Source organism: Vicingus serpentipes, assembly GCF_007993035.1.
Taxonomy (GTDB): Bacteria; Bacteroidota; Bacteroidia; order Flavobacteriales_E; family Vicingaceae; genus Vicingus; species Vicingus serpentipes.
This window is the reverse complement of the sequence record NZ_VOOS01000001.1, coordinates 634383-865068: the sequence shown is the minus strand read 5'-3', so window position 1 is coordinate 865068 and position 230686 is coordinate 634383. Positions and strand designations below refer to the sequence as shown.

216 protein-coding genes, 2 tRNA genes and 1 other RNA gene (2 of these 219 only partly in view) are annotated in these 230686 nt (G+C 30.9%); 131 read left to right on the top strand and 88 right to left on the bottom strand.

Annotation, left to right across the window (positions count from 1 at the left end; all coding sequences use genetic code 11):
- From rpsC to clpX, 25 genes are all read left to right on the top strand, one after another.
- Nucleotides 1–585, top strand: partial view of a 30S ribosomal protein S3 gene (rpsC, locus tag FRY74_RS03920; RefSeq protein WP_147098792.1) — the 3' portion only. The gene continues 147 nt to the left of window position 1, outside the view; 585 of the gene's 732 nt are visible here — the last part of the coding sequence; its start codon lies beyond the left edge, outside the window; its stop codon occupies nucleotides 583–585.
- A gap of 28 nt (nucleotides 586–613) precedes the next feature.
- Nucleotides 614–1033, top strand: a complete 420-nt coding sequence (gene rplP, locus FRY74_RS03915) for a 50S ribosomal protein L16 (RefSeq protein ID WP_147098790.1) — start codon at nucleotides 614–616, stop codon at nucleotides 1031–1033.
- 10 nt (nucleotides 1034–1043) lie between these two features.
- On the top strand, nucleotides 1044–1238 hold the full coding sequence (rpmC, locus tag FRY74_RS03910) for a 50S ribosomal protein L29 (protein WP_147098788.1): 195 nt from the start codon (nucleotides 1044–1046) through the stop codon (nucleotides 1236–1238).
- A gap of 13 nt (nucleotides 1239–1251) precedes the next feature.
- Nucleotides 1252–1509 carry a 30S ribosomal protein S17 gene (gene rpsQ / locus FRY74_RS03905; RefSeq protein ID WP_147098787.1) on the top strand — a complete coding sequence of 86 codons (258 nt, stop codon included), beginning with the start codon at nucleotides 1252–1254 and terminating at the stop codon, nucleotides 1507–1509.
- A gap of 2 nt (nucleotides 1510–1511) precedes the next feature.
- The gene (gene rplN, locus FRY74_RS03900; protein ID WP_147098785.1) at nucleotides 1512–1880 is read left to right on the top strand and encodes a 50S ribosomal protein L14; all 369 of its coding nucleotides are present in this window, start codon (nucleotides 1512–1514) and stop codon (nucleotides 1878–1880) included.
- 26 nt (nucleotides 1881–1906) lie between these two features.
- Nucleotides 1907–2230, top strand: coding sequence for a 50S ribosomal protein L24 (rplX, locus tag FRY74_RS03895; RefSeq protein WP_147098783.1), 324 nt, complete (start codon nucleotides 1907–1909; stop codon nucleotides 2228–2230).
- On the top strand, nucleotides 2230–2784 hold the full coding sequence (gene rplE / locus FRY74_RS03890; protein WP_147098781.1) for a 50S ribosomal protein L5: 555 nt from the start codon (nucleotides 2230–2232) through the stop codon (nucleotides 2782–2784). Before rplX ends, rplE begins: the two co-directional genes overlap by 1 nt.
- A 3-nt stretch (nucleotides 2785–2787) precedes the next feature.
- Nucleotides 2788–3057: a 30S ribosomal protein S14 gene (rpsN, locus tag FRY74_RS03885; protein ID WP_147098779.1), complete on the top strand. Its 270-nt coding sequence runs from the start codon at nucleotides 2788–2790 to the stop codon at nucleotides 3055–3057.
- Nucleotides 3058–3089: 32 nt separating this feature from the next.
- Nucleotides 3090–3485 carry a 30S ribosomal protein S8 gene (rpsH, locus tag FRY74_RS03880; protein WP_147098777.1) on the top strand — a complete coding sequence of 132 codons (396 nt, stop codon included), beginning with the start codon at nucleotides 3090–3092 and terminating at the stop codon, nucleotides 3483–3485.
- A gap of 19 nt (nucleotides 3486–3504) precedes the next feature.
- Nucleotides 3505–4056, top strand: a complete 552-nt coding sequence (gene rplF / locus FRY74_RS03875; RefSeq protein ID WP_147098775.1) for a 50S ribosomal protein L6 — start codon at nucleotides 3505–3507, stop codon at nucleotides 4054–4056.
- Between the two features lie 23 nt (nucleotides 4057–4079).
- Complete coding sequence (gene rplR / locus FRY74_RS03870) at nucleotides 4080–4433, top strand: 50S ribosomal protein L18 (protein ID WP_147098774.1); 354 nt, start codon at nucleotides 4080–4082, stop codon at nucleotides 4431–4433.
- A gap of 19 nt (nucleotides 4434–4452) precedes the next feature.
- Nucleotides 4453–4971 carry a 30S ribosomal protein S5 gene (rpsE, locus tag FRY74_RS03865; RefSeq protein ID WP_147098772.1) on the top strand — a complete coding sequence of 173 codons (519 nt, stop codon included), beginning with the start codon at nucleotides 4453–4455 and terminating at the stop codon, nucleotides 4969–4971.
- 15 nt (nucleotides 4972–4986) lie between these two features.
- A complete protein-coding gene (rpmD, locus tag FRY74_RS03860; RefSeq protein ID WP_147098770.1) occupies nucleotides 4987–5169 on the top strand; it encodes a 50S ribosomal protein L30 in 183 nt (60 codons plus the stop codon).
- A gap of 18 nt (nucleotides 5170–5187) precedes the next feature.
- Nucleotides 5188–5634 (top strand): 50S ribosomal protein L15, encoded by a 447-nt coding sequence (gene rplO / locus FRY74_RS03855; RefSeq protein ID WP_147098768.1) that lies wholly within the window; start codon nucleotides 5188–5190, stop codon nucleotides 5632–5634.
- A 7-nt stretch (nucleotides 5635–5641) separates the two neighbouring features.
- Nucleotides 5642–6991: a preprotein translocase subunit SecY gene (gene secY / locus FRY74_RS03850; RefSeq protein WP_147098766.1), complete on the top strand. Its 1350-nt coding sequence runs from the start codon at nucleotides 5642–5644 to the stop codon at nucleotides 6989–6991.
- Between the two features lie 12 nt (nucleotides 6992–7003).
- Nucleotides 7004–7789 (top strand): type I methionyl aminopeptidase, encoded by a 786-nt coding sequence (gene map / locus FRY74_RS03845; protein WP_147098764.1) that lies wholly within the window; start codon nucleotides 7004–7006, stop codon nucleotides 7787–7789.
- Nucleotides 7790–8008, top strand: coding sequence for a translation initiation factor IF-1 (gene infA, locus FRY74_RS03840; RefSeq protein WP_147098762.1), 219 nt, complete (start codon nucleotides 7790–7792; stop codon nucleotides 8006–8008). It begins immediately after the preceding gene.
- Nucleotides 8009–8040: 32 nt separating this feature from the next.
- The gene (ykgO, locus tag FRY74_RS03835; protein ID WP_009779203.1) at nucleotides 8041–8157 is read left to right on the top strand and encodes a type B 50S ribosomal protein L36; all 117 of its coding nucleotides are present in this window, start codon (nucleotides 8041–8043) and stop codon (nucleotides 8155–8157) included.
- Between the two features lie 16 nt (nucleotides 8158–8173).
- Nucleotides 8174–8551, top strand: coding sequence for a 30S ribosomal protein S13 (gene rpsM, locus FRY74_RS03830; RefSeq protein WP_147098761.1), 378 nt, complete (start codon nucleotides 8174–8176; stop codon nucleotides 8549–8551).
- A gap of 17 nt (nucleotides 8552–8568) precedes the next feature.
- Nucleotides 8569–8955 carry a 30S ribosomal protein S11 gene (gene rpsK / locus FRY74_RS03825; protein WP_147098759.1) on the top strand — a complete coding sequence of 129 codons (387 nt, stop codon included), beginning with the start codon at nucleotides 8569–8571 and terminating at the stop codon, nucleotides 8953–8955.
- Between the two features lie 84 nt (nucleotides 8956–9039).
- Nucleotides 9040–9645, top strand: coding sequence for a 30S ribosomal protein S4 (gene rpsD / locus FRY74_RS03820; RefSeq protein ID WP_147098757.1), 606 nt, complete (start codon nucleotides 9040–9042; stop codon nucleotides 9643–9645).
- Nucleotides 9646–9663: 18 nt separating this feature from the next.
- Nucleotides 9664–10656 (top strand): DNA-directed RNA polymerase subunit alpha, encoded by a 993-nt coding sequence (locus tag FRY74_RS03815; RefSeq protein ID WP_147098755.1) that lies wholly within the window; start codon nucleotides 9664–9666, stop codon nucleotides 10654–10656.
- A 4-nt stretch (nucleotides 10657–10660) separates the two neighbouring features.
- Nucleotides 10661–11197 carry a 50S ribosomal protein L17 gene (gene rplQ, locus FRY74_RS03810; RefSeq protein WP_147098753.1) on the top strand — a complete coding sequence of 179 codons (537 nt, stop codon included), beginning with the start codon at nucleotides 10661–10663 and terminating at the stop codon, nucleotides 11195–11197.
- A gap of 90 nt (nucleotides 11198–11287) precedes the next feature.
- Nucleotides 11288–12406, top strand: coding sequence for a glutamine-hydrolyzing carbamoyl-phosphate synthase small subunit (gene carA, locus FRY74_RS03805; protein ID WP_147098751.1), 1119 nt, complete (start codon nucleotides 11288–11290; stop codon nucleotides 12404–12406).
- A 76-nt stretch (nucleotides 12407–12482) separates the two neighbouring features.
- Nucleotides 12483–13718 carry an ATP-dependent Clp protease ATP-binding subunit ClpX gene (gene clpX / locus FRY74_RS03800; RefSeq protein ID WP_147098749.1) on the top strand — a complete coding sequence of 412 codons (1236 nt, stop codon included), beginning with the start codon at nucleotides 12483–12485 and terminating at the stop codon, nucleotides 13716–13718.
- Nucleotides 13719–13755: 37 nt separating this feature from the next.
- Here clpX and FRY74_RS03795 read toward each other — a convergent pair whose 3' ends face one another.
- Together FRY74_RS03795 and FRY74_RS03790 are read right to left on the bottom strand one after the other, a co-directional pair.
- A complete protein-coding gene (locus FRY74_RS03795; protein WP_147098747.1) occupies nucleotides 13756–14946 on the bottom strand; it encodes a tol-pal system YbgF family protein in 1191 nt (396 codons plus the stop codon).
- Between the two features lie 58 nt (nucleotides 14947–15004).
- Nucleotides 15005–15589, bottom strand: coding sequence for an RNA polymerase sigma factor (locus FRY74_RS03790; RefSeq protein WP_147098745.1), 585 nt, complete (start codon nucleotides 15587–15589; stop codon nucleotides 15005–15007).
- Nucleotides 15590–15774: 185 nt separating this feature from the next.
- On the opposite strand from FRY74_RS03790, the gene FRY74_RS03785 reads away from it, so the two are divergent.
- Nucleotides 15775–17835, top strand: a complete 2061-nt coding sequence (locus tag FRY74_RS03785; protein WP_147098743.1) for a M13 family metallopeptidase — start codon at nucleotides 15775–15777, stop codon at nucleotides 17833–17835.
- 64 nt (nucleotides 17836–17899) lie between these two features.
- A complete protein-coding gene (locus tag FRY74_RS03780) occupies nucleotides 17900–18979 on the top strand; it encodes a DNA alkylation repair protein (protein WP_147098741.1) in 1080 nt (359 codons plus the stop codon).
- Nucleotides 18980–18982: 3 nt separating this feature from the next.
- Here FRY74_RS03780 and FRY74_RS03775 read toward each other — a convergent pair whose 3' ends face one another.
- The 3 genes from FRY74_RS03775 to FRY74_RS03765 all read right to left on the bottom strand — a co-directional run bounded on the left by FRY74_RS03775 (nucleotide 18983) and on the right by FRY74_RS03765 (nucleotide 21567).
- Complete coding sequence (locus FRY74_RS03775; protein WP_147098739.1) at nucleotides 18983–19687, bottom strand: TerC family protein; 705 nt, start codon at nucleotides 19685–19687, stop codon at nucleotides 18983–18985.
- Nucleotides 19688–19690: 3 nt separating this feature from the next.
- Nucleotides 19691–20320, bottom strand: a complete 630-nt coding sequence (locus tag FRY74_RS03770) for a NifU family protein (RefSeq protein ID WP_147098737.1) — start codon at nucleotides 20318–20320, stop codon at nucleotides 19691–19693.
- A 107-nt stretch (nucleotides 20321–20427) separates the two neighbouring features.
- On the bottom strand, nucleotides 20428–21567 hold the full coding sequence (locus FRY74_RS03765; protein ID WP_147098735.1) for a TlpA disulfide reductase family protein: 1140 nt from the start codon (nucleotides 21565–21567) through the stop codon (nucleotides 20428–20430).
- Nucleotides 21568–21792: 225 nt separating this feature from the next.
- On the opposite strand from FRY74_RS03765, the gene FRY74_RS03760 reads away from it, so the two are divergent.
- From FRY74_RS03760 to FRY74_RS03750, 3 genes are all read left to right on the top strand, one after another.
- Nucleotides 21793–22092 (top strand): hypothetical protein, encoded by a 300-nt coding sequence (locus FRY74_RS03760; protein WP_147098733.1) that lies wholly within the window; start codon nucleotides 21793–21795, stop codon nucleotides 22090–22092.
- A 64-nt stretch (nucleotides 22093–22156) separates the two neighbouring features.
- Nucleotides 22157–24346 (top strand): TonB-dependent receptor, encoded by a 2190-nt coding sequence (locus tag FRY74_RS03755; protein WP_147098731.1) that lies wholly within the window; start codon nucleotides 22157–22159, stop codon nucleotides 24344–24346.
- A gap of 24 nt (nucleotides 24347–24370) precedes the next feature.
- A complete protein-coding gene (locus tag FRY74_RS03750; RefSeq protein WP_147098729.1) occupies nucleotides 24371–24721 on the top strand; it encodes a heavy-metal-associated domain-containing protein in 351 nt (116 codons plus the stop codon).
- 193 nt (nucleotides 24722–24914) lie between these two features.
- Here the strand turns inward: FRY74_RS03750 and FRY74_RS03745 are convergent, their stop codons facing one another.
- Complete coding sequence (locus tag FRY74_RS03745) at nucleotides 24915–25433, bottom strand: GNAT family N-acetyltransferase (protein ID WP_147098727.1); 519 nt, start codon at nucleotides 25431–25433, stop codon at nucleotides 24915–24917.
- 27 nt (nucleotides 25434–25460) lie between these two features.
- Entirely contained in the window at nucleotides 25461–26888 is a 1428-nt protein-coding gene (locus tag FRY74_RS03740) for an MltF family protein (RefSeq protein WP_147098725.1), read from the bottom strand.
- A gap of 71 nt (nucleotides 26889–26959) precedes the next feature.
- Between FRY74_RS03740 and FRY74_RS03735 the strand changes: the two genes are divergently transcribed.
- Entirely contained in the window at nucleotides 26960–29068 is a 2109-nt protein-coding gene (locus FRY74_RS03735; RefSeq protein WP_147098722.1) for a WG repeat-containing protein, read from the top strand.
- Nucleotides 29061–29693, top strand: a complete 633-nt coding sequence (locus tag FRY74_RS03730; RefSeq protein WP_147098721.1) for an NUDIX hydrolase — start codon at nucleotides 29061–29063, stop codon at nucleotides 29691–29693. The genes FRY74_RS03735 and FRY74_RS03730 overlap by 8 nt, the downstream gene beginning before the upstream one ends.
- Here the strand turns inward: FRY74_RS03730 and FRY74_RS03725 are convergent.
- The gene (locus FRY74_RS03725; RefSeq protein WP_223265809.1) at nucleotides 29675–30943 is read right to left on the bottom strand and encodes an exo-beta-N-acetylmuramidase NamZ family protein; all 1269 of its coding nucleotides are present in this window, start codon (nucleotides 30941–30943) and stop codon (nucleotides 29675–29677) included. The two genes, FRY74_RS03730 and FRY74_RS03725, sit on opposite strands and share 19 nt — an antisense overlap.
- A 26-nt stretch (nucleotides 30944–30969) precedes the next feature.
- Between FRY74_RS03725 and FRY74_RS03720 the strand changes: the two genes are divergently transcribed.
- The 8 genes from FRY74_RS03720 (at nucleotide 30970) to FRY74_RS03685 (ending at nucleotide 39756) form a co-directional block, all read left to right on the top strand.
- Nucleotides 30970–32199 (top strand): FtsX-like permease family protein, encoded by a 1230-nt coding sequence (locus FRY74_RS03720; protein ID WP_147098719.1) that lies wholly within the window; start codon nucleotides 30970–30972, stop codon nucleotides 32197–32199.
- A gap of 67 nt (nucleotides 32200–32266) precedes the next feature.
- A complete protein-coding gene (locus FRY74_RS03715) occupies nucleotides 32267–33628 on the top strand; it encodes a pyridoxal-phosphate dependent enzyme (RefSeq protein ID WP_147098717.1) in 1362 nt (453 codons plus the stop codon).
- Entirely contained in the window at nucleotides 33621–33923 is a 303-nt protein-coding gene (locus FRY74_RS03710) for an antibiotic biosynthesis monooxygenase family protein (RefSeq protein WP_147098714.1), read from the top strand. The genes FRY74_RS03715 and FRY74_RS03710 overlap by 8 nt, the downstream gene beginning before the upstream one ends.
- Nucleotides 33924–34005: 82 nt before the next feature.
- The gene (locus tag FRY74_RS03705) at nucleotides 34006–34305 is read left to right on the top strand and encodes a hypothetical protein (RefSeq protein WP_147098712.1); all 300 of its coding nucleotides are present in this window, start codon (nucleotides 34006–34008) and stop codon (nucleotides 34303–34305) included.
- Between the two features lie 222 nt (nucleotides 34306–34527).
- A complete protein-coding gene (locus FRY74_RS03700) occupies nucleotides 34528–36543 on the top strand; it encodes a protein-disulfide reductase DsbD family protein (RefSeq protein ID WP_147098710.1) in 2016 nt (671 codons plus the stop codon).
- Nucleotides 36544–36604: 61 nt separating this feature from the next.
- Entirely contained in the window at nucleotides 36605–38209 is a 1605-nt protein-coding gene (locus FRY74_RS03695) for a fumarate hydratase (protein WP_147098709.1), read from the top strand.
- A gap of 86 nt (nucleotides 38210–38295) precedes the next feature.
- Complete coding sequence (locus FRY74_RS03690) at nucleotides 38296–38568, top strand: hypothetical protein (RefSeq protein ID WP_147098708.1); 273 nt, start codon at nucleotides 38296–38298, stop codon at nucleotides 38566–38568.
- A 93-nt stretch (nucleotides 38569–38661) separates the two neighbouring features.
- On the top strand, nucleotides 38662–39756 hold the full coding sequence (locus tag FRY74_RS03685; RefSeq protein WP_147098706.1) for a T9SS type A sorting domain-containing protein: 1095 nt from the start codon (nucleotides 38662–38664) through the stop codon (nucleotides 39754–39756).
- 480 nt (nucleotides 39757–40236) lie between these two features.
- Here the strand turns inward: FRY74_RS03685 and FRY74_RS03680 are convergent, their stop codons facing one another.
- The 12 genes from FRY74_RS03680 to FRY74_RS03625 all read right to left on the bottom strand — a co-directional run bounded on the left by FRY74_RS03680 (nucleotide 40237) and on the right by FRY74_RS03625 (nucleotide 55966).
- A complete protein-coding gene (locus tag FRY74_RS03680) occupies nucleotides 40237–41013 on the bottom strand; it encodes a hypothetical protein (RefSeq protein WP_147098705.1) in 777 nt (258 codons plus the stop codon).
- Nucleotides 41014–41253: 240 nt separating this feature from the next.
- Nucleotides 41254–42933 carry an LIC_10190 family membrane protein gene (locus tag FRY74_RS03675; RefSeq protein ID WP_147098703.1) on the bottom strand — a complete coding sequence of 560 codons (1680 nt, stop codon included), beginning with the start codon at nucleotides 42931–42933 and terminating at the stop codon, nucleotides 41254–41256.
- 24 nt (nucleotides 42934–42957) lie between these two features.
- Complete coding sequence (locus FRY74_RS12850) at nucleotides 42958–43746, bottom strand: hypothetical protein (protein WP_170227934.1); 789 nt, start codon at nucleotides 43744–43746, stop codon at nucleotides 42958–42960.
- Between the two features lie 66 nt (nucleotides 43747–43812).
- Entirely contained in the window at nucleotides 43813–45186 is a 1374-nt protein-coding gene (radA, locus tag FRY74_RS03665) for a DNA repair protein RadA (protein ID WP_147098700.1), read from the bottom strand.
- A 71-nt stretch (nucleotides 45187–45257) separates the two neighbouring features.
- Nucleotides 45258–47066, bottom strand: a complete 1809-nt coding sequence (locus FRY74_RS03660) for an ABC transporter ATP-binding protein (protein WP_147098698.1) — start codon at nucleotides 47064–47066, stop codon at nucleotides 45258–45260.
- 138 nt (nucleotides 47067–47204) lie between these two features.
- Nucleotides 47205–47708, bottom strand: coding sequence for a hypothetical protein (locus tag FRY74_RS03655; protein ID WP_147098697.1), 504 nt, complete (start codon nucleotides 47706–47708; stop codon nucleotides 47205–47207).
- A 2-nt stretch (nucleotides 47709–47710) separates the two neighbouring features.
- Nucleotides 47711–48427 (bottom strand): 3'-5' exonuclease, encoded by a 717-nt coding sequence (locus FRY74_RS03650; protein WP_147098695.1) that lies wholly within the window; start codon nucleotides 48425–48427, stop codon nucleotides 47711–47713.
- Nucleotides 48428–48472: 45 nt separating this feature from the next.
- Entirely contained in the window at nucleotides 48473–48880 is a 408-nt protein-coding gene (locus FRY74_RS03645; RefSeq protein ID WP_147098694.1) for a hypothetical protein, read from the bottom strand.
- Nucleotides 48877–50502 carry a S41 family peptidase gene (locus tag FRY74_RS03640; protein WP_147098692.1) on the bottom strand — a complete coding sequence of 542 codons (1626 nt, stop codon included), beginning with the start codon at nucleotides 50500–50502 and terminating at the stop codon, nucleotides 48877–48879. The genes FRY74_RS03645 and FRY74_RS03640 overlap by 4 nt, the downstream gene beginning before the upstream one ends.
- A complete protein-coding gene (locus tag FRY74_RS03635; RefSeq protein ID WP_147098691.1) occupies nucleotides 50503–50940 on the bottom strand; it encodes a deoxycytidylate deaminase in 438 nt (145 codons plus the stop codon). It abuts the gene before it with no gap.
- A gap of 69 nt (nucleotides 50941–51009) precedes the next feature.
- A complete protein-coding gene (locus FRY74_RS03630) occupies nucleotides 51010–52695 on the bottom strand; it encodes a TonB-dependent receptor (protein WP_147098689.1) in 1686 nt (561 codons plus the stop codon).
- A gap of 10 nt (nucleotides 52696–52705) precedes the next feature.
- Complete coding sequence (locus tag FRY74_RS03625) at nucleotides 52706–55966, bottom strand: tetratricopeptide repeat protein (RefSeq protein WP_170227933.1); 3261 nt, start codon at nucleotides 55964–55966, stop codon at nucleotides 52706–52708.
- Nucleotides 55967–56159: 193 nt separating this feature from the next.
- On the opposite strand from FRY74_RS03625, the gene FRY74_RS03620 reads away from it, so the two are divergent.
- Both FRY74_RS03620 and FRY74_RS03615 read left to right on the top strand, forming a co-directional pair.
- Nucleotides 56160–56897, top strand: a complete 738-nt coding sequence (locus FRY74_RS03620) for a cell division ATP-binding protein FtsE (protein WP_147098686.1) — start codon at nucleotides 56160–56162, stop codon at nucleotides 56895–56897.
- A gap of 8 nt (nucleotides 56898–56905) precedes the next feature.
- On the top strand, nucleotides 56906–57793 hold the full coding sequence (locus FRY74_RS03615; protein ID WP_147098685.1) for a glycosyltransferase family 2 protein: 888 nt from the start codon (nucleotides 56906–56908) through the stop codon (nucleotides 57791–57793).
- Here the strand turns inward: FRY74_RS03615 and FRY74_RS03610 are convergent.
- The gene (locus FRY74_RS03610; RefSeq protein WP_147098684.1) at nucleotides 57766–58875 is read right to left on the bottom strand and encodes a glycosyltransferase; all 1110 of its coding nucleotides are present in this window, start codon (nucleotides 58873–58875) and stop codon (nucleotides 57766–57768) included. The genes FRY74_RS03615 and FRY74_RS03610 overlap by 28 nt on opposite strands.
- A gap of 123 nt (nucleotides 58876–58998) precedes the next feature.
- On the opposite strand from FRY74_RS03610, the gene FRY74_RS03605 reads away from it, so the two are divergent.
- Nucleotides 58999–59964, top strand: a complete 966-nt coding sequence (locus FRY74_RS03605) for a D-alanine--D-alanine ligase (protein ID WP_147098682.1) — start codon at nucleotides 58999–59001, stop codon at nucleotides 59962–59964.
- Here the strand turns inward: FRY74_RS03605 and FRY74_RS03600 are convergent.
- Nucleotides 59936–60514 carry a non-canonical purine NTP diphosphatase gene (locus FRY74_RS03600; RefSeq protein WP_147098681.1) on the bottom strand — a complete coding sequence of 193 codons (579 nt, stop codon included), beginning with the start codon at nucleotides 60512–60514 and terminating at the stop codon, nucleotides 59936–59938. The genes FRY74_RS03605 and FRY74_RS03600 overlap by 29 nt on opposite strands.
- On the opposite strand from FRY74_RS03600, the gene rffA reads away from it, so the two are divergent.
- Together rffA and FRY74_RS03590 are read left to right on the top strand one after the other, a co-directional pair.
- Nucleotides 60515–61642: a dTDP-4-amino-4,6-dideoxygalactose transaminase gene (gene rffA, locus FRY74_RS03595; protein ID WP_147098679.1), complete on the top strand. Its 1128-nt coding sequence runs from the start codon at nucleotides 60515–60517 to the stop codon at nucleotides 61640–61642.
- A gap of 3 nt (nucleotides 61643–61645) precedes the next feature.
- The gene (locus tag FRY74_RS03590; RefSeq protein ID WP_147098677.1) at nucleotides 61646–62932 is read left to right on the top strand and encodes a hypothetical protein; all 1287 of its coding nucleotides are present in this window, start codon (nucleotides 61646–61648) and stop codon (nucleotides 62930–62932) included.
- Here FRY74_RS03590 and FRY74_RS03585 read toward each other — a convergent pair.
- The gene (locus FRY74_RS03585) at nucleotides 62906–63988 is read right to left on the bottom strand and encodes a glycosyltransferase family protein (RefSeq protein WP_147098675.1); all 1083 of its coding nucleotides are present in this window, start codon (nucleotides 63986–63988) and stop codon (nucleotides 62906–62908) included. The two genes, FRY74_RS03590 and FRY74_RS03585, sit on opposite strands and share 27 nt — an antisense overlap.
- 9 nt (nucleotides 63989–63997) lie before the next feature.
- Nucleotides 63998–65218: a glycosyltransferase gene (locus FRY74_RS03580; RefSeq protein ID WP_147098673.1), complete on the bottom strand. Its 1221-nt coding sequence runs from the start codon at nucleotides 65216–65218 to the stop codon at nucleotides 63998–64000.
- Between the two features lie 31 nt (nucleotides 65219–65249).
- Here FRY74_RS03580 and FRY74_RS03575 point away from each other — a divergent pair, with 31 nt between their 5' ends.
- Nucleotides 65250–66596: a hypothetical protein gene (locus FRY74_RS03575; RefSeq protein WP_147098671.1), complete on the top strand. Its 1347-nt coding sequence runs from the start codon at nucleotides 65250–65252 to the stop codon at nucleotides 66594–66596.
- Nucleotides 66597–66599: 3 nt separating this feature from the next.
- Here FRY74_RS03575 and asnB read toward each other — a convergent pair whose 3' ends face one another.
- The 12 genes from asnB to FRY74_RS03515 all read right to left on the bottom strand — a co-directional run bounded on the left by asnB (nucleotide 66600) and on the right by FRY74_RS03515 (nucleotide 79408).
- Nucleotides 66600–68462 (bottom strand): asparagine synthase (glutamine-hydrolyzing), encoded by a 1863-nt coding sequence (gene asnB / locus FRY74_RS03570; protein WP_147098668.1) that lies wholly within the window; start codon nucleotides 68460–68462, stop codon nucleotides 66600–66602.
- Nucleotides 68463–68466: 4 nt separating this feature from the next.
- Nucleotides 68467–69282, bottom strand: coding sequence for a class I SAM-dependent methyltransferase (locus FRY74_RS03565; RefSeq protein ID WP_170227932.1), 816 nt, complete (start codon nucleotides 69280–69282; stop codon nucleotides 68467–68469).
- A gap of 91 nt (nucleotides 69283–69373) precedes the next feature.
- Nucleotides 69374–70492 (bottom strand): N-acetyl sugar amidotransferase, encoded by a 1119-nt coding sequence (locus FRY74_RS03560; RefSeq protein ID WP_147098664.1) that lies wholly within the window; start codon nucleotides 70490–70492, stop codon nucleotides 69374–69376.
- Between the two features lie 12 nt (nucleotides 70493–70504).
- Nucleotides 70505–71257, bottom strand: a complete 753-nt coding sequence (locus tag FRY74_RS03555) for an AglZ/HisF2 family acetamidino modification protein (protein WP_147098662.1) — start codon at nucleotides 71255–71257, stop codon at nucleotides 70505–70507.
- A 1-nt stretch (nucleotide 71258) separates the two neighbouring features.
- Complete coding sequence (gene hisH, locus FRY74_RS03550; RefSeq protein WP_147098660.1) at nucleotides 71259–71870, bottom strand: imidazole glycerol phosphate synthase subunit HisH; 612 nt, start codon at nucleotides 71868–71870, stop codon at nucleotides 71259–71261.
- Between the two features lie 10 nt (nucleotides 71871–71880).
- Complete coding sequence (locus FRY74_RS03545; RefSeq protein ID WP_147098658.1) at nucleotides 71881–73209, bottom strand: glycosyltransferase; 1329 nt, start codon at nucleotides 73207–73209, stop codon at nucleotides 71881–71883.
- A 3-nt stretch (nucleotides 73210–73212) separates the two neighbouring features.
- Nucleotides 73213–73923 (bottom strand): PIG-L deacetylase family protein, encoded by a 711-nt coding sequence (locus FRY74_RS03540; protein ID WP_223265808.1) that lies wholly within the window; start codon nucleotides 73921–73923, stop codon nucleotides 73213–73215.
- Between the two features lie 56 nt (nucleotides 73924–73979).
- On the bottom strand, nucleotides 73980–74603 hold the full coding sequence (locus FRY74_RS03535; protein ID WP_147098656.1) for a class I SAM-dependent methyltransferase: 624 nt from the start codon (nucleotides 74601–74603) through the stop codon (nucleotides 73980–73982).
- Complete coding sequence (locus FRY74_RS03530) at nucleotides 74593–75801, bottom strand: glycosyltransferase (protein WP_170227931.1); 1209 nt, start codon at nucleotides 75799–75801, stop codon at nucleotides 74593–74595. Before FRY74_RS03530 ends, FRY74_RS03535 begins: the two co-directional genes overlap by 11 nt.
- Nucleotides 75791–76504 (bottom strand): WbqC family protein, encoded by a 714-nt coding sequence (locus FRY74_RS03525; protein WP_147098652.1) that lies wholly within the window; start codon nucleotides 76502–76504, stop codon nucleotides 75791–75793. Before FRY74_RS03525 ends, FRY74_RS03530 begins: the two co-directional genes overlap by 11 nt.
- Entirely contained in the window at nucleotides 76501–77583 is a 1083-nt protein-coding gene (locus tag FRY74_RS03520) for a glycosyltransferase family protein (RefSeq protein WP_147098650.1), read from the bottom strand. Before FRY74_RS03520 ends, FRY74_RS03525 begins: the two co-directional genes overlap by 4 nt.
- A gap of 67 nt (nucleotides 77584–77650) precedes the next feature.
- Nucleotides 77651–79408 (bottom strand): ABC transporter ATP-binding protein, encoded by a 1758-nt coding sequence (locus FRY74_RS03515; protein ID WP_147098648.1) that lies wholly within the window; start codon nucleotides 79406–79408, stop codon nucleotides 77651–77653.
- A 94-nt stretch (nucleotides 79409–79502) separates the two neighbouring features.
- Between FRY74_RS03515 and FRY74_RS03510 the strand changes: the two genes are divergently transcribed.
- Nucleotides 79503–80522, top strand: coding sequence for a hypothetical protein (locus FRY74_RS03510; protein WP_147098646.1), 1020 nt, complete (start codon nucleotides 79503–79505; stop codon nucleotides 80520–80522).
- A gap of 7 nt (nucleotides 80523–80529) precedes the next feature.
- On the opposite strand, the gene FRY74_RS03505 is transcribed toward FRY74_RS03510, so the two are convergent.
- From FRY74_RS03505 to FRY74_RS03490, 4 genes are read right to left on the bottom strand one after another with little or no spacing between them, the layout of a single operon-like run.
- Nucleotides 80530–81018, bottom strand: a complete 489-nt coding sequence (locus FRY74_RS03505) for a KdsC family phosphatase (protein WP_147098644.1) — start codon at nucleotides 81016–81018, stop codon at nucleotides 80530–80532.
- 5 nt (nucleotides 81019–81023) lie between these two features.
- Entirely contained in the window at nucleotides 81024–81773 is a 750-nt protein-coding gene (locus tag FRY74_RS03500) for a crotonobetainyl-CoA--carnitine CoA-transferase (protein WP_147098642.1), read from the bottom strand.
- The gene (locus FRY74_RS03495) at nucleotides 81770–82813 is read right to left on the bottom strand and encodes an N-acetylneuraminate synthase family protein (RefSeq protein WP_147098640.1); all 1044 of its coding nucleotides are present in this window, start codon (nucleotides 82811–82813) and stop codon (nucleotides 81770–81772) included. The genes FRY74_RS03500 and FRY74_RS03495 overlap by 4 nt, the downstream gene beginning before the upstream one ends.
- Complete coding sequence (locus tag FRY74_RS03490; RefSeq protein ID WP_147098639.1) at nucleotides 82803–83594, bottom strand: cytidylyltransferase domain-containing protein; 792 nt, start codon at nucleotides 83592–83594, stop codon at nucleotides 82803–82805. The genes FRY74_RS03495 and FRY74_RS03490 overlap by 11 nt, the downstream gene beginning before the upstream one ends.
- Nucleotides 83595–83796: 202 nt before the next feature.
- On the opposite strand from FRY74_RS03490, the gene FRY74_RS03485 reads away from it, so the two are divergent.
- The 4 genes from FRY74_RS03485 to FRY74_RS03470 all read left to right on the top strand — a co-directional run bounded on the left by FRY74_RS03485 (nucleotide 83797) and on the right by FRY74_RS03470 (nucleotide 89492).
- Nucleotides 83797–87210 (top strand): PKD domain-containing protein, encoded by a 3414-nt coding sequence (locus tag FRY74_RS03485; RefSeq protein WP_170227930.1) that lies wholly within the window; start codon nucleotides 83797–83799, stop codon nucleotides 87208–87210.
- Between the two features lie 33 nt (nucleotides 87211–87243).
- On the top strand, nucleotides 87244–88320 hold the full coding sequence (gene wecB / locus FRY74_RS03480; protein WP_147098635.1) for a non-hydrolyzing UDP-N-acetylglucosamine 2-epimerase: 1077 nt from the start codon (nucleotides 87244–87246) through the stop codon (nucleotides 88318–88320).
- Complete coding sequence (galE, locus tag FRY74_RS03475; protein WP_147098633.1) at nucleotides 88308–89336, top strand: UDP-glucose 4-epimerase GalE; 1029 nt, start codon at nucleotides 88308–88310, stop codon at nucleotides 89334–89336. Before wecB ends, galE begins: the two co-directional genes overlap by 13 nt.
- 81 nt (nucleotides 89337–89417) lie before the next feature.
- A tRNA-Val gene (locus tag FRY74_RS03470) sits at nucleotides 89418–89492 on the top strand.
- A gap of 135 nt (nucleotides 89493–89627) precedes the next feature.
- On the opposite strand, the gene FRY74_RS03465 is transcribed toward FRY74_RS03470, so the two are convergent.
- Entirely contained in the window at nucleotides 89628–90023 is a 396-nt protein-coding gene (locus FRY74_RS03465) for a helix-turn-helix domain-containing protein (protein WP_147098630.1), read from the bottom strand.
- Between the two features lie 33 nt (nucleotides 90024–90056).
- On the bottom strand, nucleotides 90057–90569 hold the full coding sequence (locus FRY74_RS03460) for a hypothetical protein (protein WP_147098628.1): 513 nt from the start codon (nucleotides 90567–90569) through the stop codon (nucleotides 90057–90059).
- A 465-nt stretch (nucleotides 90570–91034) separates the two neighbouring features.
- Between FRY74_RS03460 and FRY74_RS03455 the strand changes: the two genes are divergently transcribed.
- On the top strand, nucleotides 91035–91316 hold the full coding sequence (locus FRY74_RS03455) for a hypothetical protein (RefSeq protein WP_147098626.1): 282 nt from the start codon (nucleotides 91035–91037) through the stop codon (nucleotides 91314–91316).
- A gap of 276 nt (nucleotides 91317–91592) precedes the next feature.
- Here the strand turns inward: FRY74_RS03455 and FRY74_RS03450 are convergent, their stop codons facing one another.
- The 4 genes from FRY74_RS03450 to FRY74_RS13055 all read right to left on the bottom strand — a co-directional run bounded on the left by FRY74_RS03450 (nucleotide 91593) and on the right by FRY74_RS13055 (nucleotide 96315).
- Entirely contained in the window at nucleotides 91593–92393 is an 801-nt protein-coding gene (locus FRY74_RS03450) for a fibrobacter succinogenes major paralogous domain-containing protein (protein WP_147098624.1), read from the bottom strand.
- A 2-nt stretch (nucleotides 92394–92395) separates the two neighbouring features.
- The gene (locus FRY74_RS03445) at nucleotides 92396–93088 is read right to left on the bottom strand and encodes a hypothetical protein (RefSeq protein ID WP_147098622.1); all 693 of its coding nucleotides are present in this window, start codon (nucleotides 93086–93088) and stop codon (nucleotides 92396–92398) included.
- 46 nt (nucleotides 93089–93134) lie between these two features.
- Nucleotides 93135–94343 carry a site-specific integrase gene (locus FRY74_RS03440; protein ID WP_147098620.1) on the bottom strand — a complete coding sequence of 403 codons (1209 nt, stop codon included), beginning with the start codon at nucleotides 94341–94343 and terminating at the stop codon, nucleotides 93135–93137.
- Between the two features lie 856 nt (nucleotides 94344–95199).
- The gene (locus FRY74_RS13055) at nucleotides 95200–96315 is read right to left on the bottom strand and encodes a DNA polymerase III subunit gamma/tau (RefSeq protein WP_147098618.1); all 1116 of its coding nucleotides are present in this window, start codon (nucleotides 96313–96315) and stop codon (nucleotides 95200–95202) included.
- Between the two features lie 239 nt (nucleotides 96316–96554).
- On the opposite strand from FRY74_RS13055, the gene rpsF reads away from it, so the two are divergent.
- The 6 genes from rpsF (at nucleotide 96555) to infB (ending at nucleotide 102235) form a co-directional block, all read left to right on the top strand.
- The gene (gene rpsF, locus FRY74_RS03430; protein WP_147098617.1) at nucleotides 96555–96890 is read left to right on the top strand and encodes a 30S ribosomal protein S6; all 336 of its coding nucleotides are present in this window, start codon (nucleotides 96555–96557) and stop codon (nucleotides 96888–96890) included.
- 24 nt (nucleotides 96891–96914) lie between these two features.
- Nucleotides 96915–97184, top strand: a complete 270-nt coding sequence (gene rpsR / locus FRY74_RS03425) for a 30S ribosomal protein S18 (protein ID WP_147098615.1) — start codon at nucleotides 96915–96917, stop codon at nucleotides 97182–97184.
- A gap of 15 nt (nucleotides 97185–97199) precedes the next feature.
- Entirely contained in the window at nucleotides 97200–97649 is a 450-nt protein-coding gene (gene rplI / locus FRY74_RS03420; protein ID WP_147098613.1) for a 50S ribosomal protein L9, read from the top strand.
- 102 nt (nucleotides 97650–97751) lie between these two features.
- Nucleotides 97752–98219, top strand: a complete 468-nt coding sequence (rimP, locus tag FRY74_RS03415; RefSeq protein ID WP_147098611.1) for a ribosome assembly cofactor RimP — start codon at nucleotides 97752–97754, stop codon at nucleotides 98217–98219.
- Between the two features lie 7 nt (nucleotides 98220–98226).
- On the top strand, nucleotides 98227–99465 hold the full coding sequence (gene nusA / locus FRY74_RS03410) for a transcription termination factor NusA (protein WP_147098609.1): 1239 nt from the start codon (nucleotides 98227–98229) through the stop codon (nucleotides 99463–99465).
- A gap of 100 nt (nucleotides 99466–99565) precedes the next feature.
- Nucleotides 99566–102235, top strand: a complete 2670-nt coding sequence (gene infB, locus FRY74_RS03405; RefSeq protein WP_147098607.1) for a translation initiation factor IF-2 — start codon at nucleotides 99566–99568, stop codon at nucleotides 102233–102235.
- Nucleotides 102236–102313: 78 nt separating this feature from the next.
- Here infB and FRY74_RS03400 read toward each other — a convergent pair whose 3' ends face one another.
- From FRY74_RS03400 to FRY74_RS03390, 3 genes are read right to left on the bottom strand one after another with little or no spacing between them, the layout of a single operon-like run.
- Nucleotides 102314–103462, bottom strand: coding sequence for a serine hydrolase domain-containing protein (locus FRY74_RS03400; protein ID WP_147098606.1), 1149 nt, complete (start codon nucleotides 103460–103462; stop codon nucleotides 102314–102316).
- Between the two features lies 1 nt (nucleotide 103463).
- Nucleotides 103464–104162 (bottom strand): lipoyl(octanoyl) transferase LipB, encoded by a 699-nt coding sequence (gene lipB / locus FRY74_RS03395; RefSeq protein WP_147098604.1) that lies wholly within the window; start codon nucleotides 104160–104162, stop codon nucleotides 103464–103466.
- Nucleotides 104162–105145: a bifunctional phosphoglucose/phosphomannose isomerase gene (locus tag FRY74_RS03390; RefSeq protein WP_147098602.1), complete on the bottom strand. Its 984-nt coding sequence runs from the start codon at nucleotides 105143–105145 to the stop codon at nucleotides 104162–104164. The genes lipB and FRY74_RS03390 overlap by 1 nt, the downstream gene beginning before the upstream one ends.
- A 129-nt stretch (nucleotides 105146–105274) precedes the next feature.
- On the opposite strand from FRY74_RS03390, the gene FRY74_RS03385 reads away from it, so the two are divergent.
- Nucleotides 105275–106246: a glycosyltransferase family 9 protein gene (locus FRY74_RS03385; protein WP_223265807.1), complete on the top strand. Its 972-nt coding sequence runs from the start codon at nucleotides 105275–105277 to the stop codon at nucleotides 106244–106246.
- A gap of 10 nt (nucleotides 106247–106256) precedes the next feature.
- On the opposite strand, the gene FRY74_RS03380 is transcribed toward FRY74_RS03385, so the two are convergent.
- Both FRY74_RS03380 and FRY74_RS03375 read right to left on the bottom strand, forming a co-directional pair.
- Nucleotides 106257–106904 carry an alpha/beta hydrolase gene (locus FRY74_RS03380; protein ID WP_147098598.1) on the bottom strand — a complete coding sequence of 216 codons (648 nt, stop codon included), beginning with the start codon at nucleotides 106902–106904 and terminating at the stop codon, nucleotides 106257–106259.
- Nucleotides 106882–107277 (bottom strand): DUF983 domain-containing protein, encoded by a 396-nt coding sequence (locus FRY74_RS03375; protein WP_147098596.1) that lies wholly within the window; start codon nucleotides 107275–107277, stop codon nucleotides 106882–106884. The genes FRY74_RS03380 and FRY74_RS03375 overlap by 23 nt, the downstream gene beginning before the upstream one ends.
- Nucleotides 107278–107365: 88 nt before the next feature.
- On the opposite strand from FRY74_RS03375, the gene FRY74_RS03370 reads away from it, so the two are divergent.
- Entirely contained in the window at nucleotides 107366–109297 is a 1932-nt protein-coding gene (locus tag FRY74_RS03370; RefSeq protein WP_147098594.1) for an ABC-F family ATP-binding cassette domain-containing protein, read from the top strand.
- Here FRY74_RS03370 and FRY74_RS03365 read toward each other — a convergent pair.
- The 5 genes from FRY74_RS03365 to FRY74_RS03345 form a co-directional block, all read right to left on the bottom strand.
- Nucleotides 109294–110163 (bottom strand): ChaN family lipoprotein, encoded by an 870-nt coding sequence (locus FRY74_RS03365; RefSeq protein WP_147098592.1) that lies wholly within the window; start codon nucleotides 110161–110163, stop codon nucleotides 109294–109296. The genes FRY74_RS03370 and FRY74_RS03365 overlap by 4 nt on opposite strands.
- A 55-nt stretch (nucleotides 110164–110218) precedes the next feature.
- A complete protein-coding gene (locus tag FRY74_RS03360) occupies nucleotides 110219–111268 on the bottom strand; it encodes a twitch domain-containing radical SAM protein (RefSeq protein ID WP_147098590.1) in 1050 nt (349 codons plus the stop codon).
- 61 nt (nucleotides 111269–111329) lie between these two features.
- On the bottom strand, nucleotides 111330–114185 hold the full coding sequence (gcvP, locus tag FRY74_RS03355) for an aminomethyl-transferring glycine dehydrogenase (protein WP_147098588.1): 2856 nt from the start codon (nucleotides 114183–114185) through the stop codon (nucleotides 111330–111332).
- Between the two features lie 130 nt (nucleotides 114186–114315).
- Nucleotides 114316–115062 carry a geranylgeranylglyceryl/heptaprenylglyceryl phosphate synthase gene (locus tag FRY74_RS03350; protein ID WP_147098586.1) on the bottom strand — a complete coding sequence of 249 codons (747 nt, stop codon included), beginning with the start codon at nucleotides 115060–115062 and terminating at the stop codon, nucleotides 114316–114318.
- 19 nt (nucleotides 115063–115081) lie between these two features.
- Nucleotides 115082–115693 carry a 4'-phosphopantetheinyl transferase family protein gene (locus FRY74_RS03345; RefSeq protein WP_147098584.1) on the bottom strand — a complete coding sequence of 204 codons (612 nt, stop codon included), beginning with the start codon at nucleotides 115691–115693 and terminating at the stop codon, nucleotides 115082–115084.
- Nucleotides 115694–115758: 65 nt separating this feature from the next.
- Here FRY74_RS03345 and ahcY point away from each other — a divergent pair, with 65 nt between their 5' ends.
- Nucleotides 115759–117072 carry an adenosylhomocysteinase gene (gene ahcY, locus FRY74_RS03340; RefSeq protein ID WP_147098582.1) on the top strand — a complete coding sequence of 438 codons (1314 nt, stop codon included), beginning with the start codon at nucleotides 115759–115761 and terminating at the stop codon, nucleotides 117070–117072.
- Nucleotides 117073–117120: 48 nt separating this feature from the next.
- Here the strand turns inward: ahcY and FRY74_RS03335 are convergent, their stop codons facing one another.
- Entirely contained in the window at nucleotides 117121–117537 is a 417-nt protein-coding gene (locus FRY74_RS03335) for a Rieske (2Fe-2S) protein (RefSeq protein ID WP_147098580.1), read from the bottom strand.
- A gap of 48 nt (nucleotides 117538–117585) precedes the next feature.
- Between FRY74_RS03335 and FRY74_RS03330 the strand changes: the two genes are divergently transcribed.
- The 6 genes from FRY74_RS03330 to FRY74_RS03305 all read left to right on the top strand — a co-directional run bounded on the left by FRY74_RS03330 (nucleotide 117586) and on the right by FRY74_RS03305 (nucleotide 124438).
- Nucleotides 117586–117870, top strand: coding sequence for an EMC3/TMCO1 family protein (locus FRY74_RS03330; protein WP_147098579.1), 285 nt, complete (start codon nucleotides 117586–117588; stop codon nucleotides 117868–117870).
- Nucleotides 117870–118649 carry a LytR/AlgR family response regulator transcription factor gene (locus FRY74_RS03325; protein WP_147098577.1) on the top strand — a complete coding sequence of 260 codons (780 nt, stop codon included), beginning with the start codon at nucleotides 117870–117872 and terminating at the stop codon, nucleotides 118647–118649. Before FRY74_RS03330 ends, FRY74_RS03325 begins: the two co-directional genes overlap by 1 nt.
- A 117-nt stretch (nucleotides 118650–118766) precedes the next feature.
- Nucleotides 118767–119525: a LytR/AlgR family response regulator transcription factor gene (locus FRY74_RS03320; RefSeq protein ID WP_147098575.1), complete on the top strand. Its 759-nt coding sequence runs from the start codon at nucleotides 118767–118769 to the stop codon at nucleotides 119523–119525.
- Nucleotides 119526–119566: 41 nt separating this feature from the next.
- On the top strand, nucleotides 119567–122521 hold the full coding sequence (locus FRY74_RS03315) for a ligand-binding sensor domain-containing protein (RefSeq protein ID WP_170227929.1): 2955 nt from the start codon (nucleotides 119567–119569) through the stop codon (nucleotides 122519–122521).
- A gap of 14 nt (nucleotides 122522–122535) precedes the next feature.
- The gene (locus tag FRY74_RS03310; protein ID WP_147098571.1) at nucleotides 122536–123630 is read left to right on the top strand and encodes a Nif3-like dinuclear metal center hexameric protein; all 1095 of its coding nucleotides are present in this window, start codon (nucleotides 122536–122538) and stop codon (nucleotides 123628–123630) included.
- Nucleotide 123631: 1 nt separating this feature from the next.
- Nucleotides 123632–124438 carry a zinc ribbon domain-containing protein gene (locus tag FRY74_RS03305; protein ID WP_147098569.1) on the top strand — a complete coding sequence of 269 codons (807 nt, stop codon included), beginning with the start codon at nucleotides 123632–123634 and terminating at the stop codon, nucleotides 124436–124438.
- Nucleotides 124439–124510: 72 nt separating this feature from the next.
- Here FRY74_RS03305 and FRY74_RS03300 read toward each other — a convergent pair whose 3' ends face one another.
- Nucleotides 124511–124936, bottom strand: coding sequence for an SPOR domain-containing protein (locus FRY74_RS03300; RefSeq protein WP_147098567.1), 426 nt, complete (start codon nucleotides 124934–124936; stop codon nucleotides 124511–124513).
- A 226-nt stretch (nucleotides 124937–125162) separates the two neighbouring features.
- Between FRY74_RS03300 and FRY74_RS03295 the strand changes: the two genes are divergently transcribed.
- The 16 genes from FRY74_RS03295 to queG all read left to right on the top strand — a co-directional run bounded on the left by FRY74_RS03295 (nucleotide 125163) and on the right by queG (nucleotide 142111).
- The gene (locus FRY74_RS03295) at nucleotides 125163–126536 is read left to right on the top strand and encodes a c-type cytochrome (protein ID WP_147098565.1); all 1374 of its coding nucleotides are present in this window, start codon (nucleotides 125163–125165) and stop codon (nucleotides 126534–126536) included.
- Nucleotides 126537–126567: 31 nt separating this feature from the next.
- Nucleotides 126568–129708: a TAT-variant-translocated molybdopterin oxidoreductase gene (locus tag FRY74_RS03290; RefSeq protein ID WP_147098563.1), complete on the top strand. Its 3141-nt coding sequence runs from the start codon at nucleotides 126568–126570 to the stop codon at nucleotides 129706–129708.
- A gap of 26 nt (nucleotides 129709–129734) precedes the next feature.
- Nucleotides 129735–131144, top strand: coding sequence for an NrfD/PsrC family molybdoenzyme membrane anchor subunit (nrfD, locus tag FRY74_RS03285; RefSeq protein WP_147098561.1), 1410 nt, complete (start codon nucleotides 129735–129737; stop codon nucleotides 131142–131144).
- A 35-nt stretch (nucleotides 131145–131179) separates the two neighbouring features.
- Nucleotides 131180–131710 carry a DUF3341 domain-containing protein gene (locus FRY74_RS03280; RefSeq protein ID WP_147098560.1) on the top strand — a complete coding sequence of 177 codons (531 nt, stop codon included), beginning with the start codon at nucleotides 131180–131182 and terminating at the stop codon, nucleotides 131708–131710.
- Nucleotides 131711–131726: 16 nt separating this feature from the next.
- A complete protein-coding gene (locus tag FRY74_RS03275) occupies nucleotides 131727–132368 on the top strand; it encodes a c-type cytochrome (protein ID WP_170227928.1) in 642 nt (213 codons plus the stop codon).
- Between the two features lie 25 nt (nucleotides 132369–132393).
- A complete protein-coding gene (locus FRY74_RS03270; protein ID WP_223265806.1) occupies nucleotides 132394–133602 on the top strand; it encodes a quinol:cytochrome C oxidoreductase in 1209 nt (402 codons plus the stop codon).
- A 102-nt stretch (nucleotides 133603–133704) separates the two neighbouring features.
- Nucleotides 133705–134679 carry a cytochrome c oxidase subunit II gene (locus FRY74_RS03265; protein WP_223265805.1) on the top strand — a complete coding sequence of 325 codons (975 nt, stop codon included), beginning with the start codon at nucleotides 133705–133707 and terminating at the stop codon, nucleotides 134677–134679.
- A gap of 34 nt (nucleotides 134680–134713) precedes the next feature.
- Nucleotides 134714–136492, top strand: coding sequence for a cytochrome c oxidase subunit I (locus FRY74_RS03260; RefSeq protein ID WP_147098556.1), 1779 nt, complete (start codon nucleotides 134714–134716; stop codon nucleotides 136490–136492).
- A gap of 8 nt (nucleotides 136493–136500) precedes the next feature.
- Nucleotides 136501–137094 carry a cytochrome c oxidase subunit 3 gene (locus FRY74_RS03255; RefSeq protein WP_147098554.1) on the top strand — a complete coding sequence of 198 codons (594 nt, stop codon included), beginning with the start codon at nucleotides 136501–136503 and terminating at the stop codon, nucleotides 137092–137094.
- Nucleotides 137095–137118: 24 nt separating this feature from the next.
- On the top strand, nucleotides 137119–137994 hold the full coding sequence (locus tag FRY74_RS03250) for a cytochrome c oxidase subunit 3 (protein ID WP_147098552.1): 876 nt from the start codon (nucleotides 137119–137121) through the stop codon (nucleotides 137992–137994).
- 18 nt (nucleotides 137995–138012) lie between these two features.
- Nucleotides 138013–138378 carry a cytochrome C oxidase subunit IV family protein gene (locus FRY74_RS03245; RefSeq protein ID WP_147098550.1) on the top strand — a complete coding sequence of 122 codons (366 nt, stop codon included), beginning with the start codon at nucleotides 138013–138015 and terminating at the stop codon, nucleotides 138376–138378.
- A 70-nt stretch (nucleotides 138379–138448) separates the two neighbouring features.
- Nucleotides 138449–139162 carry an SCO family protein gene (locus FRY74_RS03240; protein WP_147098548.1) on the top strand — a complete coding sequence of 238 codons (714 nt, stop codon included), beginning with the start codon at nucleotides 138449–138451 and terminating at the stop codon, nucleotides 139160–139162.
- A 24-nt stretch (nucleotides 139163–139186) separates the two neighbouring features.
- A complete protein-coding gene (locus FRY74_RS03235) occupies nucleotides 139187–139423 on the top strand; it encodes a hypothetical protein (RefSeq protein WP_147098546.1) in 237 nt (78 codons plus the stop codon).
- Between the two features lie 11 nt (nucleotides 139424–139434).
- Nucleotides 139435–140103: a hypothetical protein gene (locus FRY74_RS03230; RefSeq protein ID WP_147098544.1), complete on the top strand. Its 669-nt coding sequence runs from the start codon at nucleotides 139435–139437 to the stop codon at nucleotides 140101–140103.
- A gap of 59 nt (nucleotides 140104–140162) precedes the next feature.
- Entirely contained in the window at nucleotides 140163–141185 is a 1023-nt protein-coding gene (gene ruvB, locus FRY74_RS03225; RefSeq protein WP_147098542.1) for a Holliday junction branch migration DNA helicase RuvB, read from the top strand.
- Entirely contained in the window at nucleotides 141182–142111 is a 930-nt protein-coding gene (gene queG / locus FRY74_RS03220) for a tRNA epoxyqueuosine(34) reductase QueG (protein ID WP_147098539.1), read from the top strand. Before ruvB ends, queG begins: the two co-directional genes overlap by 4 nt.
- Here queG and FRY74_RS03215 read toward each other — a convergent pair.
- Genes FRY74_RS03215 through FRY74_RS03205 form a run of 3 tightly spaced genes read right to left on the bottom strand, consistent with a single transcriptional unit; the run spans nucleotide 142108 to nucleotide 144085 of the window.
- Nucleotides 142108–142674 carry a UbiX family flavin prenyltransferase gene (locus FRY74_RS03215; RefSeq protein ID WP_147098537.1) on the bottom strand — a complete coding sequence of 189 codons (567 nt, stop codon included), beginning with the start codon at nucleotides 142672–142674 and terminating at the stop codon, nucleotides 142108–142110. The two genes, queG and FRY74_RS03215, sit on opposite strands and share 4 nt — an antisense overlap.
- Before the next feature lie 3 nt (nucleotides 142675–142677).
- Complete coding sequence (locus tag FRY74_RS03210) at nucleotides 142678–143307, bottom strand: porin family protein (RefSeq protein ID WP_147098535.1); 630 nt, start codon at nucleotides 143305–143307, stop codon at nucleotides 142678–142680.
- Between the two features lie 25 nt (nucleotides 143308–143332).
- Nucleotides 143333–144085, bottom strand: coding sequence for an SIR2 family NAD-dependent protein deacylase (locus FRY74_RS03205; protein ID WP_317132187.1), 753 nt, complete (start codon nucleotides 144083–144085; stop codon nucleotides 143333–143335).
- A 42-nt stretch (nucleotides 144086–144127) separates the two neighbouring features.
- On the opposite strand from FRY74_RS03205, the gene FRY74_RS03200 reads away from it, so the two are divergent.
- The 8 genes from FRY74_RS03200 to FRY74_RS03170 all read left to right on the top strand — a co-directional run bounded on the left by FRY74_RS03200 (nucleotide 144128) and on the right by FRY74_RS03170 (nucleotide 157000).
- Nucleotides 144128–146398, top strand: coding sequence for an NADP-dependent malic enzyme (locus FRY74_RS03200; RefSeq protein WP_147098533.1), 2271 nt, complete (start codon nucleotides 144128–144130; stop codon nucleotides 146396–146398).
- Nucleotides 146399–146980 (top strand): Holliday junction branch migration protein RuvA, encoded by a 582-nt coding sequence (gene ruvA / locus FRY74_RS03195; RefSeq protein WP_147098531.1) that lies wholly within the window; start codon nucleotides 146399–146401, stop codon nucleotides 146978–146980.
- A gap of 14 nt (nucleotides 146981–146994) precedes the next feature.
- Nucleotides 146995–154296, top strand: a complete 7302-nt coding sequence (gene sov, locus FRY74_RS03190) for a T9SS outer membrane translocon Sov/SprA (protein ID WP_147098528.1) — start codon at nucleotides 146995–146997, stop codon at nucleotides 154294–154296.
- An 84-nt stretch (nucleotides 154297–154380) separates the two neighbouring features.
- Complete coding sequence (gene gcvH / locus FRY74_RS03185) at nucleotides 154381–154758, top strand: glycine cleavage system protein GcvH (RefSeq protein WP_147098526.1); 378 nt, start codon at nucleotides 154381–154383, stop codon at nucleotides 154756–154758.
- Nucleotides 154755–155141, top strand: coding sequence for a VanZ family protein (locus FRY74_RS13075; RefSeq protein ID WP_170227937.1), 387 nt, complete (start codon nucleotides 154755–154757; stop codon nucleotides 155139–155141). The genes gcvH and FRY74_RS13075 overlap by 4 nt, the downstream gene beginning before the upstream one ends.
- Before the next feature lie 61 nt (nucleotides 155142–155202).
- Nucleotides 155203–155874, top strand: coding sequence for an energy transducer TonB (locus tag FRY74_RS03180; RefSeq protein ID WP_147098525.1), 672 nt, complete (start codon nucleotides 155203–155205; stop codon nucleotides 155872–155874).
- Nucleotides 155875–156052: 178 nt separating this feature from the next.
- Nucleotides 156053–156601: a hypothetical protein gene (locus tag FRY74_RS03175; protein WP_147098523.1), complete on the top strand. Its 549-nt coding sequence runs from the start codon at nucleotides 156053–156055 to the stop codon at nucleotides 156599–156601.
- 69 nt (nucleotides 156602–156670) lie between these two features.
- Nucleotides 156671–157000, top strand: a complete 330-nt coding sequence (locus tag FRY74_RS03170) for a DUF4296 domain-containing protein (protein WP_147098521.1) — start codon at nucleotides 156671–156673, stop codon at nucleotides 156998–157000.
- 14 nt (nucleotides 157001–157014) lie between these two features.
- Here FRY74_RS03170 and lnt read toward each other — a convergent pair whose 3' ends face one another.
- Together lnt and FRY74_RS03160 are read right to left on the bottom strand one after the other, a co-directional pair.
- Nucleotides 157015–158628: an apolipoprotein N-acyltransferase gene (gene lnt, locus FRY74_RS03165; protein ID WP_147098519.1), complete on the bottom strand. Its 1614-nt coding sequence runs from the start codon at nucleotides 158626–158628 to the stop codon at nucleotides 157015–157017.
- Between the two features lie 22 nt (nucleotides 158629–158650).
- The gene (locus tag FRY74_RS03160; RefSeq protein ID WP_147098517.1) at nucleotides 158651–159811 is read right to left on the bottom strand and encodes a proline dehydrogenase family protein; all 1161 of its coding nucleotides are present in this window, start codon (nucleotides 159809–159811) and stop codon (nucleotides 158651–158653) included.
- A gap of 103 nt (nucleotides 159812–159914) precedes the next feature.
- Between FRY74_RS03160 and aroB the strand changes: the two genes are divergently transcribed.
- Nucleotides 159915–160994, top strand: a complete 1080-nt coding sequence (gene aroB, locus FRY74_RS03155; protein WP_147098515.1) for a 3-dehydroquinate synthase — start codon at nucleotides 159915–159917, stop codon at nucleotides 160992–160994.
- Nucleotides 160995–162230 (top strand): 3-phosphoshikimate 1-carboxyvinyltransferase, encoded by a 1236-nt coding sequence (gene aroA / locus FRY74_RS03150; protein WP_147098513.1) that lies wholly within the window; start codon nucleotides 160995–160997, stop codon nucleotides 162228–162230.
- Here aroA and gap read toward each other — a convergent pair.
- The 5 genes from gap to proS form a co-directional block, all read right to left on the bottom strand.
- A complete protein-coding gene (gene gap / locus FRY74_RS03145) occupies nucleotides 162227–163216 on the bottom strand; it encodes a type I glyceraldehyde-3-phosphate dehydrogenase (protein WP_147098511.1) in 990 nt (329 codons plus the stop codon). The genes aroA and gap overlap by 4 nt on opposite strands.
- Nucleotides 163217–163328: 112 nt before the next feature.
- On the bottom strand, nucleotides 163329–163580 hold the full coding sequence (gene rpsT / locus FRY74_RS03140) for a 30S ribosomal protein S20 (protein ID WP_147098510.1): 252 nt from the start codon (nucleotides 163578–163580) through the stop codon (nucleotides 163329–163331).
- Between the two features lie 122 nt (nucleotides 163581–163702).
- A tRNA-Glu gene (locus tag FRY74_RS03135) sits at nucleotides 163703–163774 on the bottom strand.
- Nucleotides 163775–163837: 63 nt separating this feature from the next.
- The gene (locus FRY74_RS03130; RefSeq protein ID WP_147098508.1) at nucleotides 163838–164533 is read right to left on the bottom strand and encodes a hypothetical protein; all 696 of its coding nucleotides are present in this window, start codon (nucleotides 164531–164533) and stop codon (nucleotides 163838–163840) included.
- Nucleotides 164534–164544: 11 nt separating this feature from the next.
- Nucleotides 164545–166017: a proline--tRNA ligase gene (gene proS / locus FRY74_RS03125; RefSeq protein WP_147098506.1), complete on the bottom strand. Its 1473-nt coding sequence runs from the start codon at nucleotides 166015–166017 to the stop codon at nucleotides 164545–164547.
- An 86-nt stretch (nucleotides 166018–166103) separates the two neighbouring features.
- On the opposite strand from proS, the gene FRY74_RS03120 reads away from it, so the two are divergent.
- The 3 genes from FRY74_RS03120 to FRY74_RS03110 all read left to right on the top strand — a co-directional run bounded on the left by FRY74_RS03120 (nucleotide 166104) and on the right by FRY74_RS03110 (nucleotide 169346).
- Nucleotides 166104–166451 (top strand): hypothetical protein, encoded by a 348-nt coding sequence (locus tag FRY74_RS03120; RefSeq protein WP_147098504.1) that lies wholly within the window; start codon nucleotides 166104–166106, stop codon nucleotides 166449–166451.
- Between the two features lie 75 nt (nucleotides 166452–166526).
- Nucleotides 166527–167852 (top strand): hypothetical protein, encoded by a 1326-nt coding sequence (locus FRY74_RS03115; protein WP_147098503.1) that lies wholly within the window; start codon nucleotides 166527–166529, stop codon nucleotides 167850–167852.
- 24 nt (nucleotides 167853–167876) lie between these two features.
- The gene (locus FRY74_RS03110) at nucleotides 167877–169346 is read left to right on the top strand and encodes an OmpP1/FadL family transporter (protein ID WP_147098501.1); all 1470 of its coding nucleotides are present in this window, start codon (nucleotides 167877–167879) and stop codon (nucleotides 169344–169346) included.
- Here FRY74_RS03110 and FRY74_RS03105 read toward each other — a convergent pair.
- Complete coding sequence (locus tag FRY74_RS03105) at nucleotides 169336–169671, bottom strand: hypothetical protein (RefSeq protein WP_147098500.1); 336 nt, start codon at nucleotides 169669–169671, stop codon at nucleotides 169336–169338. The two genes, FRY74_RS03110 and FRY74_RS03105, sit on opposite strands and share 11 nt — an antisense overlap.
- Nucleotides 169672–170694, bottom strand: a complete 1023-nt coding sequence (locus tag FRY74_RS13050) for a M23 family metallopeptidase (RefSeq protein WP_147098499.1) — start codon at nucleotides 170692–170694, stop codon at nucleotides 169672–169674.
- A 132-nt stretch (nucleotides 170695–170826) separates the two neighbouring features.
- Between FRY74_RS13050 and FRY74_RS03095 the strand changes: the two genes are divergently transcribed.
- The 8 genes from FRY74_RS03095 (at nucleotide 170827) to obgE (ending at nucleotide 179421) form a co-directional block, all read left to right on the top strand.
- Nucleotides 170827–171738, top strand: a complete 912-nt coding sequence (locus FRY74_RS03095; RefSeq protein WP_147098497.1) for a GyrI-like domain-containing protein — start codon at nucleotides 170827–170829, stop codon at nucleotides 171736–171738.
- A gap of 19 nt (nucleotides 171739–171757) precedes the next feature.
- On the top strand, nucleotides 171758–172150 hold the full coding sequence (locus FRY74_RS03090; RefSeq protein WP_170227927.1) for a hypothetical protein: 393 nt from the start codon (nucleotides 171758–171760) through the stop codon (nucleotides 172148–172150).
- An 84-nt stretch (nucleotides 172151–172234) separates the two neighbouring features.
- On the top strand, nucleotides 172235–175531 hold the full coding sequence (locus FRY74_RS03085; RefSeq protein ID WP_147098493.1) for a CotH kinase family protein: 3297 nt from the start codon (nucleotides 172235–172237) through the stop codon (nucleotides 175529–175531).
- Between the two features lie 2 nt (nucleotides 175532–175533).
- Nucleotides 175534–176568 carry a PorP/SprF family type IX secretion system membrane protein gene (locus FRY74_RS03080; protein ID WP_147098492.1) on the top strand — a complete coding sequence of 345 codons (1035 nt, stop codon included), beginning with the start codon at nucleotides 175534–175536 and terminating at the stop codon, nucleotides 176566–176568.
- Nucleotides 176569–176581: 13 nt separating this feature from the next.
- Nucleotides 176582–177124: a lysophospholipid acyltransferase family protein gene (locus FRY74_RS03075; RefSeq protein WP_147098490.1), complete on the top strand. Its 543-nt coding sequence runs from the start codon at nucleotides 176582–176584 to the stop codon at nucleotides 177122–177124.
- A gap of 159 nt (nucleotides 177125–177283) precedes the next feature.
- Complete coding sequence (gene hpt / locus FRY74_RS03070; RefSeq protein WP_147098489.1) at nucleotides 177284–177820, top strand: hypoxanthine phosphoribosyltransferase; 537 nt, start codon at nucleotides 177284–177286, stop codon at nucleotides 177818–177820.
- 17 nt (nucleotides 177821–177837) lie between these two features.
- Entirely contained in the window at nucleotides 177838–178410 is a 573-nt protein-coding gene (locus FRY74_RS03065; RefSeq protein ID WP_147098488.1) for an adenylate kinase, read from the top strand.
- A 21-nt stretch (nucleotides 178411–178431) separates the two neighbouring features.
- Nucleotides 178432–179421 carry a GTPase ObgE gene (gene obgE, locus FRY74_RS03060; protein WP_147098487.1) on the top strand — a complete coding sequence of 330 codons (990 nt, stop codon included), beginning with the start codon at nucleotides 178432–178434 and terminating at the stop codon, nucleotides 179419–179421.
- Here obgE and FRY74_RS03055 read toward each other — a convergent pair.
- Genes FRY74_RS03055 through hemB form a run of 4 tightly spaced genes read right to left on the bottom strand, consistent with a single transcriptional unit; the run spans nucleotide 179418 to nucleotide 184839 of the window.
- Nucleotides 179418–181535: a Tex family protein gene (locus tag FRY74_RS03055; RefSeq protein ID WP_147098485.1), complete on the bottom strand. Its 2118-nt coding sequence runs from the start codon at nucleotides 181533–181535 to the stop codon at nucleotides 179418–179420. The genes obgE and FRY74_RS03055 overlap by 4 nt on opposite strands.
- 6 nt (nucleotides 181536–181541) lie before the next feature.
- Entirely contained in the window at nucleotides 181542–182579 is a 1038-nt protein-coding gene (gene hemE, locus FRY74_RS03050) for a uroporphyrinogen decarboxylase (RefSeq protein ID WP_147098482.1), read from the bottom strand.
- A 12-nt stretch (nucleotides 182580–182591) separates the two neighbouring features.
- Complete coding sequence (gene hemL / locus FRY74_RS03045) at nucleotides 182592–183875, bottom strand: glutamate-1-semialdehyde 2,1-aminomutase (protein WP_147098480.1); 1284 nt, start codon at nucleotides 183873–183875, stop codon at nucleotides 182592–182594.
- The gene (hemB, locus tag FRY74_RS03040) at nucleotides 183868–184839 is read right to left on the bottom strand and encodes a porphobilinogen synthase (RefSeq protein ID WP_147098478.1); all 972 of its coding nucleotides are present in this window, start codon (nucleotides 184837–184839) and stop codon (nucleotides 183868–183870) included. The genes hemL and hemB overlap by 8 nt, the downstream gene beginning before the upstream one ends.
- Before the next feature lie 93 nt (nucleotides 184840–184932).
- On the opposite strand from hemB, the gene FRY74_RS03035 reads away from it, so the two are divergent.
- Genes FRY74_RS03035 through FRY74_RS03025 form a run of 3 tightly spaced genes read left to right on the top strand, consistent with a single transcriptional unit; the run spans nucleotide 184933 to nucleotide 186802 of the window.
- Nucleotides 184933–185850 carry a TIGR01777 family oxidoreductase gene (locus FRY74_RS03035; RefSeq protein WP_147098476.1) on the top strand — a complete coding sequence of 306 codons (918 nt, stop codon included), beginning with the start codon at nucleotides 184933–184935 and terminating at the stop codon, nucleotides 185848–185850.
- Nucleotides 185843–186235, top strand: a complete 393-nt coding sequence (locus tag FRY74_RS03030) for a thiol-disulfide oxidoreductase DCC family protein (protein ID WP_147098474.1) — start codon at nucleotides 185843–185845, stop codon at nucleotides 186233–186235. The genes FRY74_RS03035 and FRY74_RS03030 overlap by 8 nt, the downstream gene beginning before the upstream one ends.
- Nucleotides 186236–186250: 15 nt before the next feature.
- A complete protein-coding gene (locus FRY74_RS03025) occupies nucleotides 186251–186802 on the top strand; it encodes a 3'-5' exonuclease (RefSeq protein WP_147098472.1) in 552 nt (183 codons plus the stop codon).
- Here the strand turns inward: FRY74_RS03025 and FRY74_RS03020 are convergent.
- Both FRY74_RS03020 and FRY74_RS03015 read right to left on the bottom strand, forming a co-directional pair.
- On the bottom strand, nucleotides 186799–188070 hold the full coding sequence (locus FRY74_RS03020) for an aspartate kinase (RefSeq protein ID WP_147098470.1): 1272 nt from the start codon (nucleotides 188068–188070) through the stop codon (nucleotides 186799–186801). The genes FRY74_RS03025 and FRY74_RS03020 overlap by 4 nt on opposite strands.
- Before the next feature lies 1 nt (nucleotide 188071).
- Nucleotides 188072–188521 carry a GNAT family N-acetyltransferase gene (locus FRY74_RS03015; protein ID WP_147098468.1) on the bottom strand — a complete coding sequence of 150 codons (450 nt, stop codon included), beginning with the start codon at nucleotides 188519–188521 and terminating at the stop codon, nucleotides 188072–188074.
- A gap of 117 nt (nucleotides 188522–188638) precedes the next feature.
- On the opposite strand from FRY74_RS03015, the gene fbp reads away from it, so the two are divergent.
- From fbp to FRY74_RS02990, 5 genes are all read left to right on the top strand, one after another.
- Entirely contained in the window at nucleotides 188639–189643 is a 1005-nt protein-coding gene (gene fbp, locus FRY74_RS03010) for a class 1 fructose-bisphosphatase (RefSeq protein WP_147098850.1), read from the top strand.
- A complete protein-coding gene (locus FRY74_RS03005) occupies nucleotides 189636–190724 on the top strand; it encodes a toxin-antitoxin system YwqK family antitoxin (RefSeq protein ID WP_147098466.1) in 1089 nt (362 codons plus the stop codon). The genes fbp and FRY74_RS03005 overlap by 8 nt, the downstream gene beginning before the upstream one ends.
- Nucleotides 190725–190776: 52 nt before the next feature.
- Nucleotides 190777–192861 (top strand): hypothetical protein, encoded by a 2085-nt coding sequence (locus tag FRY74_RS03000; RefSeq protein WP_147098464.1) that lies wholly within the window; start codon nucleotides 190777–190779, stop codon nucleotides 192859–192861.
- Nucleotides 192848–194098 carry a M48 family metallopeptidase gene (locus FRY74_RS02995; protein WP_223265804.1) on the top strand — a complete coding sequence of 417 codons (1251 nt, stop codon included), beginning with the start codon at nucleotides 192848–192850 and terminating at the stop codon, nucleotides 194096–194098. The genes FRY74_RS03000 and FRY74_RS02995 overlap by 14 nt, the downstream gene beginning before the upstream one ends.
- Before the next feature lie 63 nt (nucleotides 194099–194161).
- Complete coding sequence (locus tag FRY74_RS02990) at nucleotides 194162–194353, top strand: hypothetical protein (protein WP_147098462.1); 192 nt, start codon at nucleotides 194162–194164, stop codon at nucleotides 194351–194353.
- 1 nt (nucleotide 194354) lies between these two features.
- Here the strand turns inward: FRY74_RS02990 and FRY74_RS02985 are convergent, their stop codons facing one another.
- From FRY74_RS02985 to ffs, 6 genes are all read right to left on the bottom strand, one after another.
- Nucleotides 194355–195146, bottom strand: coding sequence for an ion transporter (locus tag FRY74_RS02985; RefSeq protein ID WP_147098460.1), 792 nt, complete (start codon nucleotides 195144–195146; stop codon nucleotides 194355–194357).
- A 91-nt stretch (nucleotides 195147–195237) separates the two neighbouring features.
- A complete protein-coding gene (locus tag FRY74_RS02980) occupies nucleotides 195238–196617 on the bottom strand; it encodes a T9SS type A sorting domain-containing protein (protein WP_147098458.1) in 1380 nt (459 codons plus the stop codon).
- A 117-nt stretch (nucleotides 196618–196734) separates the two neighbouring features.
- On the bottom strand, nucleotides 196735–197358 hold the full coding sequence (locus FRY74_RS02975; protein ID WP_223265818.1) for an L-threonylcarbamoyladenylate synthase: 624 nt from the start codon (nucleotides 197356–197358) through the stop codon (nucleotides 196735–196737).
- Nucleotides 197359–198015 carry a fructose-6-phosphate aldolase gene (fsa, locus tag FRY74_RS02970; RefSeq protein WP_147098454.1) on the bottom strand — a complete coding sequence of 219 codons (657 nt, stop codon included), beginning with the start codon at nucleotides 198013–198015 and terminating at the stop codon, nucleotides 197359–197361.
- 85 nt (nucleotides 198016–198100) lie between these two features.
- Nucleotides 198101–198481, bottom strand: a complete 381-nt coding sequence (locus tag FRY74_RS02965; RefSeq protein ID WP_147098452.1) for a lipocalin family protein — start codon at nucleotides 198479–198481, stop codon at nucleotides 198101–198103.
- Nucleotides 198482–198534: 53 nt separating this feature from the next.
- An RNA gene (gene ffs / locus FRY74_RS02960) (signal recognition particle sRNA small type) lies at nucleotides 198535–198633 on the bottom strand.
- Nucleotides 198634–198667: 34 nt separating this feature from the next.
- Between ffs and FRY74_RS02955 the strand changes: the two genes are divergently transcribed.
- The 6 genes from FRY74_RS02955 to FRY74_RS02930 all read left to right on the top strand — a co-directional run bounded on the left by FRY74_RS02955 (nucleotide 198668) and on the right by FRY74_RS02930 (nucleotide 204058).
- Nucleotides 198668–199240, top strand: a complete 573-nt coding sequence (locus FRY74_RS02955; RefSeq protein WP_147098450.1) for a DUF4199 domain-containing protein — start codon at nucleotides 198668–198670, stop codon at nucleotides 199238–199240.
- Nucleotides 199237–200199, top strand: a complete 963-nt coding sequence (locus FRY74_RS02950; protein WP_147098448.1) for a glycosyltransferase family 2 protein — start codon at nucleotides 199237–199239, stop codon at nucleotides 200197–200199. Before FRY74_RS02955 ends, FRY74_RS02950 begins: the two co-directional genes overlap by 4 nt.
- A 5-nt stretch (nucleotides 200200–200204) precedes the next feature.
- On the top strand, nucleotides 200205–201332 hold the full coding sequence (locus tag FRY74_RS02945; RefSeq protein ID WP_147098447.1) for a glycosyltransferase: 1128 nt from the start codon (nucleotides 200205–200207) through the stop codon (nucleotides 201330–201332).
- Between the two features lie 97 nt (nucleotides 201333–201429).
- Nucleotides 201430–202182, top strand: a complete 753-nt coding sequence (locus FRY74_RS02940; protein ID WP_147098445.1) for a toxin-antitoxin system YwqK family antitoxin — start codon at nucleotides 201430–201432, stop codon at nucleotides 202180–202182.
- Between the two features lie 18 nt (nucleotides 202183–202200).
- Nucleotides 202201–203295, top strand: a complete 1095-nt coding sequence (mnmA, locus tag FRY74_RS02935) for a tRNA 2-thiouridine(34) synthase MnmA (RefSeq protein WP_147098443.1) — start codon at nucleotides 202201–202203, stop codon at nucleotides 203293–203295.
- Nucleotides 203296–203359: 64 nt separating this feature from the next.
- Nucleotides 203360–204058 carry a hypothetical protein gene (locus FRY74_RS02930; RefSeq protein WP_147098440.1) on the top strand — a complete coding sequence of 233 codons (699 nt, stop codon included), beginning with the start codon at nucleotides 203360–203362 and terminating at the stop codon, nucleotides 204056–204058.
- Here FRY74_RS02930 and FRY74_RS02925 read toward each other — a convergent pair.
- From FRY74_RS02925 to FRY74_RS02915, 3 genes are all read right to left on the bottom strand, one after another.
- Complete coding sequence (locus FRY74_RS02925; RefSeq protein ID WP_147098439.1) at nucleotides 204055–205323, bottom strand: dihydroorotase; 1269 nt, start codon at nucleotides 205321–205323, stop codon at nucleotides 204055–204057. The two genes, FRY74_RS02930 and FRY74_RS02925, sit on opposite strands and share 4 nt — an antisense overlap.
- Entirely contained in the window at nucleotides 205324–207348 is a 2025-nt protein-coding gene (locus FRY74_RS02920; RefSeq protein WP_147098437.1) for a BatA domain-containing protein, read from the bottom strand.
- 75 nt (nucleotides 207349–207423) lie between these two features.
- Nucleotides 207424–207897 carry an acyl-CoA thioesterase gene (locus FRY74_RS02915; protein WP_147098435.1) on the bottom strand — a complete coding sequence of 158 codons (474 nt, stop codon included), beginning with the start codon at nucleotides 207895–207897 and terminating at the stop codon, nucleotides 207424–207426.
- Between the two features lie 66 nt (nucleotides 207898–207963).
- On the opposite strand from FRY74_RS02915, the gene FRY74_RS02910 reads away from it, so the two are divergent.
- From FRY74_RS02910 to FRY74_RS02885, 6 genes are all read left to right on the top strand, one after another.
- Entirely contained in the window at nucleotides 207964–208947 is a 984-nt protein-coding gene (locus FRY74_RS02910) for a hypothetical protein (RefSeq protein ID WP_147098433.1), read from the top strand.
- A 49-nt stretch (nucleotides 208948–208996) separates the two neighbouring features.
- Nucleotides 208997–209935, top strand: coding sequence for a DUF6268 family outer membrane beta-barrel protein (locus FRY74_RS02905; protein ID WP_147098431.1), 939 nt, complete (start codon nucleotides 208997–208999; stop codon nucleotides 209933–209935).
- Between the two features lie 69 nt (nucleotides 209936–210004).
- A complete protein-coding gene (gene accC, locus FRY74_RS02900) occupies nucleotides 210005–211486 on the top strand; it encodes an acetyl-CoA carboxylase biotin carboxylase subunit (protein ID WP_147098430.1) in 1482 nt (493 codons plus the stop codon).
- Nucleotide 211487: 1 nt separating this feature from the next.
- Nucleotides 211488–212264 (top strand): enoyl-CoA hydratase-related protein, encoded by a 777-nt coding sequence (locus FRY74_RS02895; protein ID WP_147098428.1) that lies wholly within the window; start codon nucleotides 211488–211490, stop codon nucleotides 212262–212264.
- 2 nt (nucleotides 212265–212266) lie between these two features.
- Complete coding sequence (locus FRY74_RS02890; protein ID WP_223265817.1) at nucleotides 212267–212719, top strand: DUF1569 domain-containing protein; 453 nt, start codon at nucleotides 212267–212269, stop codon at nucleotides 212717–212719.
- 4 nt (nucleotides 212720–212723) lie between these two features.
- Complete coding sequence (locus FRY74_RS02885) at nucleotides 212724–213881, top strand: 3-hydroxyacyl-CoA dehydrogenase NAD-binding domain-containing protein (RefSeq protein ID WP_147098424.1); 1158 nt, start codon at nucleotides 212724–212726, stop codon at nucleotides 213879–213881.
- A gap of 3 nt (nucleotides 213882–213884) precedes the next feature.
- On the opposite strand, the gene FRY74_RS02880 is transcribed toward FRY74_RS02885, so the two are convergent.
- Nucleotides 213885–215042 (bottom strand): M28 family peptidase, encoded by a 1158-nt coding sequence (locus tag FRY74_RS02880; protein ID WP_170227926.1) that lies wholly within the window; start codon nucleotides 215040–215042, stop codon nucleotides 213885–213887.
- 174 nt (nucleotides 215043–215216) lie between these two features.
- On the opposite strand from FRY74_RS02880, the gene FRY74_RS02875 reads away from it, so the two are divergent.
- Entirely contained in the window at nucleotides 215217–217310 is a 2094-nt protein-coding gene (locus tag FRY74_RS02875) for an alpha-ketoacid dehydrogenase subunit alpha/beta (RefSeq protein WP_223265803.1), read from the top strand.
- A gap of 43 nt (nucleotides 217311–217353) precedes the next feature.
- Here the strand turns inward: FRY74_RS02875 and FRY74_RS02870 are convergent, their stop codons facing one another.
- Together FRY74_RS02870 and FRY74_RS02865 are read right to left on the bottom strand one after the other, a co-directional pair.
- The gene (locus FRY74_RS02870) at nucleotides 217354–218268 is read right to left on the bottom strand and encodes a PorP/SprF family type IX secretion system membrane protein (protein ID WP_147098420.1); all 915 of its coding nucleotides are present in this window, start codon (nucleotides 218266–218268) and stop codon (nucleotides 217354–217356) included.
- A 25-nt stretch (nucleotides 218269–218293) separates the two neighbouring features.
- On the bottom strand, nucleotides 218294–224500 hold the full coding sequence (locus tag FRY74_RS02865) for a T9SS type B sorting domain-containing protein (RefSeq protein WP_147098418.1): 6207 nt from the start codon (nucleotides 224498–224500) through the stop codon (nucleotides 218294–218296).
- Between the two features lie 185 nt (nucleotides 224501–224685).
- On the opposite strand from FRY74_RS02865, the gene FRY74_RS02860 reads away from it, so the two are divergent.
- From FRY74_RS02860 to FRY74_RS02835, 6 genes are all read left to right on the top strand, one after another.
- Nucleotides 224686–226077: an aldehyde dehydrogenase family protein gene (locus tag FRY74_RS02860; RefSeq protein ID WP_147098416.1), complete on the top strand. Its 1392-nt coding sequence runs from the start codon at nucleotides 224686–224688 to the stop codon at nucleotides 226075–226077.
- A complete protein-coding gene (locus tag FRY74_RS02855) occupies nucleotides 226067–226876 on the top strand; it encodes an alpha/beta fold hydrolase (RefSeq protein WP_147098413.1) in 810 nt (269 codons plus the stop codon). Before FRY74_RS02860 ends, FRY74_RS02855 begins: the two co-directional genes overlap by 11 nt.
- Nucleotides 226873–227304: a PaaI family thioesterase gene (locus FRY74_RS02850; protein ID WP_147098412.1), complete on the top strand. Its 432-nt coding sequence runs from the start codon at nucleotides 226873–226875 to the stop codon at nucleotides 227302–227304. The genes FRY74_RS02855 and FRY74_RS02850 overlap by 4 nt, the downstream gene beginning before the upstream one ends.
- Nucleotides 227305–227317: 13 nt before the next feature.
- Entirely contained in the window at nucleotides 227318–227887 is a 570-nt protein-coding gene (locus FRY74_RS02845) for a hypothetical protein (RefSeq protein WP_147098409.1), read from the top strand.
- 78 nt (nucleotides 227888–227965) lie between these two features.
- Nucleotides 227966–230638 (top strand): N-acetylmuramoyl-L-alanine amidase, encoded by a 2673-nt coding sequence (locus FRY74_RS02840; RefSeq protein WP_147098407.1) that lies wholly within the window; start codon nucleotides 227966–227968, stop codon nucleotides 230636–230638.
- Between the two features lie 3 nt (nucleotides 230639–230641).
- A protein-coding gene (locus FRY74_RS02835) for a glycosyl hydrolase family 18 protein (RefSeq protein ID WP_147098405.1) crosses the window boundary here: on the top strand, nucleotides 230642–230686 show its 5' portion. 2583 nt of this gene lie beyond the right edge of the window; the window shows 45 of its 2628 coding nt (coding positions 1–45); its start codon is at nucleotides 230642–230644; its stop codon lies beyond the right edge, outside the window.

The window sequence follows — 230686 nt, the reverse complement described above, 5'->3', positions numbered from 1 at the left end:
AGTGTTTCTAAAATTATTATCGAAAGAACTCTAAAAGTTATTACTGTTACTGTAAACTCTTCTAGACCTGGTATTATTATCGGTAAAGGTGGTAAAGATGTTGACATGTTGCGTGAAGAGTTAAAGAAGATTACTAAAAAAGATGTTCAAATTAACATCTTCGAAATAAAAAGACCTGAATTAGATGCTAAATTAGTTGCTGATAGTGTAGCTAAGCAAATTGAAGGTAGAGTTTCTTTTAGAAGAGCTGCTAAGATGGCTGTTGCATCATCGATGAGAATGGGTGCTGAAGGTATTAAGGTTCAAGTTTCTGGAAGATTAGGCGGTGCTGAGATGGCTAGAACAGAAGGTTATAAAGATGGTAGAATTCCATTGCATACTTTTAGAGCTGATATTGATTATGCTTTAACTGAAGCACATACAACATATGGTCGTATTGGAGTTAAAGTATGGATATGTAAAGGTGAGGTTTACGGTAAAAGAGATTTATCTCCAAACGTAGGTCAAGGAAAACCTAAATCAGGAGGAGCTGCTGGAAATGACAAGAAGTTTAGAGGTGGAGCTAAAAGAAGAAACAATAAATAGTAGAATAGCAAGATAAAATTAATATACGATGTTACAACCTAAAAGAACGAAGTTTAGAAAAATGCAGAAAGGGCGTATGAAAGGTAACGCTCAAAGAGGAAATCAAATTGCATTTGGATCGTTTGCGATAAAAACATTAGAAGAGTGTTGGCTAACCGCTCGTCAAATTGAAGCAGCAAGGATTGCTGTAACAAGATACATGAAAAGAGAAGGTCAAATTTGGATTAGAGTATTTCCAGATAAGCCTGTAACAAAAAAGCCAGCAGAGGTAAGGATGGGTAAAGGTAAAGGTAATCCTGAGTTATGGGTTGCTCCTATCAGACCTGGAAAAATTATTTTTGAAGCAGAAGGTGTACCATTAGAAGTTGCAAAAGAAGCTTTAAGATTAGCAGCTCAAAAATTACCAGTTAAAACAAAATTTGTTATCAGAAGAGACTACGTAGAATAAATAATACAAAATGAAGCAAGTAGATATAAAAGACCTTTCAGTTGACGATTTAACTGAAAAATTACAAGAACAAAAAAGTATTTTAGCGAAACTAAAATTAGGGCATGCTGTTTCTCCATTGGAAAATCCTGCTCAAATTAAGCAAGTTAGAAGAACAGTAGCTAGAATTAACACAGAACTTGGAAAAAGAGCGCTTCAAGCATAAATAGATACTTAAGATGGAAAATAGAAACTTAAGAAAAGAAAGAGTAGGTTTAGTAGTTAGTAACAAAATGGATAAATCCATTGTTATTACAGTAGAAAGGAAAGTAAAACACCCTATCTATGGTAAGTTTGTGAAGGCAACTTCTAAATTTATGGCTCATGATGAGAAAAATGACTGTAACATAGGTGATACAGTTAAAATCATGGAAATTCGTCCAATGAGTAAAAACAAATGTTGGAGATTAGTTGAAATTATTGAAAGAGCTAAATAATTATGATACAGCAAGAAAGTAGATTATCAGTAGCTGATAACAGTGGAGCAAAAGAAGTACTTTGTATAAAAGTATTAGGTGGATCTAAAAGAAGATATGCTTCTATTGGAGATACAATTGTAGTAACTGTTAAGCACGCAATGCCAGCAGGCAACGTAAAAAAAGGAGCAGTAGCTAAAGCTGTTGTTGTTAGAACAAAGAAAGAAATTAGAAGACCAGATGGTTCTTATATAAGATTCGATGATAATGCTGCGGTATTATTAAATGCAACAGGTGAAATGAGAGGTACTCGTATTTTTGGCCCTGTAGCAAGAGAATTACGTGAAAAAGAATTTATGAAAATTGTTTCGTTAGCACCAGAGGTACTATAAAAACAAATTAAAGAAACATTTTAGTTATGGCTAAATTACACATAAAGAAAGGTGACACTGTAAGAGTTATTGCAGGAGAGTCTAAAGGTGCAGAAGGTACTGTTAGAAAAGTTTTTACTGAAAAAAACAGAGCTATCGTAGAAGGTGATGATATTAAAAAAATGTCAAAACACACTAAACCAAACGCTGCTAATCCTCAAGGAGGAATAGTTCATGAGGAAGCACCTATACATATTTCTAACTTAATGGTTATTGATGGCAAAGGAAATGCTACAAGAACTGGAAGAAAGTTAGATGATTCAGGAAAAAAAGTACGTTATTCTAAAAAGTCAGGGGAGGTTATTGTATAATGAGTTACGCGCCTAGATTAAAAAAACAGTATAAAGAAGAAATAGTTTCTTCTTTAAAAGAAAAGTTTAGTTATACATCTGTAATGCAGGTTCCTAAACTTCAGAAGATATGTTTAAACCAAGGAGTTGGTGATGCAGTATCTGATAAAAGATTAATTGAATCAGCTGTAGAAGAAATGACTATTATTTCAGGTCAAAAAGCTAACGCAACTTATTCTAAAAAGGATATATCTAACTTTAAATTGAGAAAAGGTATGCCAATTGGAGCAAGAGTTACTTTAAGAGGAGATAAGATGTATGAATTCTTAGATAGATTGATTTCAGTTTCTTTACCTAGAACTAGAGATTTTAGAGGTATTGAAAATAAAGGATTTGATGGACAAGGTAATTATACTCTAGGGATTAAAGAGCAAATTATTTTTCCTGAGATTGATATTGATAAGATCAAAAATGTAACTGGTATGGATATTACTTTCGTTACATCGGCTAAGACAAATGAAGAAGGATTAGCTTTATTAACAGAATTTGGTTTACCATTTAAGAAAAAACAATAAGACATGGCTAAAGAATCAATGAAAGCGAGAGAGCGCAAAAGAGAAGCAATGGTAGAAAAGTACGCTGATAAAAGAGCTGCTTTAAAAGCTGCTGGTGATTGGGATGCTCTACAGAAATTACCAAAAAACTCTTCTAAAGTTAGATTACATAATAGATGTAAATTAACTGGTAGACCAAGAGGTTACATGAGACAATTTGGTATATCTCGTGTTACATTTAGAGAAATGGCTTCAGCTGGTTTGATTCCTGGAATCAAGAAAGCAAGTTGGTAAAAAAGAAATAATTATTTAAAAAAGGATTAAAAATGACAGATCCAATAGCAGATTACTTAACAAGAGTTAGAAACGCTGTAAGTGCAAAACATAGAATAGTAGATATTCCTGCATCAAACATTAAGAAAGAAATTACTAAAATTTTGTTTGATAAAGGTTACATCTTAAACTACAAATTTGAAGACGATACTGTTCAAGGTAATATTAAAATTGCTTTGAAATATCATCCACAATCTAAGGTTTCAGCTATCACAAGTTTAAAGAGAGCGAGTAAGCCTGGTTTAAGAAAGTATGCAAGTTCATCAACTATGCCAAGAGTAATAAATGGTTTAGGTGTTGCAATTGTATCTACTTCAAAAGGTGTTATGACTGATAAAGAAGCTAGAAGAGAGAATGTAGGTGGTGAAGTATTATGTTATGTTTATTAATTAAGAAAGATATAGAGTTATGTCAAGAATAGGAAATGCACCAATAACAATACCTCAAGGAGTTGAAGTTAAAGTTGAAAATGGTTTGGTTACTGTAAAAGGGCCAAAAGGAGAATTAACTCAACAAGTTGACGAAGCTATTACTGTTGAAGTAGAAGGTAGTGAAATTAATGTTAAAAGACACACTGAGGAAATTCCTCACAAGGCAAAACATGGTTTGTACAGGTCTTTAATTAATAATATGGTGGTTGGAGTATCTGAAGGATATAAAACAGTACAAGAGCTTGTAGGTGTTGGTTATAGAGCAACTAATCAAGGACAAAATTTAGAATTGTCTTTAGGATTCTCACACAATATTGTTTTTCAATTACCTAATGAAATTAAGGTAACAACTGAATCAGAAAGAGGTAAAAACCCTAAAGTAATTTTAGAATCACATGACAAACAATTGATTGGACATGTTGCAGCTAAAATCAGATCAATGAGAAAACCTGAACCATATAAAGGTAAAGGTATTAAGTTCGCTGGTGAGCAATTAAGAAGAAAAGCAGGAAAATCTGCATCTAAATAAATAATTATCATAATAAAGATATTATGGCACTGAGTAAAAAAGATAGAAGATTAAGAATTAAGCGAAGAATTAGAAAGATTGTTTCTGGTACTGCTAGTCAACCAAGATTATCAGTTTATAGAAGTAATAAAGAAATTTATGCTCAAATAATTAATGATGAAAATGGAGTGACTTTGGTTGCTGCATCATCGATAGAAAAGGATGTAAAAGCTAAAGGGAATAAAACCGAAATAGCTTCAATAGTTGGTAAAGCAATTGCTGAAAAAGCTGTAAAAGCTGGTATTGATAAAGTTGCCTTTGATAGAGGTGGATATTTATACCACGGTAGAGTTAAAGCATTAGCAGAAGCTGCACGTGAAGGTGGGTTAAAATTCTAAATTTGATATAATTAGAGATATGGCAAATACAAATGCAAAAAAAGTTAGATCAACTGAAACTGAATTAAAAGATAAATTAGTTGCGATTAACAGAGTAACTAAAGTTACTAAAGGTGGTAGAAATTTCAGTTTTTCTGCAATAGTTGTTGTAGGTGACGAAAAAAATATTGTTGGTCACGGTTTAGGTAAAGCTAACGAGGTAACTGAAGCAATTACAAAAGGTATTGATTCAGCTAAGAAAAACTTGATAAGTGTACCTGTTATTAATGGAACTATTCCTCACGAACAAAATGGTAAGTTTGGTGGAGCTAGAGTTTTTATGAGACCTGCTTCTCATGGTACAGGTGTTATTGCTGGTGGTGCTATGCGTGCTGTTTTTGAAAGCGTTGGTATTACTGATGTTTTAGCAAAATCAAAAGGTTCTTCAAATCCTCACAATGTTGTTAAAGCTACATTAAATGCTCTTGAGCAATTAAGGGATGCTTATACAATTGCTGATCATAGAGGTGTGGAATTAAACAAAGTATTTAACGGATAGTATAACATTTTTAAAATGGCAATAGTTAGAATAAAACAAGTTAAAAGTCAAATCAATAGACCTGCGCGTCAAAAAAAGACTTTAATAGCTTTAGGTTTAAGAAAAATGAACCAAGTTGTTGAGCATAACGCAACTCCTCAGATTATGGGGATGATTGACAAGGTTCAACATTTATTAGAAGTAGAACAAGTAAAATAATTTTAAATAATTTATACAATGGACTTATCAAATTTACAACCTGCGGAGGGTTCAACAAAACAGCGTAAGCGAGTAGGACGTGGTCAAGGATCTGGAAGAGGTGGAACTTCTACTAGAGGACATAAAGGGGCCAAGTCTAGATCTGGGTATTCTCGTAAAATAGGATTTGAAGGTGGTCAAATGCCACTTCAAAGAAGAGTTCCTAAATTCGGTTTTACAAATATTAACCGTGTTGAATATAAAGGGATTAACCTAGATACTATTCAGGAATTAGTTGAAAAAACTAGTGCAACAGAAATCACTTTTGAATTATTAAAAGATAACGGATTAGTTTCAAGAAACGATTTAGTTAAGATTTTAGGAAGAGGTGAATTAAAAGCTAAATTAAATGTAACAGTTCATGCTTTTTCAGCATCAGCTAAAGCAGCAATAGAAGCTCAAGGCGGAGCTGCAAACACATTATAATATTATAATGAAGAAATTTTTAGAAACCATAAAAAACATTTGGAGTATTGAAGATTTGAGAGCTCGAATCATTACTACTCTAGGTCTTTTGTTAGTATATAGATTAGGTTCTTACGTAGTGCTACCTGGTGTAGACTCTACAATGTTAGAAGCTGCTAATGCTAATAATTCAGGTGGAGGTTTATTAGACTTAATTAATATTTTTGCTGGAGGAGCATTTTCTAGAGCATCAATTTTTGCTTTAGGTATTATGCCTTACATCTCTGCTTCGATTGTAATACAGTTATTAGGAATGGCTATTCCTTATTTTCAACGTTTACAAAAAGAAGGAGAAAGTGGAAGAAGAAAAATTAATCAAATTACTCGTTTCTTAACAATCATCATTACAGCTTTTCAAGCACCAGGTTACATTGCTTCTCAAATTACTACGCATCAAGGAGTTGTTCCTAATGATGGTCCAATGTGGTGGTTTTCTACTGTATTGTTACTTATTACTGGGACGATGTTTGTTATGTGGATTGGAGAAAGAATTACTGAAAAAGGAATTGGAAATGGAATTTCTTTATTAATTATGATTGGTATAGTTGCAAACTTACCTTCAGCATTTGTATTCGAAATTGCATCTAGATTTGGTATCGGTGGTGTTGGTGGTCCAATTGTATTATTAATTGAAGTTGCTCTTCTATTATTTGTTGTAGTACTTTCTATTTTATTAGTACAAGGAACTAGAAGAATACCTGTTCAATATGCTAAAAGAATTGTTGGGAATAAACAATATGGTGGTGTAAGACAATATATTCCATTGAAGGTAAATGCTGCTGGTGTGATGCCGATCATATTTGCCCAAGCAATTATGTTTATTCCATTAACTTTAGCTGGTTTTGGCGAAGGAGGAGTTACTTCTTGGTTTGTTACTACTTTTAGTAATCCGAATAGTTTTGCTTATAATTTAACATTTGCTTTAATGATTATTGCTTTTACATACTTTTATACGGCTGTAACAGTAAATCCTAATCAAATGGCAGATGAAATGAAAAGAAATGGAGGATTTGTACCAGGTATAAAGCCAGGTAAGAAAACAGCTGAATTTATTGATAATGTAATGTCTAGAATTACTTTACCTGGATCTATATTTTTAGCATTAGTTGCAATTTTGCCTGCTTTTGCTATGTTAGGAGGTGTAAATCAAGCATTCGCATATTTTTATGGAGGTACATCTCTTTTAATTATGGTGGGTGTAATATTAGATACTTTACAACAAATTGAGAGTCACTTATTGATGCGTCATTACGATGGATTAATGAAAACAGGAAAGATCAAAGGAAGATCGAGTACTGGAATGGGAATGGCAGGATAATTTACTTGTATTATGAGTAAGATTATTTATAAGACGGATGAGGAGATTGAATTAATTAGACAGAGTTCTTTGCTTGTTGGAAAAACTTTAGCAGAAGTTGCTAAGATAGTTAAACCAGGTGTTACTACGCTTCAGATGGATAAAATCGCTGAAGAATTTATTAGAGACAATGGTGCTATTCCTGGATTTAAAGGAATGTACGATTTTCCTAATACGTTATGTACATCTCTTAATGAAGCTGTAGTTCATGGAATACCTAATAATAAACCATTGCAAGATGGAGATATTATTTCAGTAGATTGTGGAGTATTGATGAATGATTTTTATGGTGATGTTGCTTATACATTTGAAGTAGGTAATGTTAACCCAGAGGTTAAAAAACTATTAGAGGTAACTAAAGAATGTTTAAGAAGAGCTATTGAAGTAGCAATTGCTGGTAACAGAATTGGTGATATTGGATATGCTGTTCAGAGTTATGCAGAAGAAAATGGATATGGTGTTGTAAGAGAGTTAGTAGGTCATGGTTTAGGAAAGAACTTACATGAAGCACCTGAAGTTCCAAATTATGGTAGAAGAGGAAATGGATTAACATTAAAAGAAGGGATGGTTATTGCAATTGAACCTATGATTAATATGGGGGTTAAAAATGTGATACAAGATAAAGATGGATGGACTATTGTAACAAAAGATAGAAAACCATCTGCACATTTTGAACACGATATTGCAATTAGAAAAGGAAAAGCTGAAGTTTTATCAACGCATGAGTTTATAGAAGAAGTATTAAAAAATAAAAATTAAATGGCAAAACAAGCATCTATAGAGCAAGATGGAACGATAATAGAAGCATTGAGTAATGCAATGTTTAGGGTAGAATTAGAAAACGGGCATGTAATTACAGCTCATATTTCTGGAAAGATGAGGATGCACTATATAAGAATTTTGCCAGGAGATAAAGTAAAAGTTGAGATGTCCCCTTACGATTTAACAAAAGGGAGAATATCTTTTAGGTATAAGTAAATAAATTGCCAACAGGTAAAAAAAATTGAAAGATGAAAGTAAGAGCATCAGTTAAAAAAAGAAGTGCTGACTGTAAGATAGTTAGACGTAAAGGACGTTTATACGTTATTAATAAAAAGAACCCTAAGTTTAAACAAAGACAAGGATAATATATAACTAGTTATTATGGCAAGAATTGCAGGTATAGATTTACCAAAAAACAAAAGAGGCGTAATAGGTCTTACATACATATTTGGTATTGGAAGGTCTTCGGCTACAAAGATATTAAATCAAGCTGGTATTGATGAAAATAAAAAAGTTCAAGACTGGGATGATGATGATTTAGGTAAAATCAGACAGATTTTAACTGATGAGTTTAAAATTGAAGGAGCTTTAAGATCTGAAGTTCAATTAAACATTAAACGTTTAATGGATATAGGTTGTCAAAGAGGAATTCGCCATAGAGCAGGGTTGCCTTTAAGAGGTCAACGTACTAAAAATAACTCAAGAACTAGAAAAGGTAAAAAGAAAACTGTTGCAAATAAGAAAAAAGCAACTAAATAATAAATAAGCTTTATACAATGGCAAAAACAAACGTAAAGAAGAAAAAGAAGGTTAACGTAGAAGCTTACGGACAAGCTCACATTCATGCCTCTTTTAATAATATTATTATTAGTTTAACTAATAATAATGGCCAAGTTATTTCTTGGTCTTCTGCAGGTAAAATGGGATTTAGAGGTTCTAAAAAGAATACTCCTTATGCTGCTCAATTAGCAGCAGCAGATTGTTCTAAAGAAGCATACGAAAACGGATTAAGAAAAGTTAAAGTTTTTGTAAAAGGACCTGGAGCAGGTAGAGAATCAGCAATCAGAACAATTCACAATAGTGGAATTATTGTTACTGAAATTGTTGATACAACTCCACTTCCACACAATGGATGTCGTCCTCCAAAAAGAAGAAGAGTATAATCAATTAATATAAATCGAAAGGAATTTAAGTTATCGAAGGATACTGACCTTAATTCATAATTTTTCTTTCATAAATAATTTACAATGGCAAGATACACAGGTCCTAAGTCAAAAATCGCTAGAAAATTCAGAGAGCCTATTTTTGGCCCTGATAAAGCGTTAGAAAAAAAGAATTACCCTCCTGGACAACATGGTCCAAATAAAAGAAGAGGTAAGCAATCAGAATACGCTATTCAATTAGCTGAAAAACAAAAAGCAAAATATACTTACGGTATTTTAGAAAAACAATTTTCTAATTTATTTACTAAAGCATCTAGAGCTAAAGGTATAACAGGTGAAAATTTATTATCACTTTGTGAATCTCGTTTAGATAATGTTGTTTATCGTTTAGGTATTTCTCCATCAAGAAGAGGTGCTAGACAATTAGTAGGTCACAGACATATTACTGTTAATGGTAAATTAGTTAATATACCATCTTACGCAGTTAATGAAGGTGATGTAATTGGAGTTCGTGAAAAATCTAAATCTTTAGAAGCTATTTCATCTTCTTTATCAGCTAACCCTGTTAAAGTTGAATGGCTAGATTGGGATGCACACTTAATGACAGGTAGATTTATTAAATCTCCTGAAAGAGCACAAATTCCAGAGAATATTAAAGAACAATTAATAGTAGAGCTTTACTCTAAATAATTTTTAACAAAAAAAACTATGGCAATTTTAGATTTCCAAAAACCAGATAAAGTTATCATGATTAACTCTGACGATTTCTTCGGAACATTTGAGTTTCGTCCGTTAGAGCCTGGTTATGGTATTACAATAGGAAATGCTTTAAGAAGAGTATTATTAAATTCTCTTGAAGGTTTTGCTGTAACATCAGTAAAAATAGAAGGAGTAGATCATGAATTTTCTACTATAAAAGGTGTGGTTGAAGATGTTACTCAAATCATATTAAACTTAAAGCAAGTTAGATTTAAGCAACAAATAGAAGATACAGATAATGAAAAAGTTATTGTTACTGTTGGTGGTCAAGATAAATTGACTGCTGGGGATATCGGTAAATTTACATCTGGTTTTCAGGTATTGAATACTGATCATGTTATTTGTAACATGGAATCGTCTGTTAAACTACAGTTAGAAGTTACAATTTCTAAAGGTAGAGGTTATGTTCCTTCGGAAGATAATGTTTCAGGTGAATCATCAATTGGTGTTGTTGCAATTGATTCTATTCATACACCAATAAAAAATGTTAAGTACAATATTGAAAACTATAGAGTTGGTCAAAAAACAGATTACGAAAAATTAGTTTTTGAAATTACTACTGATGGTTCTATTCATCCTAAAGAAGCATTAAAAGAAGCGGCTAAGATTTTAATTCACCACTTCATGTTGTTTTCTGATGAAAGAATTACATTGGATACTGAAGAAAAATCTTCTGTAGAAGAATTTGATGAAGATTCATTGCACATGAGACAATTGTTAAAAACGAAATTAATTGATATGGATTTATCAGTTAGAGCGTTAAACTGTCTTAAAGCTGCAGATGTTGATACATTAGGAGATTTAGTTCAATTCAATAAAAACGATTTATTAAAATTCAGAAACTTTGGTAAAAAGTCTTTAACTGAGTTAGACGAATTAGTTGAAAACAAAGGATTAACATTCGGAATGAATGTTGCTGCTTACAAATTAGATAAGGAGTAAAGAAATGAGACACGGAAAGAAATTTAACCATTTAGGTAGACAAGCTGGTCACAGAAAAGCAATGCTTTCTAACATGGCTTGCTCATTAATAGAGCATAAAAAAATTAATACAACTGTTGCTAAAGCAAAAGCTTTAAAGAAATATGTTGAACCATTAATTACTAAATCTAAAACAGATTCTACTCACTCTAGAAGAGTTGTATTTAGTTACTTAAAACAAAAAGAAGCTGTTACTGAATTATTCAGAGACATTGCTGTTAAAGTAGCTGATAGACCAGGAGGATATACTAGAATTTTAAAGACTGGATTTAGACTTGGAGATAACGCTGAAATGTGTATGATTGAGTTAGTTGATTACAACGATAACATGTTGAAAGAAACTAAATCTAAATCTGGATCGAGAAGAAGAAGAGGTAGCGCTAAAAAAGCTACTACTGAAACTACTGCAGAAGTAGTTGAAGAAACTAAAGCAGAAGCTGCTCCAGAAAATAAAACTGAAACGAAAAAAGAAGAAGGAAACGAAGAGGAGAAAAAAGATTAAGATTTGAAGTTTAATTTTTAGATAATTAAAAAAGGATAAAGTATTTTTGCTTTATCCTTTTTTTTATGCAACAATATATCGTAATAACCTATGGAAAATACATCAAATAAAGCAATTTTATTATTAGAAGACGGGACTATTTTTGAAGGCAAAGCTGCTGGATTTATTGGAACTACAACTGGAGAAATATGCTTTAATACAGGTATGACTGGTTATCAAGAGATTTTTACTGATCCATCATATTACGGACAAATTTTAGTTGCAACGACTTCTCATATTGGTAATTATGGTGTTTCTGATAAGGAAGTAGAATCTGATCAAGTTAATATTTCTGGATTAGTTTGTAAAAAGTTTTCGGATATGTATTCGAGAGCTGCAGCAACATCTTCTTTACAAGAATATTTTGAGAGTCAAAAGATTGTAGCGATATCAGATGTAGATACACGTGCTTTAGTTCGTTATATTCGAGATAAAGGTGCAATGAATGCAATTATCTCTTCTGAAAACATGTCAATTGAAGAATTAAAAAGTCAATTGAAAGAAGTACCATCAATGGAAGGTTTAGAGCTTTCTTCTAAGGTTTGTACAAAAGATACTTATTATTATGGTGAAGAGAGTGCTTCAAATAAAGTTGCTGTATTAGATTTTGGAGTAAAGAAAAATATATTAAGATGTTTGGCTGAACGTGATTGTTATTTAAAAGTATTTCCAATGGATGCTACTTTTGAAGAAATTATGAGTTGGAATCCTGACGGATTTATGTTATCTAATGGACCTGGAGATCCTTCTGTTATGACTAAGCAAATAGCAACAGTGAAACAAATTTCAGCTGCAGGGTTACCTGTATTTGGTATTTGTTTAGGACATCAGATTTTGGCTTTATCTGCAGGTTTAACAACTTCTAAAATGTTTAATGGGCATAGAGGTTGTAATCATCCTGTAATAAATGTAGAAACAGGAAAAGGAGAGATTACTTCTCAAAATCACGGTTTTGTTGTAAATATGGATGCTGCAGAAAATGATAGTAATATAACTGTTACACATAAGCATCTTAATGATAATACACTTGCTGGTTTAAGGTTTAATGATAGAGCTGTATTTTCAGTTCAATATCACCCTGAAGCTTCACCAGGGCCTCACGATTCTAGATATTTGTTTGACAATTTTGTAGCAAATATTGTTAAAAGCAAGAGTAAAATTATTGCCTAAAAAGGTTCTTTTTTAATTATTAAATTCAAAAAACGATAATAATTTATCGTCAAACCCTTTTTTGTAAATTTGAAACATGGAAAAAGAGCAAGTAAAATGTTCGTTTTGTGGTCGTTCAAAAAACGAAGTTGATGTTATGATTGCCGGTGTAACTGGTCATATCTGTAATCATTGTATATCACAAGCACAAAATATTGTAAAAGAAGAGGTTTCTGGGAAATCAGCTAAGGATTTTGCAACGCAATTAAAGTTGCTTAAACCTAAAGAAATAAAAGCTTCTCTAGATGAATACGTGATTGGTCAAGATGATGCAAAGAAAGTTCTTTCTGTTGCTGTTTATAATCATTACAAAAGGTTAAGCCAAATTGGTATTGAAATCAAAGATGATATTGAGCTTGATAAATCGAATATTTTATTAGTTGGTGAAACTGGGACAGGAAAAACCTTGTTAGCCAAAACTATTGCAAAACAATTAAATGTTCCATTCTGCATTGCTGATGCTACAATTTTAACTGAAGCAGGATATGTAGGTGAGGATGTTGAAAGTATCCTATCAAGATTGTTACAAGCATCTGATTATGACGTTGAGGCTGCACAAAGAGGAATTGTTTTTATTGATGAAATTGATAAAATTGCTCGTAAAAGTGATAATGCCTCAATAACTAGAGATGTATCTGGAGAAGGAGTTCAACAAGCTTTATTAAAACTATTAGAAGGTTCGGTAGTAAATGTACCACCACAAGGAGGAAGAAAACACCCAGAACAAAAATTGATTGCTATTGAAACAAAAAACATTTTATTTATTTGCGGTGGTGCTTTTGATGGTATTACACGAAAAATAGCAAATAGATTGCAAACTCAAGCTATTGGTTTTAAGAAGAGTGATAGTGAAGTTTACGATGAAGATAATTTATTACAATACATTACTCCTCAAGATGTAAAATCGTTTGGTTTAATACCTGAATTGATTGGTCGTTTACCTATTCTTTCATACCTAAACCCATTAGATAGAACAGCATTAAGAAGAATTTTAACAGAGCCTAAGAACTCTATCATTAAACAATACATTCATTTATTTGAAATGGACGATGTTAAACTTTCGTTTGATAAAGCGGTACTCGATTTTATTGTAGATAAAGCAATAGAGTATAAATTGGGAGCAAGAGGATTGCGTTCTATTTGTGAAGCTATAATGTTAGACTTAATGTACGATTTACCTTCTGATGATAGCAAGAAAGAGTTTAAAATTACATTAAGCTATGCTGAAGAAATGTTTAAGAAAACGAAGTTGGAGAAATTGAAAGTGGCATAGTGATAAGAATATAGATTAAAAAGAAAAAAGCTAGACATTATCTAGCTTTTTTCTTTTTTTCTATTTCAGTAAACTTATTTTTTGCTTCATTTAAGAACTCATCATTATAGTTAATAACTTGAGTTAAATTAGCTTTTGCTTCCTCAATTTTATTTAATTCTATCAAACATAAAGCTTTATACCAGTGTGTTTTGCTTTTGTTTCGAGTTGTTTTCGTTAACAATTCTATATTAAAGTGTTTTATTGCTTCTTCATATTTCTTTTGTTGGAATAGTGCTATTCCTTTATCCAAAACATTACCATCTAAATTTTCTTTAAATTCATCAGTTGCTAAATCATCAGCACTAGATATTGTTTGAGAAATAGCATCTTTTGTTACTTCGGCATCAAAATCATCTTTATTTTTATCATCAAAATAACCGCCAGCCATACTTTCATTACGATTTTCCTCAAGCAATTCTTTTTCCGTTTCAATAGGAACAGGAGAAGGAGCAGAAGTTTTTTCTTTTGCTCGCCTTTTGTTGCCAGAACTTTTATAAGATTTATCTAATTTTAAAGGCATATTGTCTGCTCGAGTTGATGTACTCCCAATAGCTGATAATGTAACAACTTCTTCTGCTTTCTTATCACTAATTTCATTTTCTAGTATCTCAACATCATCTTCCAAATCGATAACTTCAGCATTAGCTGCAAAACTCATCGGTTCCTCTTTCTCCATTATACCTTCTGTAATAGAGGCATCAACTTCAAGTGCTTTTACTTTTTGATTTTCTTTAGTGGCTACAATTGTTTCTGTTTGGTCTCGTTCTGTTTGTTCAGCAACATTATTATTTTGTTGTGAATTACCTATCTCTGCTTCTTGCTCAGCAGTCTCCTCAAAAGCAGGTACAGTTTCCTCCATTACTTTATTTTCTGTTTTAGGACTTGCAGTGTTTAATGAAATTTTAGATTCATTTTTGGTAACTACATTATTAAAAGTGAGGTAAGAAAAATAAGCTCCAAATAAAATAGTTAAAACAGTTGCGGCAAGCATTAAGTTTTTAAGTATAGGTGTTTTTTTATTCGCAACAATTTGGTCAATTTTATGATCAATAGTAAATAAAGCCGAAGAATCATTAGCATATTTCATTCCTTTAATTGCTTCAGAGCAAAAGTCACAATCAATCAAATGCTTTTGTATATAATGTTCTTCCTTTTCAGAAAGTTGTTGGTTAATATACTTCAACATAGTTTCCTTTGAGATGCAAGTCGTTTTCGAAAATATGTGGTTGTGTAATTCTTTCATTTTATAACATTGTATTCATATAATTAGCTAAATTTCGTTTTCCATTTTGGATGTAACTTTTTACTTGTTTTGTTGTGTAGCCAGTTAATTCGGCTACTTCTTCATATTTTTTTTCTTGTAAAAAAAACAAATCAATACAAATGCGTTGTTCTTCTTTAAGAGTTGTCATTCCTCGTTCTAAAGCAGTTAATTGTAATTCTTTAATTTCTTTTTCATGAGGTTCAAAATCAAATGTATCTGTATGATTATCGCCTAAACTATACTCATATTCATTTTCTCTTTTTTGTAAAGTTTGGTTTTTGCGTAAAGCCATTAAACAATGATTTCTACTTACGCTATGCAGCCACGATTTAAAATTTTCGATATTGTGTTTTTTTAAATCGACTAATAAATTTTCAAATATTTGAATTACAGCGTCTTTACTTTCATCTTCGTTTTTATAATACTTTAAGCAAACACCATAAACCAAATGCGAATATCTTTTGTATAATTCACCCACCAATTCTGTATCACCCTTATTTTTGTAGTTGGTAATCAGTTCAGCATCAGTTAGAGCTTTAATATTTCTTATTCTAAATAATCGCATTAATTAATTTTCAACTTTAAAGGTATACACTTTTATGTTGGTTTTATAAGTAGATGATGTTTTCATTTAAATTCCATAAAATATTTTTAATTATTTATCTAGCTTTATTACCATTCATCATTTTATTTGCTTTTTACTGTTATTTTTTTAATTACTTTTATAACACTATAACCTAACTTAAAAAAATGAAATTATCAAATAAAGCCTTATTAGGCGTTGGAGTTTCGCTATTAGCTTACGCATGCGGAAATAACGATAAATCAACTACAGAAGAACCTAAAAAAGAAATTGTAGCCGCTTTTGATATGGCTAATATCGACTCAACTTTTTCTCCATGTGAGGATTTTGAGCAATTTGCGGTTGGTAATTGGTTAAAAAACAATCCTGTTCCTGATTCAGAAAGTAGATGGGGAAGTTTTAGTGTAGTTCATGATGCAAATGAAATTAAACTTAGAAAAATTGTTGAAGATGCAGCAAGTTCTAAAGGAGAAAAAGGATCTGCGTTACAACAAGTAGGAGATTTTTATACTTCAGCTCTTGATTCAACTAAAGTAAATGAATTAGGTATTACACCTATTCAACCAATGCTTGACCAAATAGATGCGATTTCTAATGCCCAAGAATTAGTAGAGACTATGGCTGAAACTCGTAAGTACGGTTCAGGATCTTTGTTTGGTTATTATGTTTATATTGATTCTAAAAAAAGTGATGAATATATAACTTACTTATCTCAAGGAGGATTAGGATTACCAGATAAATCTTTTTATACACCATCAGATGAAAGAGGCGAGAATATTTTAGCTGAATATAAGAAGCATGTTAAAGCTTTATTTGTATTAAAAGGTGAAAGTGAAGAAGAAGCGACTAAAAGTGCTGAAATGGTTTTGACAGTAGAAAATTTACTTGCTGAAAAATCAATGGATAGAGTCGAACGTAGAGATCCTGAAAAGACTTATAATAAAATGACTGTTGAAGAACTTCAGGCTTTAGTTCCTGCAATTAACTGGGAATCGTTCTTTAGAAAAGCTGAAATTGAAAATATAAAAGAAGTAGTTGTTGGTCAACCAGAGTTTATTAAAATGTATAATTCGGCATTGACTGAAATACCTCTTGATACATGGAAAACATACATGAAATTCCATTTAATTAACGATTTTGCTGATGATTTAAGTATTGAATTTGAGAAGCAAGTATTTTCGTTTTATTCTACAATATTAAGAGGGACTAGCGAAATGAAACCAAGATGGAAAAGAGCTTTATCTAAGTCTAATGGTAATGTAGGAGAGCAAATTGGAAAGTTATTTGTTGAAAAGCATTTTCCAGAAGAATCAAAACAAAAAGTACTTGATTTAATTGGAAACATCAATAAAGTATTTAAAGAACGTGTTCAAAAACTTGATTGGATGTCTGATTCTACTAAAACTAAAGCATTAGAAAAACTAAGTAAATTCACTTATAAAATTGGTTACCCTGATAAATGGGAAGATTACAGTTCTGTTAATATTGATGCATCATCATTATTACAAAACGTGATGAACCTTAATTATTTTGAATACAAAAAAAATGTAGGAAGACTTGGTAAACCAATTGATAAGCAAGAATGGGGTATGACTCCACAAACAATAAATGCTTACTATAATCCAACAATGAATGAAATTGTGTTTCCAGCAGCAATATTACAGCCTCCTTTCTTTAATCCCGATGCTGATGATGCTATTAACTATGGTGGTATTGGTGGCGTAATTGGGCATGAATTTTCTCACGGGTTTGATGACCAAGGCTGTAAATTTGATGGTGACGGTAATTTAAAAAACTGGTGGAGTGATGTTGATTTAGCTAACTTTAAAGAACGTACTAATAAATTAGTAAATCAATTTAATGGTTATGAAGTAGTTGAAGGAAATTTTGTGAATGGAGAATTAACCTTAGGAGAGAATATTGCTGATATAGCTGGTATTACTTTAGCTTATTATGCATTAGAAAAAGCGATGGAAGGGAAAGAGGATAAGATGATTGATGGCTACAACTATCAACAACGATTTTTCTTAGGATGGGCTCAAGTTTGGCATACTAATGCCAAAGAAGAGTTCCTTGTTAATCAAGTTAAAACAGACCCTCATTCTCCAACACGATTTAGAACAATTGGGCCATTGGTAAATATGTCTGAATTTAGTGATGCTTTTGGGTGTACTGGAACAGATAGTAAAATGGTTGCTCCTGATAGTTTAAGAGTTAAAATTTGGTAGAATAAAACCAAGAGATATAAAATATTAATTATCCTCGCTTATAGCGGGGATAATTTTTTTAACAATGAACTTAAAAGATGTATATAACAAAGAATTTGTAATCAAGTTAGCTCATGAAATTAACTTAATATTTCCCGCATTTGACTGTAAAGGTTTTATAGATGCAATTATTAATAAAACATGGGAAGAAAAAGAATTGAAGGAGCGAATGCGTTTTGTTTCAAATGCCATTCATGATTATTTATCTATTGAATATAAAAAGCAGATAGAACTATTAATAAAAGTAGCTCCAAAATTTGGAGGGCTTCAAGGGCTTATTTTCCCAGACTTTGTTCAAGTATATGGATTAAATGATTTTCCTACTTCGATTTATGCACTTGAAGTTTTTACACAATATTCATCATCAGAATTTGCGATTCGTCCTTTTATTGAAACTTACCCAAATGAAGCAATTCAACAATTATTAGTTTGGAGTAAATCAGAAAATCATCATGTTAGAAGATTAGCTAGCGAAGGAAGTCGGCCTAAATTACCATGGGCGCCTGCTTTAAAAGAGTTTATAATAAATCCAGAGCCGGTTATTCCTATTCTTGACAATTTAAAAAATGATGATTCAGAATACGTAAGAAAAAGTGTTGCAAATCATTTAAATGATATTACTAAAACCCAACCTGAATTAGTCTTAGCTCTAGTTAAAGAATGGATTGGTCAAACAGCTAATACTGATTGGATTATAAAACATGGATTAAGAACCTTATTAAAAAAAGGAGATAAGAATGCTTTAGCAATCTTTAAATTACATGATGCTTCAAATCTTTCGATTAAAGACTTAATAGTTAACAAAAAATCTATAGCAATAGGAGAAGATTTATTTTTCAATTTTACATTGTTAAATGATTCAAATAGAGTTAGAAATATTAGGGTAGAATATAAAATAGCTTATATTAAAGCAAATGGTAGTATATCTAAAAAAGTGTTTCAACTCTCTCAATTAACGATTGAAAAAGGAGTCTCTAAAAGCTTTAAAAGAAAACAACGCTTTACTGATTTTACAACCCGTAAGCACTATCCAGGATTACATGAAGTAATCATTGTGGTAAATGGAGAAGATAAATGTAGTATAGCTTTTGAGCTTACTAAATAAGTATTATTTTTTTCTAACTCTCATGTTTATTATTTCAACTAACAACGAGAAGAATACAGCAAAATAAATGTATCCTTTAGGCACTTCATAGTGTAAAGCTTCAACTACCAACATAAACCCAATTAATATTAAAAAGGATAAAGCTAGTACTTGTAATGTTGGATGTTTGTTTATAAAGTTACTTATTGCTCCTGCAAAAATCATCATAACAAGAATAGAAACAATTACTGCTATTATCATTAAAGATATCTCATTGGTTAAACCAACTGCAGTTAAGATAGAATCGAAAGAAAAGATAATATCAAGTAAAACGATTTGAACAAGTGCGCTTCCAAAAGCAGAAACTTTTTTAGGCTTGCTAATCTCTTCCTCATCTCCTTCAACTTTGTGATGTATTTCAGATGTACTTTTAGCTATTAAAAATAATCCCCCAACAAACAAAATAATATCTCTCCAGCTTAAGTTGAATGTGCTTATTTCGAGAACAGGATCGGTTAATCCAATTAACCAAGTTATACCCATTAACAAGAAAATTCTTACAATTAACGCTAAGGATAAACCAATTAATCTAGCCTTTTTTTGTTGGTGTTCAGGTAGTTTTCCTGCAACGATAGAAATAAAAATAATATTATCTATTCCTAATACTATTTCTAAAAAAGTAAGTGTTAAAAGGGCAATCCAAGTGTCAGCTTGTAAAAAAAAGTCCATTTATTATCCGTTTATAGCTTCTACTTCTTTAACCTCTGGCAACATGTTTTTAAGCATAGATTCAATACCATGTTTTAAAGTCATAGTTGATGAAGGGCATCCGCTACACGAACCTTTTAAAATAACTTTTACAACGCCATCTTCAAAAGAGTCTAATTCAATAGCACCGCCATCACTTTCTACTGCTGGCTTAATGTATTCATCTAAAATTTCAGCAATTTTTTTCTCAAAATCTGTATAATCTTTAGAACTAAATGTTGGGTTTGACTCACCGCTCTCAGTTTCATTTGAAGCTTCTTCAGGAGCGTTTAAAAATTCTTCTCTAATCACAACTGATCCTTCTGAATTTAAATACTCACTAATAAAATCTCTTAGTTCAAGTAAAACGTCTTGCCATTCTATTGCGTCATTTTTTGTAACGCTAACAAAATTTCCAGCAATAAAAACGCCATTAATAAATGGGAATGAAAACAATTTTTCTGCTAATGGTGATGGACCACCAACTCTTTGATCTGCTAAGATTTCGTAAGACCTATCGTTAGTAACTAGCCAACGATTAGAGACAAACTTCATTGAGTTTGGATTCGGAGTCATTTCCGCATAGATAGTATAAGGTGCTTGAGTTTTTTCCATGGTTTTATTTTTTACAAAGATAAGCAACAATAGTATAATTTAGAATAAATCTAAATAAAAAATCCACAGCAATTGCTGTGGATTTTAATTTTCAAGGTTGCTTTTATTTAACTTTCTGAAGCTAAAACTTCCTCTAATTTTTTATGCAATTCTTCGCCTCTTAAATTTTTAGCAACAATGTTTCCTTCTTTGTCAACTAAAACAGAATGAGGAATTCCTTGTACACCATAAAGTTTAGCAACTTCGTTACCCCATCCTTTTAAATCACTCACATGAGACCAAGTTAAACCATCTTTTTCGATAGCTTCTAGCCATTTCTCTTTGCTTTCATCTAGTGATACACCGAAAATTTCAAATCCTTTTTCATGGTATTTATTATAAGCATCAACCACATTAGGGTTTTCAGCTCTACATGGTCCACACCAAGAAGCCCAAAAATCAATTAAAACATATTTTCCTTTAAAGCTTTCTAGCGCTATAGGGTTGCCATCAGCATCATTTTGGCTAAACGCTGGAGCAGGAGCACCAATCATTGATTTTTTCAATGTAGCTAATCTGTCTGCAATTTTTTGAGTGTAAATAGAAGATTTTATTTCTTCACTAAAAGAGTTGCTTAAAGCCTCTAATTCTTCAACTTCAGCTTGACTAGTTAAATAGCGTAAAGCTATGTATGCAGCAGGAACAGAATTAGCGTTTTTAGCAACATAACTTTTTATAAAATCAATTTTTATAGAATCTGCTACATTGTATTCATCTTCAAGAACTGCTTGTTCTTCTTCTGAAGCGTCTTCTGGTAATGCATAAAATTTATCTACAATAGCTTTAAGAGGCATTTCGTAGCTATTTAAGTTGTCCATAAATGAACGATATGCTGTATTTGCTACAGAACCTTTAACGCTAACACTGTCCATTAAAGTTGCAGAACCGTTAATTGTAATTTCACTATTTTCAACAAACAAAGGAATCATTTCTTTTCCTTCGTTAAAATTGATATATCTTACTTCTGGCATTTCCATTTTTCCATTAAATGAAAATTTACCTTCAGTAATGGCAGATGAATCTAATTTCATCATTTCACCATCTTTGTACTCAGATAAATAAGCCATTTTAAAGTTGGCATCAGTTAAAGTTGCATTTATTGTAAATGCAGCTTCTTTTTCTTCAGTTGCTTTTTCTTCGTTGCCACATGCAAACATTAATAATGATGCTGACATTGCTAAAGCGATTGTTTTTGTTTGTTTTATCATATTTAGGTTAAATTATAAAGTCGAAAATTACCAAATAAAATACCATGATAAATATGAAAAATATAAATGTTAATTGGAATCCTAGTCAATTAACATTTATTATGATAATTTATAATTATCTTTGTGTTATTGAGAGCAATACTTAAACATATAACTAGCTTTTTACTAATAGCGATTGTTTTAGTTTCTTCACTTCAATTGAGTGTAACTAAAATGACTTGCTTGATGACTGGTAAGGTACTTTTTTCTGTTGATGATTTAGAAGATTGTAATCCATCAAAAAAAGATGGCACTATAACAACTAAATGTTGTGATTTTCATAAAATTACTTTCGATAATAATATTAACTCATTTAGTTCAATAACTGATTTTTCTTTCATTAATCTTGATTTAATCGCAATTCAGATTCCCCAATTAATTGAGCTTATTAAAGTTAAAGAAGCTTCTATAAGTTTCTTCCATAATTTACCGCCACCACTCAGTGGTATAGAATTACTCAAAACAATTCAGTTATTTAGATTATAGGATTTTAACACTTTGCTGCTATGTGCAGAGAATTATTAAAAGTGTTAACTTATAATTTATTACAATGAAGAAATATCAATTTTTAATCTTGCTTGGATGTTTTTTGATAGCAAAAATAAGTGCCGCTCAAAAAGTACAAGGAACTATATCTGAAAGCAATAAAAGCAAATCACCAATTCCAGGTGCTAATGTTTACTGGCAAAATACAACAACTGGAACTTTTTCTGATGAAAATGGAAATTTTGAAATAGCAGAGCCTAGTCAATTTCCAGCAACTTTAATGGTAAGCTTTATAGGCTATCAAACAGATAGTATTACTGTTAAATCATTGCCTAAATCAAAACTAGAAATTAAGTTAAGTAAAGACGTTAAGCTAAAAGAATTTGAATTAACCGAACGTGAATCAAGTACCAAAATAGATTTAGTTAATCCATTATTGGTAGAAACTTTAAATAAAAATGAGTTTACTAAGGCTGCTTGCTGTAATATTTCTGAAAGTTTTGAAACGAACGCCTCAGTTGATGTAAATTTTACAGATGCGGTTTCTGGCACTAAGAAGATTCAAATGTTAGGGTTGGATGGGATTTACACGCAAATTCAAGCTGAAAACTTACCAATGATTAGAGGATTGTCGTCTGCATTTGGGTTAACTTTTGTGCCAGGTACTTGGGCAGAATCTATACAAATTAAAAAAGGAGCAGGCTCTGTAGTAAATGGTTATGAATCTATAACAGGACAAATAAATGTGGAGTTGCTAAAACCAGACAATGCCGAACAACTCTTTATAAATGTTTATGGAAATGAAAAAGGTAGAGCAGAACTAAATATTCATGGAGCTCAAAAGTTAAACGATAAATGGAGTACAATGACTTTAGTACATGTGAGCAATCAAAGTGTGGCTTGGGATAATAATGACGACACCTTTTTGGACATGCCATTAAAAACGCAATTTAACTTTTTTAATAGATGGAAATATCAAGGTAAAAAACAGGTTTCTCAATTTGGAGTAAAAGGTGTTTATGAAGATATGGAAGCAGGGCAAATTAGTTCTACTGAAACAAATCGATTGTATAAAATTGGAGTTTTAACCAAACAGTTTGAAGTATTTTCCAAAAATGGATTTTTGTTTCCAGAGCAGCCTTACAAGAGTATAGGTATCATCAATAGTTTTAAATATCACAATCACGAATCGAAGTATGGCGATAAAAAGTTTAATGCTGAACAAATGAGTGGTTATTTAAATGCGATTTACCAAACAAGAATGGTGAATGAGAAAAACAATGTAAAATTAGGAGGAAGCTTGGTTTATGATCATTATGATAAAAATTATAACGACTCTTTGTTTGGGAGAGAAGAAATTGTACCAGGTATTTTCACGGAATATGCTTTAACTACAGCGAAAAGTGCATTGGTTCTAGGTGCTCGTGGAGATTATCATAATTTATATGGTGCATTTTTTACTCCAAGAGTACATTATAAATACAATTTTACTCCACTTTCGGCTTTACGTTTTTCTGTTGGGAGAGGATTTAGAACAGCTAACCCTTATATAGAAAATGCAAATGTAATGGCAAGTTCACGAAGAGTGATTAGCGAAAAACTAGCTCCAGAAATTGCTTGGAATTACGGAACAAGTGTTACGCACAAATTTGAGCTTGGAGGTAGAGAAATGAGTGTAAATTTAGATTACTATTTTACTGATTTTCAGAATCAAGTAGTGGTAGATTTAGAAAACCCAGATGAAGTTTCGTTTTATAATTTACAAGGAAAATCATACTCTCATAGTTTTCAGGCAGAAGTAAGTGCCCAAATAACCCAACAATTAGAAATTAAAGCGGCTTATAAGCTTTATGACATTAAAACCGATTACCAAACTGGTTTAAAAGAAAAACCTTTAGTTCCTAAAAATAGAGCATTGGTTAATATTGGTTACATTACCAATTTCGATAAATGGAAGTTTGATTTAACAGGGCAATGGTTTGATGTGAGTAGATTACCAAGTACAGCTACAAATTTGGTTGAAAACCAAATTAGCACATCCTCAAAACCATTTATAACCTTAAACGGACAAATAACACGAGCATTTAAAAGAATTGAATTTTATTTAGGTGTTGAAAATATGACCAACTTTAGGCAGGATTCACCAATAATTGCTGCAACAGATCCTTTTGGTTCGGATTTTGATGCTTCTTTAATTTGGGGGTCGGTAAATGGAAGAATTGCCTATGGAGGCTTAAGATTTAGAATACAATAACTAATAATTTAAAATAATAAAAACATGAAAAATTTAATAGTAGTAATAGCAGTAGCAATATTCTCGGTAACTGGAGCAACAGTAAAAGCCCAAAGCTCGAGAGAAACAAAAAAAGTAGAAATTAAAACATCGGCACAGTGCGAAATGTGTAAAGAACGTTTGGAAAAAGCATTTGCTTACGAAAAAGGAGTGAAATCTTCAGAGTTAGATGTTGAAACGGCGGTTTTTACAGTAGAATATTTACCGAATAAAACTACACCTGAAAAATTACAACTAGCAGTAACTAAAATTGGCTACGATGCTGATGGTTTAAAAGCTGACGAAAAAGCATATAACAAACTACCTGACTGTTGCCAAAAGGGTGGAATGCACTAAAAAACAAAAAAGCCAGAAGTTAATTCTGGCTTTTTTTTATTGTATTTTTTGAGTTTACTTCCCTTTCTTTAAACGCTTTTCTTCTTTTTTTTCTTTTGGTGTTTTTGCAGCTTCTTTTTTTACTGCTTTTTTTGAATCTTGACCTTTTGCCATAACGTATTTTTTTAATTTATTAAATATAGGTATTAAATCCTTAGTTTATAGCTAAAAACAATTGATGATTAGGGTTAGAGTGAGTTGCAGAAATTTTAAATAAATACTCACCAATAATTTTAAACCCTGTTTTTTTATAAAAATTAATGGCTCTTTTGTTTTCTGTCCAAACATTTAACCATAAGCCACTTTGACTATTTTGTTTTGCTAAGTTTACATTAAATAGCAATAAGTGATAGCCCAGTTTTAAATTGTAAAATTCTTTTAAAATATACAAGCGCTCCAATTTGGTAATGTTTTCCTCTTTAAGGTTTTTGTTGGATGTGTTTAAAATAATTTTAGAGTAACCAGCAGCTCGGTTATTAGAATAAAAAAGGTGGTAAATATTAGATGAGTCTGCTAATTCGTTTTTGAAATTTTCTAAACTTAAGTTGTTTTCCATGTAGTTGTTTAGGTCTTTTTCTGGAGCACTTTTTCCATGCGATTCCATAAAGGTTTGTTGCCCAATTTTAGAGAGTAATGGAGCGTCTTGCAATGTAGCTTTTACAATTGAAATCATGAGAAAAAATAAAAATCAGTGATGAAATTACATCTTTTTTTCTTCCATTATCGTTTTATAATGGTGGTAGCGTTCTAATATTTCATTTACATAGTCGTAAACAATATAACCTTTGCAGTAGCCATGTTTTACCACATCGTCTTTGTAATATTTCGGTTCCGATTTGTGTAGTAAATAATAACTTACATCTTCCCAAACTAAAGGGTTCTTATTGTATTTTTTAGCTAACTTTTTAGCATCAATTACATGTCCTGGACCGGTATTGTAACTTGCTAAAATAAAAGGAATTCGGGCTAAGGTATCGTCAATACTTTTTTCCCAAATACGGTTTAATTTTTTAATGTATTTAACTCCAGCAATAATGTTTTGCTCAGGAGTTGATGATGTATCAACGCCAAATCTTTCGCCTGTTTGTGGCATCATTTGCATTAACCCAAACGACCCTCCCCAGCCAATAGCATTATTGTTAAAGTGCGATTCTTGGTAGATCATGGCAGCCAATAATTCCCAATCCCAATTAATAGATTTCGCGTGTTTTTTTATCAAATCGTCGTAGGGCGAAATTTGTCCGCTTTCAAGCGTGTAGTATTGGTTTTTTACCCGAGAGGTAAATAGGTGTTTGTTGTTAAAGTACTTGTTGTATAAAATTTTAAACTTTTTAGTTTTCTGAAAATCATTTAACCAATTGTTAATTGAAAGGGTTAAACTGTCGGCATTTGTTCGTGTTGCCCAAGCAATTTTTTGGTCTAAACTTAGTGTTAAGCTAGCATCTATATTTGGGTAGTGCCATTGGTTAACTAATGCAATGTTTTTGTCGGCAACTGTATAGTTAATTTCTTTTTTAACGAGTTTTTCAATAAGCTGTTCCATGGTGGTTTCTCCGGCAACGGTTTCAATTTTTAATTGCCCACCAATTTCATTATTTAAACTTTTTAGTCGTGTATTAAAAGAGGAGCCTTCTCTTACTACGACTGTTTTACCAGCTAAGTCGAGTGGCGATTGTAAAAGTGAATTAGCCAATTCTTTTTTATTCATTTTTCGCCAATTGTCAGGTTTTCGTTGAACCAGCACTTGTTTAGTAATAATAATGGGTAATGTAAAATTTACTTCAGTTAATCGTTGGTTAGTAATAGTAAGGTTGGCTGCAACAATGTCGGCAACACCACTGTTTAAATCTACAAAAACACTATCCATATTTTTGATAGGAATTACTTCGAGCTCTACTCCAATGTGTTCAGTGTATTTTTTAAGTAATTCATATTCAAATCCCATTGGTATTCCTTTGTAAAGAAAATAACTAGTAGAACTGTAATTTATGAGAGCTTTTAGGCTGCCGTTAGTTTTTATTTTGTCAATATCTCTATCAATAATTTTACGATTAGCATCCTTTGGTTTTGGAGTACACGCAACTAAAACAATAACTATATAACTGATATGTTTTAAAAATTTTATCATGCGGTATTCAATTACTAATTTAGCGTAATATTAGTTTACGGCTAAAGTAACATTAAGGTTATTAAGAGGGTATGTATAAGAGAGGTTTAATTTTAACAATTTTAAGTTTATTAATTTGTTTCAAAGTCTTTTCTGGCGGGCTAAAATGTGGCTTTGAAGCATTGTCTATTTACGATTATTTTAAGGCAAAAAAAACCTTTGAAAAATCGTTGAAAAAGCAAACTGCAGGCGCAGCTTATGGATTAAGCGTTATATATTCTTTAAACAACAATCCTTTTTACAATCTCGATTCGGCTCTTTACTATATCAATAAAAGTGATTCAAGCTTTGTTTTACTCGATGCAAAGAAGAAATTAAAATTAGCTGAACTAAAAGTTGATTCCTTGTCGCTATTTACTCAACGAACTTTTGTTGATGAAAAATGGTTTGAAAAAGTTCAAGAATCGAATACAATTGTAGCTTATAATTTATTTCTAAAACAAAACAAAGGAGCAAAACAAACGGCTAAGGTTATTGAAGCTAGAAATCAATTAGCTTATCAAGAAGCAATGAGCATAAATACTTCAGTTGGGTATCTCGATTTTTTAAATCAATACCCTAAAGCCAATCAAGTTGATGAGGTGAAAGGATTGTATGAAAAAGTTTTGTTTCAAGAATACACTCAAAACAATACTGTAGAAAATAATGTTCGGTTTATAAGTGAAAATTCGAATAACCCTTTTGTAAATCAAGCACAACAAAATATTTATGAGATATCTACTAAAGACAAATCGATTAACTCCTACTATTCTTTTTTAAAAACGTTTCCAAACAACCCTCATGTATCTTCTGCTTGGCGAAACATTTACAGTTTATCTACCCAAGAACATACGGCAGAAAATATTGAAAAGTTTTTTAAGAACTATCCCGAATATCCTTTTAAAAATGAATTGGTAAAAGAGTATAAACTAGCCAATGCAGTTTATTATCAACTTAATAAAAATGATAAATGGGGTTTTGTAAACGACAGCTTAAATGTAGTAATACCTATTGTTTACGATTGGGTAAGCGATTTTTTTGAAGGTGCAGCAGCAGTTGGAAAGCAAGGTAAGGTTGGTTTTATTAATAAAGCAGGAGAGGTAATTATTTCTTTTCAGTATGATGAAGCACACTCCTATAACAAGGGACTAGCAGTGGTTGGATTAAACGATAAATACGGAATAATAAATAAAATTGGAGAAATAGTAGTTCCTCTAATGTATGATGATATTGGTGAATTAACCAATAAGTTTGTTTGGGTAGAGTTGGAGGATAAATATGGGTTTATTGATCATAAAGGCAACTTAAAAGTTGGGTTAGAATTTGAGTCTGTTGGCGATTTTAAGTCGGGTGTTGCTTACGTGCTTAAAAACGGCAAATATGGTTTAATTGATACTAATTTGTATTATGTTGTAAAACCAAAGTACGATTGGATAGATGCCTTAAATATTGATTTTATTCGTATACAAGAAAACGGATTGTTTGGTGTAATTAATAAAAAAGGAGAATACGTTATTCCTCCAAATTATACTCAATTATCTGAATTGCAAAACGGATGGGCAATGATAGTAGAGGATAGCTTATATGGTTATGTTAATCAAAAAGGAGAAATACAAATACCTATTCAATTTAGCTATTTAGAAGGGGTTATCAATTGGGGATTGTTTAATGAAAATAATTATGCTCGGGTAGTTTCTGAAGGGAAATTTGGGCTGATTGATTCTACAGGAACTAAATTCGTACCTTGTTTATTTGAAGATGTAGGGGCAATTTCAGAAGGACTAATAGCGATAAAAAGACATGGTAAATGGGGTTTTTGTGATTTAAATACAAAATTGAGAATTCCATACAGTTACATTTCTGTTACTGGATTTAAAAACGGATTGTCTATTGTTAATTTAAATGGCAAATATGGAATAATAGATACAAAAGCTAATTTTGTAATTTCAGCAGATTACGAAGAAATTAATTGGTTTCAAGATTCTTATTTAATGGTAAAACGAGAAGGTCTTTACGGTGTAATAACCAAACAAAATCAACCAATTATACCAATTCAGTATTCAAAAATTGAGTTGACAAAAGATGAAAAATTATTAAGGTTATTTATTGAAGATGGTTTTGAATACAAACATTTAAATCAAGTTTTCAAGGCAGATGAATAATTTTAAATCGTTTTTAAGTGAACAACTTTTAGCTGATTTACCAGGTAAATTAGCACATCAAGAAGCAGCTCCTTACCGTAAAGTTGATTATGACACACTTGATTTAAATACCGTAAAAAAAAGTGGCGTATTAATTCTGTTTTATAATAAAGGAGAGGAAACACATTTAGTTTTAATTCAACGACCAATTTATAATGGAACCCATAGTGGTCAAATTGCTTTCCCCGGAGGTAAAGTTGAGGAATCAGATAAAGACATTATCCATACTGCATTAAGAGAGGCTAATGAAGAAGTTGGGGTTGAAATGAATGATGTTGAGGTTCTTGGTCAGCTATCAGATGTTTATATTCCGGTGAGTAATTTTTTAGTAACACCAGTAATAGGAGTAATTAATTATACTCCTCGTTTTATTCCAGAATTAAGAGAAGTTGCAGAAATTATAGAATTACGAATAGGTCATTTAATCGAAGTGGAAACGTTGCGTTTAAATAAAATTAAACTCAGTAATGGATTGCAAATGGAAGTGCCCACTTTTGAGTTTAATCAAAAAATAATTTGGGGAGCAACAGCTTTAATGCTAAATGAGTTGAGGTATTTGTTAAAAGGCTATTCAAAGTCTTTGTAGAGCAAATACTTTTTTCTAGTTTCTTTAAATTGTGCTAATCCATCTTGCCATGAAGCTTTAATTTCCTTTTCAGTTAGGCCATTTTTTAATTGAGTTTGTAGCTCATCACTTCCCGCTAATAAATTAAATGAAGAACTAAAAAAGTTGTCTTTATCGTTGGCATTTTTATAAGCTTCGATGAGCCATTTTAATTCTATGCTTTTTTGGTTTCTTAACTCATGTTCTTCAATTAACGATAAGTCAACACCAAAACATTTTTCATTTTTAAGTTTTGGGTTTTTGGCGCCCTCCATACTTTTTGGAATAAAGCTAAAATTAACAGAATCCATATTTGGATGGCCAATTATTTGGAAAGGTTTCTCAGTACCTCTTCCAATGCTATAAGGTGTTCCTTCAAATAAACACAAGAAAGGATAGAGGTAAATAGATTTCATGTTAGGCAAATTTGGCGATGGTTTTAAAGGTAAAGTATAAGTTGAGTTGTGATCGTAATTCTCCATTTTTATAACTGTTAAATCACAACTGACGCTGTTAGCTAACCAATGCTCTCCATTTGCCATTTGAGCATATTCTCCAATTGTCATTCCGTGTACAATTGGCACTTGGTGCATGCCAATAAATGAGCTGAATTTAGGGTTAAGTATAGGCCCGTCAATATAATGTCCATTTGGATTAGGGCGGTCTAACACAATAACTTTAATGTTGTTTTCAGCACAAGCTTCCATTACATAACTCATAGTAGAAATATAAGTGTAAAAACGTGTACCAACATCTTGAATATCAAAGACAACTACATTTAATCCTTTTAGTTGTTCGGTTGATGGTTTTTTGTTTTTGCCGTATAATGAAACTATAGGTAATTTTGTTTTTTCGTCAATGTTTGAATTTACTTTTTCTCCTGCATCAGCATTACCTCTAAAACCATGCTCTGGACTAAATACTTTTACTACATCAATACCTAAATTCAATAAGGAATCTACTAAGTGAGTTTGGTTAATTAGTGAAGTATGATTCCCAACAATTCCAACCTTTTTATCTTTTAATAAAGGGATATATTGGTCGGTAAGATTTGCAGCAACAATAATATCTTTAATTATTGGAGCTTCTTTAACTTTTATAGTATTGTTTTGATTGGTTGTTGTTTTAGAGTCATCTTGTCCAACACAAGAAATACTAAATAATGAGATGATTATAATAAAACCTATTTCCTTCAATTGCATCAATTTCAAATTACTATTTTTGTTATACATTAAATGGGCTGGTAAATATAATTAATTTGAACCTCGAATATTTTATATCAAAGAATATAATTAAAGGCGACGCTAGGTCTAAGAAATTTACCAAACCTATTATTCGTATTTCAATTGCAGCAATTGCTTTAGGCTTAACCGTGATGATTGTTGCGATTAGTATCGTTTCTGGTTTTCAGCAAGAAATACGAAACAAGGTAATTGGATTTGGAAGCCACATACAAATAACTAGCTACGATTCACAAAATACATACGAGGCTAGTCCAATAAGCAAATCACAAGATTTTTATCCAAGTATAGATTCTGTAGAAGGCATAAAACACATTCAAGTTTTTGCAAACAAAGCAGGTATTATTAAAACCAATGAAGAGATTTATGGGGTTGTTGTAAAAGGAATTGGGAGTGATTTTGATTGGGATTTTTTTGATAAAAATTTAATAGAAGGAGAGCTTGTAAGGGTTAAAGAAGGTGAATTGAAAAATGATTTATTGATTTCGAAAACTATTGCTGATAAAATGAAATTAAAAGTAGGAGACAAAACTTTTATATATTTTATTCAGCAAAATGGGCAACTTAGGCCTAAAGATTTTATTGTAAAAGGTATTTATAAATCTGGATTGGAGCAGTTTGATAATTTGTATGTGCTTTCAGATATTGCTCATGTGCAAAAAAGAAATGGCTGGACTGAAAATCAGGTGGGAGGGTTTGAAATTTTAATTAATAGCTATGACGATTTAGATAAGCTCGATTTGTTTGTTTATGATAATATTGGATACGATTTACATTCAACAACAATTGTTCGTCAAAATCCAGATATATTTAACTGGTTAGAATTACAAGATGTAAATGTTATTGTAATAATTGTTTTGATGGTTGTGGTAGCTGCTATTAATATTATCTCTGCTTTATTGATTCTAATTTTAGAGCGAACAAACATGATAGGTATTCTGAAAGCTTTAGGGATGCCAAATTGGAACGTGCGTAAAATATTTATGTATAATGCAGTTTATCTTGTTGTAAAAGGTTTAATCTGGGGGAATGTAATTGGATTAGGATTGTGTTTTTTACAAATGCAGTTCGGATTTTTAACTCTGCCACAAGAATCATATTATGTTTCGGTTGTGCCTGTAAAACTTAATTTTTATAATATCTTCCTATTAAATATTGGTACTTTATTGATTTGTGCAGCAATGATGATTATTCCATCTTATGTTATCACTAAAATTACACCAATAAAAGCAATTCGATTTGATTAAAAATACAGCTTTAAATATTTGAAGCATAGATGTATTTTGTAACTTCGCTAAAAATCAGAAAAATAGAATGAAATACTACAATAATATATTAGAAACGATAGGAAATACACCTTTAGTTAAAATTAACAAAATGTGTAAAGATGTTGATGCATTAGTGTTAGCTAAAATTGAAACAACTAACCCAGGAAACTCAGTAAAAGATAGAATGGCGCTTCAAATGATTGAAGATGCAGAAGCTGATGGAAGGCTAAAACCAGGAGGAACTGTAATTGAAGGAACTTCAGGAAATACAGGGATGGGTTTAGCATTAGCTTGTATAATGAAAGGATACAAGCTAATTTGTGTTTTGAGCGATAAGCAAAGCAAGGAAAAAATGGATATTTTAAGAGCTGTTGGAGCTGATGTTCATGTTTGTCCAACTAATGTTGCACCTGATGATCCACGTTCATATTATTCTGTTTCAAAAAGATTAGCTCAAGAAGTTCCAAATTCATGGTATGTAAATCAATATGATAATCCTTCTAATGCAAAAGCACATTATTTAAGTACTGGTCCTGAAATTTGGGAGCAAACAGAAGGTAAAATCACTCATTTTGTTGTTGGTGTAGGAACTGGAGGTACGGTTTCTGGAGTTGGGAAATATTTAAAAGAGAAGAATCCTAATATTAAAATATGGGGTATAGATACTTACGGATCAGTGTTTAAAAAGTATCATGAAACAGGAATTTTTGATGAAAATGAAATTTATCCATACATAACAGAAGGAATTGGAGAAGATATTTTGCCTAAAAATGTTGATTTTAGTGTGATTGATAAGTTTGAAAAAGTAACCGATAAAGATGCTGCTGTTTATCAACGAAAATTAGCTAAAGAAGAAGGAATATTTGTAGGGAATTCTGCTGGTTCAGCTATAAAAGGCGTACTACAATTAAAAGATGAGCTAACAAAAGATGATGTTGTTGTTGTTCTGTTTCATGATCACGGGAGTAGATATGTGGGTAAAATGTTCAATGATGATTGGATGCGTGAAAGAGGATTTTTAGATGAAGAAAAAAAGAATGCAAAAGATTTAATTAAAGATCATGCAGGTAAACATTTAGTTACCGTTACTACAGAAAACCCTGTTTCTCAAGCAATTTTATTGATGAATCAATATGGTATTTCTCAAATACCAGTAGTTGGAGATAATGGTTTTGAAGGTTCGTTAACGGATAATATTCTATTCGCAAAACTTTGCGAAAATCCAGAATTGAAAGAATTACCTGTTAAACATATTATGGGAGCGCCTTTTCCAATAGTATCAGAAACAACTACAATTGACAATATATCTAAATTATTTCAAGAAGGAGCTAAAGCAATAATTGTTAAATATGATGGAGATAAACATCATATTATAACTCAACAAGATATGATCAAGGCGATTGCATAAGTTTGAAACACCATATTATGCGGTAATCTTTACTTCGATACTAAATCCTAGTAATGATTATAGTGAAATGGCAAACAAAATGGAAGAGTTGGCTAAGCTGCAACCAGGATTTTTAGGAGTTGAAAGTGCAAGAGAAAAAATAGGGATTACTGTTTCTTATTGGGATAGTTTGGAGGCAATTAAAAATTGGAAAGAAAATATTGAACATAAAATTGCTCAACAGAAAGGGCGAGAAGAGTTCTATAAATCTTATAAAGTAGAAATTTGTAAGGTTCAAAAAAAATATACTTTTTAACTCTTTTTTTGATTTCACTTGAAACAAATATGAACTTATTATCGTTAAGATAATCTCTATCTAACTTTTAAATAATTAAATTATGGACTCAGAACTATTAAAGAAAGCGACCCTTGTAGCTAAAGAAGAAGTGGGGGATTTACATTTCCCAAAAGAAGAGGTAATAGCAAATAAAGAGCAAAGACAAGAATTGCTAGCTAAAATGGAAAAAGCATTAAAGCTTGGTAATGCTTATCACGGGAAAGTAAAAATTTTATTTGAAGATGATAATGGGTTGAAAACTGTTGAAACTACAATTTGGGGGATTACAGATAAAAATATTTTATTGAAAAAAACCACAATACTTCCAATTAGAAGAGTGCATGATGTTAAATTTTACTAGAAATTTTATTTAACTGTAAACCTCGCAATAGCGAGGTTTTTTTATGTCTTGGCTTTACTGTTTTGCTTGTTATTTTATTTGTTAAAACTGAATAATAAAATGAAATTTAGGTTCTAATTTTGTAAGGAAATAATTTTTTAACGTTTAATAACATGTTGCTTTATAAATGCTAGCCTTTGCATCTATAAGAATGATTAACTTTACCAGTCTTAACAAGAAAATATGAAAATGCTTAATAGAATATTAATAGTCTTTCTTTTTGTAATTACATCTTTATTTAGTGCTAATGCTCAAATATATGATCCAATTACATGGAGTTATGAAGTGAATAAAATTAGTGATACAGAAGCGGATTTAATTATTAAAGCTGAGATAGAAAGAGGCTGGCACTTATATGCATTAAATTTACCTAGCTTAGAAGGCCCTGAGCCAACAACAATATCTTTAATTCCATCGGAAGAATATGAATTAATTGGAGATCCTTCAGAAGGAGAGTTTAAAACAGAGTACGATGCTAATTTTAGTATGGATTTAAACTATCATGAAAAGGAAGCTGTTTTTACTCAAAAAATTAAAATAAATACAACTTCTCCTTTTATTATAAAAGGAATGATTGCATGCATGATTTGTAATGAAGAGATGTGTTTACCTCCTGATGAAATAGATTTAACTTTTAGTATTAATAATGCTTCTAGTCAAATAAATGAGTCTGCCGATGAGGTGATTGACATTTCTAAAATTGTACCTAATTTACCACAATTAGATTTAGAAAAACCACTTAGTAATTGTGGAGAGAAAAAAGAGATAAGTAATATTTGGTTGGTTTTCTTATTTGGATTTTTAGGAGGATTAATAGCATTGTTAACGCCTTGTGTATTTCCTATGATTCCTTTAACAGTTAGTTTTTTTACAAAAGGAGGGAAAGATGGTAGCAAAGGAGTTGGTAGAGCCGTTTTGTATGGTTTTTTTATCTTCTTAATTTATGCAATATTAAGTGTGCCTTTTCATTTTAATACAGATCCAGAAGTGTTAAACGAAATAGCAACTAGTGTATGGCTAAACGTTATTTTCTTTGTTGTTTTTGTTGTTTTTGCAATTTCATTTTTTGGAGTATTCGAGATTACTTTACCTAGTGGCTTAGCAAATAAAGCAGACTCGGCATCTAATACTGGAGGCATTTTGGGTATTTTCTTTATGGCTTTAACTTTAGCTTTAGTGTCTTTTTCTTGTACTGGACCAATTTTAGGTACTGTGTTAGGAAATTCGCTTAAAAATGGACCGTGGCCAATTTCTGCAGCTATGAGTGGTTTTGGTATAGCCTTAGGATTACCTTTTGCATTATTTGCAATGTTCCCTAGTTTTATGAATAAATTACCTCAATCAGGAGGTTGGTTAAACTCTGTAAAGGTTGTTTTAGGTTTTGTTGAATTAGCTTTGGCGCTTAAATTTTTATCAAATGCAGATTTAGTAGAACAATGGGGTTTAATTCACAGAGAAACTTTCTTTTTAATATGGACAATTATTGGTGTAGGATTATCATTATACTTATTTGGGATTATTAAATTTCCTCATGATTCGCCAATAGTTAAGTTGTCTAAATTTAGAATGTTGTTTGCCTTGACAATCGCTTTGTTTACCATTTATGTTGCTCCGGGTGTTCTAAAAGATTCGCCATGGAATCATAATTTATTGAGCGGATTTCCACCACCAGCCTTTTATAGTTGGTATGAAACAGAAACTTTTCACGCAGAGTTCACTGATTTTGAAGAAGCTTTAGCTGAATCTAAAAGAGTAAATAAACCTTTATTAGTTGACTTTACTGGATGGGCATGTGTTAATTGTCGTAAAATGGAAGAAAGTGTTTGGAGTGTTGAATCTGTTAAAGAAAAGCTAGAAAATGATTTTGTGTTGGTTTCATTATATGTTGATGACAAGGTTGAATTGCCTGAAGAACAACAAGGCGTTTTTGAATATGAAGTAAATGGAGAAGTGAAAAAGAAAAATATTAAAACAATTGGTAATAAATGGTCAACATTTCAAACTCAAGTTTTTAATAATAACTCTCAACCTTACTATGTTATGCTTTCACCAGAAGGTGATTTGTTAGCTAATCCGGTTGGCTATATGCCAGATGTTGAGGAATACACAAAATATTTAGATTGTGGAATTTCAACATTCCAAGAGAATAACAAAGTTGAGTCAGCACCAGCTTTTAAAGTCAATTTTTTGAAAAGATAAAAATCATAAACTTTCAAATTAGAATAAACTAAATTTGAAGGTCTAATAAAAAAATAAAATAATGGCAGAATTTATTTATGAAGAACCTTTTCCAATTTTAAAAGATTCTACGGAATATAAATTAATATCAAACGAATATGTTTCAACAATAGAAGTTGATGGGAGAAAAATTTTAAAAGTCGATCCTAAAGCATTGGAGTTGTTAGCTCAAGAAGCTATGGCCGATGTTTCTTTTATGCTCCGTACAGCTCATTTAGAAAAAGTTGCTAAAATATTAGATGACCCAGAAGCAACTGATAATGATAGATTTGTAGCTTATACGTTATTAAAAAATGCTCAAATTGCTGCAGAAGGTCAATTACCTTCTTGCCAGGATACTGGAACAGCAATTGTTGTTGCAAAAAAAGGAGAGGATGTTTATACTGGGGCAAATGATGCGTCTCATTTATCAAAAGGAGTTTTCAATACTTATCAAGATAGAAATTTAAGATACTCTCAAGTAGTTCCTATTTCAATGTTTGAGGAAAAAAATTCAGGAAGTAATTTACCTGCTCAAATAGATATTTATTCTACCCAAGGAAATGCTTATAAGTTTTTGTTTTTAGCAAAAGGAGGAGGCTCAGCTAATAAAACTTACTTATATCAACAAACGAAATCATTGTTAAATGAAAAGTCGTTAACTGAGTTTATTACTGCTAAAATAAAAGATCTAGGTACAGCTGCTTGTCCACCTTATCATTTAGCTATTGTAATAGGAGGAACTTCTGCAGAAGCTAACTTAAAAACGGTTAAGTTAGCATCTACGGGTTATTATGATGAATTACCAGAGGTTGGAAGTATTGGAGGAAGAGCATTTAGAGATAAAGAATGGGAAGATAAGGTTCAAAAAATATGTCAAGATAGTTTAATAGGAGCACAATTTGGAGGTAAATATTTTACTCACGATGTTAAAGTTGTTCGTTTGCCTCGTCATGCTGCATCTTGTCCTGTAGGTATTGGAGTAAGCTGTTCGGCTGATAGAAATATAAAAGGAAAGATTACAGAAGACGGAATATTTTTAGAGCAATTGGAAACAAATCCTGGCCGTTTTGTGCCAGCAGTAGCCCCACATTTAGAACCTGCAATAGAGATTGATTTAAATCAACCAATGGAAGAACAATTAAAAATTCTTTCAAAATATCCGATTAAAACAAGACTGAATTTAAGAGGAACCTTAATCGTTGCTAGAGATATTGCTCATGCAAAAATTAAAGAGTTGTTAGACTCAGGTCAGCCAATGCCAGAATATTTTAAAAATCATCCAATTTATTACGCCGGTCCGGCAAAAACACCAGAAGGCATGGCTTCAGGAAGCTTTGGGCCAACTACTGCAGGAAGAATGGATCCTTATGTAGATGAGTTTCAATCACACGGTGGGTCGATGATTATGTTAGCAAAAGGTAACAGGTCTGTAGCTGTTACAAATGCTTGTAAAAAACATGGAGGATTTTACTTAGGTTCAATAGGTGGCCCAGCAGCCATATTAGCTAAACAAAACATTAAATCTGTTGAGGTGGTTGACTTTCCTGAGTTAGGAATGGAGGCTGTTCGTAAAATTGAGATAGAAAATTTTCCAGCATTTATTATTTGTGATGATAAAGGAAATGACTTTTTTGCTGATATGTAAGTCATTTAACATTAACAATGTAATGTTGAAAGTAATTTGTTTTTGAGTGCTTTAAAATAGTCTTTATAGATAAATTTGTGCACATCATGAAAAATGAATCATTAAATAAAAAAGCAACTTTTCGTAAAACCTTAATTGGTGGTACACTAAGTATTAATGATTTGCGTGATATTGAATTTAAAGGAGAAGAACTTTCTCCGCAAGAACGTTTGGCTTTAAAAAATTATGATAGATATAGAATTTCTATACTAAATAGTCAAAAAAGTGAAAAAGATTTTCATGCTGCTTACACTAAATTGCAGGTTTTAGCGAACTTATCTCCTTTTGATGAATTTTTAAAAGAAGAATATTTTATCTAAAAAAATTTAACATTCCTGCTTCCCAGCAATTATTGTTAATTCATTCTAAATTATTTGATTAAGTTTGATAAACTAAACTTAAAACTAAATAGTATGAGAAAATTATACATCTTATTTACATTTTTAATTGCCGGAATAACTGCAATTGTTGCTCAGCCTACTTTAACACAAGCAAATTTTGTGCATACTATAGGTGAAAGCACTTTTTATTATTTAGCTGACACAAATACAACAACATTAAATCCAGCGCTAGGAGCAAATGTTATTTTTGATTATACAACAGTTGACGCGCTTGGTATTTCTCAAACCGATTTTTATGTTGATCCAGCTTCAACTGCAGGTGCGGCAGATTTTCCTACAGCAGATTATTGTGAGAAAACAAATTTAGGAGACACTAATTTTATTTACTCTAAATCAAATGTTGATAGTCTATTTACTGTTGGTTTTATTGCTGATATAGTTGGTTTTGGGGTTGTAACTGCTAAATATGATGCAGACCCAGAAACAGTAATGAAGTTTCCTTTTAATTATGGAGACTTTTATACTGATAATTATTCAGGAACTTTTGATGTAAATTACTCAGGTATTCCAGTTTCTACAAATGGAGAAGGAAATGTTACTGTTGCTGCAGATGCATGGGGAAGATTAGATTTGCCATTTGCAACAAGTTTTGATAGTGTGGTTAGAATTAGAAGAGTAGAGCATGCAGTTACTGATACTATTTTTATTCCTTTTCCTTTTAATTTAGAAATATTACCTATAACTATTGATGCAATTGTGGTAAGTTACTATAAGCCAAGTCATGGTAAATCTCCAATACTATCTTTTATAGAAGGAACTTATCAGCAAGATGGAGCTGTTATAGCATCTAACAAAACCATAGCTTGCCAATATCCTTTACTAGCTACCGATGTTAAAGAGTATGAGTTGTCTAATTCATTAAACTTATATCCTAACCCAACTCAAAACGGCCAATCTGAATTAATATTTAACATCGAAAACACTGCAAATGCAAAAGTAGAGTTGTTAAATAACTTAGGGCAAACAATTTCTACTATATATCAAGGACAGGCTAATTCTGGTGTTAATAAATTTGAAATCAACACTTCTAGTTTAAGTTCAGGAGTTTACTTTGTAAATGTATTAATAGATAATGCTAAAATTACTAGAAAGCTTATTGTTGAATAAGCAGTAGTTGTTTAAATAAAATAAATGAAGAGGGAAGCTATAGCTTCCCTTTTTTTTATTGGTGAAAAAATCTTGAAAAAACACGTTGAAGAATGAAATGTGTTTTGAAAAGCTAAGCCATCTGAATTCGCTTTAAGCGAAGAAAATATTTTTTATAACAACCGAATAAACGTACCGGTACGTTTATTCGCACTATGTGTTTAGTTCAAATTTAGTAAAACTAAATAAGTTTCTAAGTTAAATTTGTGACTATTTATACTGTTAATCATTGTCTCTTGTTTAATATTTACGGTAGCTGTGGCTTCGTGTATAGTTTTTAAGCTATTTAAAGTTAATTGATAAAAAATAATTAGTCGTTTGTTAAACGTTTATTAAACGTATAAATGTACGATTAAATAAAAGGGAAGCTGCTGCTTCCCTTTTCTCGTTTATAACAAGAAGGAGAAATTATAAACGAAGCTAATAAACCCTGTATAGCTTTTATCTTAAGTTATTTGTTGGTCGTGTCATTTTAGGTATTATTATATTGGTAAGTGTTACTTTTAATAAGTCAGGATTGTTATAACTAATAAATATAGAAGCACAAACATCAACTAATTTTTCTAAGAAAGAGATTATTTTATTAATAGATGTTTCTTGGTTGTATTTTTGAACTGATAAATCTCCCTTTTTTTGAATGCTATTTGAATAAGCTATTACAGTAGGAAACTGATTACTTAAAGATTCAAAACCAAAATTTGAAGTAAAATAAAAAGCCATTAAAAACTCGTCAGAATATTTTGTTTTAGGAACATAATTATAAATCCATTTTCCTTTAAAATTATAATTAGGCATTACGGTTTTACGTGTAGTAGTTATGCTGTGTAAGTATTTTTTATTTCCTGGTAAATTTGTGTAATTGGTTACGGTTTCATTTTTATAATTGAGTTGTTGGTGCCTAATCACTAATAAGTTACTATCCACTTTTGTGTCGGGGTGTTGTAAAATAAATTCATTAAATGGGATGTTGTTTTTTAAATCTTTTATAGCCGATTTAATTTTTCCTTTATCAATATAAATATAATGAGCTGTAGCTGTGTGATTTAAAAAATCCGATTCGTTAATTCCATTTTTCGTTAATTCATCATGAAAAGAATTGAGGACTTGTTGTAGTTCGGTATTCAATTCTAAATTAAAAGTTGAATTATAAATTTCATTTTGAGCCAAGCTATAACTAAGCGTAAGCAAGAAAATTATTGTGATATGTAGATGTTTCATGGTAGTAAATTTTAGTCGTAAGTGAAAAACAAACGAGAGGGTAAATAATAAGGATAATTAGTTTTATAAAAAGGCCTTTATTAACTATACTCGTTATTTATATATAAGGTTAATATAAATACATTAAAGGTGTTTTAAAACACTTTTAAGGCACGTATTAGAGGTTTTAAGGGAGTAATGGCTTGTGTACACAACTTATCTCAAAACAATGAAAGAGAAGCAAATAATTAAATATTTTTTTTAATTGAAATCATACTTAAAACCATCCTCTATATCTTCGCCTCTTTGTTTAACAATTGATAGATCTCCAAAAGGCACACATGGTAAGTTATAGTCCCAACATTGATAATTGTTTTTTGGAATAGCATACCTAAAATTCTTACCGTTATTTATCTTAACTTCTACTTTAGGGTAAGGTGCAGGTTTTAGAGGATGATTATATAGTTCTTCTACATGCATTTTTCTAAAAAGAAAAAATAGGGTTAACAATATAAAGGAATGTCCAAAAAACCGATTTAAATAAACCTTTTTAGGAATAGTAATTATTAAGGTTGTAGAAATAGACATGTAAACCAATGCACTACCAAACCTAAAATCAGGAGCTGTTAAAAACCAAAATACCACACCAAGAAAAGTAGTAAAGCCAAGTAGAATTAGAGATGTTTTTTTGTAGCTCAATTTAGCTTTAGAAAAAAATAATTTTATAAAATAGAATTGAGAGAACAAGATGATAAGTAAATATAGAATTCTATACCAATAGTTTGTGTTGATCCAAATTATAATTCTATCCCATAAGGTAAGTTTCATTATTTCTACAGAAGACATTTGGGAGTTTGTAGAGAAGCCATGAATGGCATTTTTAACTCCGATAACAAGTTCTCGAGGTATTTTCCAATCAACATTAAATAAGTCAATTTCAGCTACTGGGAAAATTAAATATCCTGAAAAAAACACATTTCTTACCAACCATGGAACGATAATAATTAGTGTAAGTAGAGCATAAAATATGACTCTGCCTTGTTTAAAAAACAAAGGAGTTCGAAGAATTAAAACGATGGCTAAAAAAGGTAAGGTTATAGCCGAAAGTTTAACTGTTAGGGCTGAAATTGCAATAAAGTAAATTGAGATTAAAGTATTATCTGTTTCTTGAAGTGGGTTGTTTGTTAGTCGTTTTATTCCTTCGTAGAATATATAATAGGTCATTAGTGTAATAATAACATCTGGAGAGGGAGAGGAAATCCAATTTTTGTAATGAATAAAAAAGAAAATAATGATAATGCTTCCTATAAATTGGATAGCGTTAAATTTTAAGTTTTTTAAATTAAACGTTTTAATAATATTTAGAATAAAAACTAAAACTAAAAAGCCATTTAATATTCTAAAAGTTCCATAGTTTAAAAAGGAAAAGCTAAAAAAGGCTTCTACAAGAAAATTGGATTGGTTGTAAGCTAAGTTGCCTAGTAAATTACCTAGCCCAGGAATTATTTTGTATTCGTTCATCCATTTTATGGATTGTGCATGGTAGTTACCTGTGTCAATATTTGTTGGCTCTTCAATAGTAGCTAACAAGATAGATATGAAGCCAATAAAAATTAAAAGCCATTGCCATAAATTAAAAGAGATTGCCGCATTTTTTACTTTAGATATGATAATTTTCCAGTCGTTTCGAAAAAAATAAATTGAAATAAGGGATGGTATTGCAATTAATAAGTGAACAGTAAATCCAATGTTGGAAAAGAAGTAAAGTAATGAGCATAACCCCATACACAAGCAAAATCCATTAAAAATATGTTGAATAATGCTATTCTCATTCAACAAGGATTTATCTTTAATGGCTAATAAAGAAATTCGATTAAATAAAATACCTAAAGATGTAAGTATTGTAAATATATATAACCAAACAATAAGTGTAATTACCATATTAATCCATAGCTTGAGCTATGTTTAAGTATTCAGCCATTTAATAAATCTTTTATAAAGACTTTTTTCTTGAACGGCTTCAATTTTGGTATTTTCTTTAATTTCTTTAGGCTTTTCAGTAACTTTTTTAGGCTTGCTTGGCTTTGTTTTAGGCTTAAACTTTTGATTGTAGTGTTCTTTTTGTTTAAGTTTTCTTGCTTTTTCAAGGGCTTTCCTCTTTTCTTCTTCTTTCTTCAAGCGAATAGCATCTTGTTTTGCTTTTTCTTTTAACTTTTTTTCAATGCGTTCAGCTTCTTCTTTAATTTTTCTTGCTTGTTCTTCTTCGCGTTTTATTCTAGCTTGTTCTTTTGCTTCTTCGGCAGCTTTTTTAGCTGCTTCTTTCTCCGCTTCTTTTCTTTCTCTTTCTTCCTTAATGCTTTCTTTTTTCTTAGCCTCAAGGGTTTCTTGGTCATAAACTACACCATCAACTTCTACGTTAATTTGAGTTTTGTCTGGCAGGTCTATTTTTCCAATAATTTTTGGCCCAATAGCAGCAACAGGTTTAACTGTTTCTATATGTTCAGGTTCAGCTTGAGGTTGAATAGTTTCTTCAATGATAGGCTTGGGTTCTTCTTTCTTTATTAAAGGTTCTTCTATTGTTTCTAAAACTTCTTCTTCAACAACAGGCTTAAAGTGAGAGGTTAATTCCTCAATTAACTCGTCTTCAACTTTAGCATTTGGGTGTTGTTTTACTATAATTCCTTTTTTTTCTAAGTAAGAAACTATTTGTTCTGGTTTAATTTCGAGTTGTCTTGAAAGTTGTCCTAATCTCATTTTTACTAAATTTTATGCAAAGAAAACTAAATTATTGGTTTTATTAAAATGATGGGCATAAATGTTTTAACCAAATAAATTTTGGAAAACTTCTTCTACTTTTCCAACAAAAATTACTTCAATTTTATGGTCAAGTTTTGCCATTCCTTTTTTGTTATGCTTAGAAACGAAAATTTTATCAAAACCTAGTTTTTCAGCTTCCATTACGCGTTGGTCTATTCTACTCACTGGTCTTAATTCGCCAGATAAACCAACCTCAGAAGCAAAACAAGCAGTAGGAGGTACCGCAATATCTTCACTGCTTGAAAGTATTGCGCTAATTACTGCTAAGTCAATAGCTGGGTCATCAACTTTTATTCCTCCTGCAATGTTTAAAAAGACATCTTTTTGAGCCAATCTAAACCCACAACGTTTTTCTAAAACCGCTAAAAGCATGTTTAATCTTCTTAAATCAAAACCAGTAGAAGAGCGTTGAGGGGTTCCGTAAGCTGCTGTACTTACTAATGATTGTATTTCGATTAATAAAGGTCTGTTGCCTTCCATAGTCGCAGCAATTGCAGATCCACTTAAGGTTTCATCTTTGTTGCTTATTAAAATATCGGAAGGATTACTAACTTCTTTAAGTCCTTCACCATGCATTTCATAAATACCTAGTTCATTGGTTGAGCCAAATCTATTTTTAGCAGCTCTCAATAAACGATAGATATGATTTCTATCTCCTTCAAATTGTAAAACAACATCTACCATGTGTTCTAAAATTTTTGGTCCCGCAATGTTTCCATCTTTTGTGATGTGTCCAATTAAAAACACAGGAGTATTCGTTTCTTTGGCATATTTCATCAGTTCGGCAGTACATTCTCTTACTTGAGAAATACTTCCAGGAGATGAATCTATAGTGGCAGTAGTTAAGGTTTGGATGGAATCAATTATAAGTACATCAGGATTTAACTCCTTAATGTGATGAAAAATATTTTGCGTTGAGGTTTCAGTAAGAATGTAGCAATCGGGATTTTTGTTTCCTATTCGTTCAGCCCTCATCTTAATTTGCTGCTCACTTTCTTCACCTGAAACATATAATGTTTTATGACCCTTTAAACGTAAAGACATTTGAAGCATTAAAGTAGATTTACCTATTCCTGGATCTCCTCCAAATAGTACTAATGAGCCTGGAACTAAACCGCCACCAAGCACTCTGTTTAACTCTGTTCCGGGTAATTTTATTCGTGGTATGTCAGCAATTTTAATGTCTTCTAACAATTGTGGTTTACTATTCCTAACAATATTAAAAGTTGCTTTTATGTCGTTTTTGTCTGGTCGAGCTATAATTTCTTCGGCTATGGTATTCCATTGGTTGCAAGAGCTACATTTGCCCACCCATTTTGGGAATTGAGCTCCGCAATTGTTACAAAAAAAAGTCGTTTTTACTTTCGTTTTAGCCATACTATAAAGGTAGATAAATAAAAACCCCTCAGCAATGCTAAGGGGTTAAATATTTTTGAACAAAAGCTAGTTTATACTACCACTTCCGTTAACCCTTTTTTTTTAGCAATTGAAGCTTTAATGTCAGCTAATTCACCTTTAGGAATTGCTCCAATCAGTTTTTTAGTGTAATCGGTTTTTGGATTTGCATAAATTTCATCGGCTAAGCCCATTTCTACAATTTCTCCTTGGTTCATCACAATCATTCTATCACTCATAAATTTAACAACTGATAAATCATGAGAAATAAAAATATAAGTGAAGCCAAATTCTGCTTTTAACTCATTTAATAGATTTAAAACTTGAGCTTGCACTGATACATCTAAGGCAGAAACAGATTCGTCGCAAATAATAAATTTAGGGTTTAAGGCTAAAGAACGAGCTATACAAATACGTTGACGTTGTCCACCAGAAAACTCATGTGGATATCTATAGAAATGTTGCTCAGGTAAATTTACTCTTCTAAGTAATTCCATTACACGTGCTTTACGTTCTTCATCATTATCGTAAACACCATGAACACGCATAGGTTCCATAATGGCTTCTCCAATCGTAATTCTAGGGTTTAATGACGAGTATGGATCTTGGAAAATGATTTGTAATTTTTTACGGTACTCTCTCATTTCTTTAGAACCTAAATGAGTAAGATCGTTACCTTCAAATATTATTTGACCTGATGTAGGTTCAACTAATTTTAGTATAGTTCTTCCTAAGGTTGTTTTACCACAACCAGATTCACCAACTAATCCTAGAGTTTCACCTGGGTAGACATCGAAAGTTACATCATTAACCGCTTTAACATAGTCTTTTGGTTTTCCAAAGATACCTTTGTTAATTGGGAAGTATGTCTTTAAATTTTTGATTTGAAGCACAGGCTCTTGTGCATATAGTTTTTCGTGTTGTTTAGCTGTTTGTTCTGGAGAAATAATTAAGCTATTGGTTACTTCCTCTACAGATTTATTTGTCTCATGCATTACTCCATCGCTATCCACGGTCATGAAATCAGACACTGTTGGTAACCATTCTAATCGTTTGTTTAATGGAGGACGACAAGCTAATAATCCTTTAGTGTAAGGGTGTTGAGGGTTAGTGAAAATATCTAAAACAGTACCTTGTTCAACTAATTTACCTTTGTACATTACCACAACTTTGTCTGCCAATTCTGCAATCACTCCTAAATCGTGAGTAATAAACATAATACCCATGTCGTGTTTAATTTGCAATTCGTTCATCAATTCCAAAATGGTTTTTTGAACGGTTACATCTAATGCAGTTGTTGGTTCATCGGCAATTAGTATAGATGGATTGCAAGACATAGCCATTGCAATCATTACTCTTTGCTTTTGTCCACCAGATATTTGGTGAGGGTAAGTATCAAAAATTACATCTGGACGAGGTAATTGAACTTGTTTAAAAAGATCTATTGTTCTTTCTTTTGCTTCTTTTTTACTCACTTTTTGGTGAAGTAAAATTGTTTCGGCAACCTGATCACCACAAGTGTAAACAGGGTTTAATGAGGTCATAGGCTCTTGAAATATCATTGCTATTTCATTCCCCCTTAATGTTCTCATTTCTTTTTCTGATACTTTGGCTAAATCAATTATACCATCTTTTGAGTGGAATAACATTTCTCCTGAAGCTATTCTTCCTGGAGGATTAGGAATTAAACGCATAGCTGATAAAGACGTAACAGATTTTCCTGAACCTGATTCTCCAACAATTCCAATGGTTTCACCTTTGTTAAGTGTAAATGAAACATCATTTACTGCTTTTACTGTTTCGTCTTCCGTACGGAATTCGGTAACTAAGTTTTTAATCTCTAAAAGTGTTCTGTCTTCCATAATTTTTTAACCTCGTTTTGAAAAGGGAATAAATTTAAGGTTAAAAATAAGATTAAACAAGGGTTAACCTTAATAACTGATTAAAGATTAGATGATTGATTTGATTACCAAGATTAACTCTGTCTAATTGTCTATCAATTAATAGTCTAAGTCGCTAATTAAGATAGATATGTATCCGTAATCTTGACTATCATTAACCATTGCAATTTCAATGTTTGCACCTGTTTTTTTGTTTTTTGTACGCCAAGAAGTATAGCCATCATCTTCAACTTTACCTTTTCCATGAATTTTATTAAAATAGGCGCTAAAATCTTTAAAAAGTTGATTAGCATCTTCAATTTTGTCAAAGTAAGCTGCTAGTTCTATTTCATAGAGTTTGTTGTCCGAAAAATCATAGGAAATGGTGTAGCTATTTCCCATATCTAATTTATAATCGAAATAGAGGTAGTCGGGCATATCGTCAATTAAATATTCACTATTTTCTAGTTGTTTAATTTCTGATATACTATTGCCAATTTCGGCACCTCTAAAAAAACCAGTTTCTGATTTTAAAAGCTTATCAAAGTAAGGGTTCTTTTTTTGCGTACAAGCAACTATAAGTGCAATTAAAATTATCGTAAAATATTGATTTTTAAGTTTCATTTTCAATTGATTATAATGTTGCTTTCAGTAATTAAAGGTTCATTTTTAAATCGTAAAAATAATTGAGTAAGAGCAACAACATCTTTCTGGCAATAAATTGCTATTCGCTCTAAATTGTTGTCTTTCCAATACACCTCATTTACCATACTTCCATCAATATCGTCTTTAGGTGTGGGAATATTAAAAATTGTAGTTAAAAGACTTAGAGATGTATAGTTTTTATAATCACCAAACTTCCATAAATGTAGGGTGTCTAGATGATTTACTTCCCATGGTTTTTTTCCAGCTAAATCTAAAATTTGAGGAATTTTTAAACCATTAATTAATGCTCTACGAGCAATGTAAGGGAAATCAAACTCTTTGCCATTATGAGCGCATAAAAGATGTTGAGGACTATTGAAATGTTGATTTAAAACTTCAAAAAAATTAGAAAGTAAAATCTTTTCATCATGATTAAAAAATGATTTTATTCTCAAATTTTTATCCCCATGTTCAATCTTAATGTATCCAACCGAAATACACACAATTTTACCAAATTCAGCATATATTCCAGCCCTATTATAAGTGTCAAAAGCCGACTCACCTTCTTTCTCTATTTTGTCAGACTTGTTTTCCCAATGAAAGCGAATAGCTTCAGGTAACTCGTCATAATTTTTAGCTTGAGATACAGTTTCGATATCTAAAAACAAAACCTTTTCTAAATTCACATTTTCTAACATAGAATTGTAATTTTTAATAGGTTCAAGTTAAGAAAAAATGACTGTTTATTTAATAAGGATTCCTTTTTTTTCGATTAGAGGTATGTTGGTGAAATTTTCCTCTTTAATGGTTTCAGCTAAAAAGATATATTTTTTATCAAGTAGCTCATTGTTATTGAAATAAGTTAACCAATACTCATTATGAAGACCAAATAAATTTTCCATTATAGGCTCTATTAGTGTAAAACTGTTGCCTTCAATATCCCCTAACCCATGTCTAAGCATTGATGTTTTTGTTTCTTCACCATTTTCTAATTTTAAATAGCCTTTAGAAGAAACAATTACTTGTTCAAGTTTTTGATTTTGAAGATTAATTAGATATACATTCCAAATATCTTCAAATAACTCGTTTTGTTCTTTAATAACTGCAACTGCTACATCCTTTACGGGTGTAGGATTTATATCTTTTTTCATTTTTTATTGAATTCAGAAATTGCTTTTTGAATGGTTTTGTCATTTTCGTTAACAATAACGTAATAACCAAAATTACCCCATAAGTCCTTACTAATAAAACCTTTTAAGCTTTCTATTATCAGTTTTTTAGATTCATGAATTTCTTTTAGATTTCGAGGTAATTCATTTGCTTCAGCGTATTTAATTACACTATTAAATAGGTTGTCATCAACCTTAAATTTTTCTTTAAAAGTTAATGCGTCTTTGTATTTTTCTTTTAGTTTATGTCTTTGGTTGTCAACATAGTTTAAAGAAAAGCTCTGTAAAATTCCTCGGTACCTCATTTCATAAAAATAAGGAGTGTTGCCAGCTGTATCTAGTGGTACAAAAATATCAGGCATTATACCACCTCCGCCATATACTATTTTTCCTTCAGGAGTGAAGTATTTTAATGAATCTGGAAAATGAATGCTATCTGAACTTAATAACTCTCCATTTAAATAACGGTTGTAAGACTCCATGTTATAACTTTCCATGTCATCAGTATATGGTTTTTGAATACACCTTCCGGTTGGTGTATAATATCTAGCCACAGTTAACCTTAATGCAGAACCATCTGGCCACATTACTTGTTCTTGAACTAATCCTTTACCAAATGAACGACGACCAATTATTGTTCCTCTGTCGTTATCTTGAATAGCTCCTGCTAAAATTTCACTTGCAGATGCTGAATTTTCGTTTATTAAGATAGACACTTTGATGTGTTTTAAAATGCCTTTTTTAGTAGAGAAGTATTCTTTTTTGTTTCTCACTCTACCTTCGGTATAAACAATCATTTTGTTTTTCATCAATAATTCATCTGCGATATCAGTTGCTGCAAATAAAACACCCCCACCGTTGCCTCTTAAATCTATTATTAGATTTTCCATCCCATCTTCTTTTAAGTTTTTAGTGGCTTCTAAAAATTCATTGTAAGTAGTTTTGGCAAAACGTGTTATTCTTATGTAACCAGTACTCTCGTTAATTAAGTATGGAGCATCAATGCTAAAAATTGGAATTTCATCCCTTACAATGTCAAAGGTTAATTTTTTCTTTATTCCTTTACGGATAATAGTAACTTTAACTTTTGTTCCTTTTGGACCTTTTAAGAGTTTGATTACATTCTCGTTTGTAATTCCATTACCCGCAATTTCAGAAGTATCAACTTTTACAATTCTATCACCTGCTTCTATACCTAATTTTTCTGAAGGTCCGTTTGGAATTGCAGAAATAACCATAACGGTATCTTCAATAATTCTAAACTCAATGCCTATACCTTCAAAATTACCTTCCAAAGGGTCGTTCATTCCGTTGAAATCTGTAGCGGGAATATAGTAGGAGTGAGGATCTAATTTTGATAAGATGGTTGCAATTGAACTTTCTGTAATAGCTTCTTTGTCTACCGAATCAACATAAGTATCTTCAACAAAATTTAATATTTCATTTAGTTTGTTAGCGGTGTTAAATCGAATGCTGCTTGGAAATATCTTTGTTTTTTCAGTTGAACTTTTAGATAAATAAGCCCCTAAATAAATTCCAATAACAATGCAAACAGCAAAAGTTAAAGGGAGTAAGTAAAAAAAAAGATTTCTATTGTTTTTCATTTAGTCTAAGGTTTCAATTTGGCACACTTCAATTCCTGAATCTTCTAAGAATGATAATCCTGAATTATCTTTGTAGCCCATGCAATAAACGACTCTTTTTATACCTGACTGTACAATTAATTTACTACACTCTTTACATGGAGAAAGGGTTATGTATAAAGTTGCTCCATTAATTTCGTGGGTAGATTTTGCTACTTTCAAAATCGCATTAGCTTCAGCATGCAAAACATACCAATGTGTTTCTCCCAAATCGTTTTCGCAACAATTGTCAAACCCTGTTGGAGTTCCGTTGTATCCATCAGATACAATCATACGATCTTTTACAATTAAAGCACCAACTTTTTTACGTGTACAATGTGATAGTTTAGCCCATTCTAAGGCCATTTTCAAATAAGCTTGATCGTAACGTAATTGTTTTTCTTTGCTGTATTCTTGCATAGTAAAATTTGTAGTCAACAAAAGTAGGGATTTGACTTTTAAAAATTGAGTGAGTTTTTATTTATTCATTTAAAAAGAATAAGTCAACCCACCCAATACATTAAATCGTTGAATACGGTAATCTTGCCATTTTTGGTATTTGGCTGCTGCAATATTGTTAAACTGAATAAATGCCGATAGTTTTTTAGTGTAACGATATTCTAAACCTAAGTTAGCATCAAAAATTCCTTTTAATTCAATAGCTTCTGGAGTTGTAATAATTTGATTGCTAGCATCGGTAAATGTTGTGTAAACCTTTGCAAATTGTTTGTTTATAAAGAAAAAATCTGCTTTTACAATAATTTTATCACTCAAATCATAAATACCATTTAAGCTAATTTTTAAATCTGGTCTGTGCCATGTTTTAATTTCATTTTCAGGAGTGTATCCATAATAATCACCTGCTAATATGATTTTAAGTTTTTCTAATTTTTGATAAGCTAACTCACCACTAATTTTAGTTAATGCAATAGTGTCGTAAATTACTGTAAACTGATTTTCTAATACATTATTTACATCTTTTACATAAAGTGGAAGTGTTTCTAATTTTTGCTTGCTAAAACTAGTATTAAAAGTTAGGTGATTGCTAATACTACCTCTAATACCAGCATAGATATTGTACTTTTGATTTGTGTTTGCTATTCCTATAGTTGTTGTGTTTATAAATGGATTTTCTGTATAAAAACTGTTTAAGTTATTTGGTGTTACACCTCCTGTTATTCCAACATAAGGTATAATAATTTGTTGTACAACATCATATTTAAATTCTGCTTCTGGATAAAAATGGAATTTAGTTTTATCCATTTTATTAATGTATAATCCCAACCCAACTTTAAATTGCCATTTGTCAGCTGTAGTTTTAATGTGAGGTTTTAAACCAACTATCATTGTATTATTTTGGTTTAAGCTGTTGTTGAGTTTGTTAAAATTTGTTTCAACATCAATAGCATACAACTCACTTTTATGGAATTTGCTTAAGCTACCAGAAAGGTTAACATTGTTTTCTTTAACATCCAACAAATCAACTATATGATGATAATTAATATCGAAGTTATAATCAAATTGAGCTGAATCGGTAAAGTTTCTAGTTAAACTTGCAGTACCGCTAAACTTATTGAAACGTTGCCTTAATAAATCTTTGTCGTTAATATCGGCAGTTGAACTTTCTGGGAACCCATAATAATGAATTACATTTCTATCGTAATCAAATTTGGCATAAAGCGTAAAATCTTTTAAAAAACGTTTGCCAAATAAACTGATATGGTTATCGCTGAAATCACTATAATCAATTCCTGAGATACCAGAGGAACTTAAATGATTGCCATAAAAGCCGTAAGAGAAATTTTTAGATCGTTTGGCATTATAATATAATTCTGCTAAAGGTGTTTTGTTGCTACCAAAGCCTAATTTTCCATAACCACTATACAATTTCACTAAAGGTTCTCCTTTAATTTTTGCAGGTTTAATCTCATTTACTTCAAAAGCTACAGGAACTTGCTTGTTCATGAAACTATATTTTAGCGTAGGTACAATTTTATCGGTGTCTTGGATACTAGGATTATCTTTTATTTTTATAGCATCTGATAATGTTGGACTAAAAGGTTTTACGGTAACAATAGTTGTAGTATCTAATGGAGTTTGAGCAATACTTTGATTAAAACCTAATAAGCAAGGAATAATAAAAAGCATGCTTGTAATTAGTTTTTTATATGTCATTTTTAAAATATTATTCATCTCCTTTACCCTCCTCATCTATGTTTTTTTCTTTAGGTTCGCTTTCTAAACTATCTTTTTCTTCAATTATTTTTTCTTCTTTATTTTGTTTAGGTAGTGGAATTTCTTCTTCCTCTATAGGAGGTTCTGGGTCACTAAAGAGTTTTTCAATGTCTAATTCATTGCCAAAATTTAGCTCAACTTCTTCTGGCTGTTCTGCTACTCTTTTAGAAGCTTCTTGTTCTTTTATAATATTTAGTTTTTCTGTAGCAATATTTACTAGTTCAGGGTATTTACTATTGTCTATTATATTTTGGAAAGTAACTTTAGCTTGAAATAAATCTTCTTTAGAAACATAGTTATCAGCAAGAAGAATTAAGGATTTGCCCATCCAATAATCATAACCAGGAAATTTCTTGATTAGGCTAAAAATTTCAGCTTCGCAATTATCGTATTCACCTCTTAAATATAAAATATGAGCAACATTGTATTTCGCCTCTGCACCAAATTTATTAGGTGACATTGAAGCGGTTGTAAATTCTTTTAAAGCTTTATTGTAATTGTCTAGAGCTAATAAAGCTTTCGCATAAATTAAGTGAGTTTCTGTAATTAAGTTAGCATCATCTATGTCTTTATTAATTACAATTTCACAGTATTTTATAGTAGCATCAATGTTATTGAATTGGTAATTTAATCGCATTTGCTCTACTTGAGCCTTAAATACATTTTCTGGGTTGTCAGCCAAATATTCTAATTGGTTATAGTTATTTAATGCATCATCAGTTTTACCCAATTCCAGATTTATTTTTGCAGCAGCTAATAAAGCATTTTCTGAAAAATTATTCTTTTGTGCTTGGATTACGTAGTTATAATCAATTAAAGCTTCATTGTTGAATCCTGACTTATACTCACATGTAGCTTTATAAAAATGTGCATTTAAAGCATAAGTTCCTTTAGGGTATTTTTCTAAGTATTTTGCAAACCCAGACACAGCTCTATCACAATTTCCACCCATGTAGCTATTCTCTGCTACTTCGTAATAGTCTGCATCTAAAATTAATGCTGCAGCATCAGTAGAACCAACTGTTCCTAAATAAGTTTCGTAAGTAGCTAAATCGCCTTGGTCTATGTATATTTTTTTAATTTTTTCTAATGATTCTTTAGACTCATCCGTATTTGGGTAAGTTTTAACCACTTCTTTAAATACAATGAGTGCATTGTTGTCATCTTTTTTGTTGTAATAAATCAATCCTTCTTTAACTAGTGATTTACTTACATAAGGACTCGTTGGATGATTATTTTTAATCTTTTTAAAGTTTTCTAAAGCTTTGTCATTATTGTTTTGCAGTAATTGAACTTCGGCAAGTTCATAAATGGCATCATCTAATAAATGACTATTTTGTTTTTGGTTTATCAAAGTCTCCAACAAATTTGCTTTTTCTTTGTAGTTACCAACAACTCCATTCGCAATTGCACTTTGGTATAAAGAATAATCAATTTGATGAACACCAATCATAGTTGCTTTGTCGTAATATTCAATAGCAGCTTTGTAATCTTGTTCCATAAAGAAGCAATCGGCAGTTCTGTTTAATGCGTCGTTTTTAATTTTTGACGATTTAATGTTTGTTGTGTTTTCATTATATTTTCTAAACCAAGTTTTAGCATTGCTATATTCTTTTAATTCAAAGTAAGCGTAACCAATATGGTAGTATGCTTTATTTAGGTTTTCAGTTCCAATAGCTTCAGGTTCGTAAATAAATTTTTTATACCTACCTATTGCTTCACTAAAATTATTTAATCGGTAAAAAGATTCAGCTCTCCAATAAATATTTTCTGCTTTAATTTTAGGGTTGAGAAGATATTTGTCTGATTTGTCAAAATATGAAATAGCTTCTTCATATTGTCTGTTATTAAACAGTTCAATACCTCTGTAGTGAGCTATTTTTTGATATGCTTCTTGTAAACTATTATCAAGGGTTTTAATGTTTTCTAATGATTGAATTGCTGCTTTGTAATTTTTTGTAGTATAATAAACAGCAACTAAATATTCATAAGCACTGCTTAATTTTTTTGAGTTAGGGTAGGTATTAATGTATTCTTCAAAAGCTTTAATTGCATCATTAAATGGGTGAAATGATAATTCGTAAGAAATTTTAGCAAAACTAAAAAGTGCATCTTCCTTAATTTGAGGATCAAAATCTGCTTGAGATGCAGCACGGAAAGAGCTTCTTGCAAATTGTTTGTTGTTAAGTTTTAAATAACATTCTGCTAAGTGGTAATGAGCAGTTTGTGAAATACTATCATTTTCATTAATCGATTTTTTAAACCATTCAATTGCTTGATCGCAACTATCAGCTTTATATAAAGCATAACCTAACTGATATTGATCTGCTCTTGAAGCTTCGTAAGGTTTCTCTTTTTGGTATCGTTTTAAGTATGGGATTGCTTCATTAAATTTATTTGATCGATAATAAGATTCTCCGATTAAACGAGCAATTTCTGGAGTCCGATTTGGAATTGCAGTATCAAGTAAAGCAGGTGCATATTCGATTAATTTATCGTATTTCTTTTGTAAATAATAGATTTGAGTAATGTAGTACGGAGTAATTGGAGAAAATTTTGGATTGCTATTTAATTGTAAAAATGTTTCTAAAGAAGATTCATATTTCTGCTGTAAATAGGCAACATGGGCATAGTAATATTTAGCAGGAGCAGCATATTTGTTATCTACATCTTTTATTTCGTAAAACTCTTTAGATGCTTCATCATAACTTTCATTAATGAAATAACTATATCCTTTCTTAAAATGGTATTCAGCTAATTCTTCAGGAGATAAATCGTAAGCATCAATTTTCGCAAACCAAGCTAAAGCTTCATCGTATTTTTTTCCTCTAAAATGGTAAGTGCCTAAATAAAAATAAGCTAATTTAACTTTAGGGCTTTCAGGATATTCATTGATAAATTCAATAAATAAGTTTTCGGCATCGGTATTAAATAATCTTAAACCGCAAAGTGCATGATAGTATTTTGCATTTACAGCAACTTCCGATTTTTTATCAGAAATCGTTTTTAAAACATCAGCAAATTTATCTTGAGCAGCACTATACTTTTCTTTATCGAAAAGCTCAGAAGCACTATTGTAAGTGCTTATTTCATGAGTGTAAATTGTAGTTTTTTGAGCAAAAAGAGCAATGCTCGATACGCTATTAACAATTAAAACGAGTATTAAATATTTTATCCTCAAAGTCAAATCCTTTACTTTATATTTATTCATGTTAAAATTAGAATGAATAGTGGGTATGCTCATTTTTCACTCATCAAGTTTTCAACGTGTTAGTGTTGAAATTATTTTATGATAGCTCCTTTTAATGCTGCTAGGTTGATTTAAATAATAATATATTTGTTTATCAATAAAATAGACCATTTTACGTTGGGTTATTACTTGAAATTTAAAACGAACAGAGATTATGATAATAGAAATGCAAGGGGTGAATATTTTTCAGCAAAAAAACTTAGTGCTGAAAGATGTAAACATTAAGATTAAAGCTGGAGAGTTCGTTTATTTAATTGGTAAAACAGGTTCGGGGAAAAGTAGTTTATTGAAAACACTGTATGGTGATCTGCCTTTGATTGAAGGGGTAGCAAATGTTGTAGATTTTAACTTGGGTACAATTAAAAGAAGAAAAATTCCTTTTTTGAGACGTAAACTTGGAATTGTGTTTCAGGATTTTCAATTATTATCTGATAGAAGTGTGAATGATAATTTATTGTTTGTACTTAAAGCAACTGGCTGGAAAAAAAAGAATGAGATTGAAGATAGAATTAAAGAAGTACTTACTAATGTTGGATTAGAAAACAAAGGGTTTAAGTTTCCACATGAGTTATCTGGAGGTGAGCAACAACGTGTAGTTATAGCAAGAGCATTGTTGAATGAACCTGATTTAATTTTAGCAGATGAACCAACAGGTAATTTAGATCCAGAAACATCTGAAGAAATAATGAAGCTGTTGTTTGATATAAGTAAAAAAGGAAAAGCTATTTTAATGGCAACTCACGATTTTCATTTGATGGGTAAATTTCCTACACGAACAATTAAATGTGAAAATAGCTCAGTAGTTGAAGTTGAAGGAGTGATGAACCAGTCAACTCCCTTTAATGCAATAACTAAATCTGAAGAAGAAAGATCAGAGGGTCATAACTTGTAATAAGCTATATGCTTTCTATTTTAATTCCTATTTATAATTTTAATGTAATTGCTTTTGTAAGAGATTTGCAACAGCAAGCTTACAATTGTGAAATTGATTTTGAAATTATTTGTTTGGATGATTTCTCTTCTGAGCAATTTAAACTTGGGAATAAGGAATTAAACAATTTTGATTCTGTTATTTATGATGAACTTAATCAGAATATTGGGCGCTCTAAAATTAGAAATCTATTAGCTCAAAAAGCAAAATATGAATGTTTACTTTTTTTAGATTGTGATTCGGCTGTAGTTGATAGTTATTTTATAAAACGCTATGTTGATGCTATAGATAATTCTTCAGTAATATATGGAGGAAGAAGTTATAAAGAACAATCTCCCAAAAAATCAGATGAACATTTTAGATGGTGGTATGGTGTGCAGCGAGAAACAATTCGTCTCGAAAACAGAAATAAACAACCTTACGATTCGTTTATGACAAATAATTTTTTAGTTAAAAAAACTATCTACCAAAGCATAAAGTTAGAAGAAACTTTAAAAGGATATGGACATGAAGATACTTTGTTTGGGTTGGAACTAAAAAAACAAAACATCAGAATAAAGCATATTGATAATCCGCTTTTTCATATTGGTTTAGAATCTTTTGAAGAGTATATTTTAAAAACAGAAGAGGGGATAAGAAATTTAAAGTATTTAATTGAAACTAATAAAATTGATACTTCAGTAAAGCTTTATCGATATTATTTGTTGTTGAAAAAATTTGGGTTGACAAATAAAATTTGGCGTTATTATTCTAATAATAAAAAAGAAATACTTCAAAAGCTACAAGAAAATGAACCAAATCTAAGATGGTTCGATTTGTATAAGCTAGGCTATTTAATCTCTTTAACTAAACCCTGAATAATTTTCTGTTCAGACTCCCAGTTTAATTCTTCAGCAGCTTTTATGGTGTTAGTTTTATAAGATTTAAGTTGCTCGCTATTTTCAAAAAGTTGGTTTATTTTTTTTGCTATAGCATTTGGGGTAATCTCATCAATAGTTTCGCCAACTTGGTATTGGTTAACAATTTTAGCCATTTCTGGTAGGTTTGATGTTAGCACAGGTACTTTTGCATTAATGTAATCAAACAACTTATTGGGTAGAGCATATTTGTAATTTAACCCTACATTTTCCTCTAAACTAAGCCCTAGGTCTGCTTGCATAGTGTAGTCGTGTAAAAGCTCAAAATGAATTTTGCCTAACATTTTTACTTTGTGGTTTAAATTTAATTCAAGAATCAAAGAAATAATATTTTCAAAAACGTCTCCATCTCCAATAATATAAAGAATTGTATTGTCAATTTCCTGCATAGCTTTAACTAAAGCTTCTAAACCTCTATTTATATTTACTGACCCTTGGTAAATAATAATGTTTTTATCGCCTTCTCTAAGGTTTTTTACAGTTAAAAAGGTTTTGTTCTTACGAGGAACATTGCGAACAACATTTACTTTTATGTTGTATTTCTCTTCATAGCATTTTGCAATGCTATTGCAAACAGTAATAACATTTTTAAGCTTTGGTAAAATTAACTCCTCAATTGTTTCCCATACTTTTTGAACTTTTGGTCTTTTTACTAATTCAGGAACCTCAGTAAAAAATTCATGACTATCATAAACTATTTTTTTTCCTTTAACTTTTGATGCTAAATAATTTGCAGGTAAAGTATCTAAATCATTGCTCCATAAAATATCAACATTGCTATAAAGCAAATAGAAAAATAAGCGAATGTTGTAGTTTGCATAAAAGAGAAATCCTTTATTGAAAAAGAGTTTAAATCGCTTTACATTGTAGTCTCTAGCAACTGGTAAACTTCCTTTTAATTCTCGTCCAACTAAAACAATTTTATACCCCATTTCAGAAAGTGTTTGGCAAATTTTTGCGACACGTTGATCAACGACTAAATCGTTGGTTACAGAAATGATAATTTTTTGTTGTTTTGGCATTGAGTTGTAAATCTACTCGATAATAACAAATCTATCAACACAATGGTATGAATATTTATTTTACACTTTTTTATTAATCTTTAAAATATCTGAATACATTTGGTAGGCTTAATAATATAAAATATGATTAAAAATATAGCAGTAATTGAAGGTGGTTATAGTCACGAAAAGGTAATTTCATTAAAGAGTGCTGAGACTGTTTTTAATAATATTGACACTTCCAAATATAGGCCTATTAAGGTGAGAATAGATGAGGAAGGATGGCTTGCATTTTATGAAGGAGAGAAAATAGCAATAGATAGAACAGATTTTTCTTTTAAAGGTGTAAAATTTGATTTTGCTTTTATTGTTATTCATGGTACACCTGGTGAAGATGGTAAATTACAAGCATATTTTGACATGCTAAATATTCCATATTCAACGAGTAATCATTTAACATCTACATTAACTTTTAATAAATTTGTTTGTAATCAATATCTTAAAAACTTCGGAATTAAAGTAGCAGAAGCAGTTTTAATTAAAAAGAATGAGAAAGTAGATGCAGAAGCAATAGTTTTAAAGGTTGGATTACCTTGCTTTGTAAAACCAGCTGATGGAGGAAGTAGTTTTGGAGTAACTAAAGTTAAAAAAGTAATTGAATTAACTGATGCTGTGATGAATGCCATGCAGCATGGCTCTCAGGTTGTTGTTGAGTCTTTTATGCAAGGTAGAGAAGTAACAAATGGTATTTATAAAAATATAAACGGAATAAAAGTCTTACCGATAACTGAAATTGTTACCAACAATGAATTCTTTGATTTTGAGGCAAAATATAAAGGGGAATCACAAGAAATTACTCCGGCTAATTTATCTAAAGAGGTTACTCAAAAAGTAAAAGAAACTACATATAAGATTTATTCAGTATTAGGACTATCTGGTATCTGTAGAGCAGATTATATTATTCAAAATAATGAGCCATTTTTGATAGAAATAAATACTGTTCCAGGTCAATCAACAGCAAGTATAATTCCTCAAATGGCAGCTTATGAAGGAATCTCTTTAAAGGAGTTGTACAATGAAGTTATTGAACTTGCTTTAAGTAACCAATAAGTTTAAAAGTTGCTTTAGCTCTATGGCTAATTTTATTTTTAAGGGTTAAGTCCATTTCAGAAAAGGTAATATCAAATCCTTTTGGTTTAAAAATTGGGTCGTAACCAAAACCTTCTGAACCACTTTTTTTATTAGTCATTTCGCCTTCTGCAATTCCTTCAAAGCAAGTAGTTTCTCCATTAATAATTAAAGCAATCACAGTTTTAAATTGGGCAGAACGATTTTCAATGCCATCTAATTTTTTTAAAACTTTATTCATGTTGTTTTCAGCATTTTTTTGGTCTCCTGCATATCTAGCCGAATAAATACCCGGTTCTCCGTTTAATGCTTCAATTTCCAATCCTGTATCATCAGCAAAACAATTATAACCATACTTGTCAAAAACATAACTTGCCTTTTGAATGGCATTACCTTCAATTGTATTTGCTGTTTCAGGAATATCTTCTAAACACTCAATATCTTCTAAACTCAATATTTCTATTGAATTATTGAGTAAATGTTTTATTTCTTTAACTTTATTTTTGTTATTTGTAGCAAATACTAGTTTCATTTGAAAATACCTTTTAATATACCTTACATTTCGGGCAACGAAGTTAATTACATTAATGATGTAATAAAAATGCAAAGTTATTCTTCTACAGGGAAATATAATAAATTGTGTGAAGAAGAATTGACTACATTAACTAAATGTGATTGTGTACGATTAACAGGTAGCGCAACAGCGGCATTAGAGATTACGGCATTAGCCATAGATGTTAAACCAGGTGATGAAGTTATTTTACCTTCATTTACTTATGTTACAACAGCAAGTGCATTTGTTTTAAGAGGAGCAAAATTGGTTTTTGTGGATATTAATCCAAACACGATGTGCATGGATGAGTCCTTGCTAGAAAAAGCAATTTCATCAAAAACTAAAGCAATTGTTTTAGTGCATTACTCTGGCTTTACTTCTAATATTAATAAAGTGGTTCAATTGTGTCAAGAGAAAAACATTTATTTAATTGAAGATGCCGCACAATCAATAGATGCTTATTATGAAAATCAGCATTTAGGCACCTTTGGCGATTTTGGTTGTATTAGTTTTCATGATACCAAAAACATTCAATGTGGTGAAGGCGGAGCTTTATTAATTAATAATAAAGCACTATTAGAAAAAGTTGATTTAATCTTAGAAAAAGGGACAAATCGTAAAGACTTTTTATTAGGAAACGAAGGTACTTATACATGGAAAGATTTAGGTTCTAGTTTTGGACTTAGTGAAATTTCGGCAGCTTTTTTATTAGCCCAGTTAAAAGAAATTAAAAAGGTAACAACAAAAAGAAAAGAGTTGTATAATTTATATCAAGAAAAGCTAAAACCTTTAAAAGATATAAATAAGATTGATTTTCTATTGCATCAGAATAAGCATAATGCTCACATTTTTTTTATTAAGGTAAAAGATAAAGTTGAACGAAATAAATTAATTGACTATTTAGCTTCAAAAGGCATAGCAGCATATTTTCACTATTTACCATTACATTTAAGTGATATGGGTAAAGATTATCAATTTGTTAATTCTGAATTTGATTATACATTAATTGAGAGTGAACGATTGGTTCGGTTGCCTTTGTTTTATAATTTATCTATCCAACAATTAAATTACATAGTTGATTGTATTGATCAATTTTATCTATCTTAAGTTATGCTTCCTGAAATTACATGGATAGATATTTTTTTATGTATTTTATTGCTAGCTATTGGTGTTTATGGAGTTAATTATTTTAAGAGAAAATATAAAATAGACTCCCCTTTTTTTCTTTTGCTTTTTTATGCTAAAATTTTGGGATTAATAGCATTTATTTTATTCAATTTTTTTCATGAAAATTCGGGAGATACATTTGTGTTTTACAAAGGAGGGGGAATGTTGTTTAATAAATTCATAGAATCGCCCTCTGCTTATTTTAAGTTGATTTTTTCAGACTCTCAAAATATGATTGAAAACCTTAAAGGAGTGTGTGGTACTTGCGGATTTAGGGGGGATAACAGTTCTATTTTTATGATGAAAATAACATCTATATTTAATGTTGTTACGTTTAATTCGTTCTGGTTGAGTTCAATGTTATTTTGTTATGTCGCTTTTGTGGGGACATGGTTGATGTATATGGGGTTTGAGAAAGTATTTAATCCTTTGTCAAATTTGACTACTATTTTTATACTTTTTATTCCTTCCGTTTTATTTTGGACATCTGGAATTATGAAAGATACTCTTTGTTTTTCTGCACTTGGAGTGTTATTTTATTTTTTGTCAATAGAAATTTCATTCAAAAAAATAACTAATTGTTTGTTGATTGGATTATCTGTATTAATCTTGTTTTGGCTGAAAGTTTATATTTTAATATGTTTAGGATTAGCTTATTTTATTTACCTCCTTATTTTAATAATAAAAAAAAGAGCTTATTTAATTCATAACGTTTTGTTTGTATCAGCCGTCTTATTTGTTCTAATAGGTGTAGGTTTTGAGTTTTTAAATGATTTTAAATTATGGAATCATTCCTTAATTCGTCTAAAAGATTTTCATACGTACCACGCTTTAAATACTGATTATGGTTATAATTTAGGGGAAATGAACTATGGGTTTTTTAATTTATTATTAAAATCTCCACAAGCTATATTTACAGCTTTGTATAGGCCATTTTTTTGGGAAGTGTCAAATGTTTTTATTTTAGAAACAGCTGTAGAAAGTTTTTTACTTTTAATTTTATTCATCTATACAATGATTAATTGTAGATTAAAATTAATAGAAACAATAAAAAGTAAACAAGTTGTTATTTTCTTGTTGTTGTTTGTTTTTATTTTGTCTTATGTGGTAGGGATGACCTCATATAGTTTTGGAGCTTTGTCAAGGTATCGAGTACCCTTAATCCCTTTTTACATAGCTAGCTTATTGTATTTAGCTAGCTCATTAAAGAAGGGAGTTGAAGCTGTCTAAATACTTTTTTTTATTGGCTTCAATAGAGTATTTATTTTTTATTGTTTCAAATCCAGCTTTTCCAATTTGATTTCTCAATTCAACTGATTCTATTAACAACGAGATTTTACTAATCCATTCCTCTTCAGTTGAGGCTAGAAATCCATTTATACCATCATTAATTATTTCAGTATTTACACCAATAGGAGACATTATTGTAGGAATTACAAGTGACATATATTGCAAACCTTTAAACCCACATTTACCTTTTGTCCATTTGTCATTAGGTAAAGGCATAATTCCAATATCAATTTTATTTAAATCTTCTATTTCTTTTTCGAGATTCCATAGGGTAGTTGTTATATTCAATGTTGGGTAAGTCTTTTTTAAATCAACAATTACTTTAAAATTTATTATACCTGGGTATTTAGTACTTATTTTTTCCAGAGTTGGTATGAAATTTTCGAAATATTTTAAAGTTGTAGATGAGCCAGTCCATCCTATGCATATTTGATTTTTTGTTTTTGCTTTAATTTCAGGTATATGATAATTTGTATCTATTGTTGTGGGAATTAAGACAACATTAGAATTATATTTTTTAGAAAAATCTACTAAATATTTATTTCCGGCAAAAACCATATCTGACAATTGTATAATTTCAATGGTTTTTTCAGGCTTTTTAAGCCATCCCCATTTTTTATTACCCTCAGAAACATCATGAAGCCAAATTGCATCATCAAAATCAAAAATAAATTTAGCCTTTGATTTAGCTATCTTCTTTTCAAAAATAGTAGAACCAGTAAAAAAAGCTTCTCTATAAACAAAAATGATATCATAATTATTATATGTCTTAGCCTCAATATATCTTTTAATAAAAGATTTTAATAAAATGATGGCTTTAATAATTGGAAATGATTTATTGTAAAAATGTTTGTCATCTTTTTCGTTTAATAAAAATGATATTGTAATTTCGAATCCATTTTCTTCTAAAAAATCAAGATATTGTTCGAATCTAAATCTTTGACCAGGAGATCTATTTTTTCTATGGTTTGTAATAACTAATACTTTCTTACTCATAAAAATATTTTACGATGATAATTTCTCATAAACATCATTGTACAAAGTTATGCCTTTTTCTAAATCATAGAATTCTTTTGATTTCTCTCTTATCTCAGAGGGGTTTATATTCATTAAATTATTAATCTGCTCAATAGCAATTTTATATGAATCTGGAGAAAAATCATTCAAGCAATAGCCGGATTTTGTTTTGTTTATTATTAATTCAACATCTCCAACATTATTATTGCATATGATGGGTATTCCCATAGCCATCAATTCACCCATTTTAGTAGGAGAACTTGCCTTTTTTGAAAAGGATGGCTTGATAAAGAAAATGCTTATGTCTGATGCTGATGCATATTTGGGTAAATCAGCTCTAGGAGAAAATTTTACAATAAAATCATTAGGAGTTAATCCATATTTTTCTCCATGATTGAGAATGATTTGTTTGTCATCAGGTGTCAAAAATAAAAATTTACAATCAGATTTTGTTGTTTTTAAATAGCTGTAAAACTCTAGCATTTCATCTAACAAATACCATGTTCCAATAGATCCAATATAAGAAACAACAAAAGTATTTTCGTTTAACATTAAATTTTGTTTAGCAATTTTTTTCTTGTCAATGGAGTTTAAAGTAAATAACTTATAGTCGGCAGCACATGGAATTACTTGTATTTTGTTAGGGTTTATGTTATTAATATTCCAAGCTAAGATTTCCGTTTTGCCGGTTTCAGTTAAACTTATAATTTGGTCAGAGTATTTAATAAATTCAATTTCTTTCTTCTTAAAATAATTGTAAATTTTATTAAAAATAGGATTGTTCAAACCCCAAATACCTCCTTCTATTCGTTCGTCAGCCCAGAAACCTCTCATGTCAAAAATTAATTTAATATTAACTTTTTGCTTAAATGCTAATCCTATTAATGATGATAGATAACTTCTACAATGAAGAATTTTATATTGATGAGTTGTAATTAATTTTTTTGTTTTGATGTTTAATTTAAGAATGTTCCAAACTGAAGAAATAACAGGAATTTTATTTGAGTATTTTACTGACTCCCATTTAATATTATTTGTATCACAAATCTTTTGAATTAATGAATTATTCTTTTGATAATTAATAGGTTTGTCGCATGATAAAATTGTAAAGTCATGCCCCTTTTTTGCTAAACCAATTACATAAGGTAAAACTTGTGATTGACCTAATGGATCAGTTAATCCATCATAAGTAATATAAAGTACTTTCATTTTATTAGATTTGACTTAATTTTATTAAAATTTGGATACAGTACTTTCTATATGGGATTTTTTTCTTACGCCTATATACATATTAGTTATATGTGTAATTGGATATATTATCAAAAATACACAAATAAAAAAAAAATCGGAGTATAAATATTTTTTGGCAGGCTTAACATTCAAGTTGTTAGGAGGAATTGCATTTGCTTTAGTATATGTTTTTTATTATGATGGAGGAGATACTCATTCTTATTTTTTAGACGCGTGCTCTTTAGGAAGGTTATTTTTTAAAGAACCTTCAGCTGCGTTTTCTATTCTTATGAATAATTTAACCCCTGAAAATCACACTTATTTTAACATAGATACTGGATGGCCCCATAATTATGTCTGGCGAGATCCAAATACTTATACTGTGGCTAGATATACTTCAATATTAACTTTCTTTAGTTTTAGAACTTACATACCTACAACTTTGATAGTTAGCTCATTATCGTATATCGGTATTTGGAAATTATTCATGTTGTTTACTCATTTTTATAAAGAAAATATTAAATTTTTAGCTATATCAATTTTATTTATGCCAAGCTTTATTTTTTGGGGTTCAGGGATTATGAAAGATACATATATTGTTGGCGCTACATGTTGGTTTACGTATAATTTTTATAGAATATTTATTAATCGAAGTAAGGTTTTAATTAATTTCTTGTTTTTGGTTATGAACTTTATAATTATTCTTAACATAAAGCCATATGTTATAAGTTGTATGATTCCTTGTATGCTTCTTTGGTTAAATCAATCATATATGCAAAATGTTAAATCGAGCTTTATAAAAGTTGTTATAATGCCTATTTTGCTAATAGGATTGACATTTTCAGGAGTTGTTTTATTTAGTAATATAGGTGATTCCATGGGTGACTATGGAGATTTTGATTCTGCAATTCAGAAAGCTAAGATTACACAAGAAGATTTGCTTCGTGAAAGTCAATATGGAAGTAATAATTATAATTTAGGAGAAATTGATGGGTCAATTAGTAGTTTATTGAGAATAGGGCCACTAGCAATTTTTACTACGCTTTACAGGCCATTCCTAAGTGAGATTGGAAACATTTTAATGGCTCTTTCAGCTTTAGAAAATTTTATTTTGTTAATTTTTACTATTGTAGTTATAATGAAAATTAGACCCTATAAAATGATTCAAATAATAAAAAATGATCCACTTATTTTATATTCGATAGTATTTAGTATTATGTTTGCATTCGGAGTGGGTATTGCTACTGCAAATTTTGGGGCATTAGTTCGTTATAAAATTCCACTTATTCCATTTTATTTTTCTTCTCTTTTTTTAATATATCAAATTGCAAAAAATGAAAAAAAACAAAAAAGATAAGAATTATTCAATTTTGGATATATACCATCGATTATACCACATGTTAAAGTAAATTAAAGCCCATAGCCTTTTATAATGGAAATCAGACCCAGATTTAAATTCATGTACTAATTTTTCAATATAATTGAAATTAAATAAACCTATTTGTTCTACGATTTCTTTATTTAAGTAATCATCAATCAAATAAGATAAATCAGTTTTCAACCAATATCCGATAGGGGCAGGGAATCCCCATTTTTGTCGATAGACTAACTCTTTAGGTAAATAGCTAGATAATAATTTCTTAAGTAAATACTTTTGTTCTCCGTCTTTTATTTTTAAATTCATAGGAAGATTAATTGCAAACTCAACAAAGTTGTGATCTAACATAGGAACTCTAACTTCCAATCCAGAACTCATGGAGGCTATATCTATTTTATGAAGTAAATCATTAGATAAATAATTTTGGATATCAAATAGTGATATTTTTTCAAAAGGATGTATAGGTAAGGCATCAATTTTTTGCCAATTCTGGAATGTTGAGGTATGCTTATAAGGCTCATTAAAAAGTTGAGTAATTTCTTTTTCGGTAAACATATATTGCTCTTGCGACCATATATGCATCCAGTTGTTTTCAAAATCAGGAATATCCATTACCCTTGCAGCTCTTTTATTTTTATTATTTAATGTACTCAACAATATTGAAGCTAGTTTAACAGCTGACTTCCCTCCTAATTTTTTTAATTTTTCAATTCTTGTATGCCAGTTATAATATCCGTACCCCATAAATAATTCATCTCCTCCATCCCCACTGAAAGCAACAGTTACATGTTCTTTTGTTTTTTTAGAGAGAATTGAGGTAGGGATAACAGATGGAACAGCAAAAGGTTCATCATAATAATCTACAATAAATTCAATATGTTTTTTTGCCTCAGCATCATTTACTAATTGATAATGATGGTTAGTTTTTAAGACTTCAGAAACTCTCTTAGCAAAACCGGACTCGTCGTATTGAGTGATGTCAAATCCTATATTAAAAGTTTCTATAGGAACAGAGTTTATTTCTTGAAATATAGAGCAAATTAAAGAACTGTCGGTTCCTCCGCTCAAAAAAGAACCTATAGGAACGTCACTAATTTTTCTTAAATCAATAGATTGAGCTAGTTTTTCTTTTAATTTAGCTATCGCTTCTTCTTCTGATATGGAAGTGTTTGGTTTTAGTTTATCTATGATGTCATAGTACTGTTTAATTTCTGTCTCCCTACCTTTTTTTAAAATTAAATAATGGCCTGGTTTTAATTTAAAGTAATGATTAAAAACTGTTTGTTCCTGTGGGATATATTCTAAAAACAAATAATCTTTAATTGCTTTTTTGTTTAAAATTTTAGGGAGGTTTAACGATAACAAAGCTTTTAATTCAGAAGCAAAGGCAAAAGTTTTTCCGTCAAAAAAATACAGCAATGGTTTTATTCCAAATCGATCTCTAAATAGATAAAGTTTGTTTTCAGTTTTATCTAATATCGCAATAGCAAACATTCCATTTAAATGATGTACAAAATCTTCTCCATATTCAACAAATGCTTCTAGTATTATTTCTGTATCAGAAGTAGTTCTCCATGTTCTTTCAATATTTTTTGCTATTTCTTTGTAATTATAGACTTCGCCATTAAACACAATTACATACCTTTCACAATGCGATGTCATGGGTTGATTCGCGTGTTCTGATAAATCAAGAATGCTTAATCTTCGGTGTCCTAATCCAATGGATGAAGATTCATCATAAAAATAACCCTCTGTATCTGGACCTCTATGCTTTATAGAGCGAGTCATTTTGTACAAATGTTCAATATTGAATTTTTGAGAAACAAAGCCGGTTATTCCACACATGGAGTTATTTTTTTACTGCAAAAATTTTTATGGTGTCACCTAATCGAAAGAAAGAAAGAATAGAATTTATTAAGTCCTTTATAATTGCTAAAACAAAACTAGTTTCTATTTTATTTCTTAATATTTCATCATCAGAATCATCAGAATTTCCAAGAGAGATGTTGGCACCTTTACTTTTTTTATAAACTGTTAAGCTAATACCTGTAGTTTTCGCTTTTATTGGTATTAGAGAACAATCTTTTAAAACTTTTGATAGTGTTTTTACTGAATAATAAGATAAATGTTCTGGATAAAATATTTGCTGCCATTTATTTTTTAAATATCTTCTACTTAGCGAGTTAAAATTAGGTGTAGTAATATAAAAAACGCCTCCTTTTCTAAGTAAGTTTTTAATGTTCTCTATCTCATTACATGGGTTGTTGATATGCTCTATAACTTCAAATGATGTGATTACATCAAATTTAACCGTATAGTTTAATGTTGATAAAACTCCATCTGCCATTTTGATGCCATTTTGAATGCCTAACTTTACTTTATCTTCACCATACTCAGTTCCATAGACATCCCAACCTCTTTTTTTTGCTTCAATTAAAAAAGTTCCTGTTCCGGTACCAATATCTAATAGGTTGTTATTTTCTCTATATTTTTCAAAATAATCAAGTAGTTCATTATATCTAGCAATTGTTATTGGAGAAATATATTCATATTCTCCATATCCATCATAAAAACTACTTAAATCTTTTTGAGAAGGAATTTTAACAGAAAATACAAATCCACATTTTTTACACTTACATAAAAAAGCATCTTTATAATCCGTCATTTTTTTAAGTTTAGGAGAAGAACATATTAAACATGTCTGGTGGAATTTCATTTTTTATAAATTTTTCACAGTTCAATAAGAACTATATTCTTCAAGAATTAATTTTTAATTTTCGATATGTATTGTATAAAAAAGTAAGTAGTTTTTCATTGTTTGGATAATCATTATAAGTTTTTATGGGTAGTGCTAATATATCTTCAAATTCTGTTAAAGTAATTCCAAGTTTTTTTGCGACATATTCTTTTTCTGCATCTATTTTTTCTGCATTGTAGGGTAAGTTTTTTAATTCTTTAATTGCTTCTTCTCTGGTTATTTCACCAGTACATATTTGTGTGGAGAATGTCGCTTTTCGGTAGTCGACACCAAATTTAATAGGCTGAAGATAGGATTGAATAAAGCCCGTAAACTTAGATTCATAATGTTTACCCCCATAATACTGCCATCCAAGGTTTTCTTGAAGTAATGCCATCGCATCATCTTTAGAAAAAGGAACGTAATTTAAAAGATAAAATATTCTAATTCCTCTAACCTTCTTATAATAAATCTCTTTTTTATAATCAAAAGCAGGAAACGTCTTTAATTTTTTTGTACCATATTTTCTATGAATACTTTTTAATAGTTTTAAATCTTTAGGGTCGTAAAACCAACTATTTGGTAAAATCCCTTCAGTAGCATAGTTACCTCCACTAATCACATGTTTTACTTTGTTGTTAGCAGCTATTTTATGCAATGCTGCAGGTATAGCTGTGTCTGTAGGTATTTCCATTTCAACTATTGAAGCTCTTAAAAAAGCAAGTTGTATATCTTTAAACTCTTCCCAATCTAGAACATAACTTTGATAATCAACACCTAATTTGCTACATACATTCTTAATATTTTTAACTGCCTCTTCAGAATTCCATCCATTATCCATATGAACAGCTAAAGGTCTTAATCCTAATTGAACGGCCTTATATAGGACATAGCTACTATCAATACCTCCACTTACTCCTATTATACAATCGTAAGGATTCCCCTTTCCATCTTGCTTAATCTTTTCAAGCTCTATAGCGAGTTGTTTGTCAGTTTCTTCTCCTTGATAAACTAATTTAGCTGTTTTTTCAAAAAACTCTTTACAATGATTACAATATCCTTCTTCATCAAACTCGATAAACGGATCACTAGTGTCCATTACACATCTAGTACATTGCTTATATTCTTTTTTTTTCAATTAATTTTAAAATTAAAAAGTTAAACTTCCTTTTTCAGGATAATTAATTAGTACTCCTTTTTGATTTCCATGGTATACAAACATGCTACCAGCAGCTAGACCATTAGCATATCCATTAACATATGCCTCTTGAAGATCTGTAATCTTTGCAGCTCCACCCAAAGCAATAACTGGAACAGTTACAGCTTCTGATATTTTTTTAATTAAATCAATATCGTACCCTTCCATGTTCCCATCTCTATCAATCGATTGTATTATAATTTCCCCAGATCCTTTTTCCTCCATTAATTTTGCAAACTCTACTGGATCATATTTAGTAACTTTAGTACCACCTAATATCCATGTTTTTAGATTTCCAAATCGTTTTTTTTTGACATCTATGCATACTACAATTGTTGATGAGCCAAAAGTATTTGCGGCTTGTTTTATAAAGTCTGGATTTTCAGCAGCATAAGTATTAATAATGACTTTTTCTGCACCAACTCCAATTATAGATCTAATATCTTCTATTGTTCTAATACCTCCACCAACAGCAAATGGCATATTTGCTTCTTCACCAACATCTTTGACGAAATCTAATGAAATTAATCGTTTTTCTTTGCTTGCTAGAATATCTAAAAAAACTAGTTCATCAGCTTTTAAATCATTAAAAATTTTTACAGCATTAATAGGATCTCCAATATAATTTGGCTTAGTAAATTTTACAGTTTTCACTAAGCCTTGTCCTTTTAATAATAAAACTGGTATGACTCGAGGTCTAAACATACTATAATGCTATAAAATTTTTCAGTAATTGCACCCCAACATCATGACTTTTCTCTGGATGATATTGAACACCAAAAATATTCTCTTGCTGAAAAGCAGATATAAACTCATGTTCATATACAGTTGTATTTAAAGTGATATTAGTATTATTTGTTTTAACATGGTATGAATGGACAAAATAAAATTCAGATCCATCAGGTATTCCAACCATTAATCTACTGTCCTTGTTGCTAATAATTTGATTCCAACCAGTATGTGGCACTTTAAATTTTAACGTATCATTCACTTTAAATTTAATTACCTCTGCATCAATCCAATCTAAACCTTGAACATTACCTTCTTCACTTTTTTTAGTCATTATTTGCATTCCTAAACATATTCCTAAGACAGGTTTTTTCTCTTCAATTACTAAATTATTTAAAATATTAATAAGGTTTAACTTTTTTAAGTTTTCCATTGCTTTTCCAAAATGGCCAACTCCTGGAAGTATTATTTTGTCTGCAGATTTAATAACTGTAATATCTGAACTTACAATAACATTTGATGATAGTTGGTTTATTTTCTTCTTTACGGATAACAAATTACCCATTTTATAATCTATAATCACTATCATATTTAAACTATTATACAATATTAAGTATTATTTTCGCCAACTCTTGAGTTTGAATTTTTCGTGAATACATTTCCGTATTAACAGCATCACATGAAATAGTCCTTTTTTTTGAGAACTCTTTGTACAATTCTTTTAAAACATCATTCAAATGTAGCTCATCTTTAATAATTATAGCTGAGTTGGTGGACTTAAGCATGTCTTCTTGTAAATGCTGAAATTCTGATCCTAGCTCCTCTATCAAATAATGTTGTTTTTTCAGCCTTTTTGATTCAAAATCATCAGTATAACAAAAGAGTATTTTACGTTTTAAAGCAACATAATCAAATATTTTAGTCCCTAAAAATGAATAATTATTAAATAATAAAAACAAATTATCTGTTGCTATTTTTTTTAATAATTCTGAGTTCTGCATTTTAGGGTATATGTTAATAAATCCTTCTAACTTTTTATATCTTGTATTAATAAGCTCTTTAAGCTCAACTTCTTTGTTAATTCCGTAAAAATTAATTTCAAAATTATTAGGTTCATATTCTTCAATAAATTTTAATACAACCATAAAAAAATTATTAATGGGATACCAATCGTAAATAGTTCCCATATAAGCAACACTCATTTTATCTTTGTTTTGGCTTAGATGACTTGTCATTTTAACTAAATCTTCATCATACCCATTATAAATAATATATGCATTATTTATTTTTGTTAATTCCATGATTTTTATTTTTAAAAATTCAGAAACCGTAGTTATTGTTTTTGCTTGAGGAATTATTTTTTTTTCAAAAAAGGAGCACCACTTTTGATATAATTTATACTTCTGAATTGGGATGTCTTGTGACCAAGGATCTCGATAATCTGCTATCCAAGGAATATTATGTTTTTTGGATAATTTATTAGCATAACTAAAAAGAACAAAAGGATCTCCTGTTGCAATAATGACATCTACTTGTTCTTCTTTTAGAAAATTATTTGCTTCTTTATAGATTTGAGCTTTAGGGCCAATTATGAAAATATATTGAATAAACTCGTAATAAGCTGATATTAACTTACGAATAAATTTAAATCTTTTTTCTCCATATTTTAACAAAAGCTTATTACTAATGTTAGGCTTGAATGGAGCTTTAATAATTGTTCCTTCTTTATTATGGTCTATTATTTTATAATCTGATTTACTAGGTAAGATGTAATCTAACTTATTGCCTTTTTTGTTTTCCCATTGACGTGTAACTACTATTGGGTAAATACCAAATTCTGATAAATTTTTATACCAGCCATAAGGTCTTAAGCCACCAACTGATATATATGGAGGGAAATCATATGCTAATATGAGTATTTTTTTCAATTTTTATATTACTAGTCTAATAACTTCAAATGCCTCTGCATATTCACAACCAATTTGAACTCCTCTTGTTTTAGCTAAAGAAAAAATAAAATCCTTATCCATATAATTTCTTCCCTCCTGACTTTTATATTCTTTCAAAGCTTCTGCTTTTTTTGAAACATGTTTTTTTTCTAATTTAACAAAAGATGTTGTGTTAAAACTTAAATTATTCCAAATAAGCTCATAGCCAAGAATAGTTATATTTTTGAAGGCTCTTAATCCTTCTTCAGCAACTGTATGATGATCTTGATGAACATCATTTAATGAAGGCATAAATACCAAATCAATTTCCAAGGCTTTCTTTAATCTAACTAATTCATCTAGAATCTCTTGTCTAACATAGTTTAGTTTTCTTACTTGAAAATTATAAATTATAAGTTTATCAGGTTGGACTCCTAATTTTTTAGTAGCATTTTTGACCTCCTTTTTTAAGGTGTCATTAGGAAAACCTTCTGGTAGAGATTCCTCAGCAGTAGAAAATGCAGCATAATACACATTAACATTCTGCTCCAATAGCTTTGCGATTGTACCACCACAGCCCAATTCTCCATCATCTGTATGTGGTGCTAGAACTAATACATTTTTTATATCATTTACCATTTTCAAACTTTCTTTAAATATAATTGTTTCTGTTTTAGGGATTATTCTTGAAGTATTAAAATTAATCTTTCCCAAAAATAACACATGAATTATTTTTCCAAAAACTAATAAAACAAATACTCGATAACCTTTTATTTAAATGCCAATATTGTAAAGTCATGAGGCAAATAATCATGGGACAAAACAATTCTTTTAGTAAAAAAAGAATTGCAGATCTTAAATAAATCTGTTGGTTCATGATAAACCGAAATCTCATCTTTATTATTAGATTCTGAAGATAAAAAATTAACCCCAAACCCTATATTTATAATTGAATATAGAGATGTAAAATCCTCCACAAATGTTTTTTGAGTTTCATTAGTATTATTACCCAAATTATAAATACCACTCGCAACAATATAATCAACAGAACATTCTAACTCTTTTAATATTTGTTTTACCCCTCCATTTATTAACTGGATACCTTTTTTTGTTTTTCTTACTTCGTCAATAAAGTTTTTATTAATATCTGCCCCAATGTAATTTATTGAAGAGAAACCATTTTTTATAAGATAATCATTAAAATGACACAAGCCACACCCTAAATCTAACACTGTAAACCCCTCTTTATTTAAGAATAATTTCGATAGAGCTTCGAATCTTTTTTCTTGGCTTTGTTTGCTGCCCCATAAAGCTTTCGGTGTAAACCCATTTTTAGCTATCATTTGATTATGAGTTTCTAAATACATATTTTCTAGTCTACTATTATTTTTCACGCTTTATTTTTGTTAATAATTCTTTTAAATCTGTACTATAATCTATGTGTTTAGAACAAGTCTCTGCATTTTCTTTGTAATAATTATAATTCCCGAGTATTTTAAAATAAGCGGTTTTTAAATCATTTTTCAAGTTTTCGTCACTTTCATTTAACAAAATTCCATTGTTAAATGTACTTATAATTTGCCTTTGCTCTGGCAAATTAATACAGATTATCGGTAAATTCATTTTTATCGACTCTAGAAATTTATTTGGTAGTGAAAAAAGGCATTGCAAATAATTATTATACAAGGTTGGAACAATAGATAATTTAGCATATTTTCCAATCAATGGCATTAAATGATGAGGTACAGCATTGATTTGAATAATTTTATTCTGGATATTATATTTAGCAATTAGGTTATCAAAATGACCATTACTAACATCTCTTCCAAGTAATATCAATTTTGCATTATCATCTAAATCTTTTAGTCCTTCTAATACAAATTCAAGTCCATTTAGTTTTTCCATATAAAATCCGAAGTAAATAATAATATTATAATGCTTATTTTTCTCTAAAATTTTATAAATATTTCGGTCATAATCAGTGAGATTTTTTTCATCTTTTAAAGGAGAAAAATTAGGCACATTTCGAATAACCATTACTCTATTTTTGGGTTTAAAAATATATTCAAACATAGAAGCAATTGATACACTCGGAGCAATAATTTCGTTAGCATGTTTAACATCATTAATCTCCATTTTTTTTTCAATCCATCGCCAAATTTTGGATTTCAATCTAATACTCAATTTTTCCTCTTCAAAAAATTCCAACTGGTAGTCCTGGAAAAACTCGTGAGAATCATAAATAAGGTTCATATTTTCTTTCTTTTGCTTAATTAACTTAGCTAGATTAAGCATGTAGTGATCATTAGCTATTATGTTTTTGAATAAAAACATATCCAAAATTTTCTTAGCCTCATTTTTTCTTAGAGAAATGAGAGATCTTGGAGTAATAATATCAGGTGATATTATATTATAGATGGATAAATTTTTGTCAATAACAATTTTTTTATGCTGACTAGAGTGAAATCCTAAGATGGCGACTTTAAATCCATTATCTTTAAGAAAATAAGCTATTCTAAAAACCCTAGAATCTGAAGAATAATTAACTCCTACTTTATCCAAAAGGATAATTATATCAAATTTATTTTTCAATTGAACCGCTGGCATTGATTAGATTAATAGATTTTTCTCTTGTGTTATTTAATAATAAGTCTATAATTGAAACTCCTTTTATAAAATCTTCAGAATTCTGTGAATAGACTGGATGATCAAATTTTTGATAAACAATATTACCGCCATTTTTAACAATCTTATCAGTATTTATATAATTTAAAGATGCTCCAAGTCCGAGTAAAATATGGCTACTACTTGTTCTCTCCAACAATGAAAGAAACAATTCATCTTCCTTTTTTCCTCTAATATCTAATTCTGAGGCTAAGTAAGTCTCAGTATTTATATTTAAATAATCTTTAATTAAATTAATAATTGCAAAATCTATATCCAACAACCATTTATGCTTATATTTCATTACCCCTTGTAATAAGGGGAAAAACTCATCAAATCCTTTGCATTTACTATAATTATGAATAATAGATTTCATGTGTTTTTTACAACCTCTATAAGAATGAGAATAGTCAAGTTCAACATCCTTAATTAATAATGAAGACTTATTTTTATTTTTAACTGGTAGAGACAATTTTAGTATCCTGTCATTTTGAATAATTCTATTTCTATTTAGATAATGATAACTCGTAAAATGCATATTATCCATAACTACAAATTTGTCAGAAAGCAACATTTTATTTATGTAACCACACCATGGGAGATAATGAGGTTGATGGGCTGAAACAATCATTGAATTAATATTTTAATCAACTTATCTAAATTGCTTTCGTATGTGTGATAATTCTTAAAAAAGTTATAACCAGATAAGCCTATTTTTTTTCTTAATGAATTGTTAGGAATTATATTTTTTAATTGAATCTTCCAATCGTTTATATTATTTGCTAAAATAAAATGTGTTTTATCTATCATACCTTCAAAAATTCCATGTTCAGATGTGATTAACGGGATGCCACAAGCCATAAATTCAAGTGATTTCATAGAAGATTTAGCTTTAAGGGTGTCTGTGTCACCAAAATATGGAGCAATACCTATGTCTAGATCAGTTAGCCAGTCAGAGTAGTTAAATCCTGGATCCTTCCATGTATACATTTTAACTCGTTTTAAATCCATAATTAACCCATCACGGCATAAAAAATGGAAAGAGACATTAGGGAATATGTCCTCGATAAATTTAAGCTCGTTTTCTATCTTTTTCAAGTAGATCATATTGCCGCGACTTCCCATCCATCCTATTTTTATTTTATCATTAGTAACGTAGTTTTTTTTTATTGTGTAATTTGAATAATCTATTGTCATATTTAATAGATAGGAATTTGAATTCAGTGATAAGTAATAGTTTTTTAAAAATGATGTTGAAACAGTAACCTTACTAGCATTTTTGACTGAGTTTATAGTTAAATTATAATTACTTACGTAATCTGCATCATAATAATCCATAATTACTTTTGGATGAATAATAGATAATAATTTTTCGAAGAATGCATCTTTGAAGGGGTAGAAAGGAATGAAATTTCTTTGAATCCAAATAGTGTTATAATTATTTACCCGTGATATAATTCTCAATCTTCTAAATAATACTATAAAATAAAAATAATATCTTTTTATGGGATTTTTTGATTCATGAAATTTTAGCAATTCTTTATCGTTAGATGCCCAATAAACATCAAAACATAGTCCTCTTTTTTCAAAGTAAGGTTTCCAATTAGCAATTCTTTCATGCCCTCCAGGCCAATTATAAGGATAGTAAGGTAAGGCTAATATGTCTGCTTTTCTGATGTTGGTATCGCTTTTTCTTATCAGAAAAATCAAAATAAAAAAGTAATAAGCAAATTTAGATACCAGAAGGAATAATAAATCTAATATTTTAGTATAAATCCTATTCAATACTATCGTATTTCAGTTTGTTTATAATACAACCTTCTTTTATCTCATAAATATCATCACAAAATCGGAGAGAAGAAAGGCGGTGAGTAATCATGATTATTGTATAATTTTTGTCTGTTAAATTATTAATAGTTTCTATTATTTCTTGTTCAGTTTTATTATCTAAAGCACTTGTAGCTTCATCAAAAATTAATATCTCAACTTCTTTATATAGTGATCGGGCAATAGCAATTCTTTGTCTCTGTCCTCCTGATAAATTACTTCCAAACTCACCAACTTTAGTATATTCTTTATCCACTAAAGTTTCAACTAAGCTATCTAACTTTGCTAATTCAATGCAATTTTTAAGTTTTTCGAAATTAATTTCACTTAATTTTTCTCCAAAGGCAATATTCTCTGCTAAAGAACAATCTAATAAATAAAAATCTTGTTGAACATAACCAATTTTATCTCTCCATTTTATTGATTTTGCTGCATTGATTAAATTATCATCTATTAATATTGACCCTGTTTCAGGTTTTAAAAATCCTAAAATAATTTTAATTAAAGTAGATTTACCTGAGCCAGACTCTCCAATTAATCCAATTTTATCACCTTTTGAAATTAGTATATTAATTTTTTCTAAAACGTAGTTCTCCTTGTCAGGAAATTTAAAACTAATATTATTGATATGTATAGATTTATTAAAAATAACTTCTTGTAAATTTTCAACATCATCTTTGTGGGGAATAGAATTTTCTGACAAAATATCAAAGACATAACTCTTGTTCTTAATGTCAATCAATGAGCTAACCATTCTGTTTAATGAAGGCATCATTCGGTATGCTGCTGTGGCAAAAATCATTAATAGAGAAAAAGTATTTTTCTTTTCACCGAGAAAAAAGCCATACATGAAAATTAAGACTATTCCAAGTATTGATACAATTTCTATTACTTTTGCAGGCAAAACTTTAAAAAAATTTAATTTAACATTTAACCCAAAATAATACTTTAGAGGATTTAGGGATCTTTTTATAAAATAATTTTCTTTATTAGCTAATTTAACTTCTTCAATACCAAAAATTGCTTCAAAGATAGATTTAAAAGTACTTGATCTAATTTCACTAATTTCAATACCATATCTATCTACTTTATTTTTTATCGAGTTGTAAAAAAGTATGAAACTCGGAAATAAAATGATAGACAATAATAAGAAAACAATCGGGTTGTATATTCCAATTGCAATAGTAATAGATAGGGTTACAATTAATTCAGTCGAAAAATTAATAATTGGTATTAATACTCCTTGCGCAAATTCAGATGGAATTGTTGCAATATCTCTAAGAATGTAATTAGAGTTGTTTTGTTTAAAATATAGATAATCTTTGTGTAGGTATTTTTTATATTGAGATGATATTAATTCAATTGCTATGTTATTAGAATATTTATACTGAAAATAGATAATTAAAGCACTAATAAAATTTTTCCCCAAAAAAACTATAAACATTAAGATAATAAGGAATAGAGAGAATCCATCAGGAGAAACAAAATGAAATTGATTATATAAGAAATTTAGATAATAATTAGAATATATTACAGAGGAGTCATTAATGACATATAGAACTGGTAGAATAAATGCTAAACCTATAACGTCTATTAATCCATTTATTACCACAAATAAAAAGATTAATATTGTTTTTTTTCTTTGGTGAGGTAAAAGAATGGAATAAATCCTTTTTAAGGATGAAGTATAAATATTTGAAAATAACACAGAAGAAATTAATTTAACTTTTTATATTCGGCTAAGTTATTATAAATAGTATGATTTTTTTTAAAATACTATTATTTAAAGGTTAAAAGTTATTATGAATTCAAAATTAAAAATATTAATATGTCCATCTTATTTTGGATTGATTTACTATTTAAAGAGATTTGATCTTTCACTACTTAAAGTTATAACCTCTAATCCTAAATTAAAGGATTTTTGCAAGAAAGTTTCAATAGAAGTTTATTTTATAGCTACTCCGGTTAACAAATCACGTGAAAATTTATACAAGCAAAAACATAAGATACGCTTGTTATCAAATCAATTTCATAATGAGGATATATATTTTGGATTTTATGGGTTTGACTATCAATCTCTTTTCCTTATAAAGGAATTATTTAAAAATAATAAAGTATTTTATAGTCATTTAGATTACATCTTTCCTAGAATTAACTTGTTTAATTTACTTTCAAATAAATTAGGTTTAAGGTTGCTAATAGATAGAATAATATTAAGATCAATTTATAATATTCCGATAGAAATATTTAGAATAAGTGAGAATAGATTGTTTTTTGGGATTGAGGAAAAAGTAATCAAGTCTTTTTATGAGATAATAGACCTTACTGAGGATGACTTGATTTGGGAGAGGAATAAGTTGAAAATCATTGGTAATTTTAAGGTGAAGTTACCTATTGATATGGTTTTTATAGATCAAGGTAATAAGTCTTTTGACATCAATCAGGATGTGTTTTTAAGTATAAATAATTTTGTTGAAAAGAATGGATTAAATTTTTATTATAAAAATCACCCAAATCATAATTCCCCTTATAGTGAGCAAAATAAATTTTCTTTATTACCAGATATACCAATGGAATTATTTGAAGGGCAATTGAAAATTGCTCTTGGAATCTGCTCTTCTAGCCTTAATAGTTTGTCCTCTAAATGTCAGCATGTTATAAGTGTGATTGATTTGGTAGATTGGAAAAGTAAAAAAGAATATGAACATTATCGATCTCAGATTTTAACATCTATTTTTATTCCTAAGACAATTAAAGATTTAGATGATATGTTAAATTCTATTTGTTCTTCATCTGCATTAGATAAAGATAGAATTCAATAATAAATTATTACAGAATCTCTTTAAGCTTTTCTTGTCCAATAATTGTTTCAAGAAATTCTCTAAAAGCACCATCACCTCCAGATTTATTAGTGACAATTTGGACTAGTTCTTTAACATATACTGGTGAATTACTAGGAGCTCCAGAAATTCCAACATGTTTTAACAATTCTATATCTCCTATATCGTCACCAATATAGGCTACTTCTTTTAAACTAATCTCTAGTTTCGAACAAATGCTTTTAGCAACAGTAAGTTTATCAGAAATTCCTTGAAATAGGTAGTCCATTTTTAATTTTTCGAATCTTCTTTTGACTATTTCAGTGTCTTCTCCAGTTATGATGCCAACAGGAATGTTTAGTTTCTTGCAAAAAAGAACTCCAGCTGAATCGGAAGTATTAAATTTCTTCCATTCATTCCCTGTTTGATCGTAATACATTCCACCATCAGTCCAAACACCATCTATATCTGTTAATACTAATTTTGGGAGTGTATACATAGTTCTTATTTAAAAATTAAATAGGATTGAATTCCTGAAAATCTATTTCTTTTAATTTCAAAATTATTTGTTCCAAAAACTTCTCTCAAAGCTTGTGTTTCTCCTGGAAATCCTGGATCGCAAAGTTCGTCAAAACCAAGAATCGATCCTTTTGTTAAATAGGGCTCGATTAATTTCAAGCATTCTACAGTTGGTTTGTAAATATCAAAATCAAAATAAGCAAAAGCAATAATTGTTTCTTGATGATCTTTCAAATATTGAGCTAGTGTTTTGGTCGCTTCTCCTTTGATCAACAAGTTTTTATTAATGTGATTTAAAGGACATTCATTTTCGTGGCAATTTAAGATGTTTGCTAGATACTCTTCATAATTTTTAGATACATTAAAAGCCCCCGTTTTATTATAATCATGAGCACCATCCTCGTTTCCTACTCCCGCGAACCCTTCAAAAGTATCAAACCCTATGATTTTTCTAGAATGATTAAATGGCTCGTAAATTCCTCTAAGATTGTTTAAAGTTGTCAAATTTTGCCCCCATCTCACTCCGAACTCCATAATAACGCCATGAACATCTTTTATATGAGAATAAATTTCATTCAAAAATAAAACTTTAGACAATTCTTGCCTTTTTAAGTAAAGAGCCACATTATTAATCTTTTCATCTTCAAAAATGGGGTTCTTATCAAATAATTCTTTCAATTGACCTCTATTGTCTTTTTCCTTTTCGGAAGCTATTGACTTAATAACTGTATTCATTTAATTAAATTTTGATAAATGATTTCATTCGCTGGAATATTCTCTAATAATTCTTTGCCAACGACCAATTTTAAATCTGACCATTTAAAACCATCTCCAGGTGAAAGTAAATGCAAATCACTTTCTGTTATAATATGTCCTTTCTTCAAATTGCTTTTTGTTGCTATAGATCGCTCCAATTTATCTTTTGCTGCTTTTGTATCTTCAACAATGTACATTTTCTCTTCACCTATCGACATATCTAAAATTCGAATATCTCTAACCATTCTTCTAACACCCTCTGGTCCCAGAGAACCGGATTGGTCTGTCCCTTTCATGCTCCGTTCCAATGTTATGTGTTTTTCAATAATTTCCGCACCTCGAGCAACAGCAGCTATAGGGGTTGATATTCCGATTGTATGATCTGAATATCCTATTCTATATTTAGGGTAATTCTTTATTAAAAAGTCAATTGTTTTTAAGTTAACATTATTTGGTGCTGTTGGATATTGAGAAACACAATGAAGAATTGATATGTTTTCATGATGTTTTGAAATAACTTCTAAAGCATTATTTAGTTCTGCCTGTCCAGCCATTCCTGTAGACAAAATAATAGGAAGTTTAGTTTCAGCTAAGGCATTTAGTAGAGGTAAATTTGTTAAATCTCTAGAAGCTACTTTTAATTTGTCAGGAGTAAAGTATTTAAGTATTGATAAACATCCAATAGCACAAAGTGTTTCTACAAATTCTAGACCTTTTTCCTTTGCATGTTGATAAATTTCATAATGTTCTTCATCATTAAGTTCTAAAGCTTCTCTATGTTCTCCATATGTTTTTCCAAAAGAGTGAGGGCTTTGATAAATGCGATTCATTTGAGATTTAGAAAGTTCTTGACTTAAATCCCTTTTTGTTAATTTGACAGCATCCATACCACACAATTTATTTCCAAAAACATCATCAATAATTGGTCTTGAAATGAAATCAATAATCACTTTTGCTATATCTACAGATCCATTATGATTCTGTCCTATTTCTCCAATTAAATATGTTTTATTTTGCATTTCCTTTTATTTGAGCTTCCATATTTGATTTTATTACGTCATTTTCATCAATAAGTTTTAATAAATCTTCTAATTTAAAACTATTCTTTTTAATATATATATTATCGTATAATTCTTGAGCAATAAGAAAATCTGATTCTGTATCAACTGTTAAACGAACGTTTTGTCTATCTTCTAAAAATTCTGGCAAGGGTAAAAATGCATATTTAAATTGTTTGTTGTTGTAATAAATGTAATTTGTAACATGTTCTAAATATTTAGAGTCATCGGTAGAACTTTTAATTTTCTTTAAAAAATCTATAGTCATAGCTTCAGCAAAAATGCCAATATGTGAAAGCATAATAGGAGTGCCATCTTTCCATTGATAGGAAGTGTATTCTAAATTTTCATTCTGTAATTTTTCTAGCAAGGGTGGGATGTATTCTGGCCTTAGAAACGGGTTGTCAGAACAAATTCTAACTATTTTTTTTGCTTTAAATAATGTTGCACAATCGATAAACCTCTGCAAAACGTCATTTTCTGCACCCCTAAAAAGCAACACTCCCTCTTCATTTGCTAAGAATTCTAAGGCATCATCTTCCTTTTTAGTTGAAGTTGCTAATACAATTTGATTAGGTTCAAATATATTTTTTAAATTATTAATTATGATTTGAGGAATAGTAAGCCCTTTGTGAAAATCAAGAGTCATTTTATTTGGAAGCCTTTTTGAGCCAGTTCTTGCTTGAAGTATTAAGAGAGGTTTGTTTTGCATTTCTTTAGATTCAAATATAAAGATAATCATACTATTATTTTTACCTTAAAATAAAATTTTGGTAAAATATTTAAAGAATTATGAAGTATAGGTTAAGATTTTAATAAATTTAGTTTTATTTATTACTGTTAAAGTAATTGTTTAAATTTATCTCGACTTAATATATTTATAACATATCGTTACAATGAAAAAAAATATTACGACATTTTTTTTTCTGTTTAATTTTTTAAGCTTGATTTACGCTCAGGAATATTTTCATTATAATTATCCAGAGTCAAATTCATGTTTAATCGAAAATAATGTATATTTTGATTGGGTTACAAATGCAGATACTTCAATACTTCAAATTTCTTCTTTTGAAAATTTTTCTTCTTTAATAGTTGATACTACTATTACAGGTTTCTCTGACTTGACTGTAAATATAACCAATTCTAATCAGATGTATTTTTGGAGGGTTTTTAATAATGAGAGTATATCAAAAGTAGATTCTTTCTATTTGTTTGATATTTATGGTTATTCTTTGGGGCTTTGGTTGAAAAATGATAGTTTATTAGTTGTTGATTCTACTAATAAAATCTTGAGTTGGGGTGACGTTAGTGGAAATAGTTATATTTTTAATCAAAATGATACATTAAAATCTCCTCAAAAAAAAAATAATCAATTGAATGGCTATTCCAGTTTGTCTTTTGATGGCTTAAATGATTTTTTAATTGGACAGGATATTCTTGATATAGGGAAGAAGAGTAGAACAAGTTTTGTTGTTTGTAAAAACAGTAATGTTTTCCCTGGCTACTTTTATAGTAAGGGCGATTATGCGTCTACTAATAGTTATGGGCTAGGTTTTTTTGGTGATGGTAGACTTGCTCACCTATATATTGATAACTCAAATAAATCTGCAGCTAAGTTTTTTAATAATAATAATTTTACTATTTATTCAACAGTATTAGATAGAAATAATATGATGAATCAAATAAGATTTAATAATTTGGATAGCTTTTCAGTATTCGGAATACAAGATACTTCTTACCTTTTTGATAATTCTAACTCTTTCTATTTAGGGAAAGCAAGTAATTTCCATTTGAATGGAGAAATTTTTGAAGTGATATTTTTTGATGAGGTGCTTAGTAATACAGAAATTAATTATGTACATCAGTATCTAAGATACAAATATACCCCTCCTGTTAATTTGGGCGAAGATATATATATCCCGTATGGCTTTTGTGATACCGTAATTTATGCCTATAAAGATTGGTTTTTAAATTATTTGTGGTCTGATGGAAGTTTACTGGATAGTATTTTGATTCATAAGACTGGAACTTATTCTATTAATGTTACAGAAACTTTTGGTAACAATTCATCCGATACAATTGATGTTTGGTACCCCGGTGATTTCATGATATTTAAGCAAGATACAATTACCTTATGTCAAGGAGATACTTTAGATATTAATATAAGATTAAACCATTTTGGATATGATTTTTTATGGTCAGATAATTCTTCTGATTCTATTCTTAGAGTAGCTGAATCAGGAGATTATTGGGTGAAGGTTATGGATACTTTAGGCTGTTTTCAATATTCAGATACTTTAACAATATTGTTAGATTCATTCTCAACTCAAACTAGTTTAGGATTGGATAAAATAGTTTGTAAGTATGAAAATTTAGGATTGGAAATAGATAATGGTGGAATTAATTATTTATGGAGTACTTCAGATACATCTTATCAAATAAAAGTTGATACATCTGGTTTATATTGGGTTCAAGTCAGAAATATTTTAGGTTGTATTGCTAAGGATTCTATAAATATTATTGTTAATGGAATTGCACCAACAGTTCTTTTTACTACTAATGGAATTTGTGAAAATGCCCCTACAACTTTTAACAATAATTCGTTTACAAGTGATGGAAGCAATATAATTGATTGGCATTGGGATTTTGGAGATGGAGATACTAGTAATATTCAATCCCCACAGAACAAATATGATACAGCTGGAGTATATAATGTTGTTCTCCAAGTTTTAACAGATTCTGGTTGTGTAAATAGCGTTCAACAGCAAATAACAATACACAAAAAGCCAACTGCTGGTTTTTTCCCAGCAAATGGACTTATTTGCTCAAATCAAAATGCAACATTTTCTAATAATTCTTTTTCTTCTGATGGAATAATTAATTCTTGGGATTGGGATTTTGGAGTTACAGGTTTATTAGATACTTCTTCATTAGAAAATGGGGTATATTCATTTCCTAATTCTGGAAGTTTTAATGTGCAATTAATATCTTTAACAGAATATGGATGCAGTGATACTGTTTCTCAATTTGTAAATGTTAAACAAACTCCAACAGCTTCTTTTTTAATTCAAGATAGTTGTGATAATAGTCCTGTAGGGTTTATAAATACTTCTGAAGGTAATTTGTTTTCAGTTTTTTGGGATTTTGGAGATTTTAATTCAAGCACATTGAATAACCCAAATCATATATATAATACTGCAGGTGTTTATAATACTAAATTAATAGTTAAAGATTTAAATGGCTGTTGGGATACGCTTGTTTCTCCAATTACAATAAATGAAAATCCTGAAGCAAATTTTATCAATGATGATTATTGTGTTTTATCAACCATACAACTTTATGATAGTAGTTCAACTAATTCTGGATTTATAGACCAATGGGAATGGAGTATTTTAAATACCGATTATAATTCAATAATACAAAATCCTCAATTCTTATTTAATACTTCTGATACTGGTGTTTTTAATCTGAAATTAAAAGTTGCAAATAGTTTTGGGTGTCTTGATTCAGTGACTAAGGTAATTTCAATTTATCCTTTACCAGTTCCAGAATTTACATTTTCTCCTCAAATTGGTTTACCTCCTTTAGAGGTTCATTTTACAAATAATTCAACTGGGGCTAATACTTATGAGTGGGATTTCGGCGATAATAATATTTCAACTAGTTTTGATCCAGTTTATACTTATACTGATTCTAATATTTTTGATGTAAAATTGACAGCAACCAGTTTGTATGGCTGTAAAGATAGTGTTGAAAATACGATACAAGTAATAAATCCAATTGTAGATGTGGCTGTTAGAGATGTTATTTATAGTCTGTTGCCAAATTCTGATTTAATGCGATTAACTGTTCAATTAGACAATGTTGGAGTTGTTTCTATTCAAACATTAGATTTAATGCTGTTCAACTCAAGTACAGGAAAAGTGTTAGAAAAATGGGAAGGTAATATTTTGCCAAATACACAAGAATTAGTTGAGCTATCATCAATTATTGAAGTTCCAAGAGGTGAAATTCCCGATGTCATATGTGTTGAAGCATTAATGCCGAACAATTCGATAGATGCTGATGACTCTAATAATGAGTTTTGTAAGTCGTTGCTTAAGTTTGATTTAATAAATATTTATCCCAACCCAACAATTAATGAGTTAAATATGGAATTAATTTTTCCTGAATCTAATCAACTTGAAATAACGTTGTTTAATGAGATTGGCAAAAAAGTTTCTATGCTTTATAATGGGATTACTGAAAAAGGTTTAAATAGGTATGGTTTTCTTCTTGGTTCTTATTCAAATGGAATCTATTTTGTAGAAATTAGGTTTAAAGATGAATCGATTAAAAAGAAAATCATGATTAATTAATGATTATTTAAAAATGCTGAATAAATTCGTAGCATGAAGATTCTTACAATTCTAGGAGCTAGACCTCAATTTATAAAAGCAGGAGCATTAAGTAGAGAATTCAGTAAACACAATCAAATAGATGAGGTAATAGTTCATACAGGCCAACATTTCGATAAAAACATGTCAGATGTGTTTTTTGATGAAATGGAGATTCCTAAGCCTAAATATAATTTAGGGATTAATAGTCTAACTCATGGTGCTATGACGGGTCGTATGATAGAAGAAATTGAAAAGATTTTATTTAAAGAATCTCCAGATTTATTATTGGTTTATGGAGATACTAATTCAACTTTAGCAGGAGCATTAGCAGCTAAAAAAATGCATATACCTGTAGCGCATGTTGAGGCTGGATTAAGAAGTTTTAATATGAAAATGCCAGAGGAGATTAATAGAATATTGACAGATAGAATATCTGATTATTTGTTTTGCCCAACAGAGCAATCATTTGAAAATTTAAAGAAAGAAGGATTTGATAATTTAGAAAATAAAGTAGTAAATGTTGGGGATGTTATGAATGATGCAGTTTTATTTTATTCGATGAAACCTAATGAACGTAATATACTTAAGTTGGATAATGACTATATTTTGTGTACGATTCATAGACAAGAAAATACGGATGATATAAAAAGACTAACAGATATAATTAGCGCAATAAATGAGCTGAGCAAGAGTGTAAAAGTTTTAATCCCATTACATCCAAGAACTAAGCAAAAAATAAAAGACCTTAATATTAAGGTTGAAGCAGATATTGTAGAACCTGTTGGGTATGTTCAAATGCTTAATTTGATTAAAAACTCAAGACTTGTTTTAACTGATAGCGGAGGAATTCAAAAGGAAGCATATATTCTAAAAAAATACTGTGTAACATTGAGAAATGAAACAGAATGGGTAGAATTGATAAATAATGGTGTAAATGTTTTAGTTGGAGCAGATAAAGCGAAAATTATTTCCGCTGTTAGAGATAGGTTGAATGCTAGCTTTAATAGTGATGTAAATCTTTATGGAGGGGGAACAGCCTCTAAAAAAATTATTGACTATTTATTAAGTGATTTTAAATGCAAATTTTAATAACAGGAGGAGCTGGGTATATTGGTTCTCATACAATAATAGATATTTTAGAAAATACAGATTGGAAAGTAATCTCTTTAGATGATTATTCTACCTCTTCTGAAGATACTTATGCTCGAATAGAACGAATTACAGGCAAGAAAATAAGCTACCATAAAGTCGACCTTAAAAATTTTAATGAAGTTTTAGAGGTTGTTAGTCAATACCAAAATATTGAAGGAATTATCCATTTTGCAGCTCATAAATGGGTTGGAGATTCAGTAGAAAATCCTTTAAAATATTATGAGAATAATTTAGGAGGTTTGGTAAATATTCTAAAGATTCAAAAAGACCAAAAAATACCAAACTTTATATTTTCTTCTTCTTGTTCAGTTTACGGAAACATTACAGAATTACCTGTTACTGAAAGTTCTAAATTGAATTTCCCTGAATCGCCTTATGCTTACACTAAACAGGTTGGCGAGAATATAATTTCTGACTTTATAAAAGCGAACAAATCTTTAAAAGCCATTAGCTTAAGATATTTCAATCCAGTTGGAGCTCATAATAGTGGTTTAAATGGAGAAATCCAACCGCAGGCAAATAATTTGTTGCCATACATTACTCAAACTGCAATAGGTAGATTAAAGGAGTTTCAGGTTTATGGAAGTGATTACGCTACAAAGGATGGTTCTTGTGTTCGAGATTATATTCATGTTAGTGATATTGCTCATGCTCATGTTTTAGCATTAAAAAAATTAAGTGAAGATAAAGGAAGTCTAAATTATGATGTAATCAATTTAGGAAGTGGAAATGGAGTGAGTGTTTTTGAAATAATAAATGCTTTTGAGAAAGAGAATAATCTAAAATTAAATTATTCTGTAGGGCCAAGACGAGATGGTGATGTGGAGAGTATTTATTCAAATTCAGCAAAAGCAAAAGAAATATTAGGCTGGGAACCTCAATTTGGAATAAAAGAAATGGTCATTTCTGCTTGGAAGTGGGAACAATATTTGTCGGAAAATATAGATTACTAGATAGTTATAAAAAAGTGTGATTTTTTTATGTGAAAAATTGCAAGATTATATTTTTAATTTCTATATTTGCCATCCCTTTTAGGGCGATTAGCTCAGTTGGTTCAGAGCACCTCGTTTACACCGAGGGGGTCGGGGGTTCGAATCCCTCATCGCCCACAAGAAAACATTAAAAGCCTTGCTATTACTGCAAGGCTTTTTTTATTGTACCCAATTCGTACCTTATTTAAAAAAAAGGCACAAAAAAAGAGCTTATTTTATCTAAGCTCTTCTTGTTTTAAAATTTATCTTAATTTATTGCATTAATCGTTCAATTTCAGAAGAACAAATCTTTGTTCCTCTTGGAGATTTACTTGGATTAACAGTGTTAATTGTTCCATCTGCAATCATTTCTCTTAGTTTTGGCTCTGATAAGTTAAGGAGCTTCGCTGCCTCTTTAACTTTATAAAGTTTCTTAGAAACATTCTTTATAGTATGTTGAAGTTTTACTTTATTTTCAAGCTCTTTCCTTTTAATTTGTGAGCAGAGTGTCAGAAGCTTGTCAGGTAATGAAGTGAAAAATGCTTTTTTGGATTTTTCATCTAATATCCACTTACAAATATATTCATCTAAATGATTCTCTTCAACTCCATTCAGAAGCATCTGTATTAGAATAGGTAATATATTTATATCGTTAGCATTGTTTCCCATCTTGTTTCATTTAAGCTTCATAACACTTTACTATTAATTTTTTAGATTTATCCATTTATTTATTTGAATGAAGAAATCTCTATCATAGCTATTTATCTCATTAAATCCATCTTTAAAATTTACTCCACACGATATATCGTTTTTTTCGATTAAGCTAATAGCATGAAATAAATTTTTAAGTTTTAATATGTTATAATCAATTAACAGATTAACAAAATACTTTCTCTTATCATTACTTTGAGCATTGACCCAAACATAAAAATCAATTAAAAAATCTTCATCATTTTTTTGAAATATGATAGAGTAGTCTTTTTCATTTTCTTTTTTTAGTGTCTCAATAAAATTTCCTATAAAGCTTCCTTTATTAAACATAATGGTCTTTAAAAATTTCCGTCTAAAGTTTATGTTTTCAGCAAATTGGATGCTTTTGAATATTTCAATAGAATATGAGCTTCCTTTTGTTGGTATTTCTATTATTACTTCATTAATCTTTTCCTCTATTCTTAAAGAATAGTTTTTGATAATTTTTTCTAATTGTTTTTCCATGTTTCTTATTTTAATGGGTTCGGAGCTATAACGATTCGAATCAGAAAAGTTACAAATACAACAAATAGCTAAATAAACATTGGTTTAATAATAGGTTCATTATTTGTAGTTGACAACTGCGAATTCATCTTTTTTTTTCCTATTTATTTGAAATGGGAGTTCGGTTCGGGCTACTTCCAAGTTGCTAACTGTGATGTAACAAACCAAAAAGCGGTAGTCCATACATGAAGCATCAATAAATCCAAGCCCTGGCTGAAACTTGCCAACTTGTGTCCGTGATATTTAGAAATGAAGAGATGCTGACCTTACGGGAGGGGTGTGTAGATGGGCATAATAATTCTATGTAAGCAGTTGAGGTTATAACCAAAATAGAATTATACTCTGTGTTATTTTGTGCTTGTTGCGATGTTAATCCTGCAATCCCAGATTATCACGGGAAAAAAGTTTATGCTTAAAACTCAACCTATGAAAATAACAATAACAGACTACGACCAACACTTATCGGAAGGGATAATTCACTCAGGTAAAAGAGTAATGATTGAATCTATTGATAGGGGTAAAAATGTGATAGATACATTCTACTTTAATAGAACATCAACTAAGTATGTATTTTCTCCAAGTTTATCATTTGTTGATGGATATAATTTTAACCAGAAATTAGTTGATTACTATTTAATTTGCATCTCTAAAAAATCAATTCTATTTATAGAAGATTTCCTTAAAGGGTTAAAAAACCTAAATCTTTAAATTTTTAATGGTTGACTCGTTCATTCTTTAATAGTTGAACATTCTAAGTAAATGAGCATATTGTTTTTTTGCCTTGCTAATCAATAATAATAGGGGCAAACTCATTGGTTGTCTTTTTGTTATCCAAAAATGGGGTGAAAAATTTGTGCCTACCTCAACGTAATATTTTTATAAAAAACTTTTTCGAGCTTATTATTTGCACGAGCATTGGTAGATGATTTTTACCTAAAAAATTACACCTTTAATTAGTAAATTATTTATCTAAAAAAAAGCTATTTAATTTTTTATACACCTAACAGAGTAACCTTCTCCTTTATCATCAGTCCATCGTGTAATTTCAGTTCCACCTCCTGGTAGAGCTCTTGAAATAGCATTTTGAGTATCAAAAGCATTTGATGACCAAAACCATGTCGCTCCATTGATGACATTAAAACTTGAAGTAACATCTCTATATCCTGCAGGAACAGCGGTAAAATTTATTTCGTTAGTGGCTCCTATATTTGTAATTGACCAATGAGTACTTCCTGTTTCCTTAAGTTTTCCACCCTCGTCAGTTCCTCTTGTCATAATGTTTATTGAGTCCAACTCTACAGAGTCCATACCTAAATAATACTCTAACATCTTCCAGTCATCATCTGAAGGAACTCTCCAGCCAGTAGGACATGCATTTCTTGAGTCAGCAACTGTGAACCAATTATAAAGTTTACCATAAGGGGTTTCATAAGAAGCAGAATCATTGTTGTACCAGCAATATGCTCCAGTAGCTAACCCTGACCATTGACCTCCATTTGTAATTTCTGGTATGCTGTCACCGTTTGAATATTTAGTTGTTTTTAAGTTTTCACCCATCCATTCTTGACCATTTCCCAAAACAATACTTGGATAAGAATTTCCATCTAAATCGGTAACTCCATTTCCAGGATTACTCACAATTGAAGGTGAAGGTGAAGGTGAAGGTGAAGGTGAAGGTGTGGGAGTTGTTGTTAATGTAGGTATTGGAGCTACATCATTACTTTCTTTAGAGCACGAACTTAAAATTATAAGAGCAATTGAAGTAAAATAAATTAATTTTTTCATATTTAAAATTTTCTAATTGGTCTAATAGAATACTCAGAATGCTTCTGATAGGCGGAACCATCACCTACGCCTGAATAGTTTATCATCCTATAAGCTGCTATGTTATTGAGTTCCGATGAAGTCCAATATACCTCATTTAATCCTGTTGAGAGTAAATTACACCCATCTACGCCAAGAACATTAAACATTAATATACTTTCATTTTTAGAAGCAATAAACCAATCATTATATCCCGCAAGAGTTAATGCCTCAACACTTGCAAAAGGTGAAGTTGGTCTTAATAAAGCTATTGATGTTGTATTTTGTTGCCCAGACCAAATAGCAGTATCTGTAACACCAAGATAAACATAAGTAAAATCTTGCGTAGGTGTTCCAGTTGGGTCCCAAGTTACACCATTCATAAAGTCAGATGTTGAACAAACCAAACCTTTACCTGATATAGTATCTAAGTAAAAGATATACCCCCCAGAATAGGTTTTGCAATATATTTCTGATAATGTATAGCCTTGATTGAATATTTCAATTGGTGTAGAGCCGTTGTCGAGTAAATCTTGAACTGTATCCGAAGAAGTTGGTCCAGTAGGTGTTGGAGTTGTTGCTACAACTGGAGTTGGTTCTGGAGAAGAATCTTCTTTATTACATGATGTGCTAAAAATAAATATTAATATAATAAAGGGGGGGAATACATTTTTCATAATTACATCTTAAATAGTACCATCAAAAATATATAAAAAAAAATAATTATATCAACTCTTTTGTATAATTAATCAACTCCCCTTTAGTGTCGATATATTTGTTGAGGTTAGAAACAGACCTGTGACCTGTGTACTTCATTATTTCATTCAATGGAACACGCTCTTGTATTAATAGTGTTATGAAAGTGTCTCGCCCTCTATGAATGGATAAGCACTCCCATCTTTCTTTAACCTCTTCTTCAAAATCCAGTTCATCATCAAACATTTCTGTTTCTTTCAAAAGAATGTGTAGGTACTTGTTAAAATTAGCATTGTCATATCTTGAAAAATCATAATCATAAAGCTCTAAGATTTCAAGAGCGACTTTATTTAAAGGAATAGAAAATTCATAGCCTGTTTTGACTGCTTTTTTTATTATAGTTGTTCCTGCTGAATCTAATTCTTTAATATGTCGTTTAGTCAAGCTAATTAAATCTGAAAACCTCAACCCAGTATAGCAAGTGAACACAAATACATCTTTTATAAATTCCTTTTTTGGGTCAGAAAACTTTTTTTTATATAGTTTAATTACTTCAGCTTTGGTTAATACTGCTTTTACAGTTTCAGCAACACCTTGTTCACTTTTAAAATTACTTAATGCTTTTGGAATAGTGAATAAATCGCTTTCATCCATCCAGTTAAAAAAAGCTTTTAGTGTTCTAATTCGCTTTTTTCGTGTTTCAAGTTTATGATTCGTTTTAGAAGTATAGCTATCATCTTTACAACCTGTTAAATATGCCTCAAATTCTCCTAACCATTCCTTATTGATATCACCGAGCATTATTTCTTCTCCGAGAAAACTTTCGTAATCAGTTAGATTTTTCTTTAAGCTATTATAATCTTTTAATGAAGATAGCTTTTTAATATTTCTGTCTTTTGGTTTCCATGCTAAAAATCTATCATAGAAATCTAACAGTCTCTCTGAGCGAACTAACAGATTATCTCTTTTTGACCAAAGTTTATTGAATTCGTCTCCAGTAGGGTAGTTGTCGTGTTTATGAAAGTGTCCATCAACTAAGTCCTGAGCATCTTTTTTAAATTTGTTGATTATTACTTGTTTTCTTTCAACATCTTTAACAGTAGATTTTAGCCTCCCATCTTTTGATATTTCAGAAGCTGAGGTAATAGTTACGCCAGTGTTAATTCTTTTAGCTCTTGTTTTATTTTGGTAATGAATTTTTACTTTACCTTGATGAAATACTGCTTTTGCTATCATACACTTCTATTTTGTACCTTAATTGTACCCAAATTTAAGCATAATTAAGCAATTTTAAGTATATTGAATTATCTTATATACGCTTAAACTATATGTTATATAAGAGTTTGTGTTCTTGTTTTGTCTTAATGATATTTACGGTAAGAATCCCTCATCGCCCACAAATAAAAAAGCTTCACTTTTTAAGTGGAGCTTTTTTATTTTAAGTTCTTTTTTCGGTTTTTTAATCAATCTAGAGGATAACCAATTTCTGCGTCAAAAGCTTTTGCTAAATTAATTAGAGCTGGATTTTTCTCGCTCATTTTCATGAACTTTTCTTGAGGTGTGTAAGCTTTTTTCATCATCACCTCTTTATTGATGATTGAAGTTACTGAAATGCTATAATTGCTAAGTTCTTTTCTTATAAAGTCTAGTAGTTCAGATTTTTGAGCATTAAATTCATCATCTAAAGCTTTGTTCTCAAGAGTTACAGTAATGTCGTTTTCCTCAATGAGTGGAGCAGTTTCAAATATGCTAGCTAAACTGGATTTACCTTCTTTTAAAAGTAAATTTCTGTATTGATTCCATTTTTTAGCAAAGGCATCTTTTGTAAATGGTTCGGTTGGTTTTGAAGATAAGTCTTGATTTAAATCTTCTTTAAGATTGTTTTTTGTTTCTGATTTTTTTATTGAAATTGAATCCGAAAACGATAAGCTAGCTGAGTTTTTAAGAGTTAGCGTTGGCTTTTTTATAATATTATTATCCGTTTCAGGGGGGGTGCTAATATTTAGTGTTGAAACTTTTTGAGGGGTAGAAGTAGTTTCTTGTCGTGGTTGCTGATTTTTTTCTGTCTTTTTAGTTTTAAAAGGCAGATTAATTAAGGCTTTTTTTTTTCGTTGCTAGAGCTAGCAGAGCATAATTGCATTAACATAATTTCTACAAGCAGTCGATGATTTTTACTACTTTTATAAGAAGTGTCAGCTTTTGAAATAATGTTTAAAAATTCAAGATAAAGAGGTGTTGAATTGCTCTGTGCTTGTTGTTTATATTTTTCCTTAATATTCTCACCAACTTCAAGTAAACTTATAGTAGATGCATCTTGACAAACTAATAAGTTTCTTATGTGCTCAGCTAAACCATTAATAAAGTTGTGTCCATCAAAACCTTTATTTAAGATTTCATTAAAAATTAAAAGACATTCGCTAATGTTTTTAGTAAAAATAGCATCAGTTAATTTAAAATAATAATCATAATCAAGTATATTTAAATTATCAATAACATCTTGGTAGGTAATATTGTTACCTGAAAAACTTACAATTTGGTCGAAAATTGATAGCGCATCTCTTAACGCACCATCTGCTTTTTGGGCAATTATATGAAGAGCATCAGTTTCTGCTTGAATAGTTTCTTTGTTTGCTATATTGGCTAAGTGAGATGCAATATCTTCAATTTGTATACGATTGAAATCGAAAATCTGACATCTTGATAAAATAGTGGGTATAATTTTATGTTTTTCAGTAGTAGCTAAAATAAATATAGCGTGTTTTGGAGGTTCTTCTAAAGTCTTTAAAAAGGCGTTAAAAGCTGCTGCAGATAGCATGTGAACCTCATCAATTATGTAAACTTTATGAGTTCCAAGTTGTGGAGCAAAACTTACTTGACTAATTAAATTTCTTATGTCGTCTACAGAATTGTTTGAAGCAGCATCTAATTCATAAACATTTAATGAATGTCCTTCGTTAAATGACTTACAAGACTCACATTTATCGCATGCTTCAATACCATCGGTAATGTTAAAACAGTTTATTGTTTTAGCTAAAATTCTTGCACAGGTAGTTTTTCCAACACCTCTAGGTCCACAAAAAAGAAATGCTTGAGCTAAATGTTCTGTCTTAATCGCGTTTTTTAGGGTAGAGGTAATAGCAGCTTGACCAACAACAGAGTCAAATGTTACTGGACGATACTTTCTAGCCGAAACAACGAAATTTTCCATCTCTTTTACCTAAAGAGCAAATATAGGTTTAATAATTTTTTTTGATTTAAAACTTGATATTAGTTTTTAACAAGTTTTCATGGAGATTTTCATAAGTTTTTCTTAAAATTAAAAAATAAAATGTTCTAGAAATTACTATTGAATTGAATTTGATGTAAATAATTGTTTGTTTGTAGGTTAACTTTTTGTATTTTTGCCGTCCTTTTAAAAAAAGTATTATAAATTAAATTATTAAAAAAATGACAAAACGTTACGAAACTGTTTTCATTTTAACTCCCGTTTTATCTGGTGAACAGGTAAAGGAAGCAGTAGGAACAATGAAGAACAAGCTTAAAGAAGCTGGTGCAAAAATTTTGCACGAAGAAGATTGGGGGCTACGTAAGTTAGCTTATCCTATCCAAAAAAAATCAACCGGATTTTACCACTTATTTGAATTTGAGGCTGAAGGTGAAATAATTGCAGATTATGAATTAGGTTTAAAAAGAGACGAAAAAGTAATGCGTTTCTTAACTGTATCTATGGATAAACATGCAATTGCTTTTGCAGAATCAAGACCAAAAAGAAATTCAAAATAATTTTAATCCCTAAAAATTTAAGTTATGTCAGAAAATACTTCAGAAATAAGATATCTTACTCCTCCTAATATTGAATTAGACAGAGAGAAATACTGTAGATTTAAGAAAAATAAAATAAAATATATTGACTATAAAGACGAAAAGTTTTTACTTCAGTTTGTAAACGAACAAGGTAAAGTTTTACCAAGAAGAATTACTGGGACATCTTTAAAGTACCAAAGAAAAGTTGGTCAAGCAATTAAGAGAGCTAGACATTTGGCTTTAATGCCTTATGTAGCTGATATGTTAAAATAATTAGGAGGCTATAAGATGAAAGTTATATTAAAAGAAAATATAGAAAACCTAGGGTTTAAAGATGAAGTAGTTGATGTTAAAAATGGCTACGGAAGAAATTATTTAATTCCTAAGGGTGTAGCAAGTTTAGCTACTAAATCAGCTTTAAAAGTTCTTGAGGAAAACCTTAAGCAAAGAGCTGTAAAAGATAAAAAAGTTAAAGAAGAGGCTGTTAAAACTGCTAATGCATTAAAAGAAACTGTAGTTAAAGTTGGTGCTAAAGCTGGTGAAAAAGGGAAAATCTTTGGATCTATTAATACTATTCAATTAGCTGAGGCAATCGAGAAATTAGGATTTACTATCGAAAGAAAGTATATTAAAATTAAAGGTGAGCCAATTAAGAATCTTGGAGCTTACGAAGCAGACATTAGATTGCATAAAGATGTTGATGCTACTGTGAAATTCGAAGTTGTTGAAGATAAATAAGAATTTCTTGTAGTATTAGTAATTAATTATTACTTTTGCATCAGAAACAATAAGAGAACGAACAAAAGAGGGGACTAACGTCCCCTCTTTTTATTCAAAAGAATGATTACAAAAGAACAAATATTAAGTTTGATTGATGAAAAACTAAAAGACGAGGAATTGTTTTTAGTTGATTTAGAAATATTGCCTGGCAATGTTATTAATATTGAACTAGATGGCTATGATGGTGTAACTATAAAAGATTGTGTTGATTTTAGTCGTCAAATAGAACATAATTTAGATAGAGAGGAAGAAGATTTTGAATTACACGTTTCTTCACCCGGGTTAGATAAACCATTTAGAGTTTTTCAGCAATATGAAAAAAATATTGGAAGGGAAGTTAAAGTGATACCTAATGAAGGTAAAGTTGTGAAAGGGGAATTGGTAGAGGTTGATGAAGAAAAAATAACTATTGAATATTCTTTCAAACAAAAGATTGAAGGGAAAAAGAAAAAAGAAACAATTACAGAACAAGAAATAATACCATTTGTTAATATAAAAGAAACAACAATAATAATATCGTTTAAATAAATTTGATATGGAAAGTTTAAGCTTAATAGATTCGTTTCAGGAATTTAAAGAATTTAAAGACATAGATAGAGCAACTTTAATGAGTATTCTAGAAAGCGTTTTTAGAAGTACAATTAAGAAAAGGTTTGGAGATGATGACAACTTTGACTTTATTGTTAATGTTGATAAAGGAGATTTAGAAATTTGGAGAAATAGAGAAATTGTTCCAGATGGAGAAGTAGAAGATGATAATAAAGAAATCGCTTATTCTGATGCCATTAAAATTGAACCTGATTTTGAAATTGGAGAAGAAGTTTCTGAAGAAGTGAAGATGGAAGATTTTGGTCGTAGAGCAGTATTGTCATTGCGTCAAAATTTAATGTCTAAAGTTTTAGAATTAGAAAAAGATAATATATACAAACAATACAAGGATAGAGTTGGTGATTTAATTACTGGAGAAGTTTATCAGGTATGGAAACGCGAAATATTGATTCTTGATGATGAAGATAACGAGTTGATTTTACCAAAAACTGAGCAAATTAATAGTGATAGATTTAAGAAAGGTGATACTGTTAGAGCTGTAGTTGTAAGAGTGGAAATGAAAAACAACAAACCTTTAATTATATTGTCTAGAACATCGCCATTATTCTTAGAGCGTTTATTTGAATTAGAAGTTCCTGAAATTTATGATGGACTTATAACAATTAAAAATATTGTTAGAGAACCAGGAGAAAGAGCTAAAGTAGCTGTTGAATCTTATGACGATAGAATTGATCCTGTAGGAGCTTGTGTCGGAATGAAAGGAGCTAGAATTCATGGTATAGTGAGAGAGTTAAGAAACGAAAATATTGATGTAATTAACTATACAGCTAATACTGAACTTTATATTCAACGTTCATTAAGTCCTGCAAAAATTACAGCTATAAAATTAGATAGAGAAAATAATAGAGCTGAGGTTTTCTTAAAACCAGATCAAGTATCTTTAGCTATTGGTAAAGGTGGTTACAATATTAAATTAGCAGGTAAATTAGTAGGTTTTGAAATCGATGTTTATAGAGATGTAGATGATGATGCTGATGATGTAGCATTAGATGAATTTGCTGATGAAATAGAAGATTGGGTTATCGCTGAATTAAAATCAGTTGGTTGTGATTCTGCAAAAAGTGTATTAGAACAATCAGTTGAAGAATTAGTTAGAAGAACTGATCTTGAGATTGAGACTGTAGAAGATGTAATGAGCATTCTTAGAGAAGAATTTGAAGGGTAATAGTAATTTTTAATAGAAATTATTATATTAGTAGTTCATCTTAAACAAATAGAAAAATCAAGGTAATATCGTAGATATTAAAAAAAAAGAGGTGTAAAAAATGGCTGAAGGAGCAACAGTAAAAAGATTAAGTAAAGTAGCCAGAGAGTTTAATGTAGGAATTAACACTCTCGTAGAATATTTGGCGTCAAAAGGTGTTCAGGTTGAAAGTAACCCAAATACTAAAATTGATGGAGAAACATATAATATTCTAGTTGGTGAATTTCAATCGGAAAAAAGTGCTAAAGAGGAATCTAAAAAAGTTTCTATTGGCACAGAAAAAGAAACAATATCTATAGAACCGATAGAGTCTGTTGTTGAACCTAAGGTTGAAAGTCCAAAAGAGGAGTCTCCTGCAACTTCTGAAAAAGGTAAAGATGAAGAAATAAAAGTAGTAGGTAAAATTGACTTATCTACTTTGAATTTGAAAACTCGCCCTGATAAAAAACCAAAGCAAAAGGAAGAACCTAAGGTTGAAGCTCCTAAAAAAGAAGAGCCTAAGGTTGAAAAAGCAGTTAATAAAACTGAAGAGAAACCAATTGAAAAGATTGAAGAGAAGCCAGAAGCTGCTCCTAAAAGAGAAGAGATAGAAACGGTTTATGAAAAATTATCAGCTCCAAAGGTGTTAGGTAAAATTGAATTACCAGTTAACAAGCCTAAAACCAAAGCTAAACCTGTTGCATCTTCTGAAGGTGGTGCTGATGCGTCTAAAAAGAAAAGAAAACGATTACCTCGTAAAGTAGATGTAGCTACAAATGCTAATAAAAATACAGGTAGAACACCATTTAAGAAAGGTGGAGGAAGAGTTGAGAAAAAAGAAGAGTTAACAGAACAACAAATACAAGATCAAATTAAGGAAACACTTGCTAAATTAACAGGTGGAGGTAAAAGTAAAGCTTCTAAGCATAGAAGAGATAAACGTCAGGCTGCGAGTGAGCAAAATGAAATGGCTGCTGAAATACAAGAAGCAGAAAAAAGACTTTTGAAAATCACCGAGTTTGTTACAGTAAGTGAAATAGCATCTATGATGGATGTTGGGGTAAATGATATTATTGGAGCTTGTATGAGCTTAGGTTTATTCGTATCAATTAACCAACGTTTAGATGCTGAAACATTATCAATAATTGCTGAAGAATACGGATTCTTTGTTGAGTTTGTTTCAGCAACAGAAGAGAGTGAGGCAGTACTTGATAGTGAAGATAATGAAGAGGATTTAGTTGAAAGATCTCCGATTGTAACAGTGATGGGACACGTTGATCATGGTAAAACTTCTTTACTAGATTATATTCGTGAAGCGAATGTTATTGGAGGAGAAGCTGGTGGAATTACACAGCATATCGGTGCTTATTCTGTTGGACTAAAAAGTGGTAAAAAAGTAGCGTTTTTGGATACACCTGGTCACGAAGCCTTTACGGCTATGCGTGCAAGGGGTGCGCAAGTAACAGATGTTGTAATTATTGTAATTGCAGCTGACGATAGTGTGATGCCGCAAACAAAAGAAGCAATTAACCATGCTCAAGCAGCTGGAGTTCCAATTGTTTTTGCTTTCAATAAAATTGATAAGCCGGGTGCTAACGCTGATAAAGTAAGAGAAGAACTTTCTACTATGAATATTTTAGTAGAAGATTGGGGAGGTAAATACCAAGCACAAGAGGTATCAGCAAAAACTGGTCAAGGTATTGAAGATTTATTAGAAAAAGTTGCTTTAGAAGCAGAAATGCTTGATTTAAAAGCTAATCCAAATAAAAATGGTGTTGGAACTGTAATAGAATCTGAGTTGGATAAAGGGAGAGGATATGTATCTACAATTTTAGTGCAAGCAGGAACAATGAAAATTGGAGATATTTTACTAGCAGGATGTTATAGCGGTAGAGTAAAGGCAATGTTCAACGAAAGAGGACAGAAGGTTGAAGAAGCAGGACCATCTACACCAGTATCTATATTAGGTTTGAATGGAGCACCAAATGCAGGTGATAAATTCCATGTTATGGATGATGAGAAGGAAGCTAGATCTATTGCAGAAAGAAGACTACAATTACAACGTGAGCAAGGTGTTAGAACACAAAAACACATTACACTTGATGAAATTGGTCGTCGTTTAGCAATTGGTGACTTTAAGGAACTTAATGTTATTCTTAAGGGTGATGTGGATGGTTCTATTGAAGCATTATCGGATTCGTTACAAAAACTATCAACAGAACAAATACAAGTTAACATTATACATAAATCAGTAGGTCAAATTTCTGAATCTGATGTAATGCTAGCAGCAGCTTCTGAAGCAATTATTATTGGTTTCCAAGTTAGGCCATCGGTTGGAGCTAGAAAAACAGCTGAGAAAGAGCAAATTGATATTAGATTATACTCTATTATTTACGATGCAATTGAAGAGGTTAAAGATGCTATGGAAGGCATGTTAGCTCCTAAGGTTGAAGAGAAAATAGTTGGTACTGTAGAAATTAGAGAAGTATTTAAAATTTCTAAAGTAGGTACAATTGCTGGTTGTATGGTACAGGAAGGAAAAGTATTTAGAAACAGTAAAGTAAGATTGATTAGAGATGGTATTGTAATTTTTGATGGCTTACTTGGTTCATTAAAACGATTTAAGGATGATGTAAAAGAAGTAGCTAAGGGTTACGAGTGTGGATTGAACATTGCCAACTATAATGACATTAAAGTTGATGATATTGTTGAAGCATACGAATTGGTTGAGATTAAACAAAAACTGAAATAATTAGTGTAAAAATAAAAAAACAAAAAAGCCACTCAAAGAGTGGCTTTTTTGTTTTAGGGTAAAAACCTTGTATTTAATTTACTGTTCCAAAGCAAAGTCTATATAAGTATAAACATCGCTAGGTATGTTATTAATAAATTCTTTAGAACGTTTATGTCCTAAACGAACAATTACTAAGTTTTTTTCAGGAATAGTAATAATATATTGCCCTTGAATTCCTCTACAGAAAGAGATGTCTAAATTTTTGTAATAGGTAGTCCAAACATGGTAGCCATAAAAATCTACTGGTTTGCCTTCAGGTGTTTTTAATGGGTATGCTGCGGCAATAGAATTCTTAATATAGTTTTCAGAAATAATACGCTCATTATTCCATAAACCATTATGTAAGTAAAGCTTACCAATACGAGCAAAGTCTCTAGCATTAGAGTAGAAACAACAATAAGCTTTTTCCAACCCATCTTTTTTATCTAAGCTCCACAATGCTTCATTTTTAGCTCCAATTCTTTGCCATATTGTTTTACTCATATATTCAGAAACAGACATGCCAGCAACCTTTTCGATTAAAAAAGAAAGGATAATGGTGTTTCCTCCCAAGTATTTCCATGTTACTCCAGGTGTTTCAGTTACTTTATAGTTTTCATTTAGTTTTTTAATATCTGTTCCATAATAAGCTTTTGCCATATGTCCAAAGGGGCTTTTGTAACTTTCATCAAAATCAATACCAGAACTCATAGTTAGCAAATGCTTAATAGTCAATTCTGGGTTGTCTTTATATTGAGGTAAATAATTTCCAATTGGGTCATTTACACTGTTTATTTTTCCTTCATCTAAAGCAATACCAACCAATAAACCAATAAAACTTTTAGCCATTGAAAAAGAGTTCGTTATTGAATTTTCATTGTATTCATCCCAATATTCCTCATAAATAATAGAATCATTTTTTGCGACTAAAAATGCAGCAGGCTTATAATTCTCAATTTCTTGATGTAAAGAATCGTTGGTAGTTGAGTTGTAATTTTTGCTCACTAGCCATGGTTGATATGTCTCTGTTTCAATTTTTCTACTTTCAAAAATAGCATGTTCATCAATACTAGGTCCAGTTTTACCGACTAAATAGGTAGTACTAACCGCTTTGAATAAATGGCTATTTCCAGTAATAACTGCTAATATTGATGCTAAAGCAATAACAAGAATTATGCTTAGTAGAATTTTTTTTAATCGTTTCATATTAGATGAATTCGGCTTCGAAAAGTGAACAAAAATGTTTCTTTAATTTTTCTTTAACTTCTTCTACGTCAATTTCTTGGTTAAGTTCTTTTTGTAAAGATGTAACTTGCTTATCGGTAATGCCGCAAGGCACGATGTTGTTAAAATAGTCTAAGTCAGGATTAATATTAAACGCAAATCCATGCATAGTAACCCAACGACTGCAACGTACACCCATAGCACATATTTTTCTAGCTTTAAGCGGATTATCAGCATCTATCCAAACCCCAGTGTAACCTTCGTATCTCTCACCTTTTATTCCGTATTCGGCTAGGGTTAATATTACCATTTCTTCTAAATAGCGAAGATATTTATGGATATCGGTAAAAAAGAAATCTAAATCTAAAATTGGATAACCAACTATTTGACCAGGGCCATGGTAGGTTATATCACCACCTCTATTTATTTTGTAATAAGTAGCGCCTTTTTGCTTTAAAAGCGCTTCAGAAAGCAGCAAATGGCTTTCATCGCCACTTTTGCCAAGTGTGTAAACGTGTGGATGTTCGCAAAAAAGTAAATGACTAATTGTTGGAGTAACTACTTTTTCAGCTTTTCGGTTTTCAATTTTAGCGTCAACGTTTGTTTTAAAAAGTTGTTCTTGAAAATCCCAAGCTTCTTTATAGTCTTTTAATCCTAAGTCTTGAAAATGTACTTTTGGCATTAAATTTTAGCTAACTCGTTTTTAAGACTTGTAATTACATCAACTTCTGTAACATCAATTCCTTTTTTCTCTGCCAATAAATAAGAAACCCAATCGCCTAGATGAATTAAGTATAAAGATCTTTCTAATCTAGAATTTCCTTTAGAATATATTTCAAGTATAGTTGAAGTGTACTTTTCAAAAACTGTTTTATTTACTTCCATTCTTTTTTGAGTACGGAAATAATCATCATCATTTCTGAAAATTACAACAGCTAAATCTTCATTTTTTGTAGTCCATCCAACTAGCTCGTTGTGGTTCATTTCAGGAATAGCATGATGCCAACAAAGCATTTTACCATTTTCGTTTACTTGTTGTCTAAAACGAACAGCAACTCCTTCGTACCAAGCGTCAGAATAAATTACAGGTATTTTCCCAAACAATTTTTCAGTAACTGATTTAGCCTCAGCTATAATGTTTTCTTCTTCTTTATTGATAATGGAGATTGCGTTGGTAAATTGCGTTGTATAGTCTGCAGAAATTACTTTATAGTGTTTTAATAACGTAAATAAAGTAGGGAAAGCTAACCCAAATGCAGCTCTTGGAGGATGTCCTCCAGGAATAATGATATGATTGTATCCATTTTCTTTAGCAAGTTCTTGTATTTTACCGCCAGAAGTAACACAAGCTATTTCAGCATTTTTAGCTTGAGCTTGTTCAATCATTTCTATCGTTTCTTCTGTGTTTCCAGAATAAGAGCAAGCTATAACTAATGTTGAACTATTTACAAAAGCAGGAATTTTATAATCCTTATTAATTACAATTGGAAGTGAAGCATCGTTTGCTATAACTTGAGAAACAACAGTTCCTCCAATTCCTGAACCACCTAAACCACAAATTAAAACAGATGTAATTTGTTTGTCGGTAGATTTAAAAGAGGTATTCTCACTAATATTAATAGATTGAGCTAAATGCTTTGTAAAATCTTCAATTAATTCTTTCATATTTGATGTGCTTATAAAACTTCCTTTTAAAGGGTCAGTAAAAATAAGAAATTCAATTATAATTACTCCATTCCTCACTATCTTATTAACTATATTTGTGTCATAATGCAGCAAGTTGTTAAAATATTAGTGATACGGTTTAGTTCAATTGGCGATATTGTGTTAACTACTCCGGTGTTGAGATGCCTTAAAAATCAGTTAGATGGAGAAGTGGAAATACATTACTTAACTAAAAAACAATATAAAAGTATTGTGGATAGCAATCCAAATGTTAGTAAAGTTTACACCATAGAAAAAAGTACGAACGAAATAATTGCTGACTTAAAAAATGAAGGCTACGATTATATTGTTGATTTACATAAAAACCTTCGTTCTAAAAGAGTTATTAAAAAATTGAAATGCCTATCGTTTAGTTTTGAGAAATTAAATTACCAGAAATGGTTAATGACTTCTTTTAAAATAAATAAGCTACCCAACATACATATTGTAGAACGTTATTTAAATGCAGTTAAATATTTGGGTGTTGAAAATGATGGGGTAGGCTTGGAATATTATATACCAACTAAAGATAAAGTTGATGTTAATACTTTGCCTTCCAATTTTAAAAATGGATATGTAAGCTTTGCCATAGGAGCTCAACATGCCACTAAATGTTTGCCTGAGCATAAAATAATTTCGATTTGTAAGCAATTACAGCAACCCGTTGTTTTGTTAGGAGGTAAAGAAGACGCTGAGAAAGCAGAACGAATTGTAAAAGCAGTTGGAGCTAATGTTTTTAATGCCTGCGGAAAATTTAATTTAAATCAATCAGCATCGTTGGTACAACAAAGTAAGGTACTGATTACACACGATACAGGCTTAATGCACATTGGAGCAGCATTAGGTATTAAAATTGTTTCTGTTTGGGGGAATACCATTCCCGAATTTGGAATGTACCCTTATTACCCAACGCAGCCTGAAAAGTTTGTAATGATAGAAAACAAAAACTTAAACTGCCGACCTTGTTCTAAAATAGGTTATGACAAATGCCCAAAAAAGCATTTTAAGTGTATGGAGGATATTGCTGTGAGTGAGGTGGTTAAATCTACTTTACAAAACTAGAATAGAATCGTTAATTCCAACTATTTAATTGAGTTTGTTCTAATATGATTTTTTTAGGAATATCATGAGCTCCTTCAAATTTAATGAGGGTAAAATCGACGCCTGATTTTGCTAACACCTCTTTTTGAGTTTGCACGTTTTTATCGGTAGCAAATTCATCTTTATCGCCTAACAAAACAAACGTATTGTTATTGTTTAAAAAGTCAAAAGTCATATCGTCAGGAAAAACACTTGCCCAAAGTATTAAATTATTAAAGGTTATTTTTTTGCTAGCAGCCCATCTACTTACTGTAGCTCCGCCTTGAGAAAAACCTAATAAATTAATTTTTACATTTTCGTTATTGTTTTCAGCAATATTAACCTCGTAGAGTTTGTTGAGGTAGTTAATATAATCTTCAATTTCTTCTTCTCTGTCTTCTTTAGTCATCCAGGTAGCGCCAACTCTACCATAAAAACCTTGGGTGTAAAATTTTGATAAGCCATCGGGGGCAATAATGCAAGTTTCTTCATTTAAAATGGGCTCAAATTTTTTGATAAAATATTTGGCTAACATTCCATAGCCGTGTAACACAAACCAAATTGTTTTGGCCGTTTTTACATTTCCTAATGTGTAATAGGTAGCAGTTTTTTCTACTTTAAGATTGTGTTTTTCGCTCATGGTTTTTTATGGCATTAGCGTCATATTTTATCATTAAAGCAATCCAAATAGATCTCGATACTCTTGTTACGTATGGCATTGTTAAAACTAAAGCAATAACATCGAAAATTAAAAACGGAATAATAGAAAATGCATTAAAAACAGTTAAAGCTACAAAAACAGCAACAGTGATGGCAATTGTTAATGCGTAGCTTACGTACATAGCACCATAATAAAACCCAGTTTCGATTTCAAAATCTTGCCCACATTTCAAACATCTTTTAGGCATATCAAAAAAACCTTTGTATTTGTATGAGCTTTTATTTACAAATAAATCTCCTTCCCTGCATTTAGGGCATTTAAGTTGAAGTACGCTTGGAAGTGCTTTTGGCATCTGTTTTATAATAAATTCTTTGTAAAGGTAATAAAAACAGCATCCTTTAATTTGATAAAAGTCAGTTTACTTTAATTAATTTCGCAGCATGGTTGGAATTAATGAGTTAACAGTAAATTTTGGTGAGCGATACCTTTTTAATAAAGTATCTTTTTTAATTAATAAACAAGATAGAATAGGTTTAGTGGGAAAGAATGGAGCAGGTAAATCTACCATGCTAAAAGTTATTGCTGGAGAAAATGTTCCAGATGAAGGGAATGTTTCTTTTCCTGCTGATTTTACCTTTGGCTATTTGCCTCAAGATATGGATTTTGTTCATGGACGTACTGTCTTAGAAGAAACAAAATTAGTATTTGAAGAGGTAAATAAGATTAATGATAAAATTGAAGAAATTAATCATCAATTGGCTACTAGAACTGATTACGAATCGGAAGAATATTTAGATTTATTAAACCACTTAAATGATTATAACGAACGCTTACAATTTATTGGCGGATTTAATATTGATGGAGAAATAGAAACTATTTTAAAAGGGTTAGGATTTACACCTAAAGATTTTAATAGACTAACCGATGAGTTTAGTGGAGGTTGGAGAATGCGAATAGAATTGGCTAAAATTCTTTTAACGAAATCAAATTTATTATTACTCGATGAGCCCACCAATCACTTAGATATAGAGTCGATACAATGGTTAGAAGATTTTTTAAAAGAATACCCTGGAGCCGTAGTTTTAATTTCACACGATAAAGCGTTTTTGGATCATGTGACTAATCGAACAATTGAAATTTCTTTAGGTAAAGTTTACGATTACAAAACCTATTATTCTAAATACTTAGAGCAACGACAAGAAAGAAGAGAACAGCAAATTGCTGCTTATACAAATCAGCAAAAACAAATTGCTGATACCGAAAAGTTTATTGAACGATTTAGGTCTAAAGCTACAAAAGCAGTTCAGGTACAAAGTAGAATTAAGCAATTAGATAAAATTGAACGTATAGAGATAGAAGAGGAAGATAATAGCTCAATGCGATTTTTCTTTCCTCCAGCACCACGGTCAGGAAAAGTTGTGGTTGAAGCTAGAAGTTTAGGTAAATCGTTTGGAGAGAAAGAGGTGTTTAAAGATGCTAGTTTTTATGTAGAACGAGGGAAAAAAATTGCCTTTGTAGGGAAGAATGGAGAAGGAAAAACAACGATGACCAAGATTTTGGTTGGAGAATTGGAGCATGAAGGAGAATTAGTTATTGGACACAATGTTGAGGTAGCGTATTTTGCTCAAAACCAAGCAGACGAATTAGATAAAGAATTGACCGTTTTTGAAACAATAGATAAAGCAGCTCATGGTGAGATTAGAAAAAAAGTGAGAAATCTTTTAGGTGCATTTATGTTTGGCGGTGAGGAAGCCGATAAAAAAATAAAAGTACTATCTGGAGGAGAAAGAGCTCGTGTTGCATTGTGTAAATTGTTACTTGAACCAGTTAATTTGTTAATTCTTGATGAGCCTACCAATCACTTAGATATTCGTTCAAAAGAGGTGTTAAAAGATGCGCTTAAACATTATGATGGAACACTTTTAGTAATTTCTCATGATAGAGATTTTTTAGATGGGTTGGTAGAAGAAATGTATGAATTTAAAGACGGAAAAGTAAAAGAGTTTTTAGGTGGAGTTTACGATTTCTTAAAATCTAAAAAAGTTGATAGCATTAGAGAGTTTGAGCAAGTAACTAAGCAGGTGGAGAAAAAAGAGAAAGAAGTTTCAACATCTCAATTGACTTACGAAGAAAAAAAACAATTAGACAAAGACATTCGTAAAGCTCAAAATCGAACAAATAATTTAGAGAAAAAGATAGAAGAGTTAGAAGGAGAAATTGAAAAGTTAAATGCTAAATTATTAGATCCAACCTTATATTCAGATGAACTTTTGGTGGAATATAACGAAGTTAAATCCAGCTTAGACCAAGCAATGATTGATTGGGAAGAAAGTCAATTGTTGGAAGAAGAATTGATTCGAAAGAAAGACTAATGTGTTTTAGTCATTGTTTCAGGAGTAGCGATAATAAAATGCGCTAAACTTTTGTTTTCTTCATCTAAAGCGTCCAATACTTTTTGTTCAACACAACTAATGGTAGCCACTTTTAAATCAGGGTTAGCTTGTTTTAAATACCACAAAATGCCTTCATAATTATTAGAGTGGTAAGCACCATTGTAATGAATAAAGGTTCTTCCTTCTACCCAGTTTTTTAAAATAAAATGAGCCATAGTTGCATCTTTACTTGCCTGTGCTTGTGCTAGAAAATCACCATTCATTCCATGTCCGTGAGCAGCCATTTTTTTCATTTCTACATAACCAGGTAGTTTGTCATCATACTTTAAAGGCAATGGAGCAATGTATTTTTTAGCTTCGTCAGATAAATGATTAAAGGCTTTAAATCCTTGTTTACTAACCATTTTAGCATATCTTCTAGGGATGTTTGTTGCAACAAAAGTTAATTGATTTCTTACTGCAAAATCAAGTAATGGATTATAATCTGTTTCATCATTTGGCCAAAGTTTTGCCTCACTTTTTAATGTTTTATAGTCAATATGACCACCTAAATATTCGTTAATTATTAGTTGGTTGTCCGCCTCATACATCTCGGCTCCTAGTGCTAGAAAATCATTGTATTTATTGTAAATATCTTTAGTTAATTCATATTGTAACCAATGATTTATTGGATTGTTATGTAATTCACCAAATAAAATTACATCAGCTTCAGCTACTTTTTTTAGTAGCTTCTCATAGCTCATTTTTTTCCCGTTTTGGTCAAAAATTTTATAAGCTCTTTTACCATCTTTAAAAGAGGTAAGTGCTATTGCCAAAAAGGTTAGTATAATTAATTTTACTCGCATAAGTGTTTGGTAATGATGCAAATGTAAACTTTAAAAAAGAACTTAACAATAAAAATTATAAGTAGTTTAAAGTGTGTTTAAATTCATTGATTATTAAGTTGTTAGCATTTTTTTTATTTAGCCAGTTGATGTGTGCTTTAATGATGTTTACAGCTTCTTCTTTTGTATCAATAGGCAGCGATTTTAAATTGTAAATCAAAGGTCGTTCCAAAAAATTAAGGTAAATATTGTTCACGTCTAAAAGTTTATTTTTAACTAAATACTGATGAAGCTCTGGTAAATTTAAAATATTTAGCGTACTAACTGTTGGAGTAATTTCGAAATAAATTTCAGGGCAAATCTGGAGCATTTTTTTTCTATTCGCTAAAAATTGATTCCAATTAAATCCTTCTCGTATTTCTTCTCCTAGCGAAAAAGTTCCGTCAATGCTAGCACTCACATGAACGTGTTTAAATTTTTTCCAGATTTCTAGAATACTTTTTTCTTTAAAATTCAGAATAGAAAAATTAGTGTTGTATCTAAGTTTGGTATTAACTAAATTTCTTTTTTCTAGTTCTTCTAAAATTAAATAGTGTTCCTCCATTATAAGAGGCTCTCCACCTGCAAAATAAATTTCTTCAACGTTGTCGATGTATTCAAATAATTCATCAAAATTATTGGTAAAAGCTTTAATTATTCTTTCATCGGATGCATTCCTTTTACTGCCTTCATTAAACCATGCTGAACTGTTTCCGTGCCAACAAGTTTTACATTTAAAATTGCAAATATTTGAAAATCGAATGTCTAAATAAATAGGTTCGGCATTATTGTTTTGAATCCTATCTATATCTTTTTTATACTTTCTATTTGAAATTTGTCGTAAACTCTCCTTGCCTGATTTTTCAATATTATAGCAATGAGAACATCTCTTGTCTGGAGTATTGTTTTTAAACTGTTCTCTTAAATCATTAAATTGTTCCCCATCCCAAATCTCTTTTATAGAATTGGTTTTAACGTCTCCTAAATACCTGTTATTATTACAGCATGGGTGTACCTTACCTGATTGGGATACATGCAAATGAATCCAAGGGAGAATGCAAAAATGTTTATTAGAAGTAAAATCCATTATACACTAAAACAAAAATCCCTTCTTTAGAAAGGGATTTTTTGTCTATTAAAAGTTTAAATTAAGCCTCCATGTAATCTTCGATAGGGTTACAGCTACAAATTAAGTTTCTATCCCCATAAGCATTATCAACTCTAGCAACAGTTGGCCAGTATTTTGCATCTTGCAACCATTCTAAAGGGAATGCAGCTTTTTCTCTAGAATAGCTATGTTTCCATTCTCCAGCAATAATTGCTTTTGAAGTATGAGGAGCATTTTTTAATACATTATCATCTTTATCTGCAGATCCTGAAAGAATTTCATTTACTTCATTTTTAATGCTAATCATAGTATCAATAAAACGATCTAATTCTGCTTTACTTTCGCTTTCTGTTGGTTCCACCATAAGTGTTCCAGCTACAGGGAATGATACAGTTGGTGCATGGAACCCATAATCCATTAATCGTTTAGCAATATCAGTTACTTCAATTCCTGAAGCTTGTTTAAAATCTCTACATTCTAAAATCATTTCATGAGCAACACGTTGGTTTTCATTTGTATATAAAATACCATAATGTCCTTCTAATTTTGATTTGATGTAATTAGCATTTAAAATAGCCAATTCAGTAGATTTTCTTAAACCAGCTGTACCTAACATTTTAATGTAGGCATAAGAGATTAAGCATACGTAAGCACTACCCCAAGGAGCAGAAGAAATAGATGTAATTGCATTTTCTCCTCCAGTTTTAACAATTGGGTTAGAAGGTAAAAACTCAGTTAAATGTTTTGCTACACCAATTGGTCCAACACCTGGTCCACCACCACCATGAGGAATAGCGAAAGTTTTATGTAAATTTAAGTGACAAACATCAGCACCAATATTTGCAGGATTTGTTAATCCCACTTGTGCGTTCATGTTCGCTCCATCCATATAAACTTGACCTCCATTTTCATGAATAATGTCGGTTATTTCAATTATACTTTCCTCAAAAACTCCATGAGTTGAAGGATAAGTTACCATGATACAAGATAAATTAGCAGCATGTAATTCTGCTTTTTCTTTTAAGTCAGCGACATCAATATTTCCTAATTCATCACATTTAGTAACAACAACTTTCATTCCTGCCATAATCGCGCTTGCAGGGTTAGTTCCATGAGCTGAAGAAGGAATTAGAGCAATATCTCTATGTGTGTCGCCTCTGCTTTCATGATAAGCTCTAATCACCATTAAACCTGCATATTCACCTTGAGCACCAGAGTTAGGTTGGAGTGTTACCGCATCAAATCCAGTAATTTCAGCTAAATCATCAGCTAAACCTTTTAACATTTCTTGATAACCTTGAGCTTGGTTAATTGGAGCAAAAGGATGAATGTTTGCCCACTCATTCCAGCCTAAAGGGATTAACTCTGAAGCTGCATTTAATTTCATTGTGCATGAACCTAATGAAATCATAGAATGTGTTAATGATAAATCTTTATTCTCTAAACGCTTAATGTATCGCATCATATCTGATTCAGAATGATATAATGCAAAATTTTCGTGTGTTAAGTATGAGGTTGTTCTAGTTAACTTTGAAGGAATACCATTAATAGTAGAAGCTTGGAATGAGTTTCCAGTTGCTTCAGCAAAAATAGAAGCTATTTCATTAATGCTATTTTCATTTTCAGTTTCTCCTATACTAACAGAAATAGTGTTTGAAGTATAATAAAAGTTAACTTCTTTTGCTAAAGCAATCTCTTTAATTTTTGAAATTAATGTTACATCAGCTTCATAAGTTAATGTGTCAAAAAAGCTATTGTTCAATCTTTTTAATCCTAAACTATCAATAGCTCCAGCTAATTTGCTAGTTAAAGAATTAATTGAAGAAGCAATATTTTTTATTCCCTCAGGACCATGATAAACACCATACATACCAGCAATTACAGCTAATAACACTTGGGCTGTACAAATATTAGAGGTTGCTTTATCTCTTTTTATATGTTGTTCTCTTGTTTGTAAAGCCATTCTTAAGGCTCTGTTTCCTTGGTCATCTATAGAAACACCAATAATTCTTCCTGGAATATTTCTTTTGTAAGCCTCTTTTGTAGCAAAATATGCAGCATGTGGTCCACCATAACCCATTGGTACACCAAAACGTTGAGTAGTTCCAACAACAACATCAGCTCCCCATTCTCCCGGAGGGGTTAATAGTGCTAAACTCATTAAATCGGCAGCAACTACAACTAAACATTCATTTGCATGTGCTCTTTCTACGAATGAAGCATAATCTTCTACCTGACCACTTGCATCAGGATATTGTACAATAGCTCCAAATACTTTTTCATTAAATTCAAATGATTCGTAATCACCAATAATTAATTCAATATCTAATGGGGTTGAACGTGTTTTTAATACATCAATCGTTTGAGGGAAGCATTTGTCAGAAACAAAAAATACATTAGCATTATTCTTCTTAGCTTCCCTTGTTCTACTGTTGTATGCCATAATCATAGCTTCACCAGCAGCAGTTCCTTCATCCAGTAAAGATGCGTTTGTAATTTCCATACCTGTTAAGTCCAATACTATTGTTTGGAAATTTAATAATGCTTCTAATCTTCCTTGAGAAATTTCAGCTTGGTATGGAGTGTAAGCAGTGTACCATCCTGGATTTTCAAATACATTACGCTTAATTACAGAAGGTAAAATTGTATTGTAATATCCTAATCCAATGTATGATTTATAAACTTTATTCTTATGAGATAAATCTTTAATATGATTTAAATATTCATATTCCGTTAAAGGCTCACTTAAATTAAGTTCGTTTTTTAATCGAATTTTTGAAGGTATTGTTTGATTAATAAGTTCATCAATAGAGTTTACACCTATTTCCGTTAACATTTGGTTAACATCAGTGTCTCTTGGACCAATGTGTCGGTCAGAAAATTTTTGTATTGACATAATTGTACGTTTTGTGAAATAAAAAGGCAAGCAAAAGTAATAAAAGAACAACATAAAAATGCTGTTTTTTAACCCTGTTAAGAAATAAAATAAAAGGATTGTTAAAATGTTAATCTTTCAATCTGAAATATCAATTAAAATTATTTCTTACAACAGAAATATCTTCGATTAAATTTCGATTTTTTTCAGCACCATTACCGATTACAATAATGTCAGCTCCTGCATTATAAACTTTGGTTGCAGTTTCAGCAGATTTAATTCCACCTCCAATAATTAAAGGGATATCTAAACTTGATTTTGTTTGTGTTATCATTTCATTTGAAATGGGCTGTTCAGCTCCACTTCCTCCATCAATATAAATTAACTTTTGTCCTAAATACTGTCCAGTTAAAGCAGTATTAGCAGCCAGTTCATTTTCTTTGAATGGAATAGGGGGTGTTTCACTTACTTTAATTGCAGTGGTTTGGTTTCCACAATCAACTAATAAATAACCTGTAGGAATAATTTCTAATTTACTGGTTTTTAGTTTTGGTGTTGCTAAGAGTTGAGTTCCTATTAAAAAATCTGGATTACGCCCAGAAATAAGTGATAAAAATAAAATACCATCGGCTTTTGTGCTAATGTGATTGTGACTTCCAGGAAAAAGTAAAACAGGAATGATAGAGTTTTCTTTTATGGCGTGAACAGTGTTGTCAATATTTCCATTGGTAATAATACTTCCTCCAACCAAGAAAAAATCAATTTTTACTTTATTGCATAATTGAATGGTTTTTAATAGTTCTGAAAAGTTTTGTTTGTCAGGGTCTATTAAAACTGAAAAGAGTTTTTTCTCTTGTTTAATTTTTAAAGCAATATTATGGTAAATGTCTTTAGTCATTCAGAAGCAATATTAATAATTACAAAGTATATACTAATAAGTAATTATCAATTTTATCCCAAACCATTTTTATTTCTTTACTAAAATCAGGCATATTAATTACACCTTCAAAGTAATTTGATTCATTAGAAAATGAATTAATAAAAAGGTTTTCGATAAATAAAACTTCTTTTTTTCCATAGTATTTGTAAAGAGCTTCTTTCGCTCCCCAATATAGAGTTAGGTGTTCATGAGATGTAATTATTTTTAAATCATCTTCATTTAAAAACTTATGTTTAATTCGTTCTACTTTTGTTGATATTTTTTCAATATCTATTCCACAATTTTCTTTTTCATTTAATATTATGGCAACATAGTCTCCTGAATGAGAAATTGAAATATTCCAATGATTACTTAAGCTAGGTTTGCCTAATTCATCATAAATAATTTCTACATCTTTAAAAAAGTGACTTAATAGAAGGCGAGTTGAAATCCATTGTTTAATTCTAGATTCACTTTTTGTTACAGGTAGTTTAGTTAGGTCTATGTTTAGAAGAGAGGATTGTTTAATTAAATCATCTTGATTTTCAGTAATATGCCAAACACCAACTTTAATATTGTTTGCTATGTTTTTTTGATGAAATAGTGGCATTTTACTAAAGTTATTATGTTATTCCTTAAATTTGCAGTCCTTAAAATTATAAAAACTATAACTAAATGAGTACACAAGTGGAAAGATTACCATACAAAGTTAAAGATATTACCCTTGCTGAATGGGGAAGAAAAGAAATTAGATTAGCTGAAGCAGAAATGCCAGGGTTAATGAGTTTAAGAGAAGAGTTTGGAACATCTAAGCCTTTAGCAGGAGCTAGAATTGCAGGATGTTTACACATGACAATACAAACAGCAGTTTTAATTGAAACATTAACAGCTTTAGGAGCTGAGGTTTCTTGGTCTTCATGTAACATATTTTCAACTCAAGATCAAGCTGCGGCTGCAATAGCTGCAACAGGAGTTCCTGTTTATGCTTGGAAAGGTTTAAATGAAGAAGAATTTGATTGGTGTATTGAGCAAACATTATTTGCTTTTGAAGGAGGAAAACCATTAAATATGATTTTAGATGATGGTGGAGATTTAACTAATATGGTTTTTGATAGATACCCTGAATTAACTAAAGATATTAGAGGATTATCGGAAGAAACAACTACTGGAGTTCATAGATTATATGAAAGAGTTTTAAATGGTACTTTAGTAATGCCTGCTATTAATGTTAATGATTCAGTTACGAAATCTAAATTTGATAACAAATATGGATGTAAAGAATCGTTAGTTGATGCTATAAGAAGAGCTACAGATGTGATGATGGCTGGTAAAGTTGCTGTAGTATGTGGTTATGGAGATGTTGGTAAAGGTTCTGCTGCTTCGTTAAGAGGTGCTGGAGCAAGAGTTATTGTTACAGAAATTGACCCAATTTGTGCACTACAAGCTGCAATGGATGGTTTTGCTGTTAAGTTATTAGAAAACGTAATTGGTGAAGCTGATATTATTGTTACTACAACTGGAAATAAAGATATTATCCAAGGTCAACATTTCGAAGCAATGAAAGACAAAACGATTGTTTGTAACATTGGTCACTTTGATAATGAAATTGACATGGCATGGTTAAATAAAAATTATGGTAATACTAAAGACACTATCAAACCTCAAGTTGATATGTATACTATTAAAGGAAAAGATATTATTGTTTTAGCTGAAGGTAGATTAGTAAACCTAGGGTGTGCTACAGGGCACCCATCATTTGTAATGAGTAATTCATTTGCTAACCAAACATTGGCTCAAATTGAATTATGGACAAATGCTAAAGCTTACAAAAATGAAGTTTACATGTTACCTAAGCATTTAGATGAAAAAGTAGCTAAATTGCACTTAGAAAAAATCGCAGTAGAGTTAACTACTTTACGTCCAGAGCAAGCAGCATATATTGGAGTTGCAGTTGAAGGACCTTATAAGCCAGAACACTACAGATACTAGAGATAAGTTTTTTAGATTTAAAAAAGCCTCAACGTAAGTTGGGGCTTTTTAATTATATATACGCAAAACAGTACCATCAAAAGATGTGTTATACTCTTTTAATGTTTGGGTAGCTGGTCCTTGAGTTACTTGACCGTTCGACATTAAAAACATAGAGCCACAACAATCATCTTTACCGGTAACATTGGTAACATCAACTGAAACCAGACCGCAACTGCTTGATGGATTAAAAGTGCAATGCCTATCAAATGCTTTGTATTGTCCATTAGTTCGGTAAACTATAATTCCTCTAGAACCTCCCGAAACATAAGTCCAACCATTGTCAACCTTTAAATGAATAAATTCTGGATTGGAAAGGTTTAAGTAGAGTTCAACAGCGACTAAAGGAATAGTAGAATTATCATCTTTATTACATCCTAAAAACGATAAAATAGATACAAATAATATGAGGATTAGTTTGTTCATAATTCAATGTAAAATTAGTAAATTCGGGCTACAATATTTTTCAAAAGGATGAAAGGAATAAAATACATATTAACAGTTTTTGCTTTATTAGCCTCTTTTACAGTTTTTTCACAAGAAACTAAAATGGTTAAAAACCGAAAAAAGATGTTAGAAAAGCAAGAAGAAGCTAAGGAGAAAGCCCAAGAAAAAGGACATCAAGAAGGATTAAAGAGGCATACGAAAATACAAACAAAAGCCACTCAAAAGCGTATGAAACAAACCGCAAAAAAGAATAAGCGTTTGCATAAAAACAAAGCAAAAAAAGAGTTTTTCTTAAAAAGATGGTTTAACTAGTGGAGAAAATCAGAGCCATTATTATTGATGACGAATTTTTTGCTCGCGAAAACTTATTAATGTTATTAAATGAGTTTTGTCCTGAAGTTGAGGTTGTCGGTATGGGGCAAAATGTAGAAGAAGCAAGGATTCTTTTAGCAGATCAAAAACCAGATGCTGTATTTTTAGATATCAGAATGCCAAGTGGAGAGGAAGGTTTAGAATTGTTGGAAGATGTGAAAACAGGAAATTTTCAAATTGTTTTTGTTACTGCATTTAAGGATTATGCAATTAAAGCTTTTAATGTAAACTCGATTCACTACATTCTAAAACCAATAGATATTGAAGACTTAAAAGATGCAGTAGATAAATTAAAGCACTATAAAACCATCTTTAAACAAGATAATAGTAATCTTCAAACTTATATAGAATCTTTAAAGAATTTTTCTGAAAATATTCATTACCAAAGTGAATCAAATAAAATTACTATTACCCATTTAAAAGGGATAAAAATTATAGAAGACTCTTCAATAATGTATTTAGAAGGAGAAGGGAATTGCACGAATTTACATTTTAATGATACTACCAATTTTTTCGATACACGAACTTTAAAAATTTATGATGAGATATTAAATCCAAATAAATTTTATCGAATTCATAAAAAATACATAATCAACTTAAATCAGTTAACAGATTATATTCATCAAGATGGGTATTTTGCTAAATTGAAAAACGGAGAAATGTTGCCTGTTGCTCGTGCAAGAGTTACCGATTTTATAAATAAAATTAAATCACTTTAAACCGGTTAATCTTTTTTAGCTACCTTTTAATTGATTATTCATACTAATGAATAGATTTGCAAAACATCTTTTAGGAGATGCCGTACATTTATTAAGACTAACTAAACTTATTATATTATGGCTATTACCGCAATCATTATTGATGATGAGCAAAATGCTCGGTTCAATTTAAAAATTTTAATAGAAGATTTTTGTCCAGAAGTTAACGTTATTGGCGAAGCTGAATCAGCAGAACAAGCAAGAGCTTTAATCGAAGAACAGAAACCAGATTTGCTTTTTCTGGATATTAATATGCCAAATGAAGATGGGTTTGATTTATTGGAATCGATAGAGGATAAGAATTTTTCAGTAATTTTTATTACAGCTCATAATCAGTATGCATTAAAAGCGATTAAAGCAGGTGCTATTGATTATTTAGAAAAGCCTATAGATGTTGAAGATTTGCAAAAAGCAGTAGCTAAAATTTCGGGATCAACAGAAAAAATTGGAAATATTGATGTTGAATCTATTCGTTCTATTTTAGATAAATACCAAAATGAATCTAAAGTAGATACAATAGCAATACCAACTCTTACTGGTTATGAAATAATTAAAACAGCTGATATTGTTAGATTAGAAGCAGACGAAAGCTATACAAAAATCTTTTTGAATGATGGAAAAAAATGTACGAGCAGCATGACTATTGCTCGATACGAAAAGGTATTAAATAAAAATGTTTTTTTTAGAGTTCATAAGTCACACATTATAAATACAAGAGACCATTTAAAAGAGTTCAATCGCCACGAAGGTAATGTTGCAATAATGGATAATGGGACAGCTATTCCTGTATCAAGAAGAAAACTCACAGAATTTATTAATGCAATAAAAACTTTTTAAAAACATTGTTTAAGAAAACATTTTTTTTCATATTTATTCTATTGCTTTTATCACAGCAAGTTGTTTCTCAACAGTATAATTTTATAAATTATTCCGTTGAACAAGGATTGGTGCAATCTCAAATTGGTGCCCTTTGCCAGGATGAAAGAGGATATATATGGGTAGGAACTTATGGAGGAGTTTCGAAATTTGATGGGGTTAATTTTCAAAATTATTCGAATAATAATGGATTAATTAATAATCAAGTTAATTCAATATTTAAAGATTCAAAAAATAATCTTTGGTTTGGTTCTTTAGGTGGCGTTTCTGTAAAAAAAGGAGATAAGTTTGAGAGTATTTCTTTTAAGTATGATTTAAGTAATTTTTTTGTTTTAAACATATCAGAAGATAAAGAGGGTAATCTTTGGTTCGCTACAGATGGAGGAGGTGTTGTGAAATATAGTGACGGAATTTTAACCTATTACGATATAAATTCTTCTGATAATGAGAACAACAATTATGTAAGACATATATTTTGTGATACATTTAATAATAAATGGCTTTCCACTCGTAATGGAGTATTTATTTTAGATGTTTTAGGTGAAGTAAAAGACACTATTCAAAATATTAATGCTACCCAAGTACTAATTGAAGATAATGGGAATTTTTGGTGTAGCACATTTGGTAATGGTGTTATTCATGCTACTTCAGATACTTCTTATTTTTTAACCACAAATGATGGATTAATAAGTAATCACATTCGGTCGTTTATCAAAAAATCAGATCGATCAGTGTGGTTAGTTTCTAAAGCAGGTATTTCAAAACTTAGTAGAAAAGGGATTAAAAACTTCACACAAAAGGATGGTTTAGTAAATGAAAATGTAAAAACAATAATTGAAGATATAGAGGGGAATTTATTTTTAGGAACAGACGGGGGAGGATTGATCAAATTTACTGATGAGGCTTTTATTAGTTATACAGAAAAAGATGGATTAAATAGTAGTATAATTATGTCTGTAGCTGAAAATCCTCAAGGATCCTTGTGGTTTTCCACTTATGGAAATGGCATTTGTAAAATGGAAAAAGAGTTGTATGCATTTTATGGTGAAGAGCTAGGTTTAGGAAATAATACAGTGTGGTGTAGCATACTTGATTATCAGAATAGAATTTGGTTTGGCACTTCAACTGGATTTTCAGTTTTTGATGGTAAAAGATTTAAAACCTATGATTTAAATAAAGGGTTAAATGCAAATAAAGTTTATGCATTAAGTGAAGATGTAAATAAGAATATATGGATAGGTTCTAAGGAGGGACTTTCAATATTGTTTATTGAAAAGGATAGTATTTATAATTTCTCAGAAGAAAAGGCCGTAGCTAAAAATATTCGATTTATATTAAATGAATCATCTTCTTCAATATGGATTTGTTCTTCGGAAGGGCTGATTAATTATAATCCGAAAACTGAAATTATCTATGAATACACAACAGATAATGGGTTGCCAGATAATAGTGTTATGAATATTCTTAAAGATAAGAATGGTAAGTTTTGGGTTGGAACAAAAAATGGATTGGTTTATATTCAGAACAAAAATGTTGTAAAAGTTCCTATTGAAGGTGATTATTCATCAAATAACATCAACTTTTTAAATCAAGATAAATATGATAATTTGTGGTTAGGAACAAATAATGGCTTATACCGGTTGGCTTTAAATGATTCTAATCACTATAATTCATCATCTTTTACTCGTTATTCAAATTTAGATGGGTTAAAAAGTTTAGAATGTAATCAAAATGCTTCATTTATTGATAGTGAAAATAACTTGTGGTTTGGTACAAGTTTAGGGTTAATGAAGCATCCCCTAAAGCAAGAGGAAAAAATAGTTGCATATCCAAAAATAAATTTAAAAGATGTAAGATTATTTTTTGAAAAACAAGATTGGATTAAAGTCACAAGAAAAACATTAAATCAAGATAACTTACCAGATAATTTAGTCTTAAGATATAATAAAAATCACCTTACATTCGACTTTGATGGAATTTATCATCGTAGTCCAGATAAAGTAAGATTTCGTTTTAAACTTGATGGCTTTGATGAAAATTGGCAACCCGTTACAAAAGCAAATTTTGTAACATATTCTAATATTCCTCCAGGATCTTATGTTTTTAATTTGTCGGCATCTATTGATATGCTAAATTGGACAGAACCTAAGGCTTTTAGTTTTGAAATAAGACCTCCTTTTTGGTTTACTTGGTGGTTTTATTTGCTAACAATAGTTGCTGTTGCTGCTATAATTAGATTAATTGTGAATAGAAGAATTAAATTTTTAGAAAGAGAACGTTCAACAGAGTTAATTAAAAATCAGGCTAAAATGCAAGAACTTGAGCAACAAGCTCTAAACGCCAGTTTAAATAGACACTTTATTTTTAATGCATTAAATTCTATTCAATATTATATAAATCGGCAAGATAGATTGTCGGCAAATAAATATCTTTCAAGTTTTGCCAAATTGGTTAGAAAAAACTTAGATAGTTCAATGGAAAATGAAACAGCAATTGATGACGAAATAGAACGTATAGAACTTTATTTAAAGTTAGAACAAATGCGTTTTCAAGATAAGTTTGACTATGAAATTAATTGTGAATCTTCAGTTTTAAATAATAATATTAAAATACCTTCAATGCTCTTACAACCCTTTGTCGAAAATTCTATTTGGCATGGAATCTTGCCAAGAGAAAAACAGGGTAAAGTTGTAGTAGAAGTTAAAAAGCATGATAGTGCAATTACGATTATAATTAGGGATAACGGAATTGGGATTGAAACAAGTCTTAAAACCAAAGAAAATAAGGAGCAATTACATGTCTCTAAGGGGATGGCATTAACAAAAGGAAGGATTAATTTATTGAGTAAGATGTCAAAAAAATCATGTTATGTCCAAGGACCTTATCAAATTTATGAAAAAGATGGATCTATTGCGGGTACAGAAGTTTCAATAATCATTAATTTGCAAGAAATTTAATTTCGATTTAAGTGATGAAAATACAAGAAGTTATTCAATTAATAGAGGATTTAGCACCGCTTTCATATCAAGAAAGTTATGATAATTCAGGGTTAATTGTAGGTAATTATAAAGATGATGTTACTGGAGTTTTAATCTGTTTAGATTCTACTGAAGAAGTTGTTGATGAAGCAATTGCTAATAATTGCAATTTGATTATAGCTCATCATCCCATTTTATTTTCAGGGTTAAAAAAGTTGAATGGGAATAATTATATTGAGAGAACAATTTTAAAAGCAATAAAGAATGATATTGCTATTTATGCTGCGCATACTAATTTAGATAATGCAAACGGAGGAGTTAACTATAAGATTGCTGAAAAAATTGGTCTTACTAATTGTAAACCATTAGTTTCCAAAAAAGGATTATTAAATAAGTTAGTTGTTTTTTGTCCAGTAAATTATGCTAATGAAGTGAGAAACGCAATGTTTGAAAATGGGGCTGGAGCAATTGGAGATTATAAAGAATGTAGTTTTAATACAAAAGGAGAGGGAACATTTAAATCTTTATCAGGAGCAAAACCTTTTGTAGGAAATAAAAATGAATCGCATACAGAAAGTGAAATAAAGATTGAAGTGATAGTTGAGTCACATCTCCTGTCTGGAGTTTTGTCGGCGATGTTTACTTCTCATCCCTATGAAGAAGTTGCTTATGATTTATTAAAATTAGAGAACCGATTAGAAACAGTAGGAAGTGGTTTGATTGGTGAACTTGATGAAGAAATTGATGAAATAACTTTTTTAAAAAACGTAAAAGTTGACTTAAAAACAGATTGTATTAGGCATACAAATCTTTTAAATAAAAAAATTAAAAAAGTAGCATTATGTGGTGGTTCTGGTAGTTTTTTGTTGCCAGAGGCAATAAGAGTAGACGCTGATATTTTTATTACTGGAGATTTTAAATATCATCAGTTTTTTGATGCTGAAAATAAAATAATAATAGCTGATATCGGACATTATGAAAGCGAGCAATTTACGAAAGAATTAATTTATGATATACTTATAAAAAAAATTACTAATTTTGCCGTTCGTTTATCTGAAATAAATACAAACCCAATTAATTACCTTTAATATGGCTAAAAAAGAAGCTACAGTAGAAGAGAGATTGAAAGCATTGTACGAATTACAAGTGATTGATTCTACGATTGATAAAATACGTACAATTAGAGGAGAACTTCCTCTTGAAGTACAAGATTTAGAAGATGAAATTGCAGGGCTTGAAATTAGACTTGAAAATTTAAATCAAGAAATTGAAGATTTAGAGACTGAAATTTCTAATCAAAAAAATGGTATTACTGATGCTAATAACTTGATTAAGAAGTATGAGGAGCAACAAAATAAGGTTAGAAATAACCGTGAGTTTGATGCTATCACTAAAGAGATTGAATTTCAAAAGCTTGAAATAGAATTAGCAGAGAAAAAAATTAGAGAAGGTGGTTTTCAATTAGCTTCTAAACAAGAAAAAATTGGAGAATCTAAAGAATATTTAGATGGTAGAAAGCTTGATTTAGAAAATAAAAAGAATGAGTTAGATGAAATTACATCTGAAACTCAATCTGATGAGGAAGGTTTGTTGAAAAAATCTGAAAAAGCTTCAAAAGTGATTGAAGAAAGATTATTAACTGCTTATACTAGGATTAGATCAAATGCAAGAAACGGATTGGCAGTTGTTACTATTCAAAGAGATTCATGTGGAGGTTGTTTTAATAAAATTCCACCACAACGTCAATTAGATATTAAAATGCATAAGAAAATATTAGTTTGTGAGCACTGTGGTAGAATCTTAGTTGATTCAGCGTTTGACCCTAATTACGTTGAAGATGTTGAAGAGGAAAAACCAAAAAGAAGAGTTACAAGAAAAAAGAAAGTTGAAGCTTAATTAACTAGCTATAAGTATATAAAAAAAGAGTCTCAATATTGAGACTCTTTTTTTTGCTCCTAACTTTTGATTTTAATTTTCTAATAATTCTTCAATATCAATTTCATCTTTTACAATAAAGCAGTTAGGGAAATGTGTAGCAATTTCTTTTTGAAACTTCAGAGCCTCTATTTTTGTTCTAAAATCACCAACTCTAACTTTGAAATAAGGTTGTTGGTATATTTCGTGTGCTTTATTTTTGTGTCTTAAACTTATGTATTTAGCTTTTGCTTCTCTAGCAGGTTGTTTTTTATTTCCCGAAAAAATTTGAATTCGATAGCCATCTTCTCTATATGATTTCTTGTGTGTTTCAATAATAGCATCTATTCTAATGTCTTTTTTCACATGAATCTTATTTGTAGAATGATTTGTTGAATCTGAAATTGCATCTATGGTTTGGCTTTTTAAGCAAAAGCAAATAAGAATTAATAAGGATGCTATTGTGTATTTTTTAAGCATAAAGTCTCTTTAAAATAGAATTCAAAAGTACATTTTGTTTTTATCACAAGGAGAAATGCTAAAAACAAATTTTATTCCAAAACTTACAAATACCTTATTTAGAATAATTCTAAATTAATAAATATTTGATTTATTTTTTAAAAATCGAATGAAAAAAAGCAGCATTCTTATAAATTTGTCAATGCATAACTAACAGATTTCACAAAATTATTGTAACTATTTTAGTATGAATAAGATAACAAAAAAAGTAAAAAGAAACGTATTTCATAGAGTTGCATTTCTTTGCCTATTAGTTCTTTTTACTAATTCATTTTCTTTCGCTCAAGAAGAATCAGATTCTAATAATGTAAGTTTAGAGGCTTCAGCTTCAGCTGAAGATGTAGCTACTGTTGATGGTGAAGATCTTGTAATGAAGGGGGAAAAGCTTTTTAAGGCGAATTGTGCTGCTTGTCACAGTATAGGTGATAACAAAGTTGTTGGTCCTGGTTTAAAAGGTATAAGTGATAGGAGAGAAAGAGAGTGGTTAGGTAAATGGATTATTAATTCTGCAGATTTAATTGCTTCGGGTGATGCTGATGCAAATGCAATTTTTGAAGAATACAACAAGGTTCCGATGCCTCCTCAGCCAGTGAGTGAAGATGATATTGATGCAATATTAGCATACATTAAAACTCCTCCAGTCAAACAAGATGTAGTTGCTGATGTTTCTACTGAAGAGGTTGTTGTAGAAGAGGATTCAAGTGTTTCGTTAATAGTTTTTGGGTCTGTCGCATTAATTTTATTGGTTTTATTAGTAATCTTAAATAAATCAAGAGTGTCTATTGCAAGATTAGCTGCAGAGAAAGAAGGTGTTTCTTTTGATGGTCCAGTATCGTTAATGGAAGCGTTTAGATTTACTTTAAGAAATAATAAAGGTTTAGTTGCTGCAATTGTTATTGTCTTGTTTTTTACTAGTTTAGTTAAATTAATGGATGGTGCATTTACAATAGGAGTTCATACTGGGTATAAGCCAGAGCAGCCAATTAAATTTTCTCACAAAATTCATGCAGGTGATGATAAAATAGATTGTAACTACTGCCACTCAAGTGCACGCCATAGTAAAACTTCAGGTATTCCTTCATTAAATGTATGTATGAACTGTCATAAGTATATTGATGGCTCTCATGGGAAAACCTTTTCTTATAATGGTGAAGAGTATTCTATGGAAGAAGAGATTAAGAAAATTTATAAAGCACTTGACTATGATACAGAAACTCAAACTTATGGAGATAATCCTACTCCTGTGAAATGGATTAAAGTTCATAATTTACCAGACCACGTTTTCTTTAGTCATCAACAACACGTTACTGTTGGTAATCAAAAATGTCAAACATGTCACGGACCAGTTGAAGAAATGGATGTTGTTGAACAATCTTCTCCATTGACTATGAAATGGTGTATTGAATGTCATGGTGAAACTGGAGTTGCAACTAAAGGAAATGGTTATTACGATGAAATGCATTCTAGAATGACAGAAGAATATAAAGATAAATGGCTAGGAGATGATAAACTTACAGTTGAAGAGATAGGTGGTTGGGAATGTGCTAAATGTCATTATTAATATAATTAGAATTTTTAAGCTTTAATAGAATATGGCTAATACAAAGAAATACTGGAAAGGATTAGAACAATTAAATGAAGACCCTAACTTTTTAGCGTCTACTAAAAATGAATTTCCTGAGCACTTGCCTGTAGATGAGTTTTTAGGTGATAAAGAATCTTTAGAAAACACTTCTACTACTAGAAGAGATTTTTTAAAGTTTTTAGGATTTGGTGTTGCTGCTGCTTCATTGGCTGCTTGTGAAACGCCGGTAACTAAAGCTATACCTTACTTAAATAAACCTGAAGAAATTACACCAGGTGTTGCTAATTATTATGCATCTACTTATTTTGATGGTAATGATTATGCTCCTATCTTGGTTAAAACGAGAGAAGGTCGTCCAATATTTATTAGTGGAAATAAATCATCATCTTTAACTAAAGGTGCTGTTAATGCTAGAATAAATTCTTCGGTATTATCGTTATATGATAATAATAGGTTAAAAAAACCTATGATGAATGGAAGTGAATCAGATTGGGCTTCTCTAGATAAAGCTATTACTAAAGATTTAGCAGGAGCTAAAAACATTAAGTTTTTATCAAATACGATAATTAGTGGAACAGCTAAACAAATTATAAATGGTTTAGTAAAAGTTGAGGGAGAAGAAATTGATCAAGCTACTAAAAATGAAGTATTGGTTCAGTATAACCCTATTTCTTACTCAGGTATTTTAAATGCAAACCAAGAGTCATTTGGTAAGATGGCAATACCAACATATAATTTTGCAAAAGCTAAAACAATAGTTTCTGTTGGTGCTGATTTTATGGGTAACTGGTTAGATGCGTTAATGTATGTTAATGATTATGCTCAAACTCGAAAGCCAGATAATGATTGGATGTCTAAGCATTATCAGATAGAGGCAAACATGTCATTGTCAGGAACTAATGCAGATGTTAGGATTCCTGTTAAACCTTCTGAATATGGAGCTATTTTAGCTCAAATTTATAGTAAATTAGGAGGGAGCTTAAATGCTTCTAATGCAAAATACGATGCATTTGTTAATGCTATAGTAAAAGATTTAAAATCTACAAAAGGAGAATCAATTGTCGTTTGTGGTTCAAATGATAAAAATGTTCAAGTTATTGTAAATGCTATTAATTCTTTATTAGAGAATTATGGTAAAACAATTGATTTAAACAGACATTCTAATACTAAGCAGGGTGATGATAAAGCTTTGCTAGCTTTAATGAAAGAAATGAATGCTGGAGAGGTTGATGCTTTATTTATAAATGGTATTGATCCAGTATTTACTCTTGGTCAAGAATTTAAGGCTGCGTTAGCAAAAGTAAAAACTACTGTTTGTTTTACTACAAAAATGAATGACACTGCTGCTGCATGTAAATATGTTGCTGCAAGTAATCATCAGTTAGAATCATGGTCTGAAGCGAATCCTGTTGAAGGGTATTATTCATTAGGTCAGCCTACTATTTCTCCATTATTTGATACAAGACAACCAGAAGAGTGTTTGTTGAAATGGAATGGAAATAATGATTCTTATTATGACTATTTAAGAAAAGGATGGGAGACTAATGTTTTTAATAAACAATCTTCTCAATTATTCTTTAATGACTTTTGGAATAAAGTATTACATGATGGGGTTGTTGAATTTCCAGTTGAAGCTAAAGAATTAGCTCCATTTAGTGGTGATGTTGCTGCTGCATATAATGCAGTTAAGTCAATTAAAGGAGGAGATTTAGAAATTGAATTAACTCAAAATATTGGTGTTGGAGATGGCTCAGGGGCTGATAACCCTTGGTTACAAGAAATGCCAGATCCATTAACTAAAGTTACCTGGGATAATTATGTAACTATGAATCCTGCAGAAATGCAAGAAAAGGGATATAACATTAAATTAGGCCAAGAAGAATTAATTAATGTCGTTAATATTAGTGTAAATGGTAAAACTGTTGAAAATCTCCCTGTAGTAGCTCAGCCAGGTCAAGCTAAAGGAACAATAGGTGTTGCTTTAGGTTATGGTAAGGTTGTTGGGAATATGGCAGAACCTACAGGTAAAAATGCTTATCCTTTAGTTGCTTTAACTAAACAAGGTTTCAATTATTATGGTGTTGCAACAACTGTTGATGTTGATATGGAATATCATATTGCAGCTACACAAACACAACAAACAATAATGGGTAGAGACTCTATTATTAGAGAGACTACATTTGATACATACAAAAAAGGAAATAAATCAGATTATAATCCAGCTCATACTTTATTGTTTCATGAAAAAGGTGAAGCCGTTCAAAAGAACATAAAAGAGATTGATTTATGGGGAGCACAACCAGTTGAAAATATTGGTCACAGATGGGGTATGTCAATCGACTTAAACACTTGTACTGGATGTAGTGCATGTGTTACGTCATGTGTTTCTGAAAACAATGTTGCAGTTATAGGAAAAGATGAAGTAAGAAGAGGTAGAATAATGCACTGGTTAAGAATAGATAGATACTATTCTAGTGAGCATCAAGAGGTTGGTAAGATAGGTGAAACTCATGAAAAAACGAAAGCAGCTGAAGATTTAGGTGGTATTGGAGCTTATTCTGCTATGGAATTTGCAGCTGATAACCCTAGCGTTGTTCATCAGCCAATGATGTGTCAGCATTGTAATCATGCAGGTTGTGAAACAGTTTGTCCTGTTGCAGCAACCACACATAGTAATGAAGGTCTAAATATGATGGCTTATAACCGTTGTATAGGTACTAGATACTGTGCTAATAACTGTGCTTATAAAGTAAGAAGATTTAACTGGTACAATTATAAAGCGTATAATAAATTTTCAGATTTTAATCCTTCTCAAGATGATTTAGGACGTATGGTACTTAATCCAGATGTTGTTGTTAGATCTAGAGGAGTAATGGAAAAATGTAGTTTATGTGTACAACAAATTCAAGCTGGTAAGTTAGAAGCGAAAAAAGCTGGTGCTAAGGTTGTGGATGGATCTATTCAAACTGCATGTTCTTCAGCTTGTCCTACAAATGCAATAACATTTGGAGATTTAAATGATAATTCAAGTAAAGTTGCTGAAGGTATGAATCATGATAGAGCATACAGAGTAATTGAAGAGGTTGGACAACAACCAAACATATACTATCAAACTAAAGTAAGAAACTTACAAAATAACGAAGCTTAATAGTTGTTTTAATAAAATTTAAAAGAATGCATAAAGAAGCAGCAATAAGAGAACCATTAATTTTAGGAAATGATGTTACGTATAGTAAGATAACAAATGATGTCTTACATACTATAGAACACTCTCCAACTAAAATGTGGAAAATATTGATGACCATAGCAGTAATTATTGCTTTATGGGGAATAGGATCAATATTATATTTATTAGGTGTTGGAATTGGAACATGGGGTCTAAACAATACTGTTGGTTGGGCTTGGGATATTACTAACTTTGTTTGGTGGGTTGGTATTGGTCACGCAGGAACCTTAATTTCAGCAGTGTTATTACTTTTCCGTCAGAAGTGGAGAATGGCTATTAACCGTCCCGCTGAAGCGATGACTATCTTTGCTGTATTTATGGCAGGAATGTTCCCTATGATTCACATGGGAAGAATTTGGATGGCTTATTGGGTGTTACCATTACCAAATCAATTTGGTTCTTTATGGGTAAACTTTAATTCACCTCTTTTATGGGATGTATTTGCTATTAGTACTTATATGTCAGTTTCTTTAGTTTTCTGGTATATTGGATTAATACCTGATTTTGCATCTATTAGAGATAGAGCTAAAAAACCAGTTCCTAAATTAATGTATGCATTATTAAGTTTCGGATGGACAGGTAATGCAAAGGCATGGCAACGTTTTGAAGAAGTATCTTTAGTATTAGCAGGATTAGCAACACCTCTTGTATTCTCAGTTCACTCAATAGTATCAATGGATTTTGCTACTTCTGTAATTCCTGGATGGCATACAACAATTTTTCCTCCTTACTTCGTCGCTGGAGCTGTTTTCTCAGGATTTGCAATGGTACAAACGTTAATGTTAATTGTTAGAAAGGCAATGAGATTAGAAGCTTATGTTACTATTAAGCATATTGAATACATGAATATTGTAATTATTGTTACAGGTTCTATTGTAGGGGTTGCTTATTTAACTGAGTTATTTATGTCTTACTATTCTGGAGTAGAATATGAGTCGTACGCATTTATAAATCGTTTCTCTGGTCCATATGCATGGGCTTACTGGGCAATGATGACTTGTAATGTTGTTTCACCTCATTTATTTTGGTCTAAAAAATTAAGAACTAGTTTAGGGTTTACTTTTTTTATGTCAATAATTGTAAATATTGGAATGTGGTTTGAAAGATTTGTAATTATTGTTACTTCTGTTCACAGAGATTATTTACCATCTAGTTGGTCTATGTTTTATCCTACTTGGGTTGATATAGGTGTTTATGTTGGTACAATTGGAATCTTCTCAGTATTTTACTTATTGTTTTTAAAGTATTTCCCTGTATTAGCTTTTAATGAGGTAAAAAGTATAATGAAATCTTCAAGTGAGAGATACAAAAACATGTCGGATGAAGAATTTCATAAATTACATCCTGTAAAAAAGTAAGAATTTAATATTATAAATGTTTGAATATATAAATTATGTCAAGTAAAAAAATATACGCAATCTACGATGATGACTACGTACTTTTAGAAAGTGCAAAACATCTTGTTGCAAAAGGTATTTACATTAGAGATGTATTTTCACCTTTTCCAATTCATGGTCTTGATCCTGTAATTGGATTAAAGAGAACAAGAATAGCTATGGCTGCTTTTATCTATGGTATGATTGGTGTTTCTTTGGCTTTATCAGGGTTATATTTCTTTATGATTCAAGATTGGCCTTTGAATATTGGAGGTAAACCTAATTTTAGTATTCTAACAAACTTGCCATCATTTATACCTGTTACTTTTGAATTTGGTGTTCTTTGTGCTGCTCATGGTATGTCAATTACATATTTATTACGTAACTGGACTTTACCTGGATTTAAAGCTAGAAACCCTTATTTAAGAACAACTGACGATTGGTTTGTAATGGAAATACACACTCATGATAACGATGTTAGTGAAGAAGAAATCAAAGCATTAATTAATGAAACTTGTGTTTTAAAAGTTGATGTAAAAAATTCATAATTATAGAATGATGTTTATGAAAACAAAGTATCAAAATATTTTAGCTAAACTAACTCTTGCAGTTGTTATATTATCAGTTTTTTCTTGTAAAGAGAAAGATGGTTTAGCACCAGAGTATATGCCTGACATGTATCGTTCTCCTTCTATTGAGCCATATGTTGATTATGGTGATTTAAAAGACAGAACAAATGTTGAGTTAACTAATAAAATGTCAGCTCGTACACCAGTTGAAGGTACTATACCTCGAGGATTTAGTCCATATGAATATAAAAATGATGCTGAAGGTTATGAATTAGCTGGGGCTAATTTGAAAAATCCTATTCAGTATGATGATAATATAGGTAAAGAAGGAAAAGAGTTATACGGAATGTTTTGTGTACACTGTCATGGAAAAACTGGACAAGGTGATGGAACTATAGTAGAACGTGAAAAATTTCCTCCACTTCCGGTAAAATTTAAAGAAGGTTTAGCTATATCTGAAGGTAAGATGTTTCACACAATTACTTATGGAAAAGGTTTAATGGGGTCTCATGCTTCTCAATTGAATAAAGAAGAAAGATGGAAATTGGTTCATTATATCAGAACTGAATTTATGAAGGAAAATCCAAATAAAGTAATTGAAGAAGTAGTTGCTTCAGATGAAACTATTCAAGAATAATTTGATTAAACAAAACATTAATAAAATGGAATATAAAATATCAAAAAAAGCTAACATCACAACAATCCTATTAATAGTAGTAGGTTTAGCTGCTTTTTTAATTGGTTTATTGACTAGTCATGGTCATACAGGGCAAAGATTATGGGCTAACTTGTTAGTGAATGGTTATTTTTTCTTCACAATATCTTTAGCATCATTGTTCTTTTTAGCTTTACAGTATGTATCTGAAATGGCTTGGGGTGTTACTACGCATCGAATATTTCAAGCAACTATGAGTTTTATGCCTGTATCCGCTATAGCATTACTTTTAGTCTTTATTGGAGGTAGTTTACACTGGAATCATATTTACCATTGGATGGCTGAAGGTATAACAGACCCAACTAGTCATCATTATGATGCTATTATAGCTGGTAAGTCAGGTTATTTAAATCAAGCATTCTTCTGGGGTAGAACAATAGCTTATTTTGCTGTTTGGATGTTTTTTGCTAACTGGTTTAGAAAAAATTCTTTAGCTGAGGATAAATTATCACTTGCTGATGGTGAAACATCTCCAATATATAAGAAGAGTATTTTTATGGGAGTTTTATTTGTCGCATTTTTTGCATACACATCGTCATCATCTGCTTGGGATTGGTTAATGTCAATTGATGTTCACTGGTTTAGTACAATGTTTGGATGGTATGCATTCTCTGGGATGTGGGTATCTTCAATTATTGTAGGTTTAATGTTAGTTTTATATCTTAAATCACAAGGATATTTAAAAGAAGTTAATGACAGTCATATTCATGATTTAGGAAAATGGATGTTTGGAATTAGCTGTTTGTGGTCTTATTTATGGTTCTCTCAGTTTATGTTGATTTGGTATTCTAATATTCCTGAAGAAGTAACATATTATTTAGAAAGATTTAATGATTACAAATTGTTATACCTAGGAACATTCTTTGTTAATTTCATTTTACCATTCTTTGTGCTTATGTCCAGAGATGCTAAGAGAAATGTTGTATTCTTAGTTCCTGTAGCATTAATTATATTTTTTACGCATTGGTTAGATGTTTTAACAATGGTACTTCCAGGAACAATGCATGATCATGGGGCTTTAGGCGCAATCGAAATAGGTATGTTTTTAATGTTTTTAGGTTTATTTTTGATGTTTACATTAAGGTCTTTAGCTAAAGCTCCTTTAATGACAAAAAATCATCCTATGTATGATGAAAGTGTTCATCTTCATACCTAATATATAGAAAGTTTGTATTAAATCTTCGAAATATATATATTCGAGGAATTGAAAAAGTGATAGAAAATAGTGTTTTAAAATAACAAAAGAAAGTCTAAAATTATGATGACTATAATTATAACCATAGTAATATTACTGATAATTGTTACTGGAGTTCAAATATTGAAAATAGCTGAATTAAGAGCTATAAGTCAAGGTGAAAAAATTTATGAAATTTCTGAAAAAGAAAGTAAGTCACAAGCATATTTAATGCTTGCTTTTCTTGTATTTTATTTCGGATTTTTCATTTGGCAGGTAGTTAATTGGGGAGACAGATTACTTCCAGTTTCTGCATCTGAACATGGTGTAGGTATTGATAGTTTGATGACTGTAACTATGTGGTTTATAATACCTGTTTTTGTTTTAACCCACATTTTCTTGTTTTGGTTTGCATATAAGTATGCCTATAGTTCTAAAAGAAAAGCTACTTTTTTCTCTCATAGTAATAAATTAGAGATGATTTGGACTATAGTTCCTTCTCTAGCTCTTACTGTATTAATCTTATATGGGTTAAGTAACTGGAATAAAATAATGACGCCTATTGCAGAAGATCAAGAGCATGTATTAATAGAATTGGTTGGACAGCAGTTTTCTTGGGGAGCTAGATATGCAGGTGAAGATGGTAAGTTAGGTAGAGCAAATGTTAATTATATTGAAGGCACTAACTTTATTGGTGTTGATGGTAGTGATGAAAATGCTAAGGATGATAAAATTGTGAAAGGAGAATTCCATATACCTGTTAATGTTCCAGTTCAATTTGTAATGAGATCAACAGATGTTATGCATAGTGCTTATATGCCACACTTTAGAGCTCAAATGAATTGTGTTCCAGGTTTAAAAACTCAGTTTAACTTTGTTCCAACAATCACTTCAAAAGAGATGAAAGAGATAACTGGAAATGATGAGTTTGAATATATCTTGCTATGTAACAAGATTTGTGGAGCAGCTCATTACAATATGCAAATGAATATTATAGTTGAAAGCAAAGAAGATTACGAAAAATGGTTAGCAGAACAAAAAACTTTTGCTGCAAATTAATTTATTATAACACTTATTTAATAGAGATAAAATAATGAGTACACATCATCATCATCAAGAAGATTTTTTATTTAAATATATCTTTAGTACTGATCACAAAATGATTGCAAAACAGTTTTTAATAACTGGTTTTATCATGGGATTCATCGGTATGATTATGTCAACTTTATTTAGGTTACAATTAGGTTGGCCTGGAGAAAGTTTTTGGCTTGTTGAAACGTTAATGGGCTCATGGGCTGAAAATGGAGTAATGGCACCAGATAAATACCTATCATTGGTTACAATGCATGGTACTATAATGGTATTTTTCCTTCTAACTGCAGGTTTGAGTGGTACATTTAGTAATTTATTAATACCTCTTCAGATTGGAGCTAGAGATATGGCGTCAGGATTCTTAAATATGTTATCATATTGGTTTTTCTTTTTGTCTTCTATAATAATGATTATTTCATTAGTTGTAGAAGGTGGAGCGGCATCTGCTGGTTGGACTATATACCCTCCTTTAAGTGCGCTGCCTCAGGCTATACCAGGTTCTGGAGCAGGAATGACACTGTGGTTGGTTGCAATGTCTGTCTTCATTGTATCATCTTTATTAGGTAGTTTGAATTATATTGTAACTATACTTAACCTAAGAACAAAAGGTATGAGTATGACTCGTTTACCATTAACAATTTGGGCATTCTTTTTAACTGCTATTATTGGTGTATTATCATTCCCTGTTTTATTAGCTGCGGCTTTGTTATTGGTTTTTGATAGAAGTTTCGGCACTAGTTTTTATTTGTCAGATATTTATATTGGAGGTCAAGTATTAGAACATACTGGTGGAAGTCCAATATTATTTGAACATTTATTTTGGTTTTTAGGACACCCTGAGGTATATATAGTTTTATTACCAGCTTTAGGTATTACTTCTGAAATTATTTCAACAATGTCTAGAAAACCAATATTTGGTTATAGAGCAATGATTGGTTCAATGATGGCTATTGCTTTCTTATCATTTATTGTATGGGGGCACCATATGTTTGTAACTGGAATGAATCCATTTTTAGGAGCTGTATTTACTTTCACAACACTATTGATTGCTATTCCATCTGCTGTTAAAGTTTTTAATTATTTAACAACTCTATGGAAAGGGAATATTATTTATTCACCTGCGGCTCTATTTAGTATTGGTTTAGTTTCTACTTTTATTTCTGGTGGTGTTACTGGTCTTGTACTTGGTGATTCGGCTCTTGATATAAATGTTCATGATACTTATTTTGTAATAGGTCACTTTCATATTGTAATGGGGTTATCTGCTATTTTTGGAATGTTTGCAGGTGTTTACCACTGGTTCCCAAAACTATTTGGAAGAATGATGAATAACAATCTAGGAAATTTACATTTTTGGGTTACAATTGTTAGTGCTTATGGCGTTTTCTTCCCTATGCATTTCTTAGGTCTTGCTGGTGTACCTAGAAGATATTATACAAATTCTGAATTTCCTCTTTTTGATAATTTAGTAGATATTAATGAGTTGATTTCAATGTTTGCTATAGTGGCAGCTATTGGTCAGTTATTATTTTTATTCAATTTTGTATATAGTGCATTAAGAGGTCCAAGAGCGCCAATGAATCCATGGAAAGCAAACTCTTTAGAGTGGACTACACCTGTGGAACATATCCACGGTAACTGGCATGGTGAAATTCCTGAGGTTCATAGATGGGCTTATGATTATAGTAAAGTTGATGAGAATGGGGATTATGTTGGAGGTGAAGATTTTATACCGCAAACAACTCCTCTTGGTGAAAACGAAAATGATGGAGGACACTAAATTAAAGCATGTCAAGCATTACTCTAGATAATATAAATTCAAAAGCTGAGATCAAACGTAAAACAGCAAAACCTCTTCTATGGATAGGTATTGTTAGTATTGTCATGTTTTTTAGTGGATGGACTAGTGCTGTAATAGTTAGCAAAGGTGGGGCTCCCGATTGGTTAAATATCGAAATGCCTTCAGCTTTTACTTATAGTACATTTATTATTATACTTAGCAGTTTATTTTTTCACTTAGGATTAATTGCAATAAAAAAAGACAAAAAAAATCAATTAAAGGGTTTAGTACTCTTAACTCTTATTTTAGGTGTATCATTTGTTGTTAGTCAGTTTTTAGGTTGGAAAAGCTTATACAATAATGGTATTGTTGCTACTGGTAGTGAAAGTACTAATGCAAGTTCTTATTTATATTTAATTACTTCATTTCATGTGCTACACTTATTAGCAGGTATTATTAGTTTAATTGTTGTTAGTGTTAAATCTTTTCTTGGAAAATATAGTGCAAATAATTATTTAGGAGTTGAGTTGAGTATAATTTATTGGCATTTTTTAGGTGCCTTATGGATTTACTTATTTTTCTTTTTAAAATATATAGCTTAAGTTTAATTATTAATAAAAAATAATATGTCAAATACAGTATCGGTAGACAATAAAACAGCATGGGCAGGAGATAATAAATCTCCATTTGGTGCAAGTTATGGAAAACTAATGATGTGGTTTTTCTTAATGTCAGATGCATTGTCATTTACTGGCTTCTTATCAGCTTACGGTTTTTACCGTCATTATTATGGTTCATTATGGCCAACTGCAGAAAATGTGTTTACACACTTTCCTTTTATGCATGGCGATCATCCATTATTGTATGTTGCTTTAATGACTTTTATTCTTATTATGAGTTCTGTAACTATGGTATTAGCAGTAGAAGCAGGTCATCGTATGGATAAAAAGGGTGTAACTTTATGGATGTTATTAACTTTAGTTGGTGGAGCTATATTTTTAGGTTCGCAAGCATGGGAATGGGGTCACTTTATTCATGGCACCGAATTAGGAGCTATTGAATTAGGAAAAGGATCATTTTTATTACCTGATGGATCTGTAGAATTAACAAAAGGAGTAATTGCTAGATGGGCTGATGAATCAAAAGAAGTTCTTTTGTTGCCATGGAGAGAAGTGGCAGGAGATGTGACTTCTCCTTATTTACAATTAACTGGTCAGGCTTTAACTGAAGCAGTTGAAAACGGTAAAGCTATTCATGGTGCAAACCTAACTCACAATGAGTATGGTCATCCTTTATTTGGTGATTTCTTTTTCTTTATAACTGGATTTCACGGAACACACGTATTGAGTGGTGTTGTTTTAAATTTTATAATTTTCGTTAATGTATTAATGGGAACTTATGAGAAAAGAGGTCATTATGAAATGGTTGAAAAAGTTGGATTATATTGGCACTTTGTAGATTTAGTTTGGGTGTTTGTATTTACATTCTTCTATTTAGTTTAATTTTTAAAAAAGAACATTATGTCACATTCAGAAGATAAACCTTACGAATACGCTGTTCATCATTCAGCAGAAGAAGGTAAAAAAGCAAGAAAGAGAATTTGGTTAATATTTTGGGTATTACTAGCTATTACAACTGTTGAAGTTATGTTAGGAATTTTTTGGAAAGACCTTGGTGTAGGATGGGCTTTTGTTAAAATGACTTTTATAATTCTTACTATTGTAAAAGCTTTTTATATAGTATCTGAATATATGCACTTAAAGCATGAAAATACTTGGTTGAAAAATACACTTATAGTACCATATGTATTATTAGCATTATATTTATTATACCATATCTTCACTGAAGGTGTTTATTCAGAAATGATGGAAAATTGGTTATATTAAAATATTACAATAAATAATTTTTATTAAAGAGATCACAAGTAAATTTGTGGTCTCTTTTAATTTTATAACAATGACATTCTTTAAGAAATTTAAAAAAGTAAATTATCTATTTGCAATTTTATTATTGCCTTCAATTATGTATTTGATGCTTTATAGTGGTGAGCATAAGTTTACTCGTTTACCTTTTGTAGGCCCAAGGGAAGCAGTCTTAAATGAGGACGGTAAATATGATACTAATTATCATCAAATACCATATTTTGAATTTATTAATCAAGATGGGAATAAGATTACTCGTGACGATATGTTTGGTCATGTTTATATTGCAGATTTCTTTTTTGTAACCTGTCCAACAATTTGTCCTAAAATGACCACGAATATGAGTTATATTCAAGAGAAATTTAAAGACAGAAAAGAACTAAGGTTTTTATCGATTACCGTTAATCCAGAGCATGATTCTGTACCCGTATTAGCTGAATATGCTAAAAAAGTACACGCAGATACTAAAAATTGGGATTTTGTTACAGGTAACAAAGATGAAATTTATGATGTAGCATTTAATGGATTTTTTGTTAGCACAATGAGGGACTCAATAGCTCCTGGAGGTTTTTTACATTCTAGTATGCTAATTTTAGTAGACAAAGAAGGACATATAAGAGGTTATTTTGATGGTACAGTTCATAAAGAAACTAAAGAAAAACTAACTGATGCAATTGATATTTTATATAAAGAAGAATTTGTGCCTTTAAAGGGGAGTACCAAAAATAAGATTGAGCAAAAACGATAATAGTTAAATTCTTAACTTTACAATATGAAAATTGCTAAACAAATATTTCTTGTAAGTTTATTTTATGGTATTAGTTACGTTTCAAATGCACAATGTGCAATGTGTAAAGCTGTGGCTGAATCTGATTTAGCAGGAGGTGGTACTGCAGCCCAAGGAATCAATGAAGGTATTTTATATCTTATGTTTATCCCATATATATTAATTGGAGGAGTTGGCTATTTTATTTATAAACATTATATGAAAAATAAATCTGGAGTTTAAGTAGGTGCCGAATGAAATTTATAAGACTTTATTTTTTTATACTTCTATCTTTTTTTTCATTACAATATTACAGTCAATCCAACGAACAAGTAGGGGTTTTTGAAGAAGATTTTCGAACATCATTTAAAATAAAACCTAAACTTGATGTTAAACTTGATACTCGATTCTCATTTATTGCTGCAAGTGATATTAGAACAACTGGAGTTAAGCTAGGGTTAAGTTTTAATAGGGAGTTTAAAATGGGATTAGGTTATAATCGTTTAATCTCTCCTTCAAAATCATTTATACAAAAAGATGATGTAAATTACAAAGCAGATTTATATTACGAATATCTTTCTCCATATTTAGAATATATTTATCATAATAGTAAAAAATGGGAATTTAATATTGCTATTCAATTCGGTATAGGAAGAGGATATTATCAATTTTACAATAGTTTAACTGATTCCAAAGAAAAAACCAATCATTCTTTTATCTTATCTTATGAACCATCCATGTTAATAGATTATAAAATAGTGAGATGGGTAGGTATAGGTTCAGGAATAGGATATCGATTAATTTTGTATAAAAACAAAAATATTTCAGAGCATTTAACTTCACCAGTTTTTATATTTAAAGCTAAAATTTATTTAGGCGAAATAGTTAGAACAATAACGGGAAAAGAAATTCAAGCAGAATAAATGTTTAATAGTTTTAAACTCTTTAGTTGCTTCAATTGAATATTTATTAAATTTGGGTTATGAATGAAAATCTTGATGCAAATGATTACAATTATACTCCTAACGAAAAGGAGTACGAAAAAGCATTAAGGCCATTATCTTTTAACGATTTTACAGGTCAAAAACCAGTAATTGATAATTTAAAAATATTTGTTGAAGCTGCGAAACAAAGGGATGAAGCTTTAGATCATGTTTTATTGCATGGACCTCCTGGATTAGGTAAAACTACTTTAGCTAATATAATTGCTAACGAGTTAAATGTTGGGTTTAAAATTACTTCAGGCCCTGTTTTAGAAAAGCCAGGAGATTTAGCAGGGTTACTTACTAACCTCGAAGAAGGAGATGTGTTGTTTATTGATGAAATACATCGTTTATCTGCTGTTGTAGAAGAGTATTTGTATTCAGCAATGGAAGACTATAGAATTGATATTATGATTGATTCTGGACCAAACGCTAGAAGTGTTCAAATTGAATTAAATCCTTTTACTTTAGTAGGAGCAACTACTAGAACAGGATTATTAACTTCTCCTTTAAGAGCTCGTTTTGGAATTACTTCCCGATTAGAATATTATGATACTGATTTATTGGCTAAAATAATTCAGCGCTCATCAGACATCTTAAAAGTTGCTATTGATGAAGATGCAGCATACGAAATTGCAGGAAGAAGTAGAGGTACTCCCCGTATTTCAAATTCATTATTGCGAAGAATAAGAGATTTTGCTCAAGTAAAAGGTGACGGAACAGTTACAAAAGAAATCTCGTTATTTGGTTTAACTGCTTTAAATGTAGATAAGCATGGATTAGACGATATGGATAATCGAATATTAACAACCATTATAGATAAATTTAAAGGAGGTCCTGTTGGTTTAACAACTATTGCTACAGCTGTAAGTGAACAAGCTGGGACCATTGAAGAAGTTTATGAACCATTTTTAATCAAAGAAGGTTTTATTATGAGAACTCCAAGGGGGAGAGAAGTGACAGAAAAAGCGTATAAACATTTAGGAAGAATCAAAAATCCAAGCCAAGGAAATTTGTTTTGATAAAAAGTACTGAATACACCCAACAAATTAAAACCGAAGCAACTCGCTTGGGTTTTTCTTTTTGTGGAATTGCTAAAGCTGAATATTTAGAGGAAGAATCTCCTCGATTAGAAAAATGGTTAAGCCAAAATATGCATGGTAAAATGCAATACATGGAAAACTATTTTGAAAAACGTTTAGATCCTACAAAATTGGTTGAAGGTTCAAAGTCAGTTGTCACATTGATGTATAATTATTTCCCAGAAAAGGAGCAACGAGATGATAGTTTTAATATTTCTAAATATGCTTATGGGCAAGATTATCATGCCATAATAAAAAAGAAATTAAAAGAGTTTGTGAGTTTTATTCATGAAGAAGTTGGTGAAGTTAATGCTCAAATATATGTCGATTCAGCTCCTGTTCTAGAAAGGGCATGGGCTAAAAAAAGTGGATTGGGTTGGATAGGTAAAAATGCAATGCTAATTCATCCTAAAAATGGATCTTTCTTTTTTTTAGCAGAAGTAATTTTGGATTTAGAATTAGAATATGATAATCCAATTAAAGATTATTGTGGAACCTGCACAGCATGTATAGATGCTTGCCCAACAGAAGCAATTTTACCTGGAAAAGTAGTTGATGGAAGTAAATGTATATCTTATTTCACCATTGAGCTTAAAGACGAAATTATACCAAACGAAGTAAAAGGGAAATTTAACGACTGGATGTTTGGATGTGATATCTGTCAAGATGTATGCCCTTGGAATAGATTTTCTAAACCACATAATGAGAAATTATTTAATCCACATCCTAAACTATTGGAGTATTCAAAAAATGAATGGATGGATTTAACAGAAGAGATTTATCAAGAAATTTTCAAGAAGTCAGCAGTTAAACGAACTAAGTTTAAAGGAATAAAAAGGAATATTGACTTTTTAAATAAAAATTAATTTCCCCAGCGATAAGTCTCGTTTTCTAATCCAATTAAATCAATAATTCTGCTAACAACTGTTTGAGCAACTTCTTCTATAGTTTTTGGTTGACTATAAAAAGAAGGCGTTGCGGGGCAAATTATTCCGCCAGCTTCAGTAACAGTTTTCATGTTTTTAATATGAATTAAATTATAAGGAGTTTCTCTAGCAACTAAAATTAATTTTCTTCTTTCTTTTAAAATCACATCAGCGGCTCTAGATAATAAGTCATTAGAAATACCATTAGCAATTCGTCCTAAAGTACCCATAGAGCATGGAACAACAACCATAGTGTCATATTTTGCAGAGCCAGAAGCAAAAGGGGCGTAAAAATTATTTTTATCGTAAAATGTAAAAGAGTAGTTTTTGTAATCCTGGTTTCCTAATTCATGTTCCCAAACTGTTTTTGCATTATCACTCATCACAACTCCGACTTCAATGTTATTTTTATCTTGTTGGAGTGTGAAAAAGTCGAGTAAAAGTTTTGCATAAATACTTCCAGAAGCACCAGTTACTGCAATGATTATTTTTCTTTTACTCATATATTACTTGCTTTTATTGAATTGATACCTTACTGAAAAATTTAAATCTAAACTATACCAGCCTCTATTAAAAAGCTTGTTTAAAATTCCAATCTGTTGGTCGAAATTATTAAAGTCACGAATAGGAATAAGTGAATTTTTAGAACGTAAATTAAAAATAAAATTATCGTTTATTTTATAGTTTATACCAAAGAATCCACCAAAATCAAACGATTTAAAAGGGTAGTTGCCAGTGTCTCTTTCTCCAAACTGGTCACTCATTGAATAGCTTAAAAATTTACTAGCATATAAACCTCCTTCAAAAATGAATTTTTTATAATGATAACGAAAACTTATAGGGATTTCGATATAATTAATATTTAAGTTAAAAGCTTCAACATCTCCTTTGTCTGGTCTTGGATTTTTTTGACTGCCCTTATTAATGTAGTATATCTCTAGTTGAGTTGAAACTTTATCAGAAAACTCTGTATTTGCAAAGCCTCCTGCAATAAAACCAAGTTTATTATAACCTCCATATCCATCTCCCTCAACTTGCGATCCACTTATTCCAAGCATAACACCAGCATTAAATACTTGCGCATTAATAAAAATGGGAAATATTAAAATAAATAGAAAAGAGAGTAAGAATTTCATAGAGCAAAGTTAATGAAAACTCTATTTACTTTTGTAAAAGCAATTTTTCTACTAAAGGCGGTAATCCTTTGCTTGCAAGATCTTTGATAATGATTATGTTATCTTTTTTTGAAGTGTAAACTTCTTTTGGGTCAATTAAGTAAATAGTACAATTTTTAGATGTAAAATCAATAAGATTTGCTGCCGGATAAACGGATAAAGATGTTCCGACAATGATTAATATCTCTGCTTTTTTACAGATAGCTTGAGCTTCTGTCATTTTAGGAACTTCTTCTCCAAACCATACAATATGAGGGCGTAATTGTGATTTTTTCTCACAGTAATCTCCAATATTTAATTCAGTTGATTTTATATGGTAAGTTTTCCCAGTTAATACACTTCGTGACTTTAAAATTTCACCATGAAGATGGATGACATTTTTTGAGCCAGCTCGCTCATGTAAATTGTCAATATTTTGTGTGATAACAGTTACGTTGAATTTCTTTTCTAATTTAGGTATTGCTATATGAGCTTCATTCGGTTCTGCTTCCAAAACTTGTTTTCTCCTTGCGTTATAAAACTCCAAAACTAACTTCGGATTTTTAGCCCATGCTTCAGGAGTAGCAACATCTTCAATATTGTGATTCTCCCATAATCCATCAGTATCTCTGAAAGTTTTTAAGCCACTTTCAGCACTAATTCCTGCACCAGAAAAAACAACTATATTTTTCATTAAAAAATTCAAATAATTATCCATAAATATATAAAAATATTGGCAAAAACACTTATGGTCATTCATAATATTATTGTTATTTTTACGCGTTCGTGAATTGGCTATAAAATGGGAAAAACAAGGAAAGAAATAGATGCTTTAGAGTATCATGCGCAAGGTAAACCAGGTAAGATTGAGGTGGTTCCAACAAAGCCATATAGTACTCAAAGAGATTTGTCTTTGGCTTATTCTCCTGGTGTAGCAACACCTTGTCTTGAAATTGAAAAGAACCCTGAAGATGCTTATAAATATACTGCAAAAGGAAATCTAGTCGCAGTAATATCTAATGGTACTGCTGTTCTTGGGTTAGGTAATATTGGTGCATTAGCATCAAAACCAGTTATGGAAGGTAAAGGGTTGTTATTTAAGATATTTGCCGATATTGATGTTTTTGATATTGAAGTTGATGCTAATGATATCAATTCATTTGTAAATACGGTTAAAGCAATTTCTCCAACTTTTGGGGGAATCAACCTAGAGGATATTAAAGCACCTGAATGTTTTGAAATAGAAGAACGCTTAAAAAAGGAATTAAAAATTCCTGTAATGCATGATGATCAGCATGGTACAGCAATTATATCATCTGCAGCTATGATTAACGCCGTAGAACTTGCCGAGAAAAAGATCGATGAAATAAAACTTGTAGTTAGTGGAGCAGGAGCGTCTGCTATGTCATGTTCAAAATTATATGTTTCATTAGGTGTAAAAAAAGAAAACATCGTAATGGTTGATAGCAGTGGGGTTATTAGAGCAGATAGAAAAGACCTTTCATCTTCAAAAAAAGAATTTGCAACTAAAAGAGATTTAAATACACTTGAGGAAGCTTTGAATGGAGCAGATATGTTTCTTGGATTATCAAGAGGAGGATTGTTAACTAAAAAAATGGTTAAAACAATGGCAAGTAATCCTATTGTTTTTGCTTTAGCAAATCCAGACCCAGAAATTGCTTATAAGGATGCAATAGCTTCAAGAAAAGATATAATTATAGCAACAGGTCGTTCAGATCATCCTAATCAAGTAAATAATGTTTTAGGATTTCCCTATATTTTTAGAGGTGCATTAGATGTAAGAGCTACTTGTATAAATGAAGAAATGAAGTTGGCAGCAGTTAAAGCTATTGCTCAACTAGCGAAAGAAACTGTTCCTGAAGTGGTAAATGAAGCTTACGATGAAAAAAATATAATTTTCGGAAGAGATTTTATAATACCGAAACCACTAGACCCAAGACTTTTAACCACAATAGCACCAGCAGTGGCAAAAGCAGCAATTGATTCAGGTGTTGCTCAAAGTCCTATTTCTGACTGGGAAGATTATAAAGAAGAATTATCTAAACGATTAGGATTAGATAATAAATTGCTTAAAAACATAACTGAAAGAGCAAAAAGAAACCCTAAGAAGGTTGTGTTTGCAGAAGCGGATAATTATAAAACATTAAAAGCTGCTCAAATTGTTAATGATGAAGGAATTGCCAAACCAATTCTTTTAGGTAAAATCAAAAAAATAAATGAGATTGCAGAAGAATTTCATTTAGACATAGAAGGATTAACTATAATTGACCCTAGAAGCTCTAAAGAACAAGCAAGAAAAGATAAGTATGCTAAGCTTTTATTTGAGAAGAGAAAAAGAAGAGGTGTAACCTTAATGGAAGCCAGAGATATGGTTAGAAGCAGAAACTACTTTGGTTCAGCTATGGTTGAGATGGGAGATGCTGATGCTTTAATTTCAGGGTTAACACGTAATTATAGAAATACAATTAGACCAGCGTTACAAGTTATTGGTACTGATGACGATGTAAGTAAAATCGCAGGTATGTATATTTTATTTACAAAGCATGGGCCTTTCTTTTTTGCCGATACTACTGTAAACGTGAATCCTACTGCAAGAGATATTGTTGATATTACTTTATTAGCATCTAAAATTATACAGCGATTTAAAGTAACTCCAAGAATTGCTTTACTTTCATATTCTAATTTTGGATCTTCTGAAGAAGAAGATGCGATTAAAATGCGTGAAGCTGCCAAAATATTACATTCAGAGCATCCTGATTTAGTAGTTGATGGCGAAATACAAGCAAATTTTGCTTTAAATAAAGATTTAAGAGATGAAATTTTTCCATTTTCTGAATTAGCTCGAAAAAATACAAACACATTAATATTCCCTAATTTATCATCTGGAAATATAGCCTATAAATTAATGCAAGAAATGGCTGGATTTGAGTCTATTGGACCAATTTTATTGGGTATGAAAAAGCCAGTTCATATTCTTCAGCTAGGAAGTTCGGTAAGGGAAATAGTAAATATGGTGACAATAGCTGTCGCAGACGTACAAACAAGAAAATAAATGATTGCACAAATAAAAGGTAGATTGGTAGAAAAGACACCAACTTATGTTGTTATAGATTGTAATGGTGTTGGTTATCAGTTAAATATATCTTTAAATACATTTTCTAAAATTGGTGATAATGAGTCTTGCTTACTTTTTACCCACTTTGTGGTTAGAGAGGATGCTCAACTTCTTTATGGATTTAAAGAAAAAAGTGAAAGAGAGTTATTTCGGTTATTGATCTCGGTTTCTGGAGTAGGATCTAGTACTGCTATGATGATTTTATCCTCATTATCTCCAGATGAAACTAAGAATGCAATAATGACTTCTGATGTAAATACACTAAAAGGAGTAAAGGGCATAGGTGCAAAATCAGCCGAAAGAATTATTGTTGATTTAAAAGATAAAATAGGTAAGGTTGAAAATTCCGATAATTTATCTATCTTCTCAAACAATACTATTAAAGATGAAGCGTTAAGTGCACTTGTAATGTTAGGATTTTCAAAAGGACCAGCAGAAAAAGCACTTACGAAAATAGTTTCACAAACATCAGACATTACAGTTGAAGAGCTTATTAAAAGAACATTAAAAAATCTTTAGTAAGTGGATTTGGTTTGAAGATTACAAAAAAAACATATAAAAGTGCATTTACAATATTGCTATTATCATCCATTATTTTGGTTGTAAACAATATTGTCAATCCTACTTTTACCAAAGCCATTCCTCATAACAATATCCTAGCTCTTCAGTTAGATAGTCCAGAAATTGATTTGCCATTTCCATTTGAAGATGGCATGGGAGGTCCTGAAAATGATAATAACGGAGGTTTATATTTAAGTAATCCATCTAATGTGGAATCTGGATTTGAATATGATCCAGAGACCGAGAGTTATAATTATTCTGAGAAAATAGGAGGTAGATATTATAAGTATCCTACTTATATGGATTTTGAAGAATATATTAATTATGACGCTAAAAAATCCATGCAGAAATATTGGAAAGAAAAAGCTGCAGCGGATGACATTAATCAAACAAAAGGATTTAGACCCAGTTTAACTGTTAAAGGGAAAGCTTTTGATAGAATATTTGGAGGGAATACAATAGATATAAGGCCGCAAGGTTCAGCAGAGTTGTCATTTGGGATTAATCGTTCTTCTCGAGACAATCCTGCCTTACCTGCAAATCAAAGAACCACAACAACTTTTAATTTTGACCAAAAAATTCAGTTAAATGTAGTTGGTAACATTGGTGAGAAGCTAAAATTATCTACAAGCTATAATACTGAAGCCACATTTGATTTTGAAAATCAAATGAAAATAGAATATACTGGTTATGAAGATGAGATAATTCAAAAAATTGAAGCAGGAAATGTTTCATTACCACTTAAAAGTTCTTTAATTACGGGAAGTCAAACACTTTTTGGAATAAAAACCGAATTGAAATTCGGAAGATTGTACGTAACAAGTGTCTTGTCACAAGAAAAAGGAGAGAAAAAAGAAATTAACGTGCAAGGTGGAGCACAAATTCAAGAATTTGAAAAGCAAGGTTCTGAGTATGAAGAGTATAAGCACTACTTTTTATCACAATATTTTAGAGATACATATGAAAGTTCATTAGCATCACCACCAATAGTTAATTCTAGAGTAAATATTACCAAAGTTGAAGTTTGGACTTCAAACGTTAACAATTCAGTTAACAACACCAAAAACATTATTGGGTTTATGGATTTAGGGGAAGGAACTCAAAATAATATTTATAATGATGCATTAGTATTTGATGCTAATCCATCACCCAATACTAATCTTCCTATCAACACTTCAAATAATTTATATGGGAATATAACAGAAGGATATCCAGGAGCTAACTTAATCCGAAGTTTTGTTGATGCTAGTGGGGAATTAGAAAATATTGGTTTTGAAAATGGTGTTGATTTTGAAAAGTACCAAGATGCTAGATTGTTAAATCCTTCAGAGTATAGAGTTCACCCTCAATTGGGTTATATTTCTTTAAATTCATCTGTTCAGGCTGATCAAATTTTAGCAGTTTCATTTCAATATACTTATGATGGTCAAGTATATCAAGTTGGTGAATTTTCAACTGATGGTATCCCAGGACAAGAAGCTTTGTATGTTAAGTTGTTAAAAGGAACAATATTAAGCACAGATTTACCAACTTGGGATTTAATGATGAAAAATGTTTATTCCTTGGGGGCATTTAATATTTCTCAGAATGATTTCTTTTTAACTATTGATTATTTAAATCCAGCAACAGGTGTTGAAATACCATTTATTCCTGATGGGAATCTAAATGGTCTTCCGATTATTAGTGTTATGAATTTAGATAGAATGAATTCTAATAATCAACCAAATTCAGATGGTGTTTTTGATTTTATTGATGGGGTTACTATTAGCGCTTCTAATGGACGAGTTTATTTCCCAGTTCTCGAGCCTTTTGGTTCTCATTTAAGAGGTAAGTTTGATGACCCTGTTCTTGGCGAGAAATATGCATTCGACTCACTTTATGCTACAACACAAGTTTTAGCTCAGCAAGATGTAGCGAAAAATAGATTTGTAATAAAGGGACAATATTCTTCCTCTTCTAGTTCTGATATATCCCTTAATTCATTAAATATTCCACAAGGATCAGTTGTTGTTACTGCAGGAGGGGCAACCTTAACTGAAAATGTTGATTATACTGTCGACTATAATTTAGGTCGAGTAAAAATTATAAATGATGGGATTTTACAATCAGGTACTCCTATTAAAATATCACTAGAAAGCCAGTCTTTATTTAATATTCAAACAAAGACTATGATGGGTACAAGATTGGATTATAAGATAAGTGATAAGTTCAATATTGGAGGTACAGTTATAAAATTATCAGAAAGACCTTTAACACCAAAAATTAATATTGGTGATGAGCCAATTAATAATATGATTTGGGGGTTAGATTTAACTTATACAAGCGAAGTGCCTTTATTAACTAGATTAGCTGATAAATTGCCAATTTATAGTACTAAAGAAAAATCCACAATTACTATTGAAGGTGAATTTGCCCAATTAAGACCTGGAAACCCTTCGGCAATATCTAAAAGTGGAACAGCCTATTTAGATGATTTTGAAGGAAGTCAATCTACTATAGATTTAACTACTATTTCTCAATGGAATTTAGCAAGTACACCTCAAGGTCAACCAGATTTATTTCCTGAAGGAGATGGAGCTTTATCTAACACACTTGCTTATGGATATAATAGAGCAAACTTGTCTTGGTATATTATAGATCCTTTATTTTGGAGAAATGATTCTAGGACACCTAATCACATAAAAAATGATCCAGATATGCAATCCAATCACTATATGAGAGAGGTATTGCAAACAGAGGTTTTTCCTAACAGGAGTCAAACAAATGGTATTATTACCAATATGCCAATTTTAGATTTAGCATTCTATCCAAGAGAAAGAGGTCCTTATAATTTTGATGATGGTTCTGGTCCAGGTTCTGGTATCGCAGCTGACGGAACTCTTAATAACCCAACTACTCGATGGGGTGGTATGATGCGTAAAATTGAAACTACAGATTTTGAATCTTCTAATGTTGAATTTATTCAATTTTGGGTTATGGACCCTTTCAATGATGAAGATGGAAATCCAAATCATGCTGGGGGTCAATTATATTTTAACTTAGGAAATATTTCTGAGGATATACTAAAAGATTCACGTAAGAGTTTTGAAAATGGATTACCAATTGGACCAATTGATTATGCAACTGGAGAGAATACGAACTTAGTAGATACAACTATATGGGGTAGGGTTCCAAATGTTCAGGTATTAGTTAATGCTTTTGATAATACGCCATCTACTAGAGTTTTTCAAGATGTTGGGTATGATGGTTTAAATAACAGTGAAGAAGCAGCTTTTTTTGGGAACAACTTTGGATCAGACCCTGCTGCAGATGATTATCACCATTATAGAGGTTCTGATTTTGATGCGAATGAAACGAACATTTTAGATAGGTATAAGAAATTTATTAACCCTGATGGTAACTCACCTACTTCAGAGCAATATACTGAACCTTATTCAACTTCGGCAACAACAAGACCTAATGTGGAAGATATAAATTTAAATAACAATTTAGATTTTAAAGAAAGCTATTTCCAATATGTAATAAACTTGAACCCAACACAAGTAAACCCTTCTAACGTTGGGAATAATTATATTACTAACGTATTGGAAACTACTGTGAAAACTGCTAATGGGGAAACACGAAATATAAAATGGTATCAGTTTAAAATTCCAATTCGTGAGCCAGAAAAAATTGTTGGAAATATTAGCGATTTTAAATCAATTCGATTTATGAGAATGTTCATGAAAGGGTTTAATGAAGAAGTTGTGTTGAGATTTGCGCAACTTGATTTAGTAAGAGGTGAATGGAGAAAATATGATGGAAGTCTATTGAGTTTAGGTGATTATATTGGTACTGACGATAATGAAACTTCGTTTATCATATCAGCTGTTAATGTTGAAGAGAACAGTAGTAAAACCCCAGTTAATTATGTTATCCCTCCAGGTATTTTAAGAGAAATAAATCCAAACCCATCTACTAGTAATAATGGATTAAATCAACTAAATGAACAATCTCTAGCTTTAAATGTTTCTAACTTAAAAGATGGAGATGCAAGAGCTGGATATAAAGTTATGGATGTTGATATAAGACGTTATAAAAGATTGAAAATGTATATCCATGCAGAAGAAAGTAATCCAACAGTGCCATTAAATGATAATGATTTAACCGTTTTCATTAGAATGGGAACTGATTTTAATAATCATTTTTATGAATATGAAGTACCATTAAAAGTTACAGCTCCTGGATTTTATGATAGCGGGAATGAAAATGATCAATTCGCTGTTTGGCCAGAAGAAAATAATATTGATTTAGTATTTAGTAAGCTAACGGATTTAAAGTTAAGAAGGAATGCTCTTTTATCGGATCCTCAAAGTGGAGTTATTATTAATAAAGAGTTTGAAGAAGCAGACGGGAAAAATACATTAAAAGTAAAAGGAAATCCAAATTTAGCTGAAGTAAAAGTATTTATGATTGGGGTGAGAAACAAAAAGCAATCACCTATAAATCCTCTTGATGATGCATTAGAAAAATCTGCTGAAATATGGGTGAATGAGTTAAGAATGAATGAGTTTGATAATGAGGGAGGTTGGGCTACCCAAGCTCGATTAACTACTCAAATTGCGGACTTAGGAAACATTACTCTTGCAGGTAACTATAGTACACCAGGATTTGGAAGTGTTCAGCAAAAGTTGAATGAAAGACAAATAGAAACCAGAAAAGGATATGACCTATCTGCAAATGTTGAATTAGGGAAATTTATTCCTGAAAAAGTTGGTATAAGTGTGCCAATGTATTACAACGTATCAGAAGGTAGAGTTACCCCTAAGTATAATCCTTTAGATCCAGATATTGAATTAAATAATTTATTAGATGATGAGCAATTTTCTCAAAATTATAGAGATTCTGTTAGGGCAAGAACTGTTGAATTCTCGAAAAGGAGAAGTATCAATTTTACGAATGTTAGAAAGTTAAAGCCTAAAGGACAGGTTAAATCACGTTTTTATGATATTTCTAACTGGTCATTTAATTATGGCTATTCCGTTTCTCATTTTCATGATATAAATACTCAGTTTGATACTAGAAAAAATTATAAAGCTGGAATTGCATATTCGTTTAGTAATAATCCAAAAAATTATACTCCTTTTAGTGAAACTAAAATTGCAAAAAAGAAAGCCTTTCAATTTATAAAAGACTTTAACTTCTATCTCGCGCCAAAACAATTTTCATTTCAAACAGATGTGGATAGAATGTATTCTGAACGTCAGCAAAGAAATAATACTGGATTTGATTTTGAATTGCCAACGTATTATCAAAAGCATTTTTATTGGAACAGAATTTATGCATTGAAATATGATATTACTAAAGCGTTAAAATTCAATTTCAACGCATCAAATAGAGCTACAATTAATGAACCTTTAACTGCCAACGGAAGAGTTAACAAAGAATTTGAAGACGAATATCAGCAATGGAAAGATACTGTATTGCAAAGCTTTAGAGAATTTGGAATAAATACCAATTACAATCATAGTTTTAATCTGAATTATGAAGTGCCAATTAACAAGCTTCCGCTTCTTGATTTTATAACCTTAACAGCTCAATATTCTGGAGGATATGATTGGCAAAGAGCTCCTATAGGTGCAGATAGCTTAGGAAATACAATACAAAACACTAATTCAACATCTTTCAATACTCAATTAAATATGGGTAAATTTTACAATCAATTTAATTTTGTTAAAAAGATTGAAAAAAGGTCTGTAGAAAGACAGCAGCGAAGAGCTCAGAATAGAATGAAACCTGATAAGAATAAAACCCAAGCACAAAATGCAATGGCTAAAGGATGGAAGCCTGGAACGGCTCCTGTTTCTATTGAATTTGACTTGAAAAAGTTTAAAGATACTGATACAACAAAAACTGAATTGTGGAGAAAAAAACTTCCATTTAAACCGCTAGATCATGTCGCGCTACTTTTAATGAGTACTAAAAATATCTCAGGAACTTATACAAGATCTCGAGGTACAATTTTACCTGGTTACAATCAAGAATCAGATATTTTAGGAATGAATCCAAGTTTTTCTGCTCCAGGATTTAATTTTATATCTGGTATACAAGAAGATAATTTTGCTGAAAATGCAGCAGATAGAGATTGGTTAATCCCTAATTCAACATTAATGTATACTTATAACACAACATTTAGTGAAGACTATAATATTAGAGCAACTTTAAGACCTTTAAAATCTTTAAGAATTCAATTAAATGCAACAAGAAATTACTCAACTAATTTAAATCAACAATTCTTTTGGTCAGATACATTAAATAGTTATCAATTTCCAACACCAATAGAAACAGGTAGTTTTAGTATGTCTTACATAACAGCTTTAACTGCTTTTTCTAGTGACGAAGAAGGGACATGGAATTCTGTTGTATTTGACGACTTTTTAGAGAAAAGGAAAACAGTCTCACAGCGATTAGGTGATCAGGATCCTAATTCAAATGGATTTGTAGGTGATTATACTGATGGGTATAATGGTACTTCACAAGATGTATTGATACCTACATTTTTAGCTGCTTATTCAGGAAGAAGTGCTGATGACATAAGTTTAAAATCATTTGATAAATATATTCCAATTCCCAATTGGAGAATTACATATGATGGGTTAGAAAAAATTCCGTTAATAAACAGAGTGTTTAAAAAGTTTAGCGTGAATCATTCTTATTCTTCTAAATTTAATGTTAGTTCATTCACGTCTAATTTGCTTTTTCTAGATGACGGCTCTGCAAGAGATATTAACAATAACTTCATTCCTGAGAATCAAATTTCAGCTGTTTCTATATCTGAACAATTTAGTCCATTAATGGGGTTTGATATGACATTAAACAACAATATGATTATTCGAGTAGAGTATAAAAAAGATAGAAATGCCTCATTAAGTTTATCAAATAGCCAAATAACAGAAATAAAAGGACGCGAATGGGTGATAGGAACAGGCTATAAATTTAGAAATATTAGAGTTCCTTTTATTAAGCGAAGAATACAAAGTGATGTTGATACAAGAATTGATTTTTCAATAAGAAACAATAATACAATTATTAGAAAAATTGTTGAAGAAGTGAATCAGCTAACCGCAGGTCAGCGAATATTTTCGGTTAAGTTTACAGCCGATTATAAAATAAGTCAAAAGCTTAACATTCGATTGTTTTATGATTTTATTTCAACAAAACCATTTATTTCTACTTCTTTCCCAACAACAAATACAAATGCTGGGTTTAGCTTAAGATTTAGCTTGACTCAATAATGGTTAATAAAATATAATTGTTAGGAGATAAATAATTGTAAATAATAAATACCTTTAGCACGATAATTAAAAAATAGAATAAAAATGAATATTCCAGCAAATTTAAAGTACACAAAAGATCACGAATGGATTAAGATTGATGGTGATGTAGCAACAATTGGGATTACTGATTTTGCACAAGGAGAATTAGGAGATATCGTTTATGTAGAAGTTGAAACTGAAGGTGAAACTTTAGCTCAAGAAGAAACATTTGGAACAGTTGAAGCTGTAAAAACAGTTTCTGATTTATTTATGCCAGTTTCAGGAGAGGTTATTGAATTTAATAGTGATTTAGAGTCTCAACCAGAGGTTGTAAATAATGACCCTTATGAAGGTGGATGGATGATAAAAGTAAAAATGTCTGATATATCAGAAGTTGATGGGCTTCTTTCTGCTGATGATTATCAAAATTTAATAGGATAATTAAAAAGTTTAAATACTTTTTTCCAGCTTTAATATGGCTTTTTGCGATATTAATTTTAAGTAGTTATCCTGGGAACAAAATACCATCAGCGCCATTTTTTGGATTTGATAAAGTAGTACATATAACAATATATTTTCTACTTTCTTTATTCGTTATGTTTGGGTTTTATTTTATAAGAAATAAAGAAAACTTAACATTGAAATTGATGATAATTTGTGCTGTTTTTGGAATTTTGTTTGGTGGACTTATGGAAATTTGTCAACATTACATCTTTGTTAATAGAAGTGGTAATTGTTACGACTTTCTAGCAAACACTATTGGAGCTATAATAGGAGTTGCTGTTTGTCCAAAATTATTTAAATTGCTACCGTTTAAAAGATGATGGTATAAAAATGTTAATGCATTTAAAAAATTATTAATTTTAGAGTTAGAAAATTAAAAATATGGAACCGAAAAAAAATCCAAAAGCTGATTTAGAACAAATAAGAGGAACCTTTTTAGCAGGTGGACTTTTAATGTCAATGGTAATTATTTATTTATTGGTGAACTTAAAGTTTTACGATGTTAAAGCAAGTGAACTTGGACAGTTAGTTGTTGATGAAATGGAAGAAGAGATTATTCCTATTACACAGCAAAATACACCGCCACCACCACCACCACCACCACCAGCTGCTCCAGAAGTTATTGAGATAGTTGAAGATGATGTTGAGGTAGAAGAAATTGAAATGATTGATACAGAAGCTGATGCTGAAACAATAGTTGAAGAATTTGAAGTTGTAGAAGAAGTTGTAGAAGAAGAAATTTTTACTATTGTTGAGAGTATGCCTGAGTTCCCTGGAGGAGGTCAAGAAGCATTATTTAAGTACTTACAGAAAACCATGAAATACCCTCAAATAGCCAAAGAAAATGGTATTCAAGGAACTGTGTTTGTTAACTTTGTTGTAGGTAAAGACGGTAAAATTAGAGACGCTAAGATATTAAGAGGTGTTAACAAGATGCTGGATGAAGAAGCAATAAGAGTTGTTAAAGCAATGCCATCTTGGAAACCTGGTAAGCAAAGAGGTAAAGCTGTTTCAGTTTCATATAACTTACCAATTAAGTTTACATTGAGATAATAGATATTAAGATAGTTTACTTTAAAAGCATCCATTAAATGGATGCTTTTTTTTTAATTTTATTAGTTAAAAATTGAAAACTTAACCAATCAACATTCTTAAGTGAAAAAACACTTTTATAACAATGTTGTATGATGCTTATTTTTAATATATATTTGTTTTTTTAAAAGAATTTAAAATGAAAAGAGCTTTATATTTTATAATGATAATCACTGCAGTTTCACTTACATCTTGTGGTGGAGATAATACAGAATCTTCTAACGATACAGTTGAAGCGCCAAAAGAGTTAAAGGGATATGAAGAATTAGATTTAAATCAATGGGGTTTTCAGATGTCAATTATGGTTCCAGCAGCAGAGCAAAATGGAGAAGCTGAGGTTGTGTTAACAGAAAGAGGTGCATTAGAGATTACTGTTGGTTCTGCTTATGGAATTGAAATAATGTATGGCGAAGGTGATATTGATTTGTTGAAAATGGATTTAAAAGAGGATTTAGTGTTTTCGTCTGAAATTGTGAAAGAAGATGAAAAATTTATTATTTATAAACAAGATATACCAGATTCTGGAGTGAAAACTCAAAATCATTTTTTCTACAGAGCTCAAATAGGATCTGATGTTTATGAAGTAAGAGATTTAATTGATGGGAATTATGGGGCTGGTATGATTGAGAAAATGTTGGAAAGTGTTAATACATTAAAAGAGAAAAAGCAAGCTAAAGTTGAGGCTTAATTTTAAATAAATATACTTAAACCCTATTTTGTTAAAATACAGAATAGGGTTTTTTTATAAAATGAAACAATGAGTTGTAAAGTTGTAATAGTTGTATTAGTAATGTTTTTTTTAGGATGTAAGCATGAGGAGTTAAAGCCTTCTAATGTTTTGCCAAAACAGGAAATGATTCAGTTAATAGTTGAGATAGAACTTTCTCAAGCAGCTTTTAAAATTAAAAGCCAAGATAAAAAGTTTGATTTAGATAAAGTATCTAATTCTATTTTTGAAAAACATAAAACTACTAGTCAAAATTTTGACGAAAGCTTAAAATATTATACTTCACGGCCATCTCAAATGGAGGAGATTTATAATGAGGTAATTTCTATATTTTCTCAGAAGCAAGTAGAGGGCAGCTAATTTACAATTAGTTCTTAGTCAATTGACTGGCCTTTACTTTTGTAATATAAACTGATATTCCATAATAATAGCAAGGCAGCTAGTGCGGCAGATATTCTACCAAGATAATCTCCAAATTGAGTGTATATTGTTGTTTTAGTATTTAGATTAATGGTAGCATTTACCACAGCTTTTTCCCACCATTTAGTTTTATGTTCAATTTCTCCTTTTTGGTTTATTACACATGATATTCCTGTATTTGCACTTCGAGCAATGCTTCTTCTTGTTTCTATACTTCTTAATTGCGCGTAAGTTAAATGTTGTTTGTATCCAGGTGTATCTTCCCACCAGCCATCATTTGTAATAATAAAAATAGCGTCAGCTCCTTTTTTAATATAATCGGTAACATAATCGCCATAAATAGATTCATAACAAATTACTGGAGCGATATTTCCTTTTTCATTTTTAAAAATTTCAGCTTCTTTTTGAACGCCTAAACTACCCATTGTTCCACCAAGGTTAATCGCAAAATCTTCTAATGGACTAAGTAATTTGGCAAATGGTAATTTTTCAACACCCAACACCAATTTAGATTTATGGTATATTTTTATTTCTTCATTATTGCTTATCTGTAATGCAGAATTAAAGGCATCATACCAACCACCAGTTCTTTCATCAGGTCTTGCAGAAGGTGTGGGTTTTTCTTCACTTTTAGGGTAATCATTGTATGTGCTAGCGCCTATCACAAATTTTGTGTTAGGATAATTTCTTAAAAATCTTCTAATTTCTTGGATAGCATAATTTTGCTCTAAAACAGATTCTTCACTTCCTCTTGGTATGGCAGTTTCAGGAGCAATAACAAAGTCGGTAGATAGTGTCGTTTTTTCCTTTGCCAAAGATAAAATCCTGCCTACTTGTTGAGCTTCGCTCATTCCGCCAAATTTTTCTGTGTAAGGATCAATGTTAGGTTGTACAATTACTACTTCAATAGGGGTTTGTATTTCTGTATAGTTATTGAAAATTATATATGAAGTGGAAATAGGTATGATTATTAATAGAGCAGTAATTGATATTAATTTAAGTTGACTTTTAATTGGTTCACTAAGAATTACAATTTTTCGAATTAAATTAAATACTAAAATGTTTACCAATAATAGCCAAAATGTTCCACCTAAAACTCCGGTATATTCATACCATTGAATTAATTTGATATGATTAGCAAACACATTTCCGAAGCTCGACCAAGGATGTGATAAATCCCAATTGTAGTGAAGCCATTCAAAACCAATCCAAAGAACAATTAGTGAAAAGTAGCCTTTTTTTGCCCCCAGTTTTTTCTTTATGCTATGAAACCATAAAAATACAGTAGCCATAAATAAAGAGTTGAGTGCCTCAGCCATTATCATTCCAGCATCAGAAGCAAACCAAATCCACCAAGTAGTAAAGGTGTTAAAAGTGATAAAAGCTAAATAAGCGTAATAAAATAAAAATCTAGATTTTATTTTATTTTGTGTTACTGTATATTCGATATATAATAAAGGTGTTAGAGCAATAAAAAATAGTGGAGCTAAATTTCCTGTTTCGGGCCATGAAACGCCCATTAATAAACCACTTAGAATAGCTAAACCTGCTAATTTTAATTTTTGCATAAAGCAAATATAGGGATAAATTTTAGCCCTTTCTTCTGGCTTTTTCTTTAAGAATTAAAGATAACTCTCTACTTGTTTGCCCAGCGACTGAAGTGTTTTCTTGAGCTCTTCTAATTAGGTAAGGAGTTACATCTTTTACTGGGCCGTAAGGAACATATTTTGCCACATTAAAGTTTGCAGAAGATAAATTCATGCTAATATGATCACTCATTCCTAATAATTGCGCAAAATATATTCTCTCATCATTTGCAGATATATTGTTTTGATTCATTAATTCGGTTAAGTAAGTTGAACTTTCTTCATTATGTGAGCCACAACAAATAGCAATTTTAGTGATATTTTCAATAGCAAATTTTAAAGCTAAATTAAAATCGGTGTCTGTGCTTTTTTTATCTTTTTGCATAGGGTCTTTATATCCCATTTTTTCTGCTCTATCTCTTTCTTTTTCAATGTACGCACCTCTAACTAGCTTCATGCCAATAAAGAAATCTTCTTCATCAGCAATACTTTTTAATTCTTTAAGATAAGAAAGTCTATCCCAGCGATACATCTGGGCTGTATTATAAATAATAGCTTTTTCTTTATTGAATTTACGCATCATTTCTAATGCTAAATTATCTACCACATCTTGAATCCAAGTTTCTTCGGCATCAATAAAAATAGGTACTTGAAAAGTAAAAGCTGTTTCACAAATTTTATGAGTTCTATTTTTAACTCGGTCAAATTCTTCTTTTTCTATTGCTGAAAGTTCTTTTTTTGCGTTTATTTTTTCAAGTAAAGCAAAACGACCAAACCCTGTTACTTTAAATACAGAAAAAGGGATAAGTTGGTTAGATTTTGCAACTTGTAAAGCTTTTAATGCTTCTTCTACATTTGCATCAAAAACAGGCTCATCTTCTTTGCCTTCTACCGAATAATCTAAAATTGTTTTAACGTTTTGAGCACCCAAGCTAGTAATTGTTTTATCACAATCTTCAATGCTCTCTCCTCCACAAAATTGTTTAAAAATAGTAGCTTTTATAATTGGTATTGGAAACCATAATGGTAAAAAAACATCTAGCAAAACGGGGCCAATATTTATTAACCAATTCCAACCAATAATCTTAAACAACCAATAGCTGTTATTTAAATCGGCATTGCTTTTTTGTTTAAAAGCAATTTCTGTATTATTAAAATTTACCATATAGGATTTTTTACCAAATTTAATATGCGAAAGTATAAGAAAATATGATTTTCTTCAACCTTAAAAGTGGTATTTTTACTAATAATTTTCACAATTTTGTTTTATGATTGAAAACCTACAAAAATTTACAACAACAAATACAGAGGTTTATGTTGGTAGTGCAGTCTTTGATGTATTATCAATTTCGCTTCAGCCTTATGCTAATCATAAAATATTTTTGTTAGTTGATGAAAATACACTTCAAAATTGTGCTTCTTTGTTGATTTCAAATGTTGAGTTGCTTCAAGGTGCCGAAATAATAGAAATTGAAAGTGGAGAAGATAATAAAACAATCGACATCTGTTTTCAAATATGGAAAACATTAGCAGAATATGAAGCTGATCGAAATTCATTATTGATAAATTTAGGGGGAGGGGTAATTACAGATATGGGTGGTTTTATTGCTTCAACTTATAAAAGAGGTATAGATTTCATTAATATTCCTACAACATTATTATCGCAAATAGATGCTTCGGTTGGAGGTAAAACAGGAGTGGATTTAGATGGGATGAAAAATATGATTGGCGTTTTTAATGAACCACAAGGAGTGTTTGTGTATCCAGATTTTTTAAAAACCTTAGAGAAAAGACAAATGCTTTCTGGTTATGCAGAGGCTTTAAAACATGCTTTAATAAGTGATGCAGCATATTGGGAAGATTTGCAATTTGGAATGTTATCTGATGGAGAGGAGTGGAGTGAAATGATTTGTAAATCAATTCAAATTAAAAACGAAATTGTTTTAAAAGACCCTAAAGAAAAGAATGAAAGAAAGCTTTTGAACTTTGGACATACTATTGGTCATGCAATAGAAACATATTCTTTTACTACAGATAATCCATTATTGCATGGCGAAGCTATTGCAATAGGAATGATTGCAGAAGCCTATTTGTCTAACCAAATAATTGGATTGAAAGAAGAAGAGTTAAAAGATATATCAGCTACAATTTTGAGTTTTTACAAACTAAATAAAATTGATACCACAAAGGTTCATAACCTATTAGAGTTGATGAAAAACGACAAAAAAAATAGCAACAATGAGATTAATTTTACTTTGCTAAATAAGATTGGTGAAGGTAGTATCAACCATTCGGCTGATTTTACTCAAATAATTGATGCTATTAATTATTACAACTCAGTTTTATAAATGGCTATTACTTTATCACATTCTACTAAAAGTATAAAAGGCACAATTGATTTAACCGCTTCAAAGAGTGTTAGTAATAGGGTGTTGATTATAAAAGCGTTGTGTGCTGATGATTTTAAAATTGAAAATTTAGCATCAGCTAAAGATACGGTTACATTAAATAATTTGCTGTTTAATAATGAAGAGCAATTTTTTGATGTAGGTCATGCTGGAACGGTTATGCGTTTTTTAACGGCTTATTTAGCATTAAAAAAAGGAGAGTTTATAATTACAGGTTCTGAACGCATGCAGCAGCGTCCTATAAAAGTGTTGGTTGATGCACTGAGAGATTTGGGGGCTAAAATATCTTACTTAAAAAATGAAGGTTATCCACCACTTAAAATTACCGGTGGATTTATTACTGGAAATGAAATTGAAATAGATGGCGGAGTTAGTAGTCAATATATTTCTGCATTAATGTTAATTGCTCCAAAAATAAAAGACGGGTTAAAAATTCAATTTAAAAACGAGCTAATTTCAAAGCCTTATATTAATATGACGCTTGAAATTATGAAAGATTTTGGTGTAGATATTAGTTGGGAGGAAGAGTCTATTGAAATAAAAGAAGGGGAATATAGAGCTAAAGATTTTGTTGTAGAAGCTGATTGGAGTTCTGCTTCTTATTGGTACGGAATAGCTGCTTTAGCAAATGAAGCTGAGGTTAATTTATATGGACTTTCAAAAAATAGCTTACAAGGAGACGCAGTTGCGCAAGATATTTATGAAAAATTTGGTGTAGAAACTTCATTTGTTGAAAATGGAATTCGTTTGTCAAAATCACTTTGTCACCCAATTGCTTCGTCTTTTGATTTTGATTTTGAAAACTGTCCTGATATTGCTCAAACAGTTGCAGTAACTTGTGCTGCTTTAAATCTAGAAGCAAAGTTTAGAGGTTTAAAAACTTTACGTATAAAAGAAACAGATCGGATTTTTGCATTACAACAAGAGTTAACTAAATTAGGTTATAATTTAGATGTAGATGGAGATGATTTAATTATTAATCGTTATTCTGAGAAAACCAAAAATTTAAACAAATGGAGTAATGTTTCAGTTGACACCTATGACGACCACCGAATGGCAATGGCTTTTGCACCATTAGCTTTATTAGCACCAATTACTATTAATGATGAAAATGTGGTTGTAAAATCCTATCCTGATTTTTGGAAAGATTTAGAGAAAGTTAGCTTTTCAAATTAAGCTATTTTCATAATCAAATCTACCAATCGATTAGAATAACCCGCTTCGTTATCGTACCACCCCATAATTTTAACCATATGTCCAGTAATAGATGTTAATTGAGAATCAAATATACATGAATGAGTATTGCCAATTATGTCAACCGAAACAATAGGGTCATCAGTATACTCTAGAACACTTTTTAAGTAAGTTTCAGAAGCTTCTTTAAATTTCTGATTAATAGCTTCAACTGTGGTGTCTTCTTTTAAATTTAAACTAATATCAATTAAGGAGCCATTTGGAACTGGAACTCGCACACCACATCCGCCAATTTTATTATCTAAATCAGGAAATATTTTAGTGATTGCTTTAGCTGCACCAGTTGTTGTTGGTATAATTGATAAAGCTCCAGCTCTTGCTCTTCTTAAATCTTTATGTGGAGAATCGTGTAATGATTGGTCGCCAGTATATGAGTGAACAGTTGTAATGTAGGCACTTTCGATATGGTAAAAGTCGTGTAATACTTTTATTAGAGGAGCTGCTGCATTTGTTGTGCATGAAGCATTAGAAATGATTTCTTCTTTTCCTGTAATTATATCGTCATTAATGCCTAAAACAACTGTAGAAACATCATCGCTTTTTGGAGGAGCAGATAGAATAACTTTTTTTGCTCCAGCAGAAATGTGTGCCTGAGCTAAATCTTTAGTTAAAAATCTTCCGGTTGATTCAATTACGATGTCGATATTTAAATCTTTCCAAGGTAAATTAACAGGATCTTTTTCGTTTATAATTTTTACAGATTTTCCATTAATGATGATTTCGTTAGCTTTTGAATCAATAGTTCCGTTAAAGCGACCATGAACAGAATCATATTTTAAAAGATGTGCTAAAGTTTTAGCATCAGTTAAATCATTAATGGCAACTAATTCTATATTTGAATGACTTTGAATAACTCTAGTTACTGTTCTCCCAATTCTACCAAAACCATTTATTGCAACTCTAATCATAATATTACCTTTTTTACCAAAGTTAATCAATTGCTAATGCCAAAAAATATTTTAAACAAAAAAAGACCTACAATTAATTGTAGGTCTTTAATAACTTTAAATAAAGTTAATATTATAATCCAGCTACGTGCTTAGTTAATTTTGATTTCACATTAGCCGCTTTGTTTTTGTGGATAATGTTTCTTTTAGCTAACTTATCTAACATAGAAGAAATTTTAGGAAGCATAGCTTCAGCTTCTTTCTTGTCAGTAGAGTTTCTTAAATCTCTAATTGCATTACGAGTTGTTTTGTGTTGATACTTGTTACGTAACGTTCTCGTAGCTGTTTGTCTTATTCTTTTTAATGCCGACTTATGATTAGCCATAACTTATAATTTTTATATACTTAATTTTTTAAGGACTGCAAATGTATTGAAAAAATATTACTCTCCAACAATTTGTTGTCTTTTTTTAAAATAAAAACCACTTCGTTAAAGAAGTGGTTTTGCAGCCCGTAGGGGAATCGAACCCCTGTTTCCAGGATGAAAACCTGGCGTCCTAACCCCTAGACGAACGGGCCTTTTTCCTTAAAGGAGTGCAAATTTATAATTTTTTAATTTACCTACAAATATTTTATTAAAAATTATTCAATATTATTACTATCTACTTGAAACTTAAAGCCTAATCTTTTACCAGTTTTAATTTTTATCGCATTTGTAACTTCAATAATATCCATTACACTAACTTCTTTCATGGCTTCATAAGGAGGGGTTAGTAAATCAAAATCCATTGAATATAAAATAGTAGATTCTAGTATTGATCTAATTTTATCATTGTTAATTGTTTCATTTGCAAAGTCGTTGTATAAAAAACCTAGTTGACGTTTTCCTTCTACTAAATAATGTTTTTCGTTATTTATAAAACATCTTGCAACTAAGTAGCCTGTGTCATTTATTCTATTGTATTTAAAGGAGTCAGATAAAAAATTGTAAACATTTATCATTCCACAGTAAGATCGTAAAGGATTGTCCTTTAAGTATGAATTGGTCCATATTTGATGACTTTTTGGAAACTCAAATACATTGGTATGCATATAAAAAACTAAAATATCACCCCCAAATTTTATATGAAATTCAAAATCACCTTTTTCAGTAAAGTCTAAAACGACATTATTGTCAACCTTGCACATTTCATCTTTTAACTCTTCTGCAAGTTTTTGAGCTTCAACTTTAAATTCGTTAAATACATCAGTGGTTTGTCTAAAAACGCTCTGTTTTAAACAAGCTTTTTCTTTTAATACATCAATAATTAACTCTTTTGGTGATTTTTTATCTGCCATTTGGTTAAAATTTAATATGCCTTAGCAAAAATTACACGTTGTTTAGATGGAGACCCAGTTAAAACGCATTTACCTTCTTCTAGCTTATTGTTTAAGGGAATGCAACGAATGGTAGCTTTTGTTAATTCCTTTATTTTATCTTCTGTTTCTGGCGTTCCATCCCAATGCGCGCTTATAAAGCCACCTTTGCTAAGGTGTTCTTCAAATTCTACCCATGAATCAGCTTTAAAGGTATTTTCTTCTCTAAAATCAATTGCTTTTTGGTAAAGGTTTTCTTGAATATTTGTAAGTAAATGATCTATTTTATTAGCTATGTCTTTTTGTTGTAAAGTCTCTTTTTCTTTAGTGTCTCTACGAGCAACTTCTACTGTTCCGTTTTCAATATCTCTAGGTCCCATTGCAATTCTTACAGGAACACCTTTAAATTCGTATTCAGCAAATTTAAAACCTGGTTTGTGCGTATCCCTATCATCATATTTAACAGAAATTCCTTTGGTTTCAAGTTCACTTTTAATTTTGTTAGCGTGCTCAGAAATTAAAGCTAGTTGCTCTTCTCCTTTATATATTGGAACAATAACGACTTGGATAGGAGCTAGTTTTGGAGGTAGTACTAAACCTTCATCATCTGAATGAGTCATAATTAAGGCACCCATTAATCGAGTGGAAACACCCCAAGAAGTAGCCCATACATATTCTTGTTTACCTTCCTTGTTAGCAAATTTCACATCAAATGCTTTTGCGAAATTTTGACCTAAAAAGTGAGAAGTTCCAGCTTGTAAAGCTTTTCCATCTTGCATTAAAGCTTCAATACAATATGTTTCTAATGCTCCAGCAAATCGTTCATTCGCTGTTTTTACACCTTTAATTACAGGCATAGCCATAAACTTTTCGGCAAATTCAGCATAAACATCTAACATTTGTTCTGTTTCAGCAATAGCTTCTTCTTTAGTAGAATGAGCTGTGTGCCCTTCTTGCCATAAAAACTCAGCAGTTCTTAAAAATAAGCGAGTTCTCATTTCCCATCTTACAACATTTGCCCATTGATTAATTAATAAAGGTAAATCTCTATAAGACTGAATCCACCCTTTGTATGTGTTCCAGATAATGGTTTCAGAAGTAGGTCTAATAATTAACTCTTCCTCCAATTTAGCATCTGGATCAACAATAACACCGCTACCATCTTCAGCATTTTTTAATCTATAATGAGTTACTACAGCACATTCTTTAGCAAATCCTTCAACATGGTCAGCCTCTTTACTTAAGTATGATTTAGGAATGAATAAAGGAAAGTAAGCGTTTTGATGCCCAGTTGCTTTAAACTTTCGGTCTAATTCAGCTTGCATTTTTTCCCATATAGCGTAGCCATAGGGTTTAATTACCATACATCCTCTAACTGCTGAATGTTCAGCTAAGTCAGCTTTGTTTACTAATTCGTTGTACCACTGCGAATAATCTTCGCTTCTTGATGTGAAATCTTTTGCCATTTATTTTAGGTATAATTATTGCAATTAAGTGTTAACCCTTAATTTTAAGATTGGTAAAATTAATCGATTTTTATAAACTAACTGTAATGAATATAATTAAACTGCTCTTTTTCGTTCTCATTTTATTTTTAATGAGTAAAAATGTTTTTGCTCAGGATGAATTTTACAATGAATCATCAAAAGAAAACAATACATCAGTAATTTTTAATACTTATGCTAGTTCTGATAGTAATAATATTGATGGATATACAACAGAGCGAGACTATTTTGATAATAGTATTGAAAATAATGACGAAGTTATTACTGATGAAGAAGAAGTGTTTGAAGAGCAAAGAAGAAAACAACAAAGAAGAAATAGGGCTGAATTTGCTGCAGAATTTTTTTTTGATGTAATTGTTAATGCAGCCTTTATCGTTGTCGCCTTTTGGCAATAAAGTTTTGGCATAGTATTTGGTTATTTAACAGAAAATTAACAAATATCCAAGTTTAACAAAGTAGGAGGATTGATTATGAAAACAATTAAAATTATAGGATTACCATTAGCATTCTTGCTATTAATAGGTAATGTTTTTGCTCAAGACGATTTTTATCCATCGAGCAAAAAAAAGAATAAGGAAGTAGTAATAGCTCCTGTAGATGAAAAAGTTTCAGATGATGAGTATTCTACAGCAACTGATTATTATACAAATTCCATCGAACAAGAAGCTCAAGATAGATATAATGAACGAATGGGTATTACTGATAGTACTACTTATTATGAAGATGAGGATGGTAATTTAAGAGTAACAAATAATTATTATAGTGGTGATAATTATGATTATTCTAATGAGTATTATGATTATGAATATTCTTCAAGAATAAGAAGGTTTCACAGACCTTACGCTAGATATAGTTACTATGATGATTGTTACACAAATTATTATTGGTATGATAATAATCCATTTAACTACGGAGTTAGCTTATACACTAGTTATGGATGGTGGAATCCAAGACCTTGGAATTGGAATTTTGGTTGGTCATGGAATTCAGGTTGGTATGGAGGTTATTCTTGGGGGTGGGGTTTTAATAACTTTGGTTATTATGGAAATTCTTACTGGAATGGATATAATCATGGGTTTAATAATGGTTATTATGCAAATAATTACTACAATAGTTATGACCGAAATAGTCATTATTATGGTCATAGAGGGGGGAGCTCAGGTTATTCAGGTTATGGAAAAGGTTCACGTCCAAGTGGTTCAAGTATAGTTTCTCCTTCAACATCTAATAAACCTTCAATAGGAAAAGGAAGAACGTTTGGAGAAAAATATGAAGCAGCTGTTAAGTCGAATAACTTAAATACAAATTCAGTTCGACCTAGAACAGGAGTTGTAAATAACGGAACTCAAGTTAAACCTAGAACTACAAATTCGAATACTTATTCACAGCCAAGAACAGCTGGCTCTCCAAAAGTAATTCCACGAACTTCCACAAATACGAATAGTGGTAATAACGGATATAATAAGCCTAGAACTATTCCTAATACGACTCCAAGGCCAAGAACTAATGATAATTTAAATTATAACAAGCCTAGGATTAATACAGGAAATACAGGAAGTCCATCTGGTTATAATAAGCCAAGAACAATTAATAATGGAGGAAATAGTCAGCCTCGTAATAATGGTGCTTCTAAACCAAGAACATATACAAAGCCTGCAACAAAACCGACGTATAATAAACCAAAAACGAACACAAACTATTCGAGACCAAGTAACTCATATAGTAGGCCGTCGGGAGGTAATTATAATAGAGGTAGCTCTGGAGGAGGAAGTAGTTCAGGAAGAAGACCAAGATAATTGCAAGTATTAAAAAAGAAGAAGATGAAAAAATTAGCAATAGGAGTTTTTTTGATGCTTGGTGGATTAAATCTTGCTCAAGCTCAAAATGAATTTGATGTATTAAGATATTCTAATGTTGAATACCATGGAGATGCTAGGTTTAATGCAATGGGGGGTTCTTTTGGAGCTTTAGGAGCAAATATGTCTTCAATAAGTGTTAATCCAGGAGCTATAGGAGTTTATAAAAGCTCGGATATTTCTTTTACTCCTGCTTTTCATTATAATTTTTCTGAAAGCAAATTGGATGGTAATATAATAGATGATGGAAAATTGAATTTTCATTTTTCGAATATTGGTTTGGTTGTAAATTTTGATGGTGTTGGTAATTGGCAAAGTGCTAGTTTTGGAATGGGATATAATCGAACAAATAATTTTAATACAAGTATTTCTGCTAAAGGAGAAACCAATCAAAGTTTATTAACTCAATTTACTGATGAGTTAAATGCTAATGGAGGAACTTTTGATGGAGATATAGAATATAGCTATCCATTTACAGCAAACTTGCCTTATCAAACCTATTTAGTAAATCCAATTGCAGGAGATTCTTTACAGTATGACAATGTATTTGTTAATTCTACTGATATCGAACAATTTACAACGTATGAGACAAGAGGAGGAACTGGTGAGATGTTTTTTGCTTTTGGAGGGAATTATGCTGATAAATTGTTTTTAGGTGCCTCATTTGGTATACCAACAATTCGATATGTTTATGATAAAAATTATACAGAGACGGTAAGCGAAAGTGATACGCTGAGCGAATTTAAATCATTTACTATGCGTGATTATGTGAAAACATCTGGAGCAGGTTTTAACTTTAAGTTGGGAATGATTTATAAAGCAACAGATTGGGTAAGGTTAGGTTTGGCATTTCATACACCAACTGTATATGCTTTATCGGATGATTATAATTCTACAATTCAATCAGAAATGAAAGATGGAACTATTTATGAGTATTCAACACCTTATGGAACTTATAATTATATAATGACTACTCCATATCGATTTATTAGTAGCGCCGCTTTTATTGTAGGCTCTTATGGAGTAATTAATGTTGATTATGAATTAGTAGATTATACAACTGGTCGTTTAAAGGCAGATAATAGTTATGAAACAGATGGGTATAATTTTTCTGATGAAAATGAAAGTGTTAGAAATAATTTTCAATTAACACAAAATGTTAGAGTTGGTTCAGAGTGGAGGTTAGACCCCTTTAGGTTGAGAGCTGGATATCGTTATCAAGGAGATCCATTAAAAAATTCGTTTAATGTTGATAATAGCTCAAGTACGTATTCAATTGGAGCAGGAATAAAGGAAGATGATTATTATTTTGATATTGCTTATGCTTTAAAAATGCAAAAAAACCAAACAACAATTGTAGAGAGTCAATCTGATTTTGCGTCTACAGATTTAAGAAATCACTATATTACTTTTACTTTAGGGTTTAGGTTTTAGTATTGATATAACCCATTATAGCAAGTATAAAAACTAAAATTGCAAAAACATAAAGACTCCAACTTAAGTATCTATTAGATATTGTTGGCTTCCTGTATCTTGCACTGACTAGGTAATTAATTCGTTCTACTTTTTTGAGGTCTCTGTTTTTAATGCCAAAAAAATAGATTGTTTTTTCTGGTTGTTCTTCAATTTCAGATTCAAACCAAATATTTTGTTCGATTAATAATTCCTTGAAATAATTTGCTCTTTCGGTTTTAAAAAAATGAAAAATAGTGTAAGCTTTTCTGGTAGGGTGTTCGTTGTAATTTGTGATGTTTATCATTTACTTGATACGTAATTTTCTGCCAACGATTAAAACTTTATTTCTGTTAATTCCATTTAAAGAGCATAGTTCATCAACACTAATTCCATATCTACTGGCTATTTTATACATAAAATCTCCACGAGCAATAGTATGATATTCTATACCTAAAGGAAGAGCTGTGTAACTGTATTTACGCTTTGTTAATTCAAGAGAGTCGCTAATTAACGTGTTCTTTTTAAATGAAATTAAATGTTTTGGATTTAATGGTTTTCCTTTAAATCTGACCTCAAAATGTAAGTGACTTCCTGTTGAGCGTCCAGAACTACCTCCGAGACCAATGATTTGACCTGCCTCAACAATGTCGCCCGTTTTAACTTTTAGTCGGTGTAAATGAGCATATAGAGTCTCTAGCCCATTATAATGTCTTATTACCACAACTCTACCATAATTTGGGTGATGTAAAGCTATTCTAACCATACCATCAAAAGAAGCAGCAACAGGATCCCAAACTTGCAAGTCTAAGTCTATTCCATTGTGATTTCTACCATCTCTCCATCCAAAATTTGATGTCACTACAGGATCTTGAATTGGAGCAACAAAATTGCAGAAATTAGAAGTGTCAACTAAAGTTAAAGTTAATGAAGAGTCATTTTTCGTAATCGATTCATCGTAAGGTAAAATGTTTTTTGTGTCCCACTTTCCATACATTGAATTTGATGGGATAGGAGAATCTTCATAATAATTAGTTAGTGAAACGTAAAAATCGTGCTCAAGTAATCTGCTTTCAGCGTAATCGTTTATTTCTTTAATAAGATTTTGTGGTAAGTTCTTTTCATCAAGTAATGAGTCTATTAAATTTATGATTTCATTTCCTGAAAGGTTAGATAGGTTGGCGTATAAAGGGTTTTTTGGGTTTATAACTAATGCCGAAACAGTGTCTTTTTTGTGTTTAGTTTCATCAGAATTATTATGACATAAACTTGTCTGAAAGCTAAAAAAGCTCAATAAAAAAAACAATGATATTTTAAATAAAAGTTTCATTTTTTTCATCCAAAGGATGAGCAAGGTAATAAAAAAATATTTTCTTGGTTAAAATTTAACAAATAGTTTCTTTTTATTAGGGCTGGTTAATTTTATAAGTTTTACTTTTATACTCATAAATTATTGTGGTAAATGAATTATATAAAACGATTAACATTTGTAGTTGCTATTCTCTTTTTATTAGTCTTTTTAGTATCTCTTTTTTTGCCTTCGTCAGTTAAAGTAGAACAATCAATTTTAATAAAGACTAAGCCCGAATTATTACTTAAGCAACTTATTAATTTAGAAAACATAGTTAAATGGTCTGTTTGGATTGATAAAAACTATACTTTAGGAAATAATGAGACTAAACAAGCTGTTGAGTATAACACTGATATTGGTGATAATGAGACTAAAGAGATTCTTTCATTAAACGAATTAGAGAGTGAAGTTGAATTGAAATGGAAGATTGAATCCTCATTTGGATTTAATCCATTTGCAAAATTTAGAGGTTTGTTTGTTGAGGAATTGTTAATGAAAAATTTAGAGGAAGAATTAATTAGCTTAAAAAATTATACGGAAAATCTTCCTCAAATTAATAGCGGAAAAGTTTCAAAACAATTTTTAGCAGAAAAACAATGGTATTTTTCTATTCGCGATACAGTGAATCAAATGGAAATGAGTAATATTCATGGAAAACTTTATGCTGAAATTAATGAATTTATGGATCAGTATAATGTTGTGTCTGATTTAGCACCATTAGTTATTTATCATTATTGGTCAGATACTATAGTGGATATTGAAGCTGGAATTCAGTTAAAAGATTCAGTTGGTGTTTTTACAGATAGGGTTAATTTAAACTATATTCCTGTTGGTAATTATGTAACAGCTACTCACTATGGTGTTTATGAAAGGATACCTGAAACATATTTTAGTATTAATGAATGGATGAGGAAAAATGAAGTTCAGGTAATTGGTCCTCCTTGGGAAGTTTATGTTACAGATCCAGCAGTAGAAGCAAATCCAGAAAAATGGGAAACACAAATCAATTTTCCAATTCAATAATTTAAATTACCTTTGATTTATGATGCAATTTTTTAAAATTAAAAGCATAATTATCCTTATTTTTTGTGCTTTCACTTCAATAGCTTCATTTGCTCAAGATAATGAAGTAAATATTGTAAGTAAGTTAAAAAGTTTAACGAAGAAAGGTGATTATGCTATTTTGGAAGTGAGACTAAATAACGAAGATGAATTTAGAACAACTGATGGAAGTACTTCTAGTTTAGCTCGTTTAGCAGTGTTTACTGGAAATAATAATGGTGCCGAAGTTATATCTAAAGGCTTTAATGGAATGAATTCTATAGTATCTGTTCTCAATACCTTAAAATCTAATGGCTGGAGGTTAGTGGATGTTTATTCACTTAAAGGAGAGTCTTTAATTATAACTCATTATGTTATAGAGCGAAAGAAGTAATAATAGGAGTACAAGTAAGATCAATTTTATATATTATTATATCTTTAAAAAAATGTTAACTTTAGAAATTAACTTGTTTTTATTATGAGAATAATATCGATTTTATTGCTTTTGATTGTTTTGCATTTTAACCATATTGCATTCTCTCAAGTTGTTATTAATGAATACTCTTGTGCTAATTCTACAAGCGGAGGAGATCCTGATTTTTTTGGCGAATTTGAAGATTGGGTTGAAATATATAATCCTACGGGAACGGCATTAGATTTAAATGGATTTTATTTAAGTGATAAAGCCAGCAATCCTACAAAATTTCAAATCCCAGGATCCATAGGTATTCCTGCTGGTGGGTATTTAATGGTTTATGCCTCTGGGAGGGGCGTAATTGCAGGAGGAGTAGAAGTTCATACAAGTTTTAAACTTACACAAACTAAACATGAAAAAATAATTTTAGCAGATCCTAGTGGTACGATAATAGATAGCTTAACAATTAAAAATCATCAACTGTTACATTCAAGAGGAAGAACAAGCGATGGATCAACTGAGTGGGGAGTATTTACAAATTCAACTCCAGGTACTGCAAATACAGGAGTATTTCAAGAGTATGCTTCTACTCCAATATTAAGTGTGTTTCCTGGTTTTTATCCTTCAGCACAATCAGTATCTATAACAACACCTGACTCTAATGTAGATATCTATTATACTACAGATGGCTCAGAGCCAACTACAAGTTCTGCTTTGTATTCTGGGGCAATCAATATTGCTACTACAACTGTATTGAGAGCAAAAGCGTTTAGTACTGATCCTTCAATTCTTCCAAGTTTTATTGAAACAAATACATATTTCATTAATTCTCCCCATACTGTACCTGTTATTTCTATATCAGGAGATGATTTATTAACCTTGTTAAATGGTACTCAAATTGAGCCATTTGGAGCACTTGAATTTTTTGATAGGACAGGAGTGATGCAGACTGAAGTTACAGGTGAATTTAATAAGCATGGAAATGATTCTTGGGCTTATGATCAAAGAGGCCTGGATTTTATATCAAGGGATCAGCATGGCTATAATAATGCGCTTCATCATCAATTGTTTCATCACAAATCTAGAGATGAGTTTCAACGAATAATTTTGAAACCTGGAGCAAGTGATAATTATCCATTTGAGAATGGAGGAGCACACATCAGAGATCCTTATGTACAAACTTTATCTCAATTAGGGAAGTTGAAATTAGATGAAAGATCTTATGATGCGTGTATCTTATATGTAAATGGACAATATTGGGGAGTTTATGAAACTCGTGAAAAAGTAGATGATAACGACTTTACGGATTATTATTATAAGCAAGATGAAAAATATAAAAGTAGTCCAGAGTATATTCAGTTTTTAAAGACTTGGGGTGGGACATGGGAGAAATTTGGAGCACCAAATGCACAAAATGATTGGAATGACTTATTAAATTTTATTACCACTAACAATATGGCTATACCAGCTAATTTTGATTACGTAGATAGTCTGTATAATTGGAAAAGCTTAGTTGATTATTTCTGCCTAAATTCCTATATCGTGAATAAAGATTGGTTAAATTGGAATACAGCTTGGTGGAGAGGAATTGATCCAACTGGTGATAAAAAGAAATGGAGATACACTTTGTGGGATATGGATGCTGTTTTCGGGCATTATGTAAATTATACTGGTATTCCAGATACTTCACCAAATGCAGGTCCATGTGATGCAGAAAATCTTCCAGACCCAGGAGGAGAAGGTCATACGGTTATAATGCAAGAGTTATTGAATAACCCAATTTTTGAGCAGTATTATATTTCCCGATATATAGATTTAGGAAATACAGTATTTAGTTGTGATAATATGATACCGCTTTTAGATAGTTTAGTTGGGATGATTGCACCAGAAATGCCAGGCCAGATAGCTAGATGGGGAGGTTCTATGGCTGAGTGGCAACAAAATGTTCAGGATATGCGAGATTTTATAATCACAAGGTGTGTAACTGTTGATGATGGGTTAGTAGATTGTTATAATTTGTCTGGTCCTTATCCAGTTAAATTTAATGTTAATCCAGCAGGAGCTGGAGAAATTGAAATAAACTCTACAACTCCAACAAATTATGTTTTTGAAGGGGATTATTTTGGAGGTATCGATATTTTGCTTAATGCAAACTCAAACACTGGATATACTTTTTCTCATTGGGAAATATTTAATCACACATTAGATTCGGCATTGACAAATGACAAAAATTCATTACAGATTACACAATCAGATAGTATAATTGCTCATTTTATTGTTGAAGATTCTACTTATATTGCTTTTGATGTTTTTCCTGTAGGAAGTGGAGATATTGATATTGACGGTTTTATGCCAGCTGGTTATGTTTATTCAGATTATTATCCAACTTTAAGTACAATAGATTTAACAGCAATACCACAACCTGGTTATGTTTTTGATTATTGGGAATCTTTAAGTACATCTTTCACTCCTGATAGTTTAAATCCTACTGTTCAGATTACAGCTGATTTAGCTGATAGTATTGTTGCTCATTTTATAATATTAGAAACATTTGATATAGTTTATAATGTTAATCCAATATTAGGTGGAGATATATCTGTTAACACAGTTATTCCTCCAACATACCCAGATTATCAGAATTATACAACTAATGATCTTGTTACATTGGTGGCAATACCACAAATGGGATATATTTTTGATCATTGGGAATCGTCTGTTTTAGGTTTTAACCCAGATGAATTTACTGCAAATGCAACTATTACTGTTACTTCTGATGATAGTATTGTAGCACATTTTTTATACATTGATACTTTTGATATTACTTTCAATGTAAGTCCTATAGGAGCAGGAAATGTTGAGGCAAATGCATTTATACCACCTCTTTATCCATATACTGAGCGTTACATAACAAATACAGCAATTAATTTATTTGAATATGAGTTGCTGCCTGAAACATATTCTTTTGATCACTGGGAATCTAGAAATCATAATATATTACCAAGCTCATCATCGGCTTTAGCTAATTTTAATGTATTATCAGATGATACAATTATTGCTGTTTATATTGAAATTCCAATTCCTCCAAAGCAAGGAGCACAATTCCCAGGAGCTTTTTCTCCAAACGGAGATGGAAATAATGACATTTTATATGTTTATGGAGGTCAAATTGAAACAATTTCAGTTAGTATTTATAATCGATGGGGAGAATTAGTTTGGGAAACTGATGATGAAACTGAAGGTTGGGATGGTACTTATGAAGGGAAGGAAGCTAGCGCTGGTGTTTACGTTTATAAAATGAAAGTTTCATATTGGGAAGGTGATTTTGAAACTAAATCAGGTAATATAACTTTGATTAGATAGTAATGAGAGAGTTAAACAAAATAGCTGTACTATGTTTATTTCTGTTGAGTATAACAGTTTTAGGACAAGATGTACATTTTTCCCAATTTTCTCAAACACCTCAGTTAATTAATCCAGGAGCTACAGGTTCATTTATGGGTTCATTTAGAGGTATTCTCAATTATAAAACACAGTGGGGAGGATTAGGTGCAGCATATAAAACTTATGCAGCATCTTTTGATATGCCTGTTGCCAAAGGCAATGGTAAAAGAGCTCATTTAGGTGTGGGGGGTAATTTTTATCAAGACGCCGCCGGAGATGCTAATTATGGTAATTTTTTAGGTGGAGTTTCTGTTGCAGGTATATTGCCTGTTAGTGATTATCATAGTTTCTCTGCAGGTATTCAAATTGGTTTTGGGCAATATTCAGCAAAACTTTCTAAATTAACCTGGGGTAATCAGTTTGATGGTGAAGGCTTTGATACAGAAATAAACTCTAATGAAGTAGGAAGTTTAAGTTCTAAACTTTATACGGATATAGGAGCTGGAATCTATTATAAATTTCAAAACTCCTCTCAATATTTTTTAGGAAGTGAAATAAAAAGTTTTAATGTTGGATTAGCAGCTTATCATATTAATAAGCCAAAACAAGATTTTTTAGGTGTTGCTGAAGAACAATTAAATATGAAAATCGTTGGTCAATTCTCAGGTACCTTTGATATGGGTGGTTCTTCAGTTGCTCTTGTTCCATCTATGTTTTATGCTCAACAATTAAAATACAAAGAAATTACGGCAGGTTTATTAATTAAAATAGGGTTCGGTTCAGAAACAAGATATTCGGGTCTTTTTAAGCAATCTGCTATTCTATTTGGGGCTCATTATAGAGTAAGAGATGCAATTATTCCTCAATTTTATTTGCAATTTTCTGATTTCATGTTTGGTGTTTCATACGATTATAATAACTCAAGCTTGTCTGATGTAACAAATGGTAATGGAGGGCTTGAGATTTCTCTCAAGTATGTAAATAAACCAAAAGCACTGCAAAGAAAATCTTTTTAAGTATTTTTACGGAGTGTCAAAAATAGCCGCTTTTATATATAAATTATTGGGTTGGAAAACAGTTGGATCAATTCCTCCTGAACTTAAAAAATATGTGATTTTAGCAGCTCCCCATACAAGTAATTGGGATTTTCTTTATGGTCGCCTATATTTTTACATTTTTAAAATACCAGTTAAGTTTTTTATCAAAAAAGAGTGGTTTTTTTTCCCAATGGGGTTTTTATTCGATTTAATGGGAGGGGTTCCTGTTGATAGAAGTAAAAACACAAACTTAACCGATGAAATTGCTAAATCATTTGAACAGAATGATAAAATGGCAATGATGGTTACCCCAGAAGGAACAAGAAGCTATAGTCCGGATTGGAAAAAAGGGTTTTATTTTATAGCTCAAAAAGCTAATGTGCCAATTATTCTTGGTTTCTTAGATTATCCCAATAAAGAAGCAGGGTTTGGGCCTGTTTTTTATCCAACAGGTGATATAGACAAAGACATAGAAGAAATTAAAAGTTTTTACCGTACAAAAAAAGGACGTTTTCCAGAGAAAGGTGTTTTATAAAAAGGCCTTAATAAAGACAATACTTTTGTGAATTACATCCCTCAGAAAAGTATCTTTAGGATTGTACTTCATCAAATAATTTTGGTTAAAAACACTTATTCTCAAAGGTTAGCCTGTATCAATCATTAAAATAGTTACATTTGCAGTCCAATTTATTTTATGGAAACTATTACAGTAAAAGACCTATCGTTTAAGCCATTTATTTCAGAAGAAGAACTAGATGTGGCTATAAAAAAAGTTGCTCAAAAAATTAATGAAGATTACAAAGGGAAAACACCAATTTTTTTAGGTGTTTTAAATGGATCTTTTATGTTTATGGGAGACTTAATGAAATCAATAAATTTAGATTGCTATACTTCGTTTGTTAAAATGGCATCTTATGAAGGTACTGAAAGTACTGGTAAGATAAATGAATTAATAGGTTTAAATGAGGATATAGAAGGGAAAGATATTATTTTAGTTGAAGATATTGTAGATACAGGAAATACATTGGTAAAGCTTTTTGATATTTTAAAGGAAAAGAATCCAAAGAGTATTAAAATAGCAACTTTATTGTACAAGCCAGAAGCTTACAACAAGGATCATAAAATTGACTATGTAGGGAAGGAAATACCAAATGCATTTGTATTGGGATATGGTTTGGATTATGATGGATTAGGAAGAAATTTAAGTTCAATATACGTGCTAAAAGATTAGCATTTAAAAGGAATAATATGTTAAATATAGTATTGTTTGGCCCTCCTGGGGCTGGAAAAGGCACTCAAGCTGCAAAATTAATTGATAAATATAATCTTGTTCATTTATCTACCGGAGATATTTTTAGAGCTAATATTAAAGGAGAAACTGACTTAGGTAAATTAGCAAAAACATATATTGATAAAGGAGAATTAGTACCTGATGAGGTGACTATTGGTATGCTTGAGTCTGAGGTGGATAAAACACCAGAAGCAAAAGGTTATATTTTTGATGGGTTTCCTAGAACTACACCTCAAGCAGAAGCTCTAGATAAATTTTTATCATCAAAAAATACTTCAATATCATTGATGGTTGCATTAGATGTAGCTGAAGAAGAATTAATTAAAAGATTATTAGAAAGAGGTAAAGATAGTGGAAGAGCTGATGATCAAGATGAAAGTATAATTGCAAATAGAATAAGCGTTTACAATAAACAAACTTCAGTTGTTGCTGATTTTTATAATGCAAAGAATAAATTTCAAAAAATTAATGGCGTTGGAGATATTGAAGAAATATTTTCTCGTTTGTGTAGCGCTATTGATAATCGCTAATAATTAGGAGAGTAGTTAGAAATGTCGGGTACAAATTTTATAGATTATGTAAAGATTCATTGCCGTTCTGGTAATGGAGGAGCAGGTTCACGACATTTCCGAAGAGAAAAATATGAAGCCAAAGGAGGTCCTGATGGCGGAGATGGAGGTAGAGGTGGTCATATTATAGTGAGAGGGAATAAAAACTTATGGACACTTTTACATTTAAAATATAAAAGACACGTAAAAGCAGGGCATGGAGAAGCGGGTAGTGGTTCAAGAAGTACCGGTGCAGAAGGTGAAGATGCTTATGTTGAAGTGCCTTTAGGAACTGTTGCAAAAGACCCAGAAACCGGAGAGACATTATTTGAAATAACCGAAGACGGAGAGGAACAAATCTTAGTAAAAGGAGGAAGAGGTGGATTAGGAAATGATCATTTTAAATCTGCCACAAATCAAGCACCTCGATATGCTCAACCTGGAGAACCTTATCAAGAAGCATGGCGAATTTTAGAACTAAAAGTATTAGCTGATGTTGGTTTAGTTGGTTTCCCAAATGCAGGTAAATCTACTTTGCTTTCGGTTTTGTCTGCTGCAAAACCAGAAATAGCAAACTATCCTTTTACCACTTTAGTACCTAACTTAGGTATCGTTGAATATAGAGATTTTCGTTCGTTTGTAATGGCAGATATACCTGGTATTATTGAAGGAGCTCACGAAGGTAAAGGTTTAGGATTGAGGTTTTTAAGGCACATAGAGCGTAATTCTGTTTTATTATTTTTAATTGCTGCCGATAGTGATGATATCAATAAAGAGTACCAAACTTTATTGAATGAGATTAAGCAATTTAATCCAGAGCTTTTAGATAAAGAAAGAATATTAGCAATTTCAAAATCTGACATGCTTGATGATGAACTTAAAACTGAAATAGCTCAAGATATGCCTGATGTGCCTTGGATGTTTATCTCCTCTGTTGCCCAACAAGGGTTGATGGAATTGAAAGATGTGCTTTGGAAAAAGATTAATGATTAACTCTTAGCATCTTTTATCGATAACCCAATCCTTTTCTTAGCAATATCAACAGCAATTACTTTTACTCGAACAAAATCATTTAAGTCTAATTCTTCCATTGGGCTAGAAATAAAACGATCAGTAATGTGCGAGATATGTACTAACCCATTTTCTTTTATACCAATGTCTACAAAAGCACCAAAGTTGGTAAGATTTGTAACTAGTCCAGGTAAAATCATTCCTTCTTTTACATCAGAAATACTTTTTAAGCTTTCATCAAAATTGAATTTTTTTATTTTTTTTCTAGGATCAAAACCAGGTTTAGCTAACTCTTTTAAGATATCTTGTAAGGATAATTTCCCAACTTGAGCAACTAGTTTTTCATCTAGTTGAGTATTTACAAGAGTTTCATCTTCAATTAAATCTTCTATTTTTTTGTTGAACGATTTTGCAATAGCAGCAACTGTTTTATATTGTTCAGGATGAACAGAAGTATTGTCCAAAACATTATCACCTTTTACTCTTAAAAATCCTGCACATTGTTCAAATACTTTTGCTCCCATTCTTGGAACTTTTTTAATTTCTTCTCGAGAAGTGAAAGGTCCATTTTCCGTTCTATAATTAATAATATTTTGAGCCAAAACAGGACCAACACCTGCAACATATTGCAATAAATATTTGCTAGCAGTATTTACATTAACTCCCACTTGGTTTACGCATGATTCAACTACGTAGTCGAGTTCAGTTTTTAATAAATTTTGGTCAACATCGTGCTGGTACTGACCAACTCCAACTGATTTTGGGTCTATTTTTACCAATTCTGCTAAAGGATCCATCAAACGTCTTCCAATACTTACTGAGCCTCTAACGGTTACATCATAATCAGGAAACTCTTCCCTGCCAATTGGTGAAGCTGAATAAATAGAAGCACCATTTTCGTTTACCATAAACACTTCAACTGGTTTGTCAAAGTGTACTTTTTTAATCAAGTTTTCAGTTTCTCTTCCAGCAGTTCCATTTCCAATTGCGATGGCCTCAATTTTATAAGCATTTACTAAACTTCCAATTTTACTGACTGCGGCAGTAAATTTATTTTGTGGTGGATGCGGAAAGATTGTCTCATTGTGTTTTAAGTTGCCTTGTTTATCAATACAAACTACTTTGCAGCCTGTTTTAAAACCTGGATCTATCGCTAAAATATTTTTATCACCTAAAGGAGGAACCATCAACAATTGGCGAATGTTTTTTGCAAAAACTTTAATCGCTTCTTGATCGGCTTTTAACTTAATTTCTTTAAGTAATTCGTTTTCTATGGTGGGTTTTAGTAAACGCTGATAAGCCTCTTTAACAGCTTGTGCTACAATATCAGAAGCTTCACCATTTCCTTTTACAAAATATTGGTTCATCATCTCCAAAATTTTGTCTTTCTCTACTTTAATTCCTGAAGTTAAAAAACCTTCTTCAGTTCCTCTTAATATGGCTAAAACACGGTGAGAAGGTGCTTGAGTTGCTTTTTGAGAGAAGTCAAAATACAATTCATATTTTTCAGCTTCTCGTTCTTTTCCTTTTTTGAGTTTGGAGAACAATTCTCCGTCGTAGAAAAATGTTCTTCTAATTCTATCTCTGGTATTTTGGCGTTCGCTGATCCATTCAGCAATAATGTCTTTTGCACCTTCCAAAGCTTCTTCTTCGGTTTTAATGTTGCCTTTTATAAAACGATTTATAACATTACCTAAATGTTGCTGTTCTTGTTTGATGATGATGCCAGCCAAACCTTCTAGTCCATTTTGACGAGCAACTTCTGCTTTGGTTTGGCGTTTAGGCTTGTAGGGTAGGTAAATGTCTTCCAATACTTTTTCGTCCCAACAATCGTCAATTTTTGCTTTGAGTTCTGATGTTAATTTTCCTTGCTCATCAATCACCGAACAAATGTGTGTTTTCCTTTTTTCGAGCTCTTTAAACTTAGCGAGTTGCTTCTGAACTTCAAACACATTAATGTCTTCCATTCCGCCCGTCATGTCTTTACGGTAACGTGCAATAAAAGGAACAGTAGCCCCACCTTCTAATAAAGTAATTACTGCTTTTACATCTTTTTCAGTAATATTGATGTTTTTAGAAATGAGTGATGATAACATATAAACTTATTTCCTTGTATACTCATGTACAAATTTGCAAAGCTGTTTCACGTTTTCAACTGGTGTTCCCGGTAAAATACCGTGTCCTAAATTAAAAATGTGTCCTGGTTTTCCTTTTACAGAATCTAATATTTTTTTGGTTTTACGTTCAATAATACTCCAATCGGCAAATAGGGCAGTGGGGTCTAAATTGCCTTGTACTGCAACTTCGTAATTTAGGTCTTTCCAAGTTTTTGCTAAATCAGTTTTCCAATCAATAGCAATTACATCGGGGTTAGCTTTTCGTAAGCTTGGTATTAAATGTGCAGAGTTTACTCCCATAGAAATTAAAGGAACATTTGGATATTTACTTTTCACAATTTGAATCATTTTTTCTACGTGTGGGTAAACATATTCGTTATAATCGTCAATGTCTAACGCACCTACCCAACTATCAAAAATTTGTACAGCCATTGCTCCACTCTCAATCTGAAAGTTTAAGTAATTAGCCATTACAGTTCCTAATTTATCCATTAACAAATGCCAAGCTTTTGTTTCGTTGTACATAAAAGCTTTCATGGTTTCGTAGTTCTTTGATGGACCACCTTCAATCATATAACTAGCCAGGGTAAAAGGTGCGCCAACAAAACCAATACAAGGAACATTTAACTCTCCTTTTAAGATGGTTAATGCTTTACCTGTGTACCACATTTCAGTTGCTGGATCAACTACTTTTAGTTTCTCTACATCAGCAACTGTTCTAACTGGATTATGAATTAATGGCCCATATCCTTTTTTATATTCAAAACTAATTCCCATTGGCCCTAACGGAATTAAAATATCAGAAAATATAATTGCAGAATCTAATTCAAATTGATTGATAGGTAGTAAAGTAACTTCTGCACTTACTTCGGGAATAGTACTAATTTCAATAATACTGTATTTTTCCTTAATCTTCATGTACTCTTTTTGGTAACGCCCTGCTTGTCTTGCTAACCAAAGTGGAGTGTAAGGAGTTTCTTCTCTTCTACAAGCTTTTAAAAAATTGTCGTTGAATTCTGCCATCTTAATATTATATTATTTAGCCAATTTCATGGCTGCATTAATTGCATTAATTATTTTATTCATATCCTCATCACTCAAAACCGAACATAAAAACCAAGCTTCAAACTGACTTGGTGGAATGTAAACACCATTTTCAATTAATCCCCAAAAGAATTTCGTAAATCTTGCTGTATCACATTCTTGAGCTTCTGTAAAGTTGGTAATTTTTTTAGCTGAGAAAAATGGATTTATCATCGACCCAAAACGATTCACGGTTAATTCAATTCCATTTTCAGTTGCTGCTGCTAATAAGGCTTTTTCTATAATTTCTGCTTGAGCGTTAAACTTATCGTATGGGTTTTGTGCTTTCAATTCTTCTAAGGTAGAGATTCCTGCAGCCATAGCAACTGGGTTTCCAGATAATGTTCCTGCTTGATACATTGCACCCAATGGAGAAACCATTTGCATAATTTCTTCTCTGGCTCCGTAAGCTCCAACAGGAAAACCGCCACCAACAACTTTACCTAAGCAAGTAATGTCAGCTTCAATACCTAATAATTCTTGTGCTCCTCCAAATTTCGAACGGAAACCAGTCATTACTTCATCCACCACCAATAAAATTCCTGCTGCAGAAGTAATCTTTCTTAATTCTTTAATAAAAGAATCGGAAGGAAGAACAACTCCCATATTTCCTGCAATCGGTTCAATAAATACAGCTGCAATATCATCGCATTCGGCAATGTGTTTTTTTACAGAATCAATGTTATTGTACTCAGCAATTAAGGTGTTTTGAACTGCTTCTTTTGGAACTCCAGCACTTCCGGGAATACTTAAAGTTGCTAAACCAGAGCCAGCAGCTACTAATAAAGCATCAGAATGTCCATGGTAACAACCAGCAAATTTTACAATGTGGTTTTTGCCAGTATAAGCTCTTGCTAAACGTATTGCACTTAAAATAGCTTCGGTACCTGAGTTTACAAATCTTACTTTGTCCATTCCAGGAAAAGCATTACAAACTATTTCAGCTAATTTAATTTCATTTTCGGTGCTAGCACCAAAAGTAAAACCAGTACAAACTTGTTTTTGCACAGCTTCAATTACTTTGTCGTTTCCATGTCCAATAATCATAGGACCATAAGAAAGCACTAAATCTATATATTCGTTGCCGTCAACATCATAAATTTTACTTCTGTGCGCTTTTCCCATAAATAATGGGTTTCCGCCAACAGAGTTAAATGCTCTAACAGGAGAGTTTACAGCTCCAACTAAATGTTTTTGACCTGCTTTATATAATTCTTTCGATTTTGTATTATTCATTGTTATTCAAAATTTTTGCTGCCTCTTTGGCAAAATAGGTAATAATAATATCAGCTCCTGCTCTCTTAATAGAAAGTAGCGTTTCCATCATCATTTTTTGTTCATCAATCCATCCGTTTTTACCTGCGGCTTTAATCATGGAATATTCTCCACTTACATTGTAAGCAGCAATTGGTAAGTCGAAATTGTTTTTTAAATCCCTTATGATGTCAAGGTAGGATAAAGCAGGCTTTACCATTAAAATTTCAGCTCCCTCGTCAACATCAGCTTGTGCTTCTTTCATTGCTTCATTTCTATTAGCAGAATCCATTTGATAAGTTCTTCTATCTCCAAAACTTGGAGCTGAATCGGCAGCATCTCTAAAAGGACCGTAATAAGCAGAAGCATATTTTACAGAGTAGCCCATAATCGGAATGTGTTGAAATCCATTCTTATCCAACTCATCTCTAATTTCTCTTACAGCAAAATCCATCATTCCAGATGGAGCAACAATATCTACACCAGCTTTAGCTTGAGCCAAAACTTGTTTTCTTAAATTCACTAAAGTCAAATCGTTGTCTACATCATGGTTGCACAATACACCACAATGACCATGGTCGGTATATTCGCAAAAACAGACATCAGCAATTACTTGTAAAGTGGGGTAATTTGATTTGATGTATCGAATAGCTTTTTGTATAATTCCCTCATCATTCCAACTTTCACTTCCTTCAGCATCTTTCTTCAAAGGAATACCAAAAAGGATAACAGATTTAATTCCCAAAGCGACAACTTCATCCAATTCTTCATTAATTCTATCTAACGAAAAGCGAAAAATACCCGGCATTGAAACAATTTCTTTTTTAATTCCTTCGGCTTCCTCAATAAATAAAGGGTAAATAAAGTCTGTTACTTTTAAGTGAGTTTCTCGAACTTGTGCTCTAATTTCTTCTGTTTTTCGGTTGTCTCTTAATCGTTCTGCCATGTAATAAAATTGAGGAACAAATATAAGGTTGTTAGTTGAAGTGAAAAGTGTTATTTGTCATATTTATTACACAATAAGGAGTAATTTTATTGCATGGAATCAAAAGGTAAAATGATAATTGCAGGTGGAAGTGGTTTTTTTGGAAATCATTTAGTGGAGTATTTTAAAAGCAACTATCAAGTTATTGTTTTAACTAGAGGGAAGTCATATGCTGAAGGTTCGGTTAAATTTGAGCATTGGGATGCTGAAACAAAAGGTGATTGGGTTAACGCTTTAAATGGTGCTGAGGTTTTAATTAATCTCACCGGAAAATCTATTAATTGTCGGTTTACTGCAGAGAACAAAAAAACTTTATTGTCTTCAAGAATTAACTCAACAAATGTTTTGGCAGAAGCAATTGAATCGCTTGAAAACCCTCCAAAAATTTGGTTTAACGCTAGTGCAGGAGCAATGTATAAAGTAAAAAGCGAACCTAATACTGAAGAGGAGAAAGAATACAATGATGGATTTTTATCGGAAATGGCATTAGCTTGGGAAAAGGCTTTTTTTGCAAAAGATTTGCCTCATACAAAAAGGGTTGCAATCCGTATTTCGTTAATTTTAGGAGATGATGGGGGAGTATTTCCTGTTTGGAAAAAAATTACCAGCTTATTAATGGGCGGGAAAGCCGGTAATGGAAAACAAAAAATTGCTTGGATGCATGTTGATGATGCCCTAAGGGCTGTTGATTTTATTATTAAAAATAATTTGGAAGGTGTCTTTAATTTTTCGACCAATCAACCAGTCTCGAATAAAGAATTGATGCGAACATTAAGGTTTCAAATGAATATACCGTTTGGGTTACCTGCTCCTGAATTTGGTATTAAATTAGGTAGTATATTTTTACAAACAGAGCCTTCTTTATTGTTAGATAGTGTAAATTTTATTCCTGAAAAATTAAACGAAAATGGTTTTCATTTTAAATATGATCAACTAAGTTTAGCGATAAATAATTTAATTAAAAATGGATGATTATGCTGTCATATTATTTGATGGCGATTGCAATTTTTGCAGCTTTTGGGTAAAATATGTGATTGAACGAGATAAAAAGGATTTATTTCGATTTTCGTCGTTACAATCAGAAAAGGGGAAAGAGTTGTTGAATCAATATAATTTAACTTCAGACTTAGGTTCAGTAGTTTTAATTAAAAACGATTCTGTTAACACAAAATCTACTGCAGCATTATTTATTTTAAAAGAAATAGGAGGTTTTTATAAAATGGGAGTTCTATTTTTTGTTGTCCCAAAATTTATACGAGATGGTATTTATGATATTATAGCCGATAATCGAAAAAAGTTTTTGAAAAGTGAATCTTGCATAATTCCTTCTGAACAAATTAAAAAAAAGTTTATTTAAACTTAATTTAGCAGCGTGTACGCAATAATCGATATAGAAACTTCGGGAGGAAACCATAAAAATGGTAAAATTACTGAGGTAGCCATCTATAAACATGATGGAAAAAAGATTGTTGAAGAGTATACAACACTTATTAATCCTCAAACTAAAATTGATTGGTACGTTAAGAAATTAACGGGAATTACTGATGAAATGGTTGCAAAAGCACCTAAGTTTCATGAGGTTGCTAAGCAAATTTTAGATATTACTCGTGGTTGCATTTTTATTGCTCATAACGTTGAGTTTGATTATGGTTTTATTCGAGAAGAATATAAGAATCTGGGGTATAAGTTTGAACGCAAACAGTTATGCACAGTTAAGTTGAGTAGAAAATTATTGCCAGGAAAAAAATCATATAGTTTAGGTAAGCTTTGCAAAGAAATAGGAATTGAATTGGAAGATAGGCATAGAGCTTCTGGCGATGCTTTAGCAACTGTTAAGCTTTTTGAATTGTTGTTGGAAGCTGATAGCGGTAAGAAGTTAATTCCTCGTCCAGTAATAGATCCAAACCAGACCAGTTTGTTTTAGTTGTTTTTCATCACCATTCTTGCTGTATTTCTACTTTTTTGTTCAACAATTATTGTTTTATTGTTGGTTACTCTATCAATAGTTTGTTGGTCGTAATGGCGTATGGTTACCAACTCTAAATTTTCATTAAACAATACTTTATATTCACCTTTTAATTCTTCAATTAAGTTTGGAATTTTCATTTTGTCGTTGTCAGTTACAATAGAAAAACTAATAGCAGAATTTTGCATCAGGTTAATTTTAACATTGTGTTTAGCAAATAAGCCAAAAATATGACTTAAATGATCTTCCATAATAAAAGAGTAATCTTTTGCTCCAATAGAAATTAACATCTGATTCATTTTAAAAATAAACGAAGGTATTTGAGCATCTTTTGCAGTATTTTGGTTAATTATGCTTCCTTCTTCTTTGGGGTTAACAAACGATTTTACATACAAAGGAATTTTTTTGTTTTGTAATGGTTTTATCGTTTTAGGATGTATTACAGTTGCTCCATAATAAGCTAATTCAACTGCTTCGTGGTACGAAATATTTGAAAGTTTTTGAGTGTTGTCAAACCATTTAGGGTCGGCATTTAGCATGCCAGGTACATCTTTCCAAATGGTTACGCTATCTGCATTCATACAATATGCTAAAATACCTGCACTAAAATCAGAACCTTCTCTACCCAATGTAGTTGTAAACAACTCAGAGCTTGAGCCAATAAATCCTTGGGTGATAATTATTGTATTTTCATTTGGATTAAATAAAGGAGCTAATGTTTTTGTTGTACAACTTTCGGTAAGTTCCCAATCTATTCTTGCGTCTCGATGGGTGTTATCGGTTTGTATTAAATCTCGTGCATCTATCCATTTTGTGTTTATGTTAACGGAGTTTAAATAAGCGCTTACAATTTTGGTTGATAACAATTCCCCAACAGAAACAATTTGATCGTAAACATAATTGAAATCACGAGTGGGAGCATCTTCAATTTCCCATTCAATTTCCACAAAAGTATTATGTATATCTTCAAAAATTTTAAGGGATTTATCTGCAAAAAGTTCGTTCATTATTTCAAAATGAAAGTCTTTTGATTCGTTTAATAAATCAAAGCATTTTCCATCTTGAGCCATGTATGATTCTACAACCTTTTCAAGTGCATTTGTAGTTTTTCCCATAGCTGAAATTACAATAATTAAGTTTTCGCTATAAAGCTGAATTACTTTTGCCACATTTTTTACTGATTCAGCATTTTTTACAGATGCACCACCAAATTTAAATACTTTCATTTTAGAATCTCAATTTACCGTTAATCCATTCTCCATCTAACTCAGCATTAAATTTTTTGTAAAAATTAATTGCAGGTTCATTCCAGTCAAGCACTTGCCAAGTCATTAATTTTGCATTCATTTCTTTAGCAGCTTTTATTGTTTCTTCAAACAATACTTTCCCAATTTTTTGACCTCGATGTTCTTCTTTTACTACAATATCTTCTAGATAAAGACATCTTCCTTTCCAAGTTGAATAACGAATATAATAGAACGACATTCCTAAAATACCATTATCATTCTCAGCTAAAATTATCCAATAAAGAGGGGTTTCACCAAAACCATCTTTTTCAAGTTCTTCTAAAGTTATTGTAACCTCATGACCAGCTTTTTCATAAACAGCCAATTCGGTTACTAATGCTAGCACTTCTGGCAAATCTTCTTGAGTAGCTTTTCGTATTGTAAAATCCATAAAACAAATGTAACCCATTTGTTTTTTTTAATCCGATTTTAAAAGCCAAAAATAAATTACTCTTTCGGTAATATTTACTTATTTTGCATTATGGAAACGTTAACCAAATCTCAAACAATGTCGCAAGTAAAAACCTTAAACGAATTTATTTTAGATAAGCAACATGATTTTCCTTTTGCATCGGGTGAATTAAGTAGATTATTAAGTGATATAGGAGTGGCTTCTAAAATTATTAATCAAGAGATTAATAAGGCTGGTTTGGTAAATATTTTAGGCGCTGCAGGTAATGAAAATATTCAAGGGGAAGAGCAACAGTTGCTAGATGTTTTTGCAGACAATAAATTTATAAACGCTTTTCGTTCTGGAGGAGAAGTTTGTGGGATCGCATCTGAAGAAAATGATGATTTTTTACCTTTTGAGAATGAATCTTCCAGAAATGGAAAATACGTTGTTACTTTCGATCCTTTAGATGGGTCGTCAAATATTGATGTAAATGTTTCGGTGGGCACTATTTTTTCAATCTACAGAAGAATTTCTACAGAAGGACCTGCTCAATTAGAAGATTTTTTGCAAAAAGGGACTGAACAAGTTGCTGCAGGATATGTAATATACGGTTCGTCAACAATGTTGGTTTATACTACAGGCAAAGGTGTTAATGGTTTTACTTTAGACCCTGGCATTGGTGAGTATTGTTTGTCACATCCGAATATGAAAGCTCCAGAAGATGGAAGATTGTACTCTTTTAATGAAGGGAATTACAATACATTTTCTACTGGACTTCAAAAATATTGTGATTGGGTAAAAGAAGAAGATGCTTCAACAGGAAGACCATATTCATGTCGTTATATTGCCTCAATGGTTGCAGATATTCATCGTAACTTAATTAAAGGAGGAGTATTTTGTTATCCTGCTACAGCAGGCTCACCAAATGGTAAATTAAGATTATTGTACGAATGTAATCCAATGGCATTTATTGTTGAACAAGCTGGAGGGATTGCTACTACTGGACATGAAAGAATTATGGAAATTCAACCAACTGAATTGCATCAACGAGTTCCTGCTTTAATGGGTTCTAAAAATATGGTTGGCAAGGTTTTAGAGATGATAAATCAATATGACTAAGTTTAAAAAAGCATTTCTTTCATTATTATTAATTGTTCCATTTATTTCTTTTTCTCAAGAAGTAATACAAGAGATTGTATCTATAGATACCGTAGATATTATTTATAAGGTAATTCAAAAAGAAACAGTAGGCGATTATTTTCAATTAAAAAGTTATGTGTTTGCTGATGACACTTCTAAAATTGCTATCGAAAAAAACTTTTCTAATGAAGTTCAAAATGGATTAACTAGAGTTTATTATCCATCTGGTAAATTACGAGTAAAAGCACTTTATGGAAATAATAAACTTCAAGGAGAATTTATTAATTATGATGAGGACGGTACAATTTTAATAAAAGGAGTTTATAATTATGGAATTAAACATGGCTATTGGGCTTATAAAGAAGCTGGTGTTTTTGGAAGATATGTAAAAGGAAAAAAACATAGAAATTGGAAAAAGAAAGATAAAAATGGTGTAAAGCATAAAGCTTGGTATTGGCGAGGCGAATTTAAGAGAGGGGCTGAAATATTTAACGATGATTATATTTATTATTCAGATACAGCATATGTCGCTATAGCTGATTCAAATCAAAACAACCCTTCAACTGTTATTATTAATGTTGATCAAAAATATATAAATACAGTAAAATATTTAGCGGGTAATTATTACTTAAGAAAAGTGAGTAAAGACTTTTTTAGACAGACTAAAAAAGAGCGTAAAACTTTTGTTGATGAGAATGTAAATTATGAAAAAGATGTATTGAAATTTAAAGTTTCAGAAACAATTAGCCCAATTGATATTTCTTATTTTATAGAACAAAAAAAACTTTTAAAACCAACTTTAGATTCATTAATTAAAGCAAATGGGGTTGCAATTAATGAGTCATTAAAATCTTGTGAAAAACAGGTTGAAAATGATTTAGAAAAACTATCAACAAACAAAGATGCTAATCTAATGTTGGTTTTCTCAAAAATAACTGACCGTTTAATTGTGCTTGAATTTATAGAAAATACAAAGCCAGAAATTTCGATGAAAGTATTAGTGTTGTTAGATGAAAACAATGAAGTTTTAGAAGTTGAATATGAACAAAGAGAATGGTAAGCTCTTTTTATTAATTTCCTATTTTTACAAATAATCAGAATCTAATTACAACTTGCTACTAAGTATTAAAATAGTAACAGAATATCCTATTTGGTTAATTGCTTTTTGTCTTTTAGCTGGTGTTGGTTATGCTTTCTTTTTATATCGTAACGATAGTCGTTTTGAAAATGTAAAGCTTTGGCTAAAACGAACGATGTTTATTTTTCGAGCTTTAGTGGTAAGCATTCTTTGCTTTTTGTTGCTTTCACCTTTAATTAAAACCATTTTTAATACAGTTGAAAAACCAATAATTGTAATTGCGCAAGATAATACTTCATCAATTTTAATGAATAAAGATTCCGTTTTTTATAAAACAGAATACCTAACTAAAATTGACAATTTAAAACAAAAATTATCATCAACTTATGATGTTAAAATGTATGGATTCGATGAGCAGTTTGATGAAAAAGATGTAATTAATTTTACAGGAAAAATTACCAACTTGTCTAATGTATTTGATGAACTTGAAAACAGATTTTACAATCAGAATATCGGAGCTGTAATTCTAGCAACTGACGGTATTTTTAATGAAGGTTCCAATCCTGTTTATACTTCTCAATCAAATGGTGTGCCTATTTATGCAATTGCCTTAGGAGATACAACTCCTCAAAAAGATATTATTTTAAAAGATGTTGTATTAAATAAACTTACTTTTTTAGGAAATCAATTTCCAATGGAAATTAATGGATTAGTTCAGGAGGGAGAAGGATTTAAAACTAAGTTAGAAATTACAAATAGAGGCAAAATTGTTTTTGAAAAAGAATATCAAATTAATTCTTCCAATTTTTCAATTAATGAAAACATTCTTGTTGAGGCTAAAGAAGTTGGTGTTCAGAATTATAAGGTAAAATTATCTACTATAGAAAATGAGGTTAGTATTGCTAATAATTTACAGGATGTTTACATTGAAGTTCTAGATGGTCGTCAGGAAATTTTGATTTTAGCAAATGCACCACATCCCGATTTAAAAGCTTTAAAATTGAGTATAGAAAGTAATGAGAATTACAAAGTAAAAACTCAAATGTTAAACGACTTTAACGGAAATACAGAAGCTTTTAGTTTGGTAATCCTTCATCAACTATCGGGTTATGAAGAAGCAGTTCAAAAGTTAAATCAATCCAAAACATCTGTATGGTATATTTTAGATGCAAAAACAACTGTAAATCAATTTAACAAGTTAAAAACTGGTTTAGAAATTTTAAATTCAAATGGACAAACCAATCAAGTTTTAGCTAATGTAAATGAGCAATTTCCATTATTTTCATTAGCTGAAAAAACGATTAAATATATTAACAATACTTCGCCTTTATTAACTGTTTTTGGAACCTACAAAATTCAAGAAAATGGCTACAATTTGTTCCATCAAAAAATTGGTTCAGTAATTACTGAAAGTCCATTAATGACCTTCTTTCAAAATGGAAATAAAAAAGTTGCAATTCTAGCAGGTGAGGGGCTATGGAAATGGAGAATTCAAGAGTTTAACAAAACAAAAAAACATGAAGCAATTGATGAATTGATTAATAAAACAGTTCAATTTTTATCAGTAAAAGAAGATAAGAGCAAATTTAGGTTAATTGTAAAAAATAGATTTTTAGAAAACGAAGAAGTGTTGTTTAATGCAGAATTGTATAACGATAGCTATGAATTATCCAATGAGCCAGAAATTGAATTACTAGTTACAAACGAAGGTGAAGATGAGTTTAAGTTTAACTTTAATAAAACCTCAAATGCATATTTTTTAAACGCTGGTATTTTTAATCCAGGAGCTTATCAATATGTTGCTACCGTAGTGTTGGGCGATAAAAAATATGTAGAAAAGGGAGAGTTTCAAGTAGCTCAAATACAATTAGAAATGAATAACACTATAGCTAATCATCAGTTGCTAGCTAATTTAGTTAAGAAGCATGATGGAGGGTTGTTTTATCCTTCTAATATTGAGGGTGTAAATGATGCTATTCAAAAAAATAATAACATTGCTTCAATAATTTTTGAAGAAAAAGATTTAAAAGAGCTAATTAATTTAAAATGGATTTTTGGATTAATTCTATTGCTATTAAGTGCTGAGTGGTTTTTGAGAAAAAGAAATGGAGCTTATTAAAATGATTACACCCGAAATTATATTCAATACATTAATTGCAATTTTAGTTTTAAGTTTTTTCTTTAATCAATGGATAAACTGGCTTGATACAACTAATGAACCAATAAAATTACCACAAGAAATTGCTGATATTTATGATGAAGAAAAATATTTAAAATCGAAAAAGTATGACAAGGTAAAAACAAAGTTTAGCTTTATATCTTCAGCTTTTAGTTTATTGCTAATGCTAGGTATGTTATTTTTTGATGGCTTTGCTTTTACTGATGAATTATCAAGGTCAATTACAAATCATCCGGTTTTATTATCGTTAGTTTTTTTTGCTATTTTAATGGTTGTTTCAGATATTGTGAGCTTGCCGTTTTCATTGTATAGTATTTTTGTAATTGAAGAAAAATTTGGGTTTAACAAAACCACCATTAAAACATTTATTTTAGATAAAATTAAAGGAGCATTAGTTGCAACTATACTTGGTGGAGTTGTACTTTATCTTTTTGTTTGGTTTTACAGCTTTACTGGGCATTTGTTTTGGTTATGGAGTTGGTTTCTTTTTGTGGTTATTATGTTGTTAATGACGATGTTCTATGCTTCCATTTTTGTGCCGTTATTTAATAAGTTAACACCTTTGCCAGAAGGTGAATTAAGAACAGAAATTGAACAATATTGCGATAAAGTAGGTTTTAAATTAGATAATCTATTTGTAATGGATGGATCGAAAAGAAGTACCAAAGCAAATGCTTTTTTTAGTGGGCTAGGAGCAAAAAAACGGATTGTCCTTTATGATACGTTGGTCGATAATTATTCAAAAGAAGAAATTACAGCTGTATTAGCTCATGAAGTTGGACATTATAAAAAGAAACATACCTTAACAACTTTGTTCTTATCAGCTTTTCAAGTTGGGATTATGTTGTATTTATTGTCGTTAGTTATAAATTCTTCTCAAATTTCGTTAGCACTTGGAATTGATACTCCTAGTTTTCATATAGGGTTTTTAGTTTTTTCAATATTATATACTCCTTTGTCAATGCTAACAGGAATATTGATGAATGTAGTTTCTCGTAAAAATGAGTATGAAGCAGATAATTTTGCTAAAACAACTTACAATCATTTACCCTTAATTTCGTCGTTAAAGAAATTGTCTGGAGACAGTTTAAGTAATTTAACTCCGCACCAAATTAATGTTTTTATAAATTATTCGCACCCCACATTATTACAAAGAATTAGAAGCCTAAATAAATAATAAGATTATGGTTTTGATTTTTTATTATTATGTTTACTTTTATCTCTATAAATTAATTAAGCCATGAGAAAATCATTGTACAGTAAGGTTTTAACTATTGTTTTTTTACTAAGCTTAATCCCTTTGGCTTCAAGTATGCAGTCTTGTTCGAAAAAGCCGGGGTATAACTCACCTAGAAATGGAGGTGCGAAAGTAAAATCTTCAGGGAGTATTGGTAATAGAAAACATAAGAATAGCCACGTTTGGGGTAGATAATCTATAATTTACCTCCACAAAACTTACAAAATTCAGAATCGTCATCATGTCCTTCTCTAGAGCAGTTAGGGCAAGCCTGTGTTGATATTGTGCTAGTATTGCTTTTAGCATATTCAGCACCAACAATTCCTGTTGGTACAGCAATTATAGCATAACCAATAATCATAATAATAGAGGCAAGTGTTTGACCTAAAACTGTTTGTGGAGCAATGTCTCCATAACCTACAGTTGTTAAGGTTACAATTGTCCAATAAATACTTCTAGGAATGCTAGTAAAACCAGCCTCAGGAGTTTCTATTAAGTACATAAGTGTGCCTAGTACAATAACTAAACTCATTACTGCAAAAAGGAATACTATAATTTTATTTTTACTAGCAATAAGTGCCTGATTCAAAGTTTGAGCAGCGCTAACATATCTGGCTAATTTTAGAATTCTAAAAATTCTTAAAAGCCTAATGCTTCTAATAACAGATAGAGAGTGTGTACCTGAAATAAATAAACCTAAAAATGTGGGTAGAATTGATAATAAATCAATGATACCATAAAAGCTAAAAATATATTTTAAGGGTTTTTTTACAGCAATAATTCTTGCAATATATTCTAATGTAAAAAGGAAAGTAAACGACCATTCAATAATTTTTATTTCGCTATTGTATGCTTCACTAATTGAAACAACACTTTCGAGCATTACTACGACTATACTAATTAATATTGCCCATAACAAGATTACATCAAATAGTTTTCCTGCTTTGGTGTCTGCCTCAAAAATTATGGTATGTAGTTTTTCTCTCAATTTAGGTGTTGTTCTATTTTACAAAGTAAGCAAAAAAATAAAGGTTGGTATTAAATACCAACCTTTATCATTTCTTAATGTAGTAGGTTTATTATTTTACAATAAAACGATTTACTATTTTTTCATTACCAACAGTAAATTCAATAAAGTAAATACCTGATGTAAATGAAGAAGTATTAAACGATTCGTTATAAGTTCCAGAAGAAAGATTTCCGAATGACTTATTCTTTAAAACTTTTCCTGTAATATCTAATAAGTTTACACTTACTAAATTGCTATTTTTTAATTCAAATCTTAAATTTAAAATATCCGTTGTAGGGTTAGGATAACTTTCTAATCTGTCAATTTTAATGTTTTCATTAATGCCAACAGGGAAAGTCATGTCTATATGGTCAATTAATAATTGACTTCCTGGAATTTCACCAGATCCTGCTGCAATTAAAAATGTATCTGGAGCCATTGGAAAGCTAAGTAGTGAGCTAAGCATAGTATAGTTTGCTTGAGCACCAACTAAAGCACCAGCTTGAGCGATAACACTACCTCCATTTTTAAATTGAATATTTACCCAACCAGAATCATTTGCTACCGGAGCATATTTATAATATACATTTACAGCTGTAGGTTGAGATGTGTAAGGTACTCCACCAAACATACCAAATTCATTAAAAGATCCATTAGTTGCTAACCCACTCATTGTATCACCCCACTGAGAGTTTATAGTGTTTAATTCTAATGCATATGTTCCAGAGTAAGCATCAGTAGATTTTTCTGCTGGCATTGGAGTTTGACCAACAGCATATTCATTTGAAGTAAACCATCCATCTGGATTATCCCAAGTAACAGTAGTCCAGTTTTCAAAACTTTGATTGTAAACATCTTGTAATTGACCTGTAGAATTTTTAAGTTTTACATTATCAATCATCATCCATGTTCCTGGGATACCATTAAATTCATTTAATGGATCACCTGTTGCAAAAGCTAACAAAATTGAATCAGCCATAATTGCATTCACCTCATAAGCAAATCTTTTCCATGAACTTTGTGTGCCAGTTACATAATATGTCCCTCCTCCTGTTAACCCAAAACCAGTTTGAGAAGCAGCTAATAAAAGAGCACATGAATCACCAGGCATTACATCGTATTTCCAATACCCAATTATACTATCAACACCTCCAATTGTTACAGGTTGTCCTGGAGCTAGAGCGTCGGGGTCACCACTTAAGATGTAGCCAAAAACAGTGTCACCTGATGGGATAGTTACAGTTTCTAATCTTACAGAGTATGTTCCGTCAACAGCATCTGTACTTTGTTGAATAGCTAAATTACCAAGAGCACCTAATTCATTGGCAGGTGTTTCGTATTGGTCTAGTACTAATACACTGCCTTGAGTCCAATTTTCAAAACCTTCATATTGAGCAAAGCCACAATATCCGGTTAATAATAATGTTAAAGAAAGTAATGTTTTTTTCATAATTGTGTAGTTTAAAGTTCATTACAATTTTAAGCCTTTACAAAATGAAAAACAATGATTTATATCAGAGAAATGAGTTTCGTCGAATAAAAATAATGTTTGGTCGTAAAAAATGAGCTAAATGATATCTATACTTCCAACTCCTTCTCTTATAACTTCTGGTTCATCATGCGTACAATCGATAACGGTAGAAGCATCATTTTTACCAAAACCGCCATCAATAACTATATCTACAAGCTTTTCGTATTTTTCGTAAATTAGTTCAGGATTGGTAATGTATTCTAATATTTCATCGTCATCATGCACCGAAGTAGAAATTAAAGGATTACCTAATTCTTTTACTAGAGCTCTTGCTATATTGTTGTCTGGTATTCTTATTCCAATTGTTTTTTTGTTGGATTTAAAGAGCTTAGGCACGCTAGTGTTGGCATTTAAAATAAAAGTGTAAGGGCCAGGTAATGCTCTTTTCATTAATTTGTAAGTAGCATTACTAAATTGAACTGTAAAATCTGAAATATGGCTTAAATCGAAACAGATTAATGAGAAGTTAGCTTTTTCTACTTTTATCCCTTTTAATTGAGCCATACGTTCTACAGCTTTACGATTGTTTAAATCGCATGCCATACTGTAGACCGTATCGGTAGGATAAATAATTATTCCACCTTTTTTCAACGTTTTTACAACTTGAGCTATTTTACGCTCATCAGGATTATCGGGGTAGATGCTAATTAACATTTTAATTTATTTATTTGCTTTTGCATGGTCTGCTAAAAACTGAGCTAAACCACTATCAGTTAATGGATGTTTTAATAAGCCTTCAATTGCACTAAGTGGTCCAGTCATAACATCTGCAGCAAAATGAGCACATTGCATAATGTGCATAGTGTGTCTTACCGAAGCTGCTAATATTTGAGTTTCGAAACCGTAGTTGTCAAAAATTAAACGAATCTCAGCAATTAGGTTCATTCCGTTGGTAGAAATATCGTCTAATCTACCAATAAACGGAGAAACATAAGTAGCTCCTGCTTTTGCTGCTAATAATGCTTGTCCAGCAGAAAAGATTAATGTACAATTGGTTCTAATTCCTTTTGATGAAAAATATTTTATTGCCTTAATACCTTCTTTTGTAATAGGTACTTTTACTACAATTTGAGGGTGTAAAGCAGCTAAGTTTTCACCTTCTTTTACCATTCCTTCAAAATCTGTAGCAATCACTTCTGCACTTACATCGCCATCTACAATGTCGCAAATTGCTTTGTAGTGAGCCATCACATTATCATAACCACTAATGCCTTCTTTAGCCATTAATGATGGGTTGGTAGTTACACCGTCTAAAACTCCTAAATCTTGAGCTTCTTTAATTTGGTCGATGTTTGCAGTGTCAATAAAAAATTTCATTTCTAGTCAGTTTAATTTTAAACAAATGTAGAAATGCTTTTAAGTTTGTTCAAATAAAGATTTAAAGAGATATTAACACTTTTTGCTACTCTGCCGGTATGTAATAAAGTGTAGTTTTTATAAGGTCTTCCGATTGATAAGTAATCACTAAACTGTTAGACTCAAGGGTAATTACTTTTATCCAATTAATTTTAAAAACAGAAGCAGCTCCTTTTGATAGGTATATTTTACCACCCTTTTCACTCCAAGTACCTTCAATTGCTTCGCTACTTAGTGTTCCTGTGTATTTGTTGTCGGCGGTAAAAGTTATCCAATCGTTTTTTTGATTTTCTGCTAAAGCGAACTTATCTCCAAATTCCTCCAATTCGTGTAAGCTCCATTTTTTGGAGATGTTTTTTGATGCTGATTGAGCAAAAGAGCAAACAGTAACAACAATTAAAAAAAGTAAAGTGGTAAATTTTTTCATGATTAAAATTTTTACCACAAGATACTAAAAAAGGAGAATATAGGGAGTAAAAAAATGGGCAAGCTACTTACATCGCACCGCTCAACCGCCTATCCTTGCTCTGTTCCCAGCCTGGGGAAGTTCAGCAGGAGCTGGTCGTATAAGACTTGCCCGGCACAAAAGTAGAAATATCTTTGGAAATACAGAATGAAAACCAACAAAAATTATTCTTTTATTACCTTTGCTCACTTACAGCATAAAAACATGGAGAAATATAGTACTACTTTAAAATACGGTTTGTACGGAGCAGCATTAAGTTTTGTAGTACTTGTTTTATTGCTGGTTTCGGGCAATAGCCCGTGGAGTAGCGCAAGTTGGATGGGTGCATGGATACCCGGAGTTACTGCTTATTTTGTTTTAAAATTAAACAAAGAAGAAAACCCTGATGCAGTGAATTCTTTTTATCAAGTGTTTAAACAAAGTATGCAAGTTATTTTTTTTCAAGCTTTATTTTTTACAATTATGGCTGTACTGTTTTCTACTTTTTTAAATACAGGGGCATTAGAAATGTATAAAGCAGAAATGTTGGCTAACGAAGAAAGTGTTAAATTAATTCTTGGAGAAGAAGGTGTAGAAATGCTAAACAAAGAATTAAATAATGCCACATTTTTTACCTTATCATTTTCAGATTTCATTAATAAACTTATTGGAGGTACAATTGTTTCATTAATTTTAGCTGGTATTTTCAAAAAAAACAAACCTATCTTTGAAAACGAATGAGTGCAGAATTAGAAATATCTATTGTAATACCATTATTTAACGAAGAAGAATCGCTTAAAGAATTAAGCGATTGGATTGGTAAAGTAATGCACGAGAACAAGTTTTCTTACGAAGTTATTTTTGTAGATGACGGAAGTACCGATTCTTCTTGGACTGTGGTTGAAGAATTGTCAGCCCAAAACCCAGCTATAAAAGGCATTAAGTTCAGACGTAATTATGGTAAATCAGCAGGGTTAAATGTTGGTTTCGAAGCTGCACAAGGTAATGTAGTTTTTACGATGGATGCCGATTTGCAAGATAGCCCAGAAGAATTACCGGAAATGTATAAAATGATTGTTGAAGAAGGGTATGATTTAGTTTCTGGTTGGAAAAAGAAAAGATACGATCCGCTTTCAAAAACAATACCTACCAAATTATTTAACTGGGCAACTCGTAAAATGTCGGGTATAAATAATTTACACGATTTTAATTGTGGGTTAAAAGCTTACAAAAAAGAGGTGATAAAAACCATAGAAGTTTATGGTGAAATGCACCGTTACATTCCTTTATTGGCTAAATGGGCAGGCTTTGCTAAAATAACAGAAAAAGCAGTTGCCCATCAAGAACGTAAGTATGGTGTTACTAAATTTGGGTTAGAACGTTTTATTAATGGATTCTTAGATTTATTGTCGATTACCTTTATTGCTAAATTTGGTAAACGACCAATGCACTTATTTGGTACATTAGGAACCTTAATGTTTATAATTGGATTTTTTAGTGCCGCCTATATTGGGGTGATGAAAATATATGATTTAAATCAAGGCAATAAAACCATTTTGGTTACCGATAACCCTTACTTTTTTATTGCTCTTACTTCTATGATTTTAGGCTCGTTGTTGTTTGTAGCAGGATTTTTAGGGGAGTTAATTTCTAGAAATTCGCCAACTAGAAACCTATATCACATCGAAAAAGAAATTTAATCAAAATGAAAGTTGTTATTGTTGGTCCTGCATATCCTTATAGAGGCGGAATAGCACTTTTTAATGAACGATTAGCAAAGGCATTTCAAGAGAATAATGATGAGGTTGAAATAATAACCTTTACCTTACAATACCCCGGGTTTTTATTTCCTGGTAAAACTCAGTATTCTGATGCACATCCACCAAAAGAATTAAAAATAACAAGATTAATAAATGCTGTAAATCCATTTAGTTGGATAAAAACAGCAAAAGCAATAAAAAAAGAAAAACCTGATTTAGTATTGTTTGCTTACTGGTTGCCTTTTATGGCTCCAAGTTTTGGTACAATAGCTAAGCTTGTTGCTAAAAATAAGCATACAAAAATAGCAGCGTTAGTTCATAATATTATTCCTCACGAAAAGCGTGCAGGAGATATGATGTTATCTAAATACTTTATTAAGCATGTAAATGGGTTTATTACACTTTCTAAAAGTGTTTATGATGATTTAACTAGTTTGACAAGCAAACCAAAAGTATTAACGCCACATCCATTATACGATAATTTTGGAGCTGCTATTTCTAAAACTGAAGCGATAAATAAATTAGGTTTAGACCAATCTTATAGCTACCTATTATTTTTTGGAATTATAAGAAAATACAAAGGTTTAGATATACTTTTAGAAGCGATGGCTAATGAGGAAATTAAATCAAAAAAAGTAAAAGTAATTGTTGCTGGAGAGTTTTATGAAGATAGTACCGCTTACTTAGATTTAATTAAAAAGCATCAACTGGAAAATAGTGTTGTTTTGGTTAATCAATTTATACCAGATGGGGAAGTAGTAAATTACTTTTGTGCTGCTGATATGGTTGTTCAACCCTATAAACATGCAACGCAAAGTGGAGTTACACAAATTGCTTACCATTTTAATAAACCAATGTTGGTTACCAATGTTGGCGGATTATCAGAAATGGTGCCTGATCAAAAAGTTGGCTATGTTACTGAGTGTAATTCAATTTCAGTTTCAAATTCCATTTTAGATTTTTATAATAAGAAAAGAGAAGAAGAATTTATTTCAGGAGTAATTGATGAGAAACAGAAATATACTTGGGATAAAATGACTTTAGCTATTTCTCAATTAGTCCAACAACTTTAATCAAAATAAGTTTCAATTTCGTTCGTTTTTTTATGTTGTTTGAGTTGGAACAATAATTGTTATTTAACGCAAGTATTTTCCTAATTTTGTAAACGATATGAGATATTTAATAGTTGTATTTTCAATACTAATTTCTTTAGCTAACTATGGCCAAGAGGTTAATAAAACTGATGCTTCGGGTAAAAAACAAGGGGATTGGAAAAAGTATCATGAAAATGGAGTGTTACGCTACAAAGGACAATTTAAAAACGATAAGCCTGTAGGTACATTTGTGTATTATGATAATGCTGGAAATTTAACTTTTATAATGGAGTATGATGGAGATATAGCGAGAACCGAAGCTTATTTTGAGAATAAAAAATTGAAAGCAAAAGGGAATTATAAAAATCAAAAAAAGGACAGTATCTGGAATTATTTTAGTGAGGCAGGATTTAGGTTGTCGGAAGAGCTTTATGTAAATGGAAGAAAAGAAGGAGATTGGAAAGTGTTTTATAAAAATGGAAAAGTTGCCGAAATTAAAAGTCATGCAAACGATTTTGAAAATGGTGATTGGATACAGTATCATGAAAATGGAAAAGAACGACTAAAAGCAACTTTTGAAAATGGAAGTTTAGAAGGTAAAATTTATTTTTATGATGAATCTGGTAAAAAAACGACAGAAGGAAATTATAAGCATGATGTGAGGCATGGTGCATGGATGATATTTGATGTGCATGGAAAAGTTATAAGAAAAGATATTTATTATAATGGGCAAAGAGAAGGCGGTAATGATGATATGATGTTGCCAGAAGATGAAGAAAGAATACAGCAAGATTTTTTAGAGTTTGATGATGTAATGCCTCAACGATAATTAAAAAAAAGGTAAAAAGTGAGTAAAAAAGGGAAAGTACTAGTGGCAATGAGTGGTGGAATTGACAGTTCTGTAGCAGCAATGTTATTGCATGAACAAGGGTATGAAGTAATCGGAATTACCATGAAAACATGGGATTACGCTACTGCTGGTGGAGCAAGAAAAACAACAGGATGTTGTAGTTTAGATGATATTAATGATGCTAGGGCTTTAGCAGTTGATATGGGTTTTCATCATATTATTTTAGATATAAGAGAAGAGTTTGGAGATGCCATAATTGACAATTTTGTTGGAGAATATTTAGCTGGAAGAACACCAAACCCATGTGTGTTATGTAACACGCACATAAAATGGGATGCTTTATTAAAAAGAGCTGATCAGTTAGGTTGTGAGTTTATTGCAACGGGTCATTATGCACAAACACGAAAAGAAAATGGTAGACATATCATTTTTAAAGGAAAAGACGAGAACAAAGATCAGTCTTATGTTTTGTGGGGATTGAGTCAAGAAAGTTTAGCAAGAACAATGTTCCCGCTAGGAGGTTTTGATAAGCCTGCTATTCGTCAAATGGCATTGGATAGAGGTTATAAAGAATTGGCAAAAAAAGGTGAAAGTTTTGAAATCTGTTTTGTGCCAGATAATGATTATAGAGGCTTTTTAAAGCGAAAAGTTGAAGGTTTAGAAGAACGAGTTGATGGTGGTAATTTTGTTGATACAAAAGGAAATATTTTAGGAAAGCATAAAGGTTATCCATTTTATACTATTGGACAGCGTAAAGGGTTAGAATTAGCTTTTGGCGATCCTCGTTACGTAATTAAAATTGATGCTGAAAAAAACGAAGTAGTTCTAGGAGTAAAAGAAGAGTTGAATAAAAAAGAAGTTTTTGTTCGTAATCCTAATATTATGAAATATGAAATTCTTGAAGGTGAAATTGAAGCAACTTCAAAAATTAGATATAAGGATAAAGGTTCAAATAGTATTGTTACTGCATTACCTGACGGAAGAATAAAAATTGAGTTCTTAGCAGATGTTCAAGGAGTTGCTCCTGGCCAATCAGCTGTTTTTTACGAAGGCAATGATTTAATTGGTGGTGGGTTTATTGATAATAATTAATTTTCGTGATGATGGGCTTGCCCCATAATCTCTTTAGTTTAGTTTTTTATGTAACTTTAATCTATTGAAAACTACAGTTTACATATTGCTAACATTTTCTATTATTTTTTTTTCATGTAAAAAAGATAGCGAAGTTGTGCCTGCAACTAGAGGTTATAGTTATGCAGGACTAACTGTAGGTAAATATGTAATTTATGATGTAGATTCTATTTTCTATGACGATTTTGATAACTCTACAAATCAGTATTATTTTCAAATAAAGGAGTTGATACAATCAAAATACATAGATGCTGAAGGTGAAGAGGCCTATCGTATAGAGCGATACAAAAAGGACACAGCAGTTTCTCCAAACTTTGAATTGCAAGTGGTTTGGAACAGTAAAATTACACCTTCTACTTATCAAAAAGTAGAAGATAATGAGCGCTTTGTTAAATTAATTTTTCCTGTAAAGCAAGGTAAAACTTGGAATGGAAACTCATTAAATAATAGAGAAGTATGGGAGTATGAATATCTTTCAGTCCATTTGCCTGAACAAATAGGTGGCATTGCCCTAGATTCAGTTGCAACTGTTACGCAATTCGATGATGGCGATGAAATATTAATTCAGCGACAATTTTACCAAGAGAAATTTGCTGCAAAAATTGGCTTAGTTTACAAAAAAGTAATTGATGTGAAAAAAGCGTTTAACAACCAAACTGGATTTTACGAAAATAGTTTAGGAGTTGATGTTACTTATACTTTAAATAGTTACGGCTTAAACTAAGCCATCTTCACTTTATTTTTATTTACAATTCCAATTACGGTTCCTTTAAGCGTTCTTCCAATAAAAGGACTGTTTTTAGATTTAGATACAATTTGATTTTTTTCTAAAACAAATTCAGTAGATGGACTGAATAAAGTAAGATTTGCTATTTCCCCTTCTTTTAGTTGAGGTTGACTTAGTTTTAATATTGCTCTTGGTTTACTTGTAATAGATTCTATAATTTCAGTTAAATCTACTTTGTCAGTTAAAGCTGTGTTCATTACAGCAAAAGAAGTTTGAAGGTTAATCATCCCGAAAGCAGTATTGTCAAACTCACATTGTTTGTTTTCAATGTCTTCTGGATTATGGTCAGAACAAACGGCATCAATAGTTCCTTCTTTTAACCCTTTAATGAGAGCTTTATTATCGTCTTTTGTTCTTAAAGGTGGTTTAACTTTTAAGTTCGAATCGAAAGTTTCCAATTCTGTTTCATTTAACAAGAGGTGGTAAGAGTTAACATCAGCAGTAACTTTTAACCCTTTTGCTTTTGCTTCTTTTATGAGTTGTACTGACTTTTTTGTAGTAATGTTTGTTAAATGTATTGGTGCATTACAATACTCTGCCAAGTATAAGCTTCTCGTTACTGTTAACTCTTCGGCAAGTGCAGGAGCTCCTTTTAAACCTAGTTTAGTACTTATTACTCCTTCGTTTATTTGTCCATTATTAAACAAGTTTTTATCGTTTGGAAAATCCATAATTAATCCTCCAAAACTTTGGCTGTAAAGCAAAGCTCTATTCAATAAGCTAGGGTTTGAAATGGCATGTTTATTATCAGTAAACGCAATTGCGCCAGCTAAATGCATGTCATACATTTCGGCAATTTCTTTTCCCTCACAGTTATGAGATAAAGCTCCAGTTGGGTAAACTGTTACAATATTGTCTTTTGTTTTGTTGATAATGTATTCTATTCCTGATTTTGAATCCACAACAGGGAGAGTATCAGGCATTGTTATTACTTCGGTAAAACCTCCTTTAGCGGCAGCGTTTAACCCCGAGATTAAGTCTTCTTTATATTCGTATCCTGGATCACAAAAGTTAGCTCTCATATCTATCCAGCCAGCAGAAACATGTAAATCTTTGTGCGAAATTTCTTTGTAATTATTGGCATTTTTTATACAAGAAGCAATTTTTTGGATAACTCCTTTTTCAATTAAAATGTCAATCTTTTTACCATTTAATGGAGAGTTAGCATTTACAACTGTTGCCGATTTAATTAAAATATTCATCTATTTAAAAAGTTTTATAAGCACAATCTCAGCACCCAAAAATAATAAAGCTAAGATAATACACAATTTCCAATATTTTTTTCCTGATTTTATTTCGCTAATAGCAGAGTTAAGGCTGTTAATTTTAGAACTCAATAAGCTTGCATTTATTGACGATTTATTAATTTGTTCTTCAATTTCATCAGAAGTATTACAAGTTAAATCAGATTCTTTTCGGTTGTAATTAAAGGCTAAACCTAACTCATTATTTTTACTAGCAAGTATGTAGTTTCCAGCGTTAACAATATTTTGTCCAACAAAAATTGTAGTGTGGTAATTTGTTGATTGGGACTTAGGAATAATATCGAAATTTTCTGCTTTAATATGATAAATGCTTTCGTTATCAATTTTATCAAGAACTAAACTAGCATTATCTCCAATAGTATAAAAAAGAGGGTGATTAGGTTGACTTAATAAACCAATGTTGTATAATGTTGGAACAAATAAAGCATGGTTAGTGAAATTGCTAAATTCGTTATTAGCACTAATAGCACTTAAGTAAACAGTGCCTTTATCTACTTTGTATTCGTTTAATAAATCGTTGCCATTCTTTAAAGATAAAATAGTGTTTTTGTAAGAAGTATTATTAGCAGATAAAGCATAATGATGATAAACAGAAGGTAGGTTAATGTTGCTTTCAGGTTTCCCTTCAAATACGTTTTGATAAACAATATGTTTGTAGGCAATTTCTTTTATTTGGGTTGATGTTGTATCAATTGAGAGGTAGTAATTAATGTTTAATAAACTTAAAAATTCACGGTAACTATTAAAGTCAATTTGGTTAGAGGGCATAATTACTAAGTCGCCACCATTTGTTACAAATTTGTTGATAGAAGCAGATAGACCTGATGAAATATCGTTTAAATTATTAAGTATAACTAGATCACTTTTTTTAATTAATGAGTAATCAAGTTGATTAACATTGTGGCTATTAAAATTGAAAACACTATCCGTTTCATAAACCGATTTTATTTTATTTGATGAGTTTTCGTTTGTAATTTCAAGAACGTTTATTGATTTTGAGATTTGGTAAGAAAAGAAAAAATTATCATCACTTGTAACTGGATTATCTCTCAATTCAATTTTGCCATTTTGTATGCCGTTTGTTTTGTTTTGGTAGTTTAATTCTAATACGGTTTTCTCATTAGCTTTAACTGAAAAGCTAGCAGGAGAAACCAATTGATTATTAATAAAAAGCTTAATAGGAATGTTTTCTAGATCATTGTTTGAATTGTTTTTAATCAACACGCTCAATTTTTCTTGCTGAAAAAGTACATGTGAAGGAGAGCTAAACCAACAACTATCTATATAAATATTGCTTAATTGATTCCCTTTTACAGGAACAAAAAAGAGTTGAGTAATGCTGTCGTTTTTTATGTTATTAATATCGCTTGTTGTTTGCTGAAAATCTGATAAAACATAGATTGCTTTGTTATTATTTTCTTGGTCTGAAATAGCATCTTTTAATCTTGTAACCCCAGCAGATAATAATTTTGTTTCAGGAGTAATTTGAATTTCTTCAAGTTTGTCTATCGCATCCTCAGCATTTAACAAGCGTTGGCTTCCGACACTAAAGCTATTTTCGCATATTACAAAGTGGTCGGTTTTTTTGTAAGAATTTACAATTTCAACAGCTTTTAATTTGGCTTCGTTTAGCAGGGAGCCATTTTCACCACTACTTTCCATGCTAAATGAATTATCTACATAAATTCCAACAACATTATTGTTGTTAGCTTCTGATGAATTAGAAGGAATAAAAGGTTGTGAAAAGGCAAAAACCAAAAAGGCAATTGCTAAAATTCTACTAAGCAGAATTAATAAATGCTTTAGCTTAGATTTAGATTGAGTTTCTTGTTTTACTTCCTTTAAAAAGCTAATGTTAGAGAAGTAAACTTTTTTAAACTTTCTGAAATTAAATAAATGAATAATAATAGGAATCGCGATAGCGATTAATGCATATAGGAACTCTGGAGAGGCAAATTTCATTAAAGCCCAAAGGTATGAAAATTTATCTCAAAGGAATGATGCTGAAATCTTATTTTAATGATTTAGTTAAACAAATCAATTCTTGATGTAAGGTTGCATTGTTTCATCGATGTCTTTTCTCATCTCCATTAAGCTTATGGCGTATTTTTCAAGGGCAATATCTTCTTTAGAAATGGGTATCCATTTGGGAACTTTTACAGGATTATTATTTTCATCAACTGCAACAAAAACGATAATGCAATGAGTTGTTTTTACTCTTTTATCAGATTTTGTAGATTTTGCATAAACATCAACAGCAATATGCATGCTTGAATTTCCAGTGTATATTATTTTGGCTTCGAGTTCAACTAATTCCCCAATTTTAATTGGAGCTAAAAAACGGATTCCTCCAACATAAACAGTAATAGCATATTCTCCACTCCATGAACTTGCGCAAGCATAAGCTACTTGATCTATCCATTTCATCGCAGCTCCACCATGTACTTTTCCTCCAAAATTTACGTCAGTAGGTTCGGCTAGGAAACAAAATTTCAGTTGTCTTTTAGGCATTTTTAGTCTTTTTAAATCAAAATAAAGCTACGAAAAGAAATGTTGTAAATTTACGGAGTTGTCAAAATGAATAAAGTAAATCTCATATCATTAATTCTGTTTGCTAGTTTTTCTTCTAGTTGTTTTGCTCAATCGTTTAATGTGAGGAGTATATTTAATTCAGGAGCAACTGGTGGAATTGAGTTTTTATCACCTTCTTCGATAAATGATTCAACAAGTTTTAGTTTAAAAAAGTATAAAGTACAGTTTGTAAAGGTGCTTCGGACTAAAGAAGTTGATTTGGAAAAATTTGACATGGAAAATAATAACGCAAAAGCCAATCAGCTTTTCTTGATATCTAAATTTAGTATAGCTAAACCTAACTTATCAAACGATAATACTTTTGAGAATATATATAATGGGGAATTAGAATTGACTTATATTACTGCAAGCAGAAAAAGAGGTGTGTGGTTACATTCTGCTAATATTTCTGCAACAGAAAGTGAGAAATCATTTAAGTATAGTTTCACACCAAATTTTAGAGCGTATTCAGTTTATGCTCATGCTAAAAATTTAAAATTTGTTCCTTTTTTTGGGCCAGGTGTAGCTATTAATCAAGGAAAGTTTTTTGCATTACCAGTATTTGGGTTTTGGAAAAGATTAAGCCCACAACTAACAGCAGAAATTATTGTTCCTATACATGCTAAAATAAAATATAATTTAGCAAATAAAGTAGAGCTTGAACTGGCAACTTCTTATAGTCGAATACATGCTGTTTACAGAGAAGGTTCGCTATTTAAAGGAGATGATAATACAATTAATTTAAGGCAATTAAAAAACCATTTAGGAATAAATACCCGCCTAAGCGAGTTTTATAAATTTAAAGTTGAAATAGGCTATGCTTATTTTCAGGAATTAAATGCCTTATCAACTGATTTTGTTAGGAAAATAAGCCCGTCACCATATTTTAATATTTCGTTTAATTACAATTTTAGAAACTCAATTTTATATAAATTTTTTAACGAAGGGGATAAGTTGGGAAATAATAAAAAGACAGCTAAAAAAGGATGATTAATTAAATTAGATGATGTGTTAAATTGTAAATTTACCGTTAAACATAATGAGTAAAATATTAATTATAGCAATTTTAGTGTGTTTTGGAAAAGTAACTTTTTCACAATCATTACAACTCGATTTTTTATTTAGTTCAGGATTAACTTATAGTTCAGAATTTCATGGAGCATCTAAGGTAAATGATTCTGTTGATTTTAATTTTAATAAACATCAGCTTCAATATGTTCTTCCATTAAAAACCAAAATTAATTTAGACCTAAAAAAGCTAGATTTTAAAAAGATGAATTTGAGTTCATCTCAGCTTTTTTTAACTTCTCGAATAGGATTTAATCAATCTAGTTTTTCAGGTAAATCATCAAATAATATTTATAGAGCTTCGATTGGAATTACTGGTTTAAACGCTGGAATTCGACAAGGAATATGGATTTATTCAGCTAATCTTTATGTTAATGAAAGTGACAAAACTTACAATGGAAATTTGGTTCCAAATTTTAGAGGTTATGGAGCAAGAGTTAAAGTAAAGAGCTTTGATTTTATTTATTTTTATGGGTTAGGTTTACTGGTTAATCAAGGTAAATTTTACCCAGTTCCTATTTTAGGATTTCAGAAAAAAGTGGCTAAGAATTTAAAAGCCAGAATTGTTTTTCCGCTAGAAGCAAAATTAAACTACAAAGTAAATCCTAAACTAAATGTTGATTTAGGGGCTAATTTTGATGGCGTAAATACTATTTACCGACAAGGTTCTGTTTTGAGAGGAAATGATGCCACTATAAATTATAGGCAAATAAAACCCTATTTAGCATTGAATTCAAAAATTGCTAAGCAATTTAAACTAAAACTAGAAGGAGGTTTGTCTGTTGCTCAACAATACACTGTTATTCAAAAGGATTATTCACAAAGTTTAGGGACATCATATTATGTTGCTTTTTCTTTAAATTATCAATTTGGAAAATCTTTATTTGGACAATTTGTAAATCCACAATAATTCAAAGCAATTCCCTTTTTATTTTCAGGTTCCATTTATTAACTTTAACCACTTTTAAGAAATTAATTTATGAATAAGATATTAGTTGCCAATAGAGGTGAAATTGCATTAAGAGTTATGCGCTCTGCTAAAGAAATGGGAATAAAAACAGTTGCCATTTTTTCTGAGGCAGACAGAAAAGCTCCTTTTGTTAAATATGCTGATGAGGCAGTATGTGTTGGACCTCCACCTTCAAGTGAGTCGTACTTACAAGTTGATAAAATAATACAAATCTGTAAAGATTTAAATGTAGATGGAATTCATCCTGGATATGGATTTTTATCAGAAAATGCTAATGCAACTCGTAAAATTACAGAAGCAGGTATTACATTTATTGGGCCATCTCCAGAAGCAATGGAGTTGATGGGAGATAAATTAAAAGCAAAAGATACTGTAAAAAGTTATAATATTCCAATGGTACCCGGTACCGATAAGGCAATAGAAGATATTGCTGCTGCAAAAACAATAGCAGAGGGAATAGGTTTTCCGATTTTAATTAAAGCTGCTGCTGGTGGTGGTGGTAAAGGGATGAGAGTGGTTGAAAGCGCTGATGAATTTGAGGAGCAAATGGATAGAGCAGTGAGTGAAGCAGTTTCTTCTTTTGGAAATGGAGCTGTATTTATTGAGAAATATGTTGGTTCTCCTCGTCATATTGAAATACAAGTTTTAGCAGACACTCACGGTAATGTGGTTTATTTATTTGAACGCGAATGTTCAATTCAACGTCGTCATCAAAAAGTAATTGAAGAAGCTCCTTCTTCTGTGTTAACTCCAGAGATTAGAGAAGCAATGGGTAAATGTGCTGTTGATGTTGCTCGTTCTTGTAATTATTATGGGGCAGGAACCGTTGAGTTTTTATTAGAAAATAATAAAGATTTTTATTTTTTGGAAATGAATACTCGTCTTCAGGTAGAGCATCCAGTTTCTGAGTTAATTTCAGGAGTTGATTTAGTGAAAGAACAAATAAAGGTTGCTCGAGGAGAGAAACTATCCTTTACTCAAGAAGATTTAAAAATTAATGGACATTCATTAGAAGTTAGGGTTTATGCAGAAGATCCAACCAATAATTTTTTACCAGATATTGGTCGTTTAAACACGTATAAAAAACCTGAGGGAATGGGAGTTAGAGTTGATGATGGTTTTGAAGAAGGAATGGATATTCCAATTTATTATGATCCAATGATTTCGAAATTAATTACTCATGGTAAGGATAGACAAGAAGCAATTGATAGAATGTTAAGAGCAATTGAAGATTACAAAATAAGTGGTGTAGAAACTACTTTGCCATTTTGTAAGTTTGCTATTCAACATGAAGCTTTTGTAAGTGGAAATTTTGATACACATTTTGTAAATAAATATTTTACTCCAGAAGTTTTAAATATCCATAACAAGGAAGTAGAAGAAGTTGCAGCATTGTTTGCCGCTAAACTTTTTACAGATAATAACTCTAAACAAACAATTACAAATTCTTCTAATAAAGTAACTTCTAATTGGAAAAAAAATAGAATGTAAGATGAGTAATATAGATTTTAAAATAGAAAGTGGAGTAGGAGTTATTACACTTAATCGACCAGATAAATTTAACAGCTTTGTTCGTCAAATGGCATTTGATTTACAAAAAGCCTTAGATGATTGTGAGTTGAACAAAGAGGTAAGAGCGATTTATATTACTGGTGTTGGAAAAGCTTTTTGTGCTGGGCAAGATTTAGCGGAGGCTATAGACCCTAGTCAGACTGAATTAACTAAAATAGTTGAAGAGCATTACAACCCAATAATAGAGCGTTTAAGAAACATTGAGAAACCAATTGTTTGTGGTGTAAATGGAGTTGCTGCTGGAGCTGGTGCTAATATTGCTTTAGCTTGCGATATAACTGTTGCTGGTAAATCGGTTGCTTTTATTCAAGCTTTTAGTAAAATAGGATTAATACCCGATAGTGGAGGAACTTTTTACTTACCTCGATTAATTGGAATGCAAAAATCGGCAGCTTTAATGTTTTTAGGTGATAAAGTAATGGCTGAAGAAGCTGAAAAAATGGGGATGATTTATAAAGTAGTTGAGGATGAAGCTTTGCAAGAAGAAGGAATGAAATTAGCTCGAAAATTGGCTCAAATGCCAACCAAAGGAATAGGGTTAACAAAACGTTTGTTAAATGAATCATACAATAACACGTTAACTCAGCAATTAGCTTTAGAAAACGAACTGCAAAATATAGCAGGTAAAAGCTATGATTATAATGAAGGTGTAAATGCATTTTTAGAAAAAAGAGCACCAATTTTTAAAGGAGAGTAATGATTAAAAATGTATTTGATATAAAAGATAGTAAAGATTTTATTGAAAGAATTAATAATCTATCAAAAGATTCACAACCAAAATGGGGTTCAATGTCTGTTGGACAAATGTTAGCACATTGTAATGTGACTTATGAAATGGTTTATGAAGATAAACATCCTAGAGCAACAGGATTTAAAAAGTTTATTTTAAAATTATTGATAAAACCATTAGTGGTTTCTGAAAAACCATACAAAAATAATAGTAGAACTGCTCCTCAGTTTTTAATAACAACCGAAAAAGATTTTGAAATTGAGAAAAATAGATTAATAAGTTATATTGAGAAAACTCAAAAATTAGGTGGAGCTTCTTTTGAAGGAAAAGATTCAAATTCTTTTGGAGAATTAACACAATTAGAATGGAATAATATGTTTTCAAAACATTTAAATCATCATTTAAATCAGTTTGGAGTATAAAAATATGAAAAAACAAATAGTAGGAGTATTAGGCGCAGGTTCGATGGGAGCTGGAATTGCTCAAATAGCAGCAGTTGAAACGCATCAAGTTTTATTAGTAGATCTAAATGCTGATGCGTTAGAAAATGCAAAAACAAGTTTAACGAAAGTATTAAGCCGTCTTGAAGAAAAAGGACGTATATCTTCTGCTGATGAAGTGATAAATAGAATTACATTTTCTCAAAAAATTACTGATTTTAGCCATTGTGATATTGTAATAGAAGCAATTATTGAAAATATAGAAGTTAAACAAAAAGTATTTACAAGTCTAGAAGGAATAGTAAGTGCTAATTGTATCTTGGCAAGTAATACATCTTCTTTGTCTATAGCAGCCATAGCTTCAGCTTGTTCAATGCCTGAACGAGTAATTGGAATTCATTTTTTCAACCCAGCGCCATTGATGCCTTTGGTAGAAATTATTCCTGCAGTACAAACTTCAGAAGAAACTAAAAATACTGCTCGTGAATTAATTGACGGATGGAAAAAAGTAACTGTATTGACGAAAGATACTCCTGGTTTTATTGTAAATAGAGTTGCTCGACCATTTTATGGAGAAGCGTTACGAATTTACGAAGAAGGATTGGCAGACTTTGCAACAATCGATTGGGCAATGACTGAATTAGGTGGTTTTAAAATGGGCCCATTTACTTTAATGGATTACATTGGTAATGATGTTAATTATACGGTTACGGAAACTGTTTTTGCAGCATTCTACTACGACCCCAGGTATAAGCCTTCATTTACACAAAAACGTCATTCTGAGGCAGGCTGGTTTGGGCGAAAATCTGGTAGAGGATACTATAATTACGCAGAAGGAGTTGAACAACCGGCACCAAAAAAAGATACAGTTTTAGGAAATCAAATATTTGATAGAATATTAATGATGTTGATTAATGAAGCAATAGATGCTTTATTCTTAAATATTGCAACCAAAGAAGATATTGATTTGGCAATGACCAAAGGTGTAAATTATCCGAAAGGTTTATTAGCATGGGCTGATGAAATTGGTTTAGATAAGGTGTTAAGTCAATTAGAAAATATGTTTAAAGAATACGGAGAAGATAGATATAGACCAAGCCCATTGTTAAGAAGAATGGTAAGAGACGGGAAGACTTTTTATTAAGCTTTAATTCGAAATAATTATTTTTTTGTATTGAGTGTTTATTTTATCTTCAATTGCAAGATAATAAATACCTGCTGGTAAATTTTTTACATCAATTAATTTGATGTTAGAAGTAATTGTTTCAGAAATTACGATTTCTCCAATAGCATTAATTAATTTAACAGTGGTAGGAAATTGATTATTCTCAGCTTTTATAGTTAGGATATCTTTTGCGGGATTAGGATAGATACTAAAATTATTTTCATTAAGCTCTTCAATTCCCGTAGTTTCGTAAGCCTCTGCAAAGTATAAAGATGCTCCTATTGTGCCTTTAGCAATTTCAAAAACATAAGGAATATCCATGTTTCCTAAACTATCTCCTAAGGTATGCGCATAAGGAGAATAATGATCTTCAAATAAGCCTGTTATTACATAATCTTTAGCCTGAAAAGGCATGTAATCTGATGCGTAAGCATAAGAAATAGTAGTAAACAAATTAGAATATAATTCAACACAAGTAGCAAGAGTATCAGTATATGCCCAAGAAGCATCGTTTGCAGCAGTCGGATTTGCTTGGTCTCGTTCGCAAACAATGGTATTATTTACCATACCATTAACACCTCCAACTTCATCAATGTTAAATAATAGTTTAATGTCCATTCCGTTAGGGAAGGCAATATTATTAACGTAATGAGTGCTTCCAACAAGACCAACCTCCTCCATGCTAAAATGAATGAATTTTACAGAAAATTTAGTGTCTACATTTTTCATTAATCGAGCAGTTTCTAAAATTATTGAGGTGCCACTTCCGTTGTCGTTGGTTCCTGTACCGGTTTTGGTGTCATAATGACCATCTAAAACAAAATATGTGTTGGGATAATGTGTTCCAGTCTTGGTTATAATAAGATTATAAACTTCGTTTCCATTGTAGGTAAAAGTGTCAATAATAATATCTGTATAACCATAACTTTGGTAGTGACTGATTAACCAATCTAGGGTGTTGTTTAATGCAGCAGTACCAGGTTCTTTAATCCCTAAATTTTCAAAATCAATTAAGTGCTGCTCAATAGAATCGTAAGAACAATTAGTTACAATTCCGCCATAAAAGGTGTTGTAACTTTGAGCGTTTGTTTTAATAATCGAAATACAAAAAACAGTTAGAATGATTAAGTAACTCTTCATAATGGTAATCAATGAGTACATTAAAGTTAACCATATTTCTTTGCATATTTAGGGTTGCTAAAGAATTACTTTTGTTAAAGTTTTTTATATTTAACATTAATAGTTAAGATTTTAAAACCTTATCTATATCAAAAAGCTTTTTTAGTACCTTTGTTACCCTTTCAAAAATAAGATATGGCTGAAATTATTGAAAAAAAAGTGGGAAGAGATACTATGGTAACAAAAGATATTGCTTTAGAAGGATATAGATTAATGAGTACAGCGAAGTCATTAACTGAGTTGTATGAAGCTAATAAATCAGTTTGTTCTAAATATGTTCATGCAACATCAAGAGGTCATGAAGCCATACAAATTGCTTGTGGCTTACAATTAAAACCGCAAGATTTTGTATTTCCTTACTATAGAGATGATAGTATTTTGTTGAGTATTGGAATGACTCCATTTCAATTAATGTTACAAGTTTTAGCCAAGCGTAACGATCCATTTTCTGGAGGGAGAACCTATTATTCTCATCCAAGTTTAAAAGATGACGATAAACCAAAAATTCCTCACCAAAGTTCTGCAACAGGTATGCAAGCTATACCAGCAACAGGTGTAGCAATGGGAATTCAGCATAAAGAGAAGTTAGGGTTAGCTGAAGATTACAATGGAGAAAACCCTGTAGTAGTTTGTAGTTTAGGAGATGCTTCTTGTACTGAAGGTGAAGTTTCTGAAGCTTTTCAAATGGCAGTTTTGAAAAAAATGCCAATCATATATTTAGTTCAAGATAATGAATGGGATATCTCAGCTAGCGCTGAAGAAACTAGAGCACAAGATATTACTCATTATGCTAAAGGATTTAAAGGGATGGGGGTTCGAACTATAGATGGGACGAATTTTCAAGAATCTTATGATACCTTTAATGAAGTTATAGCAATTGTTAGAAAAGAAAGAAGACCATTTATTATACACGCAAAAGTTCCTTTGTTAAATCACCATACATCTGGTGTTAGAATGGAATTTTACCGTCATGATAAAGAAGAACTAGCTGAGGCGTGGAGTAAAGATCCTTTTCCAAAATTAAAACAGGCATTAAAAGATCAATTTAAAGTTAAAGACTTTGAATTAATAGCCATAGAAAATAAGGCAAAAGAACAAGTAGCTAAAGATTATGAATTGGCTTTAGCAGAAGAAGATCCAAGATCAGAAGATTTGACCACACATATGTTCGCTCCAACACCTGTCACTCAGGAAAAGGGAGAAAGAACACCGGCTGGAAAAAATAAAACAGTAATGGTTGACTCGGCTTTATTTGCTATTAGAGAAATAATGGCAAAACATCCTGAAAGTTTATTGTATGGACAAGATGTAGGTGCAAGAATTGGAGGGGTGTTTAGAGAAGCGGCTACGCTTGCCCAGCAATTTGGTGATGATAGGGTTTTTAATACACCAATTCAAGAAGCATTTATTGTAGGTAGTACAGTTGGAATGTCGGCTGTGGGTTTAAAACCAATTGTTGAGGTTCAATTTGCAGATTACATTTGGCCTGGTTTAAATCAGTTGTTTACTGAAGTGGGAAGGTCGTATTATTTATCAAATGGAAAATGGCCAGTAAGCATGATTTTACGAGTTCCAATTGGAGCTTATGGCTCTGGTGGACCATACCATTCTTCAAGTGTTGAATCTATTGTTACAAACATTAGAGGGGTTAAAGTTGCTTACCCAAGTACAGGTGCTGATTTAAAAGGATTAATGAAAGCAGCTTATTATGATCCAAATCCAGTTGTTATGTTAGAGCATAAAGGATTATATTGGAGTAAAATAAAAGGAACAGAAGGAGCTATGACTGTTGAGCCAGATGAGGATTATATAATTCCATTTGGTAAGGCTAGAACAGTTCTAGAAGCACCAAAGCAAGATAATTCTGTGGCAATAATTACCTACGGAATGGGAGTTTATTGGAGTTTGGCAGCTGAGAAAAACTTTAAAGGACAAGTTGAAATTATTGATTTGCGGACACTGAATCCTTTAGATGAAGAAGCAATGTATGATGCAGCTAAAAAGCATAATAAAATTTTAATTGTTACTGAGGAATCTGTAGAATGTTCTTTCTCTCTTGGTCTTGTTGCTAGAATTCAAAAAAACTGTTTTGAATATTTAGATGCACCTGTAGAAATTATTGGTTCTGTTGATACACCTGCAATCCCACTTAATTCTACATTAGAAGCAACTCTTTTACCAAATGCAGATAAAGTAGGGGAAGCTTTGAAGAGTTTATTAAAATATTGACCTAGCTGATATTTATGAATTTTTACTAAAACTGTTTACAGGATTAATTAAAACTTGCTGCAGAAGTTTTTTCTTTTTTTCCAAAAGCATAGTTCAACATAATTTCATGTGAGCCTTTTGAGTAATCTCTTATATCAGTCATTGTAACATCGAATGAATATCCGAATTGAAATTTATCCATAAGCTCAATTTTAGAGAGTATTATAAAACTATCACCAGTTCTATATCCTATTCCTAAAGAGTACTTCTTTTTAAATTCAACAAGCATATTTAAATCTAATTGAGTAGGTGCTTTTTCTGAATGTTTTATTAAAGTGTTAGGTTGTAACACGAAATTTTCATTTAGAGTAAAGTTGTACCCTCCCATTAAATAATAATGGCGAACAGCTTGATTAGAATTTTTAATATCTACAGAAATTGATGAGTTTGGGTCAAAATTTAAAAAGTGAGGAATAGATATACCTGCAAAGTATTTTTCGTGCGAAGCATAGGCTCCAAAACCAAAATTTGGTAAATAACTAACAACGTCTTGTGCTAATAAATTATCCTCTGTATCCCATGCTTTATGAGATGTGTAATTAGCTTGAAAAACACTAAATCCAGCTCTAAGTCCCATAGACAATTTGATTTTTTTCATATCAATTATATATGAATATCCCCCCATAATATCAGTCTGAGTATTCACACCTATTTGGTCTCTTTGGATTAATAAACCCAATCCCATTTTGTCAGAAATAACAGGCCCGTCTATAGATAAAAATTGAGATTCTGGAGCACCTTCAAATTGAACCCATTGTTTACGATACATTAAGCTTGCATTATAATACCCTTTATTGGCAATTGCTCCTGGATTTAAAAATGTATGGTTAAACATGTATTGAGAAACCATTAAATCTTGCTGAGAAAAAGCTTCTTTTGAGCAAAAAATAATAGTGATTATTATAAATAGTTTTTTCATTGTATGATTTTTTTAAATTAAGTAATTACCTTAAAATTTCAACATAACCTGTTAAGGTAATATCTTGATTGTCTATTTTTAATATGATGAAATAATTACCTGCAGGTAAATCATTTCCTTTATTAGATTGCCCTTGCCATTTATTATCATAGTTAGTCATATTGTATACTTCATCTCCCCATCTATTAAAAATAATAATTGAATTTGAAGGAAAAGATTCAATTCCATGAACTACAAAATAATCATTATTGCCATCTCCGTTTGGAGTAATTACTGTAGGCATTTCTAATTCGAAAGGTTGAGTTAAAACGATTTCTGTATTGTATTTACAGCCATTATTATCCGTTAGAATTACAGAATACATCCCTGCAATTAAATTATTCAAATCTTCATTTGATGAACCATTAGACCACTCAAATTGATATGGTAATGTGCCTCCATAAACATCAAGGTTTATAGATCCATCTGCCATTTGATATAAGCTTATATTATGTCCGTTGGGATATAAATCACTGCTAATATCTGCCCATAATGAATCTGGTTGAGTTATGTATATGGTGTCATTTTTAAAACAATTATTAGAATCAGTGACTAATACTGAATAAGTTCCAGGAGTTAAGTCTTGAAGATCTTCATCTTGAGATAAATTATTCCAAGTATAAATATATGGAAGAACTCCTCCATTCACTGATAAATCAATGCTACCATTTGCAAAGTTGTAACAGGTTATATTTTCTTGTGTATGCGAAAGAATTAAAGGGGATTCTTCATCAACTGAATATGAAGTTGAAGCTATACAATCATTTAAATCAGTAACGGTAATGTTATAATTTCCTTGACCGATATTAGTTATATCTTCTGTTATTTCAGAATTACTCCAGTTGTATTGGTAAGGAGAAACACCTCCAGTTACTGTTAAGTCAATTGAACCATCTGTATATGCATTACATTTAACATGATCAATTATTGATGTTAATATAATTGAATCAGGTTGGTTTAAAGTGATTTCTGTAGAATCGCTACATCCATTGATATCAGTTATTATAACTTTATAATAGCCAGAAGAAAGGTTTGAAGGATCTTCAGTTACTGCTAAGTTATTCCATAAAAAGGCATATGGAGATGTACCTCCTAATACATTTAAATCTATACTACCATCAGAAGCACCAAAACAACTGATATCATAACCATTATAATTAGATGATACAGATATTGTTTCAGAAATAGAATCAGGTTGGCTAAGCGTGATATCAGCAGTATCAACACAGTTGTTAATGTCAGTAATATAAACTTGATAATTAGTAGCTCCTAAGTTAATAGCAATGGAATCTGATTGCCCATTTGACCACAAGTAAGAGTATGGACTTTGTCCACCATTTGCTTGAGCTAAAGCGATTCCGTTAGTATCTCCATTACAAGCTACATCATTACCATTATAGTCAGAAGTAATATTGGCATTGGCTAGTATTCTATCAGGAATTGAAATGTTAAAAGGAACTGAAAGACATCCTAATTGATCTTGAGCTACAAAAGAGTAAGAGTTATTAATAGGTAAGTTGCCGGTATAGTTTCCTGGTGTTTCAAAATTAAGCCCATTATCAAAAGAAACTTGATAAACGCCAGCATCACCACCAGAAACAAAAGCTTCAACAGCACTAAGTGTTTGAGCATCTGTATAGCATTTTTCAAAAGCAACGCTATCAATAGTTACTAATGGATTAATGGTAATAGGGTTTAAACCAGAAGATAAACAACCATTAGTATCTTTCACCATAATTTGATGAATGTTATCAATAGATAAAGAAGCACTATAATTTAAAAAAGGTAAATATGTGGTACCACTATCTGTAGATATTTGGTATGCAGATGTACCACCATTTGGGTAAAAATCAACCATAGTTGTTGTGCCACCAGGAATAGGACAGTTTACGAAAAAGCTATCAAGAATTACAATTGTCGGTTGGCTAAGCGTGATATCAGCAGTATCAACACAGTTGTTAATGTCAGTAATATAAACTTGATAATTAGTAGCTCCTAAGTTAATAGCAATGGAATCTGTTTGCCCATTTGACCACAAGTAAGAGTATGGACTTTGTCCACCATTTGCTTGAGCTAAAGCGATTCCGTTAGTATCTCCATTACAAGCTACATCATTACCATTATAGTCAGAAGTAATAATGGCATTGGCTAGTATTCTATCAGGAATTGAAATGTTAAAAGGAACTGAAAGACATCCTAATTGATCTTGAGCTACAAAAGAGTAAGAGTTATTAATAGGTAAGTTGCCGGTATAGTTTCCTGGTGTTTCAAAATTAAGCCCATTATCAAAAGAAACTTGATAAACGCCAGCATCACCACCAGAAACAAAAGCTTCAACAGCACTAAGTGTTTGAGCATCTGTATAGCATTTTTCAAAAGCAACGCTATCAATAGTTACTAATGGATTAATGGTAATAGGGTTTAAACCAGAAGATAAACAACCATTAGTATCTTTCACCATAATTTGATGAATGTTATCAATAGATAAAGAAGCACTATAATTTAAAAAAGGTAAATATGTGGTACCACTATCTGTAGATATTTGGTATGCAGATGTACCACCATTTGGGTAAAAATCAACCATAGTTGTTGTGCCACCAGGAATAGGACAGTTTACGAAAAAGCTATCAAGAATTACAATTGTCGGTTGGCTAAGCGTGATATCAGCAGTATCAACACAGTTGTTAATGTCAGTAATATAAACTTGATAATTAGTAGCTCCTAAGTTAATAGCAATGGAATCTGTTTGCCCATTTGACCACAAGTAAGAGTATGGACTTTGTCCACCATTTGCTTGAGCTAAAGCGATTCCGTTAGTATCTCCATTACAAGCTACATCATTACCATTATAGTCAGAAGTAATAATGGCATTGGCTAGTATTCTATCAGGAATTGAAATGTTAAAAGGAACAGAAAGACATCCTAATTGATCTTGAGCTACAAAAGAGTAAGAGTTATTAATAGGTAAGTTGCCGGTATAGTTTCCTGGTGTTTCAAAATTAAGCCCATTATCAAAAGAAACTTGATAAACGCCAGCATCACCACCAGAAATAAAAGCTTCAACAGCACTAAGTGTTTGAGCATCTGTATAGCATTTTTCAAAAGCAACGCTATCAATAGTTACTAATGGATTAATGGTAATAGGGTTTAAACCAGAAGATAAACAACCATTAGTATCTTTCACCATAATTTGATGAATGTTATCAATAGATAAAGGAGCGCTATAATTTAAAAAAGGCAAATATGTGGTGCCACTATCTGTAGATATTTGGTATGCAGATGTACCACCATTCGGGAAAAAATCAACCATAGTTGTTGTGCCACCAGGAATAGGACAGTTTACGAAAAAGCTATCAAGAGTAACAGAGTCAGGTTCTGATATTAATATACTAGATCCTAATGGAGATTGACAGTTGTTAGCATCAAAAACAGTGAAATTATATAAACCAGCTGTTAAATTTGTAATATCTTGTATCGTATCACCATTTGACCATAAATAGCTATATGGAATAACTCCACCGTTTACCGATAGGTTAATACTTCCAGTTGAATCACTATTACAATTTACATCGATTTTAGTAAATGATGTATTGATTTTAGTTGGCTCAGAAATTGAAATACTATCAGTAGCAGTACATCCATTTAAATCAGTAACAGCTACATTGTAAGATCCCTGAGCTAAGTTTGTAATGTCTTCACTTGATTGACCATTTGACCAGCTATAAGTATAAGGATATGTTCCTCCAGCAACAATAAGGTCAACTGTTCCATCAACTATACCAAAGCAACTAATATCGTTTACTAGATTAGCAGTTGCCTGAAGAATATTAGGTTGGGTAATAGTTATATTTTTAAATGAATAACAATTATTAGAATCTGTTACTTCAACAGAGTACGTAGTTGCAGATAATCCAGAAATTGTATTTGTTGATTCTCCAGTACTCCATAATATATTATAAGGCTCAGTACCTCCAACAACTGTAACTTGAGCTTGACCATCTAGAACCCCATTACAGCTTAACTCAGTTCCAGAAACATAAAGAAGGTAATTATTACAAGGAGGCTCATTAATCTTAACACTATCAATAATAGAACATCCGTTATCATCTGTAATAGTTAAGTAGTAAGTTCCTGCTAGTAAATTAGATATTGTTTGAGTAGTTTCTAAGTTACTCCATGCAAAAGAATAAGGAGGTGTCCCTCCAAAAGGATGTGCAGAAGCAGAGCCGTTAGCGCCACCAACAGTTGTAGCGTTAGAGGATGTTATCGTATTTACAAGTTGATTTGGCTGAATAATATTAGCTGTTGTTACTGCTAAACAGCTACTTGCATCTGTTACAACTATAGTGTATAACCCCGAACTAAGACCAGTTATTAGTGAATCTGTTTGACTTAGCGGATCATCCCATTGATAAGTGTAGGGGGTTGTTCCTCCAATTGGAGTAACATATGCAGTTGAAGAAGCATCTCCATAACATTGGAGAGTGTCTGATGATGTTGATATAGAAAAACCTAAACATCTAGGTTCGCTTACAACTACACTTCCATCTACAGAACATCCATTTGTGTCTGTAGCAGTGACAGTATAAATTCCATATGATAAATTTGTGATTGTAGAAGTACTACCTGATGGAGTCCAGTTATATTGATATGGAGAAGTTCCTCCAGATAACAATGCTGTAGCTGTTCCATCATTGCCTCCGTTTGTTGTGGCTGCAGTACTCGAAACAGCTATAGTTAATTCACTTGGCACACTTACATTTATACACGTGTCAGTAAAACAACCTAAATCATCCGAAATGGATAAGCAATAATTACCTTCTCCTACAGTTGTAGTTGAAGAAGAGGTTCCATTACTCCAAAAGTAAGTATAAGGAGTTACCCCACCGGTAACGGTTGGATTTAAAAGAACTTGATCATCATTACATTTTAATAATGTATCTGATAATTCAACAGTTAATTGAGCAGGGAATGTAATTAAAACTGTATCTGTTTTGTTAGAACATGAACCACCAGCTCCAGTAGAAGTTAAGTATAACTCCAGCAAGCCAGAATTAATTTCACTAGGAGTAGGAAAATAATTAGTAATTAAAGTTGTTGAATCAGGAGAGTATGCGCCATTTCCACCACTCCAATATGCACCAGTAGCAAAACTAACTGAACCTGTCAGACTAACCTCTGTTACATCTGCACACAATAACTGATTGTCTCCTGCTTCGACTATTGGCTCTGAAGTTTCTACAACTGATACACTCATAAAGTTAGCTGCACAAGAAGGTCCAGATAAACCATCATTTATCTCAATAGAATAAGTTTGTTGACTGGTAGCGTAAAAGCTTGGTCCAAAACCAACAGAATCTCCTAAGTTATTATACCAGGTATAATTATATGTTCCATCACCACCAATCCCAGAAGCATTAATATTTACGCCACTTCCGGGGCCAACTTGACAAAAGGTTGCTGGATTCGGTGAAACACTTCCTTTCAATGAATCGACAGTATAAATTCTAAAAGTATCACATAATGTTAGGGTGTAACCACATTCATCTGCCTGAGGAAATCCACAAACAACATAATCAATAAATGCAGGAGTAGTTGGAGTAGGAGTAAAAACTGTTTCAGAGCAATTACTAGTACAACTTAATAAATTATCATAATCACCGGGAGCTCCTGGTGCTACTGATTGCCATGTAATCGTTGGTTCTTCAAATCCAAGGACCTCTATCTTTTTACTACAACCAGATCTAATTGAATCATCTTGTGGGAAAGTTGGTTTTGCAATTGAAGTTATTAAATATTCATTGGTATTGCTACCAGGTTTACAAAAAGTAATACGATGAGGTCCTACACCAGCAATACAAATAGGTTCGCCAACAGCAACGCTAGGTCCGCAATCTATCTGATAAGATAAGGAACCAGTGGGTACGGCACCAGAATAAAATTGAAAACTTAAAGCAGCTGCATTTGAATCTAAAAGTACTTCAAAAGATGTACAGTTTGGTGCAGCACCACAACAACTTCCATCTCTTTTGTGAGGGGGTGATAGCCAACTTCCTTCAGGTTGCCCAGTTAAATCAACATAGTGATATGGTACAGAAGCATCACATGAATCTAATTGAGCTTTAGCAGTTTGGCTAAAAGTAAGAAAGCTAAATGCAAGAATAAACGATTTGATATAAATGTTTTTAAACATAATTATAATTATATTAAGTTGTAATTGTAAAAATATAAAGATTTGAAAACGGGGGGAATGATAAAAATCAGTTAGATAGAAGTATTTTTGTTTTAAATATTTCGCGAAACTACAATTATAAAAATGAAATAAAAAAGTTTTTTTTTATTTATTTAAAAAATGTGAATTATAAAAATGAATAATTTATGGAAGTTTTAAAAGTATATTCACCCTTCGATTTGGTTCTAATTAAAGAGTTAAAATTAGCTAATGAAAATGACGTTGAATTAGCTTTAAGAAAAGCATATAATTTATATTCTGTAAAAAGAGAAGGTTTACCTGCTTATCAACGAATTGAAATTTTAGAAAAAACTGTTAAACTTATTGAAGCAAATTTTGATAGCTTAATTAATACAGCCATTCTTGAAGGGGGAAAACCATATAATGATTCTAAAGTTGAGGTTTTAAGAGCTATTAATGGTGTTAAATTAGCTATTCAAGCAATAGGCGGTATTCATGGAGAAGAAGTTCCAATGGGTTTAACAGCATCTTCTTCAAATAGATTAGCTTTTACAACAAAAGAACCAATAGGAATTGTTGTAGCAATTAGTGCTTTTAATCACCCAATTAATTTAATTGTTCATCAGGTAGCTACAGCAGTTGCTGCAGGCTGTCCAGTAATTGTTAAACCTGCTTTAACCACACCTTTATCTTGCATCGCTTTTGTGTCATTATTAAAAGAGGCTGGATTGCCTGAAGATTGGTGTCAAGTATTAATTTGTTCTGATGAAAATGCTGAAATATTAGCAACAGATAGTAGGGTTAATTATTTAACTTTTATTGGTTCTTCAAAAGTGGGCTGGCATTTAAGATCTAAAATAGCAAACGGCACTCGTTGTGCAATGGAACATGGAGGAGTAGCTCCAGTAATTATAGATGAAAATGTACAAATTGAAAAGTTGATTCAACCCCTGATTAAAGGTAGTTTTTATCATGCTGGTCAAGTATGTGTTTCAGTTCAAAAAGTATTTGTGCATCATACAATTATCAAAGAATTGTCAGAACAATTAGTAAAGAAAGCAAAAGGTTTAATTGTTGGAAATCCGCTAAAAGAACAAACAGAAGTTGGGCCCTTAATTTTACCAAAAGAAGTTGATAGAATAGAAGAGTGGGTAAAAGAAGCAATATCTGAAGGAGCTCAACTTTTATGTGGAGGGAATAAAATTTCTGAAACTTGTTTTGAACCAACCATTTTATTAAATCCAAGTAAAAAATCTAAAGTCTCTAATCAAGAAATATTTGGACCTGTAGTTTGTTTGTATACTTATGATAATATAGATAGCGTAGTTGAAGAAATTAACAACTCTCCTTTTGCATTTCAAGCTTCTATTTTTTCAAATGATGTTAATTTTATACTTTCTAAAGCTAAAAAAATAAACGCCTCAGCGGTTATGATTAATGACCATACAGCTTTTAGAGTAGATTGGATGCCCTTTGGAGGGAGAGATCAATCAGGAATAGGTGTTGGAGGTATTCAACATACCATTAATGAAATGACAAAAGAAAAATTGATAGTGTTTAAAAGTGATGAATTATAAATTAGAAAAAATACAAAAAGTTCAGGTTAATGATAAAATTGAGTTAGCTTATGAATTTATAAATATCCACAATGAAGAGAAACCACTTCTAATTTTTTTGCACGAAGGATTGGGTAGTATTGCTCAATGGAAATCTTTTCCGAGAGAATTGTGTGAAAAATTAAATTTAAATGGGTTAGTTTATGAACGTTACGGATATGGATATTCCACACCGTTTCTCGAAAAAAGAAAACCTGATTATTTATATCGAGAAGGAGACTACTTTTTACCACTTTTAATGAAAAAGTTAGGCTTAGAAAATAAAGAAGTAATATTAATTGGGCATAGTGATGGCGCTTCAGTAGCGTTAATTTATGCCGCATGTTTTCCAAAAAACATAAAGGCAGTTGTAAGTATGGCAGCCCATGTTTTTGTAGACGAACAAAGTATAAAAGGAATAAAGGAAGCTTATGACTTTTATTTGTCTGGGCCAACGTTAAAAAATGCTTTGAAAAGATATCATTTTGATCATACCGATTCTACTTTTATGGCATGGGCAGAGTTGTGGCAAACACCTGAATTTATTAAATTCAATATGGAACATTTGTTACCTAAAATAGAAGCTCCAATTTTGGCAATTCAAGGATTGCAAGATGAGTATGGTTTACCAAGTCAAATAACTTCTATAGTTAATAATGGAAGTAATGCTAATAATGAAGCACTCTTTTTAGAGGACACAAAGCATTCTCCTCATTTTGAAAAAAAGGAAGATGTAATCAACGCAATCACTAAATTTTTATTAAAAAACAAAGCTTTATGAGTGAGCATTATCAGAAGTTAGCACATATGTATCTTTCGGCACCAATTAATAAATTTTATTTACCACAAATAATAGTTACAGAAGGAAAGTGTGAGATAGAAGTTGAGGTAAAAGAAGATTTTTTTCATGCTGCAAATGCTGTTCATGGTTCAGTTTATTTTAAAATGTTAGATGATGCAGCTTTTTTTGCTGCAAACTCAGTGGTTAAAGATGTATTTGTTTTAACAGCCTCCTTTGAGACTAAATTTTTACGACCAATAAATCAAGGTGAATTAATTGCGAAAGGAGAATTGCTAAAAAACCTCGGAAACAAATTGGAAGCTCGAGCAAAATTGTACGATTTAGAAGGTAACTTAATAGCCACAGGAACAGGTTGGTTTGTAAAAAGTAAAATTAATTTAACTGATATTTCATCTTTTAAAAATTAGTATTTTTGATATCATGATTCGGATTTTAACATTAGTTTTCGCCTTAACACTATCAGTAACTGTGTTTTCCCAGGTTAGTGATGACGCTTATGTATATGGTGATGATAGAGGTTCTTCAAAAAATGATTCAAAATCATCAAATGGAAAATTTGACTGGGAAAGAGTTACTTTGGGAGGAGGTTTAGGAGCAACTTTTGGAGATATTACTTATTTTGAAATTGCACCAACAGTTGGGTATTATTTAACCGATAATGTTTTGGTTGGAATGGGGGGAACTTATATTTACTATTCTAATAATATTTATGAATATAAAACAAACATGTATGGTGGTAATGTTTTTACTCAATATATGTTTAATAATTTACCTGTTTTAGCGCATGCCGAAACTGCATTAATGAATTACTATTCTTTTAATAGAGAATCAAGAATAACTACAACCGCAGTTCTTTTAGGCGGAGGTTTAAAACAAGACTTTGGTGGTCGTTCTTATTTATCGATATTAGTTTTGTGGGACATTAATGAGACTGAAGATTCTTTTTATCCTAATCCAATAATAAGAGCAGGTATTGCAATTGGTTTATAACCTTTTGTAAATCAAAATAATATTTTTTTTCGTTAACCAAAATGTGTTTACTTTTATTAAGTTAAACATCACTCTTATATGAAATATTTTTTAGTCGCAATTTTTCTTATTTCTAGCCTCTTTTGTCAAGCTCAAGAGCAGGGCTTACCTACAAACAACTATCAAGCAGAGTTTGATAATGCATACACAGTTTATCCTTTAGTTCCTAGGGGTGTTTTAGAAGCTGTATCTTTTACCATGACAAGGTTACAACATTTACAAAATGTAGAAGAAAGTTGTTTAGGAATTCCTAAAACATATGGAGTTATGGGACTAACCTTAAATGGACAAAACTATTTCCATAATAATTTAAATTATGTTTCTCAGGTTTCAGGAATTAGTGTTGACGATATTATAGCTAGTCCAGAAAAAAATATTTTAGCTTTTGCCGCAGCTTATAATCATCAATTAAGTCTGATGAGTCCGTTTAAAAATCAAGAGAAAAATATTGCTCAAATTTTAACTCAACTAAGTGAGTTACCAAATGAAAATGTAAAGCAAGATTTCGCCTTAAATTCACATTTATATTCCGTTTTATCATTTATGAATGATGTTAAAATGCAGGAGGCCTATAACTTTCCGAATCCTAATTTTGATTTAGAAAAAGTATTTGGGGCAGAAAACCTTAATATTTTAAAATCTAAAAAGGTTTTTATTAATAATCTTCATGTCGAAGGTGAGGAAAATAAAGTCTATCAGCAATCTAATCTTTCTAAAAAATCTACTGATTATCCTCCTGCATTAGAAAACTTAACAAGTTGTAATTTTAGTTCCAGAGGAGTTGCTGTTTCTGCAGTTACAGTTCATACAATACAAGGCACTTATGCTGGAGCTATATCTTGGGCAAACAATTGTTCATCTAATGTTTCTTACCATTATGTTTTAAGGTCGTCTGATGGCCAAGTAACTCAGGTTGTATTAGAAAGTGATAAAGCATGGCATGTTGGTTCAGAAAATCCATATACAATTGGTATGGAACATGAAGGTTTTGTTTCTGATTCAACATGGTATACTGCTGCTATGTATCAATCATCAGCAGATGTTGTAAGAGATATTACCCAAAGTGGTTATGGAATTAGTCCTTTGCGTACAGCTTATTTTCCTTGGGCACCTACTACTAATTATAATGTTTCAACTATTCCTGGTTCTTGTGTTAAAATTAAAGGACATCAACATTATCCTAACCAAACTCATACTGATCCTGGGGCAAATTGGGATTGGGATTATTATTATAAATTAATAAATGAACCTACAACAACAATAATTACTAATAATAACTTGACAGGAACAATTACAGATGATGGTGGAGCTGGAAATTATTCTGATGATGAGCGTATGCTTTATTTAATTCAACCAACAGGAGCTACTTCTATTACTTTAAATATAACATCTTTTGATGTAGAATCTACTTGGGATTATTTGTATATCTATGATGGTACAACTCCTTTTGATGATAGAGTAGGTTTCTATACAGGAACAACTATTCCTCCAACCATTACTGTTAATAGCGGTAATGTTTTGTTAGAGTTTAGATCAGACTGTGCAACAACAAACCCTGGTTTTGAAATTTCCTGGTCTTCAACTGTACCCGATACAATAAGACCTACGACTTTAATTTCATTATCACCTAATCCAGCATTAACTGATTTTACGGTTAATTTTACTGATGCAGATAATATTGGCGGCAGTGGTGTTTTACATCAATTTTATCAAGTAATAGATTATGATGGCATTGAATGGAGAGCCAATGAAAGTAATGGGTTTTTTAGTGATAATTTCGATACTTCAATACATCCAGATTGGACTTCAGTATCTGGAATTTGGAATATTACAGGATCATATTTAGTTCAATCAGAAGATACGAATGCAAACACAAATATTTTTGCAGCAGTAAATCAAAACAATCACGACAAGTACCTATATCATTGGGAAGGAAGCATGGATGGAACTGGAGCTAATCGAAGAGCAGGGTTTCATTTTTATTGTGATAGTGCTTCGTTAGCAAATAGAGGTAACTCATATTTCGCTTGGTTTAGATTAGATAATGATAAAATTCAAATTTATAAAGTGGTTAACGATACATTTCAGTTAAAACAAGATGTTTCTTATGATTTTAATGCAGCAACTTTTTATGATTTTAAAGTAACTTTTAATAAACAAACTGGTGATATAGATGTGTATGTTAACGATGTTTTTAAAGCTTCATGGCAAGATGATTCACCACATTTAACAAATGGTAATTATGTTTCTTTTAGAAGTGGAGATGCTATTTATGCAGTAAATAATTTTAAGGTTTACCATAATAGAAGTGTTTCTGAATTAGTGACTGTTGGAAATGGAGTAAATGATGATATAAGATTTGAAGGCGCTCCTGCAGGAAAAATAAAGTCAATAGTAATTGATAACGCTAAAAATGTTTCATTCATTTCGGAAGAACTAGTAAATGTTGACTTAACAACAGCTATAAATGATATTGTAGCATATAACTTTTTAGTTTACCCTAATCCGTTTTTAAATGAATTGATAATAGAGACTTATGAAAATGGGGCTACAGAAATAAAACTTACTGATTTAACAGGAAAATTAATTTTTGATAAATTATTTCAATCTTTTGGAGGAAAAATTAGGATTGATTTAGCACCTTACCAATTAAGTTCAGGAAGTTATCTTATTCAATTAAACAATGAAACAATCTCATTGATTAAAAACTAAAACATGATTAAAAATATTTTATTTGTCATTTTGGTAAGTTTTGTAGTG

Bases quoted from the DNA above. Each gene is read 5' to 3' on its own strand.
- ruvA (WP_147098531.1), top strand. From the start codon at position 146,399: ATGATTGCACAAATAAAAGGTAGATTGGTAGAAAAGACACCAACTTAT.
- FRY74_RS02860 (WP_147098416.1), top strand. From the start codon at position 224,686: ATGGAAGTTTTAAAAGTATATTCACCCTTCGATTTGGTTCTAATTAAA.
- FRY74_RS03305 (WP_147098569.1), top strand. From the start codon at position 123,632: ATGGCTAAAAAAGAAGCTACAGTAGAAGAGAGATTGAAAGCATTGTAC.
- FRY74_RS02910 (WP_147098433.1), top strand. From the start codon at position 207,964: ATGAATAAAGTAAATCTCATATCATTAATTCTGTTTGCTAGTTTTTCT.
- FRY74_RS02925 (WP_147098439.1), bottom strand. From the start codon at position 205,323: ATGAATATTTTAATTAAATCGGCAACAGTTGTAAATGCTAACTCTCCA.
- rplE (WP_147098781.1), top strand. From the start codon at position 2,230: ATGAGTTACGCGCCTAGATTAAAAAAACAGTATAAAGAAGAAATAGTT.
- FRY74_RS03700 (WP_147098710.1), top strand. From the start codon at position 34,528: ATGAAAATGCTTAATAGAATATTAATAGTCTTTCTTTTTGTAATTACA.
- asnB (WP_147098668.1), bottom strand. From the start codon at position 68,462: ATGTGTGGAATAACCGGCTTTGTTTCTCAAAAATTCAATATTGAACAT.
- FRY74_RS03790 (WP_147098745.1), bottom strand. From the start codon at position 15,589: ATGCGATTATTTAGAATAAGAAATATTAAAGCTCTAACTGATGCTGAA.
- FRY74_RS02880 (WP_170227926.1), bottom strand. From the start codon at position 215,042: ATGAAGAGTTACTTAATCATTCTAACTGTTTTTTGTATTTCGATTATT.
- proS (WP_147098506.1), bottom strand. From the start codon at position 166,017: ATGGCAAAAGATTTCACATCAAGAAGCGAAGATTATTCGCAGTGGTAC.
- FRY74_RS03320 (WP_147098575.1), top strand. From the start codon at position 118,767: ATGGCTATTACCGCAATCATTATTGATGATGAGCAAAATGCTCGGTTC.
- FRY74_RS02940 (WP_147098445.1), top strand. From the start codon at position 201,430: ATGAGATATTTAATAGTTGTATTTTCAATACTAATTTCTTTAGCTAAC.
- FRY74_RS03205 (WP_317132187.1), bottom strand. From the start codon at position 144,085: ATGAATGACCATAAGTGTTTTTGCCAATATTTTTATATATTTATGGAT.
- FRY74_RS03770 (WP_147098737.1), bottom strand. From the start codon at position 20,320: ATGGAAAAAACTCAAGCACCTTATACTATCTATGCGGAAATGACTCCG.
- FRY74_RS03295 (WP_147098565.1), top strand. From the start codon at position 125,163: ATGAATAAGATAACAAAAAAAGTAAAAAGAAACGTATTTCATAGAGTT.
- carA (WP_147098751.1), top strand. From the start codon at position 11,288: ATGGAAAATACATCAAATAAAGCAATTTTATTATTAGAAGACGGGACT.
- rimP (WP_147098611.1), top strand. From the start codon at position 97,752: ATGATTACAAAAGAACAAATATTAAGTTTGATTGATGAAAAACTAAAA.
- gcvH (WP_147098526.1), top strand. From the start codon at position 154,381: ATGAATATTCCAGCAAATTTAAAGTACACAAAAGATCACGAATGGATT.
- FRY74_RS03735 (WP_147098722.1), top strand. From the start codon at position 26,960: ATGTATAAGAGAGGTTTAATTTTAACAATTTTAAGTTTATTAATTTGT.
- rpmD (WP_147098770.1), top strand. From the start codon at position 4,987: ATGGCAATAGTTAGAATAAAACAAGTTAAAAGTCAAATCAATAGACCT.
- FRY74_RS02840 (WP_147098407.1), top strand. From the start codon at position 227,966: ATGAAATATTTTTTAGTCGCAATTTTTCTTATTTCTAGCCTCTTTTGT.
- rpsD (WP_147098757.1), top strand. From the start codon at position 9,040: ATGGCAAGATACACAGGTCCTAAGTCAAAAATCGCTAGAAAATTCAGA.
- FRY74_RS03490 (WP_147098639.1), bottom strand. From the start codon at position 83,594: ATGATTATCTTTATATTTGAATCTAAAGAAATGCAAAACAAACCTCTC.
- FRY74_RS03055 (WP_147098485.1), bottom strand. From the start codon at position 181,535: ATGTTATCATCACTCATTTCTAAAAACATCAATATTACTGAAAAAGAT.
- FRY74_RS03175 (WP_147098523.1), top strand. From the start codon at position 156,053: ATGAAAAGAGCTTTATATTTTATAATGATAATCACTGCAGTTTCACTT.
- FRY74_RS03250 (WP_147098552.1), top strand. From the start codon at position 137,119: ATGTCAAATACAGTATCGGTAGACAATAAAACAGCATGGGCAGGAGAT.
- ahcY (WP_147098582.1), top strand. From the start codon at position 115,759: ATGAGTACACAAGTGGAAAGATTACCATACAAAGTTAAAGATATTACC.
- FRY74_RS03750 (WP_147098729.1), top strand. From the start codon at position 24,371: ATGAAAAATTTAATAGTAGTAATAGCAGTAGCAATATTCTCGGTAACT.
- aroB (WP_147098515.1), top strand. From the start codon at position 159,915: ATGATTGAAAACCTACAAAAATTTACAACAACAAATACAGAGGTTTAT.
- FRY74_RS03335 (WP_147098580.1), bottom strand. From the start codon at position 117,537: ATGAACAAACTAATCCTCATATTATTTGTATCTATTTTATCGTTTTTA.
- FRY74_RS03590 (WP_147098677.1), top strand. From the start codon at position 61,646: ATGCTTCCTGAAATTACATGGATAGATATTTTTTTATGTATTTTATTG.
- FRY74_RS03795 (WP_147098747.1), bottom strand. From the start codon at position 14,946: ATGTTGAAGTATATTAACCAACAACTTTCTGAAAAGGAAGAACATTAT.
- FRY74_RS12850 (WP_170227934.1), bottom strand. From the start codon at position 43,746: ATGAGATTAGGACAACTTTCAAGACAACTCGAAATTAAACCAGAACAA.
- FRY74_RS03780 (WP_147098741.1), top strand. From the start codon at position 17,900: ATGAACTTAAAAGATGTATATAACAAAGAATTTGTAATCAAGTTAGCT.
- FRY74_RS03210 (WP_147098535.1), bottom strand. From the start codon at position 143,307: ATGAAATTCTTACTCTCTTTTCTATTTATTTTAATATTTCCCATTTTT.
- rpsQ (WP_147098787.1), top strand. From the start codon at position 1,252: ATGGAAAATAGAAACTTAAGAAAAGAAAGAGTAGGTTTAGTAGTTAGT.
- FRY74_RS03775 (WP_147098739.1), bottom strand. From the start codon at position 19,687: ATGGACTTTTTTTTACAAGCTGACACTTGGATTGCCCTTTTAACACTT.
- FRY74_RS03460 (WP_147098628.1), bottom strand. From the start codon at position 90,569: ATGGAAAAACAATTAGAAAAAATTATCAAAAACTATTCTTTAAGAATA.
- FRY74_RS03260 (WP_147098556.1), top strand. From the start codon at position 134,714: ATGAGTACACATCATCATCATCAAGAAGATTTTTTATTTAAATATATC.
- radA (WP_147098700.1), bottom strand. From the start codon at position 45,186: ATGGCTAAAACGAAAGTAAAAACGACTTTTTTTTGTAACAATTGCGGA.
- FRY74_RS03030 (WP_147098474.1), top strand. From the start codon at position 185,843: ATGGATGATTATGCTGTCATATTATTTGATGGCGATTGCAATTTTTGC.
- accC (WP_147098430.1), top strand. From the start codon at position 210,005: ATGAATAAGATATTAGTTGCCAATAGAGGTGAAATTGCATTAAGAGTT.
- rplI (WP_147098613.1), top strand. From the start codon at position 97,200: ATGAAAGTTATATTAAAAGAAAATATAGAAAACCTAGGGTTTAAAGAT.
- FRY74_RS03215 (WP_147098537.1), bottom strand. From the start codon at position 142,674: ATGAGTAAAAGAAAAATAATCATTGCAGTAACTGGTGCTTCTGGAAGT.
- FRY74_RS03180 (WP_147098525.1), top strand. From the start codon at position 155,203: ATGGAACCGAAAAAAAATCCAAAAGCTGATTTAGAACAAATAAGAGGA.
- FRY74_RS03465 (WP_147098630.1), bottom strand. From the start codon at position 90,023: ATGGGAAACAATGCTAACGATATAAATATATTACCTATTCTAATACAG.
- FRY74_RS03505 (WP_147098644.1), bottom strand. From the start codon at position 81,018: ATGTATACACTCCCAAAATTAGTATTAACAGATATAGATGGTGTTTGG.
- rplP (WP_147098790.1), top strand. From the start codon at position 614: ATGTTACAACCTAAAAGAACGAAGTTTAGAAAAATGCAGAAAGGGCGT.
- FRY74_RS03695 (WP_147098709.1), top strand. From the start codon at position 36,605: ATGGCAGAATTTATTTATGAAGAACCTTTTCCAATTTTAAAAGATTCT.
- fsa (WP_147098454.1), bottom strand. From the start codon at position 198,015: ATGAAATTTTTTATTGACACTGCAAACATCGACCAAATTAAAGAAGCT.
- FRY74_RS02885 (WP_147098424.1), top strand. From the start codon at position 212,724: ATGAAAAAACAAATAGTAGGAGTATTAGGCGCAGGTTCGATGGGAGCT.
- FRY74_RS03280 (WP_147098560.1), top strand. From the start codon at position 131,180: ATGTCAAGTAAAAAAATATACGCAATCTACGATGATGACTACGTACTT.
- FRY74_RS03330 (WP_147098579.1), top strand. From the start codon at position 117,586: ATGAAAGGAATAAAATACATATTAACAGTTTTTGCTTTATTAGCCTCT.
- lnt (WP_147098519.1), bottom strand. From the start codon at position 158,628: ATGCAAAAATTAAAATTAGCAGGTTTAGCTATTCTAAGTGGTTTATTA.
- FRY74_RS03015 (WP_147098468.1), bottom strand. From the start codon at position 188,521: ATGGATTTTACAATACGAAAAGCTACTCAAGAAGATTTGCCAGAAGTG.
- FRY74_RS02990 (WP_147098462.1), top strand. From the start codon at position 194,162: ATGAGAAAATCATTGTACAGTAAGGTTTTAACTATTGTTTTTTTACTA.
- FRY74_RS03080 (WP_147098492.1), top strand. From the start codon at position 175,534: ATGAGAGAGTTAAACAAAATAGCTGTACTATGTTTATTTCTGTTGAGT.
- hemE (WP_147098482.1), bottom strand. From the start codon at position 182,579: ATGGCAGAATTCAACGACAATTTTTTAAAAGCTTGTAGAAGAGAAGAA.
- FRY74_RS03715 (WP_147098717.1), top strand. From the start codon at position 32,267: ATGAAATACTACAATAATATATTAGAAACGATAGGAAATACACCTTTA.
- FRY74_RS03255 (WP_147098554.1), top strand. From the start codon at position 136,501: ATGTCAAGCATTACTCTAGATAATATAAATTCAAAAGCTGAGATCAAA.
- FRY74_RS03635 (WP_147098691.1), bottom strand. From the start codon at position 50,940: ATGCAAGAATACAGCAAAGAAAAACAATTACGTTACGATCAAGCTTAT.
- FRY74_RS03065 (WP_147098488.1), top strand. From the start codon at position 177,838: ATGTTAAATATAGTATTGTTTGGCCCTCCTGGGGCTGGAAAAGGCACT.
- FRY74_RS02995 (WP_223265804.1), top strand. From the start codon at position 192,848: ATGGAGCTTATTAAAATGATTACACCCGAAATTATATTCAATACATTA.
- FRY74_RS03240 (WP_147098548.1), top strand. From the start codon at position 138,449: ATGACATTCTTTAAGAAATTTAAAAAAGTAAATTATCTATTTGCAATT.
- FRY74_RS02920 (WP_147098437.1), bottom strand. From the start codon at position 207,348: ATGAAATTTGCCTCTCCAGAGTTCCTATATGCATTAATCGCTATCGCG.
- FRY74_RS03625 (WP_170227933.1), bottom strand. From the start codon at position 55,966: ATGAATAAATATAAAGTAAAGGATTTGACTTTGAGGATAAAATATTTA.
- FRY74_RS03085 (WP_147098493.1), top strand. From the start codon at position 172,235: ATGAGAATAATATCGATTTTATTGCTTTTGATTGTTTTGCATTTTAAC.
- fbp (WP_147098850.1), top strand. From the start codon at position 188,639: ATGTCGCAAGTAAAAACCTTAAACGAATTTATTTTAGATAAGCAACAT.
- FRY74_RS03450 (WP_147098624.1), bottom strand. From the start codon at position 92,393: ATGAAAAAATTAATTTATTTTACTTCAATTGCTCTTATAATTTTAAGT.
- FRY74_RS02955 (WP_147098450.1), top strand. From the start codon at position 198,668: ATGAAAACCAACAAAAATTATTCTTTTATTACCTTTGCTCACTTACAG.
- FRY74_RS03650 (WP_147098695.1), bottom strand. From the start codon at position 48,427: ATGTTAGAAAATGTGAATTTAGAAAAGGTTTTGTTTTTAGATATCGAA.
- FRY74_RS03345 (WP_147098584.1), bottom strand. From the start codon at position 115,693: ATGCCACTATTTCATCAAAAAAACATAGCAAACAATATTAAAGTTGGT.
- FRY74_RS03685 (WP_147098706.1), top strand. From the start codon at position 38,662: ATGAGAAAATTATACATCTTATTTACATTTTTAATTGCCGGAATAACT.
- FRY74_RS03235 (WP_147098546.1), top strand. From the start codon at position 139,187: ATGAAAATTGCTAAACAAATATTTCTTGTAAGTTTATTTTATGGTATT.
- FRY74_RS03365 (WP_147098592.1), bottom strand. From the start codon at position 110,163: ATGCGAGTAAAATTAATTATACTAACCTTTTTGGCAATAGCACTTACC.
- FRY74_RS03705 (WP_147098712.1), top strand. From the start codon at position 34,006: ATGGACTCAGAACTATTAAAGAAAGCGACCCTTGTAGCTAAAGAAGAA.
- rpsE (WP_147098772.1), top strand. From the start codon at position 4,453: ATGGCAAATACAAATGCAAAAAAAGTTAGATCAACTGAAACTGAATTA.
- FRY74_RS02845 (WP_147098409.1), top strand. From the start codon at position 227,318: ATGATTCGGATTTTAACATTAGTTTTCGCCTTAACACTATCAGTAACT.
- FRY74_RS02895 (WP_147098428.1), top strand. From the start codon at position 211,488: ATGAGTAATATAGATTTTAAAATAGAAAGTGGAGTAGGAGTTATTACA.
- FRY74_RS13055 (WP_147098618.1), bottom strand. From the start codon at position 96,315: ATGGAAAATTTCGTTGTTTCGGCTAGAAAGTATCGTCCAGTAACATTT.
- FRY74_RS03585 (WP_147098675.1), bottom strand. From the start codon at position 63,988: ATGAGTAAGAAAGTATTAGTTATTACAAACCATAGAAAAAATAGATCT.
- FRY74_RS03230 (WP_147098544.1), top strand. From the start codon at position 139,435: ATGAAATTTATAAGACTTTATTTTTTTATACTTCTATCTTTTTTTTCA.
- FRY74_RS03765 (WP_147098735.1), bottom strand. From the start codon at position 21,567: ATGATAAAACAAACAAAAACAATCGCTTTAGCAATGTCAGCATCATTA.
- FRY74_RS03755 (WP_147098731.1), top strand. From the start codon at position 22,157: ATGAAGAAATATCAATTTTTAATCTTGCTTGGATGTTTTTTGATAGCA.
- FRY74_RS03655 (WP_147098697.1), bottom strand. From the start codon at position 47,708: ATGAAACTTAAAAATCAATATTTTACGATAATTTTAATTGCACTTATA.
- FRY74_RS03245 (WP_147098550.1), top strand. From the start codon at position 138,013: ATGTCACATTCAGAAGATAAACCTTACGAATACGCTGTTCATCATTCA.
- rpsK (WP_147098759.1), top strand. From the start codon at position 8,569: ATGGCAAAAACAAACGTAAAGAAGAAAAAGAAGGTTAACGTAGAAGCT.
- FRY74_RS03160 (WP_147098517.1), bottom strand. From the start codon at position 159,811: ATGGTAAATTTTAATAATACAGAAATTGCTTTTAAACAAAAAAGCAAT.
- FRY74_RS02850 (WP_147098412.1), top strand. From the start codon at position 226,873: ATGAGTGAGCATTATCAGAAGTTAGCACATATGTATCTTTCGGCACCA.
- FRY74_RS03760 (WP_147098733.1), top strand. From the start codon at position 21,793: ATGACTGGTAAGGTACTTTTTTCTGTTGATGATTTAGAAGATTGTAAT.
- FRY74_RS03105 (WP_147098500.1), bottom strand. From the start codon at position 169,671: ATGATAAACATCACAAATTACAACGAACACCCTACCAGAAAAGCTTAC.
- FRY74_RS03095 (WP_147098497.1), top strand. From the start codon at position 170,827: ATGAATTATATAAAACGATTAACATTTGTAGTTGCTATTCTCTTTTTA.
- rpsF (WP_147098617.1), top strand. From the start codon at position 96,555: ATGACAAAACGTTACGAAACTGTTTTCATTTTAACTCCCGTTTTATCT.
- hpt (WP_147098489.1), top strand. From the start codon at position 177,284: ATGGAAACTATTACAGTAAAAGACCTATCGTTTAAGCCATTTATTTCA.
- FRY74_RS02875 (WP_223265803.1), top strand. From the start codon at position 215,217: ATGGCTGAAATTATTGAAAAAAAAGTGGGAAGAGATACTATGGTAACA.
- map (WP_147098764.1), top strand. From the start codon at position 7,004: ATGAGTAAGATTATTTATAAGACGGATGAGGAGATTGAATTAATTAGA.
- hisH (WP_147098660.1), bottom strand. From the start codon at position 71,870: ATGATAGTGATTATAGATTATAAAATGGGTAATTTGTTATCCGTAAAG.
- FRY74_RS03370 (WP_147098594.1), top strand. From the start codon at position 107,366: ATGGTTGGAATTAATGAGTTAACAGTAAATTTTGGTGAGCGATACCTT.
- FRY74_RS03645 (WP_147098694.1), bottom strand. From the start codon at position 48,880: ATGAAAAAAGATATAAATCCTACACCCGTAAAGGATGTAGCAGTTGCA.
- FRY74_RS02950 (WP_147098448.1), top strand. From the start codon at position 199,237: ATGAGTGCAGAATTAGAAATATCTATTGTAATACCATTATTTAACGAA.
- FRY74_RS03035 (WP_147098476.1), top strand. From the start codon at position 184,933: ATGGAATCAAAAGGTAAAATGATAATTGCAGGTGGAAGTGGTTTTTTT.
- rpsN (WP_147098779.1), top strand. From the start codon at position 2,788: ATGGCTAAAGAATCAATGAAAGCGAGAGAGCGCAAAAGAGAAGCAATG.
- FRY74_RS03745 (WP_147098727.1), bottom strand. From the start codon at position 25,433: ATGATTTCAATTGTAAAAGCTACATTGCAAGACGCTCCATTACTCTCT.
- FRY74_RS03360 (WP_147098590.1), bottom strand. From the start codon at position 111,268: ATGGATTTTACTTCTAATAAACATTTTTGCATTCTCCCTTGGATTCAT.
- FRY74_RS03675 (WP_147098703.1), bottom strand. From the start codon at position 42,933: ATGGTAATTACACTTATTGTTTGGTTATATATATTTACAATACTTACA.
- FRY74_RS03005 (WP_147098466.1), top strand. From the start codon at position 189,636: ATGACTAAGTTTAAAAAAGCATTTCTTTCATTATTATTAATTGTTCCA.
- FRY74_RS03630 (WP_147098689.1), bottom strand. From the start codon at position 52,695: ATGACATATAAAAAACTAATTACAAGCATGCTTTTTATTATTCCTTGC.
- FRY74_RS03605 (WP_147098682.1), top strand. From the start codon at position 58,999: ATGATTAAAAATATAGCAGTAATTGAAGGTGGTTATAGTCACGAAAAG.
- FRY74_RS03495 (WP_147098640.1), bottom strand. From the start codon at position 82,813: ATGCAAAATAAAACATATTTAATTGGAGAAATAGGACAGAATCATAAT.
- rpsH (WP_147098777.1), top strand. From the start codon at position 3,090: ATGACAGATCCAATAGCAGATTACTTAACAAGAGTTAGAAACGCTGTA.
- FRY74_RS03680 (WP_147098705.1), bottom strand. From the start codon at position 41,013: ATGAAACATCTACATATCACAATAATTTTCTTGCTTACGCTTAGTTAT.
- FRY74_RS03600 (WP_147098681.1), bottom strand. From the start codon at position 60,514: ATGAAACTAGTATTTGCTACAAATAACAAAAATAAAGTTAAAGAAATA.
- FRY74_RS03445 (WP_147098622.1), bottom strand. From the start codon at position 93,088: ATGAAAAATGTATTCCCCCCCTTTATTATATTAATATTTATTTTTAGC.
- infA (WP_147098762.1), top strand. From the start codon at position 7,790: ATGGCAAAACAAGCATCTATAGAGCAAGATGGAACGATAATAGAAGCA.
- secY (WP_147098766.1), top strand. From the start codon at position 5,642: ATGAAGAAATTTTTAGAAACCATAAAAAACATTTGGAGTATTGAAGAT.
- rplX (WP_147098783.1), top strand. From the start codon at position 1,907: ATGGCTAAATTACACATAAAGAAAGGTGACACTGTAAGAGTTATTGCA.
- FRY74_RS03725 (WP_223265809.1), bottom strand. From the start codon at position 30,943: ATGTATAACAAAAATAGTAATTTGAAATTGATGCAATTGAAGGAAATA.
- FRY74_RS03300 (WP_147098567.1), bottom strand. From the start codon at position 124,936: ATGCTTAAAAAATACACAATAGCATCCTTATTAATTCTTATTTGCTTT.
- FRY74_RS02965 (WP_147098452.1), bottom strand. From the start codon at position 198,481: ATGAAAAAATTTACCACTTTACTTTTTTTAATTGTTGTTACTGTTTGC.
- rplF (WP_147098775.1), top strand. From the start codon at position 3,505: ATGTCAAGAATAGGAAATGCACCAATAACAATACCTCAAGGAGTTGAA.
- FRY74_RS03565 (WP_170227932.1), bottom strand. From the start codon at position 69,282: ATGACGGATTATAAAGATGCTTTTTTATGTAAGTGTAAAAAATGTGGA.
- FRY74_RS03375 (WP_147098596.1), bottom strand. From the start codon at position 107,277: ATGCCAAAAGCACTTCCAAGCGTACTTCAACTTAAATGCCCTAAATGC.
- FRY74_RS03400 (WP_147098606.1), bottom strand. From the start codon at position 103,462: ATGAAACGATTAAAAAAAATTCTACTAAGCATAATTCTTGTTATTGCT.
- FRY74_RS03500 (WP_147098642.1), bottom strand. From the start codon at position 81,773: ATGAATACAGTTATTAAGTCAATAGCTTCCGAAAAGGAAAAAGACAAT.
- clpX (WP_147098749.1), top strand. From the start codon at position 12,483: ATGGAAAAAGAGCAAGTAAAATGTTCGTTTTGTGGTCGTTCAAAAAAC.
- FRY74_RS02915 (WP_147098435.1), bottom strand. From the start codon at position 207,897: ATGCCTAAAAGACAACTGAAATTTTGTTTCCTAGCCGAACCTACTGAC.
- rplR (WP_147098774.1), top strand. From the start codon at position 4,080: ATGGCACTGAGTAAAAAAGATAGAAGATTAAGAATTAAGCGAAGAATT.
- FRY74_RS03265 (WP_223265805.1), top strand. From the start codon at position 133,705: ATGATGACTATAATTATAACCATAGTAATATTACTGATAATTGTTACT.
- FRY74_RS03510 (WP_147098646.1), top strand. From the start codon at position 79,503: ATGAATTCAAAATTAAAAATATTAATATGTCCATCTTATTTTGGATTG.
- gap (WP_147098511.1), bottom strand. From the start codon at position 163,216: ATGATTAGAGTTGCAATAAATGGTTTTGGTAGAATTGGGAGAACAGTA.
- FRY74_RS03525 (WP_147098652.1), bottom strand. From the start codon at position 76,504: ATGATTGTTTCAGCCCATCAACCTCATTATCTCCCATGGTGTGGTTAC.
- FRY74_RS03270 (WP_223265806.1), top strand. From the start codon at position 132,394: ATGGAATATAAAATATCAAAAAAAGCTAACATCACAACAATCCTATTA.
- FRY74_RS03660 (WP_147098698.1), bottom strand. From the start codon at position 47,066: ATGGAAGACAGAACACTTTTAGAGATTAAAAACTTAGTTACCGAATTC.
- FRY74_RS03740 (WP_147098725.1), bottom strand. From the start codon at position 26,888: ATGATAAAATTTTTAAAACATATCAGTTATATAGTTATTGTTTTAGTT.
- FRY74_RS03640 (WP_147098692.1), bottom strand. From the start codon at position 50,502: ATGAAAAACAATAGAAATCTTTTTTTTTACTTACTCCCTTTAACTTTT.
- rplQ (WP_147098753.1), top strand. From the start codon at position 10,661: ATGAGACACGGAAAGAAATTTAACCATTTAGGTAGACAAGCTGGTCAC.
- FRY74_RS02905 (WP_147098431.1), top strand. From the start codon at position 208,997: ATGAGTAAAATATTAATTATAGCAATTTTAGTGTGTTTTGGAAAAGTA.
- FRY74_RS03455 (WP_147098626.1), top strand. From the start codon at position 91,035: ATGAAAATAACAATAACAGACTACGACCAACACTTATCGGAAGGGATA.
- FRY74_RS03275 (WP_170227928.1), top strand. From the start codon at position 131,727: ATGAAAACAAAGTATCAAAATATTTTAGCTAAACTAACTCTTGCAGTT.
- FRY74_RS03200 (WP_147098533.1), top strand. From the start codon at position 144,128: ATGGGAAAAACAAGGAAAGAAATAGATGCTTTAGAGTATCATGCGCAA.
- FRY74_RS13050 (WP_147098499.1), bottom strand. From the start codon at position 170,694: ATGAAACTTTTATTTAAAATATCATTGTTTTTTTTATTGAGCTTTTTT.
- rpsR (WP_147098615.1), top strand. From the start codon at position 96,915: ATGTCAGAAAATACTTCAGAAATAAGATATCTTACTCCTCCTAATATT.
- rplN (WP_147098785.1), top strand. From the start codon at position 1,512: ATGATACAGCAAGAAAGTAGATTATCAGTAGCTGATAACAGTGGAGCA.
- galE (WP_147098633.1), top strand. From the start codon at position 88,308: ATGCAAATTTTAATAACAGGAGGAGCTGGGTATATTGGTTCTCATACA.
- FRY74_RS03350 (WP_147098586.1), bottom strand. From the start codon at position 115,062: ATGACTAAAGACATTTACCATAATATTGCTTTAAAAATTAAACAAGAG.
- FRY74_RS02945 (WP_147098447.1), top strand. From the start codon at position 200,205: ATGAAAGTTGTTATTGTTGGTCCTGCATATCCTTATAGAGGCGGAATA.
- FRY74_RS03290 (WP_147098563.1), top strand. From the start codon at position 126,568: ATGGCTAATACAAAGAAATACTGGAAAGGATTAGAACAATTAAATGAA.
- FRY74_RS03115 (WP_147098503.1), top strand. From the start codon at position 166,527: ATGAAAACAATTAAAATTATAGGATTACCATTAGCATTCTTGCTATTA.
- rpmC (WP_147098788.1), top strand. From the start codon at position 1,044: ATGAAGCAAGTAGATATAAAAGACCTTTCAGTTGACGATTTAACTGAA.
- FRY74_RS03170 (WP_147098521.1), top strand. From the start codon at position 156,671: ATGAGTTGTAAAGTTGTAATAGTTGTATTAGTAATGTTTTTTTTAGGA.
- FRY74_RS03380 (WP_147098598.1), bottom strand. From the start codon at position 106,904: ATGAGCGAAAAACACAATCTTAAAGTAGAAAAAACTGCTACCTATTAC.
- FRY74_RS03610 (WP_147098684.1), bottom strand. From the start codon at position 58,875: ATGCCAAAACAACAAAAAATTATCATTTCTGTAACCAACGATTTAGTC.
- FRY74_RS02870 (WP_147098420.1), bottom strand. From the start codon at position 218,268: ATGAAAAAACTATTTATAATAATCACTATTATTTTTTGCTCAAAAGAA.
- FRY74_RS03620 (WP_147098686.1), top strand. From the start codon at position 56,160: ATGATAATAGAAATGCAAGGGGTGAATATTTTTCAGCAAAAAAACTTA.
- rpsT (WP_147098510.1), bottom strand. From the start codon at position 163,580: ATGGCTAATCATAAGTCGGCATTAAAAAGAATAAGACAAACAGCTACG.
- nusA (WP_147098609.1), top strand. From the start codon at position 98,227: ATGGAAAGTTTAAGCTTAATAGATTCGTTTCAGGAATTTAAAGAATTT.
- infB (WP_147098607.1), top strand. From the start codon at position 99,566: ATGGCTGAAGGAGCAACAGTAAAAAGATTAAGTAAAGTAGCCAGAGAG.
- FRY74_RS02865 (WP_147098418.1), bottom strand. From the start codon at position 224,500: ATGTTTAAAAACATTTATATCAAATCGTTTATTCTTGCATTTAGCTTT.
- FRY74_RS03390 (WP_147098602.1), bottom strand. From the start codon at position 105,145: ATGAAAGAATTAATTGAAGATTTTACAAAGCATTTAGCTCAATCTATT.
- FRY74_RS03110 (WP_147098501.1), top strand. From the start codon at position 167,877: ATGAAAAAATTAGCAATAGGAGTTTTTTTGATGCTTGGTGGATTAAAT.
- FRY74_RS02855 (WP_147098413.1), top strand. From the start codon at position 226,067: ATGAATTATAAATTAGAAAAAATACAAAAAGTTCAGGTTAATGATAAA.
- FRY74_RS03020 (WP_147098470.1), bottom strand. From the start codon at position 188,070: ATGAAAGTATTTAAATTTGGTGGTGCATCTGTAAAAAATGCTGAATCA.
- FRY74_RS03090 (WP_170227927.1), top strand. From the start codon at position 171,758: ATGATGCAATTTTTTAAAATTAAAAGCATAATTATCCTTATTTTTTGT.
- rplO (WP_147098768.1), top strand. From the start codon at position 5,188: ATGGACTTATCAAATTTACAACCTGCGGAGGGTTCAACAAAACAGCGT.
- FRY74_RS03310 (WP_147098571.1), top strand. From the start codon at position 122,536: ATGAAAATACAAGAAGTTATTCAATTAATAGAGGATTTAGCACCGCTT.
- rpsM (WP_147098761.1), top strand. From the start codon at position 8,174: ATGGCAAGAATTGCAGGTATAGATTTACCAAAAAACAAAAGAGGCGTA.
- ruvB (WP_147098542.1), top strand. From the start codon at position 140,163: ATGAATGAAAATCTTGATGCAAATGATTACAATTATACTCCTAACGAA.
- nrfD (WP_147098561.1), top strand. From the start codon at position 129,735: ATGCATAAAGAAGCAGCAATAAGAGAACCATTAATTTTAGGAAATGAT.
- FRY74_RS03120 (WP_147098504.1), top strand. From the start codon at position 166,104: ATGAATATAATTAAACTGCTCTTTTTCGTTCTCATTTTATTTTTAATG.
- FRY74_RS02980 (WP_147098458.1), bottom strand. From the start codon at position 196,617: ATGAAAAAAACATTACTTTCTTTAACATTATTATTAACCGGATATTGT.
- FRY74_RS03815 (WP_147098755.1), top strand. From the start codon at position 9,664: ATGGCAATTTTAGATTTCCAAAAACCAGATAAAGTTATCATGATTAAC.
- FRY74_RS03615 (WP_147098685.1), top strand. From the start codon at position 56,906: ATGCTTTCTATTTTAATTCCTATTTATAATTTTAATGTAATTGCTTTT.
- lipB (WP_147098604.1), bottom strand. From the start codon at position 104,162: ATGCCAAAAGTACATTTTCAAGACTTAGGATTAAAAGACTATAAAGAA.
- FRY74_RS03690 (WP_147098708.1), top strand. From the start codon at position 38,296: ATGAAAAATGAATCATTAAATAAAAAAGCAACTTTTCGTAAAACCTTA.
- FRY74_RS03440 (WP_147098620.1), bottom strand. From the start codon at position 94,343: ATGATAGCAAAAGCAGTATTTCATCAAGGTAAAGTAAAAATTCATTAC.
- hemB (WP_147098478.1), bottom strand. From the start codon at position 184,839: ATGGCAGAACGATTAAGAGACAACCGAAAAACAGAAGAAATTAGAGCA.
- FRY74_RS03130 (WP_147098508.1), bottom strand. From the start codon at position 164,533: ATGGCAGATAAAAAATCACCAAAAGAGTTAATTATTGATGTATTAAAA.
- FRY74_RS03580 (WP_147098673.1), bottom strand. From the start codon at position 65,218: ATGAAAGTACTTTATATTACTTATGATGGATTAACTGATCCATTAGGT.
- ykgO (WP_009779203.1), top strand. From the start codon at position 8,041: ATGAAAGTAAGAGCATCAGTTAAAAAAAGAAGTGCTGACTGTAAGATA.
- FRY74_RS03730 (WP_147098721.1), top strand. From the start codon at position 29,061: ATGAATAATTTTAAATCGTTTTTAAGTGAACAACTTTTAGCTGATTTA.
- obgE (WP_147098487.1), top strand. From the start codon at position 178,432: ATGTCGGGTACAAATTTTATAGATTATGTAAAGATTCATTGCCGTTCT.
- FRY74_RS03555 (WP_147098662.1), bottom strand. From the start codon at position 71,257: ATGTTTAGACCTCGAGTCATACCAGTTTTATTATTAAAAGGACAAGGC.
- gcvP (WP_147098588.1), bottom strand. From the start codon at position 114,185: ATGTCAATACAAAAATTTTCTGACCGACACATTGGTCCAAGAGACACT.
- aroA (WP_147098513.1), top strand. From the start codon at position 160,995: ATGGCTATTACTTTATCACATTCTACTAAAAGTATAAAAGGCACAATT.
- hemL (WP_147098480.1), bottom strand. From the start codon at position 183,875: ATGAATAATACAAAATCGAAAGAATTATATAAAGCAGGTCAAAAACAT.
- wecB (WP_147098635.1), top strand. From the start codon at position 87,244: ATGAAGATTCTTACAATTCTAGGAGCTAGACCTCAATTTATAAAAGCA.
- FRY74_RS03785 (WP_147098743.1), top strand. From the start codon at position 15,775: ATGAAATTATCAAATAAAGCCTTATTAGGCGTTGGAGTTTCGCTATTA.